The following is a 183,606-nucleotide window of genomic DNA, read 5'->3' as shown; positions in this document are numbered from 1 at the left end:
CGCGCAGGAAGCTGATGCGGCTGCCATCGGGTGAGAACTGCACATCGCGGGCAGTCGGGCCGGTCAGATCTGGCGAGCCGTAAAGTCGCTCGATGGTCAGTTGTTCACCGGATCCGTCCGTCATCGGTGTTGCTGCCCGCTCGCAGGCGACAAGAATGAAGGGCAAAACAATAATCAACGCGCCACGCATGAAAACCTCAGTGTATCAGTGTGTTAGATGGGGACAACGATAGCCCTGACATCACCAGAGCAGGGGTGTTGCCCGGTGTTCTTGCGTAACTTAGCGTCAAAGTTGCCAGCCTGAAATGTTCAGTTTTCAACCCCTGTTTTTTACCGTCCGGCAACACACCGTTCAGGATTCACCGCCTGCGACAACTCCAACGGATCCGCCATCACCTTGCCTTCGCTGTGCAGTTGCTCGAATGCCGCCTGCTGCAACATCCTCACTTCATTGCGGGCCATGCCCAGTTCGTAGCCCGAGCATTCATTCTCGCCGAGTGAGCGCGGATCGCGTCCGGTGAGGTTGCCGAACACCACCAGCGCTTCCAGGTAGTAGCCGTAGGTGCTGGCATGGTAGTGGTCCCAGGTCCACAGGTTGATCTTGTCCGTCTCAATGCCGTCATAGGGATTCGGGTCGGCGATGCCCAGCGCCATGGCACGGGTCCAGGCCTCGCCGACAGGATTGACGGCGGCCACGCCTGGTGCGGCTGCGGCCAGATCGTAGCCGGCGCGCACATCCAATGCCATCTGCTCGATGGGCTGGCCACTCCATGGGCGCTCCGGTGGGTAGGTCTGGTCAGCGCGGGACCAGGTGGCGGTCAGGTAGACATCAACATCGGGATTCTTGCTGCGCAGGAACTCTGTCATCGCCGCCGTGCTGGCTACCAGTTTGTCAGGATTACCCGGTTCTTCTGCGTCCAGAGTGCTATAACCGTGCATCACCACCTGATCCCACGGCCGGCGGCCAATGACACCGAGCTTGTTTTCCAGATGGAAATCAATATTGCTGCCGCCGCGGGTTTCCAGGTAGACGTCGTAGTCCAGACCCGCCTGGTCAGCGAAAGACTTGAACAGCGCTGGCACGCCACCGATACCTTCGTTGTTCAGGTCGGTCACAGTATCAGCCCGGTAGAAACGGGCGGCGGAGCCATAACCGAAGGTAAAGCTGTTGCCGATAAACAGGACACTGGTGTCCGCCAGGGCATTGAGGGGACTCATCAGTAGCCCCAGTATGGCGACTTTGTGGAGTGTGCGAATCATGGCTAATTGCCTCGTTATTGTTATTCCGGCTTTTTAAACCCCAGAGTCCCGCGTCAATCGTCAACCCGGTATTCGCGATGGCAATTACCGCAGGTGGCGCCGAAGGCGCGGATGGCCGCGATGGTGGTGTTGCGATCACCGCCGGAAGCAACTGCAGCAAAGGTGGTTGCAGCGTCCTGCAGCTCCATGGCTTTTTGTCGGAAATCGTCAGTGTTATCCCAGATCACGGGCAACGCCTCGGTTTCAACGTCAAATTCACGGGTGTCATAGAAACTGAACACATCCGGAATCATCGGTGCCAGGGCCGCGATGCGCAGCGCATTGCGTTCAGCCACCGCGGCGTCGAATTCGGCACCGCGCGCCATTGCGCCGATGGGGGCCATATTAAAACCTAACAATTTGAACACGGCCTGGCGCGTTTCGGTGGCGCCCGTTGCCAGTTCTGCCGGGGTAGGCGGCTCGTCATCCTGTGCATTGGCCGAGACCACAAGGGCAGAGGTCAGCGCCAGGGCGCCCACACTGAGTAATTTCTTTAACATACGGTCTACTCCAATTTTTTATATTTCCGATTAAGTCCGATTTACCTACGCTGAAAGAATATAGAGGAATGCTCTTCGATACCAGTCAGCCTATCAACCAGTCAAACAATCAAACAATCAACCAACCAACCAACCAGCCAGCCAGCCAAGAGGCGCGGGCTCTCAGTTCTGCCGCATTTTTTCCACAATCGCCGAGGTCGAACAGTTGTCGAGAAAGGCCAGCACCCGGACCTCGCCGCCATAACTGCTGACGAATTCACCGCCCACCACGGTGTCAACCGAATAGTCGCCCCCCTTGACCAGCACGTCCGGGCGCAGCAGTTGCAACAGCGTTTCAGGCGTATCCTCGGGGAAGCTCACCACCCAGTCCACCGAGGACAATCCAGCCAGCACAGCCATGCGCCGTTCCACCGGATTAATGGGGCGGCCGCTGCCCTTGAGGCGACGTACCGAATCATCATCATTGATGGCAACAATCAAGCGATCGCCCTGCTTGCGAGCCTCTTCCAGATAACCGACGTGGCCGGCATGAATAATGTCGAAGCAGCCGTTGGTGAACACAATTCTTTCGCCATGGGCGCGGGCATCTTCGACCACGGTTGCCAGTTGCTCTGCCGTCATCACGCCGCGTCCGGTGCCTTCCTGTAACTGAATGGCCCGTCGCAGCTCGGGACCGCTGATCGCGGCCGTCCCCAGCTTGCCAACAACCAGCCCGGCCGCCAGATTTGCCAGCGCCATACCGGTTTCCATGGATTCACCCGCCGCCAGCGTCGCGGCCAGCACCGACACCACGGTGTCGCCCGCGCCGGTGACATCAAACACTTCGCGCGCCTGAGCCGGCAGATGCAACACGGGTCGGGCCGCCTGCAGCAAGGTCATGCCATGCTCGCCACGGGTAATCAACAGGGCGTCAAGTTCAAGGTCTTCGCGCAAAGCCTGGCCTTTGCTGATCAACTCTTCTTCACTGTGGCAGGGACCGACAACGGCTTCAAATTCACTGAGATTGGGGGTGATGACGGTAGCACCGCGATATTTGCTGAAATCATGGCCCTTGGGGTCTACCACCACCGGGATGGCGCGCTCGCGAGCGGCCTGAATCAGAATCTGGGGCTGGCCCAGCGTGCCTTTGCCATAGTCGGACAGGATCAACACCTGGGATGCGGTCATGGCCTCAATCGCCTGTTGTTGCAGACTGGCAACGTCGGTGTCAGCAAACGGCTCTTCAAAATCAACACGTAACAGCTGTTGGTGCTGGCTGGTGACCCGAAGCTTGGTGATGGTTGGCGCACTGACCGATGCCTGGAAATGACACAACACGCCGGCCGCCGCCAGACGCCTGGCCAACTCGTCGCCAGCTTCGTCCCGGCCGGTAATGCCGGTCAGCGTCGTCGCCGCGCCAAGTGCAGCGATATTGAGCGCCACGTTGGCGGCGCCCCCCGGCCGGTCGTCATTGCTGCTGACCCTGACCACTGGCACCGGGGCTTCAGGCGAAATTCTGGTTGCCTTGCCGTGCCAATAGCGGTCGAGCATGACATCACCCACAACCAGAACGGTTGCCTGCTGAAATGGCGGCATCTCCAGCTTCATTGCTTTCCCCTGAGAAATTCTGCATGACCGGCATCATTGCCTGATTACCCTTATGATATCACCCGCCGAAGGTGCCATAAACCACGGGCACCACGGCTATCACGAGTCTGATACAATGCCATCCTGTCAGACCCGTTGATAACAAACAGGACAATGCGTGGGACGATCAAGACAACAAGACGCAAAACTGAGCGATTTCCTCGGTCCCCGCTACTGGCCCACCTGGCTGGGCTACGGCTTTATCTGGTGTATCGCCCGCCTGCCTTTCGCCTGGCAAATGGCCATCGGCCGTGGTCTGGGCCTGCTCAGCTACAAATTCGCGCGTAGTCGCCGTCATATCTGTGAAGTCAATATTGCCCTGTGTTTTCCCGAGCTTGCCGCCGCAGAGCAGCAAAAACTGGTGCGCGACACCTTCATATCCAACGGCATTGGCGTCATGGAAATCGGCCTGGCCTGGTGTCGGAACCCGGAAGATTTTCGTGACCGCGTCTCCGCCACCGGCCTGGAGAACCTGGTAGCGGCGCAGGCACAGGGGCGCGGCGTGCTGCTTGTCAGTGCACATTTCTCCACCATCGAGTTTGTCGGCTGCCTGATGTCCCTGCTACATCCGTTTGATGTCACCTACCGTTACCACAAGAACCCCCTGTTCGATACACTGATGAAACGGGGCCGGCAGCGATTCTACGGCGCGGTGATTGAGCGCAGGGAAGTCAGGTACGCTCTGCGCAGACTCAAAGAAGGGCATGTGGTGTGGTACGCCGCCGACCAGGACTACGGCGCCAAATACTCAGTGTTTGTCGATTTTTTTGGTACCAAGGCCGCCACCATTACGGCAACGCAAAAATTTGCCAGCTTTAACAATTCACCAGTGATTTTTTTATCCCACTACCGTAACCCGGACAATGCCAGTTACCACCTGTATTTCAGCGAACCGCTGGCGGACTATCCAAGCGGCGACGAACATATCGACGCCCGCCGCATCAATGAACTGATTGAAGAAGCGATCCGCAAGGAGCCGACGCAGTATATCTGGCTGCACCGCCGTTTCAAATCCAGGCCGCCGGGCATGCCCGACCTGTACCAACAAAAGGCTGTCGATTCGTCAAACAACGAGGCACCCTGATGAATAGTCACGCGATACCCGCCATCAGTGGCCTGAACCGGATTCGCTGGCTGACAGTCATCGCCAGCCTGCTACTGTCCGTACTGGCAATCGCGCTGAACGATCAACCCAACCATGATGCCTATCAATACGTGCGGGCCGCAGAGATTGCGCTGGAAAGCGGGATAGCTGACGCCTATGCGCACTACCAGTGGGCCCACTATTCACTGATTCTGGCAGGCATCCATGCCCTGACCGGCCTGGGCATGTTTCAGGCGGCACACTTGCTCAACGCGGCGTTGTTTGCCCTGCTCAGTGTCTGCTTTGTCAATCTGGTTGCCACAGCAACGCCTTCACGTCGTGTGGTCTGGCTCGCCGCGCTGGTCATTCTGCTTTACCCCCACCTCAATGAATTCAGGCCTGTCATTATTCGTGACACCGGTTTCCTGGCCTTCAGTCTGCTGGCCATGCTGCAGTTGCTGCGCTACTGGCTGACGCTGCGGCTGCGTCATGGCATCTTTTTTGTCCTGGCCTGCCTGGTGGCTGCGCTGTTCCGGCCCGAGGCGATTGCTTTCTGGTTGTTGACGCCGCTGGCGCTGTTCTTTAGCCGGGAACACTCACCCGCTGCCCGACGTACAGCCTTTGTGCTGATTACCGGTATTGGTATCATGGGTGCCGTTTTTGTGGTCGCGATATTCGCCGCCCTGGGCCAGATAGAACTGACGCAATTGCTGCGCACGTTTGCCGGTATCTATCAGCCATTCGCCAGCAACATCGCACAACTACTGGGTGACAACACGTATGAGCTGAGCCGGGCAGTGTTTGGCGATTACGCGGCCCAGTTTGTTGACCATTACACCCCGTTCTTTCTGCTCGCCGGCCTGTTGGGCATTCTGCTGGTCTGTATTGTTGACAGCCTGGGTCTGGTGGCGGCACCGTTGCTATGCTACGGCGCACTGAAAGGATTGCACCGGCTTCCGCCGGCAGCCACTGCGGTTTTTACTGCCTGGCTGTTGACAGCCTTTGCCATTCTTATCGGTTTCATTCTGCTGACCCGGTTTACCACCGCGCGTTATGCCCTGTTATTCTGCCTTACCTTGCTTCTGTGGCTGCCATTCATTATCGACCGCATCTGGAGCCGGGCGGCGGCCAACAATCATTTAAGGGGATTTGGTCGACTGATGGGTTTCCTGGCGCTGTTTTCCGCTGTCGATGCACATATTTCATTCGGTGCTTCAAAGGCCCATCTGGATGAAGCGACTGCATGGTTGTTACAGAACACGCGCGCCGAATCAACGCTGGTGACCAATGAAATAGGCGTCGCATACGACAGCAAACGCATCGCTGAATTTGACCTGGTGGAACGCGAAATGGGTCCTGCCATGATACGCAACGCGCCCCCCGGCAGCATCATCGCAGTCACTGTCAGGCGCAGTTTTGCTGAACTGGTCGAAGAACAGCTGGCCAGCGGACAACTGCGGCTGCTGCAGCGCATCCCCGCTGAGCGCGGTGGCGACTTCCTGATTATGGAAAAAGATTTTTAGCAGACGCAGAATAGTTTTTCACCGTTCCGGCGGTTTGGTCACCAGAACATCCTGCATAATCAGATAGTCCAGATCCGAGCCGAAGAACATTTCCAGTGCATCCTCCGGCGAACAGATCATGGCTTCACCGGGTCGGTTAAGCGAGGTGTTCAGCACAATGCCGTGCCCCGTTTGTTTTTCCATTGCCTTCAGCAGGGCATGAAAACGCGGGTTGGCTGCTTTACGGACCACATGGGCACGGGTGGTGCCGTCCTTGTAAACCACCGCCGGAAACATGTCCCGCCACTTGTCTTTCACATCAAAGGTCATGGTCATGAAATCGGCCGGGTGGTCAATTTCCAGCATTTCAGCGGCCACATTTTCCAGCATGCTCGGTGAAAAACAGCGCCAGGCCTCCCGGAACTTCACTTTTTTGTTGATCATCTCAACACTGTCACTGGAGCGAGGATTGCCCAGAATACTGCGATTCCCGAGCGCGCGCGGGCCAAACTCCATTCGTCCCTGAAACCATCCCACCAGGTGCCCCTCGGCCAGAAGCTCAGCAGCCTTTTCGGCAGGGCTCTCGATCACTTCCCATACCGGCTTGTCACGGTGCCCCTGACAGGCGCGTACACAACGATCACTGGTGTATCGTGGGCCCAAAAACGTATGCCGCAGTTTACTGACCGGCACATTGCGTTTCGCTACCGCGTAGGCACCTGCTCCGATCGCAGTGCCTGCGTCACCTGCAGCAGGCTGCACAAACAGTTCCTTGACCCAGGGTAATGCCTGCAAACGCTGATTCAATTTCACATTGAACGCACCGGTGCCGGCAAACACCAGACGGCCATTGTCTTTGATTACATCAGACAGATAGTGCGCGGTCATGCCGGTAGCAATTTCTTCATACAGTCTTTGAATGGAGGCAGCGTAGTGCACGTACGGGTCCTGAAACATGTCACCGGCACGGCGCGGCCCCAGTTTTTCGATGAGCTTGGGGCTGAAATAATGCCCGACGTTGCGATGCTTGTATCGACGCAGCCCAACTGTACCAATCAGTTTTGTATTCATGCGGAAATTTTTGCCACTGAAATCGGCCAGGCAAGAAAGATCGTATTTATCCGGGTCGCCGTGGGTAGCTATTCCCATGACCTTGGCTTCGCCGTCCAGCATATTGAAGCCGAGGTAATCACAGATGGCGGCATACATGCCGCTTAGAGAATCGGGCTCATACAGTTCTTTAATTTTGTGTATCTTGCCGTTTTCGCCGTAACCAAAGAACGTGGTTGCGTATTCGCCTTTCAGGTCGATGCCAAGAATCGCCGTTTTTTCCTTGAAGCCGCTCAGGTGATAGGCACTTGAAGCATGCGCCAGCTGGTGTTCAACCGGTACCAACCGGATTTTGTCCCAGGGTATCGCCAGCTCACTGAGCATGGCGCGGACCTCGCGCACGTAGCGCCGGTACCGGCGATTGCCATTCAGTAGCGCGTCCAGACTGCGCTCGGGCGCGTACCACAAACGGCTGGCATAATGCCATCGCGCGGGACTGAACAATGATATCGGGGCATAGGCGATTGCTACCTGTTCGATTTGTCGCGGCTTCAATTTTGCTGAGCGCAGGCAATAACGAACCGCTTCTACCGGCATCATGCCTTTGGCATGTTTGCTGCGGACAAGCCGCTCTTCTTCAACGGCAGCGATAAGTTCACCGTCAATAAAAAGAGCGGCAGCGGCATCGTAGCCAAGTGCGCCGGAGAGCCCGAGTGTAATTAATGACATTTGTTTTCCTGACCTTTCTATCTTGACCTTGCTATCCTGACCCTTCTATCCCGACTCATCAATCCTGACTGCGATCAAGATTCGGTCGCCTCAATCTCGGCTACCGTATTGCGCAACACGGACAACACATCCGGGCGGTCGCGCCAATTGGCCAGCCAGCGTTCGAGATCCCGTTTGAAATATCTGTTGAACGCCCACTTGTACGATAATTCACGCATGGCATCCAGGTCCAGCACCACCAGCGCGTCAGGCAAGGCAATAAAATTGGTGGCTTTCATATCACCGTGCACAAAACGATAACGCTTCATGGCCTGCAACAGGGTACTGAACTGAACCAGTGTTTGTTGCCACGGGGCGCTGTTTATAGGCTCATCGCCCAGAAATTGCAATACGTCAGGCCCCTTAACCAGTTCCGTTACATAGTAAGCCTGACGTCGCAACGGCCCCCACCGGCGCTCCAGCATCAACACCGGCGCAGGCGTGGCAACACCAAAGGTCTGCAGCATATGTGCGCTGGCCCAGCATCGCCAGGCGCGCGTGGGTCGAAACAGGCGCCGTATGCCATACCAGAAATTGCGTAAATTATAGCGCTTGACCACGTAAGTGGTCCCGTCCAGAGTGATTCTCATGACCGTGGTGGAGTCGCCATCCTTGAGCATTTCTCCCCGGTAAAAAAAGCTGTCCGGATCCCGGATAAAGGCTTCCATCTCGGCGAGCCCCCGCGAGCGCTGATACACGGCAAAGCGTCCCCAGTCCCGGTAACACAGATGTTCCGCGCTGTTCCGGAAAAGCGTTGGTTTCAGTGCCCACCACGTTTGCCTGGCACGAGCTTCGTGCTCGCTGCGACCGGTTTCACCGGCTGTCGGCGCCAGAGGTTTGTCCAGGCCCAGCTTGCGCTGATTGCGCCGCCAGACCTTGTCTGCCTTGTTCTGAATCCGGCTCAGGAAACCCGCATGCGACCGCAAGGCTTCTCGCAGTGACTGCCCGGTGTATACACGCAGAAAACGAAGCAGATCGGTTTGTGTCAGTCCGATATCCAGACTGGAAAAATAGAGCCCGGCGATGTCTTTTTCGATCCAGCGTCGGCTGAGATTGTCCTTGATCATCGCGCGGTGCAGATCAATAACTGACAACTGCGGTTCGTCAATCTGATCGGGATCGCGACCGGGCGGACAATGCAACAGGAAATGACACAGATAGAAATCCCGGTGGCAAACACCGTTCTGATGCATGCGACGACTGATTTCAGCGACCCGCTTGATTAGCCGGATCTTGAATCCGAAGTCGGGCCTGCGCTGCGGCCAGGTCGCACACAAGGTTTCCAGGCTGACCGTGTCGGTCAGCTCATCGGTGACCAGAAACGACTCGCGCTGCGCAGGGTTCAGTCCGCGTTCGCCGAAGCCGGCAACGCGCATGGTGGGCACACCCAGTTCTGTCAGCCGCTTGATTGCGCGCCATTCCTGCCGCGCGCTGACAATCGGCAACCGACCACTGATCAGATTTTTCAGGATCTCCGGCCAACCCGCACCATGATGTATTTTAATGAAATAGGGTTTATCCCCGGCTACGAAACGCAGCGTACGGCGTGTCTTCACCTCTCTGAAAATTTCACCTTGCAGTTGTTCCGCTGCCTCAAACGGATCGCGACCCGCCCACAGGTCAGCGATATCTTCACGCAGGTGCACTGCCATATGCGCCTCCGTGTGTGGCATTGGCTTTATCCTGCAACACCTGTTCAATGATGCCCAGCGCACTGTCAGCCAGACCAAACAGATCAACGTTGTTGGCGTAGGCCAGACCATTGCGCTGCCAACGGGGCCGATCGGATGAGATCAGCATTTCATGCAACCGTGCATTCAGGTCCTTTTGCACAAAGGGTGATGGGCAGACCTGTCCGGCGCCGGCATCGGTGACGTGAAAGGCATAACCACAGGTGTCTGTGGTCAACACCGGCAGACCATTTATCACGGCCTCCAGCAGGGTGTATCCGGCGCTTTCACTCAGAGCCGGATGCAGCAGCAGATCACAGCCCTGCAGGAACCGGGGCACATCATCGCGCCCGCCTGTGAAATGGCACTGTTTGTGAATACCCAGGTGGCGAGCGAGACGTTTATACTTCGCCGGTCTGTCCTGGCCAACAATAAAGAAACGGGTCTTTCTGCGCAATGCTGGTGGCAAAGACGCCAACGCTATCAGCGAGCGATCCAGGCCTTTGATGCGAAAACCCGACCCGATCTGCAGCACAGCATGATCGTCGTCCTGAATAGCAAACTGTTGTCGGAATTGCCGCCGCATATCCAGAGCATCCGTGCCCGGCAGGCGGTCTTTATCCAGGCCCGGTGGCAATCGGTGTAAACGACTTTCGCAACCAGGATAGTGATGCAGAAAATCCCTTTCCTGCTTAGGTGACAGCAACATGACCGTGGTATTGCTGTCGACACCGAATACAGCCTGCTCATTGCGCATGAAATGCCGGTAGCGTGGCAGTATTGCGCTGACAAAACGATGCTCACGGCGCATTCGTTCGGCAAAACACGGGTCTGCAGCAAAATACACATCCAGTCCCGGCATCTTGCTGAAACCGACCACGGCGTCTACCGGATTCTGTTTCAAAGCAACGCCTACCCACTCCGAATAGCGCTGATACATGACATGGCGCGACAGCGCACTGACCGGAACCCTGACCACTGTCACACCCTCGGGAGTTTCACCCTGCCATCCAAGACAATACACTCTGATCTGATAACCCGCCGCCAGACAACGCTGAGCAATACGCATAAAGTCGCGCTGCTGCCCCCCGTAGGGGAAGTACTGGTAAATCAGAAACGCCAGTGTCATTGCGTGACTCCGGGTTCGGGTGTGGTTGCCTGTTCCATCATTCGCTGCAAATGCGCCAGCACCGCCGCGGGTGGCGCCGAACGATAGCAGGCAGGAGTGACGACGAAACTCTCGCCAGAGTCCGTTGTATCGGTGAGCGGTTGCCCCTGATAGTGGCATTGCCTGCGCATACACGGAGAGCAAGGCAGATCGGACTTAAGCTGCAGTTGATGATAACCAAAGGTACCAGATAAAAAAGGATTCGTGGCGCCATATATGGATACCGTGGGGCAGTTCAAGGCAGCCGCAAGGTGGCCCAGGCCGGTATCCACGGCAACCACACCTGCACTGGCAGACAGTTCCCGCGCCAGAGCGCTCAGGGACATTCGTGGCAACACCTGCACACCTGCCAGGCCCTGCGCCAGCCGGAGCGCTCGCTCCTGCTCGTCCGCGCTGCCCCATGGCAACTTCACCTGATATCCCATGTCACTGGCCATTCGCGCCAGTTCACGCCAGTAGACTTCCGGCCAGTGTTTGCTATCCCATGTCGTCCCATGCAAAAACATCAGGTTCGGCCGCTCGTCTGCCGTCTCCGCGTTTAGCCGGGTAGACGGCAGTACGATTCCGTAGTCCAACGCACTGGCATCAAAGGCGTAGCCCAGCGATCGGGCGAACAGTTGACGAACCCTCTGTACGGCATGTTCGGCTTTGGGCACGGCATGTCGTTGATGATAGAAACGGCTGGCCACCGGCTCTTTGATACTGTCCTTGTCCAGGCCCGAAACCGGTCCGCGCGCCTGGCGACTGACAAGAGCACTTTTCAGCAGACCCTGGGCATCAATGATCAGGTCATAACGTGACTGTTTCAGCAATTGACGAAAATGTTGCACTTCGCCGCCGAACAGATTGTGCCACCAGTTTTTTCGCCAGCGCCGGATTGCTACCGGTATGACCCGGTCGACGGCCGGGTGCCACGCTGGTATCTCGGCAAAGGCTTCCTCTACCACCCAGTCGATCCGTATTCCCGGGATGGCGCGAGCCGCATCGCTGACAGCCGGCAGCGTATGGATGACGTCGCCCAGCGACGATGTTTTTACTATCAGTATATGCAAAGCGGCGTGTCCGTATAGAGAATCACAAAATCATGTTGTTGTGCGTGGAATCGGCCAGCAACGGCATGGACAGTCGCTTCAACGCTTCGATCACCCGCGTCGGCGACAACTCGGTCAGGCAGCGTTTATGCCCGTAAGGGCAGTTACGCTGGAAACACGGGCGGCATTCAATGTCCGTGGACAGCAATTCTACCCGATCTGTCAGCGGTGGCGTAAATTCAGCGGAAGTGGAGCCGTACACGGCTACCAACGGGCGATGCAGCGCGGCGGCAATATGCATCAGACCGGAATCATTGCTGACCACAGCACCGGCCACCGACAACAGGTCAATCGCCTGCGCCAGTGATGTACGACCGGCAAGATTGTGACAATGCTCGCGATCCGCAGCAGCTACCTGCGCGACAATCGCATCCGTTACCGGGCGATCTTTACCGGAGCCAAACAACCAGACCTGACCGCCCGCGTTCAGGTGCGCGCTGGCCACGGCGGCATAGTGTTCCGCCGGCCATTGCTTGGCGTCACCAAATTCGGCGCCGGGGCACAGCGCCAGAATCGCCGGTGACTTTGTCAGCATGAATTCCGCCATCGCAGCATTGACCTGTGCCGGTTCCGCTTGCAGTTGCGGCACTGGCAGAGGGTCGGGCAAAGCCTGCGGCAAGTCGGCGCCTGCCGGCAAGGCGAGGGCCAGGAAACGCTGTACCATCAGCGGCAGTTGCTCCGGGTCAAGTACCCGACAGTCATTCAGAATCCATCCTCGCTTTTCCCCGCGCCAGCCCGTGCGCACTGGAATACCGGCGAACCAGGGCACCAGCGCCGACTTGAATGAGTTGGGTAGCAGAATAGCCTGATCGTATTGACCGGACCGCAGTTCGCGTCCGAGCTCAAAACGGCGACGCAGGCCCAGCTCGCCATGAGCAAACGGCAGATCAATTGCCCGTGCTACCTCAGGCATACGATCCAGCAGCGGACGGCTCCACGAGGGCGCCAATACATCAATTTCCACGCCGGGAGTTGCCGACTTCAGGGCCATGAAAAGCGATTGGGCCATGACCATGTCGCCTACCCAGGATGGCCCGACCACAAGAATGCGGCGTGGTGCGGAGGGTCGATTGCGCCTATTGTTCATAGCTTGCAAATACCTTTTGCCACAATTGCGCGACATCCGCGCGGACAGACTCCAGCGGCGTCAATGCCTCTTCGATGGCCTTGTCGTTGGCCCGGGAATCGGGCCCTGACTCGGTGTATTGCAACGCAAATTCGTGCAGCGTTGCCCGCAGCGCCAGATACGCGCGGGTCAGCCTGTCGATCTCCGCCTCTGTCAGTACACCACAACCGGCTGCGGCCTCCAGAATACGAACATTATCGGAGTAAGTCAGCAAGGACTTGCACTGTGCCGACTGCGACAGAACAAAAAACTGAACCATAAATTCAATATCAACAATACCACCCTGACCTTGCTTGATGACAAACGGTGGCTGCGAAGCCCCGCGTCCGGCTTTCCGTGTCAGCTCTTCGCGCATGCGTTGCCGCATCTTGAGGACATCGGACGCCAATGCTGAGATATCTCTGTCCTGAGCGAGTATCCGCGCCCGCAGTGATTCGTACTCGGCGATCATCGCCGCAGAACCGGCAACCGCTCGCGAGCGCACCAGAGCCTGCTGCTCCCAGGTCCACGCCTCCTTGCGCTGGTATTGCTCAAACGCAGACAGAGTACTGACCAACAGACCGGACTCACCGGACGGCCGCAGCCGCATATCAACTTCGTACAGTTTCCCGGACATGGTATGCGTACCCAGCATGGTAATCACCCGCTGTGCCATGCGCGTGTAGAATTCGCGACTGTTGATGCTTTTCTGCCCTTCAGCCGCCACTGTATCTTCGTCCAGCGTCCCGTCATGCAGGAAGACAAGATCCAGGTCTGAAATGTAACTCAGCTCAATACCACCCAGCTTGCCATAGGCAACCGCCACAAAATCCATGGCCCCGTGGTCACCATTTTGGTTGACGGGATAGCCATGTTTGCGAACCAGATGCTGCCAGCACAATGCCAGTACCTGCTCCAGAATAACCTCGGCGGTGAAGGTCAGATAATCACTGACTTTCATCACTGTCATGGCACCCGTGATCTGTGCCGCAGCCACCTGCAGGGTGTGTGACAATTTAAAATAACGCAGATATTCCATCTGCTCTTCAAAGCTGTCTTCGCCCAGGCGCAGCAATCCCTGTGCGAGCTCTGCCTGTAACTCGGATTTTTCCGGTGGCTTTTCCATCACCGTCAGCAATTCGTCCAGCAGCACCGGGTGTTTGCTGAGGAATTCGGCCACAAACGGACTGGCAGTACACAGGCGCACAAACTGTCTCATGGCGCCGGGATTCTCGGACAGTAACACGATGTACGCAGTTCTTCGCGCAACCGCTTCAACCATCTTCATGACCCGGGGGAAACCCAGGCTGGGCGTCTTTTCTGTCGCCAGCGTCGCCAGCAGCAACGGCATAAAGCGTGAGAAACGGACACGGCTTTCTGCCGGCAACGTCTGGAACACCCGTTCCTTTCTGAAATCCAAAAGCTGCTGCCAGGTCTGTTCCGGGGCTTCATAACCAAGATCTGCCAACTGCCTGACCGCAGCCTTTTCGCTCAGCTCCTGTTGCCACAGTGCCTGCAATTCGTCATCGTTGACATCATGGCGGCTGGCGTCATCATCTGCCTCGTCACTGTGAATGACATCAGTAAAATGTTGACGCACAATTTCCCGATGCTGTTCCAGTACCGACACCAGTGTCGCCCAGTCAGCGTTCTTCACATCAGGCACCGCCATGGCCAGTGCCACGCGCAACTGCTCCTGCTCACAGGTGGGCAAGGACTGGGTCTGTTTGTTGGCGAAACCCTGCAGCTTATGTTCAAGGTCGCGCAAAAAACTGTAGGAGTTGCGCAAGGCGTGCACCGTTTCAGCGGGCAGATACTCCCCTTCCTGCAGTACATCCATGGCATCATACAGCGACGTCTGTTGCAGGCGTTTGTCGCGCCCTCCGTGCACCATCTGCAGGGCCTGCACGACGAACTCCACTTCACGAATGCCACCGGCACCCAGCTTGATATCCTGGCTCATGCCTTTTTTGCGTACCTGTTTATTGATCTGCTGCTTCATGCTGCGCAGCGACTCGAAGGCCGAGAAGTCCAGATAACGCCGGTAGCTGAACGGGCGCAGCCGTTGCATCAGCTCAGCGCCTGCTGCCATGTCACCGGCCACCGTTCGCGCCTTGATCATGGCATAACGTTCCCAGTCACGGCCTTGCGACTGATAATAGTTTTCCATGGCATCAAAGCTGCACACCAGCACACCTTCGCTACCGTAAGGGCGCAAGCGCATGTCAACGCGGAACACAAATCCGTCGGCGGTGACAGCATCCAGCGCATCCACCAGTTGCTGCCCAAGGCGCAAAAAGAATTGCTGGCAACTGACGCCTTTATCAGTTTCGCCGGTTTCGGGGTAGGCAAAAATCAGATCAATATCTGAGGACAAATTGAGCTCAGATGCACCCAGCTTGCCCATGCCCAGCACAACCATGCCCATGGCCTTGCCCGAACGCTCACCAACAGGTTCGCCATGGGTTTGCACCGCCCAGCGATGCAGGCAGTTCAACGTAACATCCAGGCAGGCCTCGGCAAGTGCCGACACTTCGGCAGCGGTTTCACGCACCGATGACAATTTGCAGACATCACGCCAGATCAGGCGCAACATCTGACGCTGCTGAAACTGGCGCAACACCGACTTCAATTGTGCTTCATCAGGCTCATCAACCACGTCCGCAATTGCATCTTGCAACTGATGCACATAGTCGTCCCTGATCAGATGCAGCAACTCACCGCTGTCGACCAGTTGCACCAGCAGCCCCGGTTTCTCGATACAAACATTGGCAGCGTAGTCGCTGGCCGCCCATACCAGAGCCATCTGCTCAGCCAGACGCCCCTGTTTTGCCAGTAAACCGGGGAGGCCTGAGGGTGATGCCTGCTCACGCTCCAGCAAACGCTGCCAATAGCGATCAACGATGGGTTTAAGCGCGGCGGGCAAGTGGTCACAATTGAGTACGGTGTGTTCTGGCATTGGTTCCTTGAGCTGGTATCGACGAGGGGTTGCAGGCTCACTGTCATACTGAGCCCGATAAGTTTATACTGCAGCGCCTCAAATACAAGCCGCAGACGCCCGTGCGCGGCGCATTCAGGACTCGCTTTGTTATGCTGCTGTTCCGACTCAACAACCTCTCCCTCGCTTTTGGTGACCAGCCCCTGCTGGATCAGGTCAACCTGACCATTCACAAGGGCGAACGCATCGGTATTCTAGGGCAGAACGGTGCCGGCAAATCCACCTTTATGAAAGTGCTGATGGGCCAGATTGTGCCCGATAGCGGCGAACTGTGGCGCGCCGAGAGCATCAAGGTGGCCTACCTGGACCAGAGCCTGCCGGCGCAGGACGAACAGACTATTTACGACTACATCGCTAACGGCCTGGAAGGCCTGGGCAGCGTGCTGGCCCGTTATCATGCGCTGACCCACGATGAGAATCTGGACTGGGGCGACGAGAAGAACATGCACGAACTGGGATCGTTGCAAAAAAAGATTGAAGAGCGTGATGGCTGGGCATTTGAGCACAAAATCGAAGGCATGCTGGATATCCTGAATCTGCCCGCCGACGCACGCATGAAAACCCTGTCCGGTGGCAGTCGCCGTCGCGCGGCATTGGGCCGGGCCCTGATCAGCGATCCCGATCTGCTGATGCTGGACGAGCCTACCAACCACCTGGACATTCCGACAATCGAATGGCTGGAAAAGGCAATCAAGGATTTTCGCGGCGCAGTGCTGGTAATCACGCACGATAGGCACTTTTTGCAACAGATAAGCAATCGCATCATCGAGCTCGATCGTGGTCATGTGCGTAGCTGGGACTACGGTTACGAGAGTTTCCTGGCGTTTCGCGACCAGCAGCTGGACGCCGAAGACAAAGCCAATGCCGAGTTTGACAAAAAACTGGCCGATGAAGAGCGCTGGATTCGCCAGGGCGTCAAAGCTCGCCGCACGCGCAATGAGGGTCGCGTGCGGGCGTTGGAGAAGATGCGCGAAGAACGCAGCCAGCGCCGCGAACTGACCGGCAAAGCCAAGTTTGGCCTGGAGCAGGGTGCCAGCTCCGGCAAGATTGTGATCGAAGCCAACAATCTGACCCACGGTTATGACAAACCCATTCTGAAGAACTTCTCCACCAAGATTCTGCGTGGCGACCGCGTCGGCTTTATCGGCGCCAATGGCAGCGGCAAAACCACACTGCTGCGCATTCTGCTGGGCGAGATTCAGCCAGACGAGGGCGACATCAAACTGGGCACCAACCTGGAGATCCTGTACTTCGACCAGTTGCGCAACAAGCTTGATCCGGAGGCAACGGTGATCGACAACCTCGCCGAAGGCCGTGAGTTCATCGAAATCAACGGCAAGAACCGGCACGTGATCAGCTACCTGCAGGACTTCCTGTTCCCGCCCAAGCGCACCCGTCAGCCGGTCAAATCGCTGTCCGGTGGAGAGCAGAACCGGTTGATCCTGGCCAAGCTGTTCAGCAAACCGGCCAACCTGATCGTGCTTGACGAACCGACCAACGACCTGGACATGGAAACCCTGGAGCTGCTGGAAGAGTTGCTGCTGGAGTTTACCGGCACCCTGCTGGTAGTGAGCCACGATCGAAAGTTCATCGACAACGTCATCACCAACTGCATCGTGTTTGAGGCCCCTGGCGTGGTCAAGGAATATGTCGGTGGTTACCAGGACTGGCTGAATCAGGGCGGCAAGATGATGTCCTTCGAAGACGCGCCATCCGAAGCCAAGGCCGCCGCCGAAAAGGCGGCAGCGCCTGCGGCGGGCAAAGAGTCAGCGGCGGGTAAAGCGCCTGTGGCTGAAAAAGCGCCCGCGGCGAGCAAAGCGCCAGCGGCGGCAAAAAAGCTATCCCATAAGGAACAGCGGGAACTGGAACAGGTCACCAAAAGTATCGAAAAGACCGAAACCGATATCGCCAACATGACCCGGCAAATGGAAGATCCAGGCTTCTACGACCAGGCACCGGCCGATGTGCAGAAGAAACTGCAACAGCTGTCCGCGCTTCAAGCCGAACTGGACCAGCTGTTTGAACGCTGGGCCGAGCTGGAGGGCGGTGCCTGACGCAAAAAGCGGCATAAGATAGAACTGTTTTGATCGCCAGTCCGTACAAACGGACAGCTTCCCGCTCAGCCGGAGATATCATGACAGAGTCAGATAGCAAAAAGACCAACAGACCGGCCAGCAACGGCAAACTGTTGCTGTTCATTTTAATCGCTGTGGTGTTCGCAACGCTGATCGCGATGGCCGGCAGCCAAAACGGCGCCCGAACCGACGTCGCAGGCATAGATATCCCCGTGTTCGCTCTGTGCGCCATCATTGCCTTTGGCCTGAACTGGCTGATTTTCCTGCCATCCTACCTGGCGCAGACCGAACACTACTTCGATCTGACCGGCAGCCTGACCTTTGTTACCGTCATCCTCACTGCATTGGCCCTGTCACCCGAACAGGATTGGCGCGCTGCGGTATTGGCGGTACTGGTGTGCATCTGGGCCACCCGGCTGGGCGGTTTCCTGTTCCTGCGCGTACGCAAGGATGGCTCCGACGGCCGCTTTGACACCATCAAACCGCATTTTGTGCGCTTCCTGCTGACCTGGACGCTGCAGGCGGTCTGGGTATTCGTCAGCAGTGCCGCTGCACTGGCAGCCATCACCAACACCAATCGCGTTGAGCTGGACACGGTTGCCATCATCGGCCTGGTCATGTGGCTTGCCGGCTTTACCATCGAAGTGATTGCAGACGCCCAGAAACGCGCGTTTCGCGCCAACCCGGCCAACAAAGGACGATTTATCAGCTCGGGCCTGTGGACCTGGACCCGACACCCGAATTACTTCGGTGAGATCCTGTTGTGGATCGGCATTGCGGTTATTGCCCTGCCGGCTCTCAGCGGCTGGCAGTTTGTGGCCTTGATATCACCGCTATTCATCATACTATTGATTACCCGTATCAGTGGCGTGCCCATGCTGGAAGCCCGCGCCGAAAAACGCTGGGGCGATGATCCCGCCTATCAGACTTACAAGCGCAAGACTCCGCGCCTGATCCCCCGGCCACCTGCCGGTTGACAGACATGGTTGTTTTATCCCGAGACGTGACGCTCCATTCCGACTGCGGTATGCTTGCGGGGCCGCCGGGAACAAAAAAGCGCACAAGAAGGATATAACAACAACATGCATACGCAAGACGCTCATGACGAATCCGCTCAGACCTCCTCCTATTCCAGATCCCAGGCTATAGGGCTTGCACTTGGCCCGTTCCTGTTTGCGCTGACCTTGTTGTTTTTTTCCCCGGAAGGATTGAGTTTCGAAGCCCGCGCTGTCCTCGCGACCACGTTGTGGGTGGCTGCCTGGTGGATCACGGAAGCCATTCCGATTCCGGCCACATCACTGTTGCCGATTGTATTGCTGCCGGTGACAGGCGCCCTGGACACCGGCACGGTCACGTCGGCTTACGGTGACGATATTATTTTCCTGTTTCTGGGCGGGTTTTTTATTGCTACCGCCATGGAAAAATGGAACCTGCACAAACGCATTGCCCTGGCCATCATTGCATTTGTCGGCACCAGCACCCAACGTATTCTGCTTGGTTTCATGATCGCCACCGCGTTTCTGTCAATGTGGGTTTCCAATACCGCATCGGTGATGATGATGGTGCCAATGGCGCTGGCGATCACAGCACAGGTGGCCACCTCGCTGAAAGGGAAACCGGAAGCCAGCGACATACCCATCTTCGAAAAGGCTCTGATTTTTGGTGTCGGTTATGCCGGCACCGTCGGTGGCCTGGGCACGCTGATCGGCACGCCACCCAATATCATTCTTGCCGCGCAGGCGCGGCAGCTGTTTGACTTCGACATCACCTTCGCCAGCTGGATGATGATCGGGGTGCCGGTTGTCGTTGTGCTGCTCGCCCTGGCCTGGCTTTACCTGGGCCGTATTGCATTCAGAATGAAAATTAAAGGTCTGCCCGGCGGCAGGGCCGTGATTCAGCAGGAGCGTCATGCCCTGGGTGTTATTTCTTTTGAGGAAAAGGCGGTAGCTGCGGTGTTCTCGTTTGCCGCCTTCATGTGGATCACTCGCGGATTTATCTGGACTGATCTGCTACCACAGATTACCGATGGCATGATTGCGGTGCTCGCGACGGTCATACTTTTTGTGATACCTGCCTCAGCGGAAAAGAACTCCCGTGTACTGGACTGGAAAGATTCGGTCAATATCCCCTGGGGTATTCTGCTGCTGTTTGGTGGCGGCCTGGCAATCGCTGCGGGGTTCCGCGCTACCGGTCTGTCCGAATGGATGGGCACTCAATTGACGGTGCTCGACAGCTTCCATCTGATCATTATTATTGCCAGCGCCACTTTGCTGATTCTCTTCCTGACAGAAATCACTTCCAATACTGCGACCGCTACCATGATCCTGCCGGTGGTTGCTGCGCTGGCGCTGGCACTGGATATTCATCCCTTTGCGCTGATGATCCCCTGCGCAATGGCTGCCAACTGCGCGTTCATGCTGCCCGTGGGCACGCCGCCAAACGCCATCATATTTGCCACCAACAAATTGACCATTCTTGATATGGTGAAAACCGGTTTTGCCATGAACCTGATTGCGTCCTTACTGATTGTTCTTTCAGTTTACTTCCTGGTACCCATCATCTGGGGCCTTGACCTGAGTACGGTACCAGAGGCGTTTCGGCTCTGATCATGACAAAACTGCCCGATATTTCAATGTTCAATCTGCCTGTTGATTTTCTCGATCTTCTGCTGGACGCCGTTTGTGTTGTTGAACCGGACGGCAGGCTGGTTTTTGTCTCGGCAGCCAGCGAACAGGTTTTTGGCTACCGCCCTGATGAAATGGTCGGGCATCTGATTTTTGACTTTGTGCATCCCGACGACCTTGCATACACCCGCGGCACAGCGGAGCATGTGATGAACGCAGGCTCAATTAGTCAGGTTGAAAATCGCTACATACGCAAAGACGGTGCCATTGCTCATATCATGTGGACGGCGCGCTGGTTGCCCGGGGAAAAGCTTCGCGTTGGTGTTGCCCGCGACATAACCCAGCGCCGACGCAATGAGGCGGCGCAGGTCGCACTTTACGCCATATCCGAAGCGTCTCATACCGCAAAGGATCTCAAGAGCCTGCACGCAGAGTTGCATGGCATCGTTAACACACTGGATATCCCTAACTATCATGACCAGGTCAGCCAGAGTGATGCTGACAAAGCACACTGGCAATTGATTGCGACACAGGTTTCCGAAGCGATTTCGCGTCGGGAGATGCTTGATCGCCTCAAATACGTTGCCCAATATGACCCGCTGACCGGTTTGCCCAACCGTGAATTGTTATCCGATCGTATTCGCACCTCGCTGTCGCGGGCCCGACGCCAGCAAACCTCGTTCGCGCTGCTGTTCATCGACCTGAACGGTTTTAAACGGGTGAACGATTCGCTTGGTCATGCGGCGGGTGATCAACTGCTGCAACGTGTTGCCCACCGGTTGAGTCAGTCGGTACGCGAATCCGATACCGCTGCGCGATTGGGTGGTGATGAATTTGTCATTCTGGCAGAGCGCATCAACGAGCGCCGCAGCGCTCAGGATGTTGCCAACAAATTGCACACTGCTTTCAGGAAACCCTTCCTGATCGACGGCGCCGAATTGCTGATCACGCCCAGCATCGGCGTCGCCGTGTTCCCTTTTGACGGCGAAGATGAGTTCACCTTGCTGAAACACGCGGACAATGCCATGTACGTTGCCAAAGGCCTGCGACAGGAATAGCGCCGCGCTGTCTTTGTACGTATTGGCTTTGCACGTATTGGCCTGGCAATTATTGACCTGGCACGTATTGGCGCTGAATCAGGTGCCGCGGATCGGCATCTGACCTGGGTACCAGTTTCTGCGGACGGGCATACTGATTATCTGTACCGTAAACATTACCCTCGGCATCCACTGAAAACGAGTGCATTTCCAGCCAGGCAGTTGGCCCTTCACCCGGCAGCAACCAGGTGTAGACATGATTGCCTGCCAGATCGAACTGCATGATTTTGGGCGGACGAATATCGGTGACCCAGAAATAATCCTCACTGACGATAATATCCAGAGGGAAGTTGGGTCCGGTAACCCGCATTTTCAGCTCGTAGGTCGGGTAGGGATCGTCACTGCCACGGTTGGTCTGTCGAAACACCTGCACATTCATGTTGTTGCGATCCACGACATAAACGTCATGATCCGGCCCCATGGCAATGCCGTGCACACTGGCAAACTGCCCCGGCTCTGACCCGGCACTGCCGAATTCAGACAGGTATTCACCTTCCGGGCTCAGGATCACCACGCGGGTATTCTGCAGGCCATCGGCCACCAGCACTTTACCGTCGGGCAAAAACGCCACATCCTGCGGCAAACCAAAATGAGTTTCGTCGCTGCCCGCCACACCCTTTTCGCCCAGCGTCATCAGCAATTGCTGCCCGTCCTGAGAGAACACGTAGATGACATGGTTGGTTTCATCGACCACCCAGATTCGACGCTCAGGATCATAAGGGCTGACCCGCAAGCGGTGCGGGCCAGGACCATCGGTGCCGGCGAACAGATAGTCCCAGTGGTCCCAGACCTCCAGTACGTCACCTTCACTGTTGATGACGTACATGACGTTCTGCCAGGTGCGCCCCTGACCCTGAATGACATTCCAGCCCATGGAGCCGGGGAAATTGGTGTAGGACGGCGGAATGGGATCGGGCAGTTCGGTTTCGCCACGCTGCAGGACGATGATGCGGTCCTGAGATTCGACGTGAATACCGGAATTACCACCCCAGGAGTAGCCGGGGCTGGCAAAGGGTTCTATCCAGTTGACGGGGATGTCATACGGCATGGGTCCGACCGGCTCAAGGTCCTGAGCTACCGTCCTGGCTGTCTGCGTTGAGAACACCAGCGCCATGCCTATCATGCCTGCCAGAGACGTCAGCCGGACCGTCTTCGCCCGCAAATTTCGCAAGGCTTTTGAGGTCATCAGAACATGCAGCGTTGTCATCGTTAACCACCTTCATTGTTTGTTATTATGGTGTTTTGCCATGAGACTAGCACAGCGCGCCGGGCGATACCTGGTTTTTTAAGTCCGACAAAAAAGCAAACACACCAGTATTGTAAAGCGCTTTAATTGCCTATACGCTTTGTTGATGAAATTCATCGAATTGACATTTGAGTCCGAGGCTTACGAACGTGCCTGGCAACTGCGCCAGACAGTGCTGCGTGAGCCACTGGGTTTGACGCTGGAGCCCGGCGAGCGTGCCAGCGAAGCTGAGCAGCGTCATTTCGGCTTGTTTACTGACGATCTTGAGCTGGCCGGCTGCATCAGTGTCGTACCAATGCCGGACGGCACTGCAAAACTGCGCCAAATGTCTGTCAATCCCAGGATGCAAGGAATCGGCCTGGGCAGAACACTGCTCGCCAATGTCGAAATATTATTGGCGGCTCAGGGTTTCCATCGGCTCTATATGCACGCCAGGAACAGTGCGATCGGGTTTTATCAGAAACTGGGATATCAAACAGAGGGTGACCCCTTTGTCGAAGTCACCATCCCCCATATCAGAATGAGCAAGTCACTGGTTACTCGCCAGCAGTCTTCTGCCTGACAGTATCTACCCAGCGCATCACCCGCGCCTCGAGTATCGGCAACGGCACCGCGCCGCCGCCCAGCACGGTATCGTGGAATCCCCGGTAGTCAAAATCGTCACCCAGCGTCTGCATCGCGCTCGCGCGCAATTCCTGAATTTTCAACATGCCGATTTTATATGCCGTTGCCTGTCCGGGATTGTGAATGTAACGCTGGATCTCGGAGCGAACTGCGGACTCCGGTTGCGGCGAATTCTCCAGGAAATACTGCACCGCCTGTTCCTGTGTCCATTGTTTTGAGTGAATGCCGGTATCCACCACCAGACGGATAGCGCGCCAGATTTCACCGGCCAGGCGACCAAAATCTGAATACGGATCCTCGTAGAACCCCATGTCTTTACCCAGCGCCTCGGAGTAAAGCCCCCAGCCTTCAGAGAAGGCGGTGTAGCCGTACTGGGTACGAAAGCGGGGAATGTCAGTCAGCTCCTGTTGAATGGAGATCTGCATATGGTGGCCGGGACTGCCTTCGTGATAGGAAATATTCTCCAGCTGGTAACGCGGCATCGCGCGCATATCTGACAGATGTGCATAGAACACACCCGGACGTGAACCATCCGGCGTACCTGACATGTAATGCTGCGCCGCGCCATCCTGCTCACGGAAGGACTCTACGCGGCGCACTTCCAGACCCGCCTTGGGCAGGATGCCAAAATACTCGGGCAACACCTCGTCCATGCCTTCAAGGTAGTCACGGGCCAGCTGCAGGTAAGCTTCTCGGCCTTCGTCGGTATCAGGGAAATAGAACTGGTCATCCTCGCGAATAAAAACAAAGAACTCGGCCAGTGTGCCATCGAATTCTACTGTGTCCTTGATGACTTCCATTTCTGCGCGCAGGCGCGCCACTTCCGACAAACCGATCTGGTGAATCTCGTCGGCCGTCATATCAAGCGTTGTCATCAGTGACAGGCGCGTATTGTAGTAATCTTCGCCATTGGGCAGTGCCCACACGCCCATCGCTTCTTCACTGGCGTTGGCGCGATCCTGCTGCAGCCAGGCCAGCAGCCGGGCATACGCAGGCTGCAGCTCGTCAACGAATATAGCGCGCGCCTGTTCCAGCATATTGTCTGCCGTATCCTGATCAATCAGGTTGTTCTCGAAGAGCGCGGTTATTTTATTCTCTACATCATTCCATAATGGAGAAATGCCCTCGTCCGTGAAAGGCTCACCGCCGGTGACACGCCCTATTTCGGCGATGGCATAATCATAGTTGAAACGCGGCTGGCGAATGCCATCTTCAATGGCACGCACGGCGCGATGCTGATATTGCGCCAGCACATCGTCGATCTGTGACAGGCGCGAAATATAGGCCTCCATGTCGCCCGGTTCGTCAACCCGATGAAAGTTGATCATGAAATTGGGCAGCGATGCGTGCGGACCGCCACGGCCAAAAATATAACCATGACGATTGAATTCAGCACTCATCTCGGCACGTTCCAGCGCATAGACCCAGGTGTCCCAGGACGTTTTGGCATCTTCGCTCAGCAGATCATAGGAGAATGTTGACTGCATCTCCGCCACGCTGTTGCGGCGCCACTCCAGCTCACGTTCGTCAGCTGCTTCTGAGGCATCGTCAAGCTGACCATAGTCGCTTTTGTCACCCAGTCGGGTTTTCCACTGCGGACTGAAGTCGAGCTGCTGCGCAAACTGCTCGTCCAGCCAGACGGTCAGGGCCGCAGATTCGTCTGCCTCTGTCACCATGTCGTTGGACGCATCGGTGACGGGCTCGCTGCACGCGGCCAGCAATGACAATAACAATAGAACTACCACTTTCATATCAATCGCCTTTTGTGTCTTTAGGGTTTGACCACAATTGGTTTGACCACAATTTATTGTGCCGCCGCCAGTCGCTCGACTATGTCATAGTGTGCGCGAACAAAACGATACAGTTCGCTTTCAATAATACGTTCCTGATCACTGTGCGCACCAAACCCCAGCGGACCGTCTTCGGCATCAATTGCTGGGCCAATACCATAACACTGGATACCACGCGCCCGCAGGTACGCCATATCGGTAGCACCGGTACTCATGGTCGGGATCACCGTGGTGTCGTAGCTTGCCTGCATCACTTCTTCTATCACGCGAAAGGCTTCGGTATCCAACCGGCTGGAAGCGCCAGGACGCACATCACGTTGCGCCCAGTTCACATTGACACTGACATCGTTAACCACCTGCCGCAGCGCCGCCAGGAACTCTTCCGGCTCCTCCTGCGGCAGCAAACGCACATCGAGCGTTGCCGTCGCATTTGATGGAATAACATTGACGCGGTAGCCACCGTCAACGATGGTGGGGGAAATCGTACTGAACAAGACGGCTGCGTTGCGCGGTTCATTTTCCTTGAGATACGCCAGCGCGCGATCAAACCCATCCGTGCCCGGGCTCAATAACGCCTGATAACGAGCGGCCGCCTCGGGTTCCGAAATCGAGGCCAGACGTGAGAAGTATGTGGAGATGGTGTCGCTGAAACGGACCGGGGGCTGCCAGTCCGCCGCAGCCGCAATCGCTTTGGACAAATGCACGATAGCATTGCTTTGCAGTGGCACTGAGCCATGGCCGGCAACTCCAGTGCTGCTCAGTTCAATGGCGCGCGGCAGTTTCTCGCCGGTTTGCACACCGGCATACTGTACCTGCCCGCCCTGGCGCACAACGCTGCCGCCTTCGGCGATGCAGTGCTCGGCATCGATGGCATCAAAATGCTCATTGACCATGAATTCGATACCGATGCGGGTGGCGCCTTCTTCACCGGATTCGGCCAGAAAAATCACATCGCGATCCAGCTCGACGTTGTGTCGCTTGAGCAACAACATAGTCATCAGGGCGGCAGCGATGTTGTCCTTGTCGTCAACAGTGCCTCGACCGTAAATCCAGCCGCCGTCACGCTGCGCGCTGAACGGTGGAAACACCCATTTGTCAGGATCAACATTGACGGTATCCTGATGTGCCATTAACAGCAGGGGACGTTTGCTGCCATTGCCACGCAACCTGGCCACGACATTGGGCCGGTCCGCTTCCAATGCATAAACCGCGACCTCAATGCCTTCACTCTCCAGCACGGATACCAGGTACTCGGTCAGTTCGATTTCGCGCCCGGGCGGATCGGTGGTATCCATGCGCACCATGGTGCGGAAGTGTTCCAGCACCTCTTCGTCCACCTGTGCCCAGTCCTGGCTAAACCCAGAAACTGGCACAAACCCTATCAGCACGGCACTGGCGGCCATGGTCAATCGCTTGAATACGCTCACGTGGCGCTTCCTCCGGAGACAACCGCTATACGGTTTGCTCTGAAGCGTACACCGCATCCGCCAGGCTGTCCATGCGCAAAATACGCTAACATTCGGCGCTTTCAGAGGGCATTCAAAACGTTTTACGCACGCGTAGCTGCAGGAAATTGCGCGGATTCACCCGCTCCTCTTCGGTGTATACCACGCTTTGCAATACCCGGTCCGACCAGCTTTGGCGAGTGAGCCGGAAGTCATCCCAAACGGTGTACTCCAGTCGGGCCGTAAAACTGTCACTGATGCTGTATTCACCGAACACAGTCACGTAGTCATGCAGCTCGAAGCTGCGACGCTGATCCGGGTTGAAATTGGTATCCCGGAAATACGGCGTATAATTCACGCCCCACACCAGGTTCAAAGTTGGCAGGTCCTGTTCAACGTTCACCGAGCCGGTGAAGGGACGTACTTCGGAGATCTGGCGCTCATGTCCGGTGGTCGGATCAGTGACCCGAGCGTGATCATAGCGGGCATTCAAGGTCAGTCTGCCACCGCGCACACCCACCCGATCCAATGGCAGGCGCACATCAATGGCGGCGCGATCCAGTGTACCATCACCGATGTTGCCGATTGCGGTCAGGCCATCATCCAGTGGCAACACATCAACCACGTGGCTGATTTCGTCGTGCCGCAGGGTCAGCGACAACACAGCCTCGTCACTGAAGCGACGTTCGAAGACAGCTTCCGACACCCAGCGCTGCTCCGGCCGCAGATCCAGGTTACCACCCAGCACTTCGTTGTTGGTCAGTGATGACGAGGCCGCGAAGTCGTTAAAGTTGAGCTGTCCCAGCTCACGTTCCAGTCGCAGGCGGAGCTGATGGTTATCGGCAAAATCCCAGGTCATCGCCAGGCGCGGTTTGGGGTAGAAGAAACTGCGTTCAGCCGAACCACCGCCGCTCTGTCGAATACGGGAACGCTCAAGACGGGCGCCGGCTTCCAGCGTCAGGGTATCACTGCGCTGCCAGGTGGCAATCGATGAGATTTCTGCCCGTAGCTCATTGACCTGTGTTGTCGACAATGGCAAAGGCACTGGCTGACCATTCAGCGTGAAACTCTGCGTTGTGTCCATCATGTTATAGGCCAGCTCAGCACTGCTCTCAATTTTCAGACGGTCGGAGCGCTGCCATCGCAGGACGCTGCGCAGGATTGACTCACCGGTATCACGCTTGGTATCGAACTGCTGCAGGCTGGTGCCCACCAGTGCCGTACTGACACTCTCGCTGCGACGCAGATTCTGGATCAGTCGCGCCTCCAGCGTTGTGGCCGACGACAGGGTCTGCTCAGCTCTGACACCAACGTCCGCGTTGCGGTTATCCTGCTCAAACTCGAATCGCCGCGACGATGACGCCCCCACATACTGTGTCCATTCCTCAAAGTCATTTATGTTGGCACCGCCCGTCAGCTCCAGCCTGCCTGCCGCCACCGGTGCTGCCCAGTCAACTCGGCCGCTCCACCCACCACCATCAAACTTGTCTTCTCTTGTCTCCGTGTCCGTTATCACACCAGTACCATTACGACGAATAAGCGTGCCGGTGCCAGTGGAGTCATTCATGGAGATGGTGCGACCGATATTGAAACCCCAGCTTCGCCCGTCTTCATTGCTACTGTATTCGTAGCGCCCACCGGGCAGGTTGGGGCCTCCTTCAAAAAAATAGCTGCGCGCCAGCAGTGATTGCTGGGTGGTCGCATCGCTGCTCAGAATCACATTGGCTACCACGCTGTGGCCTTGCATATCAATTCCGGGTGCACCACCCCGAATGATTTCAATGTGTGATACACGACCCGCTTGAATACGACTCAGCACTGAAGACACATCATCTGACTTTGAGGCCGGCCGGGCGCCGTTAATCAGCACATTGCCACCGGCGCCGGCAAAACCACGAACGTCGTCACCGTCGTCAAGCTGAAATCCCGGCAGCCGATCCACCATGTCTTCTGCAGTGGATGGACTGGATGCGGCGAAAAAATCCGGCTGGTATACCAGCACCGTGTCTCGGCTGCTATCCTGCGCCTGTGCGGCAGGTGGAGCGGACAACGTAGCGGTGAGCAATAGAACCAAAAGTGTTAATATTTTCATATCAGTTAGCGTTCAACTCCAGGCGACCACTGACTGAACTCAGCTCGACCGTGCCGACACCCTCGCCGGTGGAGAAGTCCAGGTTCCTGGCCGGGCCAAATCTGGCCCGGACCACTTCATCGTCAGTGATGTTGTTGATGATGCTGCCACCGGCAATACTCTGCATACTGAAACGGGCATTCACATCAGATGGCAGAGTCAGGTTGATATCGCCACTGACTGTACTGCCGCTGATTCGCGGCGATGACACATCAACCAGAATCACGTCGATATCGCCATTGACACTGTTCAGATCCAACTCGTCGGTACCACGCAGATCTGCCCGTACCGAACCATTAACCACAGATATTTCCACTTCCTGTGCGGCGCTGTCGATATCCAGATCGCCATTGACCGCACCATAACTTATGCGGCCATCGGAACCTGCGTCGCGGACTTCACCATTGACCGTGTGGAGGTCAATGCGGCCGCGATTGTTTCTGCTGTCGATGGCACCGTTCACGGTGCGCAGCTCAATATATTCAGACAGGTTGGCCGCCGTGATATCACCATTCACTGTCGTCACATCGCTGCCACCTGTGATGCCATCAATGTTGACGTCGGCATTGACCCCGGAATAGCTGACATTGCTGTTTGCCGGCACTACAAACACGAGGTCTGATTCCTGCTCCCGACGGGATCCATTGTTCCTGATATTTCTTGGCATCTGCACTTCAAAGAAGGTGAAGCCGTTCCCGGATCGCAACTCATAACCTTCCGCCAGTTCATCCAGCGTGCCGGAAACACGGAACGTATTGTCCGTGCCGGTGCGTATGACAACCTGTCCTCGCATGACTTCGATTTCGATGCGTTCGTTGGCACTGACTTGCCGGGTTTCGTCAATCGTGACCGGATTTTCTGCGGCGTGGACCATTTGTCCCAGTGCCATCAGCAACACCAGCGTTGCCAAACTTGTCCATGATGCTTTCGAGTTCATAATTCTTCTCCTGAATAGTAGTAGCCGTTCGGTTCCACACTGCTTATCAAATGTAGATAGTCCAATTGTTGTGCATACAGACCCTGCATCTGCGCCAGCAACTGCGGGTCGTCGGGGTAGTAGTCAAGCGCGGTTCTGAGCTGACCGATTGCGCTATCCCAGGTCGCCAGTTGATACTGCCAGTCGCCGACAAAACCAGTACTGCGTGAGAGCATGCCCTGCTGTTCGGCCACTAATGTTTCATACTGCTGTACGATGGCGTACTGGGGCGGCAGTTGATCGTCAACAGGGTCAGGAACATCCGTTGTCGCCACGGGCATATCGGCATTGTCCGGCACTACCAGAACCCGCCAGCTCACCACCACAACAAGCGCCAGCACGGCAGCCAGCGCCAGCGCCTGGTTTACCAACGACATCTGGCGCTTTCTGACATGTCTGCGCTCTGGCAACTGTTTCTCCAGATCACGCCACAGGTCACGCTGCGGCTGCATTTCCCGTGGCAGCGCTGCTATCGCCTGATCCAGTTCCTGTTCACTCTTCACGCAAAAAACCCCTTAATAACTGTCTGGCCCGATGGTACTGCGCCTTGCTCGAACCTTCTGCTATGCTCAGTAGTTCAGCAATCTCTTTGTGCTGATAGCCTTCCAGCGCAAACAACACAAATACCGCTTTGGCCTGCGCCGGCAGACGCTGTATTGCCTGCTCCAGATCACCCGCATCGCCATTGTCCGTTACAGCAGCCGACTGATCCTGGTCAAACATGCCATCGATCTGATCCGGGTCGACAAAGCTCAAGCGCTTATCCCGGCGCCAGCAGTCGATGGCGGTACGCGTGGCGATGCTGTGCAGCCAGGTGGCGAAACTACTGTCACCTTTGAAGTCGGGCAGGCATTGCCAGACTTTGACGAAAACTTCCTGGCTGACATCCTCGGCTTTTTGCCGGTCGCCCATTAATCGCCAGCATATGGCATACACCCGGCCGACGTGTTGCTGATACAGCAGATGAAAGGCCTTGCGATCGCCTCCCTGTGCCAACTGTACGGCGTTCGTGATTTCTTCTGCTGACATGACCAGACTTTAATCCGTGTTTGCTAGGTTAGACGCCAGCAGATCCAATTGCGTTTAAATCAGCAACGAATTATTTTCAGCTGATTCGCGGCAGGCCGCAAAGCGTCGTTGGAGCAGACATAGCAAGTCCCGGGCCAGAAAATAAAACCCTTTTTATCAGCTACTTAAGTTGGGTGGATTTGGTGGGTGTGGCGAAAACCACAATAATCAGGCGAATCTGTCCAGATTGGCCGAGCCGATCATCCCGGCTCAGACCAAGTCGGTTTAAGCGTTGGCGGGCGCCGCGACGGCATTTGTCTTCCGTTTCGAACGCAAGCCCAGCCAAAGCAGTATCAGACCGCTTGCAGCAAAACACACGTTAACTGCCAGCGCGGCATCGCGCAGCGCCAGTTGCTGATACTTGAGAACATGCAACACAACCAGCCCCAGCACCAGGCCGCCACTCAACAGTTGCAGCATGGACTTGCCACCTGCGTCATTGTTGAGAACCTGAGCCAGCGCGATGCAGGCCACCAGCACCAGCCACAGCGAGGCGACAGCGGGCAGACCAGCCAGCAGTACCAGCAGCGCACTGCCAGCAATGGCAGCCGGTGTACCCCACACCAGGCCGGTCCAGATATTGTTCAGGGCATCGCGGGTCTTACGCCGCGACAACCAGATATTGATGCCGCTGACACAGACCACGCATAGCGCCAGACCAAACACCCCGTACAGGAACAACACGGACAGTCCGCCAAAATGACCAAAGTGCAAACGGAACACTGAGAATATTGCCTGACGTCCCAGCGCACCGTCCGTGTAACCGGCTTTGCCCAGGTACTGACCCGCCTGGTCAAAACGATACTGTTCGGCATAGATCAGCCGTCCTTCATGCTCGGCACCGATAATCATATACTGCTGCGGGGTATTGGCGTCTTCCACCGTGACATAAAACGGGTTTGCCTCAGGGGCCACCACGGCGAGCTCATTTAACGCGGCCTCGACATCCATCACCGCAACGTCCTGTTGCAAAGCTGGCGGTGCACCAAAAATTTCGCCGATAACGCGCTCATTGTCGCCGTCAAAAAAAGCGCTGGCAAAAATCATGTTCATCAGTACGGCAAGACCAAAGTAGGCGCCGGTGACGGCAATCACCAGATGGAAGGGTGCACCCCAGACACTGAGCCGGTTGTGTATGTCGGTTTGCTGCAGGCGCCGCGAACCACGCAGGCGCAGGTTGAAGGCGTCACGGATAATATTGGGATGGGCAAACAGACCGGAGATGATAAGACCACATAACATGGCACCCAGAATACTGACCACGATCATGCCGAAGCTGCTGGGCAAATGCAGATAGACATGCATGTCTGCCATCATCGTGGTCCAGTCGTGACTGATATCGTCGCCCCGACTGCCATCTTCGTTGAGGTACCATGCGCCTTCTGCCGAGATCAGAGACGCGCGCGGCGCACCGCTCTGCGGCAACATCAGCAGGATATCACCGCCAATGTCCGGCACGACTTCGTGTAACTGACTGTAGACCTGACCTGCCAGTGCCGGTGTCATCTGCTGAAACTCGGCGACGTCCGGTTGCTCCCAGCGCTCCAGGTAGTCGGTAAACACCACCACGGTCCCGGACACACAGACCAGATACATCAGCGCCCCGGTCAGCAGGCCCAGCCAGGAATGGCTATTGACGGAACTTTTCACCAGTGATGTTGGCAACGATGGCTTCATTATGGATTATCCGTATAAAAACAGGAAACTGACTATCAATGCCAGCATAAAAGACAAGGGTGGCCAGTACGAACGCGGCGCGGCACATGCCCACCAACTGGCGATACCCCAGACCACGGGCACAGCATAGAGGGTGAAAACCAGTTTGTCGCCCTGCTGCCATGGCAACAATTGCACCAGCACCGTGGTGAACAATGCGGAGGCAGCACCGGCCAGCGGCACCACGACGATAAACAGCCAAAGCTGGCGGGCAAAGGCTTTTGCGTGCGGCAAGTGCAAGGTCGCGGTACCAGCCGTCGTCGGCAGGTCGCTGTCACGCGAGCGACCCGTCCCTTTGCCCCGAAGCTGCCGGGACTGCGCCTGCAAGCGGTAATTCAGCAGCACCAGTAGCCACGCTATGACACCGCTAAACAGAAATACCTGAACCACACCAAACTCAGCGCCGCTGGCAAGCATCCACGCCCAGGCAGACAACAGCAGGAAACCCCAGCCTGTCGGTGCATGCACCACACCAACCCCGGATTGATGACGCCAGGACCAGTACAGCAGACCGACACCGGCAACGTTCAGCGCCAGTGCAAGAAAAGCCATTAGCGCGGAGGAAGCCATTAGCGTCGCGGGAGCCATTAACTCAGCAGACGCCATCAGAAATTAACCGTGCCCGACAGCATCAAGGTACGCGGCGTACCCAGCACAAGATAGTTGGAGCCCGGGAACCCACCCACGGACACCCAGTCATTGCTGTCACTCAGATTCTGCAAACGGGCTCGCAGGGTAACGTCGCGCTCGGCGATCCGGGTCCGGTAGCGTGCACCCAGATCTGTCCTGTTCCAGGCCGCAACTTCGATAGTATTGGCGGCATTGGCATACTGTGACGAGGTAAAGATGTGGCGGGCGTCCAGTGTCAGCCCCGGCAATGCCGGCACATCCCATTCAAGGTTTACATTCAGTTGCGTGTCTGGCGCACCGACCGCGTCATTGCCATCAAACTGGCCGCCCTGGGTGTCAACCATTTCAGCCTCCAGCCAGGTGGCACCGCCCAGCAGGCGCACATTCTGTGTCAATGTACCGAACAGGCTGAGTTCAACACCGCGGTTGCGTTGCTCGCCCTGCGGAGCAAAAACAGCGTTTTCCACATAACTGCTCGGGCGGCTGGTGGTGAAAGCACTGACGCTGCCGCCCAGATCCCCTCCGTCGTATTTGACACCCAGTTCAAACTGCTCGGACTGGTAGGGCTCGAATACCTCACCTGCGTTAAGCACCGGGCTGCCACCGCTGTTCGTTGGCGCCACTTCACCCGGCACCAGACCTTCGATGTAGTTACCGTAAAGAGACACCTGCTCGCTGGTTTTGTACACGATACCAAACACAGGGGTCAGACGTCCCTCGTCATAGGATGACAGAGCAGAACCCGTGTTGTAATCGAACGAGCGTGTTTCGATATTCTGATAGCGCGCACCGACAGTGACCAGCATGCGTTCATCCAGCAATGAGATCATGTCGGCGATTGCGACACTTGAGGTCTCTACCTCCTCTGTCACCCGCGGCGACGACAGGGAACCGCCAACAAAAAAATCCGCCTGTGGTGCCGACACCGTCACCGGATCATACAGGTTGCCGGGAAAACCCGCGAAGCTTGAGAACGCATAAGCATTGCGCGACTCCAGAGAAAAGGCAGAGGCAGTGAGACTGAGATTGTGTCCCAGCGCTGCGGTGTCAAACGTTGTCCGGATGCCCAGTTCGCCAGAGTGGATTTTATCGGCGCGAGCATTGTCAAAGCGATAGGCTGACGTGTTGCCCTGCGCATCCGCGTTCGGATTGGCCAGGACATTGTTTTCCTCACCATCCCGCAAGCCGGCGGCGGCCCAGACCGACACCGCATCGCTCAGGTCGTACTCACCACGCACCACGCCAAACAACTGATCTTCGTCGGTGTGGGTCCAGGGCTGGGCAAAATTATCGTCGGCGGCCGGCGGCGGCGGGATGTCACCCGATGGCGTGACGCTGGGTCGTGGCGCGTCAATGCGATGATCCTGCAATCCCACGTCGGCTGACAGGCGCAGCCTGTCGCCACGGTAATCCATGCCAAAGGCCAGCACAGTGAGTTCACGTGCCTGCTCGTCTACCGCGGTTTCACCATCACGCCGGGCGATGTTGATGCGCACGCCGACATTGTCATCGGTACCAAAACGTCGCGCACCATCCAGCGCCAGGTAACCGTGTTCGCCACCCTCGTAACCGGCCGTGATTCGTGTCAGGGGTTCGTCGGGCGCACGCTTGGGCACGAGATTCACCGATCCGCCGACGCTGCTGCCGCCAGGCGCCGCGCCATTCAGAAAGGTACTGGCACCGCGGAATACTTCAACCCGCTCCAGAAATTCGCTGGCAACGAACTGCCGCGGCAAAATGCCATACACACCGTTGTAGGTCATATCATCGGAGAACACCGGAAAACCCCGGATCATGTACAGTTCCTGGAAATTGCCAAAGCCCTTGGCAACGCGCACCACCGGATCGTTCTGCAGCACATCGGCGACACTGACGGCCTGCTGGTCAAGCATCAGGTCCTGGGTAAAAGCGGTTCCCGAGAAAGGTGAATCCATCATATCCAGGTTGCCGAACATGCCAACACGACCACCGCGCGCGACCTGACCACCGGCGTAGGCATCAGGCAGCAGTACCTGCGACCCATCGGAGATCACAACAATCTCGGAGATAGCGTCGCTCTGGGCCAGCGCAGCATGCGGCAGCGACAAGGCAGAAAAGGCAGAAAAGGCAGACAAAGCAAAAGCGATGGACAAACTAAGCGGGTTTTTATGTGGCATGACGGAACCTGACTGGCTGTGGAATAAAACGCAAGGGAGCACGGAAGATATCGCGGTAAATATTAATGATATGTATTCCTATTTGCAAGTAATGCAGGTGCGGGCATGCAAATTTATTGCGCGAATTTGCGGTATCATGCCCGCCTCCGCTCACAACACAGGCAAACGTGATCCATGGCAGCCAAATCCACTATCTTCAAAGCGTCCCTGCAAATCACGGATTTGGAGCGGCACTATTATCAGGAACATAACCTGACGCTGGCCCGACACCCTTCCGAAACAGATGAGCGCATGATGGTGCGCGTGCTGGCATTTGCGTTGAATGCCCATGAGCGTCTGGAGTTCGGCCGCGGCCTGAGCACCGAGGACGAGGCTGATCTGTGGCAGAAAGATCTGACCGGCGCCATTGAACACTGGATTGATGTCGGCATGCCGGATGAGCGCCTGGTGCGCAAAGCCTGCGGGCGCTCACAGCAAGTGACGGTGTATTGTTACGGAGGACGTATCGCAGAGATGTGGGTAGAGCAGAACAGCGTGCAATTTGCCCGTCAAAACAACCTGCGCATCGTCAATCTGACACTGGAGCAGACACAGTCACTGGCGCTGCTGGCACAGCGCAATATGAATCTGCATTGCCTGGTGCAGGACGGGCTGGTGTCATTCAGCGACGATAATACGTCCGTAGAACTGGAGCCGGTGCTGCTGTACCCGCCTCAGTAACCGAACCAGACAGCCCCGATCAGGATCGCCGAACTGGCCAGGAACAGCTTCAGCATTAACGGCATCAGAAAGCGGAACCAGCGATCGTACGGAATGCCGGCAATGCCCAGAATACCCATCAATATACCGTTGGTAGGAATGATCATATTAGTGAAACCGTCACCGAACTGATACGCGAGCACGGCGGTCTGCCGGGAAATACCCAACAGGTCAGACATCGGCGCCATCAACGGCATGGTGACGTAGGCCTGACCACTGCCCGACGGAATGAAGAAGTTGAGCAGGCTCTGCATCAGCAACATGCCCACCACGGCCAACTCTGCACCCACCATGGTTAACGGCACTGACAATCCGTGCACGATGGTATACAGCACCTGTCCGTCTTCCAGAATCAAAGCGATTCCACGTGCCATACCAATCAACAGCGCTGTAGCCGCCAGGTCGGTGACACCTTTGGAGAACGCCACGGCCGTATCATCGGGCGTGATACGAGCGACAATCGCGGTGATGATACCCAGCGCCACAAACAACGCACTGAGCTCAGTCAAGTACCAGCCGTACAATATGACACCTGACACTAACGTCATGATACCGAGCATCATTACCAGCAACACCAGTTTGCGCGTGGTGGTCAGCGGCGGATATTCCTCTACCGACGCCGCCTCATGCTGGTGGCGCAAATCATACACCAGGCTGGCACTGGGATCGGCCTTCACACGCTGCGCGTACCGGTAAACATGATGGAAACCAAGCAGCAACAACGGCAGAAATATCGCCAGCCGCAAGCCAATGCCTGAGCCCGGTGGCAGATCGGCCACATCCTGCGCCACCATGACGGTAAACGGATTCATCGCCGCGGCGCCATATCCGATACCGTAGCCCACTACCAGAATACCGACCGCCGTCATCGCATCCAGTCGCATCGCCAGGCAAAACGTCATCAACAGCGCCACCAGGGTAATGAACTCGACCGCCATGCCAAAGGTGCTGGCACCCACCGCAAAAGCGAACATGGGGAAAAATATCAGCAGCCCGGTGCGCGTGCTGAAACGCTGCAGGATGCGCCCCAGCAGCGCTTCGATGGCACCGGTGTGGCGAATCACCGCCAGCACCCCACCAACGATCAGGACAAAGAAAATGATTCCCTGGGAATCGGCCATGCCGCGCGGCACCGCCGTCAGCAAATCGACGACGCTGAGCGACGGGCTGTCCTCAAGCAGGGCAAAGGTGCCGGGAACCACCAGTTCCCGGCCCGCCTCATTCAAGGTGGTTTCAAACTCACCGGCCGGCAGCACCCAGGTGATGACCAGTGCCAACACCTGCATGGCAAACAGCAGAACCAGTGTATTGGGAACCTTGAATGTTCTCACTGTGGTTGCAGGCCCCGGCGACGCAGCATGTGTTCAATGTCAGGCAAACGACCGGCAAAGTCCTGATACAGTTCCATGGCGTCTTTGCTGCCACCTTGCGACAGCAGGGTGTTACGGAAGCGATCACCGTTCTCGCGCAACATGCCACCGTTTTCGATAAACCATTGCACCGCATCGGCGTCCAGCACTTCACTCCAGATATAGGAGTAGTACCCTGCAGAGTAGCCGCCCATGATGTGGGAGAAGTACGGTGTGCGGTAGCGCGGTGGTACCGGGTCGTAATTCAGACCGGCGTCGGCCAGGGCCTGAGCCTCGAACGCCATGATGCCGTCAGCGTCGGGAATCTCCTCCGGCGGCAATTGGTGCAAAGCCTGATCTATCACCGACGCTGCAAGATATTCCGTGGTACCAAAGCCTTCATTGAACTGTGCCGCCTCCAGTACACGGTCCAGCAGATCCTGCGGAATTCGCTCTCCCGTTTCATAGTGCAACGCATAATTTTCAAGAACTTCGGGCCATGTCGCCCACATTTCATTTACCTGTGACGGAAATTCAACAAAATCACGTGGCACAGATGTGCCGGCAAAGCGCGGGTATTCAACGTCAGAAAACAACCCGTGCAACACATGTCCGAACTCATGGAACAAGGTGGTGACTTCATCGAAGGTCATCAACGTCGGCTCGCCGGCCGGTGGTTTGGTAATGTTCAAATGGTTGCCGATGACCTTGCTGCCTCCGAGCAGACCGCTTTGCGTGTTGTAGCTGTTCATCCAGGCACCGCCACGTTTGCTACCGCGCGCGTAGAAGTCACCCAGCATCAGACCCAGCCCGGAGCCATCAACATCAAACACCTCCCACACCTGCACATCGGGGTGGTAGGTGGGCAGGTCATCACGACGTTCAAAGCTTAGCCCGTACACCTGTTCAGCAGCGTAGAACACACCGTTGTCGAGTACGTTGTTCAGTTCGAAATAGGGCCTTACCTCTGACTCATCAAACGAGTAACGAGCCTGACGGACTTTTTCGGCGTAAAATGCCCAATCCCAGGCTTCAAGCTCAAAGGGCTCTGCCTCAGTCTCATCAATCACCCGCTTGATTTCTTCGCCTTCTATGCGCGCATTGGCAACGGCGACAGGCGCCAGGCCTCCCAACATCTGATTGACAACTACTTTGCTACCCGCTGTCTGCTCAGACAGAATGAAGTCAGCATGCGTATCATAGCCGAGCATCTGTGCACGCTCGGCTCGCAGCTTCACTGTGTCGGAGACAATACCGGTGGTATCGAATTCGTTGCCTCGACTGCCACGCGCAACCGATGCGCGCTGGATGCGTTCACGCAGTGCGCGATTTTCAAGCGAAGCCAGTGGTGGCTGACCACTGGTGTTGCGCAGCGTGATCACATACTTGCCTTCTTCACCGCGTTCCGCGGCCTCATCTGCGGCAGCCTGGATCTGTGCATCGGACAAACCTGCAAGCTCTTCACGCGTATCAACCACCACAGCAGACGCATTTACCTCGGCCAGCACGTTTTGCGTAAACTGTGTGCTCAGGCTCGCCAACTCGCTGTTGATTTCGCGCAGACGTTCCTTTTGCTCTTCATTCAATTGCGCACCGGCCCGTACAAAACTGGTGTGGTAGCGCTCAAGCAGTCGATCGGACTCTGGATCCAGTGCCAGTTCTTCGCGCTGCTCATACAGGGTGTTGACCCGGGCGAACAGATCCGGGTTCAGTGAAATTGAATCATTGTGTGCGGATAGTCTTGGCGCCATTTCGCGCTGCACTGCCTGCAAATCAGGGTTAGTGTGGGCACCGCTCACGTTGCCAAAGATACGTGCCACACGCGTCAGCGCCTGTCCGGAGCGTTCCAGTGCGATGATGGTATTGTCAAAGCTCGCGGGCTCAGGGTTGTTCGCAATCGCTTCGATCTCTTCGCTTTCCAGCGCCATGGCTTGCTCGTAGGCGGGCAGATAGTGTTCGTTTCGGATCTCATCGAAAGGCGGCATGCCGTAGGGCAGACTGCTTGCTACCAGCAATGGATTGGTGCCCGCTTCGGTGGCCGCTGGTGCCTCATCCTGCGTTTCCTGCATGCCAGTGGTGCCGGGCTCTGGCGAATTGTCACTGCAAGCGCCCAGCAACAGACTCAGGCCGAGCGCGGGGAATAGCGCCCTGGTCAATGTAGATTTCATGAATGGTAGCGCGGCGATTGTTTTCAAAACAGGCTCCTGAATAGTTGAACGTCACGGCACAGGCAAAAAAGTGACCGGGTGTGCGATACCCGATTATAAACACGGATAGCGTTGTGGGCATAGCCGTCAAATGACGGGTGCCGGACCGGATCGTTGTACCGCGACTATCTTCATCCACTCAGTCAGGAATATCGCGCCCGCCCGGGCCCGGGAGAACCGGGCGCAGGATCAATCACGGTAGGTCACCGCGCGGCGGTATAGATGCCAGGTGGCGTGACCCAGCACAGGTACGACGATGCCAAGGCCTACGAACAGCGGCAGGGCACCCAGCAACATCAATCCAATTACCAGCAGATACCACATAGCCATCGCCTGCCAATTGGCCTGCACAGCTTTCAGCGAAGTCATCACTGCGCGGCCAACGCCAACTTTGTGGTGCAGCATCATCGGCAGCGAGACTACCGTGGCCATATAAACCACTACACTGTAGATAAAACCGATGCCTGAGCCAACGGCCAGCAACTGCCAGCCAGCCGGGGACATGAATATCTGCTGCATCAAAGAAGCCAGCTCTGTTGGGGCGGGTTCAGCAAAAAACACGCCATAGAGCAGTTCGGCTGTCATCAGCCAGGCGACGAACAGAGCTGCCAGAACGCACCCCATTGCCGCAATCCCCCAGCGTGAAGGCGCCCTGGCCACATCAAAAACGTGATACCAGGCGTAATTCAGGCCTTGTTCACGGCGACGGCTGAGCTCATAGAGGCCGCAGGCGGCCAGCGGGCCTATCAGGGCCAGCCCACCCACTAGCGGGAACAATAAGGGCAGGAAATTCTCGCCCAGGCCAATCAAGGCGGCAAACAGGGCAATCAGGGCGTAGATCAGGGTCAGAAAGACCCCGTGGGTGGGTTTGGCTTCGAAGTCAGCCAGCCCCTGTTTCAGCACCGAGCTCAGCTCGGCGGGCCGGATTATATTAATGACAGGCGTCTCACTACCTCGGGCGTCTGCAGATACATCGGTTCGCGCACTCATTGGCATTCTCCTCAGATATCAGCTTGCGGGTTGTTTGTTGTTTTTTTTCCTTTTGTTTGTTTTTGCTTGGACAACATAACACAGGACCCGTTCCAGAAGCTTTTTCTTCGGCCCTTCGAGACCATTTCAGGGTCCAGGTACTTGTTCGATATAACGAAAATTGCAGCGGCTGTGGGTTTGTTCAGTGGCGGGCGAGGTACGCAAAAGGTCTATGCCACGTGTATCACCGGAGCTCGTCCGGGTCTGGGACTCGGCGACGGTGAATGTCAGCGTGTCTGTTTGCTCCAGAGCCAGAGTTAACCGCGAGTCCTCCGCGTGCCAGCTACCGGCGATGAATACGGATTTGTCGCTGCTGGTCGCCTCGTCCCACTCGTATATTTCGAGTATCGCCAGCCCGTCTGCGGTCAAATTGAGCTCGGCATCGATGCTTTCGCACTCGCTCATGTAAACACGGGAGAGGTTTTCGATATTCAGATCCACGCGACGGACTTCCGCCTGTCGCTGTCTGGCAATTTCCCGATTGGTCAGATACAGCCCGATATTGCCGTCGGTGTAGGAGTGATTGTGCACAGAATGCGACTCCACGCGCACGTTGCTCAACCCGTGACGATTGAGTACAGCTTCCAGCTCATCAATCGAGGCCTGGTCGCGAACCACACGCGGCATGACAATAGTGGGGCCCGTAATGCCAACGGGCACATCGAGGTCACGCAGTTGAGGCCTCAGACCAAGTTCGGCAATAGCCCGGCTCAGATCGGCAAGCTCGGCATCGCTCAAGCTGTTGTTGAACACATGAATTTTATGGGTTGTGCAGCCCGCCAGTAGCAGCAACAACAGCATTGACCTGACCATTAATCCCACCACGCCGGCAAACTGCCTGAAATGCTAATTATTTAGCATAATGCTAATATATTAACACCTGCACAGCAAGTCAACGCGTTTATGGAGACGCGTTTATGGGGACGGAGGGAATACTTTTTGTTCGCTCAAAAAGTATTCCCTCCGTCCCCATAAAAGCGTCAGGCTTCTTCGATGACCACCGCGGTACCGTAGACCAGGATCTCGGCGGCGCCGGTCATGATGTAGCTGGTGGAGAAACGCACATCGACGATCGCATTGGCCCCAAGCTGTCCGGCCTCTGCCGTCATGCGGTCCAGCGACTGCTCGCGCGCTTCGGCCATCATTTTGGTGTAGTCACTGATCTCACCGCCAACCAGCATACGCAGACCGGCTAGGATATCGCGGCCTACGTGACGGGCGCGGATGGTATTGCCGCGGACCACGCCCAACGTTGTGACTATCTTGCGGCCTGCAATGGCCGGAGAAGTTGCAATCATCATCGTTCAATATCCTTATAACGTTCATGTTTATGGTGGAAAAGCGTTTCGCGCAGAATGGACACAAACAGAATGACCAGACCACTGCCAGCGAATACACCACCCAGTTTCACCCACAGTGGTATGTCGGGGCTGGTCAGCCATTCACGGGCGAATTCCCAGCCGCCGTACAGAAACAGCATGATCAGGCCAGCAGACATCAACAGCCAGCCCGTGCCCCGCTCGATGCGCCGGTATACGCCGCCCCAGTAGCTCTGCCAAAGCTCGTCATCGGGATCCCGGGGTTTGTTGTTCATGGTCAGCTCCTTTAAGGACGTCAGTTCATCGAATTCTCGCTGCAATGTGGCATTGTCTGTCAGCAACTCCGCAAAGCGCCGGCGCTGTTCGGCATCGGCTTCATCGTCGAGTACCGCCATCATCAATGCTCGCGCGTCGGTATCATTCGTGTTCATAGCCACTTTCCTTCATCAGTTGCCGGAAACGTTGCCGGGCTGCATATAACCGCGACATCACAGTGCCGATCGGAACCCCCACGATGTCGGCCAGTTCACGATAACTATGGTCGTGCATATCTTTAAGGCACAAAATCTCCCTGTCTTCGATGCTCAGATGCATCAACGCCTGTTGCACCAGATTGCTGTATTGCACAGACTGGCAATCCTCACCAGGGCCGCCCGCCTCTGTCAGCATGGTATCAATTTGTCCGTTATCAATATCTTCGCGCCGGCGTGACCGACTGCGCAGATGATTTAGCGCGACACGTCGCAAAATGGTGTAGTACCAGGGATAGAACGGCTGCGAAGGGTTGTAGCTCGACATGTTTTGCCAGGCCCTGGCAAATGCTTCCTGCGACACGTCCATGGCGTCATCACTGTGCCCGGTCAGCGACAGTGCGTGGTAATAGGCCGGTCGCTTGAGTTGTTCAACCAGTTCCCTGAATGCCTTGCTGCTGCCTTTCCGGCATTGCTGCAACAGATCACTGTCTATGTGTATGTCGGCCCTCATGGCAGGCACCCGCTTCCGTCGTCATCGTGTATCCGTGACCCTGCGCTTTTGCAGCGTCCGATTATCATACACCGCGGGTATTCAGTTTATTCGCCCCGGGACCGTTTAACCCTGCAGGCTGCGCAACTGATCAACGATTAATGGGGACCGCTTAATGGGGACGGAGGGAATAAAAAGTATTCCCTCCGTCCCCATTTTCAGGGCAGGATGCCGGTGTTTCGACCATCCAGGCTCACGGTGTTTCTTTCCGCCCAGTATGCCTCCACACCCTCGCGGCCGCGTTTCTCGGCCCATTTCTCCAGCGTCACGCGTTCGCCTTTGTAATCACAGTGCGGCACGGCATAGCCACAAGAGGTCTGCACCAGATCAATGGCTAACCGGAAAATCTGACGGGCACCGTGATATTCGGGAAACTCGGCAATAAGCCGGTCCCAGTCCGCGTCGCGCGGATGAATCACCTCCGCCTGGCCGTACAGCCGGAGGATCAGTGGCTGTTTATCGAAGGAACAGAACATGATGGTCATGCGCCTGTTCTCCAGCACATGGGCCGCAGTTTCATTGCCACTGCCGGTCATGTTCAGCCAGATCGCCTCATTTGGCCCCAGGATTCGCAGACTGTCCATGCCTTTGGGGGAGACGTTGACATGCCCCTCAGCGCCGGCTGTGCCAACAAAATAGATGTGCTGCTTGCCGATAAAATCGATAAGCCCGGGTGATAATTCGTTGAATTTCTCCGCCATGTCCGACTCCTTTTCTCTGTAAACACCAGGTCCGCCCCGGTTGCCTTGCCAGCATAATAGCACCAGAGCGCAAATTGCATAACGCTTGCTGCACGACGTTTGTGCAATGCGCCGGACACTTTACGGGTCTGCTGTCGTGTTATGATAATTTCCTGTTTATTTCATTCAGCAAGAGTCACAGGTTCGCGCGATGTTGACCGTTACCCGTCGGCGCAATGACGTCCTTAAAAGTTTATGCCTTGGCCTGCTGACAATGGTCGGCGCCATGCCGTGGTTAAGTACCGCTCGTGCAGCCGACAACGCGCAGCCCCAGGATCTGACAGAACAGCGCGCCATTTATCAGCGTGCCCGCGATGCTGCGGCGCAAAATAACAAGGACGAGCTTGAGAGGCTGCGTGCTCAATTGCAGGACTACCCCTTGTTGCCCTACCTTGATTACGCGCTGCTGAGTGAACGCTTGACGGTGCTGGCCCGGACTGACAGTGACGGAGAGCGCACAGACGGGCAGTTCTTTGAGATCGACCAGTTCCTGGCACAAAACAGCAACTCCTACCTGGGTGATCGCCTGGAGCGTGAATGGGTCTCCGCACTGGCCCGGGAAAATCGCGGCGCCGAACTAGTGCGTTACCATAACCCTGACAACACCACGACCCAACTCACCTGCCGAGCCATGCAGGCCAATTTTGAACTCGGCGATTACACCACGCTGGCTGATGCAGACCGGTTATGGAATGTTGCCGTGTCGCAGCCCAACGACTGCGATCCCGTGTTCGAGGCCTGGATTGAGGAGGGTTTCCTGACACCCGACATTGCCTGGCAACGCTTCAGCAAAACGCTGCAGGCAGGCCACCGCAACCTGGCGCGCTACATAAGTTCCCTGATGCCGGATCGTGAGCGTGCTCTGGCTGAGCTGTACCTGCGCATTGATCAGGAACCTGAACGTTTACGCGACCTTGAATCTCTCAGTGCGCGCAATGCCGAAACCGGGGAAATCATCCTTCATGGTATTCGCCGCATGATGACCATTGACGCACCCCTGGCCATGCTTCTGCTGCAAAGCCATAACGATTTTCACGAATTCGCACCAGACGTCATTATCGAGCATCAGCGCATGATTGCGCTGCGGCTGTTGCTGCAAGGTTTTGTCAGGGAAACCGAAACCCTGTTGCGCAATACCCCGTCACTGGTGACCGAAACCCTGGTGAGCTGGATTCTGCGCGATGCACTGCGCAGCCAGGATTGGCCGCGCATTGAAGAATGGATCGCCCGACTACCCGATGACGCGCGCGAATCCGAGCGCTGGCGATACTGGCAGGCACGCATGCTGGAGCAGAAAGGCACAGCAGAGTCCAACGCGCAGGCCCAGGCGCTGTATCGGTCTGTGGCGGCTACACGCAGCTACTACGGGTTCCTGTCAGCTGATCTGCTGGACACAGAATATGAACTGGCTGATACGCCGGTAGCGGTTGACCCTCTTCAGGTGACCGAGCTCTACAACATACCCTCCATCGTGCGCGCGCGGGAATTGTATTTAACAGGTGATGAAATAAACGCCCGCAACGAATGGCAATACGCGGTACAACGCATGGAGCCACAACAGATCGCCGCCAGTGGCAAACTGGCCGACAGCTGGGGCTGGCATCGAAACAGTATTCAGGCCATGATCCGGATCGGCTACTGGGATGACATGCAGCTGCGATTCCCCCTGGCGTACAGCGATCAGTTTGCCCGCGTCGCCGCTGAACTGGACATACCAACGCAACTTCTGTTCGCCATCGCGCGCCAGGAAAGCGCATTCATGCATGATGTCAGGTCACCAGCCGGTGCCCGCGGCCTGATGCAGCTGATGCCGGGTACGGCCCGGGAGACCGCACTGGGTGCAGGCTTGCGAGTCAACACCGCCGACCTGTATCTGCCCGAGATAAATATCACCCTCGGCAGTCGTTACCTGGCAGGCTTGCTTGAGGAGTTCGATGGTAACCGCGCGCTGGCAGCGGCTGCGTATAACGCCGGACCCAACCGGGTGAAGCAGTGGCTGCGCCGCGGTGTCGACAACCCGGTGCCCCTCGACATCTGGATAGAAACCATTCCTTTTCTGGAGACTCGCGGCTACGTGCAGAACGTTCTGGCCTATTCGGTCATATATGGTTACCGCATGGGTGAGCCGGTGCCATTCCTTACCCCCGCCGAGGCTGCAGCGGTTCTTTAACGCCTCCGCCGCCTTTACGCTCCGCGGGTCGCCAGAATGTCATAGTGGCCACCTGTCCCGATGACATCAAAATGCGTGAAACCGCATGAAATCAGTATCTGTTTCACCTGATCCGTATTCACCCAGTCCTCATCCACCTCGTAGTATATTGCTTCACATTGCGATAACACGCCGGATTTCAGCAGTTCCCGTATCACCGTCAACTCGTATCCCTCGACGTCGACTTTGATAACGCAATTTCTGGCGCTCGCAAAAATTGCCTGCAGCTGCTCAGCATTGACTGTTTTGATTGTCTCCGGCCGGCTGAACCAGACCGCTTTTGTGCTGCGCAATGAAGCAGCGCCACTGTGCCCGGGCTTAACGGCAATCTCAGTGTCACCGGCAACATCCGACACGGCCGCGTTCACTGTCCTGACCTTGCCATTGACCCGATTGATACGCAGATTGTCCTGCAAGTACTCATAGCTGCTGGCCACCGGTTCAAACGCAATGACATCGCGACACCGGGGATTGCGGGCAGCAATCAATGAGTACAGCCCCTGATTGGCACCAATATCGATAAAGGTAAAATCAGTCTCCAACCCGTCCAGATAGTCCGATAAAGTATCTCCGTAGCGCCCAAGACAGCAGAAATGAAATGTAGCATCGGTCCATTTTGTGCGCAGATATACGCCATAGTACGACTTGACGCAGGAAATATTGTCAATCGTAATCGCTTGCAAAGACTCCATCGTGCCCGCCTGTAAAAGTACGATATGCGACTATGCTACAAAACTGTGACAAATTCTTAACAGGCCGAAAAAGGGGACGGAGGGAATAATTAGTCAGCCCCCAAGGCTGTTTAATTATTCCCTCCGTCCCCTTTAGCGCGCGTTATGGCGTACTCTGGGGGTCGGGATCGGTCATAAAGAGACCAACCAGCAAAATCATGCCGACGCCGCCCAGTATCATGGCCGGATAGAGGCGATCATCCACAGAACCTGCCGACACCAGCCAGGTATCGATGAACACCGTTGCCAGTACATCCTGGAGCGTTGCCGGACCGACCAGGGCGACGGCGGCATGAACCCGCCAGGCAGGCGGTATACTGAAAAGCCTGAAAGTAGCGAGCATGACGCCCACAAACCCGGTGCCGCCCGCCAGCAACCATAGCCAGAAGAAGTACAGGCTGGTGCCGGGTTCAGTGCCGCCTGGCCAGAAACTGCGAAAGAAAACCAGAAAGCCGACCCAGCCCAGCACCGAGATAATCATCATAGTCAGCATGAGGCGATTGAAGTTTTGTCTGTTGAGCGTCAACATATGATTGCCCTCTCAATTACGTAGCGGTCGCTACATCAATGAGCACTATAGCAAGATACTGTAGCACTCGCTACAATTTATACAGGGATAGCAGAATTGAGCAAGAAAGACATCCGCCGGACCGAGATCATCGCCACCCTGGCTGGTCATTTTTTAAGCAATGGCCTGGCCGATACCGGCCTGCGCCGACTCGCCGAACTCACCGGTACCAGCGACCGCATGTTGCTGTACTATTTTGACAATAAAGACGAACTGGTCAGCGCAGTGCTTGCCCACGTTGGCGCCGAACTGGCACAAACACTGAACGACGTGGCTGGCCCCGGCCCCCTGTCGCCGGCACAGGCCCTCGAAATGCTGTGGCGCACTGCGCGCCAGGGTGAGTTCGCCGACCACCTGCGGCTGTTTCTCGATATCTCCAGTCTGGCCAATCGGGGCAACGAACCGTATCGCACGATTGCCACGCAACTCACCGGCGGTTGGATAGCCTGGATGTCCGCTATGCTGGATTACCCCGAACACGATCGCGAAGCGCTGGCGGCATTGATTCTGGCAACCGTGGACGGCCAGGTGGTCCTGTTTCAGAACGATCTGGCGCAAGGAGATGCAGCCATCGCTCAGTTTTCAAAAATGTTGCAAGAGCGTCACCCATGACGCTCCTGACCTCCATCTCCGGGCGCGGGCGCACACGCGCCTTGCTTATCGTTAACCCCAAAAGCCGCCAGGGCGCAGAGGCCGAACTGGACGAGGGGTTAAAGCGACTGGAAGCAAAAGGCATGGACGTAGAATACCTTGTGTCGCATAGCGCCGAGGAAAGTCGCGAGGCGGTCAAAGCGCGCAAGGCCGACATTGACCTGGTCATTGTCGGCGGCGGCGACGGCACCATCAGTTCCATGGCCGGTACTCTGTTAGAGTGCGGCCTGCCACTGGCCATTCTGCCCCTTGGCACTGCAAACGATCTGGCGCGCTCCCTGTGCATTCCTGACGAAATCGAGCTGGCTATTGAAGTAATTGCTGCCAACCACCGGCAACGCATTGATTTAGGTGAAGTCAACGGCCACTATTTTTTCAACGTGGCCAATATGGGCCTGGGCGTTCATGTCACCGAAGAGCTGACCAGCGAAGTAAAGAAACGCTGGGGAGTATTCAGTTATGTCAGGGCGCTGATCGCGGCCATCATGCGCCACGATCAATTCCACGCACGCTTGACTGTTGATGGCGACAAGTACCGCCATCGCTCAATGCATCTGACGGTAGGCAACGGACGCTACTATGGCGGCGGTAACGTGATCAACGAAAACGCCCGCATCGATGACGGCAGACTTTGGCTGTACAGTCTGCGGCCGCTGACAAGCTGGGAATTCCTGACGTTGGCGCCACTGTTGCGTAGTGGTCAACAAAACCGGGATCGACGCGTTTTTTGCGCACAAGCCGAAGAGATCGAAGTCAGTACCGGCACGCGCAGCATGGAAATTCACGCTGACGGGGAACCGGTGACACAGACGCCGGCCCGGTTTCGGATACTGCCCAAAATGCTGGAGGTTGTGGCGCCGGCAATTGACGAGCACAATCAGATAAAAGACCAAGGGAGTGATTGATCAATGAGCATCTTACGTTCACAGCAACAAGTGGCATTGCAGGAACTCTACCGCCTGGCCCAGGAATCGGCCGATCATTACCGGGACTCCGCGGAATTTGTTGACAATGAGGCTGCAGCGCAACTACTCAACCACATCGCGAGCGAACGGGACCAACTGGCTCAGCAGCTGGCGCAGGCCATACGTGATACCGGCGACCTGCCGACTGCACCGGATGCTGACCGGGAGGCTGGTGAGCAATTGATTCACCGGCTGCACACCTGGTTCACCGCCGATCAGACCCGGGATGTTCTGGAACAGCGGTTAAAAGCAGAGCAGGCGTTGGCAAACATTCTCCGCGAGAATAAAGATGCCGAAAACGCAGACGACTACCAACGTCTGCATGAGCATTTCATCAGCCAGGTCGAAAACGTCACGCAAAAACTCGCGCAGGCGATGGCCTGATAGAGGAGGCACGGAACCTGGTCGGGATATTCAGCCGTTCCTGACTAAAGGTTACCAGCCTCGTCCAGCTCATCAAGATTGTTGAAGCGGATCATGGCCTGCAACTCCCGGATATATTCCTGCCCGCGCTGAGAGTACTGAGTAAGACCTTCGGCCAGCTCCAGACCCGTGATCAACTCCTCATTCTCACGCAGCTGCGAACGTTTCAGGCGTAAGTCGCGGTAAGCATCATGGCTGTTCAGGTTGCGGATGTAACGCTGCACCGATTGCTCGGGAGAATCAAAAGCAGCCACCTCATGCCGGGCGCCCGCTGGCCGCGAATCGGGAATCAGGCCACAGCCAGGCACATAACACCAATGACCAAAGTAGTTATTGCCCTCCTGAGCAAACCGCGATGCACCCCAGCCACTCTCGTTGGCAGCCTGCGCCAGCGCCAGCGACGGCGGTACAACATCAACCCGGCGCAACAGCGTGTCCCAGTCGCCCGGCTCAGCGATATCAAACGCTTCAATCTCATAGTCTGCGGCCAGCCGCTGCACCTGTCGCTGTTGGCGGCCCGACAATGAATCCATGTTTTCACGCAGGCGAAGCAGCTGCGTACGCAGTTGCAGAATTTCCGCGTTGCGCATCTCGACCAGGGGCAGGAAATACCCAAAAAATGCATCCTTGCGCGCGTCAACGTCTTCATAGGCGGTAAAGTCAGGCAATGGCGGGAGCTGCTGTTCGGGCCACAGACGCCAACCGGTCAACACCAGGCTGAGCGCCCCGATTGCCAGAACGATGTGTGCCGCGACAACATGCTTCTGCCGCTGCCCCTCTGCACGACTCTGCGATCCCCGGGCATGATTTACCGATTTAATGTTATCAGTCATGATTAAGTGATTTCCCCTTACGCATGTTCTACCGCTACTTTAACACGGCCGCCGGTATTCACCATGATGACAGGACCGGTTTCAACACCACAAGTCATGAACACCAGGCATTAGCGAAAACCACCAGTCTGTTGTCAATCTCACCAGAGTTTACGCTAGCACTTTTTTACCGGCTTAATTTAGAAACTATATTTATATTAAATTCAATAGCTTAAGAATCTACAAAAATTGGCCCCGCTTTTGCAGAACTTCTCACCAATACCGCGATCTGTAGATCTGCGACTATTCTCATTATCACACTGACTGACGCAACAATTAAAAAGGACAATGACCGTGCGCATACTAACTGGCTGTTTACTTCCCGCGTTTCTACTCTCAGGCGCCGCGCTGGCAGAGGAATGCAAAGACATCAACTTCACCCTGGACAGCAATGACGTCCGCAGCCTGACACTGGATGTCGGGGCTGGCTACCTGGGCATCATCGGTTCCGCCGATGACAATGCAGTGATAGAAGTACAGGCACAGGCTTGTGCTGGCACCAGCAGCCAGCTTGAAGACATGGATATCCTCTACCAGCGCCGGGGCGACACCTGGGAAGTAGAAACCGAGATCTCCGAACAAAACTTCAATGTGTTCTCACTGTTCAGCGGGGACAACCAGCATCGGCGCATCGACATTGACCTGATGGTACCCGCCGGTCTGCTTCTGGCTGTAGAAGACGGCAGCGGAAACATCGATATCCGGGATGTGCAGGGCGAAATACTGATCGACGATGGTTCCGGTGACCTGCAGATCAGCGACTCGTCAGGCCCGGTGCGGATTGATGACGGCTCGGGTGACATCGAACTCAGCAATATCGATGGCCGGGTGGATATCGATGATGGCTCCGGCTCCATGACACTGACACGCACCATGGGTGTCCACATCCGTGACGGCTCCGGTGACATCAACATACGCGATGTGGAAGGCGATGCCGTCATCGCTGACGACGGTTCAGGCGATATGCGAATCGAACGCGTCAGCGGCAACGTAATGGTTGAGAGTGATGGCTCCGGTGACATCACCGTGGGTGACGTACAGGGTGATTTTACCGCCCGTGATACCGGGTCCGGCAGTGTTGACTACCGTGATATCGGCGGTAGTATTGAGGTGCGCGACTAAACCGCCACCGGCCACACAGGCGCGGGGCCTTCCGGATCGTCCGGCTCGGTTTTACTGACCAGATAGTCAAGTATTGCATCTTTGATTGCAGAGCCCTGCGCCAGCCCCTGGTTGCCGAACAACCGGTTGAACTCCAGTACGTAGGGGTGGTTGTCAACCAGTGCAATATCAAAGCCGGCATGATCAACGCCCAGCTCCAGTGCCAGCCGCAAAGCCAGGTCGGTCACCACAGCAGGCACCGGGCTGTGATCAATCTGGCCGCCCTGGGCAACATTATTATAGAACCCACGGTCAGATTGAGTGCGCCAATAGGCCGTTATCACGCGCTCACCGACGATAACCACACGCACATCGCGATCAATGGGCAGATATTCCTGCACATACAGCACCGGCGTTCTGGCACAGTACAGGCGCCAGTCATGGCGGGTCTCTATCAACCACACACCCTCGCCCATGCTGGCCTTGGGCAACTTGGCAACAAAAGGCTGGGGCATCAGTCGCCAGAGTCGCTCCTGCGCGTCCTCGGTATTGGCCTCAATCAGAGTCCAGGGGGTGTGCTCCGGTGCCACAACCTGAAATGCTCGTGTCATCTCCACCTTGTCATGGCCGATGCGGTAGCTGGCTTCGCTGGGAAAAACACGGCAATTCAGGCCATAGATCAGGGCGTTGAGCTGCCAGTATTCGGGGAACAACACCCAATCCGCCTGCCGCAACAAGTCCTTCTGACGAAAAATATCATCGGTCTTCAGAACCGATGTGTCCGGCAAGCCCAGAGTCCGAAAGATGTCGAAAGACACAAGATTCATTTAATGGTTGGCAACCACAGAAAAAAGCGCATTCTATGCTTTATTTACGTCTTGGCAAGCGGTATTTTTGAAGCAGCGAGCCTTCCGGTAACATCAACGTCCCCCGCAACCGCCTTCAGTCAGCCCCATGTATTCGCTGCGGTCAAAGGCCGGGGTGCCGGCAAAGGTTGCAAGATAAGCACGGCAGCGATTAGTCGGATCGCTCCACTGCTCCGCCATGAAATCGGCCTTGATGCTGTCCAGGGTGACTTCCTCTGTCATCATACGAATGCCGCCATCGGCTGCCGAATCCAGAATGAGTGTTTTGGGATTGTTGTCACCGTTCCGCCATGGCTGCCACAGCGGTAACGAACCGTCACGCCCGGTGCCGGTTTCACCGGTATAGGCGAAACTGGACCAGTAGGACATCATCGCCGCCGACAGCTGATCGCGCCCCGGATTGGTAGCCGGATCGTACAAAGCATCGCCACTGATAAAACCGACGTCCCAATCACCGAAGATGAAAGCCATTTCGGTTGAATGAGCCGCGCCAATGGCAACAGCCATGTCCAGACCGCTGTCGCTGACGCGCTGCTCATCCCAGTCAAAACGATAGGCATACACCGGTGCCTCCTGAGCGGGCGCCATGCGCCGGGCCAGATTGTCGACTCCACGCCACTTCCATTGTACTGACGGATAGTGGGCAAAGCGGATGTATTCATCCGGGTCATTGCGAATCACATCCGTCATTGCGGCATAAAGGTAGATGCGACGCTCATCACGATTGGTACCCAGAATAATCGGCACCTGGTTGTAGTTACCGGATGCCAGTTGCGCCAGCGGATCCTGTTCGACAAACACGGTGCCATCGGCAAACTTCTTTGGCGCCGGATAATTGCGCGCCGCTTCCGGGTTGTACAGCTTGAGGAACGCAGCAGCATCCTGGCTGTACAGCAAGTCACGAATTGCATCGCGGCTCATCGAAGCCTGCAAGGCTTTGGCACTCTCGCGATCGGCAGCCAGACCATCGCGTACCAGAATCATGTTGATGATTTCCCGGGAGCTGTGTTCATGGCCAGGCACATTATCGTCGTGGTAGTTCACACCCTGGGCAAGGGTTGTTGTGCCGATACCTCCACTCTGCACAATGGCGCGGTGAAACAGACCCTCGGCCATGGGTGAAGTCACCAGGCTCATGACATTGCCACCGCCGGCAGATTCACCAAAAATGGTGACGTTTTCTGCGTCACCACCAAACGTCGCAATATTGTCCTGCACCCATTGCAAGCCGGCGATGGTATCCACCGTGCTCCAGTTGCCACTGGCGGCAGCACCGGTAGCACCGGCTTCCAGAATCGCTGGATGATAGAACCAGCCCAGGCTGCCCAGGCGATAGTTCACTGTCACCACGATCACGTCCTGCGATTGTGCCAGCTCGCCACCATTGTAGTCACCGGCGTAACCACTGTTATTGCCGCCGCCAAAGATCCAGTACATCACCGGCAAGCGCTCACCTTCGGGGATATCATCCGGCGCATACACACTCAGATAGAGACAGTCTTCGCTGCCAACAATGCCGTCACCGTCGGGATCAGCGATGCCCGCCGACAGACCCGATACAAACTGCGGACAAGGCTGAATAATGTCCGTGGCGCTGAAGGTACCGTTCCACAGTTCGGGCGTTTGTGGCAGCTTCCAGCGCAGTTCACCCACGGGTGGCTGAGCAAATGGAATACCTTTCCAGGCCAGACTGCCATTGTCCTGCACCAGCCCGGTCAACTGACCCTGAGCGATGCTGCGCCGGGTCGGATCGGCTCGCTGCGCCGATGGGTCGGCAAGCTGCGGCTGGCTTTCGTCGGCACCGGAAGTTGCGGACTGTCCGGCGTCGTCGGTGCTGCAGGCGGCCATTGCGGCGCCCAGGGCAACGCACAGACAAAGACGATAAAACTGTCGGGTGGTGAGGCTCATCAGGCTTCTCCTGGTTTTAATTTATTTGCGCTTCTCAATCCCGGCATCTGCCCGCGACACGACCCGAATATTTGTTACACTTCCGGTCCAGACAACATGACAATGAGACGCGCCCTACAATGCCACAAACACAAGCTTTTGCCGACCCCCTTATCCTGTATGGCGTCCCGCATTCCCTGTACACCGGCGTGGTCCGCTGCTACCTGCGCACCCAGGGCATTGCCTACATTGAGCGCCCCACCTCGCACCCTGACTTCGCGCAACGCATCATGCCGGCCATCGGGCGCAGCATCATTCCGGTGGTGGAACTGCCTGACGGTCGCATCATTCAGGACAGCATCGACATCATTGATCACTTCGAACACGCCGGTGTGCCCTGGTCCGCCTGGCCTGACGGTCCACTGCAGCGGGTGTTGGCCATCATCGTGCAGTATTACGGCAGTCAGGCCATGCTGCGACATGCCATGCACTACCGCTGGTCCTACCTCGACAAACAGGAAGCGTTTCTGCGTGATGCCTTCGCGGCCGGCTCAGGTCACGAGATGGCTGAGAAAATAATGGCGCGCATGCAGTCATACCTGCCACAGCTGGGCGTCACCGAAGCCAGCATTCCGGTAATCGAACAGTCCTTTGAGTCGCTGCTGGATATCCTGGAGCCACATTTTCGTGAGCATCCCTACCTGTTTGGCGGGCGGCCATCGGTGGCCGATTACGGCCTCATCGGACCCATGTTTGCCCACCTGGGACGTGATCCGGTACCCTCGGACCTGATGAAACGCCGGGCGCCAAGGGTGTTCCGCTGGGTCGAGCGGATGACGGCGCCCAGACTGGATGCACCGGAATTCACGCAGTACGGTACCGACTATTACACCAACGACACCCTGCCGGAAACGCTGACGCCATTGCTCGCGCATATTGCCGAAGAGATATTTCCTGAACTCACCAGCAAGCTGGTGTTCATGGACGATCACGTGAACCAGTGGCAGCCCGCTGACGGCCAGCCGGTGTCCGACAAACCCCATCAACGCTACATTGGCGCGATTGAAACCCAATTCCGCGGAGTGCCCGTGACCGCCGGTGTACAACCGTATCTGCTGTATCTCCTGCGCCGCGCAGATGCGGTGCTGCAATCACTGGATGAAACAGAGCAGTCGCGCGTACTGGCCGGACTGCAACGCCACGGCCTTGATAGGGCCCTGCCCGGGCAGCGCGGTTACAGTGTCGGGCGCCGCAACCATATTGAAGTCTGGGAGATCCCGGGTTGAATAACTGACGGTCATTCATGATATCCCTCCCCGCCCTCAGCCTGATCGACCTTCTGCTTCGCACGATGGTGCTTGGCCAATTGCTGTTACTCGGTAGTCTGCTAATGCGCGAACCGGCCAGCACGCTCAGGAACCTCCTCCTTGCCGCCGGGATCAGCGTCGCCGGTCTGGTGATGCTGACAGCGCCGATCCCCGATGAGCAGTATGGCCTGTTACGTAACCTCCTGCTGATACTGACCGATGCCTTTGCTTTCATTTTCTGGTTATTGATTCGTCACCTGTTTGATGACGATTTCCGTCCGCATCAGTGGTCAAAACCGATATGGCTGGCACTTATCCTGGTTGGCATTGTTTACTTTTACGTTCTCGGCGTGCAGGCAGGGAACTCGCCTCTGCATGATCTGATTCATGCACTGGGGCTGATGCTGATTGTACACGCCGGTTACATTGCCTGGCGCGGCTTCGCCGATGACCTGTTGGATGCCCGGCGCCGTGCCCGAATCATGGTTGTCGTGGGCATAAGTCTGTACAGCGCGGTGTTGATTGTCTTTGAGCTGGCTGACGAGCGCTTTCGCAACGCCGCCGTGTTTGGCCTGACCAATGCCATTGTATTGTTGGTGATGCTTACCCTTGGCGTGAGCCGACTGTTTCGCCTTCGACATGACCCTGCCAGACATTCGCAAACACATGCCCGGCAAGATGCGACAACCGACCCTGCGTCTGCTGGAATGGCAAGCCTGGCTGAACTTTCTGCTGCACCTTCAATTGTTCCCCCATTGTCGTCCCCCGTTGATACTGCACTGGCGCAAACGCTGGATGCGTTCATCGCCCGACAGGGTTATCACCAGAACGCGCTGACCATCTCATCGCTGGCCAGGCAACTGGCATGTCCCGAACATCGATTGCGACGCCTGATCAATCAGACCCGCGGTTATCGCAACTTCAACAGCCTGCTCAACGACCTGCGCATTGATGATGCCATGGCGCGGCTGGCCGATCCGGCTTACGACAACAGGCCGATCCTGAGTATTGCGCTGGACCTGGGTTACGATTCCATCGGTCCCTTCAATCGTGCGTTCAAGGCCAAAACGGCACAAACCCCCGGCGAATTCAGGCGCCGCGTTCAGAATCGGCGCTAACTATTCGGAATCGGCGAGACCACTTTGGCGTTTACCGGTCACACTCCACAGCCTCAGTTCTGTTTCGGAGTTTGCAAGTTATGTCTGTCCGCTCAATAGTCGTATCACTGCTGACGGTTTTACTCGCCGGCCTGGTTTACCTGTGCTGGCCACTTTATGGCTTCATGGCCGAGAACAACGCCGCACTGCGTAATCCCTGGGGCTGGCAACCTGTTCCTGCCGCCACCACCTGTCAATCGTCGCCCGTTGCTCCGCGCCTGCAACCGGTTGCCGATCAGGCGTGCGCCCTGCTATTGGCGCATCAGGCGCGTGTGCATGCGCCGTCCCTGTCAGCAGCGGTCGCCATTGATGGCCAGCTGGTGTGGAGCGGTGCGGTTGGCTGGTCTGACTTGAAGGCCGACATACCGGCAACGCCGCAAACCCTGTACCGGATCGGCTCCACCTCAAAACCCGTCACCGGCACCCTGCTCGCACGCATGGTGGATGCCGGCCTTGTGGATCTGGACCAGCCCATTGGCGGCTACGATGATGCGCTGCCCAATTCTGACTGGCAGCACCTGACCTTGCGGCAACTGGCCTCGCACATGGCGGGACTGCCGGAGTACGAAACCAACCGGGACTTGCGGGGTATCTACCACAGCATGACGCTGCAGCGTGCGCATTCCGATGTGCGTGAGGGCCTGGCCCTGTTCGACGGCAGTCCGCAGCGCTATCCACCCGGCAGTCAGTTCGAGTATTCCTCATTTGGCACACTGCTGATCGCCGCCGTTTTGCAAAGTGCCGGCGACCAGCCTTTCGCAGAACTGATGCAACGCTGGGTACTGGATCCGCTGGCGCTGACCTCGCCCGTGGTCGACCAGGCAGTTGAGGATCGTGCCCGGTTCTATCAACTCGATGGCAGCCGCGCCCAGCCATGGCGGCGCGTTGACCTGAGCAATAAATTACCCGGCGGTGGTTTCATGTCACGGCCCGAAGACATGGTACGACTGGGCTCGGCGTGGCTGGATCCCACGTTTATCAGCCCGGAGACCCGTGAACAGTTCTGGACGCCGCAAACGCTCAGCGACGGCGAGATCAACGAGCAGTCTTATGCCCTGACCTGGCGCTGGCGCGGCACGGGCAATTACGCCCATCACGGCGGTGTTTCCAAAGGCGCCATGGCCTGGCTGGCTGTGCACCCGGCGCATTCACTGGTCATTGCGCTGACCACCAATGCGAGGCTGGCCGAGTTCAGTGATTTTGCCTCGGTGCAGGATTCGTTGGTGACGCTGTTCGTCGGGAACTAGCGCCACCCGTTTCAGAGCAATAAATCCGTCAGTCGGGCCAGGTGTTTTTGGTCCTCGCCATCCAGCGACGTCATCACCGCCTTGGCCACCTGGCCAAAGGAGACATCGGCATCCTGAAACACCGTTTTCCCGGCACCGGTCAGCGTCACCAGACTGACCCGGGCATCGCGGGCGGCCTCTTCCTTGCTGACAAGGCCCACCTTCTCCATGGGGTTTAGCAGCCGGGTCACGCCCGATGCGCTAAGGCCGACCTGCTGTGCCAGGTCGATCCGGCGCAGTTTCTGCGCCGGCGCGTCATGCAACTGTTTCAATACCAGATACTCGGTAAAGCTGATGCCATGGAATGACAAAGGACCGGAAAGCTGTTTCTGGATCCTGGTATGCAACGCCACGAGTTTGAGCAGCAGCTCACTTTGTGATGCAGTAGGCATAATAATTTCCTTTGATTAATGTTTGAGAGCGCAACTATATTGCAAGCTACTTGATCAGTCAAGCACTGCTCAATCATGGCGGTAACCAAGTTGCCTTCCCCCCGATAATGACCTACCATTGCCGCCGCTTCAGGTGTTCTGCTGTCAATCAGTACAATCCTCTCAGCCTCCATGGGCAGACAGGAGAGACAGCAGAATTAAACGGGAAGTTGGTGCGATGCGCTGCAATCACAGAACGCTCAATGCCAACGCTGCCCCCGCAACGGTAAGCAAGTAAGCCACATCGGTATACCACTGTCATACAGCGCCTGGCGCAACACATGATGGGAAGGTGATGGGGCTTGATAGCGATCAGTAGATGACGCTATGACTTGCAAGCCCGGAGACCGGCCTGATGCCAACGACACGCTGCGGAGGGCAGTGCTGCGGAAAGTAGCCCCTGCTGTCGCGTTTTGTCACAGCGTCTTTCTGTTGCAGTTTCCTCCCGGCGTTTAATTACGTAACGCACTCGGGTGAGAGATTGCAAATGTTGAAAAAACCTTCAAAAACAATTGATATCACAGCTTTACGCTGTGCCGCACTATTCCTGTCCACGCTGCCATTGGCCACCGGCGCAGCTGCCCAGACCAATACCTCGGCCGACGTCGAGAACCGGGATGCAGAGACCCGGGAAGTCATCGTCACCGCCAACCGGCTGAATCAGCCGCTGGGTGAAACCATGGCCGCCGCCACCGTGTTTACGCTGGATGATATCGAAGCTGCGCAGGCAGAGAGCCTGTTTGATCTGCTGGCGGGGGCGCCCGGCATCCAGATGGCGCGCACCGGCGGTCAGGGCACGCAGACCAGCCTGTTCATGCGCGGCACCAATTCTGACCACACATTGATCCTGATTGACGGTGTCAAAGCCAACACCGCCAGCGAGGGTTTTGCCCGCCTGGAAAATATTCCGGTGGCGCAGATCCAGCGCATTGAAGTGGTACGCGGTCCACAATCCAGCCTGTATGGCGCTGATGCCATTGGCGGTGTGATTCAGATCTTCACCAAACAGGCCGCGCGCGGTGATGCGGATACCGGCCTCAGTGGTAACCTCAGCGCAGCAGCTGGCACCGAGTCTACTTACAATGGCAGTGGCGGCTTCAGCCTGCGTGGCGACAATACGTCTCTGGCACTGAATGTGGCACACCACCAGACCGATGGCATCCGGCCCATTCACACCCCCACGCCCAGCGCCCGGCGCAGCGCCTATGACAACGACGCAGCCAATGTCTCCATGGCCCATGAGTTCAGCAATGGGGCGGCGCTGCGTGGCAGCTACAACCTGACCGATTCGCAGCTGGAGTATGACGGCGGCATCAACAACGGCGAGAGCCGCACTGCACACCTGGGCCTGATGCTGCCGGTCACGGACATCTGGCAAAGTGATGTGCAGATCTCCCGCTTCAGTGACGAGAGCGTCGACGACAGCACCTTCGCCTCACGCAGCCGCACTGAACGCGATGCCATCAACTGGCAGAACCATGTGCAGCTGGGGGACAACAATAGCCTGGTGCTGGGCGCGGACATTGAATCCGAGGAATTGCTGTACGAGATGAGCGGCGCGGCGCAGACCGACACCACGCGTGACAACAGCGCCGCGTTTGCCGTGCTGGACAGCCGGTTTTCGCTGCGCAACACATCCGTCGATACTACCTTGTCGTTGCGTTATGACGACAACGAACAGTTCGGTGGCGAAACCACCGGCAAGGCCGCCATCGGCACCGACCTCGGCGACAATCTGCGATTATGGACCTCCTACAGCACCGCCTTCAAGGCACCGTCGCTGGTCGAGTTGTATGTCGATTTTCCTGCGTTCTTCTTCTACGGTAACCCGGACTTGCAGCCAGAAACGTCGCGCAATGTTGAGATCGGGCTGGAGGGCGCACACCTGGGAGCCACCTGGTCGGTCAATGCGTTTCGTAACGAGATCAAAAACCTGATCACCACTGACGCGTCATTCACCAGCCTGACCAATGTCGACCGCGCCACCATCAACGGGGTTGAGCTGGCCGTGCGCGGCAGCTGGCAGGGCTGGAACGCCAATGCCGCACTGACCCTGCTGGATCATGAAAACAGCGATACCGGGGAGGAGCTGCTAAGACGCCCGAACGAGATTCTCAGTGCGGGTATTTCGCGCGAGTTCAACAAGCTTGATGTTGGCCTGACCTGGCTGCTGCGTGGCACACAGAAGGATGTAGACCCGGTAACGTTTGGCACATCCTCGGTAGCCGGCAATGCTGTGTTTGACCTGGCGCTTGGCTATCAAATGCAGACCGATCTCAGCGTGCAGCTGAAGATTGGTAATGTGTTCGACAAGGACTACCAGGTGGTTGATGGTTACAACACTTACGGCCGCACCGCCCTGGTCACTACGCGTTATCAGTTCTGAGGAGAAGACCATGCCCATGACCGCAATCAAACAAATGGAAAGATCACAACTGCTGACCATTGTCGCGCTGATTGTTGTGGTGGCGGCCATGCGGCTGCTGCCACATCCCATGAACGTGACACCGATCGGCGCGCTGGGCCTGTTTGCCGGCGCCCTGCTGCCCTCGCGCATGGCCTGGCTACTGCCCATTGCCGCCCTGCTGCTCAGTGACATGCTCACGGGTTTCTATGCGCTGCCCGCGATGGCGCTGGTGTATCTGGGCTTCTATTGCAGCGCCGTGATCGGCCGGGTTTGGCTGGCGCGTGAACGCACACCGGGACGACTGGTGGGCGCGGTGCTGGCCTCCGCGTCGGTGTTTTTTGTCATCTCCAACCTGAGTGCTTGGCTGATGTATTATCCACGCACACTGGAAGGCTTTGTGCAGTGTTACATCAGCGCGATTCCGTTTTTCGGACGCTCGCTGTTTGGCGATGCACTGTATACGATATTGCTGTTTGGCACCTATGAGTTTGTGCGACGCTACCAGCCGCGTTGGCAAACAACCTGAGGCGACGAGCATGCGTATTGTGTCTTTGCTACCGAGCGCGACAGAAATAATTTGTGCGCTGGGCGCGCATCAAGGCAGCGGTTCGCAACTGGTAGGTATCTCCCACAGTTGCGACTTCCCGCCGGAGATCTGTCACCTTGACGTGTTGACCAGCACCCGCGTGCCGGTCGAGGAAAGCCAACTCGCCATTGATCAGTTTGTGCGCCAGGAACTGGCGGCCGGCAGGGGGCTCTATGCTTTGGATATTGAATTGCTGGACGAATTGCGTGCCGATGTCATTGTCACCCAGACCTTGTGTGATGTCTGCGCCGTGTCGTCCGGCGATGTCTATCAGGCCGTCGCGTCACTACCCGGTGACTGCAATCTGGTCGAGCTGGCGCCCTCTAATCTGGAAGATGTCTATGAGGACATTATCCGCGTGGGTGACGCGGTATCTGTCGGCTCTGAAGCCCGTCGCCTGGTGATGCAGCTACGTGAACGCGCCGAAGTCGTGGCCCGGCAGGACATCCTGAACGGCGACAAGGTATTGTTCCTGGAGTGGCTGGATCCGCCGTTTAGTGGCGGTCACTGGATACCGGACCTGATCGACATGCTGGGCGGCCAGAGCTGTCTGGTGGCGTCCGGCCAGCGTTCGGGCACATTGAGCTGGGACGAAATTGCGGCGTGTGATCCGGACATCATTGTGGTCGGTTGCTGCGGGTACACCAAAACGGAGTCCGGCCAGGCTCTGGAGATATTGACTAAGGACAAGCGATGGCTGTCGTTACGCGCGGTACGGAACAACCATGTCATTGTAGGCGACGGCAACGCGCACTTCAGCCGGGCGGGGCCGCGGCTGATTGATGGGCTGGAGATGCTGGCCGAATCGCTGCAGGGGCTGAGGCGCTCCACCGGCTGATACTTTTCATCTGCTGATGGCTCTCCAACTGCTGATGGCTCTCCATTAGCTGAGGCTCCTGACACCAGCCCCGCTACTCCAGCTGATAAACAAACAACAGCTGCTGATCTCCGTTGGCATAGGTTACCCGGTAGTCGTCCATGCCATTGCCCGTGAGGTCACCCGCCACGTTCAGGGTCAGCCCCTCAGTGTTGCCCGGCCCGCCACGGGTAACCGCATAATCCATGACGCCACGCAGGTTGATACCGTCAATGCTCACCTGGATCGTACCGCGCGTATCCATGCTCGCCGTCGTCACGCCAGACAGCGCCAGCAATGTTGCTTTCAGGTCGAACCAGTCTACCGGCGTGGGCACCAGATCCTGCTGCATCAGCGCACCATCGCCGGCGACAAACAACGACGACACGTGAAGCACCGTGCCCAGGCCCATCACCGGATATTCCAGCAGTCCCGGCGCATCACCACGGTGGGCAGGTATTGCCAAGACATCCGGGCGAGCACTGAAGTAGGTTTCGTCAGCCTGCAACGCCATCACCCGGCGACCGCCCGTCAGTGCGGCAGTACCCGAGTCACCCGGTGACACCAGCATCTGGCCAGACGGCGTAAACGTTATCTGCAGTGACATGTCTGACATCATGCTCTGCAGGCTGGCACTGTCCGCATGCCGGGCGTAGGCACGAATACCCAGCCCATCTGCGGTAATCAGCAGGATGTCACCGTTATCGCCAAGGTAGACACCTGGCGCTTGCCCGGTCTGGGCCTGCACAATCGCCACTGGCAAAGTGACGGCCTGGTAACCATCGCCGCTGACTGTAATCTGGCCATTGGCCAGCTGCGTCACCGTCGCCCCGCCGGCGTCAAACACATCGATCGATTGTACGGCATCAATCAGCCCCGGTGACTCAAAAGTCACGCCCTCACCCAGCGTTAAACCAGGCTCCAGTACAACATCCGGGGCAATGACAACATTGGACAATACCGCATCACCGGTCACAGTACCGCCACGCAGTCGCGCCGGCGCGGCGGCGTTACCACTGATATTGCCCGTAATGATTGCACCGCTGATACTCGCGCCAGCCCCCATCACCACGTCGCCTGTGATCTCGCCGTTGCCTGCCACATTGCCGTTAATGGTACCGCCGTTGATGACACCGCCGGCACCAATCTGCACGTTTCCATTCAGCGTCTGATCAACAACCTCGGTGGTGATGTTGCCTCCGCCCGAGGGCGGTGGTGGTGGCGGTGGCTGCACATCCACCGCCATGTCTACCGACGCGACCATGTCCAGATAACCCAGCGTGAACCGGATATCACGAACACCGTTAACAGGATCGGTGTCGTTCACGTTCTGGAAAGTCAGGTGCTGTAACAATACCTGGACAAGCGCGGGCGTAGCACCCTCTTTAAAAATCACCACAAGCAGGTCGCCGGGTGCCAGCATATTGGCCAGCATGCCAATCACCACGCCGTCCACCAGCACCTCAGCACCAGGATCCGTGCCCGCCAGCGTGACCCGGTCTGAGATGGCGATGGCCAGCATGTCTTCCTCGACATCAGCCCCTGTCAGTATTTCCACACTCAAACCACCGCTGATCAGGCTCTCTGCGCCCGGCACTGACAACTGCAGACCGGCATCAAGCAACATGGGCAGTCCGCCAGTGATAAAAATCCGGGTCGCATCGTTCAGGTTCTGGAACACCGGCTCGCCCACCACGCGGGCGCTCAACGTCACCTCATGCGGGCTGCCGTCAGCGTCGGAGGTCAGTCGCAAGGTGGCGTTGCGGACACCCGGTATATTGCCTTCGTGGCTGATCGTGATCGCACACTGAGCAGCCACCGCCAGCGTGGACTCGCTGCAGGTATCCGTGGCAATAACGAAATCGCCGGCATCGGGGCCACTCAACACACTGGCCGCCAGGTTCACCGGTACATTGCCGGAATTTTCCACCGTAAATGAGCGCGAGGTGGATGCGGCGTTGTAGGCCCGCATGCCAAACCCCATTTCCGTGACCGACAGGTTCAATGTTCGACTGACAATGACATCGGCGTTCAGCGTGGCCGATGCCAGTTGGCCCAGATACGTCAGTTCAATGCGTATTTCGCGCAAGCCGGCCACCGGGCTGTTCGTGTTGATGTTACGGTAGGTTAATGCCTGCAGCAGCAGCTGAATGCGGACCGGGGTGGCGTTGTCATTAAATGTGACGCCCAGCACCTCACCAGCAGAAATGGCACTGTCCAGCGTGCCTATGACCACTCCGTCTACCCGTATCTCGCTGCCCGCCATGCTTGCTGACAAACTGATATCGCCGGCGGTCGAGAACGACAGAAGATCGTCCTCCGCGCTCGCGCCGCTGATCAGCTCCACGCGTAACGTCGCGCCCGCCAGATTCTGGGCACCCGGCAGCGACAGCGCGGCCTGGGCGTCAGGGTCGAACAACACGGGGCCAGCGCCCGCCCGAAACTCCAGGGCGGCACCGTGCAGACCACTCAGCACAGGCTCCGCCACCAAGCGCGCACTCAATGTCACTTCATGCGGGCTGTTACCTGCGTCTGACTGCAGGGTAAAAGTCGCAGCGCGGACGCCGACCGTGTCGCCTTCATGGTCCAGCGTCACGCTGCACTGCGCTGCCACCGCCAGCGTTGTTGCGCTGCAGGTATCACTGGTCACCACAAACTCGCTGGCGTGAAGTCCACTCAGTGACACGCCCGCTACGCTCACCGCAACATTGCCATCGTTTGTCAAGTCTAACACGCGCGAGACCGCTGCTGCGTGATACGGCCGTACGCCAAAATTCAGCAGGCTGACCGACAAATCGAGCGAGGCATTCTCGCTGACAACCTGCAGGGTAATGGCATTGGCCTGGGTGGTATCAATGCTGTAGATAAAACCGTCAGCAGGATTTGCCAGCGTCAGGCCATTGTCCGTCAATGCACCCGTGTAAGTGATCAGGGTATACGTGCCCTCGGCCAGCTCATCCGGATCGGCTATCGTGAGGTTTCCATCAAGTACCAGGTCGCCTTCTATCACGATCAGATCGTTCACACCGCTGCCCACTGTGCCAGGCGAAGCCAGATCAAAATTGATCTGTGCAGTCAGCACCAGTGTCAGGTCGCCAGTATGCAAAGTACCTGCACCGGGGCCGGGCGCAACAACAGCTCCGAGCCCCGCAGTCACAGCGGCCAGCGTGCCGGTGCCGGACAATGTTGCGCCAAAGTTTAACTCCGTGTCACCCACCAGGCTGCCAGTGACGCGCAGCTCGCCTCCGCCGGTCACGCTGGTAACACCCGTATAGGTATTGTCACCAGTCAGAGTCAGCATGCCGGTGCCGGTTTTTGCCAGTGAACCGCCCTCGCCCTCCAGCACCCCGCGCATGATCGTCGACTTGTTGTTGGTGCCGATGGTCAATTTTTTACTGCCGATCTCGACCCGCGACGTGCTGTCACCCTCCAGTGAACCGATGCTGACGCCAGAGCTGGTGACATCGTTGATGAGCAGTTCACCGCCACGTAGTTCGATGGTTGCCGTGCCACCTGTCGCTTCACCATAGAACGAAATGAGGCCAGGCGTGCCATTCATGATGGCGGATGCCACCACCGTGGCATTGTCTGCGGTCGAGTTTTCTTCGAAGATCACGCTGGCGTTTTGCCCTACGCCAAATGGCAAAGCGTGAACATTGATGGTGGCGTTTTCGGCCGACGAGTCATCCTGGAAGCTGAGAATTGAGCCTCTGCTCAGTGGATCAAGGCCGGCACTCAGATTAAACTCAGCGTTCCCGGCAGTTGTCGTGTCGTGGAATGCGACCAGCGTACCGGCTACGGATTCCGGGTCATTGCCTATCCCCTTATTGCCATACAGCCAGAATGTGGCATCGCTTGCCGTTGAAGACTGATAGAAATCAACTCTGCCGCCCATGCCCAGGTCGGTGTTCGCGCCATTAAGTTTGAAGACAGCGCTACCTGCCGATGCATCGTCGTAGAACCTTGACCAACCCCCAATCAGAAAATCATCATCGGCGCCAGCGAACACAAATTCTGTCTTATTGCCGGCCGTAGCATTGCCCCGAAAATCGAAAAAAGCCATCTTCTCGAGATAGAGCCATGGAGCAATTTCGAAGGTCTGGGTGACATCCGAATTGTTGATGACACCCTGCTCGTCAAAAGTCATCGGTACCGCTGTCGTCTGACTGATGGTGAAGCTGTCGGCACCCTCGTTAAAAGTTATGCCGCTGATAGTCGTACCCTGGCTAATGGAGACATCGGTGTTCGTCGACGCGCCAAAGCTGGCAATTTCGGACTCGGCGTTCGGGATACTGCCGCCCTCCCAGTTACCGGCCGTATGCCAGTTGCCGTTGGTGGCTCCCGTCCAGGTGTCGCTGTCAGCCCAGGCTGGCGGCGCGGTGGCCAGCAGCAGGGCCAGCATGACGGCGGTCAACGGATTGATAAACGTTGGGCAGTGGCGTCGGGCGGCAGGGATCTTGGCTGGCATTGTTTATGGGGCAACACCGGTCGTGACAGAAAAACCTGCGTTGCCATCTCCTGATGAGTTGGAATAGCCGCGAAGATTGCCAGTCAAAAACGGGCACGGCTATCACATTTGCGCATAACAGCGACAAATCGCATCCGCATCGCGACAGCAAGGCGCTTTATTCATGGCTCGATGACGCTGGCAATAAGCGCGCGGAATATTCTGTAGAATCAGGCAATAACACCAGCCGGACGCGCCTGTTGGGCACCAGGTCAGCGCTGACTGGCACCTGAAGCATTTTCCTGGCAAAAATGGTCGCGGGATTTTAGCGACCCATCCGGGTTATAGAACGTATCTAGCGCGTTGTATCTGACATAGATGTCTCTGTTCTCCGTGCCTGTGCAGATAACACGGTAGGTATCACCGTCGTACATGGATGCGTAGGACGGCGCCTCATAGGCATCATTGGATGACGCACAGGCGGTCAACAATACCCCGGCCAGTGCCGGGGCAATAAATTTAAGGCGATATGTTATTGGCCTGGTCATAAATTCTCCTTTACTGAAACAACTCCTTTGACCTTACCTTAACAGCTTTACCCTACTGTGTCCCCACCACCGCAAATACAGCCCCCGTGGGATCCATGCCAACAATGATCTGATCCCCGCCTGGCACCTCATGCGGGCCCATCAATACCTGGCCACCGTTAGCAGTAATCACATCGTGTGCGACCTTGATATTGGCAACACGGAAGTAGAACTGCCAGCAAGCCACCGGCTGCTCGTCAGGTTTGTGCATCATGGCACCGATCAGACCACCGTGACGGATGAAGTCGTAGGTGCCCATCGGTCCCATGTCCATCTCGCCGTCCTTAGTCCAGCCAAAGTGCTTGCTGTAGAAAGCCCAGGCGCCAGCCTGATCGGTTGTGTACAGCTCGTTCCAGGCACAATGTCCGACGCGGGGTTTGTCGGCCGCAAAAGCCAAACTATGGTTGCCACTGGTATCCTGCATGATGTAGAAGATCACACCTTGCGGATCATGGATCATGGCAAAGCGCCCGACACCGGGAATGTCGGTGGGCGGCACATGCACACCACCGCCATCGATCTTGATGGCCGTCACCATGGCATCGGTATTGTCGACGCCAATATAGCCGACCCACGCTGGCTGGGCACCGTTCTTCAACATGTCTGGCGAAATTTCCATGAAGCCGGCCACTTCGTGTTTGTCACCCGTATCGGCATCCTGCGCCGCAGCCAGCCAGTAGCTGAGATCGTCCATGCTACTGTCTGTGTAGGTCCAGCCCAGAATCTTGCTGTAAAACTCTCTGGCCCCGGCTGAGTCAGTGGTCATCAGCTCGTACCAGACAAAATCTCCTTGTTTGTTGCTCATGCTCCTTCTCCTTGTTAAAAATCGCTTTTCAGTCAGACTGCATCTCCACAACCGGCGTGAAGCCACCAAAAATCATGCGCTTACCATCAAATGGCATGGGATTGGTGTCCGGGCTCATCCTGGGGTCGCTGCTCATGGTAGCCTGCAATTTTTCCATTGCTGCGTCACGTGTTGCTTTGTCCGGCCATTCAATGAAAGAAAATACAACCGCTTCATCTTCTGTTGCCTTCACTGCACCATAGAAGTCAGTGACCTTGCCCCTGGGCACGTCATCCTGCCAGCACTCCACTACCCGAATGGCGCCACTCTCCATAAAAATCGGGTCAGCCATGTTGGCGTGGTCAATAAACTTCTGTTTGTTGGCCTTGGGTACTGCGAGCACAAATCCGTCAATATAGGACATACTTTTCACCTTTTTGGTTGCGTTCAGTTGTTATTGGTCGGATGGGACCATCACAGATCGACAGGCGCGGTGAAATAATGCCCGGGATGCGGGGGGAATATTTGCAAAGGGAGTGGCCCAGCGGGTCAGTCAGGGCGTGGTAGTGGAACCAGTGGTCAGGACCTGGCCACTGCCGTACTGCCATGACTGGCCACAGCACCAACAAACATCAACGCAGCGCTTAAGGCAAAGGTCAGCCGAAAGTCCTGTTGCCAGTCAATCAGCAGCCCGGCCAGTGCGGGGCCTATGAGTTGTCCCAAAGCAAAGAACACAGTAACAAAACTGACTGCCATCGCGGCATGTTGGGGTTTGACGGTGCTGGTGGCTGCGGCCAATACCGATGTGAAGAGTCCGGTTACCGATAGCCCCACCAGCACAAAGTGCACAGTAAAAGCCCAGGTCTCAGGCCAGACCACTGGGAGCAATGTGGCAAAGATTGCCACCGACATGCAGAATGTCAGCGCACGGCCGTGGCCTACCTTATCGGCGAGCCAGCCCCAGACCGGCCCGGAAAAAATCGACACAAAGCCCATGACCGCGACCAGCCGACCGGCAACCGGAGGCGCGACGCCGGCATCCAGGGCAAAGCTGTACATAAACAGCGTCTGCACAATGTAGGTGACGCCCACTACCCCGTAGATCAGTGCCATGCGCACGACATGCGGGTTTTGATAGGCTATCGCCAGACCCTGCCGCATCGAAACCGGCTCGTCATATTGCGGCGGATCGCGCAGAAAAACCATCACCAGCACAATCACAAACACGGCAATACCGGCAAAGCTGGCCCATATCATGCGCCAGCTGGCCTCATCTCCAGACTGTGTGATAATCGGTACCAACGCACCGGCCAGCAGTATGCCAGTACCCACGCCACTGCCGGCAAAACCGATCACCATGCCCCGACGCTCGGGATACCAGGCGCCCAGCAGCGAGATCAAGGGGGTAAAAGTGAACGCAGTACCAAACCCCAGTAGCGTCATGCACAACATCAGCAGCGGATAAGCAGAAAACTGGCTCAGTCCGGCGAAACCGATGGCGCCCAGCGACAAACCCAGCAGGATGGATTTTTTGCCACCATGTCGGCCCGCGAACACGCCCGCATACAATAACAACACCAGGTAGCCCAATGCGGTCAGCGTACCCAGATTGGCCGCCTGCGAATAACTCATCCCCAGCGTCTCGCGCATGACAGGCAGTACCAGCCCGTAGGCCAGACGACCGAACACCACCGCAACCAGCGTGCACAGCATGCTGATGGGGACAAGCAACAGGACGGAAGGACGTTTGACAGAGTCAGACATGAATCAGGGCTTCTCAAAAAGCCGTGGATTATAGCACAGGTGTGGCAGTCAGAACCGAGGCAGCGCCGACCGGGCGGGTATTTGACCCGGTGCCGGGGAGACGCGTTACCATGGGGCAACATCTGCAATACAACACTTGCAACACAGGAGCGTCATCATGAGCGATCTTGCAACACGCAAATGCAAACCGTGCGAACGGGGCGCCAGCCCGATGAATGCCGAACAGGTCAGACAATACCTGATCATGATCGACGGCACCTGGAAAGTGGAAAACGAAGGCAAACAGATCAGCCGCACGTTCAAATTCGACAATTATTATCAAACCACGGCATTTGTTAATGCCGTGGCCTGGATCGCCCACAGTGAAGATCACCATCCGGACATCAATTTTGGCTACAACAAAGCCACCGTGATCTACAGCACCCACGCTGTGGGTGGACTGTCGGAGAATGACTTTATCTGCGCAGCAAAGGTTGATGCCCTGCTGGGCAGTTAATTCGACGTCACCCGGAATAACATTCAACCCGGTTGCGCCCGGCGCCTTTGGCGGCATACAGGGCCTGATCCGCGTGATTGATGAAATCACGTTCGGACTGCTCGTTCGCCAGCTCCGCGACGCCAAAACTGGCGGTCACCTGGCCGGCCTCCGGATGCTGACAGGACGCCAGCTTCTGCCGCAGTCGCTCGGACAACTGTACAGCTTCCGCCAAAGGCGTCTCCGGTGCCAGGATGACAAATTCCTCGCCGCCCCAACGACTGACGATGTCGCTTTCCCGGACCTGTTCGCACAACACCTGCGCCGCTGTGCGCAAGACTTCATCACCGATAGCGTGACCGTGGTCATCATTCACTTTCTTGAAGTAATCAAGATCAACAAAAATCAGTGACAGAGGTCTGTGGTAACGTTTGGCGGTGGCAAAGGCGATATCCAGCCGCGCATCAAAGCCGCGGCGATTCAGCGTCTGCGTGAGGTGATCACGCTCGGCACGCCGGCGATCGGTGATGTCACGTGCCAGGGCGTAGAAACCAACAACCTGCTGGTCGTCGAGATGGGGAATATAGGTAATTTCCACCGGGATCATAACGCCATCGGTCTGCTGCAGGTGGTGCTCAAAAATCACTTCCTCGCCCGCCAATGCCGCCTTCATGTAGGGCAATACCTGTTCGAACATCTCCAGGCCGATGATGTCTAGTGCCGGTTTGCCTATGATCTGCGCGGCAGGACGCTGAAACCACGCCGTGTAACCTGCGTTGATTTCACGGAAATACAGCTGCGCGTCAATACGGGCGATCAGGATTGGCAAGGCATCAATCAACTGGGTGCGCTGCCCACGCTCCTGTTCGAAGCTCTGGGCATCATACAGCGAGGACGCCAATACCCGGCTGGCTACCGTGAGCATGTCCAGGTCACTGTCGCTGAAAGCGCTGACCTGGGCAGAGTAAACCTTGAGTACGCCGAAACAGCGATTTTCGTGAATCAACGGCACCAGCAGACCGGAGCGGAAACCGACCCGGTCTGCCGCCTCACGGGCCACGCGGGGGTCATTGTGGGCATCCCGGCAATACATCGGTTGACGATCACGATAACAGGCACCCGACAGGCTGCCCGCAACCGGCAGTCGCAGTCCCAACGAACTCGCTGCTGTGCCTGCTGCGGCGGTATACACCATTTCCCCGGCCACGGCTTCCTCCACCGCTGCGCCGTCCGCACCGGTGACTGCCAGCCCGATCTGCGCCACCTGATTGCGCAAGCCCTGCAAATCCAAACCGGCTGTTCCCGCTCTGGTGTAGATATCCGCTAGCACCTGCAGTTGCTGACGCTGTTGTTCAACATCACGCAATACCGTGATATCGCGCTGTATCGCAATATAGTATTTGGCCGTGCCGTGCGCCGGATACTGCCGTATCGTCCACTGCATGCGGAAAGGCGTGCCGTCCTTGCGGTAGCTCACCGCCTCTCCGAAAAACGGCTGCCCTGCGACCAGTTGGCTTTTGAGCTGCCGCATCAATTCGCGGTCGGTGTCAGGGCCTTGAAGAAGCCGGGGTGTTCACCTTTCAATTTCTTCGGGCGTATAACCTGTCATGTCGCAAAAAGCGGGATTGGCATAAACGATGGTTGGACCAGGCAGGTCGAGCCGGGCATCCGTGATCAGAACTGCATCACGCACCTCCCCCAGAACACCCAGCAACAGATCACGGTCAGCGAAATCGTAGTTCATTCAATTATTGTACAACTCGTTCACATACGTGCCAAGACTGCAGGCGAACCTGTCAATCCGGCAACAAAATGCGACCGCCCTGCGTCTAACTTGCACTGGAACCTTGCGCTGAATCAATAAAACCCGATTCACTTGCCCCTATACTGCGCCCCGTCACCGATGACGCCGCCCCCAACCAGCGGAAAGCCTATGAGTTCAAACATCTCCAGTCTGACCCTGTTCAGATCGCTGTACCAGCCGCAGCAGGCATTCGCCGAACTAGCCAAAGCAGACCCCTCGTCACGCCGGGTATTCCTGACCTACTCTCTGTGGTTGCTACTGTTACCGCCGCTGTTCTCACTGATCGGTGCGGCCAATTTCGGCTGGCGCCTGGGCGCAGACCAGCCACTGTTCATGGCAACCGGTGACCTGCTGACCATCAGTGTTGGCTATTTCGTGGCACTGTTGTTTGGCCTGTTCAGTACCGTCATTATCAGCCGCTGGATGGCAAAAACCTACGGCGCCAGTGTCTCGCTGGGCCGCCATATGGCATTGATCACCATGGTCGGTCAGCCGCTGGCGATGGCCAGTATTGCGCACCTGTTCCCCGATGTGCTGGTCAACGTGCTTGTTCTCATTCCCGCGACTATCTGGGGCATGTATCTGCTCTATGCCGGTATACCTGTTGCCCTGGAGACACCACCTGAACGCGGCATGCTGATGGCCTCGGCGCTGATGGCGTGGTTGCTGGTGGCCGCCGTGAGTCTGCTGGGTATCAGCATGTCACTGTGGGTGCTGGGTGTAGGGCCATTGCTGGGCGTTTGATTCTTCTTTTTTACGCACAAATTCAATCATTGACGGAAAACCTGATGCAAGCTGCCGACAACAAAATTTACCAGGACACTATTGTCATTCGCCTGATCCAGTTTTCGGTGGTGTGGGCGGTGATCGCGATCGGCGTCGGCGTCTACATTGCCGCGGAGCTGGTGTGGCCCACGATTGATTTTGGTCAGTACTGGCTGTCGTTCGGGCGCCTGCGCCCGGTGCACACCAACGGCGTCATTTTTGGTTTCGGTGTCTCTGCACTGATGGCCACCGGTTTCTACAGCGTGCAGCGTACCTCGCACGTAACCCTTTTCGCGCCCCGGCTGGCCTGGTTCGTGTGCTACGCCTGGCAAATCATTGTGCTGTTGGGGGCTGTGTCCCTGCTCGCCGGCTGGAACACCACCAAAGAGTACGCCGAGCTGGAATGGCCATTTGATATTGCCATAGCCATCGTGTGGATCTGTTTTGGTGTGGTGTTCTTTGGCACGATTGCCAATCGCAAGATCAAGCCGATTTACATCTCCAACTGGTTCTACGGCGCGCTGATCATCGTCATCGCCATGCTGCACGTGGTCAACAGCCTCGCGCTGCCGGTATCAATCGACAAGTCTTATTCCGCCTACGCCGGCGCTCAGGATGCCGTGGTGCAATGGTGGTACGGTCATAACGCGGTGGGTTTTCTGCTCACTGGTGGCTTCCTGGGCATGCTCTACTATTTTCTGCCCAAACACGCCGGCCGTCCGATCTGGAGTTACCGCCTGTCGGTGGTTGCGTTCTGGGCCTTCGTGTACAGCTATATCTGGGCCGGGCCGCATCACCTGCACTACAACGCCATCCCGGAGTGGGTGCAGTCACTGGGCGTGGTGATGAGCATCATTCTGCTGGCGCCGTCGTGGGCCACACTGGTCAACGGGGTTATGACGGTGAGCACAGCCTGGGAAAAACTGCGCACCGACCCGGCACTCAAATTTATTGTTTTGTCACTGGCATTCTATGGCCTGGCAACATTTGAGGGTCCGATGATGGCCATCCGCAGCGTCAATGTGGTCAGTCACTTCACCGACTGGACTGTTGGTCACGTGCATTCCGGTGCGCTGGGCTGGAACGCCATGATCACCTACGGCACCTTCTACTTCATGGTGCCCCGGCTGGTAGGCCGCGAGCTGTACAGCACCCGTCTGGCCGACATCCATTTCTGGCTGGCCTTTGCCGGCACCATGCTCTACATCATTGCGATGTGGGCGGCAGGCGTTTCCCAGGGGCTGCTGTGGTTGAGCATTGACGAACTCGGCGAACTCAGCTTTGACTTCAAAGACATCATGTCGAGCATGACTCCTTATTATCTGCTGCGCCTGATTGCCGGGCTGGTTTTCCTGCTGGGTACCGTATTGATGGCTTACAACCTGTACATGACATTCAGGGGCCAGCGCACAGTCAACGTCACGCCACCCTTGGTGAACCCAGCTTACGGAGTCAACGCATGAACGGTCTGTCATTTCATCGCAAAATCGAAGAGAACACCGGGCTGCTGATTTTCGGCATCCTGTTTGTCTCGTCTATCGGGGGTATGGTGCAACTGCTGCCGGTGCTGACCCAGGACAGCCTGGCAATCGCCAGCGCCAACACCCGGCCCTATACCGCCGTGGAACTGACCGGCCGCGACATCTACATGCGCGAGAACTGCGTAGTCTGCCATTCGCAGCAGATCCGGCCATTGATCGCCGAGGTGGAACGCTACGGGCCATACTCGCGCGCCGGCGAGTTTGTTTATGATCGTCCGTTCATGTGGGGTTCAAAACGCACCGGACCCGACCTGCACCGCATCGGCGGCAAGTATTCGGATGACTGGCATCGCCTGCACCTGCTTGACCCGCGTGCCGTCGTGCCCAACAGCATCATGCCTGCTTATCCCTGGCTGGCCGAGCGACCAGCCAGCGCAACCGGCGACATTACCAACAAACTGCGCGTGTTGAGCCGCCTGGGTCATCCTTACACGGACGAACAGATCGCCAATGCTGAGGCAGATCTGGAAGGCCTCACCGAAGTCGACGCGCTGATTGTGTATCTGCAAATGCTGGGCACCGGCTTCAGCGAGGAAGACGCAACCATGCAAGGGGGTGCACATTGACGATGTTCATATTCGTGGGCGACATGCTGGTCATGGCGTTCATGGTCTGTCTCGCCGTCTGGCTCGGCAGTCGGGGTACCAAAGAGTCCCTGGACGAAATTTCACGCATACCACTGCAAGACGAGGATTGACATGGCTGACTTGCCTTCAGGTTTTTGGGCTGGCTGGATTCTGGTTGTCACCCTGGTGTCACTGGCCGCTGTAGCATGGCTGGTGTGGAGCATTTATTTTGGCCGTGATCAGCAGGAAGAGTCCGAGATCGAGCCGGTGTGGGACGAAACCCTGGCAGAGGGACACAACCCGCCGCCGCTGTGGTGGTTCTGGCTGCTGTTTGGCGGCATGGTGTTTTCGTTGATATACCTGATCCTGTTCCCGGGCCTGGGATCCAATACCGGCCTGTTGAACTGGTCTCAGGGCAAACGCGTAGCAGACAGCTATGATAACTTTGAGGCGAGCTTTGCCGATGTTCGCGCGACGGTTGTCGATATGGATTTACTGCAGATACAGGGCGACCTGGCCCTGATGGCAACAGCAGAACGCATCTATCAACGCGAGTGCGCGGTCTGTCACGGACCCGAAGCACGAGGCCAGGCTAGCCTGTTCCCCAATCTGCAGGATACCGAATGGCAGTGGGGCGGTTCCCCGGAACAGATTGAACAGACACTGCGCGGTGGCCGCCGTGCCAATATGATTGCCTGGCAGAGTATCCTTGACACCGAGGTGATTGATAATGTCGCCGGATATGTGATGACAATGCATGAAGGCGGTGACGAGACGCACCCGGGCAAAGCCATGTACGAACAAAACTGTGCAGCCTGCCACGGTGTTGATGGTGCCGGCAATGAAATGCTGGGCGCCTCGCGATTATCCGATGATGTATGGCTGTACGGTGGTGACTACGACACCATCCGCGAGACGCTGCTTTATGGTCGCACGGGTCAGATGCCTGCATTCGATGAGCGCCTGGATGATTTCCAGATCAAATTGCTGGTGGCGTGGCTGGCGCGCTGAGGGTTATCAGCTGGAAGGCTCGGGCGAGTCTTCCAGCTGTAAATGCTTACTCTGAACGAAGCGATGCAACCGGGTCAGACCTGGCCGTCTTGATACACTGCGCGGCTACCGTCAATAACGACAGAGCAATCGTGCCCGCGATCACCAATACAAATATCAACGGACTCAGGCTTGCCTGCGCCGAAAACTGATCAAAGTAGTAGGACGTCGCCAGATACGCCAGGCCACTCGCCAGCACACAGGCGACCAGAACCGGCTTGATAAAATCCAGACTAAGCAATTCGACAATCGAGCGCGCCGTCGCGCCCAGCACTTTACGTATACCAATTTCCTTGGTGCGCCGTTCAGTTGAATAATAGGCCAACGCATACAATCCCAGAGCTGCAATAACAATGGTAATCAAGGCAGCAAACTGGGCAGCGCGGTTGATGCCGTTAGTCTGTTCGTAGATCTGCTGACTGAATGTCTGCTCGTAGAACTCACGATCGATAGGGGCGTCGGGACGGTGTCGGGCCCACACGGCGTCGATGTGGTTGAGTGCGTTGGCGCGTTGCAGAGGGTCAATTCTGATCAGCAGAGTCCTCATGGGCTGGCGAGTGGCACGCAATATGGCGGTCGATCGCATAGTGTCTTCCATGCCGCCGGACAATCTGAAATCATTGACCACACCCACGACCTGGAAATTCAGCGTGCCGATCATCAACACTTCATCAACGGCTTCGTCGACACTGCCCAAACCGAATTTGGCCACCGCTGCCGGTGTGACCAGAATGCCATAGGTTTGAGTTGCTTCAGGCTGCCCATCAGGCAAATAGTCTGCCTGGAAGTCCTGTGAAAAATTACGCCCCGCCAATAGCTCGAGCTGCATGGCGTCGACATAATACTCATCAACGCCCAAATGGCTCACTGCCTGAGCTTCTTCAACAGGCTGACTGGAATGGCGCCAGGGATTAAAGCCACCGTTGTACGGCGGCGCGTTCTCGGACTTGCCGATGGTGACAATACCCGGATGCTGTCGAAGTTCGTCCACCAGCGCATCGTAGTTGAACTGGTCAGGGTTTAATGGATTGTACCGGGTGTTCAGTACAACAAGATTATTGCGATTGAAACCTGTATCGATTTCGTTCAGATAGCGCACCTGCAGACCGATACCGATTGCAAGAATGATCAGCACCACGGCAAAGGTAAACTGAATCACAGTTAGCCCTGCACGGACCAGGCGACTCGATCTGCCGCCATCACGTTTGCCGCTGATAGCGGCTGTTGGCGCAAAGCGGGACATGCGCAGCGCCGGTACCAGACCGGACAGGAATCCAGTCAATAGCACAAACGCAACAATAATGAGTACCTGCGAAGAACCAAACATGCTGCCAAAGGAAAATGCCGTACCGGTCAACGCGGTATAAGGCCCGATAGCCAGATAGATGACCGGCAGCGCCAGTAGCAACGCTAGCAAGGTCAGCAGCATCGACTCCACCAGAAACTGCGTCAACAAATCTGTCCGGGTCGCGCCAAGAGTCTTGCGGACACCAGTCTCCTTACCCCGTTGCTGCATCTGCGCCAGCGACAGGTTGGCAAAATTGATACAGGAACTCAGCAAAATGAGTACTGCAAACGCGATCAACCCTCCCAACACCAGCGTGCGGCTATAGTCCGCCGCAGCGAAGCCCTGCCGTGGCGACAAATGCAAGTCCGCCAGCGGCTCCAGGTCCAGAGACATATCCATGCGTTGCACAAAATCGCGCTGGGTATCGGGCACATTATTATTGATAAAGTTGGCTAGATCGGCGCGCATCGCCGCCACCGAGGCAGGGTCGTCGATGACCACATAAAGCATGGTGCCACCAAAGCCTGCCCAGGCGGTCCTGTTCATAAAGTTTTCACTGATAATCTGCCGCCCGGTTGAACTGCCAATCATGGCCTCAATATCCAGGTGCGTATTGGGCGGCAAATCCCTGATGATTGCCGTTACACGCAGGTCAGCAAGATGATCAAACCTCAGCACCTTTCCCATGGGATCTCCCTGACCAAAGTACTTTCTCGCGGTCGTTTCCGTAAGAACGATTGTATTGGGTTCCGACAAGGCGGTCTCTGGATTGCCCTGCACAAAGACGAAAGAAAAAATATTCAGAAACTCAGGGTCTACCCACCAGTAGTCGTTTGTCGCCGACACGTCCTCATACACAAAGAGACCGTTAGCATCGCTGATCTTGGCGGCTTGCTGAATCTGGCCGTAATCCTGAAGTAACGGATTAAAGATACCCTCGGCAATCAAACTCGCATCGATGCGCTGCCCCGAAGTAGAGGTCAGGCTGGTCACCACCCGATAGATATTCTGGTAGTTGTCGAAATGCTTGTCGTAACTGCTGGTGTACTGCACGTGCATCAACACCAGGATGCTGCATATCAAACCCAGGCTGAGGCTGAGCACCTTGATGGAGGTGAAGCCGGGGTTGTTGCGAAGATTGCGCAATGTGACTATCAGGTAGTTATAAAACACAGGGAAGTTACTCCGAACGCAATGACGTTACTGGATCAGATTTGGCGGTTTTTATGCACTGCGCTGCCACGGTCAACAACGACAGAACAATCGTGCCCGCGATGACCAGCACAAAGATGAACGGCGACATACTTGCCTGCGCCGAGAACTGATCAAAGTAGTAGGACGTCGCCAGATACGCCAGACCACTGGCCAGCACACAGGCGACCAGAACCGGCTTGATGAAGTCCAGACTAAGCAATCCAACAATCGAGCGCGCCGTCGCGCCCAGCACTTTACGTACACCAATTTCCTTGGTGCGCCGCTCGGTTGAATAATAAGCCAGTGCGTATAAACCCAGCGCCGCGATGACAATGGTAATAAAGGCAGCGAACTGCGCGGCGCGATTGATGCCGTTGGTCTGCTGGTAAATCTGCTGACTGAATGTCTGTTCGTAGAACTCACGATCGATGGGAGCGTCGGGACGGTGCCTGCCCCATACAGCGTCAATATGTTCGAGTGCACTGGCGCGCTGAAGCGGGTCAATTCTGATCAGCAGGATGCGCATGGGCCGGGCGGAGGCTCGCAAAATTGATGTCGACCGCAACGTATCCTCCAGGCCACCGGAGAGTCGAAAATCGTTAATCACGCCCACCACACGAAAGCTCATATTGAAAAGCATGAGGGTCTCGTCAATGGCGTCTTCATAACTGCCAAGGTCAAAGTTGCTCACTGCTGCGGGGGTGATCAGGACTCCGTAGGTTTGTTCGGGGTCCAACTGACCGTCAGGCATAAAGTCTACCGGGAAGTCCGGCGAGAAATTTCGCCCAGCCAGCACTTGCAACTGCATGGCATCCACGTAAAACTCGTCCACCCCCAAATGGCTAATCGAGCGACGCTCATCTGCTGGCCAGCTTGAGTGGTGCCAGGGATTATAGCCACCATTATTAGGCGGTGGGGTCTCGGATTTGCCTACCGTCACGATGCCGGGGTGCTGCGTCAACTCGTCGACCAAGGCATTATAGTTGAACTGCTCGGGACTGCGTGGGTTATACATGGTGTCCAGCACAACCAGATCGCTACGATTAAAACCAATATCGATTTCGTTCAGGTAGCGCACTTGCAGGCTGATGCCAATCGCCAGAATAACCAGCACCACCGCAAAACTGAACTGCACCACGGTCAACGCTGAGCGCGCCATGCGACTGGACTTGCCACCATCGCGTTTGCCACTGATGACAGCATTGGGTGCAAACCGGGACATACGCAGCGCCGGTATCAGACCGGACAACAGACCCGTGAGTAGAACAAACAACACAATGATCAGCGCTTGCGACGAACCAAACATGCTGGCAAACGTGAACGCAGTCCCGATCAAAGCGGTATAGGGGCCTATGGCCAGGTAGATGACTGGTAGAGCAACCAGCAGTGCCACCAGCGTGAGCAACATGGATTCGACCAGGAACTGCGCCAACAGATCGCTCCGGGTTGCGCCCAGTGTTTTCCTGACCCCGGTCTCCTTACCCCGCTGCTGCATCTGCGCCAATGACAGGTTGGCGAAGTTGATACAGGAGCTCAGCAGGATAAGCACCGCGAAACTCACCAACCCGCCCAGCACTAGTCGGCGACTGTAGTCAGCCGCGGCAAAGCCCTGCCGCGGAGACAGATAAATATCCTCAAGGGGTTCCAGATCCAATGTGGTGTTTACACTCAGGATAGCATCACGCTGGATTTCGGGCACATTGCGATCAATAAAGTTCGGCAGGTCAGTACGCAGCGCCTCGGCGGACGGCTGATCCGGAATCAGCAGATACAACATGGTGCCGCTATAATAACCCCACGAAGGGCTGTTCATGAACGTCTCACCTACAACCTGACGGGCTGTCGCGACGCCAATCATAATCTCAATATCCAGATGCGTATTGGGAGGCAAATCCCTGATAACACCCGTCACACGAAGGTCGGTACGATTTTCAAGCATCAGGTTTTGCCCCAAGGGGTCTTCCTGACCAAAATATTTAAGCGCCGCCGTCTCAGTCAGTACCACTGTATTGGGATCTGACAGCGCAGTGTCGCTATCACCTTGCAAGAAATCAAAAGAGAATATCTGCAGAAACGCTGGCTCGACCCACAAATAGTCATTGGTTGCGGATACATCTCCGTGAGCAAAAAGCCCGGTTCCTGGGTTAATTTTTGCGGCCAACTCGATTTGACCATAGTCCTGCAACAGCGGACTGTAGATACCTTCCGCAATCATCATGCCATCGATTCGCTGATCAGTCGTGATGCTGGACACCACCCGATAAATATCCTGCCAGTCATCAAAATGTTTGTCATAGCTGTTGGTATATTGCACATGCATCAACACCAGTATGCTACAGATCAAACCCAGGCTTAGGCTAAGTACCTTGATGGCAGTAAAGCCTGGATGGTTGCGAAGACTGCGAAGCGCGACGATCAAATAGTTCAGGAACACGGTGGATTCCCCGAGGGTGTTTTAATGGGAGACGCCGATCACAGAACGGCGTCTGCGTCCGCTTTGGCATTGGCGTCAACTATCTGGCCGTCGAGCAAACGAACCACTCGTGTGCCGTAAGCCGCATAGTGTTCCGAGTGCGTCACCATGATGACCGTAGCCCCTTCATGGTTCAGCTCCTTAAGCAGAGCCATTACCTCGTCACCGTTTTTGGTATCCAGATTACCGGTCGGTTCATCCGCGAGCAGAACTTTTGGGTTGGTGACGATGGCACGGGCAATCGCAACACGCTGCTGCTGACCGCCTGACAGTTGCTGGGGGTAATGCTTGCTGCGGTGATCAATGGCGACGCGTTTGAGAACCGTGTCAACCCGGGCTTTGCGTTCGGCGGCAGGCACCTTTTGATATAACAGCGCCAGGTCTACGTTTTGTGCGACGGTGAGTTCATCAATCAAATTAAAACTCTGAAAGATTACGCCAATATTTTCCTTACGAATACTGGCCCGTTGCGACTCATTATACCCGGCAAGATCTTCGCCATTAAAAAAGTAATGGCCACTACTGGGGGTGTCCAGCAGCCCAAGCATATTCAACAGCGTGGACTTGCCGCAACCGGAGGGGCCCATGATGGAAACGAACTCGCCTTTTTCTACCGTCAGATTGATGTCATCCAACGCGGCCGTTTCAATGTCTTCCGTGCGGTGTACCTTGCAAATTTTCTCGAGTTTAATCATCGTCTGCGTTCCCTGTTGTCACACTTTTTTATTGACTTAACTGAACACGGTCGGCTCCGGCAATGGAGCCATACCCGGAGGTAATCACTCGCTCGCCTGCGCTCAATCCTTCCCTCACTTCAATGAAATGGTTGTTGCGTCGACCCACACTTATTTCACGGCGATAGGCATTTTCGCCAGCATCATCGAGCACAAACACCCAATTGCCACCCGTTTCCTGCACAAAGCTGCCCACTGGCAGCAGCAGTGTTTCCTGTGGGCTGCCCAGAACCAGCTCCAGTTGCAGGGTTTGTCCGCGGCGCAGGGTTTCCGGCACAGCCGCGTTAAAGATCAGGTCAATGGTGAAGAGGCCACTGCTGATCTCCGGGTAAACCCTGTCGATCAGCACACTATAGTCATTGCCGGCCAGAACAAATCGCGCTTCCTGACCCGGGGCAACACGGGACACATAGAACTCGTCCACCTGGGCTGCGATCTTGTACTGGTTCACCACATCAATCTGGCCAAGGCGTTCGCCATTGGCTTTGCTTTCTCCAATCTGAACCGGCAGCGAGGTCAGTTGTCCGGTGATCGGGGCACGCACCAGCAGGCTTTCAAAGCTGCTCTGGGACAGAGTCAGGTTTTCTTCCAGTTTCTCTATCTGCCGGGCAATCCGCAATTGCCGATCCTCTCGAATGCGGTCCTCCAGCTTCTGCCGGGCCACGGTGTTGGCCAACAGCCGGTTCTGATACTCAAGTTCATCAACGATGGCATCAAAATCTTCCTGCGAAATCATGCGATCGTTCACCAGCTCCTGTTGTCGCTGCATCTGACGCTCCAGAGTGACGATGCGGTACTCAGTATTGATGATTTCGCGTTCAGTATTGAGTTGAGTCGTTTCCAGACCGTTGGCGATATTGGTGAGGTTATTGAGCTGCTCCGTAATCTGGGTATCATTACCGGCGACACTCAGGCGTAGCGATGTGTTGCTTAACTGCAGAATGGGCTGACCAGCCTCGACGAAAGCACCCTCGTCAACAAAGATGCGTTCCACGACACCACCGTTGACGGCATCCAGGAACACACTGTTCAGCGGCTGAACTGTGCCCCTGACAGAAACAACATCTTCCAGTGTGCCCATTTGCACACTGCCTATGATCAATTGATTGAGAGGAACACGCGCGGTACGTATAGAGGCACTGGAGACGGTCTGGTACACAAACCAGATCAACACGATAGCAACAACCAGGCCGATAACCCATTGCCACCAAGGTCTTCCCTGCTTCTGGATAACTCTATCCATCGCCATATTGTTATTCCATTATTTTCGTTGTGCGCCGTTCTCTGCGGCAGGGATAACGATAAGTCAATTACGCAATGAGCTCAACCTTGAGTGTTAACTTATTAACACATTTGTCAGCGCCTGCCCTTTCTTTTTTATCTCTTTAAGAGGCCAGCAATTTCCAAGCCATAATATTTTTATTCTATATATCAGTGCTTTATGAAATTTGATGCATCCCAGAAGTAGCGAAAACGGATAATTATTGGCGGAAGTGGGAAAGGATGGCTGATTGATCGGGCTTGCCAGCCCAGGTACACACCTTAGCTTTGTAACGATAACGTCTCGCCGACCGGTCTGGCAATATACTTGGCGCACGCGGGGCAACAGTCAGTGCCACGCAAACCAGCAGCGACTACAAGGAGTAGCGGCACATGGGCGTCGGAACAATTCTCTTGATCGTACTTATTCTCATACTGGTTGGTGCTATCCCGGCCTGGCCGCATAGCAGGAGCTGGGGTTATGGACCCAGCGGCGCAGTGGGTGTAGTGGTTGTAATTCTGCTAGTCTTGGTACTATTGGGCAGGGTATAGCGCGACTCTGGCAGCCGGGTGACTGCGTAACGTTATCGCAGCTGGCTGTCTTTGCTTCCACGCCGGTTGATACCTGGCGCACCGGATTCTACCTCTTCAAGCTCAGACTGACAGCTGATGCATAATTGCACTCCGGGAATGGCCTGGCGTCGAGCTTCGGGTATTTTTTTACCGCACTCCTCGCAGGCCTCGGCGCTCATACCTGTGGCCAGGCCCAGCCGCGCTCGCTCGACCGCCTCTTCGACACTGGCGTCAATCTGATCCTGTACGGCACCGTCGCGAGACCAACCACCTGCCATGATGTACCCCCAATAACTGATTCTGGATATCATTAGACCGCGTCGAGTGCGTTTTGTTTGCCAGGTTCACGTGCCGGGCTCAGGAAACACCGGTATCTGCGTAAATATGCTGTCAACACAGAACTGTTGACGTCGTCCGTCAGCACTCGCTCAGACTGGCAGGAATCGCAGTGGCCAGGCCGCCGTCGGAGGTTTCTTTGTACTTGTGGTTCATGTCCTGAGCGGTTTCCCACATGGTATGTATCACCGCATCCAGCGACACCCGCGCCTTATCCGGGCTGCCGGACAGTGCCAACTGGCTGGCAGTGATAGCCTTGATCGCACCCATGACATTGCGTTCGATGCAGGGTACCTGAACCAGCCCCCTGACCGGATCACAGGTCATCCCCAGGTGATGCTCCATAGCAATTTCGGCGGCCATCAGACATTGCGCCGCGCTGCCGCCTCGGCACTCCGTCAATGCAGCGGCGGCCATGGCCGAAGAAACACCGATCTCGGCCTGACACCCCCCCATGGCCGCAGAAATTGTGGCTCTTTTCTTGAACAGGCAGCCAATTTCCGAGGCCGTCAACAGGAATTTCACCGCCATAGCGTCGCTATCGTCAGGGTCATCAAATATCAACATGTACTGTAATACAGCAGGAATCACGCCGGCCGCGCCATTGGTTGGTGCTGTTACGACCCGTCCGAACGCCGCGTTCTGTTCATTAACTGCCAGTGCAAAGCAGCTAAGCCAGTCCAGCGTATAAGCAAACCCTTGCCCGCCGCTGGCAATGGCGATGCACCAGCTGTTGTAGTCAGGGCACTCGTTACCATTTAACAGACGCTGGTTGAGTCCGTACGCCCGGCGTTCGACACGCAACCCGCCGGGCAGTTCGCCGCCGATATGACAGCCTTTGAATATGCAGGTTCGCATCACTTCCCAGATAGCCAGTACCTGTTGTCGGGTTGCGTTCGGCTCGCGCCAGGCTTTCTCGTTTTCGGCCACCACGCCCGAGATTGACATACCGCTGCTGCAGCACCAGTCAGCCAGGTCTGCTGCGCACTCAATGGGGTATGGCAGCAGAACCAGTGTACTGCTTTGTTGATCCAGTTCCTGTTCATGACTGACAAAACCACCGCCAACCGAATAGTACACGTCAGTTATCGACGCACCACTCACAAGTTCAGCCACAAAACGCATGCCATTGGGGTGCCGGGGCAGCGATTCGTCATGACAGAATACAAGGTCAGTATAGGGATCGAATGCCAATGACTGTACACCGCCAAAGCGAAAGATTTTTTGCTGACGGATACTATCGATGACGCTGCCCAGACTATCAAGATTGCAAGTCACCGGATCTTCATCACACAGCCCCATCAGAATAGCGATATCAGTGCCATGTCCTTTACCTGTTTTAGCGAGGGAGCCGTACAGGAAAACCTTTACCTGGCTAACGCGGTGACCGCCTGCCAACACTGTCGCCACAAAACGACGGGCAGCGACCCAGGGCCCTAGTGTATGAGAACTGCTGGGGCCCACACCCACTTTGAACATGTCCAGAACTGAAATCGATTCCCGGAACACGACTTCTCGTCCTGACTTGCCAGGCAGGTCACAATGTCGCCAGGGCGTGCGCGCCGGGGCAAATCCGTCAGCGATAGACATCAGTATCCGGGCAACTGCACAGCAACACCCGGTCCCCGTGCACATTGTTAATACGGTTTACCGGTGGCCAGTACTTGTTTTCATGCAGCCAGGGCAGGGGAAATACTGCCTGCGCTTTACTGTAGGGTTTATTCCAGCCTTCATCCATGATGTCCGCCAGCGTGTGCGGCGCATTCTTCAACGGGTTATTGTCGCGCGCCATGTCACCACGCTCTATGGCTGCTATTTCCTCCCGAATGAAGAGCATGGCGTCGATGAACCGATCAAGTTCGGCCAATGATTCGCTCTCGGTGGGCTCAATCATCAACGTACCAGCGACCGGGAATGACATGGTGGGCGCATGAAAACCAAAGTCCATCAATCGCTTCGCAACATCCTCGTCCGAGACGCCGGAACTCTCCTTCAACGCGCGCAGGTCAACAATGCATTCATGAGCAACCAGACCTTTGTTGCCGGTATAAAGAATCGGATACTGGTCCGATAGCCGACTGGCGATGTAGTTGGCATTCAGAATTGCCACCTGCGTCGCCCGCAGCAAACCTTGCTCGCCCATCATGCTGATGTACATCCATGAAATTGGCAGAATGCTGGCGCTACCCCAGGGCGCAGCAGACACCGCAGAATTGCCTATCCAGCTTTTGCCTGACGATACAACGCAGTGGTCCGGCAAAAAAGGTACCAGGTGTTTCTTGACACCGATTGGGCCCATGCCGGGCCCACCGCCACCATGAGGTATGCAGAAGGTTTTGTGCAAATTGACGTGTGCGACATCGGCACCAATGTCACCTGGACGCGTGATGGCGACCTGAGCGTTCATGTTGGCGCCATCCATGTATACCTGGCCGCCACACGCGTGGACCATCTGGCACACTTCTTTGACAGAGACTTCGTAAACGCCGTGCGTTGACGGATAGGTCAGCATCAGCGCCGCCACTCTGGGACCGAATTTTGCGATCTTTTCACGCAGATCGCCGGTATCAATGTTGCCGTCTTCATCGCATTCGACAATCACGACTTGCATGCCAATCATCTGTGCACTGGCCGGATTGGTGCCGTGTGCAGACTGGGGAATCAGACAAATGTCACGCTGCTTCTGGTCAATACTGTCCAGATACTTGCGTATGGTCAGTAACCCGGCGTACTCACCTTGCGCACCCGAATTCGGCTGCATGCTTACCGTATGAAAACCGGTAATTTCAGCCAGCATGGACTCCAGATCAGCGATCATGGCCACATAACCGGACACCTGCTCCAACGGCACGAACGGATGTGGCTGGCTGAACTCCGGCCACAGTATCGGCGTCATTTCTGCCGCCGCATTCAGCTTCATGGTGCAGGACCCCAATGCGATCATGGAGTGGTTCAGTGCGATATCCCGACCTTCCAGCCGTCGAAGATAACGCATCATATCGGTTTCGCTGTGGTAACTGTTGAAAAAGGCATGTTGCAGGTAGGAGGATTGGCGCACCGTTTCAGCCGGTATACCGCCTGAAACCCCGTGCGCAACAATCTTTGCGTCCAGGTTCTCAACACAAAGACTGCTGGCCTTGTCTCCCAATAAAACCTGCCACAACCGGACGACGTCAGCAGTCGTAGTGCATTCATCCAGGCTGACCCCCAGTTGGGTGCCTGCCGGGCAATCCAGGCGCAGATTGATGCCGGCCGCTTTGGCACGATGCATGGCCGCCTCGCCGTCGCGGACATCAAAATGCAGCGTCAGAGTATCGAACCACGTTGTGTTGTGCGGCACGAGGCCACTGTCGATCAACCCCTGGGCCAGGATACTGGTCAGTCGATGCACGCGTTCGGCAATACGTCTGATGCCCTCAGGTCCATGGTACATTGCGTACAACACCGCGACATTGGCGAGTAAAACCTGTGAGGTGCAAATATTGCTGTTGGCCCGCTCGCGACGGATATGCTGCTCTCGGGTCTGCAATGCCATGCGCAGTCCCACCTTGCCTCGGGAGTCCACCGACACCCCGATGATGCGACCTGGCACTGCGCGCTTGTAGGCATCACGCACGGCAAAGAATGCGGCGTGGGGCCCACCGTAGCCCATGGGTACACCAAAGCGCTGGCTGCTCCCCACCACGACGTCAGCGCCCATTTCGCCCGGCGGCTTCAGTAGTGCAAGGCTCAGCAGGTCAGTCGCCACGACCGCAATCCCTCCCTGCGCGTGAACTGCTTCTATGCTTGAGGTCGGGTCTGTCACCTGCCCCATGCTGCCCGGATACTGCAGCAATACGCCGAACACATCATGCTCAACCATTGTGCCTATATCATCGACAACTATATCGATGCCAAAACCACGGGCGCGCGTGCGAACCACGTCTATTGTCTGCGGGAAACAACGCTTGTCGACAAAGAAGGTATTACTGGCCCGGTTGGTTGCCACTCGGCGGGCCAGCGCCATGCCTTCGGCCGCGGCCGTAGCTTCATCCAACAATGAGGCGTTGGCAATGTCCATGGCCGTCATATCGAGGATCATTTGTTGAAAATTAAGCAGACACTCCAGCCGCCCCTGAGATATTTCCGGTTGATACGGTGTGTATGCCGTGTACCAGCCCGGGTTCTCCAGCACATTGCGCTGAATGACGCCTGGCGTTTTGCTCGGGTAGTAGCCCATCCCGATAAATGAACGCATCAGGCTGTCGTCAGCGACAAGACTCTTCAGTTTCTCCAGCGCGGCACTTTCCGTCATCGGTCCCGTCAGACTCAGTGCCCGGGCCATACGTATGTTGGCCGGAACCGTCGCGTTCACCAGCGCCTCCAGCGAATCGTAGCCGATCTGGCTCAGCATCTGCTGTTGCTCAAATTCATCCGGGCCTATGTGCCGCCTGATGAATTCGCCGGCGTGTTCAAGCTGCGTCAATGACGGGCGTTTTGACGTTGCCCTGGACTCATGCCAGTTACGAAAATGCAGAATCGTGCTCATCCTGATAAACCTCCCCGTCCATTAGTTCATCCAGCTCAGTGGCATCGTCCAGTTGCATACTGAACAGCCAGCCACGTTCAAGAGGAGACTCATTTATCAGCTCTGGCGAGTTCACGACGTCATCGTTAACCTTCAGGATCACCCCCGACACCGGTGCGTAGACATCTGACGCTGCCTTCACCGATTCAATCACAGCGATACTTTCCTGGCGCTTGACGCAGGTGCCGGGTGCCGGTAATTCCACAAACACTACGTCACCCAACAGGCTTTGTGCATGAGCGCTGATTCCGACAATCGCCGTACCAGCATTTTCTTCCCGCACCCACTCATGGGTTTTCGCATACTTAAGCCTGCCTACTTGTATGGTCACGATGATTTCATACCCTCCGTCAGTTCTACAGATCAGATTTTTAATAACGAAAAGCAACATACATACCAACTAAAATTATGGCGTGATATTTTGACTACTGTTCATACCAGTATTAGATCCCGTTTGCGCACACACAAACGGACACCATTGCCAGGACCTGGTCGGCGACAGCAGGATGTCCATCAGGTGAAAAACGCCGTTACACGGCATTCGGTAGTGCGATGGCGGTCAAATCTCCCCTTCTTGGTGCCTGTTGCTTACGCATGCGTAATTTTTCAGCGCTCCGGATCCGGAGTTTCGGGCAGAAAGAGCCGAAAACCTGAGGACAACCCCGGCCAATATCGTCTTGGCCTGTTTTATGCAGGCATTTAGAAGCATCACGCTCTGACTCTGACAACCCCGGGATAAGGTAATGAGATCACTCGCGAGCGATAATTCAGACGATATTCAGAATATTCAAGGTACCTCCAACTCAGCCAGGTCGCACAGAACGTCCCGGATGATATTGAGTGTCAGCGTCGATGAGGTGGAGTCCAAGCCTCAGGTCAGACAGGAATTTCGCAACATTGATTCCCTGGCCGATTCTCTGCTGACTGAAGGACAACAAACCCCCATCATTGTTTCTCCACGCAATGATCAGGGTAAGTATGTCATTCAGAAAGGCGAGCGACGCTGGCGTGCCTGCAAACACGCGGGCATTGCCGAGATCGACATCATTGTTAACGACAAGGCCCAAAGTCTTCTGGACGAAACTGCCGGCGAACTGATTGAAAACATTCAGCGAGACAACCTGACTGCGCTGGAGATCGCCAAGGCTCTGCAACGTTTTGTCGACGACGACTGGAAGCAGGTGGACATTGCCAAACGGCTGGGCAAGTCCACCAAATTTGTCAGCTCGCACCTCGGCCTGTTGCGGCTACCGGAGTGTGTCAAGGAGATTTATGATAAAGGTCTTTGCGCCGACACGGACACGTTGAACATCCTTCGCCAATTGCATGAACTGTCCCCCGCCAAATGCATCGAACTATGCGCCGAAGCTGCTAGCCGGGGCATTTATCGCCAGCGCGCACGGGATGTGCTTAACGAAACCTATATCCAGATTGACAAAGAGGAACATGAAAGCCCCTACACCGGATGGGCATCCAGACGACGCGACAACAGCTCGGGACATCAGGATCCCAGTTTTACTGATGCGGATTACTGGAATCCGGTAACGCCCGACGCCCTGATCTTTGTCGTCAGCGTCACTCGGGGGAGATATAACAAAGTCAGAGGAATACTGTTGACTGACCGCGTTGCCCCTGACGGGGGAAGGGTATGGCTGAAGGCTCAGGGTAAGCACGCAGATGAAGGTATCATCTGCGTCAATGTTGCTGATCTGAACATTATCAGTCTGACTGACTGTCAACCTGACTACCAACCAGACCGCCAACCAGACTGTCTACCCGAATAACAACCTGATGGTGAAATGCACCGGCGGCAATTATCGCCGCCGGTATTCTGTAACGGAGTCCGCATGTATCGAATAGGCCGAAATTCCGATTTCGTTATACGTCATCGATATCTCCATCTCACCGGAGATCACATACGGCTCGTAGATGGACGGCAAATCGTAACCGGAGTCCAGGGTAACGTGAATGATCTGATTGGGTGGCGGTGCCGGCGTGTGAATGCAGGCGCCGAAATAGGGCACCAGAAAGAACTCAGTCACCCGCCTGTCTTCGTTGTACTCAAGCGGCACAATAAACCCGGGCAACCGCACACGTTCACCATCCAGAGTCTCGACAACCTCAACCGACTGCCAGACATCCGATGCCTGGGCGTCACTGTAAATGTCATCGCGCCCCGCACCCAGTGCGGCCTGCGCCCCACCCTCTTCGGGTTCATGCTGCTGGATGGGCTGCGCCATCAAGGCCTGCCGGTCAGCTTCGGTCAGCAGGTCCAGCCAGTCCAGTTCCCGGTAGGTATCAGCCAGCACCATGGGTGTGCAAAGAAGACAGATCAATGCTGTCCACAAGCACAACACCCTGTCCGGTTTTATCGTCGAAAATTCACCAAGTTGATTCATATGGCAGACCTTTTGCTTGATAGCGATGTTTGTGAACACATTTATTCAGGGAGCACCCACTGAGTCATGCAAAACGCTTTCCAAGTATTTCCTGAATCTTCATGGTGCCTGTCAATCGACCTGGCAGGCATCCGGGGAGCTCACTAATGGGCAATGTTGTCGCGTTAAACGATCTGTGCTTTACCTGGCCCGGTGCGGATAAACCGGTGCTGACTGTGCCACAGTTCACCCTCTCAAATGACCGAAGCGTATTTCTGCTGGGCGCTTCGGGTTCCGGAAAATCCACACTACTTAAAATAATTGGTGGCCTGATGCTGCCGGATACGGGCACCGTCGAGGTGCTCAATACCAACCTTGCCCGATTGAGCAATCGCCAGCGTGATACGTTCCGGGCGCAAAACATAGGGTTCATCTTCCAGCAGTTCAACCTGATACCGTACCTTGATATTTACACCAACATTCTCGTTTCAGCTTCGCTGACCGGAATGAAGACGTCTGTGTTCCGCAACAAAGTGGAAGACATCATGGCATCCCTGTCACTGGCACCGGCGCTACTGTCGCGCCGGGCCGACCAGCTCAGTGCCGGGCAACAGCAGCGCGCCGCGATTGCGCGCGCGATAATCAATGATCCTTCTCTGATTATCGCCGATGAACCTACCTCGGCGCTGGATGAAGAGACCAGAGACAACTTTATACGCTTACTCTTGTCCACTCGCGAACGCAGCGGCGCGTCCATTATTTTTGTTAGCCACGACCGGCAACTGATACCACATTTTGATCACGTCCAGCGCATTGCTGATCTCAATAAAGCCGCGCAGCGGAGTGAACATGATGCTGTTTAACCTTGCGTGGAAAAGCCTGTTGGAACGTCGGGTGAGTGTGTTTCTGACTATTGTCACGATCTGCATCAGCGTTTTCATTGCCGCCGGTGTGGCGCATGTTCGCAACCAGGCACAAAGCAGCTTCGACCGTACAATCTCCGGTGTCGATCTTATCATCGGCCCACGAACCAGTCAGATTAACCTGATGTTGTATTCCGTGTTCAGGATTGGTTACCCGGGAAATGGTATCTCCTGGGAGAGCTTCGAACTGATCAAGAGCGACAATCGTGTCGCCTGGATCATTCCGGTTTCACTGGGCGACTCGCATCAGGGATTCAGGGTGGTTGGCACCAATAATGACTATTTTGAACACTATCAGTTCGGACAGCGGCAGAGTCTGGCATTCGACAGTGGCGGTGTGTTCGCATCGGTTCATGATGCTGTCATTGGTGCCGATGTCGCACGCGAGCTGGGCTATCAAACCGGTGACACGCTGACCCTGTCTCACGGCGTTGGCACCACCAGCTTCCAGAACCACGACAATGTGCAATTCACTGTATCCGGCATTCTGACGGCCACGGGCACGCCTGTTGATCAGGCGGTGCATGTAACCCTGCAGGGGCTTGAGTCGGCACATGGCAATGTCGCGACTCATCAACACGCAGTAGACGAAGAAGACTATGAACACGAGCACGGGCATGAGCACGAGCACGATGAAGACCATGCGCATGAAGAAGATACGCATGCGAAACATTTGCAATCCGGGTCTGCCGCCGCCCCTGATACATTCTCCAGTGTAGCGAACGCTGTGCAACCCTCCCAGATCACGGCCGCATTTGTCGGCCTGCACAACCGCGCAGCGGTGTTTGCCCTGCAACAGGCGGTAAACGAATATCCGTCGGAACCGTTGACCGGGGCTCTGCCCGGGGTCGCACTGGCCGAGTTATGGCAAATGATGGGTATGGTAGAGAACATACTGCTGGTCATCTCGGTACTGGTGTTGATTTCCTCGCTGACAGGACTCTCCACTATGCTACTGTCTTCGATGCGCGAGCGTCGCCACGAAATTTTCCTGTACCGCGCGGTAGGCATGCCATCGCGTTCGATATTATTGCTGGTGGAAGCCGAAGCCGTGCTTATCACTGCGCTAGGCATATTGTCCGGCTTTGCGCTACTGTTTTTGGTCACCTCCGCAGGTCAGGATTTTCTCAGCATGCGCTTTGGTATTTTCATAAGCCAGAACCCGATCAATCAGCAAAGCCTTTTCTTCGCCCTTGTTATCCTGGTGGTCGCTGCCTTGCTGGCATTGATCCCTGCGATCAGCGCCTATCGCAGTTCTCTGGGAAGCCAGCTAACGACATAGACTGCACAATCAGACAACAAATATACCGGCTGCGCTTTAATATGGTGCCGGTGTTTTATACCGCCTCCCGTACCTGATTAATCAGTTCATAACGTAAAGCTCTTTTTATCCACCAAAAATCTCGCCATCACGCTTTTCTGCTGCATCGTCTTCCGCTAGCCATAATTTTCAGTTTATCAATAGCGTTACTTATACATCTGGTACAGATCATGCTTTATCAATGACAGGCATACGCCTTTACTAACGATAACCGCGGTCTTGATGTGACCAGGAGAGACATATGATTGGACAACGTAAACTTTTTGGCAGGCCACCGATCCGGCAACGGGCGTTGGCCGCAGCCGTCGCTGCGACCATGTTTTTGTCATCACTGGCAGCTGCGCAAGACATTACTGAACTTAAAGAATCGGCGATGGATCTGGTCGATCAGCGCGCCAAGCTGGTTCAGGAGATGGTGGATTCCATCTTTTCATTCGCGGAGCCCGGGTTTCAGGAGTTTGAAACTTCAGCCTACATTACCAATATTCTGGAAGAGAACGGCTTTGAGATTGTACAAGGCATTGCCGGCATCCCCACCGCCTGGACAGCGACCTGGAAAAATGGCGACGGCGGCCCCAAGATTGGCCTGGGCAGTGACATCGATGGCCTGCTGGGCCTGTCCCAGATCCCCGGCCAACCCACCATCGAGCCACTGGTGCGCGGCGCACCCGGGCACGGTGAAGGCCACAACTCCGGCATGCCTGCCATGGTTGCCGCCGCGCTCAGTGTCAAAGAACTGATGCTTGAGCACGATATCGAAGGTGAATTGATGTTGTGGCCCGGTGTGGCCGAAGAGCTGCTGGCGACCAAGGCATTCTTTGTACGTGACGGCATTTTTGATGATGTCGACGCCAATATCTTCACCCATGTATCACGCTCGCTGTCGACCTCGTGGGGCCCGTCCGGTGGCAATGGCATGGTGTCCGTGGAGTACTCTTTCGAAGGTAGTACGTCACACGCGGCAGGCGCCCCCTGGGCTGGCCGCAGCGCACTGGACGCCGTGGAAATCATGAACATTTCCTGGAACATGCGCCGTGAGCATTTGCCACTGACTCAACGCTCACACTACGTCATCACCAATGGCGGCGGTCAGCCGAATATCGTCCCGGGCGAGGCCTCGGTCTGGTACTTTTTCCGTGATACCACGTTTGAGGGCATCCGTAATCTGTTCGAGATTGGCAATACGATCTCCGAAGCGGCTGCCATGGCCAGTGGCACTGAAGTTACGCGACGGGTATTGGGATACGCGGCACCACAGCATGGTAACCGCCCCATGGCCGAAGCTGCTCACAAGAATTTTATGATTGTCGGCCATCCAAAGTGGAGTGAGGACGATATCGCCTTTGCGAATGCCATCAAGCGTGAAACCACGACCTCCTTTGTTCCCTATATGAACAGGGGGACGGATGAAGACGAAGAGCTGCTGGCAACCGACATTGAGCCCTTGCGCGATCCGCTGCCACCCGGTTCGGCCCGTGGCGGCGGATCGGATGACATCGGTGACATCATGTGGAACGTGCCCACCATCACCATCCGTTATCCATCCAATGTGCCTTACACCACCGGCCATCACGTCACTGCGGCCATGGCCATGGCGACACCCATCGCGCACAAGGGCGCCGTTGCCGGTGCCAAGGCGGTGGCTCTGACCACGCTGGATTTGCTCACTGATCCCTCGCTTGTCGCCGCTGCCAGGGACTACTTTGAAAATGAGCAGCTGCAGGGCATGTCGTACGATCCGGTACTCACCGAAGATGACATGCCAGGCATTCATTTGAACAAGGAAATCATGGATCAGATGCGACCCTTGATGCGCGAGTTCTACTACGACCCCAGTCGTTATGACTCCTACCTTGAACAGTTGGGGATTGAGTATCCGCCACAGTAAAAAAGCAGGGCGGCAAAAGGGAGCGATGCGTCATCGCTCCCTTTTTCTCGTGCCTGAATTTACCCACCATGTATTCTCCGGGAGACAGCAATGACTGCAAAATCGAAACCTGACGAGCGACCTTCGGGGCGGCGAACCTTATTGGCCACCGCCATTGCCACCGCTTTGTTAATGCCGACACTGACCACCGCCCAGAACATCAACGAGTTAAAAGAATCTGCCATGGCACAGGTCGACCAGCGTGCCAAACTTGTCCAGGAAATGGTGGATTCGATTTTTGCATTTGCCGAGCCCGGCTTTCAGGAATTCGAAACATCCGCTTACCTGACCGGCATCCTTGACGCCAATGGATTTGAAATAGTGGAAGGCATCTCGGGTATACCGACTGCGTGGACGGCCACCTGGCGACACGGCGTGGGCGGACCCAAAATTGCCCTGGGCAGCGACATTGATGGTCTGTTGGGGCTGTCGCAGAAACCTGGCGTTGCCACCATTGAACCGCTGATTCCCGGCGCTCCGGGTCACGGTGAAGGTCATAACTCCGGTATGCCGGCGATGGTTGCGGCGGCACTGGCCGTGCAGGAAATCATGGTACGCCAGAACATACCCGGCGAACTGATGTTGTGGCCCGGCGTTGCTGAAGAACTGCTGGCGACCAAAGCCTTTTATGTGCGAGATGGCGTGTTTGCGGACGTGGATGCCAATATCTTTACCCACGTTTCGCGTAATCTCGGTACTTCCTGGGGGCCGTCCGGCGCCAGCGGCCTGGTGTCCGTCGAGTATTCATTTGCCGGCAGCACGTCACACGCAGCCGGTGCTCCCTGGGCCGGTCGCAGCTCACTGGACGCCGTCGAAATCATGAACATCGCGTGGAATATGCGGCGCGAGCATCTGCCATTAAGTCACCGTTCGCATTACGTGATTACCAACGGTGGCGGGCAGCCAAATATCGTACCGGGGGAAGCATCGGTATGGTATTACTTTCGCGATACGTCGTTTGAAGGCATCCGGCAGTTGTTTGAGATTGGCAATACCATCTCTGAAGCGGCGGCAATGGCGAGCGGCACGGAGGTGAGTCGACGTGTTCTGGGATACGCGGCCCCCATGCACGGCAACCGGCCCATGGCGGAAGCTGCGCACAAGAATTTTCAGCTTGTCGGTCTGCCGGAATGGAGTGAAGATGATATCGCCTTCGCGCGCGCAATAAAGCGTGAAAGCACAACGTCATTCGTGCCTTACATGGCAGCGGGTAGCAACGATGACGATGACATCATTCTGGCGACTGAGATCCCGCCGCTGCGTGAGCCGCGACCGCAGGCTTCAAGTCTCGGCGGCCCGTCTGATGATATTGGTGACGTGATGTGGACAGTGCCTACCATTACCATCAGCTATCCATCCAATGTGCCAAACACCACCACTCACCATGTCACCGCTGCCATGGCCATGGCGACACCGATCGCACACAAGGGTGCTGTGGCTGGTGCCAAGGCAGTTGCGCTGACCGTACTTGACCTGATGACCGACACTGAGTTGCTGGCAGCCGCCAAGGATTATTTTCATAATGAACAATTGCAGGGCATGAGCTATGACCCGGTGCTCACTGAAAATGACCAACCGGCCATCCATCTAAACAAGGAAATCATGGATCAAATGCGGCCGCTGATGCGCGAGTATTACTACGACCCAAGCCGCTTTGACTCGTATCTGGAACAGTTGGGGGTTGAGTACCCGCCACAATAATCCTGTGGCGGAGCGGGTGATCCGGCTTGCCGGCTTTGCTGCCCCCTGGGCTGTGCTTGAGCCGGGCGCCGCTCAGGGATCCGAGCAACGCCACTGACGCTCTCTACGTGGGAACATGTGTTCGCTGTCCCAGGTTACATTTCATTTGCCTGTGATACCCACGGGACTGGCCGGGCATTCCGCATTCAGGGCAAACCCGATCACAGGGGTGGCCCTGGATACACCGGATAACGGGAGCGCGGACGCTCACCCCAGGTTGCGGTCACTGACTCGGGCGCATATGCAACCGGATCGCTCAGATAGCGCTCAATATCTGCCGCTGCCTGCCGCAAATATGCTGACGTTAACGGATTGTCCGCATTCATGGAGCTCAATTCCTGCCCGAGATCCGCCAGCGTCACCAGCGCGTAGCTGCGTGCTTCCGGTGCGCTGTCTTCACTTGCGCCCAGAATCATCAATGCATTCAACATGACGCCCTGTTTGACCCGCTGCAAGGCCTGAACAGACCTGTCGCCGGATATCGACTCGTCCCAGGTATTCTCCATCAGCAAGGTAACCAGTTCTGGCAGCGTGACGGTATCAGGCTCGCGCTGCTCAAAAGCGACCAGAATACTGGCCTTGTCCGGATGCAACAGAGGCTCAATCACCAGACTGGCGAGCACCCGCGCCACTTCCAGTTGATCGAAGTAGTCACTGCTCGACATATCTTCCATATTGGAGCCCGGGTGCACAGTCAAAAGCGGCAGCAGCTCATCGGGGACCTGCAGGCTGTCGGTTGAGATCGCGCTCATCAGCAGGGTCAGGACTTGCCGCTGTAAAGTGGCTGGCACAATACGGGTAGGTGCCAGGTCTTCGCCTTTCACGACAAAGTTCTGATACATACCCCCGACATACTTTTGACCGGATTCGATTGCCCAGCGGTGATGCAGATAGGACATCCAGAAACGCATGTCTCGAAGACTGCCGACTGGCTCACCGGGCAGGATATTGTCGATGCCATACTGCTCCATCATGATCTTGCGGGCGGCGATCGTTTCCTCCAGATACTCTACCGGCGAGTTGCGATCGTCATACCAGGTCCAACGCGGATCAGAGCTGGGCGTGTAAGTGACATTTTGTTCACGCATTTCCGCAATTATATTGTCCAAGCCATCGGCTTCTTGCCCCTCTGGGAAATCGGTATAGGCATAGCGCACCATGAACTTGTCGTAGATCCCTATGCCTGATGTGAAAGCCTCGGTCAGGTCCAGTTCGCCACCGGTGATCATCACCCGGGGAATCGGATAGTCCATCACCGACGCACGATCATTGGCGCTGGATGAAAAATTGTGACCAAAACCAAACGCATGACCCAGTTCGTGCGCGGTCAGATGCGCGTACCGCAATGTCACCATTGCTTCCTGGGCGGAAGGGATGTAACCACTGACGCCGTCCTGCTCCGAGGAAACCGGTACATAACTTTCCCAGAAATTAGCGACGGTTCGCATGCGATGAGAGTCCATGCGGGTCTTGGCACCCAGGATCTCGCCGGTTCGCGGGTCACGATAGGTACCACCGCTGGAGAAGCCGCGCTCATCACGGTCTATCCACAACAACCAGGCATAACGGATATCCATGGGGTCCATGTCAGGCGTCGGGTCTCGCACTTCAATGGCATTCAGGTAACCGGCTGCCTCGAATGCTTCGTTCCACCACAGCGCACCTTCGCGTGCAGCGCTGCGGATAGGTTCGGGCATGGCATTGTCCAGATATAAAACAATCGGTGTCACCGGCTCACTTAGTTCGGCATCGGGATCCTGTTTCTCCAGGCGCCATCGGGTCACCCAGGCTTCCTCTGTGGTTTCGTTAACCGCGTTGGCATGGTTTCTGAAATCCATACTGCTGACACCAATGCGCGGATCAGCCAGGCGCGGCTCGTAACCTTCAGGGGCTTTCAGAAAGGAATGGTGTATGCGCATGGTGAACGATGATGCATCCGGCGTCACATTGCGCACCACCACACCCGGGTTTTGCACACTAAAGGTGGCAATGGTTTCTATCTCGGTATTCTCGGGAAACGACTTCATACGCGTCGGATAGAAACCACTGCGACTGGCATCGTAGCGGAAGCTGCCCTGATTAACGCGGGTCATGCGAGTTTCGATACCTGCCGCGTCACGATAAAACAGAGGATTGGCGTCCACCAGCACTCGATCGCCCTCAATCGCCACGATGGGCAGGGCAGCAATAACGGAGCTGGCAAATGAATCCTCTACGTTTTGCTGCAGACTCGGAGAACCCTGCGGTGCCCGGTAGTCGATGTTCTGCTGCTCAACCATCACCCGGTTGCCCGAACGTTTGAAGTGAATGACACTGCTACCCATGATGCCCCGGTCCAGTGGCAGCTCAACCGAGCCACCACCTGTCGCCGCAGATACAAAGTACAGTACGTCCTGTTCGAATACCGGCACTTCCATCAGTACTTTACTGGTGGACTCGTCCCAGTAGAACGTGACAAATCCTTCATTCGTCTGCATGCCACTGACTGCCTCTGCCACGGAGCTGCCGACGCTCTGGGCGGTAGCAACCGGGCTCATCAATGTGCCTGCCATCAGCAGCAGCGCGCACAAGGCGCGATGCCACCACCGGGAACTCATTGGAACAAAAACAGAACATCTCATTATCGCATTCCTTCGTCTTGTTGGCCGCGGCCGGATCAGAATTCAGCGCGTACGCCCAGTCGGAAACTACGTCCGTAGATATCGTTCACGGAGCGGTTGGTTGACACGTAGGCAACAGCATTCTCGGCGCCCTGCCCACTGGGGTTGTCGCTCATTACCGGATCCTTGTCGAACACATTGCGAACCGTCATGAACAACTCGGCATCGATATCACCAATCATCATGTTGCGGGTAATATTGCCATCGAAGTACCAGGCCCCGGACACCGTGTTATCGTTAATCGTCCAGTTGGGTGCCGAGCTCGCAGGGCAGTTGGAGGCACACTCGATATAGTTGTTGCTCAGCACACCGTCGCTGATGCCACGGGCAGTGACATTAAAGCGCCAGTCATTGAGCTGATAGTTTGCATTCAGGCGATAAACAAAGTCCGCGGATGAATCACCGGATTGTCCAACAGAATCGTTGCGTCGCACACCATCGTCAGTGATACGGGCGAGGTTGTTGGTTACCAGTCCACGGAATGAAACGGTGCCTGGTCCCAGGTCCCGGGTGTAACTGAGTTCGTAGTCCACACCTTCGATAATTTCCCGGTCCAGATTTTCATAACGAAGATCAATTGACTCAAGCACGCCATTAACGAAATTGACATCGTCACAGTAACGTTGAATGTTTTCTTCGTAGCAGTAGTTGGCGACTGTCTGCGCCCCCAGGAAGCCAATGATGCCCTTTAGATCAATTTCGTAGTAGTCTGCCGAGAAGCCCAGTCCTGGCAGAAAGCTTGGCCGCAGGACCACACCCACACCGAGCGTATCGGCTTCTTCGGGCGCCACTGACGGGTTACCTTGCAGGTTCTGCACAAATGCTAGTGATTCTCCAAGAATGTTCACTGCGTTGGTTCGGGCAGTACCGGCGTCATACAGTTCACCCATATTCGCCGCACGAATGTCCCTTGACCGGGTCAGACGAAACGTTACGTCATCAATTGGTGCGTATACAAACCCGGCCTTCCACGTTTGCACATTCCCCGACGTACTGTAGTCGGTGTAGCGAATGGCACCGTTGAACTCAAAGTTTTCCATCAGCGGTACAATGGTTTCGACATACGCTTCTGTTACGTCAAATTCACCCGTGGTAACTTTATAGTTACCGTACTTCCAGCCCGAGGCGTACTGCGGGTCGACGTCGCCGTCCATACTTTCTTCACGATATTCGGCGCCAACCGCCATGGAAATTGGGCCGGCCCAACCCTGCAGCAGATTGTTGGTGGATAAATTCACTGCGACCACATCCTGAGTAAATTCCTGCTGTCGGCGCGGCCGTCCCATCACATAATCCAGCCCGGCTTCGCTCGCCACATTGACGCCAAAACGGTTCAGTGGCACACAGCCATTACCGGGGTCAGTCAGCGATGAACGACACACGATCTCGTTCGTGTCCGGGTGCAGCACTGCATCAGTTGCCAGGTCCAGCAATCCGAAGTTGAATGTTGGCGTCATGTGCTCATCAGTTTCGGTAATGCCATGCTGATAGTAGGTGTTCCAACTAAAGTCACGGTCCATCATTGCAAAGTCACCGTCAGCCCCCACGACATATCGCGTGGTCTCGCGCAGATTGTTGCTGCCCGATGCAGGCATGTCGATGTTTGAGGTGCCCATGGTGAATGAACTCAGACCAAGGTCGCTCATTTGTTGACTGACTTCATCCGGCAGGAAGGCATTGTCCGCCTGAATAGTGATGCCTCTGTGCGTCGGTCGTATGTAATAACTGAAACCTTCGTATTTGGCGTAGGATGCCTGGGCGAATACTTCAACACCGGCGCCGACTTCATAGCTCAGTCGACCAAACACACTGTCCCGGTTATCCTCAGCAGCAAACGAGTTGGTGCCAATTTGTGCCGAGTTGGTATATTCCCAGTCACCACCGACCATCCACTGCCCCGAGGTCGCGCCGTAGTTCAGTTGATTGACGGAACCGCCTTCACCAAAATAGGTACCCATCAAAGGACCTGATGTGATCAGACCGCCCGGTGTGTAGGCGGAGACCCCGATACCCGTACCCACAATGTAATGTGGTTGACCTGGAGACTTGTCCGGATTGATGATGCCGAAATATCCCTCTCTTGCCCAATCCGGCGCGTAATAGTGCGTACCCTCTTTCTCGTAGGTCTCCAGACTGAACAAGGCATGTCCTTTGCCATCTGCAAACGGGGTACCGGCGCCCATGTCGAACTTGTAACTCTTGTTGACGCCGGCTTCACTCTGACCGTAGTCAAAGCTGGTTTTGATCCCGTCAAAGCGCTTGTTCAGAATGAAGTTGACCACGCCGGCCACCGCATCCGAACCATACGCCGATGATGCTCCACCGGTTACCACCTCCACTCGTGAAATCAGTGGTTGGGGAAAGGTGTTGGTATCGACGGCGCCGCTGGTTGAAGAAACCACAGAGCGCTGCCCGTCAAAGAGTACCAGGGTTCTGCCTGAACCCATGCCACGGGAATCCAGCGAAGAGATACCGGCTGCGCCATTACTCAGGCTGCCGCTGTTAGTCGTCGCGGTGGAACCGGAAACTGACGGCAACTCCATCACGAACTCAGAGATACTGCCCGGTGCATTGGCATGAATCTCATCTTCATTCATGACCGACACCGGCGTCGGCTGATCAAATCCGTCACGCACAATACGGGAGCCGGTTGTAATTACTTCTTCAATCGCAGGGGCATCTGTTGTCTGCGCAGATGCCATTCCGGGAATAAGTATTGCGGCACCCAGTACACTTGTAAAACAGACGTTCTTGCCGTTGTATGTAGGTTTAGTGGTCATCAAAATTTTTCCTCTTGTTTCATCCGCACAGAAGAGCTGTTGTATTGCAGCCAGGGGATAAGCAGCCTCAGAACCGACGAAGCAATTTTGATACCAATTATGAAACTGGCCATGACAGAAAGAGTTACAGGAGATGCACAGCGTGGCAGACGGTACGTTGCAAATACTGGATACAACGGCACAAAAACAGTCACATAGACAATACCTCAGCCAGAATAATGGCTAAGATAATGTGCCTTTCAATACAAAAGTATTTAACTAGCAGTTCAATATACTGACTGCAACGGGCTACAGCGGGGGGAGTTTAAGCACAATGCGGAAACAGGACTGCGCGCCAAATTGATGCAAATTCGGACTTTATATTGAGCCGGACCACCACAACGACATGGTGGGCAGCGCATTACGCATGCGTAACGCGCTGCCCACTATCAGTTCAGGGCGACAGAATCAGACAGGTTGCGCAGCGACTCCTTCCAGGGCGCAGGGGTGCGGTGCACCACACGCTGGTCGTACTCTGCCGGACTCAGCGTGGCCGCCACCTCGAGGGCTAGACTGCGTTCTGTTTCGGCGCGCCGGTTATAACCGAACGCTTCATGCCAATCGGCCAGCGCCAGACGAGCATCGACCAGTGCGGCCGTATCATCAGCTTGCTTTTCGCTGTGCAGGCTGACAACACCTTCCAACGCCCGACGCCCCTGCATATAACCGTACGAAGCTCGTTCCGGATGCCATTGGCTGTCCAGCCGCGTTCCGGACAGACTGGTGAGCACGGGTACTGACCCACCGTCTCTTTCCTGATAATTACCGGCGAACAGATAGGCGACAGAGGCCAGATTGTACAGCAGCTCGGGTAGCTGGGGATCAGCGTTGCCATAGTATGCGCCACTGAGCCTGATAGCTTCGCTGTAGAGTCGGTAGGCCGTTTCCAGTTCTGCCAGTCGGCTGTCACTTTGTCCGCTGGCGAAAGCCTGCATATGCCAGTCCGCCCGTTCACGGTAGACCTGAATATAGACCGGATGCGTGGGCTCGTAATGATAAGCGTAGATCCGCATCACATCTGTGAGGGTTTCGCTCAGCGCGGGCCAGTCATTCTGCTGCAGAAACAGGTCAAGCATGGGAACCAGCGCCCGCAGTTGCTGCTGAGAATGCGGCCCCAGGCTTATACGATAGGTATCCGCGGCGCGCACCAGGAATTGCTGGCTGCGCTCGACACTGCCCTGTTCCTGCAGTCGAAATGCCTGCTCCAGCAAACGATCTGCCGCTTCACTGGTCCACCCTGCCATAGGCTCCGGCGTCTGTGTTACCGAGGGCGGCGCAAGCGAACGTTTTTGAATGTCTGATGCAAGCGCAGCGTAAAAACCACTCTCCCCCGCCTGCGCCGCTGGCACGGCAAGTATACCCATGGCGCACAGAACAACCGCCAGGGCACGAACTCTGACTGATACATTCATCTTAATTCCCCTTGCCGGGCCTGATTTTTTAGTTGGCTCCGGCACTCTCCCCATCAGGCATACTATTGTTTTATAAGACTTATTGATAAATAACTGCTAACAGCAGCGCATATTTATCGACTTTTACACACCCGATATCAACAGCATAAAGAATATGACCGGCGAATGGAACATTTACGCTCCGCCCACCCCAGCCAGGCGGGCATACACATCACCGCTACCCTCGCGCAGTCGGCCAAGATGCTCGCTCATCGCAGCTGCGGACAGCCATTGCTTAAACTGCAGACGGTGCGACTCACCCGGCGCCAGGTTGTATTCATAGTGACCCAGCTCTTCCAGTCGTTTGATACAGCCCAGCGCCACGTCAATGGCGGCCGGGATGTATTCAAATGACAGCGCCGCCAGCGGCCGCGACAGACCTTGCAACACGGCCAGTTCAAACCCCTCGACATCAATCTTGCAGAATGCGGGTTCGCCCCAGGTTTCGATCAAGGCATCCAGTGTAGTGACCGGCACAGTGACCTGACGGTCCCACTCCACCTTCCGGAAGGACGCATCCTGTTGCACACGTGATATCCAATCCTGCGACATCGTGGTCACCGTAGGCGTGCGAGTGCTGATATGCAGGGTCGCCTCACCCGGTGCGGCGCCGATGGCCTCTTCTACCAACATGACCGCCGGGTCCGAACCATAACGACGACGCAGGGTTTCCATCAACAAGGGCTGCGGTTCCACAGCCACCACGCGCGCGCCCAGTGCCCGCCAGGCCATGATACGATTACCTACGTGAGCGCCTATCTCAAAACACAGATCCTCGCGCTGGATGAACTGGCCGTAACAACGGCGCATGCGCGCCTGCCTGCCAGGAATGCCGTAGTACATCAGCAGGGAGCGCCAAAGTCCCCATCGTTCGCGCCAGCTTGTTTGTGCCATTACTGCAACCCCTCCTGCTGCGTGTCGGAAAACGCCTGGATAAAGCGATCCCGCAAACGGTCCATACGCCACACCGGTGCCGCGCCATCGGGCAACAGACCCGGTTGCCATTGCCAGTCGACGATAGCCTCAATGACAGCCGGATCGTGTGCAATCAGATGTATCGGTACATCTTTACCGTCAGTATCGCCGGTGATAAATGGTGCCGCCTGATGATCACCCAGCACCAGTATCACCAGGTCCTCATTGCCGTATTGCTGAACGTAAGACACCAGCGTCTGCAGCATGTATTCGATGGACTGGCGATAGTAGTCGCGGATCGTGTCGACATCCTGCCACACCTCCTCCGGGCTGGGTCCGGCCTGCGCCTGCGCATCAAAAATGCGTCCGTCACCCACCTGGTCCCAGGGCACCAGCTCGGTGTTTGGCGTCCACGGGGCGTGTGATGAAATCAGCGCCAGCTCGGCCATCACCGGACGGCGTATATCCTCACTGCGTTCACGCGCGTGCAATGCCGACCACACGTACTGATCGGGCATGGTCACCCAATTGAAGGGTAATCCCTGGTAACCAAAGTTGTGGGCATTGTAGACATGGTCATAGCCGTAAAAACGGCCTTCCGGCCAGGCCATGCTGATCGCGGGCATGGCCGCGACAGTGCGCCAGCCGGCATCGCGAAACAGCCGGTTCAGGGTGGCGCGTTGGCTGATGACCAGACTTTCGTAACGGGTCTCGCTGTCAATCCAGGCACCCGAAAGCGCCGACGCGTGCGCCAGCCAGCTCAGACCGCCCACCGTAGGCGCCGTCAGAAAGGCGCTGCGCATATGCACGCCGTCAGCCTCCAGGGTTGTCTGTGCCTGCATCAGCGTAGCGCGGATGGCGTCGGCAAAGGGCTCGCGCTCCAGCAGTGCCCGCCCGTAGGATTCTGCGAAGACAATGTAGACGTCCTTGCCCTGCAGACGGCTGAACAGGCCCTGACCGGAGCGGGTCGCCCACACATCCTCATTTACCGTCCCGGCAAACTCACGGATGTCGCGGATACTGTATAAAGTATCCTGACCATGCAGCACCAGCTGGTCCCAGGCGAAGGTACCGGTGCGTCGCCACCCCGACATGTCAAGACTGATACCGACCACCAGCAGCGCCAGCAGCAAGCCACCGGCCAGCCGAGGCGCTGCCCGCAACGCCCGCTGAACACGTCGCAGCATGATGTAAGCCAGCCAGCACAACAGCGCGGCAGCCAGCGCCAGCATCAGCCCTACGCCCACTGCGGCCAGATCACCCAGCACGCCGGTCAGCAGGCGGCTGCCATCAGCCAGCAAATGGGTATCAAACACCAGATTAAACGGCCGGCCAAAGATCTCATGGGTCACCAGATCCGAACCGCGCAGCAAGATGGCCAGCCCCAGCAGCAGCGTCAACAGAATCCGGCAAACATCACCAGCCCGGCCCGGCATCAGCAATAACAGACCGATAACCATGAACTCCAGCGGCAGAAATACAAACGCCTGCCCGCTGATCCAGGCCAGGCGATTGGGCAATGTTAACGCCACAAACAGCCCGATAAAGGCGATCAGGGTAAGCAGTTGTCGGGAACCGGGAAGATAGCGCAAGTTGGTGTCCGTCATTGGCGTGTCAAGAGTACAGAATACGCAGTGTAGTCTATGCCGGACCATGATGGGCACTGCCCCGACTGATTCCGTGCAGACCAACGATACAGCGCAAGCCCTGTTCAGGGCTAAAGATGTGTTGTCGGCTGTTCTGCCCGGTATTTCTCAGTCAGCGCTCCTTCCAGCAGTACTGTGATCAGGGTATCAGCGTAAGCCTCGATTTGTGCCGCATCATCGGCGTCGGCATCGGCCAGAGCGTCACGCAGCGCGGCATTGGCAAACGGGGCGGTGGCCGCGTGGGTAGCAATCAGAAACACGAAGTCCGGGTTCATGTTGCGCATCAACCCCAGGTCGACCGCTTTGCGATAAGGGACCAGTGACAACTCCTGCAGCGGTTTGACGTAGGTCTTGATGACATATTCAAAGTGCTCGCCACCATCCAGTCCCGCGTGCATCAGGAAGCCAGCCATAAAGGGCAATTGCGCAGACATGCGCACATAGGCACGCACCTGCAGTGTCAGTTGCCGCACCGGATCGTCCGAGTCAGCAAGTGCAGCCGCCTGCGTCAGGGGTTTCGCCATCTCGCCGAACAGGTAGTCTGCCGCCGAGTGGAAGAGTTCCTCCTTGCCCTGAAAATAGTGCCGGATCAGGCCATGGGTGACACCCGCCTCGCGGGCAATGGTGCGCAGCGACGTGCCGGCAAATCCGGTCCGGGAAAACTCTGCCAGCGCCGCCCGCACGATGTTCTCGCGCTGCTGCCCGGGATTGGCGTTGACCGGGCGGCCGGCTTTGGGGGTGATTTTGGGGCTGTTTTTGTTGCTCATACTTGCCTGGGCAGCACAAATCTGCTTAATTATACTAACGGATAATAACTATAAGCCAAACCGGACACTTTATGTTTACGCTCAGACACGGTCGGCACCAGTATGCCATATCAGGTCGCGCCGCCGGGCTCGTGCTCGGCATTGTAGCATCCGGTGCCTTGTGCGCCGCACCATCCCGGGAGATGGTGTTAATTGCTGCCGGCACCAGTCCCATCGGATCCCGCCTCGGCGCAGCCGATGAGCAGCCCGTGTTCAAGGCTGACGTTGACGCCTTTTACCTGGATCGCAGTCCGGTCACTGTCAAGGCTTTCGCTGATTTTGTCACCACGCACGGCTACGTCACTGACGCAGAAAGAACCGGCAGCGCGGCGGTCATGGAATTCGGCACCGGGCACTGGTATCTGATGCCTGGGGCCAGCTGGCAATATCCGTTTGGTGTGCAGAGTACTGCCGCTGCCGCCGATCACCCCGTTACGCAAGTGTCCTGGCATGATGCGCTGGCTTATTGCGACGCACAGGACAAACGTCTGCCCAGCGAAGTGGAATGGGAACACGCCGCGCGCTCAGGGCATGACGGCGAGGTGGCGTATGCCTTTGGTAACACACTGCTGCATGAAGGCGACTATTTAGCCAATGTTTGGACCGGCACCTTCCCGATGCTCAATACCGGTGACGATGGTTTTAAGGTGACCTCTCCGGTAGGGCAGTTTGGTTTCTCCCCGGTTGGGCTGACCGACATGGCCGGCAATGTCTGGGAATGGACTGCGGACTGGCATGGCGACTACAGCGGCCGCCGCGGACAGCATGACGCACCGGCACTTGGCAGCAGCAAGGTCCAGCGCGGTGGTTCGTTCCTGTGCGACGCCGCTGTCTGTCATGGTTTCCGGGTGTCTGCGCGCAGCCACGCCACACCAGACAGTTCATCAATGCATGTGGGGTTTCGCTGTGCGCGTTCGTCGTAAAGTCAGTATCGCATTTGCCGTCATCCTGGCCATCCCGTTGGTCGGCTGGCTGACCATGGACCGCTGGATTGTCTACCTGCCCGGGCTGATGATTGATATCACCTCGCCCACCGGGCCCAATCAACCCGTACACTGGCAGGCCGGACCGGCAGGTCCGCGGCGTAGCGATCAACCCAATATTGTCATGATTGTGGCCGACGATCTGGGCTGGAACGATATCAGTTTCTACGGTGGCGGCGTCGCCGGTGGCAGCGTGCCCACACCGAACATCGACAGCATTGCCCGCAGCGGCGTAGCGCTGAACCAGGCGATGTCTGCCAGCGCCATTTGTGCGCCGTCGCGCGCCGCGTTGCTGACCGGTCGTTACCCTACCCGCTTTGGTTTTGAATTCACGCCACTGCCCAATGGCATGGCCGATATCAACCTGAGACTGGACCGCAGCATTGAAGCGGACTATCGGCGACCACTGATCAGCCACCTGGGACAGCCCGGCATCTATCAGGCGGATTTTGCCGACATGGGCATGCCACAAAGTGAAGTCACCATCGCCGAGATGCTGAAAGCGCAGGACTACAAAACCGTGCATATCGGCAAGTGGCACCTGGGCAGCACCAACGGCGCACAGCCCACCGCTCAGGGCTTTGATGAAAGCCTGAACCTTGCCGGACTACTGTACCTGCCCGAGGATCACCCCGATGTAGTGAATGCCCGCCAGGAATTTGATCCCATTGACCGGTTCTTCTGGTCCGTGGGTCGTTACTCGATGAGTTTTAGCGCTGGCGACAATCACAGCGACGATCGTTTCGCTGCCGATGGCTACCTGACCGACTATCTCACGCGCGAGGCAATCGAGGTTATCGAAACCAACAAGAACCAGCCCTTCTTTTTGTATCTGGCACACTGGGCACCGCATACGCCATTGCAGGCGCTGAAATCAGACTACGACGCGCTGGCGCATATCGAAGATCATACCCTGCGCACCTATGCGGCGATGATCAAGGCCCTGGATCGCGGCGTCGGTCAGGTACTGGACGCGCTGGAAGACAACGGTCTGGACGACAACACCATCGTGATTTTCACCTCCGACAATGGCGGTGCGCATTACCTGGGACTGCCCGATGTCAATTTGCCCTACCGCGGCTGGAAAACCACTTTTTTCGGCGGCGGTATCCGGGTGCCACTGTTTATCAAATGGCCCGATGGTATTACTCCGGGCAGCGAATACAATCCTTTTACCCACCACACCGATTTGCTACCCACCCTTGCGCAACTGACCGGCGCCACGGTACCTGACGACAGAGTCATTGACGGGGTAAATCTGGTGCCCTTTATTCAGGGAGAAGCCAGCGGCGAACCGCACGACACTCTGTTCTGGCGTAGCGGTCATTATGAAGTGGTCATTGCCGATGGTTGGAAACTGCAGCAAACCGACCGCCCCGACAAGGTCTGGCTTTATCAACTGAGCAGTGACCCCACCGAACAGAACAATCTGGCTGCGCAGAACCCCGCCAAAGTGGCTGAGCTGCAGGCCCTGCTCAGACAGCACAATAACGAGCTGCCGCCACCCATGTGGCCCTCGGTAATCGAAATGCCGGTGACCATCGACAAACCCCTCGGTGAGCCTGATACGCCCGAGGATGAATTCATTTACTGGCCGAACTGAGGGGTATGACCATGCCTGCTTTGCTGACCTGCCGTCGTTTCATGTCCCGCCTGGTGCTACTGTGCTGTACTGCCCTGTCCGCCACTGCGGTACTGGGTGAAGAGATCGCGCCAGGTATCTTCAGAACGCCTGACCTGCATTTTGCCGACCTGCCGGACTATCCATTCCAGCCCAACTACGTGATGATCGATAACCTGCGGATGCATTATGTCGATGAAGGCCCGCGCGACGGCGAGATCGTATTACTGTTGCACGGCGAACCGTCCTGGAGTTATCTGTATCGTCACATGATTCCCGTCTTGGCGCAGGCCGGACACCGCGTGATTGCCCCCGACCTGATCGGATTCGGACGCTCTGACAAACCCGCTGATATGGCCGCACACAGTCACAGTGGCCATGTCGCCCAGATTCGCGAACTGGTGGAGACGCTTGACCTGCAAGACATCACCCTGTTCATCCAGGACTGGGGCGGCCTGATTGGTCTGCGGGTACTGGCTGAGGTGCCGGAGCGGTTTGCCGGCGTCATGGCGGCCAACACTGGCCTGCCCGCAGCCGACGGTATTCAGGGCTGGATTGGCTACCCCATGTTCCGCCTGTCATTGTGGTGGCAGGGTGAGGTGAGCTGGGACGAGTTGCAGGCCGAACCCGGCTTTCTGCGCTGGGCGGCCTACTCGCGCTCCGTAGACGACATGCCCGTGGGCCAGGTGGTGGCCGTCGACATCAGCGACACTGACCCTGCGCGTGATGCCATTATCCGCGCTTATGACGCCCCCTTCCCCAGTGCAGAGTACAAAGCCGGACCGGCCATCATGCCCTCACTGGTGCCGTCCGAACTGGCATTGAACGCTGAGGCCTGGCAGGTGCTGGAACAATGGACGAGACCTTTCATCACGGCTTTCAGCGATGGCGATCCGATCACCGCCGGCGGCGACATCGAATTTCAGCAACGCATCCCCGGCGCCGCCGGACAGAATCACACCACGATCGAAGGTGCCGGGCATTTTCTGCAGGAAACCCACGGTGAAGAGCTCGCCCGGTCGCTGCTGGAGTTCATGTCACAACCGGGTTATTAATGGCAAGTGCAGGTCCCGGCGAATGGCGATCAGGTCCAGAAAGTACAAAAGCACATTACCCCTTATGAGGTCGAGTCACACCCCTGAAATCCGGCGAACTGCGCGACAGCGTCAGCAAATGCAGTCTTCAACAGGTCTTCGTCAACGTTATGTGACTCGAAATGCAGCGATTTGATTTCCAGGTGTCTGTCTTTGCGATGGGCTTTGCAATCCATTCGCCCGACAAACTGGTCGCGGAACAGCAAGGGCAGGCAAAAGTAACCGTATTGGCGTTTGGCTGCCGGCAGGTAACACTCGATTTGATAGTCAAATTGAAACAGTGCCCTGAGCCGTTCACGCTGAATGGCACTGTTGTCGAATGGCGACAGAATCAACAGGCGGTTGCTCACCCGGGGCAAAGACTGCTCAAGCGCGCCTGCCTGCATGACAAAAATTTCCCCGGTGCTCACCCGCACCTGTTCCAGCGCGCCCTGCGCCAGCTTTTCGTCCACCAGGGTTTTAACCGCTTTGCGTAGTGCGGCGTTACGGCGCAGATAGGTCAGCCCCTTGAGTGACACCAGGGCATGGCAGCGCAATTGCTGATCTACCAGGTGCCTGGCAAATTCAGCGGTGCCGGGCATGTCTGCGTTAACATGTGATGGCAGAACCCGTTCGGTCAGGTCATAGGTTTTCTGGAAACCTTCGCGGTCGCTGACCATCAGATCACCCTGCATGTACAGCTGCTCGAGTGCCTTTTTGGCGGGTTTCCAGTCCCACCAGCCGGCACGCTTTGCGGCTGTGGTTTCAACATCTCTGGAGCGCAATGGCCCGTCGGAGCGTATCCGGGCCAGCAGCTCCCGCATGAGCTTCTTGTCAGGGTTTTTATACCAGTGCGTCTGGCCACTTTTCAGTGCGTGTTTGTAGGGCAGGGAGAAGCGAAAATCTGTCATCGGCAAGAAAGCGGCGGCATGCGACCAGTACTCAAAAACATCGCCCGCGCGCAGCAGCGTGTTTGTCATATCCGGTTTGAATTGCGGTACTCTGCTGTGCAGAACATGGTGGTGCGCCCGTTCCACCACCGATATGGTATCAATCTGCACATAACCCAGGTGTTCCACCGCTTTGCGCGCCCCCGCCAGGCCGCGCCCGAAGGGTTGAGCCTGAAGCAGGCCCTGCGCGCCCAGGGCGAGGCGGCGCAGACGTGCGAGGTCTTTGGGATGTTTGATTTCAATCATGGCCCGAGGTTGTCACCAATGCTGATATACTTAATACTCATCCTTCACTTTACCTGCACTTCTGGCATCGTTCCATCATCAGACGTTCGCCAACCTCAGGATCAGCCATATGAACCGAAGCCTCACCCTGTTTTTTACCCTGGTTGCGATTTACGCCAACCTGACACCAGTTCACGCTCAGGGTCGGCCAACGCCCTACCCGCTGCCGACAGACCCGGTGGTGCTGGACACCGTCAACGCGTCGGTTAATGCCACCGTCATCGCTCAGGGTATCCCCCGACCATTCGGGTTTGAGATCCTTGCCAATGGCGACATCCTGATCACTGATCGCTACACACCCGCGCTTCGGGTGATCCGCAACGATGCGCTCGACCCTGAACCGCTCGGTGGTTTGCCAACGATTCGCACCGGTTTCCACTCTGGGCTTCTTGATGTCATTGCCCATCCGCAATTCGCCGACAACGGCTGGATCTATCTCAGCTACCATACCGCGCTGGCCACCGAGGGCGAATACGCCATCACTGTGGGCCGTGGTCGCTACGACGGTGGTGACAAGCTGATGGATTTCGAGCAGCTTTTCATTGGCACCCCGATGACCATTTCCGGCGGCTCACGCATGGTATTTGCCCCCGATGGCAAACTGTTTGTGACCGTCGGCGGCGCCATGGATAGACGCCCCCTGGCGCAGGATCTGCAGCGACTGGAAGGCAAGGTGCTGCGCCTGAACGATGATGGCAGCATCCCGGCCGACAACCCCTTTGTCGGGCAGGCTGACGTGCGTCCGGAAATTTATTCCTATGGGCACCGCGACCAGTACGCGGTGGCAATTCACCCGGACTCAGGCGAACTGTTCCATGCGGAGCTCGGCCCGCTGGGCGGCGACAAGCTCAACGTCATCAAGGCCGGTGGCAACTATGGCTGGCCGCTGTACGGTTATGGCAGCTACAACGATGGCGAACCCATGAAGAAGCTGCCGCAGGAGGGCTTCGAGTCCGCGCTGTTGATCTGGCAACCGGGCATCGTGCCTTCCGGCCTGATGTTTTACACCGGCGATGCCTTTCCCCAGTGGCAGGGCAACCTGTTTACCGGCAGCATCCAGCGCGGCCGCCTGCCCGGCACCGGTGGTCTGGAGCGCATCGTGTTCAACGAAAACATGTGGGAACTGCAGCGCGAAACACTGGTGACCGAACTGCGCCAGCGCATCAGGGATGTGGCCCAGGGACCGGACGGATTCATCTACCTGCTCACCGAAGAAGACAATGGCGCCGTGATTCGACTGGAACCGGCGCAGTAACCAACAGGCGTCCCGGCAACGCTCGTCGCCGGGAATGCAACCATCCGCTCAAATCAGATTTTTTGGAGAAAACAGGCATGTCAGACGCCAACAACAAACTCAAAATAGCCGCCTGGATACTGGTCGCACCCGCCACGTTGTTTCTATTGATGGCAGGCAGCACCAAGATACTGGGCGCCAACCCGCTGGCCAGTATCGAGGCCATGGCACCATGGGTCTTCTGGATTGGCCTGGGCGAGGTAACTGCGGCCATTCTTTTCGCCGTGCCACGAACGTCAATTATCGGAGCATTGTTCCTCAGCGCCCACCTGGGCGGTGCCATCCTGTTCCACATTATCCGGGGCGAAAACTTCTTTGGCCCCGTGCTGACCAGTTTCTGGTTTCAGTCCTTTATGCTCGCCAGCGTGTGGGCGGTGGTTTTTCTGCGTTATCCGGCGATCGTTGCAAACTTTGAACCGCGCCGATAGTCGAAACCTGGTAGGGTGTTTAACCTGGTTGACGCTGATTGGGATGGGCCGTAGGATAGCTTTTTTCATGATGTTAGATGTAGATTATGACAAATGGACCTGTCCTGAGCATACTTGACAACATGCCGTCCGGTTACTTCATAACTGACGTCAAGCAGAATATACTTTTTGCAAATCGTTATGCTATATGCGAACTGGGGTACGACAATCTTCACGAACAACCCCTGACTGACCTGCTGACCCGGGCCTCATGTATCTTTTTAGAAAGTTATGTTGCACCGTTGTTGTTTGAAGATGGGATTTGCAATGAGATCCAGCTATCACTAAAGACTGCTCACGGCAAAAAAATGCCAGTGGTGTTAAACGCACGCCTTGATGAGTCTGGCAAAGAAATTCACTGGACTTTTCTCGGCGCCAAACAAAGAGACAAACTGTTTCAGGAACTTGTGCAGGCAAGAAACCTGCTTGAAGAGAAAAACCGTTTGCTTGAGGCCCGCACTGTTACTGACGACCTGACCGGTTTACCAAACCGTTTGTCGGTAACGCAGTATTTGACCGAGCACCTGCAGAGTGCCGGGCATCGTCAAACGCAGATTGTGGTCGTGTTTATCGACCTGGATGGCTTCAAAGCAATCAACGACTCTTACGGTCATTTAGTGGGCGACCAGCTACTTAAGGCAGTGGGCCAACGTCTTGCTGGCGGCTTGCGCACCTCCGACCTTGTGGCTCGCTTCAGCGGCGATGAATACATCGTGATACTGGAACACGACACGGATGAATCAAAAAACAACGAGACCATGATTTTGCGTCTGCTGCAAAAACTCAGAGCGCCTTTTCGGATCAACGGCCAGATGCTGACAGTGTCGGCCAGTGCCGGCGCCACTGTTTATCCGCAAGTCGGCGCCGTTGAGCCTGAGCAATTGATACGACAGGCAGATCAGGCAATGTACAAATCCAAGCTCGCCGGTAAGGATCAGATCAGCTGGTTTGACCCGGAGTGCGAAGCAAACCAGAAAACCCACCATGAACTTATTGCCCAGATTCGCACCGGTATCAAAGACGATCAGTTTGTCTTGCACTACCAGCCCAAAGTCAACCTGATCACCGGTGACGTCATTGGCGCTGAAGCCCTGATAAGGTGGCAGCACCCGGATCGGGGCCTGTTAATGCCCATCGACTTTTTGCCTCACATAGACAGTCATCGTGTAGAACAGGAACTGGGTGACTGGGTTCTGGCATCTGCTCTTCGGCAGACCGGCATCTGGCGTCAGCGCGGTCTCGTGATACCGGTCAGTGTAAATGTGTCAGCCTACTACCTGATGTCGGAACACTTTCTCGATCGCCTGTCAGCGCTATTGGACCAGCATCCGGATGTGCCCAGTTCGCAGCTGGAGCTTGAACTGCTGGAAAGCAGCGCTATCGACGACAGCAGAAATATTTCAAGTATTGTCACAGTTTGCCAGCGTCTGGGCATACAGGTAGCACTGGATGACTTCGGGACAGGGTATTCGACACTTTCTCACCTGCGGGACCTGTCTGTTGATATATTAAAAATTGACCGAAGCTATGTACAGGAAATGTTATCCAGTCAAAGCAATACCGCGATCATCAAAGGCATCATCGGTTTTGCGAAAGCGTTTGACTGCCAGGTTATTGCTGAAGGAATTGAAACAAAGGAGCAATTATCGGAGCTTGTGACGCTGGGCTGTCACTACGGTCAGGGTTACTACATCGCGAAACCGATGCCAGCCGATGCAGTGGGCCTCTGGATGGCATCACGACAGTGACAGGAAGACGCCGATGAGCGATGACAGTATTCAGGCACGCAACAACGTCAGCATTTCCGGGCGCGGAGAACAGGTACTTATGTTCGCGCATGGTTTTGGCTGCGATCAGAATATGTGGCGCGCGCTCATCGGGGAACTGAAGAATGATTATAGAATTGTTGCTTTTGATTATGTCGGTAGCGGGAAATCCGATTTGTCCGCTTTCAATGTAAGCCGCTACGCGACACTGGATGGTTATGCGTGCGACATTACCGATATTCTGGACGAGCTGAATCTTGTCAACGTGACCCTTGTTGGTCATTCGGTTAGTGCAATGATTGGCATGCTGGCTGCGACCCGGGCGCCAGAGCGCATCAGTAAACTGGTGATGGTGTGCCCTTCGCCCTGTTACATAAATGACCTTCCGGACTATGAAGGGGGGTTCGAACGCGATGATCTTGAAGAACTGATCGACATGATGGACAAAAATTATATCGGCTGGGCAAACTATCTGGCCCCGCTGGTCATGGGCGGGCGAGCTGACCAAAGCACCGTTGAGGAACTGACCAGCAGCTTCTGCTCGACCGATCCGCTGGTGGCAAAGACGTTTGCACGCGCCACGTTTTTTTCCGACTACAGAGAATTGATGGCGGACTGCCAGACACCCACCCTGGTGCTTCAGAGCCGGGAAGACTCGCTGGTTCCTGTCAGTGTAGGTGAGTTTGTCGCCGCAAAGCTGCCGCATGGCAATCTGAGAATTCTCAATACACAAGGGCACTGTATACATATGACAGACCCGGCACTGACCAACGCCGAGATACGATCGTTCCTCGGCGCCCGGTAATCCTTTTATCGTCTTTCCGACAGGCTCTTTCCGGCAGGCTTTTTCCGCCAGCGCAGGCTATTTCGTTACTTCGCCCTGAGTGTCCACCTCTCGTCGCCGCACAGCACACAATCGTCACCCCCGAACATTCGGGCGGCCTCATCATCTCCACGCAGCTGCATTCTTAACCAGGCGGTCATGACCCCACGGTAACTGCCACCGGTCTGCATCGGGGCCAGGTGCGTGGCGCCGCGCAGGGTGAGCCAGGTGACGGGGACGTCGGTGTTGTCGTAGATGGGTTTCTGATGCGTGTCGGGTGGTGCCGTGACACCGTCGGCGCCGGAGAGCAACAACATCGGGCCACGCTGCCCGCGGACGGCGGTTGGATTGTATTGCACGCCCTGGATATAAGGTTGCAACGCGACAACGGTGGTGATGCGCATATCGCGGCCGAGTGCGATGGCGCCAGCGCCGCCCTGGGAATGGCCGGCAACGCCGATGCGGGCAGGATCAAGTCGGCCCTGAAACGGTCCGCGCTCGCTGTTCAGATTCAGTGCGAAGTCCAGGCAACCTGCCATGTCACGACCATTGCCAGGGTTGGGCGTCATGGCAGCAACCACCACAAAACCATGACTGGCCCAGTGCTCTAACAAATCGCGGTAGGCCGCAGGACTGGTGCCGGTACCATTGCCCCAGATGATGATAGGGTGGCGGTCGTAGTTCATGTTGACGGGGTGAAAGATCTGGCAATGCCGGCCGCCGCGGGTGATATCAACACCGGCATAGGGCCCCGGATCAAAGTAGGATTGGTGCAGAGCCTGATTGTCAAGTTGCGGGCCTTGGGCAACTGCACAGGCGCCAAGCACCAGCGTGGACGCCAGCATCAGCCAGGGCGACATGGCACGCATGATCCGTTCAGTCATCTTTATCCCTTGCGCGCCAGTTTGACGGCATACATCGCCTTGTCAGCCCGGGCCAGCAACTCGTCTGCGTCAGGCACCTCGTTTCCCTGCCAGCGAATCACGCCGACACTGGGGCCGTCGTAGTCCAGGGTCATCGTGGGCAGTTCAAAGGTACCGGTCATGGCAGCTTCCAATCGACGGGCAATAGCGTCTTCCGTATTGCCCAGTTGATCGCCATGGTTAACTGCCACCAGGATGAACTCGTCGCCCCCGTAACGCGCGGTCAGGTCACCGCTGCGCGCGGTGCTCAGCAAACGCCGGGCCATTTCCTGCAAAAAGTCGTCGCCAACATCATGGCCATAGGTGTCATTGATAATCTTGAAATTGTCCAGATCAATGAACGCGACGTACACCGTTTCGCCCGTTCGCGCCGCGTGACCGAGCAGGCGTTTCATTTCTTCCACCAGATAGCGGCGGTTGGGCAGCTCGGTCAGCGGGTCGTGGCGAGCGTGCATCGTCAACATGGCATTGGCCGCTTCCAGCAACTCATGTTCGTGATGGCGTTCGGCAAACAGAGTCAGGGTCTGCCAGCAGCTTTGCACCATGGCCTGTTCGGAGTAACTTATTTCATCTTCGCCGCCCACCAGCAACACGCCGCCGAGCAATTCGTCAGCGCTGGCAGCGGTCATCATGAACAACAGACTCTGCCCGGCCTGGCCGGTCGCGGCCAACGCTTTTCTGACCTTGTCGTCTGCGTAGTTGGCCTTGATAAACAGTGGCTGGAAACCGAGAGTGTCACTTGCATCTCTTAACAAGGTTTTGATCAAGGGTTCATACAGATGTTGATCTGACTGCAGAATTCGCGCGATACCCTGCTCGGCGACAAACGGTATCGCACCACGCCAGAAATTGCGTGCGGCGAAGCTGCGGGCAATACCATTAAGCAAAGGCGGCAGATCGGGTGTTGACAGACACATGGCGCCTATTTCGGCAACGAACTGCATTTCGCTGGCACGCACTTCGGCGACCAGCGCGCGCTCGGTCGCTTCGCGGGCATCCTTCTCTCGCGAAGCCTGTTGCGAAATCAGCCGACTGAACAGTTGCAGCACGGTGACCACATCGGCACTGACATCCACGGCGTGGGCGCTGGCGCCGCACAGAGTGCCGTACAAATCACCGTCATCGGTGTAGACCGGGTTGCTAAGATAGGTTTGCAGACCCAGGGCAGCAGCAGCTTCGGAGTCACCCCAGACTGCGGGTACATCCTGGGTAAGAAAACTTTTCTCCTGCAGCGCGCGTTTGCACAGGGTGTCGCTCCACGGAACCGTAAGACCTTCGGGGATTTGCAGGTCGCCGATATTACGAGCGTACAGAATGCGCTGGACGCCAGCAGCCTCGTCGATGGTGGTCAGGTAGGTGCTTTCAAGATGCGTGATCTTTTCCAGCAGCTCCAGCATCGGCCGCGTCAGTTCTTCCAGGTTTCTGGCCTGCGACACCGAGTTCGCAAGATCCTCCAGAGAGTCTGTCATAGTTTCCCTCTGCTTAAGCCGCTGCCTCAGAAGTGAGCTCTATTATTCAACATCACATCCGCGTTACTCCAGGCACGAATCAATCGCTGTCGGGCCAAATCCGCTTCTTCGGTATCTCCCATCTGTTCCAGCGCTTCGGTCAATCCGTACAACGCCCAGCCATTGTTCTGCAACAGCACCAGATCTCTTTCAAAAACATTAACTGCCTGATTGTATTCGCCAGCGTCCAGGTGCGCCTGACCCAGGAACAGCCGCATGGATTGCAGCCAGTCCGGCGGCTCCATGTAACGCAGCGCATCCTGCAGAGCGACAGCCTGCCGGAAGGAACGAATGGCTTGCGCGTAACCTTCCTGCGCACTGGCTATTTCACCGGCCAGAGCATGGGCAGCAATAGCCAGCATGTCGTCGGTGGTGTTGACTGCCGCGCGCTGAGTTGCCAGTACCGGGGCATTGCGCATGTCCTGCAATGCCTGGTATTCGGCCTGGGCGGCGTCGATGTCACCCTGGCGCAGGTAGGCGGAACCATGCATATAGTTGAGCATGCCGGCCAGGTAGGGTTGCTCTGGCGCCGGATTTTCCAGTGCCAGTAATTCATCAAAGCGCCCGAACGCTTTTAGTGTCATCCAGTGTGCGACAACGTTGCGCAGACCACGGCCTTCGGTCAATGCCTCAGGCTCTGCCATCATCGACATGGGGCCTGAAACCCCCAGCGCACGCTCGCTGTTACCCTGCAGAACGCCAGCCCAGTGAATAAACATGGTGGCATGACCGCCATGATTGGTAGCGGACAAAAAGTAAGTGCCGGTGCGCGGCAGCTCGCGATTACCCCAGGCGGCAACCACAGCATCGTCAGCGTTAAGCGAGCGCTGGTTGGTGGCGATCGCATCGTCGTAGCGCCCCACCCGCATATAGATGTGCCCGGGCATGTGCACCATATGACCGGCCATCGGCGTCAGCGATTCCAACCGATCGGCGGAGTCTTCCGCCCGGCCAGGCTCAAACGAAGCTTCCAGTAAATGAATGTGCAGATGGGTCAGACCGGGATGTTCCGGATTTTGTGCCATGCCCTTTTCCATGACTGCCAGCGCACGTTCGACGCCTGGCAGCGGGCTGCCATCTTCAGGGTCATAGTAGGTCCACGGCGTTGACATCATGATGCCGTGGGAGACCAGAAAGGCGGCCTCCAGATCATCGGGATGCTCAGCGTAGTTGGCTTCGGCGGCCTCGATGAAGGCCCGGGTGCGCGCCGCGGTATCGGGATAGGTTTCAGTATCAAACAGTGGCGCCAGTGCTTCGATCAGGCCCTGCTCAGCAGCGTTGCGGGTGTCGCGCGCAGCCATGGCAGCATTGATGGCGCTGCGACCGGCACCCATGGGGTCATCCGGCGCGGCGCCATAGCGGCTGTTGGGGTTGGGGCCAATGGCCAGTGCCTTGCCCCAGTGAATCATGGGGTTGCCGGGCTCAAAGCACAGTGCGGCGTTAAATGAGGCGATGGCTTCCGGGAAATAGTAACTGTAGGTCAGACGCATACCCTGGTCGAAGTAGGCCTGGGTGGTCTCCATCGCGGTGCCAATGCGGCGCCCGAAGGTGCCGGTGTCGTTAATCAGGGGCGCCAGATCATCGGCGCAGGCAGCCATGTCCTGCAGGGCAATCTGACTGATGGCCAGTGCCGGGGCACGCACTGCAGGCATTTCCGGTTGTTCGGGTTGATCGCTGCTGCAGGCTGCCAGTACTGCCGCCAGTGCGAGGCCACCGAGCAGCAACGGGAACTTGTTGTGTCTTGAGTCGGATGCTGTGTGCGGGTGCTTCACGGTTACTTGTTCCTCGTTAATACTGGCTTAAGATCAGTCATTTGATGGCCATGACTATACGCCTGTCCGCTGCAGCCGCCAAGCGGGATGGGTGCCGTGTGGTGCTCAGCGAGACTGAGTGTGGTCAACCCAGATCAATCGACATGATGGTGACCGGTGTGCCGTTGTAGAGCTCTTCGCTGAATATCTGCCAGCCCAGGCGGGCGTAGAGTTGAGCCTGATCGGGGGTATACAGATACAGACGCTTGATGCCGTTGTCCTGCGCATGCTGCATGACCTGTTTAACCAGCACCGAACCGATCCCTTTTTTGCGGTGCTGTGTTGCCACATATACGCTGGCCAGCCAGGGACTGAGCTCCGGATGGCTGCTCATATCATCAGCCAGAACGCAGGCCGATCCCAGCAGCTCGCCATCATCTTCGGCCACAAACGTGGTCGGGATCACCTTGCCTTCCAGATCTTCCTGCATCTCTTCAATACGTTCGTCCAGCGAGCGCTCCGGATTCAGATAGGACCATTCGGCATGATGCCACTGCGCCAGCGGCAACAGGTAGTGGGGTTTGTCTTTTAATGTGCTGATCTGCATGGCGTGGTTTGACCTGACTCAGAATTAACGATGTTTGCGGTTAGATGTAATGCCACATATGTAATAGCATTGCTTTCCCGTTTTCAACCCGAGACCATTTTTGTATGCGCCCACGCAAGATTCACCGCCTTGTTGGCATTACCCTGCTACTTCCCTTTATCGCCTGGTCAACGACAGCAATCTTTTTCCTGGTGCGGCCCGCCTACAACGAAGCCTATGAACAGTTGCAGGTGCGGCAATTGCCGATGCAGAACATCATCCAGTTTGTGCCGGACCCGGCGTGGCAGGAAGCGCGATTTTCACGCACGGTGCTCGGCGAGCATCTGCTGGTGCGCGATGCTCAGGGCTGGCAGCACCTGGATGCCTTTGCCCTGAATCCCAGACCGAGCCCGACCGGTGACGAGCTCAGGCTGCTGGTTAACGATGCCATCAGCCACAATCCGGCGCGTTATGGCCAGGTTGAGAGTATGTCGGGTATGGACGTGGTGACCGACACCGGTGTGGAGATTACGGTGAACTGGGATTCGCTGACCCTGTCACAACGCGGACCGGATACACGCTGGATTGACCTGGTTTATAACATTCATTATCTGCGCTGGACCGGATTCGAGGTATTTGATCGCATTTTTGGTTTATTTGGCTTATTTTTGCTGATGTACATGACTTACAGCGGCGCACGCATGGCGCTGGGGCGCAGATAAAGGGAGAAAACGATGACAATTAATAACAAGAATACAGTTCGGATGCTGAGTGTTGTGGCGGCTGCCATCTGGCTGGCAACCAGTACCAGTGTGCTGCAGGCACAGGCAGAGGCGGGATATGAATTGCCTGATCCGGCGCGATACGAGGAGGCGATTCAGCGCTTTGAAGCAATGGATGAACAGTCTCCAGCCCCGGAAGATGCGATTGTATTGACTGGCAGTTCGAGCATCATGTTCTGGAATAACGACGCGCCCGATGACCTGGCGCCTTTGACAGTAATTCCGCGCGGCTTCGGTGGCAGCGTGATGAATGACGTACTGCACTTTCTGGACCGGGTTGCGCTGACTTACAAGCCGCGCGCGGTGCTGATCTATGAGGGCGATAACGACACCGGTCGCAACAATATCCCCAATGACGTCATTGTTGAGCAACTGCAAACCATCATCGGACGCATTCACGCCGAGTTGCCGGAGGCTCGTGTGTATGTGCTATCAGTGAAGCCCAGCGTGGCCCGTCAGGCCACCTGGCCGATCGCGCAGGATCTGAACGCGCGCTATCAACAAATCGCCGCCGCTGATCCGCTGGTGTATTATATCGACGTTGCAACGCCGTTCCTGCAAGCCGACGGCAGTGTGATGACAGATATTTTTGTTGCCGACAACCTGCACCTGAACGAAAAAGGTTACGACATCTGGGCCGCCAGCATCCGCGAAGTGCTGATGGCGCACGAAGCACAATACGAGTGAAAGAATGGGGACGGAGGGAATACTTTTTGACCAGTCAAAAAGTATTCCCTCCGTCCCCATTCTTTCGCCGTCCCCATTCTTACCAAACCGGAGAGGCTCATGACTCAAATTTTGACGGCGGTAACCCGAAACATCTGTGCCATGGCAGTCGCTCTGGCGTTGGGCAGCACGGCAATGGCGGACGATTTTATGTGGCTTGAAGAGGTTGAAGGCGAGGCAGCGCTGGCGTGGGTGGAGGAACAGAATGAACGCTCATTGCCGCAGATACAGTCGCATCCGGCTTATCAGCAGCTGTATGAAAATTCGCTGGAAATACTGAACAGCGATGCGCGCATTCCCGATTTTTCCCGCCGTGGCAACTATCTTTACAACCTGTGGCGCGATGCCGATCATGTGCGGGGCCTGTACCGGCGCACGACGCTGGAGGAATACCGCAAGCCAAGTCCCGAATGGGAAACCGTGCTTGATCTCGACAAACTGGCCGCGGATGAGGACATGAACTGGACCTGGGGCGGCATCAACTGTCTGTATCCGGACTACGACCGCTGCCTGTTGAGCCTGTCCATTGCCGGGTCTGATGCTGCGGCGGTGCGTGAGTTCAGTATCGCTGATAAAGCTTTTGTTGAGGACGGGTTCGAACTACCAGAAGCCAAGTCGGCTGTAAGCTGGCTGGATGAAAACACGGTGCTGGTGGGCACGGACATCGGCCCCGGCAGTATGACAGATTCGGGTTATGCCGCGCAGGTGCGACTATGGCAGCGCGGGCAATCGATCCGTGAATCAGTCCCGATGTATGCAGCACCATCCGATTCGGTAGGCGTATTCTCCACCACTCTGCGCGATGGCAACAACGCCTATCCGATTATTGATGAAGCATTAACCTTCTACACTTCGGACCGTTATGTGCTTAATGCGGGTGAGCTGACACTATTGCCAATCCCCAGCGACTCGGTAATAGCCGGCCTGTTTCAGAACAACCTGTACATAGATCTGAAAAGCGCCTGGCAAGGGTTTGCTCAAGGCGCCATTGTGTATGCGCCCATGAACGAAATCATGGGCGGCAATGCGCAGTTCAAACTGTTTGTTCAGCCTGATGAGCGCAGCGCCATTCTTGACATGCAGGTAACCGCTGATGCCCTTCTGGTGAACTGGCTGGAAAACGTCCGAGGTCGTCTGGACCGTTACACGCCTCAAGCAAATGGAGACTGGCAGATAGAGACTGTGGCATTTGACCCGAATGGTTCAATCAACGTGCAAAATGCGTCACATATCTACAGTGACTTTTTTGTCAGCTACAACAGTTTTCTGGAACCGACGACGCTTTACCATGTTGACAATACGCTGAATACCGACGCAATCAAACAACTGCCGGCGATGTTTGATGCCAGCCCGTTTACCACACAACAGTATATGGCCACATCAGCCGACGGCACTCAGATCCCTTACTTCGTGGTGATGGCACGTGATGCTGAGCTGGACGGCAGCAATCCGACACAATTGTATGCTTACGGTGGTTTTGAAATCTCCCAACGGCCCACTTACTCTCCCAGCATTGGCCGCAACTGGCTGGAACAAGGTGGCGTGTACGTGCTGGCCAATATACGAGGCGGCGGTGAGTTCGGCCCGCGCTGGCATCAGGCGGCGCTATTAAAAAACCGTCACAAAGCCTATGAGGATTTTGAAGCGGTAGCGGAAGACCTGATCGCACGCAATATCACCTCGCCTGAGCACCTGGGCATACGCGGTGGCAGCAATGGGGGTTTGCTGGTGGGGGCTGCGGTGACGCGTCGCCCGGATTTGTTCAATGCCGTGGTCAGTCAGGTGCCGTTGCTGGACATGCAGCGCTACAACAAACTGCTGGCTGGTGCCAGCTGGATGGGCGAATACGGCAACCCGGACGAGGAAGACATGTGGGCCTACATCCGCACGTATTCGCCATATCACAATGTGCGCGAAGATGTGGATTACCCGAAAATATTCTTCACCACCTCAACCCGTGACGACCGCGTGCATCCCGGGCATGCCCGAAAAATGGTCGCCAAAATGACGGACATGGGCCACGATGTGTTGTATTACGAAAACACCGAAGGCGGCCACTCGGGTGCCGCCAACAACGAACAACGCGCGCAGCTTGATGCGCTGATTTATGCCTACCTGCTGACGCAGCTGAAGCCCTGAAGGGAAAGAATGGGGACGGAGGAAAAAGAATGGGGACGGAGGGAATACTTTTTGACCAGTCAAAAGTATTCCCTCCGTCCCCATTCTTTTCGTCCCCATTCTTTTTAGGGAAACAACGCTTTCAACGCTTCGCGGGCGACCAGGTCACCGTGCTCCTGCACGAAGTGACCTGCGTCGGGGACTTCCAGCGGCTTGGGGCAGCCGCGGATAAGCTTGCGCACATTTTTCATTACTTTGGGTCCCAGCACCGGGTCGCGCATGCCGATGGCCATGAAGCTGCGGCCCGTCCACTCGTCGCGCCACCAGTCGCGGGCGCGGCGTGAAATCTCGGCGCCATCGGCGTTCAGATGATCCGGCACCAGGTTCGGGAAACGGCGCACGCCGGCTTTGTAACGCAGGCTGGGGAATGGCGCGGCGTAGGCCCGGGCTTCGGCATCCGTCAGCGTAGGTTCACCACGTTTCATCAAGACAGCAATATCCAGATCCGGTCGGCTGTTGGAATAGGCCCGCCAGTCTTCAAACCCCTTGCCCAAAGGCACATCGCCGGTGCCCAGACTGGTATTCATAATCAGCAGGTGAGTGAACAGATGATCAAACTCCATCGGTAAGGTCAGCCCCAGCAAACCACCCCAGTCCTGCACCACCAGCGTGACCAGTTGATCTTCGCGCCTGGTGTCAATCACCTCACGGATAAACGCTAGCAGCATGTCACGGTGGCGACTGAAGGTGTAAATGGCATCATCTTCAGGTTTGTCGGAGCGCCCAAAACCAATCAGATCCGGCGCAATCACCCGCTGCCCGGCTGCCACAAAAACCGGAATCATTTTGCGATATAGATAACTCCAGGTCGGCTGCCCGTGCAGGCACAACACAATGGAACCGGCATCAGCGGGCCCCTCGTCCAGATAGTGCACTCGCAGACCTTCGAAACCCGGCAGGGTATCAACGTAGTGAGGCTGGTAATCGTATCCTGGCAGTTCGGCGAAACACTCATCGGGCGTTCGCAGTACATTTTCATTGATCATGATAATTCTCTTGCAAAGTCTGTCACTGGTGGAAGGGAAAAGAATCTCCTCCGTCCCCATTAATGGCCCTAAAAGAAGACGGCCAGCCACACGGTGTTGGTGTCGGGCCTGGTCCAGGCTACGCGATGGCGGCAGTGGGCGGGTATGTTGACATAGTCACCCGGGCCCAGATGAATATCCTCACGCTCACCCTGAAAGGCGATGATGGCCTCGCCTTCCAGTACCACGACCCATTCATGCTGGGTCTGATCGTACCATTCATCTTCGGGCGTGACATGACCCCGTGATACCAGTCGCTCGATTTTGACCCCATTGACCAGATTGCCCGCCAGCATGTGTGATAGTTCTTCCGCTTGCGGTGCAGTTGGTAAACCACTGAAGATATTGCCACTGTTGAACGCTGTCATTTGAGCCTCCCTGTTCAGATTAACTGTTATCATACCTGTGCAGGCCGTACTCGCACAGCCATCAGTCAACAGGAACCGTTTTGTCTTCTCCACGCCCGAACACCGTTGAATCACCAGAGTCCGCCGCCGCGCTGCGCCGCGTATTGCTGCTGATGATTCTGCTCAATGCCTTCGCCACCCCTCTGATGCTGTCCTCTGCCAATGTTGCCCTGCCGTCCATCGCTCGCGATCTGGGCCTGGATGCGGTTATTCTGGCCTGGGTACCCATGGCCTACCTGATGGCCAGCACCATTTTTGTGCTGATTTTCGGCCGCATAGCCGATACCGTTGGCCGCAAGCGCATCTTCCTGATTGGCACGGCTGCCGTCATTGTCAGCTCGATTTACGCCGCCATGTCCGTCAACGGTACCATGCTGCTGAGTGCACGCTTTCTGCAGGGAGTCAGCGCCGCCATGTTATATGCCACCCAGATGGCACTGGTCACCTCAGCGTTCCCCGCCAAGGTCCGCGGCAAGATGATTGGCCTGGTTGTGAGCTGCATATACATCGGCCTGTCAGCCGGTCCCCTGCTGGGCGGCTACGTGATTGATGCCGTGGGCTGGCGCGCCGCCTTCCTGCTGCAGGTGCCACTGGCACTGGTGGTCCTGTTGCTCGGTGTGCTCAAGGTAAAGGGAGAATGGCGCGGCCAGGGCCACGTCCCGTTTGATTTGCCCGGCGCCACAGGCTGGGGCATCAGCATCGTGCTGTTCTGCCTGGGTGTGTCACGGCTGCCCGACGTTACCGGCCTGCTTATACTCGCGGCCAGCGCGATCAGTATTACCCTGTTTCTGCGCCACGCCCGTCGCAGCCCCCACCCGATCTGGGATGTCACCCTGTTTTTCAACAATCGGCTGTTCACCGCCTCCAGCCTGGTGTCGCTGCTGATGTACAGCGCCACTTACGCCATCGTGGTCCTGATGAGCCTGTATCTGCAGACCCTGCAGGGCCTGTCCGCCACCAGCGCGGGCATGGTGCTGATGATACAGCCCGTTATCATGGCCTTGCTGGCACCGGTCACCGGTCGCCTGTCGGACTGGGTCGAGCCCCGGATACTGGCCACGATGGGCATCACCATCACTACCATCGGCCTGTTCTTATTGTCCCGGCTGGACGCCGACAGCAGCCTGCAGTACGTGATTGCATCACTGGTCATGACCGGCAGCGGCTTCAGCCTGTTCTCCCCGCCCAATGTGAATGCCATCATGGGTTCGGTCAGCGACAAACATGCCGGCAGCGCCTCCGGTGCAGTCGCCACCACCCGCCTGATCGGCCAGCTCAACAGCATGGTACTGGTGACGCTGGCGCTGGCGCTGATGATGGGCAACACGCCGATCAGCCCGGAGACTTACCCGCAACTGGCGCGCGCTGTGGAACTGAGTTTCAGTATCGGCGTAGCGCTGTGCGTGCCGGCCATTGTATTGTCCCTGTTGCGCGGGCGTATTCATACACCGCATTCCGGAGCTTGACCTTATGTCCGTTTTTACACCGCTCAGCAATGAAGAAATCGCACAGTTTGTCAGCCGCTTCGATGTAGGTGACTTTATCGACGCACAGGGTGTCAGCGGCGGCAGTGAAAATACCAACTATTTTGTCGACTGCAGCGCAGGCAGTTACGTACTGACGCTGGTTGAACGCGGCCCCAGCGCCGACCTGCCTTTTTTTATCAGCTTACTCGACTGCCTGCACAACGCCGAACTGCCCGTACCGTACGCTATTGCCGACCGGGACGGCACTGCCCTGCACACCCTCAAAAACCGGCCCGCCCTGCTGCAACCCAAACTCACGGGGAATCATGTGGACGACGTCACTGCGAGGCAGTGCACCGCGCTGGGCGCCATGCTGGCAAAACTGCACCAATCGGCATGTGACCTGAAGCGGATCAGTGATCGCGGGCCCGGCTGGACAGTGCAGAAAGCACTGAGCTTCCTGGACCGGGAATGGCGGGACCATCGGTCCTGGCTGGAACCCTCGCTGCTGCAACTTCAGGAATGGCTCGCGCTGCCCGACCGGGAGAACCCGGCCACTACTCTGCCAACCACTGTCATCCATGGCGACCTGTTCCGCGACAATGTGTTATTCGACGGCGAGACCATCACCGGGGTTATCGATTTTTACAACGCTGCCAGCGGCTGGACCCTGTTTGATATTGCGGTGTGTGTCAATGACTGGTGCGTGGATAGCGGAGACAAATTCAGTCTGAACGCCGAGCGCACCCTTGCTCTGCTGACAGGCTATGGCAATACACGCCCGTTCAACGCCGAGGAACAAGCGTGCTGGCAAAAAATGCTGCAACTGGCGGCGCTCAGATTCTGGGTGTCACGCCAGCAATATGTGCTGGAACATAAAGGACAGCAGGGTATTCTGGTCAAGGATCCCGGGTATTTTCATCGCGTGATGCAAATGCATGTGCAGGGTAATGACATCGTCGAACTGCCGTGAGCAGCGGCAGGGCCCGCACCAAAAAATTACCAAAACAAACGGACAACAATAATATGCCTACCCACAAGCCCGTTCTTGCACCCTTTCCCCTGTTTCTGCTGGCCAGTCTGCTGATCTACGCCGCGCTGTTTCCGTTGCTGTCCTGGACCGTGTTCTCCGAAGACGATTCACACCTGATGCGGGTCGCGATTGATTACAGCTGGTGGCAACACTTTTTCGTGCCGGAGATCTACCGCGAACTGTCTGCCGCCAACTACACGCCCATTCCGCTTGTGGTATACAAAACGCTGGTGTCGTGGTTCGGCTTCAGTACCAATGCGTTTCTGATTTTCATGATCCTGGCCATCAGCCTGGTTTCGGCACTGGCCGCCCTGTTGACAGAACAGATCACCCGCAACCGGATGGCGGCCTGGGCGGTTATCCTGCTGATTTTCTCCAGCATGTCCATGCACACGCTGATCACCCGCTTCTACACCATGCACTACCTTATCGGCGGCATCTTTGCGCTGGCCGCGCTGGTGGTGATCTTCCGCCGCGACATCAAACTGTGTTCACCCTGGCTGCCTGCGTTACTGTTGTTCATGGCACTGGCCTCAAAAGAAGTGTACCTGGTGCTGCCACCGATGGTTGCGCTGTATGCCCTTTACCATCGTAACTTTAAGCTGGCCGCAGGCGCGGTGATAGCCTTGCTGGTGTATTGGACGCTGCGTACCTACATGCTGGGCATGTCGGTCGACATTGGCGGCGACAGCAGTTACTTCGCCGGCTTCTGGGGTATCAGTGGCGCTGCCTGGGCCAGCTTCATTGCGTGGTACATCAAGACCCGGATTTTTATTCTGGCAGCCGTGGTCATCGCGCTGTTCATGAACTTCCGCCGTACCGTGTTGCTGTTGCCGCTGGCCCTGGTTTTCGCCGCACCCGGGCTGGCGGTCTCACACGGCATTGTTGAACACACGCTGCATGCCGACCGCATCTTTTTTGCCTTTGATTGCGCACTGGCACTGGTCGCCATCGTCGGTATGGTTCAATCCGCTTATTTCCAGCGTTTTGCCCGGCCATTGTCTCTGCTTGGCTTTCTGGCCCTGATTTTTATTGCACATGTGTTTAATAACACAAGCTATCGCGCACAGACCGAACAGATGGCTGACTTCCGGATCACACAGTTTTTGCTGGATAACCTCGACGAGTTGGAAGGGGCCACCCTGTTTGTGCCGATGAATTTCATCCAGGGCGACCTGATGCGCGTCAATGATGCACTCGGCCAGCCGCGCTTCTTTATTACCCAGAACTGCATCGCCGCCCTCGGTGCAGCGGACGGAAAGCTGTTCATGTTTGACGGTAATGGCAACCCGATCAGCCGGGAAACTCTGACTGCCAATTGCGTCCCGGCCAGCGTAGACCCGGTAGTGGACATAGCGCCACGCTATAACAACGGCCTGCTGCAATGGCAGCTCCAGTTCCCCGAAGGCTTTAACGGCGGCGTGCTGTTTGTCGATCGCGCCTTCGCCGTGCCCATTCCTGCGTTCTCCCAGCAACTGGTCAAACCGGCACCGGGCGAACGCTATCAGCTGTTTGCCAACAATGGTGTCAACTGGTGGTTCTCTGACATCGAACCTATGGAGATACTGATTCAGTAGCACCGTCCATGGCCGCCAGCACCGACTCGGCCAGCGTCCACACCGGACGCGGGCCGCTGGTGGTGACGCCCATGCGCATGACAATCAGATCCTGATCCGGGAACATCAGAATGTTCTGACCTTCAAAGCCGGACAGGTAATACATATTGGCAGGCAGATTGGGCAACGGACGGTTGTCAGGATTATCCGCGGCGCCCGCGTTCAGCCACATCTGCACACCATACTGCCCTCGCTCTGCTGCCGGGGCGGGTGTCACAGTGTAGTCCACCCAGCCTTCCGGCAGAATGCGTTCGCCATTCCACATGCCATCCTGTAAATGCAGCAGTCCGAATTTGGCCCAATCGCGCGGAGTCGCGTACATATACGACGAACCCACAAACGTACCACTGGCATCGGGTTCCATCACCGCGGATGTCATGCCCAGTTTGCTGAACAACCGCTCCTGCGGAAAATTAAAATAGTCCTGAAAACTGGTAAACAACTGGCGCTGGATGCGCGAAATGATATTGCTGGTACCGCTGTTGTAATAAAACGTGCTACCTGACGCATGTGCCAGTGGTTTGTCGATGGTAAAGGCTGCAGTATCGCCGGTAGTGTACAACATCAGAATGACATCTGACATCGAACCGGCAGTGTAAACTTCGGAGTACTGCATACCGCTGGTCATGTGCAGCAGGTGTTCCAGCGTGATGCTGCGACGCTCATCGCCATCATTGCGCCACTCCGGTACGTTGGCATTGGCGTCAACATGAAGCAGACCATCGCCGCCCAGGATACCGGTCAACGCCCCAGTGACCGTTTTGGTCATCGACCAGCCCAGCTGTGGCATGTCAGCGGAGAACGGTTCGGCATACTGCTCGGCAATGATTTTTCCGTCATGGATCACCAGTACCGCACGGGTATCGATGTTCTGATCAGGCTCCATGTCTTCAAAGGCCTGATCGACGGCAGCGTGCACAGCCTGCATATCGAATCCGGGCACCGTTTCAGGCAGCTCTACCAGATTACCGATCGGCCAGGGTTCGCCGGCGACATCCGGTTTCGCCGGATAGAGCTCAGGGTCAAACTGCGCCCGCAGACTGATGGGCGATACGTCTTTCAACAAGGTGCAGCCCAGGTGTTCACGGTACAGCGCCCGCACTGTCATCGTTCCACCATTGACGGCCATGGCACCGGTGACAATATCATCATCAAAGTTAAAGTCCGCCTCGCTCAATGCCGGATTGTTCAGTTCGTTGGCCATCACATGGTCGACTGTTCTATTGCCTACCAGCACCGATGAGCACAGGCGTTTGACCGCACTGCCCAGAGCAATTTCGGTGGCAAGGGCAGCATCCGCCATGGCTTGCGGATCCGCAGCCTGCTCAGCGGCGTTTTCGGCCATGGCGTCCACGGCGGAGGTTGATGTGGACACGGGCGCCTCAGGCTCTGAACAGGCGGCAATAAAACCGGCCAGGCTGGCGGTCAGTGTCAGTGCGAAAAAACGGGCATGTTTCAAAACGATTACTCCTGGTTGAATAGGGTCAGGTCGATGCTGTTGGCCATGGCGGCATAACCAGCGTCATTGGGATGCAGATTGTCTGAGGTAAAACTGGAAGGCAGGCGCGCCCGGTTGTCCGGGTCGGCAACCGCTGATTCAAAATCGATGACGGCGTCAAAGAAACCGCTGTCACGAATCCAGGCATTCAACTGCTGGCGTTTGGCTTCACCGGCTTCACTGAAGTAACCGGCACCTTCAAAAGGCGTCAGTGTGGCGCCGATCACTTTAATGCCGTGCGCCCATGCGCGTTCGGCGACCTGTCTGTAGCCTGCAATGATCTGTTCGGCGCTCACTTCCTGGTCAGTCGCCATGCTCACCGACATGCCCATATCGTTGATACCTTCCAGCAACACAATATGACTGACATTGCTCAGCGCCAGCACATCACGTTCAAAACGCGCCAGCAGGTTCTCACCAAACATCGGCGAGCGCTCATGCAGCACCCGGTTGCCACTGAGTCCGGCATTGGCCACGGCGTAGGTTGGCATGTCCGGCGCGTCGCGCAGGCGCAGCGCAAATAGGTTGGGCCAACGATTGTTGGTATCCACCGTCGAGCCCACACCATCGGTGATCGAATCACCAACGGTGACAATAGTCGAAACGGCATCACCTCCGCTGACGTCGACAGCCGTCAGGTAATGCCAGAAGGAGATTTCGCGCGCATCGTCCATGCTCGCCGAGCGGGTGTAGTCACCGGATTCACTGACATACGCAGTCTGCATGGCAGCGCGATGCGTTGTCGGCAAACCGCTGGGCTCCGGCAGATACAGACTGATGCTCAGACTGCTGAAGGCTTCCACCGGAAACGGCATCGGGTCGCTGAACACGGTTGCACCACGGGGAATGATGATGCCTGGTTGCCCGCCAAACGTGAGACTCTGCAATGATGCAACGTCAATTTCCGTGCCGCTGCTTTGCCGGGCAATGCTGGCAGCGGCCACATGCAAGGGTTTGTTGCCATGGGTATTGGACAGACGGATGCGCACAGTATCGCCAGCGGCGGTGACGTGGGCGATCTGCCGTAATGTCTGATCATCAAACTCGTTGTGGTCGGCCGATTCGGCTGGCAACATACCCGGTGGCAGTGTGCTGGGGCTCATGGCCCAGGCCGTGACCCAGGTGTCGGTTTGCGGCTGTGCACTGGCCTGGGTAGTTACAAACCCGGCGCTGATACTCAGGCTTACCAGCAGTGCAAGCAGATAGTGTTTGATGGTGGGCAATTTCATGATGATTTACTCCTGCCTGTTTTTGTTTTTTCCTGCGGATTCCTATCATACGCCATGGTATCTTGCCCCTGCCACTTCACATTTGCAACGTAACAGCCTTGAGCGAGTGAACAGCCCTGAGCGTGTAAACAGCCTTGAGCGCGTGAACAGCCCTGAGCGTGTAAACAGCCCTGAGCGTGTTAACTGCCTTGAGAACAGAAGCCATGCGTGACGATGACAACAGCATAGTCCGATCCTGGCACAAGAACGCCGCCCCCTGGATCACCGCCGTGCGCGAACAGCAGATCGAGTCGCGACGGGAAATCACCGATCAGGCCATCATTGAAGCCATCAACTCATACGCGCCCGCCACTGTGCTCGACATCGGTTGCGGCGAAGGCTGGCTGGCGCGGGCGCTAACCGGCCGAGGTATGCAGGTGACCGGCGTTGATGTGGTGCCCGAACTGATTGCTGCCGCTCGCCAGGCCGGCGGCGGCGAGTTCCACGAACTGGGCTACGACGCACTGGCAACACATGCATTCCCGCACCGGTTTGACGCGCTGGTCTGCAACTTCTCCCTGCTCGGAGACAGCTCAACCGAAAGTGTATTCCGGGCGGCATCACAACTACTGAAACCCGACGGCCTGATGTTTGTGCAAACCCTGCACCCGATAGCCGCCTGCGGCGATCAACCCTATGTCGATGGCTGGCGTCCGGGTTCATGGCAAGGGTTCAGCGCTGCCCTGAGTCAGCAGTTCCGCGAACCAGCGCCGTGGTATTTTCGCACCCTGGAAAGCTGGCTGGATCTGTTTGCTGACGGCAGCCTCACCGTCATAGACACCAAAACACCGATCCGTTCAGCTGGCAGTCAGCCAGCTTCCGTTATCTTTGTCGCCAGCAATAACGCCACCTAGATAACGAGGGTCATCTGTGAACGCCATCTCCCGTAACAGCGCCATTGCGCTGGGTCTATCGCTGGGCCTGTCTCTGGTCCTGGGCCTGAGCAGCCTGGGTTACCTGCTGGGCAGCTACGCCGTGACTGTCAAGGAATTCGAACGTACCGTCACCGTCAAAGGCCTGTCCGAGCAGGAGCACGAAGCTGACATCGTAATCTGGCCGATTCAATACACCGCCGCCGACAATGACCTGGGCGCGTTGTATGCCACGCTGGACAGCAATAACAGCAGCATTGAGACATTCCTGCAGAGCAACGGCCTGCCGGCTGAGGCCGTCACCATGGCACCGCCGGCCATCACCGATCGGCTGGCGCAGTCATATGGTGACGGTTCCCGCGCCGAATTCCGTTATACCGCAACGCAGGCACTGACCGTGTATTCACCGGACATTGCCCTGGTGCGCGGGCTGATGAGTTCGCTGTCAGATCTGGGCCGCGAGGGCATTGTGTTTTCCGGTGCCGAGTATCACCTGCAACCGGAATACCTTTTCACCCGCCTGAACGAGATCAAACCGGCAATGATTGAGGAAGCCACGCAGGAGGCCCGCGCTGCCGCCATCAAGTTCGCGGATGATTCCGACAGCTCGCTGGGCAAGATCAAAAATGCATCGCAGGGTCAGTTCAGCATCAGTGACCGCGATCGCAACAACCCGCATATCAAAAATGTCAGAGTGGTCGTGTCAGTTGAATACTATCTGTCGGATTGATGCGAGCTGGTTAAAACAATCCGGCCATCGCCTGTTCATGCGCCAGCAGCCACTGTTTGCGTGCAAGGCCACCCCCGTAACCGGTCAGTGCACCGCTGACCCCCAACACCCGATGGCAGGGCACAATGATGCCAATCGGGTTGCGGCCATTGGCCATGCCCACTGCGCGTGATGCTGCAGGCTTACCGATACGCGCTGCCAGGGCGCCATAACTTTCCGTGACGCCATACGGGATGTCACGCAATGCCTGCCAGACGCGTTGCTGAAAATCGGTGCCACTGCCTGCCAGCGGCACATCAAAGCTGCGCAGTTCTCCGGCAAAATAGGCGGCGAGTTGTTCGCGCACGGACGCAAAGCACGTATCATCACGGACACAGTGCCGGGGCAGTGCCGGCCGATGTTTCTGCGCCTCCATGTACAGACCGGTCAGGGCCTCACCATTGCCAGTCAGAGTCAATACACCTAACGGAGATTTGACTTCGCTGTAGCAGCTTGCATTTATCATGATACCTGGCTCCTTGTTTCTACTCTCTTTGCAATCCTCTCACCTGTCAACCACCGGCGCTCAACGAATGCCAGACATGTATCGCGGCATAGGCACGCCAGGGCCGCCACGCTTCCGCTTCGGCCTGCAACACTTTGGGTTTTTCAGTACTCATAATTTTCATCAGCGCCAGGTCTGAGGCCGGAAACGCATCCGGATCACCCAGCGCGCGCATGGCAATATATTCGGTGGTCCATGGTCCAATGCCGGGCAGCGCCAGCAGTTGTGCTCGCACCTGCTCTGCATCGGCCGAGGGGTCAAGTATTATTCCTTTGTCAGCCACTGCGCGGGCCAGTGTCAGCACGGTGGCGGCACGCTTGCCGGTCAGCCCCAGCGCAATCAATTGTGGCAGCTCAGCGGCTGCCACTGCGTCCGCCGTTGGCGCCAGCCGGTCCAGCATCGGGAACGGTGTTTCAATTACCTGACCAAAGGTCTCGACAAAACGCCCGAACACGGTGGTGGCCGATTTGACACTGACCTGTTGACCGACAATGGCCCTCAGCGCTAACTCAAAACCATCCAGGGCGCCCGGCACCCGCAACCCCGGAGTCCGCTCAATCATGGGTTTGAGCCTGGCATTGGCACTGAGCTGACTGTCAATAATCAGTGGGCTGGCATCCAGGTCAAACAACCGACGCAGGCGCATCTGCAGCTCTGGCAACACAGGCAACAAGGCAGGAGATACCTCGACTTTCAGCACTGTTTCTGACTCAGGTTGCACCGCAATCCAGCCCACGTGATTGGCCAGGCGGACCGTGCGGACATACCGCCCGTCGATCAGACACTCCGTGCGCACACTGCCGCGCCCGGCCAGAAATCCGGCCAGCGCCGGCCAGGCCAGCGGACCGCGAAACCCAAGCTTCAGCGGAATGCCCAGGCCACTGTCCGCAGCCTTGTGTCTGCGCAACGCACTGGGGTTCATGCGGTAGGCTTCAACAAACAGGCGGTTGAACTGACGCACGCTGGCAAAACCACAGGCAAACGCCACGTCTACAACTCGCAATGACGAATCGGTGAGCAACTGTTTGGCCAGCAGCAGACGACGGGTACGCTCGATTGCCAGCGGGTTCACACCGTATTCGGCCTGCACGATGCGACGCAATTGCCGCGAGCTGAGGCCAAAACGCGTGGCCAGGTCTTCCATGTTGCCATCGGCCAACGCACCCGACTGGATGGCATCAAACAACAACCGGGCACTTTGCCTGACGCTGTCTACCGGCGCCCTGCCCGGCGCCAGCTCGGGCCGGCAGCGCAGACAGGGCCTGAAGCCGGCCGCTTCGGCGCTGGCCGCATTGGCAAAGAACGAGCAGCGTTGTCTGCCCGGCGTGCGCACCGTGCAGACCGGGCGACAATAAATGCCGGTAGACGACACACCCACAAAAAACACGCCATCAAAGCGCGCGTCGCGGGCCTGCACAATCGGGTAACAATGGTCAGCATCCAGGTTCATGGCCACAGAATACCACCAGCAGGACTTACCAGCTGGCCATTTTCGGACCTTATCCTGTGCACAAGTCATGTCGACTGCCACCTCTCATCTGTGTCTAAGAGCGAATTATCACGATACAATTGCAGTCAAAGTAAAATATAAAGACCTGACCAAGGACCTGCCGTGCTCCTCTTAAGATCGCTACTGATCACCTGCCTGCTTCTCGCTGCACCCGTTCTGGCCCAACAAAACCGGCCTGACATCAGTTTTGATCAAATCACGGTACAGGAAGGATTGTCACAAAACGCAGTCCACTCGGTGCTTCAGGATCGTCGGGGTTACCTCTGGATTGCCACCGAGGACGGCCTGAACCGCTATGACGGTTATGGTTTTACGATCTACCGTCGCGCATTGGCTGACAGCGAGCAGCCAGATCTTGAGCAGCACCTCGTCGAACACCCGGGCCTGTCGGACTCACTGATGCGGGTACTGACTGAAGACAGCCATGGCAACTTGTGGATAGGCACCGCGGATGGGGTGTCACGTTTGATGCAACCCTCCGGCAGATTTCGCCATTACCGGCCGCGCGATGCTGCTTCCGGTCAACCTGCTGTCATCTCGGTACGGGACATCGTGGAAGATCAGGCAGGACGTCTATGGGTCGCCGCGACGCCGGGCGGACTCAGTCAATTGGACCCGGACACCGGACATTTTGAACACCACCTGCATGACCCTCTGGATACCTCGACACCCAGCAGCAACCATATCACCAGTATTGCCATGACGTCGGACGGCATTTTGTGGCTGGGTACCGAAGATGCCGGGGTCAACCGTTTCGATCCCGCTACCGGCCAGGTACAACGCTATACCCATGACCCGTTGGATACGGATGCTACCTCTGGCAGCCAGGTCAGCGATCTTGTTGTCGACAGCCGCGGCCTGTTGTGGATTGCCACAGAGGATGCAGGCCTGAGTCGGCTCGATCCGGAATCAGGCGAGGTCCGGCGTTACCTTCATGACCCGGACAGTTCCGACAGCCTCAGCTCCAACGCGCTCAGAACCGTGTATGAAGACAGTCAGCAACGGCTCTGGATCGGACACCACCCCACTGCCGGTCTGGATCTGTTTGACCGGGACAGCGGCCGCTTCTTCAATTACACACACCGCACAGGCGTGGACAGCACACTGAGTGACAATCAGGTAATCAGTGTTTTTGAAGACAACAGTGGCATGCTCTGGTTTGGCACTTCCATAGGCGGGCTCAATAAATACAATCCGTCGCAGGACCAGTTCCGTCACTATGCGAATGAATGGTGGACTACCAACAGCCTCAACAACAATACCGTTCGGGCATTCCATAAAAGCGACCAGCGTTTGTATATCGGCACCGCCGCCGGGCTGAATGTACTGGACCTGCAAAGCGGCGATTTCACCCACCACGTGCACGACCCGGCGCGCAGCGACAGCATTGCCAACAACATTGTCAGGGATATAGCCGCTGATATGAACGGTCATCTTTGGCTGGCCACCCAGGGCGGTCTGTCTCTTTTCGATCCCGACACCGAACACTTCAGCAACTACTTTCATGATGCTCGGGACCCAGGCTCACTGAGTACCAGCGTCCTGTGGCGGGTGCATGTCGATCGCCAAGGCATGGTGTGGGCCGGTTCCCGTGGTGAACTCAATCGTCTCAACCCGCAAACCGGACTGATTCAACGCTTTCCAGCAACGCCGGGCAACTCCGGCAGTGCCCCAGTGGACTGGTTGCTGGCGATGCATGAAGACTCACGCGGCGACCTCTGGTTTGGCAGCAACCGCTACGACCCGGAGTCGGCAACCTTCAGAAACTACGCCCCCACGCCAGATCAGACAGCACCCATGAACAACGCCATTGTCATGTCGATAGCAGAGGACAATAACGGCACGCTCTGGTTTGGCACCCGTGGCGGCCTGAACCGGCTTGATGACCGCGAGGCAGGACATTTTACCCAGTTCACAACTGCCGATGGCCTGCCCAATGACGTTATTTACGGCATCCTGTTTGACGACGACGGTCGCCTCTGGCTCAGCACCAACAATGGTATCGCCCGCTTCGATCCGAACAGCGGGGAGGTGAGCCAGTTTGATGTCAGCCACGGCCTGCAGGCAGACGAATTCAACAACGGGGCATATTTACGGGCTGACAGCGGTGAAATGTATTTTGGCGGCATTAACGGCTTTAATGTGTTCGACCCGGCCCAGGTCGGTCAGAGCGACTATGCGCCGTCGCTGGTGATAACGCGTTTCCTGGTGCTGAATGAGGAACGCAGTATGGGGCATGCTGCTGCTGACAGCGCAACAGACATCGTCCTGGGCCATACTGAAAACTATCTGTCATTCGAATTTGCCGCCCTGGATTATTCCGCGCCAACGCGACTGCGCTACGAATACCGGCTGGAAGGTCTGAATGACGACTGGGTGGCTGCCGGCAACCGGCGTTTCGCTGAATATACCAACCTGTCCCCGGGACACTATCGTTTTGTGGTACGCGGCACCAACCGGGATGGTATCTGGAGCCCGCACACGGCGGAACTTTCGTTTCAGATCATGCCTGCTTTCTGGCAGACGCTCTGGTTCAGGGTTACCCTGGGGATTATCGCAGGTGTTGCTGTGTTCCTTTTGTACCAATACAAACTGTTCAGCATCCGCCGACAGAATACCGTACTGGAGGCGCTGGTGCACGCACGCACTGGCGAGCTGCAGCAGGCCAATCAAAGCCTGCAAGCGGAGGTTCACCATCGTAAACAGGCGGAGGAGGAAATCCGTCAGATTGCCTACCACGATTATCTCACTGGCCTGCCCAACCGTCGCCTGTTTGTTTCCCTGTGCGAAAAATCCCTGGCGGGCGCGACGCGTGATAGCCGGACATTGGCACTGATGTATCTGGATGTAAACGGATTCAAGGGCATCAATGATCAGTGGGGACATGAGGTTGGGGACAGCGCACTGATTGCTGTTGCCGACAGCATACGCGGCGTCATCCGCGACAGCGACGTGGCGTGCCGGATGGGGGGAGATGAATTTGTGTTGTTGTTGAATGGTGTCAGCAACCGGGAGGCCGCCGAGTGTGTCGCCACCAAGCTGGCATCTGCCATTGCCGCGCCAGTCTCACTCACCATTGCCGAAACCGGCGAGACATCGAGCGTTGAGATCAGCGTCAGCATTGGCATCAGCCTCTACCCTGAGGACGGCAACGATCTGGAGACCCTGTTGTCGCGTGCCGATCGCGCCATGTATGTCGCCAAACAGAACAATTGGCCGTTCAGTTTCCAACCGGAAGACTGAGTGCGCCCCCATCCTGCCGGTGAATCTTCCCGTCATTCACGACTATGCTGATCTGTGCTGGACAAGGCATCAGGGCTATACACAGGCTCGATGATGCCTTTATTGTCATCTGTCAGCGCGTGAATTGTAATGTCTGGTGACGTGGCGTTAACTGAACCAAACACGTTGGCGAAAGCAACATCGGCTGCGTCACGTCCGGTCCCCATCCTGATCAACGCCATCGGATGGGTCACATCACTGGGGTCAAACAGGTACCAGCGCCCGCTGAGCATGACCTCAACATAAGCATGAAAGTCTGGCGACCGCAGGTTCGGATCTACGCCGTAATCAATCCCGGACACAAATCTGGCGGGCATATTGAGCGCCCGGCACATGGCGATCATCAGGTGCGCAAAATCGCGACACACGCCCTGGTGCTCCAGCAATGTCTCCAGTGCAGAGGTCGCACTGCCTGAGCTGCCGGAGACGAAACGGGTTCTTCGATTGACCCAGTCGCGGATGGCCATGACTCGGTAGTAGCCAGGTGCCATAGATCCGAACTCGTAATTGGCCAACGCGGCAAACTTGTCAGACTGACAGTACCGGCTGGGATACAGGTAAGGCAACACGTCCAGTGGCAGCTCTGAAACCGGCAGTTCACGCAGCGTGTCCGGGTCGTCATGATGGTGATTGATATCAACCACACCCTGGTAGGTTACCGTCAGGTCACCCGGGTATGCCTGCAGGCGAAGGTGGCGGGCGCCATCCTCGCCGTGAATCAATTCTTTGGCAGCGACGTGCTGCTCGATCAGCAACGACTCTTCCATCACACTCTGCCTGTCAGTGAGCGCAGGGTGAAAATTAAAGATGAAATCACAGGGTGAACTTAATACCTGGTAGTTCAAGGTAACGGAAAATTTCAGTCTGACCATATCGATCGCGCCCTCTGAAGCGAAAAATGGCAAATTTACCTGCATGTATCGAACTGCATGGTGACCTGCTGCAAAACAACATATCGGAAAGTTATTGCCTCTGATGAGCGATTGCAACCCCGAAATAGTGGCCCATAAATAGTCGCCCCGACACAACCGAGCCTAAAACGGTCAGACTATCCGCACCTCGACCGATCACTCTCCTTGTATGCACTGATTGATGATATGGTAGTGCCCTATTCAGATCAGACAGAGGTTGCCATGACCGCACAACAATCCCGACAGATCCGCTCCACCATCACCGCCGAGGGCAAATTACGGCTCAACCTGGAAACCACCTCGGTGCCTGCGCCCCAGGCCAACGAAGTACTGATTCGTGTGCAGGCCACGCCCATCAACCCCTCCGACCTGGGCCTGCTGATTGGCCCGGCCGATGTCGGCAGCCTGCAGGTGTCAGGCAGCGCCGATGATCCGGTGGTCACCATGGATGTGCCCAAAGCCATGCTGCCTGCGCTGGCCGCGCGCCTGAACGAGTCCATGCCGGTGGGCAATGAAGGCGCCGGTGAAGTGGTTGCCGCCGGCAGTGGTGCCGAGCATCTGATTGGCAAAATTGTCGGTATTGCCGGTGGTGCCATGTACAGCGAATACGTGGTCAAACCTGCCGCTGCCTGCCTGGTGATGAACCAGGGCACCAGCGCTGAACAGGCCGCCTCCTGTTTCGTTAACCCGCTGACCTCGCTGTGCATGGTGGAAACCATGCGCAAGGAGAATCACACCGGCCTGGTGCACACCGCCGCCGCCTCCAACCTGGGCCAGATGCTGGTCAAGATCTGCAAAGCGGACAACGTACCGCTGGTCACCATTGTGCGCAAACCCGAGCAGGTAAAGATTCTGCAAGACCTGGGCGCAGAACATATCTGCAACTCCAGCGATCCCGACTTTATGGAACAGCTGGTAAAAGCCTTGTCGGCGACCGGCGCAACGCTGGCGTTTGATGCCATCGGCGGTGGTGAACTGGCCAGTCAGATTCTGGCGGGCATGGAAACTGCCGCCAACCTGAACGCCAAGGAATACAGCCGCTACGGCTCGACCGTGCACAAACAGGTGTACATCTATGGTGGCCTGGATCGAAGCCCCACGGTATTAAAACGTTCCTACGGCATGATCTGGAGCGTCGGCGGCTGGTTGCTGACCCCGTTCCTGCAAGGACTGGGGCAGGAAAAAGTACAGCAACTGCGCCAGCGTGTGGTCAACGAAATCGATACCACTTTCGCCAGCCACTACGACAAACGACTCACCATGGCAGAGGCACTGTCGGCCGATGCCATCCAGGCTTACTCAAAGCAGGCCACGGGTACGAAATACCTGATTACGCCGTGACCGCCTTGAGCAACAGGGTGGTGGAGCGACCGGAGATCTTGTAAAGTAAACGCACGAAGGTTTATCAACCGAAAGAAGATATGTCTTATGCTTCATCGATTGACTCAACTTCATTCAGGGATTGGCGCAATCTGTTTTATGTTGCTGGCAAACTGCGCAATAGGCAACCCTGAACCCCGTGTTCTGGTATTGCCAGAAGATCAGGATAAACTCGATTCGCTGATGATTACCGGCACCCGTGAATATCCCCAACTACAAGGCCTGTCGAGGATTGTTGTTGGGGGATCGGGCGAGTCGTACTACATCGTAGACACCCAGCTGACAAGTCAGCGATACATTCTGGACAGCCTGTCGCGAATGCCCCGGGAAACGACGATCAGCATAAAGCAGGATCACTGGAACGGGTTGTTTTGGAACGTTGCCAACCTGCAGCTTGGTGGCGGCGGTCGCGACACGGTTCATTATCGTTATTTTGATCCTTCGCTCCCGATTCAACTTGATCAACAACAAACCCAGAATGGATCAGCTCAACAGCAATCCGTTTACCTGACTGAGCATCGCTTTAACGTAGATGACTGCGCTGAACTTCGCGATGCCATCAACACGCTACAATCAACCTTGATCAGCGCTGTAGCCAATATCGGGCATGTACCGCCGCCAGCCCCCGGCGAGGTTGAGGAGGTCATTGTTGGCGGTGGGGGATATGAGCTGCAAGTCAGAATGCAGGACCTGGTGGCCAGCTATTCCGTGGGCCCGAACTCCAGGCAGGCCCACGAGGCAACCAGGCAGGTTGCGCAGGCGATTGGGCGCTGCGCCCGGGAACATCCCGGCGAGCAGCGCCCGGTCAACATCTGGGGTGGTTCACCCGTTAGCGAGATCATCTTTACACGGGATGATTGAATCGCGGGTCAAGGCCGACCTCCCCGACCGATAGCAATCGCCGCCAGATCCTGCTCGACCACCAGCGGTATCTCGGCGGCTTTGCGCTCCGAGTAGCGATTGGTCAGGGCCTGGCTGTGCGGCCTCAATAACAGCGTAAAACGAATCAGCTCTTCCATCACATCCACAATGCGCTCGTAATACGGCGAGGCGCGCATACGGCCATTGTCATCAAATTCCTGAAACGCCTTGGCAACGCTGGACTGATTGGGAATGGTGAACATGCGCATCCAGCGACCAAGCTGGCGCAGCGTGTTGACCGAATTAAACGACTGCGAACCCCCGCTGACCTGCATCACCGCCAGGGTTCTGCCCTGTGTGGGACGAACGGCACCTATGCTCAACGGCAAGTGGTCAATCTGCGTTTTCATCACGCCGGTGATCTGGCCGTGGCGCTCAGGACTGCACCACACCTGACCCTCTGACCAGATCGCCAGCTCACGCAGTTCCTGCACTGCCGGGTGGTTATCGCCTTCCACCTGATCGGGCAGCGGCAGGTCCGACGGATCAAATATTTTTACCTCGGCGCCCAGAAAACGCAGGATACGTGCGGCTTCTTCTGTCACCAGGCGGGAGAAGGAACGCTCGCGCAACGAACCGTACAACAGCAGAATGCGTGGTGGATGCGGCAGATAGCTGTGCTGGTCGTGCCAGACTTTTTGCTGAATGTAACGGGTGTCCAGCGCCGGCAAATGATCGGGATCCGGCAGATTGCGTACTCTCATTTCTCATGACTCCTTTACGATTTGTTTAATACAGGTTTGATAAACATCAGTGCGATAAAGGCCAGGCAGCCGAGCGCAGCGGACAACAGCAGCGCATGCAGTCCAAAGCGGTCAATCAGCACAGCAAATAACACCGGTGCAAAGGCCTGGCTGACCCGCGCCGGCATCATCAGCCAGCCCTGTCGCAAGCCATAGTCCTGCGGGCCGAATATCGCCAGCGGCAAGGTGCCCTTGGCGATAGTAAGAATGCCGTTGCCCGCGCCGTGCAGCACGGTGAACAGCGCCGCCACCGGGGACCCCAGCGCCAGGACACACACAACACCCAGCGGATGGGTAAGTGACGCCATGCGCGCGGATAACAGCGGATGAAAGCGCTGCAATAATGCGTATTCAAGGAACCGGGCGCCGACCTGGGCGGGGCCTACCAGGCCTGCAACCAGCACCGCCGTGGCCAACGGCAGACCGCTCTCCTGCAACAGCCGTGGCAGGTGCGCCGCCATCGCTGTGCTGGTGAACCAGGTCACGGCAAACACAAACGCCAGCAACGCCATGGTCAAACCGCCTTTGCCCTGCGCTTTCGGTGTCGACCCTTCCTCAATCAGCACCGTCCGGGTCTTTTTCATGCGCGGCAACACCAGCCGGTTCAGCGGCAACCCAATCACAAGATGCGCGGCCGCCCACACCAGACAGGCCCCGCGCCAGCCCAGTGTGCTTTCCAGGCCTGCGGTGATCGGCCAGCAGATGGTGCTGGCAAAACCGGCGATCAATGTGATGCCGGTAATGGCGTTACGCGCGTTGCTGCCATAAATGCCGGCCAGGGTGGAAAACGCCGCCTCATACAAACCCATCGCCATGCCGACGCCGATCACCAGCCAGGCCAGCCACAAGGTCACCGGGCCAACCGCCTGACTCAACAGCAACAGACCCAGGGCAAACAACACGCTGGACATCACCAGCACCGGACGACCACCACGATGATCAATACGGCGCCCGATCATCGGCCCCAGCAATCCCGACAACACCAGCGCCAGCGAAAATGCGCCAAACACATTACCAGTGCTCAACCCCAGATCTTCGGCAATTGGCACCGCCAGAATAGCCGGCAGGTAATAGGTGGAACCCCAGCCCAGCGTCTGCACCACACCCAGCGACAGTACAATGGGCAGGCGGCCGGGCGGCGAATCAGCTGGGTGCAAATGATGGGTGTCGGACACTTACCTTCTTCCTCTAGGCATCGAACAACGAGGCATAAACCGCAAAAAAAATTCAGCGTGCATCGGTGGGCTCCGGGCTGCAGCAGGCCTTGGCACTTGATTGGCTACCGGCACTTGATTGGCTACCGGCACTTGATCGGCTACCGGCACTTGCCTGGCTATTGGCGTCCGCCGCCATGGATTGGCTCGCCATAATACACGCCGTTGCTTCCTGCCAGGCGTCGACTGCTACCTGGAAAGCATCACGCCCCTTCTGCGTCAGTGAATACACCTTGCGCGCGCGCCCCTGAACCGTTTCAGTATCACAGTTCAGGTAGCCGCCCGCCTCAAACTCATTGAGCATGGGATACACCGTGCCTTCGGACGGACTGCAGCAGCCGCCCGTGCTTTTTTCCACCGCCTGCACCACCTCGTAACCATGCATGGGGTGCCGGTGCAGTACCGACAGCACAAAAAACTTGGACAACGACATTTTGATGGTGCCGTGCCAATAGGCCGCGCTGCCGTAGTCGGGCGCTTGCCGGGTGCTGGTTTTTGCGGTGCTGGGTGTTGTGCTCATGGCGTGTAATTTATACCTCGATGATGGAGGTGTCAATTGCTTGCGCCAGTATTTTTTTCTTTGTTTGTATCCGCGCCAGCGCTGACGACCGCTTTCAGCCTATCCACAGCAATCTCCACGCGCTTGATCTCACGCAAAACCGAGATCCGCCGGGCTTCCATCCAGCTCCATTGTTTCATGGCGACCTGCGCCATCAAGGTGACGATGAACCACACACCCCAATAGATCCGCGCATCAAGCGTGTCTGCCACCACAAACTCGTAGCCGCACCACAACATCGCCGCCGTCACCAACAAGATGACGATGAACACCAGCACCATCCAGCGTCCCAGACCGCCCTTGAAGGTGTTGCCCACCATCGCGAACATGCCCTGCTGGTCTGTCAGTAACGCGTCCAGATCTGCTGAATCGTTGCGCAGTTCATGCCTGATTTTTTCGTCAATGTTCATGCTACGTTCTCCTGTGTATTTTTTGTCAGACATCAAAACGTTCTTTGAGCAGCTTTCTTGCCCGGAACAGCCGCGATTTCACCGTGCCCGGCGCCAGCTCTGCTACTGCGGCGATTTCGTCAACAGTCAGTTCGTCCAGGTAGTACAGATGGATAACCTGGCGCTCCAGTGGCGGCAGTCGGCCGATGGCCTGGTGCAGCGCTTCGCTATCCATGATGGCGTCCTCATCAATCGGCTGCTCCGCATTCTCAAACGGCTCCGTGGTGTCTCTCTGCCGTCTGGCAGCCCGCAGCAGATCTATCGCCTGCCAGCGCACCGAACGATACAGCCAGGCGCGCAATGCGCGCGGATCATCCAGCTGGCGGATGTTCCTGGCGAGCTGCATCCAGGCGTTCTGCACCGCGTCCTGCGCGAGTTGCTGATGATTGCAGATCCGGTAGGCGTAACGCAGCAGCGGCGAGTGGTACAGTTGGAAAACGATGCGAAAAGCGCGCTCGTTGCCCTCCTGCATCGCCAGCACCAGATAATCCAACTCCGATTGATGCATAGTCGTCCGTAAAGTCTGTGTTTAGTCTTATGACGATACCCTTGGCGGGAAGGTTCATTTTTTTTGATCGGGCGCGTCGGAGGATCGGTCTGCGGATACCTGGCAGGCTGTTAACTGACAGGTTGTTGGTCTCAACAACCTGTCAGGCCCAGAATATCAATCCTGCTTGATCAAGGCATCATCCAGCTCATTGGCGCGCCTGGCAGCGTCACGGCCTTCGATCCTGGCCAGGTAGGCGGTGAACGCCGGCAAGGGCTCAATGTTCTTCTGCATAATTCCCCAGCCCAGATAACTGCCAATGAGCACGTCGGCCGCAGTGAACTGATCTCCACAAATGTAGGGACCTTTTTCCAGCGCGGTCACCATGGCATCAATGGCGTCCTGGTAGTGCCCGCAACCGATGGACACCGCATTTTCATCATCAATCTTCCAGCCGAAGGCCTTTGACGTGGTTGCCATCTCCAGTGGTCCCGCAACAAAAAACATCCAGCGATAATAGGTGCCACGCATTTTGCTGCCGGACGCTGGCGCCAGGTTCTTTTCCGGAAACTGGTCAGCCAGATACGCACAAATCGCCGCCACTTCAGTGACCACGGTGTCACCATGTTTAATCGCTGGCACCTTGCCCATGGGATTGATGGCCAGGTACTCGGGTGCCTTCATGGTGCTGCCGTATTCCAGCAGTTGTACATCATAGGGTTCACCCAGCTCTTCCAGCATCCAGCGCACGATGCGACCACGAGAATAGGGGTGCGTGTAGAAAGTAATAGTGTTCATGTGATATCTCCTGAATTTTAATGGTTGTTAATGGAACTGGTAGTTAATGGAAAGGGTAATAGCCAAGCCAACTGACTTTTTTCGCTTCATGCGGACTTTCGGTTGTTAAACGACTGAATGTTCAAATCATCCAGGGTCAGGTGGCCTTTAAAAGTACTGCCACTGACAATGAACTCATTCTTTTCGATGGCAGTCGCCAGTCGGACCGCTGGATCACGCTGCAGCTCCTGCAAATGAAAGTGCAGGCTGGGGTATGCTTTTTCCACGTCAAACAGCTGATGGTAGTCAATCCAGCGGGCGATGCCTGCCAGGTAGGCGTCTGCCACCGAACGGCCGGCGCGACCGAGCAGCCACTGCTGATCGGCCAGCAGTCTGTCCAGATATTCACAACACCGGACAACTTCATTGGTGCCCACCTCACGCAGGACTGCTTTGACCTTTGGGTCGGCATCACCCATTTCATAGGCCGTCCATAGTGGCGCAAATGCTGCAAAAAAATCCGTCACCAGGTAGGACAGCATCTGGTTAAGTGCATCGTAGTCCTCACTGCCCTGGCTGAACTGCGGGTTTCGCACCAGATCGCGGCTGGCGATATGTAAAAGAATCGCCAGACTTTCGTTGATCACCTGGTAGCGATTGCCGTCCGGCGCATCGTTAACCACCAGCAGCGACGGTGTTTTGTAGAGAGGGTTCAGCGCACCGAAGCGCGAGTCCCAGGGCTGGTCCAGCATTTCTACGCGGCTCAGGTAATAGGGCTGCTGCAACCACTCCAGCGCCACAATGGCACCAAAAGAGCATCCCTGGGGTACGCCGTAAAATAAAACGGTCTGCATTGTTTTTCTCCTTATGCGGGTCTATTGGGTTATGCGGTGCGGTCAAAGCCACAGCGACAAGGCCAGTCTAAATGCCATATAGGGCATATTCAGCCCTAGTAGAATGTGGCTATTTGTTGACAACATACCCATCGGTACGTACCATAAATTTCACCTTCACCAACAGACAGGTTGTAATGACCACACCAGCAATCGAGAAAGATGTAAAAGACAGCAAGCAACCGGATACCAAGCAGAAACTGCTGGACACCGCCAGCGAACTGATCTGGAAGAACAACTATGACACCGTTGGTATTGCGGAAATCTGCAAGAACGCCGGCGTAACCAAAGGTGCGTTCTACCATCACTTCACCTCGAAGGCGGACCTGTTCCTCACCGTGTGTGCCAGCCAGTGCGAAGACGTCACACGCAAGATGGATGACATGCTGTCATCCCGGTTTACTCCCCTGGAGCAACTGGAAAACGTCATGGCTCACCTGCTGGAGAAGCAGTGTTGTGACGGTGTTGTTGAAATCCGTGGCTGCCCGCTGTTCACCGCCGGGTCCCAGGGCAGCTGTGAAGATCAGGGTATCCGCGACACCGCTCGCGACATGTCCACACTGAGCATCAATCACTATACCCGCCTGGTCGGCAATCTTGCCGCCGGCAAGTATCTTAATCACATACCTGATGCGGAACAGACCGGCCGCCTGATCCACCAGTTCATCGAAGGCCTCTGGCTGCACGGCCGCATGCATCAGGACCTTGAGCAATTGAGCATTGACCTGCGCGAAGGCCTGTATCGGGTACTTGATGTCAAACAACGCTATCGCGTTAGCAGCGCCGGTCACGATACCCCCAAGCTGGCATCCGTCCGCTAACAATACCTCCCCCGACCATCCAGTCCGCCTGATCCTCAGCCATCGGTTTCTTCATCAGGCTTGATGAGTCCCGGTAGCGCCTGTCCGCCCGTTTTTCCGCGTTTCGATAGATTTTCCTGTCGCAGGCTTGACGACATACCGACCGGTATGTATGATACTGCCTCACATACCGACCGGTATGGATGTATCGCTCATTTGAGTGCTATTGAACCTCAATCCAAGGATATGCAGGAGCAGGACATGATCGTTCGCTGGAATCGACTCCCTTTTAAACTCTCTGTTGGAACCGTGCTGCTGTTTGGTGCGCTGGCGTATCTGCTGTTGCAGATGCTCCAGTCACCAGGCACCGCCAACGCTGCCGATCCGGCAGAAGCTTTCCCCCCTCTCCAGGTCGAAACCGTGACCGTGGATTATCAGCCCTTGCGCACCTGGACACGATATTCCGGACGTCTGGCGGCTACCGAACAGGCCGCAGTCCGTCCCCTGGTGAGCGGAACCATCCAGCAAGTGCTGTTTGAAGATGGCAGTTATGTGGAAGCTGGACAGGTGCTGTTTGTCATTGACCCCCGACCCTTTGCCGCTGCGGTACAACGCGCTAGCGCAGAACTGGTGTCGGCCGAATCAGCGATTACCCTGGCGCAGGTAGAATTTGACCGCGCCGAAGGTCTGGCAGATCGCGATGTGGTTTCACGAAGCATTCTGGATCATCGTCGCAACGATCTGAACAATGCCCGCGCCCGACGTGACGCGGCAAAAGCCGAACTGGTCAACGCTGAGCTGCAACTCGACTACGCCCACGTCAAGGCACCGTTTGCCGGCCGTGCGGGCCGCGCGGAAGTGACCGTTGGCAATGTCGTCGGCGCCGGGGTCAATGCACCGGTGTTGACCCACATCGTCAGCATGGATGAGCTTTATGCCGAATTTGATGTCGACGAGGCGCGCTACTTCGAACTGCTGCGCGGGCAGCAATCGGCGCAACGCCTGCAGGCGCTGAATCCGGAAAAACTCAGCGGTCTTGCTGATATCCCGGTGGACATTTCCGTCAACGCCAGCGGCAACCAGCATTCGGTTTACCGTGCCCGGCTGTATGCCTTTGACAATCAGCTTGATGTCGCGTCAGGTACTATCAGGGCGCGTGCGGTCATTGAGAATGCGGACCAGATTCTGTTACCCGGCATGTTCGCCGATATCAATCTGGGTAGCGTCAGCACCGAACCGACACTGCTGGTGCCCGAACGCGCCATCAGCCCCAACCAGGACCGACGTTTTGTCTACGTGGTGACCGATGACGGCCGCACCGAGTATCGCGAACTCAGACTGGGACAAACCATTGAGGGCCAGCGCGTGGTACTCGATGGCCTGGCATCAGGCGAGCGCGTGGTGGTCAACGGCCTGCATCGGCTGAGCAATGATATGCCCGTAAGCGTTGCTCAGCACTGAGCAACGCACGTAACAATTCCCCCGTACAGTCAAGCCCAAATTTTCGGAATCCGTCATGAACTTCTCACGCTTTTTTATTGACCGGCCGATCTTCGCCAGTGTCATTTCCCTGCTTATTCTGCTTGCAGGTCTGATTGCGGTTTTTAAACTGCCCATCACCGAATATCCGGAAGTGGTGCCGCCATCGATCATTGTCAACGCGCAATTCCCGGGGGCAAGCCCGGCGGTTATTGCCGATACCGTGGCCACACCGCTGGAAGAACAGCTCAGTGGTGTGGAAAACCTTTTGTACATGTCATCCCAGGCTAACTCGGACGGCCTGCTGACATTGACCGTGACCTTTGCCATCGGCACCGATCCCGACCTGGCGCAACAGCATGTGCAGAACCGCATCAGTCAGGCGCTGCCCAGGCTGCCCGACATCACCCGCCAGCTGGGTGTGACCACCATCAAGAGTTCGCCTGACCTGACCATGGTGGTGCACTTGCGCTCACCGGATGCGCGTTACGACATGTTGTACCTGCGCAACTATGCCCTTCTCAACATCAAGGATGAACTGGCCAAGGTTCCCGGTGTCGGCCAGGTGCAGATGTTCGGCTCCGGTGATTACGCCATGCGCCTGTGGCTGCAGCCGGACAAAATCGCCGAGCGCGGGCTTAACGCCCAGGAAATTGTCGACGCTGTGCGCCGTCAGAATGTTCAGGTCGCTGCCGGTGCCATCGGCGCCGCGCCCAACCCTGCACCGCTGAACCTGCAATTGCCTGTCATCACCCAAGGCCGCCTGGAAACCGTAGAGGAATTTGGCAATATCATTGTGGCGACCAATGCCAGTGGTGGTATCACCCGTTTGCGCGACGTGGCACGTATTGAACTGGGCGCGTCGCAGTACGCGCTGCGCTCTCTGCTGGACAATGATCAGGCGGTCGCGTTGCCGCTGTTCCAGGCGCCCGGTGCCAACGCCATTCAGATCTCCGACAATGTTCGCGCCACCATGGCCAGGCTAGAAGAAGCGTTTCCGGAAGGCCTGGAATACAGCGTTGTTTATGACCCTACCGTGTTTGTCCGAGAATCCATCAACGCCGTGGTCAAAACCATGCTTGAGGCGCTGGTGCTGGTGGTGATCGTGGTTATTCTGTTCCTGCAGAACTGGCGTTCATCGCTGATTCCGTTGCTGGCGGTGCCGGTGTCTATCGTGGGCACGTTTGCGTTGATGTACGCCTTTGGCTTTTCCATCAACGTGCTGTCTCTGTTCGGTCTGTTATTGGCCATTGGTATTGTGGTCGACGATGCCATTGTGGTGGTCGAAAACGTGGAGCGTAATATTGAAAACGGCCTGGCGCCCCGTGAGGCCACATACCAGGCCATGCGCGAGGTCAGCGGACCGATCATCGCCATTTCGCTGACCCTGGTCGCCGTCTTTGTACCCATTGCGTTTATCAGTGGCATCAATGGCCAGTTCTACCAGCAATTTGCCCTGACCATCGCTATTTCCACCATCATCTCGGCGTTCAATTCCCTGACGCTGAGTCCGGCGCTGTCAGCTCTGCTGCTGAAAAGTCGCGAACAAAAGGCAGCGGACTTTGAGCGCAGCAATCGCTTTGCACCCACTCGCTGGCTGAACCGATTCTTTGCCGGCTTCAATCGTCGTTTCGGTCGCGCCTCGGACCAGTACAGCGTCACGGTCGGCAAGTTGCTGGGGCGACGCACGGCATCACTGGCCGTATACGGCCTGTTGCTGGCGCTGACCTGGGGCGGATTCCAGGCATTGCCCAAGGACTTCATTCCGATTCAGGACAAACAGTATCTTATCGCCTTTTCCCAGTTGCCCGCCGGTGCCACGCTGGACCGAACCGAACAGGTTATTCGTGACATGTCTGAAACGGCGCTGGAACATCCCGGTGTCGAAAGCGCGATTGCCTTCCCCGGTCTGTCCATCAATGGTTTCACCAACAGTGCCAACGAGGGCATCATTTTTGTCGGGCTGACACCGTTCAGTGAGCGCAAGGCGGACGAACTGTCGGGCCCGGCCATTGCCAACGAACTGCAGACCATGTTCAACGGCGTCGATGAAGCGTTTGTGTCCATCTTCCCACCGCCACCCGTCAATGGGCTGGGCACCATCGGCGGTTTCCGGCTGCAGATTCAGGACCGGACCGACCAGGGTTATGATGCCCTTAACGACGTCATCACGAACGTCCTGCAGAAGGCCTGGGCAACGCCGGAACTGGCAGGAGTGTTCAGTAGTTACCTGATCAACTCACCACAACTGGTCGCGGAACTGGACCGTGATCGCGCCGTGCAGTTGGGATTGTCCATGCCGGACGTCTTCTCAACCATGCAGATCTACCTGGGCTCCTCGTACATAAACGACTTTAATCTGTTCGGGCGTACCTATCAGGTTATTGCCCAGGCGGATTCGGGTTACCGGGATACCGCGGATGATATCGAGCGCCTGCAGATACGCAGTGCCAACAACACCATGATTCCGCTGGGATCGATTGTTGATGTGCAGGAAAGTTACGGGCCTGCCAACGCCACCCGGTATAACGGTTTTCGCGCCGGTGATATTAACGGCGGCCCGGCGCCCGGTTTCTCCAGTGGTCAGGCGCAGGATGCGATTGAGAAAATTCTCGATGAAACCCTGCCGCCGGGCATGGCTTATGAATGGACCGACCTGACCTATCAGGAAGTACTGGCGGGCAATACCGCACTGCTTATCTTCCCGTTGTGTCTGTTACTGGTGTACATGGTACTTGCCGCGCAATATGAAAGTCTGACGCTGCCGTTGGCCGTGATCATGATCCTGCCGCTCAGCGCCATTGCCGCCCTGGTCGGCATCTGGCTGGCGGGCGATACCATCAATATCTTCACCCAGATCAGTCTGTTTGTGTTGCTGGGGCTGGCGAGTAAAAACGCCATTTTGATTGTGGAGTTCGCGCGTGAGCTTGAACACAAGGGCATGACTATCACGGCGGCCGCCGTCGAAGCAGCCCGGCTTCGCCTGCGCCCGATCCTGATGACGTCACTGGCGTTTATCATGGGCGTGCTACCCATGGTGATTTCAACCGGTGCCGGCGCGGAGATGCGCAACATCATGGGGCTGGCCGTGTTCTCCGGCATGATCGGCGTCACCCTGTTCAGTCTGATGTTGACCCCGGTGTTTTATGTCGTGCTGCGTAGCGCTGAAGAGCGCTTTCGCAGAACCAAAACCGTAGAACAGCCCCAAACTACCCCGATTGCGGAGATCGATTGATGCGTCTTTCTGGAACAACATTTAAACTTAATGTCGCCAATGCCCGGGCGCTGACGCTGGCTTGTGCATTGGTATTGTTGACGGCCTGCGCCAGCTCCGCACCCGGTTCCTCCGTGGACCCCCGCGCGTCGGGCGACGCCCTGCTGCCGACTGCGTTTGATCAGTCGACCGGTGTTTCGCAAACTGTTGCCATCGACACGGGAGAAGTTGTCGCGCAGTGGTGGCGACAGCTGTACGACCAAAGGCTGAATGCGTTGATAGATGAAGCCATGCAACATAACCACGATGTGCGTATTGCACTGGACAACCTGGCGCTGGCAAGGACGCTACGCGACGGTGAACAGCTGAACTATCGACCGACCACTTCAAGCTCGGTGGACGCCAACCGGCAACGCGTGGCGGATGCCAGCGGCCGGCCAGCCCCGGACAATCCTTTTGACAGTTACAGCGCCGGGTTTGACGCCAGTTGGGAGCTCGACCTTTTTGGCCGCGTGCGACACACAGTGGCCGCCGCCAACGCCGAGGTGGCAGCGACCCAGGCAGAACTTGATGGCGTTTATGTCAGCCTGGCCGCGGAAGTGGCCGCACGTTATATTCAGCTGCGTGGGCTGCAGCAACGCCGCAGTGTGGCCCAACGCCACAGCAACAACCTGATGCAATCACACGAGCTGACCGTGCAACTGATGAACGCCGGTATGGGCGATGCACTGGATGTGCAACGGGCACTGACCCAGCTTGAGTTGGTACGTGCACGGCTACCGGCGCTGGACGCCCAGATTGAGCAGACCGTGCGCCGGCTGTCTGTGCTGACCGGACAGGCGCCGCGAACATTGGTCCAGCAAATGAGTGATGTCCAGCCATTGCCATCAATACCGCCGTCCATCGCTACCGGGGACCCGGCCACTCTGCTGCAACGACGCCCGGACCTGCGTCGCGCCGAACATCAGTTGAGTGCCGACATCGCGCGTTACCAGGTCAGTGTCAGCGATCTGTATCCGCGTATTTCCATCAGCGGCAGTATCGGCTTTCTGGCCACACATTTCGCCGACCTGGGTTCCGGCGGCACACTTAATTATCTGTTCGGTCCACGTGTGAGCTGGGATGCATTTGACATGGGCCGGGTGCACAATCGTATTGATGCGCAGGATATTCGTGTACGCATGGGGCTCGCGCGCTTTGAACAAACCCTGCTACTGGCGCTGGAAGACGTGGAGAATGCGATCAGTGCATTGGACCGGGAGAGCGAACGGCAGGCACGACTGCGGTCAGCGGCCGAGGCCAGCACACACGCAAGCAACCTGGCGGCAGAGCGTTTTGAAGCGGGATCTGACAGTTTTCTGGACGTGCTCGACGCCCAGCGCACCCAACTGGAAGCAGAGGATTTGTTAACGCAAAGCGAAACCGATATGGCACTGAGCGTCGTCAGTGTGTATAAAGCTCTGGGAGGCGGCTGGCAGCAATGACCTAACCCCAACGAGTCAGCCTTGACCCGCCATCAAAAGAGGGACGCACTATGCCCGGACCAACGACCAGGGTGATGGCACTTCTGGAACTACTGCAAACTCATGGCCGTTTGACCGGTGGCGAGATTGCCCAGCGCCTGGACGTTGATGTCCGTACTGCGCGCCGCTACATCACCGTGCTGGAAGAGCTCGGCATTCCGGTAACCACCGAACAGGGACGCTACGGTGGTTACATGCTGGTAGCCGGATTCAAGCTGCCACCGATGATGTTCACCGACGAAGAAACCCTGGCAGTGTCGCTGGGTCTGCTGGCGGCGCAGCAACTTGGACTGGCAGAATCAACGCCGGCTATTGCCAGCGTGCAGGCCAAACTGGAACGGGTCATGCCGGCCAATCTGAAGCAGCGCGTACGCGCGGTCAGCGATACCACCCGCCTGATACTGCCGCGCGTAGAGCCCAGTTACGATAACCGCACGCTGCTCACACTGACCACCGCCATCCAGTCCGAACGACGCGTGAGTTTCGTTTACCGCTCGCCAAAGGAAGAGGTGATGCAGCGCGACATGGATCCGTACGGGCTGGTGTTCCGGCGTGGGCGCTGGTATGTCAGTGGGTACTGTCACCTGCGCTCGGACCTTCGCTCATTCCGCCTGGATCGCATCCAGAAGGTCAAAACACTGGAACACAGCTTTACTCGACCACAACGCTTTGATGCCGCCGAACACCTCAGTCGTAGTTTCAGCAACATGCCGCGCGAATACCCAGTGTCGGTTGTGCTGCACACTGACGCTGATACGGCGGCCAAGATGTTTGGGTTCCATCCGGACATCGTGGACATGTTTCAGCAACAGGAAGACGGTCTGTTGCTCAACACCCACACCGATAGTTACCAATGGTTTGCCTGGTGGTTATCGCATATGCCTTTCCGATTTACAGTGCAGGGCCCAACGGAATTGAAACAGGCATTACGCGACCAGGCCCAGCGCCTGCTTGACGCGGCCGGTAGCTGACATGGAAAACTTTGTTCTGATTCTGGTCTACCTGCTAATTGGCACTTTGTTGCGCCGGGTCAGGCAGTTCCCCGCCGATACCGGCACTGTGCTGAATCAATATGTGTTGTACGTGGCGCTACCAGCGCTGGTGTTGCAGAAAATACCCCTGCTGGATTTTTCCAGTCAGCTCTGGATACCGGCGGTGTTGCCCTGGGCGCTGCTGCTGGTGACCGCCGGCGCCGTGCTGCTGGCCGCCAGGTTGTGGCAGTGGCCGCGCAATGTGACGGGCGCACTGCTGGTGGTGCTGCCACTGGGCAATACCTCCTTTCTGGGTTATCCCATGGTGGAGGCGTTTTACGGTGATGCCGGACTGCCGTTTGCCATCATCTATGACCAGGCCGGATCCTTTCTGGCACTGGTCACTTACGCCGCGATTGTGGCAGCCTGGTTCAATCCGGCGGCCGATGTCCGGCCCAGTGGCGCGCAGATCCTAAAAAAGATCCTGCTGTTCCCCGCCTTTGTTGCTCTGGTTCTGGGGCTGGTGCTGGGGCTGGTTTTGAAGGGCACGAGCTATTCACCGTTCATGGAACTGTTGCTGGACTCGCTGGCCGCCACGCTGGTGCCCGTGGTGATGATTGCCGTGGGTTTCCAGTTGCGCCTGAAACTGGAGACCGGGCAGACCACGCCGCTGGTGTTTGCGCTGGGTTTTAAACTGCTGCTGATGCCGGCCATCGCATTGGGCCTGTTATGGCTGTTGCAGCCGCAGCCGTTACTGATGCAGGTGGTGATTCTGCAGGCCGCCATGCCGCCGATGATCACCGCCGGCGCGCTGGCCATCGGGGCGTCACTGGCGCCCCGGCTTGTCGCCGCGCTGGTCGGGCTGGGCCTGCTGTGCAGTTTTATCACCCTGCCCCTGTGGTACGGGTTGCTGCAGGGCTGGGTGTAAAAGCGTAGGTCACACCTTGATCTTGTAGCCGGTGCGGAATATCCACCAGATAATGCCCAGACAAATCAGCATAAACAGCACAATCATGCCTAGACTGAAGGCAGCGTTCACGTCCGACACGCCGTAAAAGGCCCAGCGAAATCCGTTCACCAGATACACCACAGGATTAAACAGCGTGATGGTCTGCCACACCGGCGGCAGCATGCTGATGGAATAGAAACTGCCGCCCAGAAAGGTCAGCGGCATCACGATCATCATCGGCACAATCTGCAAGCGCTCAAAGCCATCGGCCCACACCCCCAGAATAAAACCAAGCAGGCAGAAGGTCACGGATATCAGCACCAGAAAGGCCAGCATCCACAACGGATAGACTATCGAGAAATCAACAAAGAAGCGCGCCGTCACCAGAATGATCAGGCCCAGCATCACCGATTTGGTCGCCGCCGCACCCACGTAACCCAGCACGATTTCAAACGCAGACATGGGCGCTGCCAGCACTTCATAGATGGTGCCGGTAAACTTGGGCATATAGATACCAAAGGCGGCGTTATTGATGCTTTCCACCAGCACGGTCAAAAGTATCAGACCCGGCACAATGTACGCCGCATAGCCAATGCCGTCGATCTCGGTCATGCGTGAACCAATAGCCGAACCAAAAACAATAAAGTACAGGGAGGTGGTCAGCACCGGCGATACAATGCTCTGCAACATGGTGCGGAATGTTCTTTTCATTTCGAACCTGTAAATCGCCTTGATAGCCTGGTAATTCATTTTGGGTCTCCTTGTGCAATCGTTCGGGCATCATCGCCGGACACCAGGCTGACAAATATGTCTTCCAGTGAACTCTGTGAAGTCTTCAGATCCTTGAACTCAATGCCATGGTCATACAGCGTGCGCACTACCCGGCCGATTTCGCCGTAGTCGCTGCGGGTATCGTAGGTGTACACCAGCTTGCTGCCGTCGTCGCTGAGTTCCAGACCATCGATGCTGAGTCCAGCCGGCAAGGCCGACAACGGCGCAGGCAACTCCATCAACATTTCCCGTTTGCCCAGCTTCTTCATCAGTTCGGCTTTGTCTTCCACCAGCACGATCTGACCCTTGTTGATCACACCAATCCGGTCCGCCATGTCTTCGGCTTCCTCGATATAGTGCGTGGTCAGAATGATGGTGACGCCGTCCTGGCGCAGCTGACGGATCATCTGCCACATGTCACGACGCAACTCGACATCAACGCCAGCCGTGGGTTCGTCCAGAAACAGAATCTGCGGCTGGTGCGACAGGGCCTTGGCAATCAGGACCCGGCGTTTCATGCCACCCGACAGCGCCATAATCTTGCTGTCCTTCTTGTCCCACAGCGACAGGCTGCGCAGCAGCTTTTCCAGATAACTGTCGTCCGGTTTGCGTCCATACAGACCACGCGTCAGCGTCACTGTATCCCAGACCGTCTCGAACATGCTGACGGCGAGTTCCTGAGGTACCAGGCCAATCTTTTTGCGTACCGCGCGGTAGTCGCGAATGATATCCAGGCCATCCACCTTCAACTCACCCTCACCCGGATTGACCAGGCCACACAAAATACTGATCAGGGTGGTCTTGCCGGCGCCGTTGGGGCCAAGCAAGGCGAAGATCTCGCCACGTTTGATGCTCAGATTGACCTTGTCCAGTGCATGAAAACCTGAGGGGTAAACTTTGCTCAGGTTTTTGACACTGATAATGGGGTGTTCCTGCATGCATTCTCTCCTGTTGTTCTACATAACATTTCGACGCCTACGCCACCTGGCTGTACGTCCGTTGTTGTCTCGCGTCCCGCAACGCGCTGGCCCACCAGTGCAGTTTCGCCAACATTCTGTTCAGCGATTTTTCCGCCGCCTCAGGCTCCCTGAGTTGGCCGTGCTCATCAAAGCGGTTCCAGGCGCTGGCAAAACTCACACTGTCGCGCAATGTCACCGCATGCAGTTCAGCAAACACCAGTCGTAACTGCTCTACGGCGCGCAGTCCGCCCGACACGCCGCCATAGGACACAAAACCAACCGGCTTGGCCTGCCACTCTTCATACGCCATATCAATGACGGTTTTAAGGGCGCCTGTGAAACTATGGTTGTATTCCGGAGTCACCACAATAAATGCGTCCGCGTCATCCAGACGCTGTCGCAATTCTGCGACGCCCGCACTTTCCTGCAGATCGGCCCAGCCCGGCATCGGCAACTCGGCCGGATCAATGACCTGCACCGAAAATTCGCAGCGTCCTTCAAACGCCGACATGAGCCAGGCGGTAACGGTGTCACAGAAGCGCCCGGCACGAGTGCTGCCCATCACCACGGCCACTTTGATTTTTTCCACGTTTGGTTGGTCGAATGCCATATCAGAACTCCTTTATATCTTATGGCTTGCACTCATCACTGAACGCATGGTAAAACCTCAAGTAATATTGAGGTCAAGCGTTTTTATCATGTCCGATCACGACACGTTTCATACCGAGTTGAGCGTTGGCGAGCTGGCGCAGCGTAGCGGCGTCACCGTCTCCGCCATTCATTTCTATGAACAAAAAGGCCTGATCAAGAGCTGGCGCACCCAGGGCAACCAACGTCGTTTTCCGCGCAGTGTGTTACGCCGTGTCGCCATCATCAAAGTGGCACAGCGCACCGGCATTCCTCTGAAAGACATCGGTGATGCCCTGCGCTCATTGCCTGACGGCCGCAACCCGACCGCGACCGACTGGCGAAAACTTTCGGCGCGCTGGCGCCGGGATCTGGACGAACGCATCGATCAACTGACCCGCTTACGCGAACAGCTTAGCAGCTGTATCGGTTGCGGTTGCCTGTCACTGCGCGACTGCCCATTGCGTAACCCCTGGGATGAACTGGGCGAGGAAGGTCCCGGCGCCCGACTGCTGGAAACCGACCCTGACTGACCGACTTTTTGAAACCAACCAAGCATACGCGGTAATGCGGTCAAATTTCGCCCTGATTAACACAGTTAAACATGTGAATCACCCTGCATTATTTATCAGGTAGTCGTTCACAGGTCAGTCAGATAGACAGCCTCAGGCAGACGATTTTCGGCCTGACAACAACAGGGCAATCACGCCGCACAAGGTCAGGGCCGCTAACACAATCACACCGGCGCGAAAGCCGGCCAGTCCGCCGCCACCCAGACTCCACGCCACTGCGGCCACAGCAGGTCCCACCGCGTTACCAAAGGTGCGTGCCACCGTGCTGATACCACCGGCGGTCCCCGTCTGCCCGGCCGGCGCCGCGTGCAGTATTGCGGCCATATTGGGCGCATTAAACAACGACATGCCCAGACCAATCCAGGCCATGCGCCAGGACAGCGCCCAGACGCCGGCGTTCGCGGTGACACTCAGCATGCTCACCACACCGGCCAGCATCACCACCGCGCCGAAAACGGAAATCCATTGCGGACCGTATCGATCGGAAATATTTCCCGCCAGCGGGGAGACGGTTGAGGCGGTGATGACAAACGCCATCATGGCAACACCCAGTACTTCAGGGCTGCGCTGCATGACGTCAGCAATAAAAAACGGCAACGAGAAAACCATCAGGCCCATCGTCGACGCCAGCAGCATCAGCGACAATACTGGCAAACCAAATTCGGCGCGGCCCAGCAGAGACCTGACCCCACGCGCCGAGCTCTGGCGACTCCAGACCCAACCAAACAGGGTGGCAATGACCAGCAACCCGGCGCCCAGCAGCGGACGGTTTTCAAACTGTTCCAGCGCCAGCAGTGCAGACACCACACAGCCACCAATCAGCAAGGTTTCCCTGAGCATGGAATAGTCCGGAAACGGCAGACGCTGCAGCCAGGTGATGCGGCTGCCATCGGCATTTTGCGTCAGCCCCGGGATGGTGTAATAACCCATCCACAACACCAGCGCCAGGAACGGAAACTTGACCAGGAACACCTCGCGCCAGCCCAGATGAGTCGCCACATAACCACCCAGTGGCGCCATCGCGATGCTGCCCACCATCATGATCATGGCGATATAGCTCATCGCCCGTCCGCGCTCACTGACATGCACGGTGGCAGTCACGGTGGGGAAATACACCGCCAGGTACAGGGCACTGGCCAGGCCCTGCAGCAGGCGGCTTAACAGCAGCATCGGAAAATTCGGTGACACGGCAGTCAGCACACTGGTGACCCCGACACCGACCAGCGACAACATGAATACCCAGCGAATGTCTGCCCGGTCGACCCAGCGGCCGGCGGAAATGGCCATGGCGGCCAGCGGCAATGAATACGCCAGCAACACCCACGCCGTGGCCTGGGAACTGACCCCCAGTTCCTGCGCGATCAGGGGCAGACCAAAAGCCGACATGGTCAGTTCACTGGCCACAATCAGGGTCGCCAGCGCCAGCGTGATGACGGCGCGCCATTGCGTGGCCGGTTCTGTTGCGGTTTGTTGCTGAGCGGACTCCTTACCACGACCATCACTACCACCGTCGCTAACGATGTCGCTAACAACGTCGATGATTTCCTGCCCCTGATCCCTGCTTGTCATCCTGCTGGCTCCTGTGAATTGGCCGCCATGTTAATTCCTCAACCTAAGCTGAGGTCAACAGGTTTTTTGTGTCCTCGACAACGCAATTGTCGAACGGCGGCGCAGCGGCACGACTATACAATACCAAAGCCGATAAAACAGGAGCCTACCCATGTCCATCAGTCACCGAGTCAGTCCCTGCCTGTGGTTTGATACCCAGGCCGAAGAGGCCGCCAACTTTTATATTGGCATTTTCAAGAATGCCGCCATCACCCGCATCAGCCGTTATGGCGAAGCCGGGTTCGAGTTTCACCAACGCCCGGCCGGCTCGGTGATGGTGGTGGAGTTTGTGCTCGACGGGCAGACGTTCACCGCGCTCAATGGAGGGCCGGTGTTCAAATTCAGTGAGGCCATTTCATTCCAGATCAACTGCGATACGCAGGCAGAAATCGATCACTACTGGCAGCAGCTGGGCGACGGCGGTCCGGCAGAGGCTCAGCAATGCGGCTGGCTGAAGGACCGGTTCGGCGTGTCATGGCAGGTGGTGCCCAAAGTGCTCGGCGACATGATGACTGATGCGGATCCGGTGAAAGTGCAGAAGGTGACTGAGGTCATGCTGCGCATGAAGAAGCTGGATATTGCCGCGCTGCAGCATGCCTATGACAGCTGAGCCTTGTTATGAATTTTTAATCCCAGGACAATTCCAGCTTCTTTTCATTGACGGCACAGTCTCTCAAATACAGGTTTATGAGAGTTTGGTAGGGAATCCCGGATTCTTCAGACAGGGCTTTGAAGTATTCAACAGAATCTTTATCCAGCCGCATGGTGACTGGTTGCTTTAGGTATTTGATGTAAGGGTTTTTCTTGCCCTTCATTTTTGAAAAATCGTAGTGTTCTCTCATTTTCGCTAGCTCCCGTAAGCGTCCTGTTCATCTTTATCAGCTGCTCTGGCTGAGGCAATTAGTATGTACACTGTACATACTTTAATGAACGACGCAAGAAGCCGACGAGTCTCACTACGCCAGCCTCACTTCTTCGGCGGCAGCTCACGGATCGGGCGCAGCTCAACACTGCCCAGCCGCGCCGGTGGAATGTTGCTTGCCAGCTGAATGGCCTCGTTCAGGTCACGTGCATCGAGCAGATAAAAACCTGCCAGCTGTTCCTTGGTTTCCGCAAAGGGACCATCGGACACCAAGGTCTCACCATCACGCACGCGCAAGGTGGTTGCTGTCTCCACCGGGTGCAGCGCCTGGCCGATAATATAATTGCCGGTGCCGCTGAGTTTTTCCACACAGCGGATACATTCCTGATTCAGATCCTGCCATTCCTGCTCGCTCATGGCATTGATGATGCTTTCCTGATAATAAACCAGTGCCAGGTATTTCATTTTATTGCTCCTTGAAATTTACCAGTCATGCGTCGGGGCTGCCCGCGTTGATCATCCAGTGAATGCCGTATTTGTCCGTCAGCATGCCAAAGCCTTTGGCCCAGAACGTTTCGGCAAACGGCATATAAGCCGAGCCGCCTGCCAGCAACGCATCAAACACCTCTTTAGCAATGGCTACATCGTCATAGTACAACTGCACCGAGGTGCCGGTGGGTTTTTCGTACATCGCTGGCGGGGCATCAGCGCCCATCAGCACACGGCCGCCCAGGTTGATCTCGGCGTGAATGATCTTGTCCTGCCAGTCAGCGTCAGTCTCATCTTTCATGGGCGTGTCGGCATACGGCAGCATGAAGGTGACCTCACCCGACAACACGTCGGCGTAAAAGCTCATCGCCTCGCGACAATTGCCGTTAAATGACAGATGCGTTGACATGCTGGTCGGCTGCCGTGCCAATCGTGCTGCAGAGCGTTTGTGTTTTTCGATGCCTTCGCCGTCAATAAAATCTTCCATTTCATACAGGATGCGCAATTCCAGCGTCACATTGCCGTCGCTGTCCATGCGTGGCCATTTTTTTGCCCATGCAATCGCCTCATCCATCGACGTGACATTGATCATGGTAAACCCGGCCAGCAGTTCCTTGGTTTCGGCAAAGGGCCCGTCGATGACCATGGGCTCACCGCTTTTGAACTGCACCCGCACGCCGGTTGAGGTGGGTTTCAGGCCGGTGCCATCAATCATCACACCGGCGTTGAGCATTTCTTCGTTGTAGTCGGCCATCGCCTGCAGCATGTCATCGGACGGCATCACGCCCTTTTCAGTGTCCGTATCGGCTTTGCGCATTATCATGACTTTCATTGTGTTGTTGCTCCCTTTTGGTTTCCGTCGTACGCAGTAGTCGCATCGGCCCGGTAGCAATCGACAAAGAGATCAGATTTTTTTTGTGGTGTCCGTCAGCGCCGCCAGACGGGCCTGCAAAAACGCGCGTTCCGGTGCCTGTTCGGTCAGCGCCAGGGCTTTTTCATAGGCATCACGGGCCGCATCAGTGTGGCCCAGGCGGCGATAAAAATCCGCGCGCGCCGCATGCAACAGATGATAACGCTCCAGCTTGCCCGCGGTGGCCAGTTCATCCACCAGTTGCAAACCAGTCTCCGGGCCTTCGCACATGGCCACGGCCACCGCGCGATTCAGGGCAATCACCGGCGATGGCGACAAACGGTACAGCGCGTCATACAGACCCACTATTTGCGGCCAGTCGGTGTCCTGGTATCGCGCCGCCTGTGCGTGCAAGGCGGCAATGGCAGCCTGCAGCGTATAAATACCCGCTGGCCCCTGCCGCAGCGCCCGGTGCAGACACTGCACACCTTCGGCGATCTGCGCCTGATCCCAGCGTCCACGATCCTGTTCATCCAGCGTGATCAGGCGACCGGCGTCATCCTGCCGCGCGGCCTTGCGCGAATCCTGCAGCAGCAATAACGCCAGCAAACCAGTGATGTCCGCGCTGTGTGCCGTGTCCGGCATCAACTCAGCCAGCAGCCGCGCGAGACGAATGGCCTCCACCGCCAGGTCGGCGTTAACAATTACATCCCCCTGGCTGCTGGAATAGGCCTCGTTGTACATCAGGTAAATGACCTGCAGCACCGCCGTCAGGCGCGCGGGCAGTGCATCGGCGGCGGACACTTCATACGGAATCGCCGCCTCCCGGATCTTGCGTTTGGCACGCACAATGCGCTGCGCCACCGTGGTCGGCTGCTGCAATAAACCGCGCGCCACCTGCTCGGTAGTGAGACCACACATTTCACGCAGGGTCATGGCCAGTTGTGCCTCCACCGACAATGCGGGGTGGCAGCAAGTGAAGATCAGCCGCAGCCGATCATCGGCGATGGCGGGGTCGTCGAACTCGGGTTCTTCCTCTTCATCCTCCGCCAACAGCGGCGCATAACGTCGTGCGGTCTGATTACGACGGATCTGGTCGATGGCCCGAAAGCGACCGGTGCTGACCAGCCAGGCGGTAGGATTGGCCGGCACCCCGTCCTGCGACCACTGCTGCAGGGCCAGTGCAAACGCCTCGTGCATGGCCTCTTCCGCCAGTTCAAAATCGCCCAGCAATCGGATCAGCGTCGCCAGTATGCGACGGGAATGGTGTTGATAAATGGCATCCAGCTCGTTCGCGATCGACATGAGTCCTGTCCCTGTTTTGCTTGCCCGGCAACAACCGCTGATCTCGTATCATACTATCAAGCCGAAAAACATGGCACACTACGCACCGTGCCAAACCCGATACGGAGACAACGATGGATTTCGACCCGTTTGTCCTGGCCCGCGCGCAGTTTGCTGCCAACATCAGTTTTCACATCCTGTTCCCCGCCATCACCATCGGCCTGGGCTGGATCCTGTTTTTCTTCCGCCTGCGCTACACACTCACCGGCAACCAGAACTGGGAGTACGCCTACCAGTTCTGGGTAAAAATATTTGCGCTGTCGTTTGCCATCGGGGTGGTTTCCGGCATCACCATGAGTTTCCAGTTTGGCACCAACTGGCCCGGCTTCATGGACCGCGCCGGCAACATCGCCGGCCCCTTGTTAGGCTACGAAGTGCTGACCGCGTTTTTCCTGGAAGCCACCTTTCTGGGCGTGATGCTGTTCGGCAAACAGCGCGTCTCCAACCGCATGCACCTGATCGCCTGCGGTCTGGTGGCCTTTGGCACCACCCTGTCCGCGTTCTGGATCCTGAGCCTGAACTCCTGGATGCAGACACCCCAGGGTTATGTACTGGAGAACGGGGTGTTCCAGGTCGGCAGCTGGCTGGAAATCATCTTTAACCCATCTTTCCCGTACCGGTTGGCACACATGCTGACCGCCTGCCTGCTCACTGCCGCCTTCCTGGTCATCGGCATCAGCGCCTGGCGCATGCGCAGCCGCGTCGACGGGCCAGCCACGCTGATGGTGTTCAAAACCGGCGTGGCCATTGCCATGGTCGCCGCGCCACTGCAGGTGGTGATTGGCGACCTGCACGGCATCAATACCCTGGAACACCAGCCCGCGAAAATCGCTGCCATCGAAGGTGTGTGGGAGACCCACCGCGCGGTGCCCTTCACCGTGTTCGGCTTTCCCGATGAAGACACCCGCACCACCCGCTTTGCGCTGGAGATTCCCTACGCCGCCAGCCTGATCCTGACCCACGACCCCAACGGCGAAGTGCGCGGCCTGAACGAGTTTGCCGGTGCACATCCACCGGTGGCGCCAGTGTTCTGGGCCTTCCGACTCATGGTGGGCATTGGCCTGCTGATGATCGCCGTGGCCTGGTGGGCCGGCTGGCAACTGTTCCGGCGCAAACAAAAACCCGGGCCCTGGCTGCTGCACGCCGCCTCCTGGATGACCTTTTCCGGCTGGGTGGGGGTGCTGGCCGGCTGGTATGTCACCGAGATCGGCCGCCAGCCCTGGCTTATCAACGGCCTGATGCGAACCGAAGAGGTGGTCGCCGATCACGGCCCCGGCGTGATGCTGGGGACGTTTAGTGCCTACATGGCACTGTATGTGTTTGTGCTGGTGTCCTACATCGCCACCCTGCGCTACATGGCCACCAAACCGGCCGCGTCGCTGACCCAGTCCATCCGACTGCAAAACCCCGACCAAGCCGCAGAAGGAGCACTGTGATGGCACTGGAAATCTGGTTACCATTGTTTTTTGCCGGCGCCATGGGCCTGGCACTGCTAATTTATGTGGTGCTGGACGGCTACGACCTGGGCATTGGCATGTTGCTGCCGCTGGCTGATGAGGACGAAAAAGACGTCATGGTCGCCGCCATCGGCCCGTTCTGGGATGCCAACGAAACCTGGATCGTGCTGGGTATCGGCATTTTGCTGATCGCCTTCCCGCAGGCACACGGCATCATCCTCAGTACGCTGTATATCCCGGTCACCGTCATGCTGATGGGGCTGATACTGCGCGGCATTGCCTTCGACTTCCGCGCCAAGGCCGTGTCCCACCGCAAACAGATGTGGAACAATCTTTTTTTTGCCGGCTCGTTGATCTCATCACTGGCCCAGGGCTGGATGCTGGGCACCTACATCACCGGCCTGGACACCGGCTGGATCAACACCCTGTTCTCCGGCCTGATCGCCATCACCCTGCCCGCCCTGTACATATTGCTGGGCGCCGCCTGGCTGCTGATCAAGACCGAACACGCCCTGTTCGACAAAGCCCTGCGCTGGGCCAAAACCTCCATCCTGCCCATGGGCCTGGCCCTGCTGCTGGTGTCCATCGCCACCCCGCTGGTCAGCAGCACCATCGCCGACAAATGGTTCTCCTTCCCCGACAGCCTGTGGCTGCTGCCGGTGCCCATCCTCAGCAGCCTGATCTACGGCGCGCTGATCTGGCTGGTGTTCGACACCCGCGTGCTGCGCAGCAAAGCCGAATGGCTGCTGTTCGCCGGCCTCATCGCCCTGTGCCTGCTCGCCGCCCTGGGCCTGGCCTACAGCATCCTGCCCGACATCATCATCGGCCAGATGGACATCTGGGAATCCGCCGCCAGCACCGCCTCGCTGCTGTTCACCTTCTGGGGCACCGCCGTGGTGCTGCCCACCATCCTGATCTACACGTTTTTTGTGTACCGGATATTCCGGGGCAAGGCTACTGCGTTGAAGTATGACTGAGGGGTGGGTTGTGCGGGTGGTGTGAAATGTACCCTATATTAGCCTGTTGGATAGTTGTAAGTGGTTCAGTATTCTGGTTTTATTGGGCTTTGGCCTCTCCCTTGATTGATGTTAAGACACTGGGCGATGTTCCTATAGGGATGAGCCTGTGTATCGGCGATTTGTTTAGCGTTCTGGCGAGAGGAACTCCAGCTGTTAGCACCACGAATGGAGAACGTGTTGATGTCGAAAATTATGGGCTTGGCTGTTGTGGCAGGACTAGTAACCTCCTGTGCATCGAATTCGGGCATTGTGCCACTTGGTAATGATGCGTATATGGTCTCACGACAGGCAGCTTCTGGATTCTCGGGTATGGGCACGTTGAAAGCTGATGCTATCGGTGAGGCCGCTCGGTACTGTGAATCGAATGACAAAGTGTTCGAAGCTATAGAAACGGAAGAATCCGAACCCCCGTATATTCTGGGGAATTTTCCCAGAGTGGAGTTGCACTTCAAATGTATGCCGAAACCATAAGCTGTCCTAGTAGGAACGCTCACTAGGGACGTACAAAGCGGTACCAACATGTTTTCGCGCCAGAACAAGGGCGTTAGCTGCACGAGGATTCTATGACTGATTACATTTACAGCTCTCGAGGGACTGCGGTTGGATATATTCGAGGTAAATATATTCACGATATGCATGGAAAAGCAGTTGGCCAGATCAATGGTACACACGTGCATAAACTATCGGGAAGTTATGTCGGCGAATTACACAAAGATATGGTTCTAAACAAGCATATGGGAAATTACGGAAATATAGGTAACCCGGGTAATCCTGGCAATGCCGGGAATCCTGGCAATCCGGGCAATAGAGGATCAGTGAATTATGGATATCCGGATGTATTTGATGAGCTGCTGAAATGAACCCAAATGATGAAATAAGAAAATCTATTCTCCAATATTTCTACGATAGGAATGCTAATGCGACAAGCAAAATGGGTAAGAAAGGTTCTGCTTTAAAAATTAGCGATGCAAAACGTGAATTAAAAGCCCTCCATGGTTTGGCACAGCCTCAAGTAATGTCAAACCTAACTTATCTAATTGACAACAACTGGGTAAAGACCATTGACATAGAAAAAACCATAAACGTCAAAGGCGGAACAATCCCACAGACAACAACGTTCTATGAAATCACTGCAAAAGGTATCGACAAGATTGAAGGCGGCTCTCAATTTGAACCTAAAGACAGATACGCTGGTATCAACATCACAGCTACAGGCAGCAACATAATTACACTTGGCGATGGAAATGTAGTCAATGCTGATTTTGCAGATTTACGAACGCATTTAGATGAATTGAAAAAATCTATTGCTACGTCTAGCGATCTCAACGAACAAGAAAAACTAGACTACTCAGTTGACGTAGAAAGTATCAAAGATCAGCTAGCTAAAACTAAGCCAAACAAAGCTATAATCGCCGCACTATGGGGCGGACTGGAAAAAATAGCAGTGGCATCAGGTGTCAGCTCAGCATATGAAAAAGTTGCGCCATTAATTGACTCAGTGTTGTAGATTCAAGTCATGGCAGCTAACAATCAAATCAATCTTGGACAGGGCTGTCGCCTCGCCCATTACGAAGAGCGTTATGCAAATAAAGCGGAATCCTCATGAAACTTCGATTGACGATACAAAAAGAGATAGATTCGGTCCTAGATTCCACATGTTTTTCAAGCGATGACTTTATACGTTACTTCGGAGATGATGATATTGATGATTTGATACGAATAACGTTCCTTCACAATCAGACTTATTACTTCACAGCGAACCGGGCCTTGCACATTTACCGAATAGAAATGTCGCCTGGCGAAATAACTGCTAACAAGACAATGCTCGTGGATTCACTAGACGAGGTGTTCCGAACTATTCCTCGTTGGACTAGCGAGGTCCGAAGTGAACTAAAAGCAGAGAAAGATCTAAATCGTGAGGTCAATGAGCTCAGAGAGCTAATATCGGAGCAGCTAGGCGAACAGACGAAAGACGAAGAATTTACTGTAGAGGAGATCAATGCTCTGAGAGAGAAATTTTCTCGTCTCGAAGAAAAGGTACGTAAACTTGAGGAAGACCAGATTATAACGTCTACTCAGTTTAGAGAGTTCAAGGATGGTATAGAGAGGGTGTCGGAAGACATAGAGTATTATCCAAAAGAAACGTGGCTTAGAACGGCACCCAACAAGATCGTAAAACTCGTTGTATCTATTGGAAAATCCAAAGAAGGGCGCAAGGTTCTTGCAGATGGTGCTAGAAAACTCCTAGGGTTAGACTGATAGCAGATGCATAACAAGCGCTTCCAGACGACGCTAAAACATACGCGTTTTTGTGTTACTTGCTATGCTGAAACAATAACACAAAAATGCTACGGCTTAAACGGGCATTAGTTGCCGCTTTGCTACATGGGGTGATAACAAGATGAAAATAAAAGCCGTAACCGTGAATCGGTTTCGAAGCTATTCAAGCCCGGTGACGGTACAGCTTGATGACCTGCTCGTCCTTGTCGGTCGTAACGACATTGGGAAATCAACACTTCTTGAAGCGTTGGACGTCTTTTTCAATGAAGGTAAAGGCTGCGTAAAGATAGACAAGGACGATATAAACAAAGATTGCCTTGCTCAAGGGCAGGACTGCATTGAAATCGAAATCGAATTCACTGATCTTCCTGGAAATATCGTCATTGACGCCACGAACCAGACGACACTGCAGGAGGAATACCTGCTAACGTCGGCGCGAACCCTGCATGTCGTCAAGAGATACCCAAATGCGGGGAAGGAAAAGGTATTTATTAGGGCCAATCACCCCGTAAACCCAGAATGTTCTGACTTACTTCTGAAGAAGAACGCCGACCTTAAGAAGATATTGGAAGCTGGCGGTTTCGACTGCCCGGATAAGACAAAGAATGCTGAGCTACGAAAAGCTATCTGGCGTGGGCAGGCAAATTTACAGTTAGGCGACTGCGAAATTGAAGTTGCCAAGATTGACGCCAGGAGCATCTGGGAACAACTCAAGGCGTATATGCCGCTGTACACGCTGTTCCAATCGGATCGAAAAAATAGCGATTCTGACGATGAAGTTCAGGATCCTATGCGAATCGCTGTCAGGGAAATCCTCGGTGATCCACAAATTCAAGCAGATTTGGCGCAGGTCACGGACACGGTGAAGGCACGATTGGATCAGGTGGCTCAGAGAACCTTACAAAAGCTTAGGGAAATGAACCCAGCAATCGCCAATTCACTCGACCCTCAACTTCCTGATTTCGCCAGCCTGAAGTGGCCGGATGTCTTCAAGAACGTCTCTATTACCGGTGATGATGATATCCCCATTAATAAGAGAGGAAGTGGAGTAAAGCGCCTCGTGCTGATCAGTTTTTTCCGTGCAGAAGCAGAGAGGAGACAAAATGAGGCTAACTTGCCCGATATTGTATACGCCATCGAAGAACCGGAAACATCTCAACACCCAGAACATCAGCGCGATTTGACTGATGCGCTGATCGCCCTGTCTGAAGCACCCAATACCCAGGTATTGCTCACAACACACAGCCCCGAAATCGTCAAGCGCCTGAAATTTGAGAACATCATTCTGGTTTCAGATCAGGCTCCGAAACGAGTTTCGCCCGTTCTTGAACATGAGCTACCGTATCCAAGCCTTAATGAAGTAAATTTTTCTGCGTTTGGAGAGGCGTCCTATGAATATCACAACGAACTATATGGGTTCATTGAGGCAGAAGGACGCTTGGCTGACTACAAACTTGGCAAACCGGAGCGTCAGTACATTCGTCTCCGGCAGGATGGTTCTGCGGTGTCGCAGCAAATTATTCTTACCGAGTACATTCGCCATCAAATTCATCATCCGGAGAACGACCAAAACGTACTGTTCACCCCGGATGAACTCACAGAATCAATTGAGACCATGCGACTTTTCCTCCAAGTTTGAGGCGACGGGTGAGGCGGCATCTAACAAATCGTTACAAGGGACGTTTGAGCCATTGCCCAGGTTTGCTGCCAAAAAATAGTCATCGTCTCAAACGCCCCTGAACTTAGGCGTCGTGTCCTGTGACAACGCCAGTGGTCAAGATTGTTCGCCACCAGTAGATTGAGGGAAACATATTGAGACATATAGGAATACTGGAGCCTGAAGTAGTAATAGAACTTCTCAATAGAATAGGTATACCAGTAGTAACACTCTATGGGTTAAGCATGTTTCTGTTTCCTTGGATTAGCGGAGACGGAGACTGGAATTATGTGCATAGTGTTTGGCACAACTGGCAAGGCTTGAACGTAGGTATGCTCGCTTTCGTTTCAAGTCTTATCGCCTTTAATATCGGCAGATACAATGCCGAAAGACAGAGAGAAAGGGAATTCATTGCCGCGAAAGTATTTTTACCAGAGGCATTGAGTGAACTAACTGAGTATTTCAAATTAAGTGCAATCTTATTATCTGAAGCCTACGAACGAGCGTCTGAACCAAGGAATAACAGGAGAAGAGAACTTGCGGCAGCGCTCCCCGTACCACCGAAGGAGTACAAAACCATTTTTAGTCGTTGTATTGAAAAAGCAGATCCAGAAGTGGGTAGCTATTTAGCTTACATTTTAATGAGGCTTCAGGTTCATAATTCACGGATATCCGGAATTCCAGATTCCTTTACCGTAGGTGCTCAAATGCTCGTCGCCCCTCAGAATATACTTACCTACCTTTTCAGGCTTGCGGAGCTTCAGGCTCTTGTAAACAATCTTTTTGAGTTTGCACGAGGGATGGAGCTATTTGTCAACGAGTATCCTCGATGGGATGATTTCAGGAATGCGTATGGAAATCTCGATTTGTGGTTAGACGACTACGACGGTCTACAAGGCTTTACCGAGCGAGCTATTGCGCGGCATAAGGTAGTAAAAAGCACATAGAAAGCGCAAAAACTGTGGCACGACAACTTCGCCGCTGAACAGCGGCATCAAACCTCAACTGCTATCGAGGATTTGCAATGGGAATTGGCCATGTTATTTCTGCTGAAGAATGGAATAAGTTGCCCGAGTCGCAATTTCCCCTAATGAAGTCGGACAAAGAGAAGGGGGGCGTATTCGAAGTTATAAAAGTCGGCTTCTATATGGCATCTAAAGAAGAATGCTAAGAAATCTAAGTACTTGCGTAACAAGTTCCAGGAGGGAAGTATACCCTCCCAAAGGTGCTAGTTAAGTTCGAATCCGAATTTGGACTTTGCAAACTTCCCATTGAACTTGTTGATTGGATATTTCATGCAACAGCCATGGCAAAAGCCGGAATGAATGCACTTCCTTGTTCATTCGAATTCAGCGAGATTGATGGACGCAAATACGATGACATATTGTAGAAGCTTTAGTAAGCCCAATCACGGCGACAGCGTTTCTGCTACGGACTCGCCTCAACCACTTAGCTGCGCGTTTTAGCAGCAATAGAAACTAAGGAAATACTGTACATGGAATCGCTTTTTTCATGGCTGAACGTTGACCGAATCGGTGGCCTTGCTTCGATTACTGGGCTTGGTTTCACTATCTATGTTTTTCTGGGAGTGAGAAAAATAAAGCAAGAGTTTCTTTTTAGAGCGAGACTACCGAGTCTTTTAAAGAAAATACAGAATCACGCATCAACGATTTCTAGTGAATTGACTAACCTCCCGGACTCTAGTCATGCAATTATCGAAGAACTGGCGATTGCGCAAGTAAATATTAGGAGTCTTGAGAATAAGTCCTCTGGAACAATGCGTTTATCCCTAAAGAAACTCCGTTTGATCATTGAGGAAATTCGAGAGAATCAGAGTATAGATAAGAACTCGATCAGAGCGGTTTATCTTGAAATGAATATGGTGATCCAAGAAATTTCAAACATTCGTGAAGATGACAAATGGAGTCAAGGAAATGGCTAAGCAAGACGAAAAGTTAGTAGCACTTGTAGCCAAATTAATTGAACTAACTCAGGAGTCCACATTGCGCTGGGAAGTAGTCGAGGCGAACGAAGGTTCCGAATTTGGGTTTACCAAGATTATTGGCGCTGTATTTGAGACAAAATACGGTGGGAGAATCCTAAGAATATATAAAAGGGAATATGATAATAGTGAGGATAATCACTTGTTTAATACGTACGCTTATCAGCCCACTTATTCAATAGCTATTGAACTTGAGTTTGTCGATAGAAAAGGGAATTCAATTTGGAGTTTTCCACGAATCACAGGCATTTTTGATTTGTACAAAGCCATATCATACAAGGCAGCTGGTGTGGATGATTTTATTAGCGATATATTAGGTGATGAAGAGAACGCCTCTAACAAAAGGACCAAATCGGACGTATAAACGTGTCACCTACCTCGGGGGATGTTGAGTATAATTAGTATGTAGAGCTAGACTAAATGAACAGGTATTATTGTATCATTGGGCTATGGTATAACACGGAAAAGGTTCTAGCGAACAACGCTATCTACGACAAGATCACGGAAAGCAGTATATGGGAATTTTTTGCTACGATTATCACCAATAGCGAAGTCTCGGTAGATAAAACTATTGGCTGCCATAATAATCGAACTTCAGTTACACCACGAGCCTGTTGGATAGGGCACTAGATAAGTTAAGAGAACGGTATGATTTGATTTACCTCCATTGCAAAACGATATTTTCTAGAATTAGCTTACGCCTATTGTACTTGTCCGAAACAATGAATTTTTAGGCCCGGGTATTTAGACTCGTCCGCTTTCGAATTTCTCCAGACTAATTGTAGTGGTTGTTCCAGGCAGAATAGACTGAGGTACAGCTGACTAAGTTGGGGGAGGAGATAGGAATCGTCTTTCCAGATGAGTTCGCCGCCTACCAGCAGCCCTACTCTGCGTGTGCAGACAAGGGCTTAATGCTTTCGAAGTATCATCAAAAATCATTGGATATAGGGGGTGAATATGAAAAATATATTTAGGGGGTTCTATAGCGCATCTCAACAAGAGCTTGGAAATCTTTGGAAGGATGACAAAACACTTTTTGTGTTCGATGCCAACGTGCTTCTTAATCTGTATGGTTATGCACTCCAAACTAGAAATGATTTCTTTAAAATACTGAAATCTATAGAAGGGCAAATTTGGATCCCATACCACGCGGGTCTCGAGTACCAGAAGCGAAGACTAGAGGTTATCAAGAATGAAAAAAGTATTTTTAGTGAAATAGATAGAAACCTTGATAAGGTACAGAATGTATTCAAATCTGACTTCGAACAGCTGGCATTGAAGCGCCGCTTTCCTAAGTTAGCGGAGAATACTGAAAGGCTTGAGAAGGAGATTAGTAGAAGTATAGCGAGCTACCGAAAATCGGTGGCACATTGGAATAGCGAGCAACCCTGCGTTCGTTCTCATGACTCAATTAGAGACGATTTAAACAGCTTATTCGAAGGAAAAGTTGGTGAAAAACCGAAAAGTCAAGAATGGCTAGATAACCTTTATAAAGAAGGTGCGGAGCGGTTTAGGAATAGAATTCCGCCGGGCTTTAAAGATGCGTCAAAAGCTAAGAAAGAGGAGGATACCCATTTTTTCTATGATGGACTGAATTACGAGCGGCAGTTTGGTGATCTAATCATCTGGAAACAAATAATACAGAAGTCAAAAGAAAAAGATATAGCCAGCGTCATCTTTGTAACCGATGATGCCAAGGATGATTGGTGGTATAAAATACACTCTAACGGCAACAAAGTTATAGGACCTCTAGCGGAGATTCAGGCAGAAATATTTGGCGAATCAGATATTAGCGCATTTCATATGTACAGCACATCGATGTTCATGAAAGATAGTGAGTCCTATCTGTCGGTAGAGGTTGATGAGAATTCGATCATTGATGCGAGAGCCTCCCATTCGAAGCCGAGACATAAATATCGAGCTGATAATCTGAATCAACTGAGAGATTCACAGAATTTTATAGTGAATGAATATTTGAAGAAGCACGAATCTAGTTTCGGGAAGCTTAGCGAGATTATGTCTCAAAATAGGTTTCCTGATGATTTAGAAAAGTTTCGGAATCTAGAATACATGAAAAATCATCTACCGACACATTTTGACGAATATAAGAATCTCTCCAACAAAGCGAGCGTAGAAGCCTACAAATATTGGCTCGATAAATACAATACTATCTTCGATGAGAATAATATGAGCACCTATAGTGATATCATAAGAAAGTATGAAAATGTTGGATCACCTTCTGAAATCCAAAGGCTATTCGACAACTTGGATGCTTCAAAGAATGAAGAGAGCGACGAGAACTAGAAGAACACTTTAGAACGAGTATGTTATTTTACTTTACTCCAATTAAACTTAGATCACTTTCACAAGAATCAGAGAATTAATAGGGTGACCTTTTTATGGAAAGCATTCTTCCCGTTTTCCAAACAATGCTGGGTGGCATGTTAACTTTGCTCGGCGTATATATCGTTCAAAATAAGTCGAACAAGAGAGAGCACAACAAACACTACAGAGAGATTATCCAAAAATGCTATGAGCATCTCTTGAGCATGGAGTCTTATTATCTGGAAGAGTCTGTAAATTTCTTCAAAGGTGTGCGTGATAATGATTTACTTAAGTTGAGGAAGTCTCAACACGGCTCTCTAGGATCTGAAGAGTCGAATAAGGCAGTTGCACTTATCGAGCTATATTTTCCGGAGTTCGACGACTTAGTAGAAGAATTATCATCTGCTGAAACCGAGATGATGAACTTCAATAGCGATACAATTTCCTCGTTTAGCTACTTATCTGTGGAAAAATACAATCAGGAATCGGAAGAGTATAGCGAGAAACTAGGAGAAGCCATAGCAAACGTTAAAGAGGTTCTTGTTGATGAAATGAGGAGGTATACCGCCTTCTAGACTATACTCAGAGTTTGACGTCGGAAGGTACGATTTTTGTTTCATTGTTAGTGCTCGGAAATAGCGAATGGGCTACCAAACATATGAAGATGAATCGGCTAATATTTCGATTTTGAAGCACACAATGGTTCTACCTCTTTATGCGTCAGAGTTACCCAATATCAGCGTAGACCTTTACAATAATACTGGCAGTATAGAGCTGACCCTCAAGAAGAATTCGGAGCGCCCACCATGAACAAACTACAAATCGACATCGTCTCCGACATCGCCTGCCCCTGGTGCGCCATCGGTTATGCCCGCCTGCAGCAGGCCATGGCGCAGCTGGCATCGGACTATGAGTTCACGGTGCAGTGGCATGCCTTTGAGCTGAACCCCTCGCACAGTGGCCAGGGTGAGCCCATCCTGCCGGCGCTGGCGAAAAAGTACGGGCGCAGCGAGGACGAGATGCGCGAAGCGCAGAGCAATATGATGACGATTGCCAAAGAGCTTGGCGTCAACTTTGAAAAACTGCAGGAGCGCCTGACCGCCAATACCTTTGATGCCCACCGTCTGGTGAAATGGGCTGCTGAGCAGGGTCAGCAGACGGCCATGAAGCAGGCACTGTTCGAGGCGTATTTTGGCAAGGCGCTGGATGTCTCCGACCCGGAGGTGCTATTGGGCTGTGTGGAAACGCTGGGGCTGGACCCGGCACAGGCCAGGCAGGTGTTGGAATCGGATCAGTTTGCGGCGGCGGTACGCGAAGACGAAGCCACTTACCAGAAGGCCGGTGTCAGCTCTGTGCCGGCGTTCATCATCAACCGCAAGTACCTTATCTCCGGCGCGCAGGAGCCCGAGGTGCTGGTGAAGGCGTTTCAGGATATCAGTGCCGAGGCGGCTTGATATCCATCGGCTCGGCCCATCATTGAGCTGCGGCTGAACTGGGCGCTATAACTAGCAATCGACAATGGAGCCAGATTTGTACAAGCTATACTACTACCCGTTAAATGCGAGTATGGCCCCCCGCTTCGTACTGGAAGCGCTTGGTGTCGACCATGAACTCGTGCTGGTCGACAGAAAGTCTGATTCTCACAAGTCCCCCGAGTACCTGGCCCTGAACCCGACGGGTCGAATCCCGGCTTTTGTGACAGGCAAAACTGTTATCCTGGAAAGCGCTGCTATTTGCATTTATCTCTGCGAGAAACACCCAGAAGCTGGCTTGATGCCTGTTAAAAACATCGAACTGCGGGCGCGGTTCTTTCAGTGGCTCTTGTATCTTTCAAGTACATTGCAGGCAGAGCTCATGATTTATTTTTATCCTGAACGGCATTCTGAGGTTTCGTCTGGAGCCGAGCAGATTCGTAGAGCCCAGGATGCGCGGATCAGCCAAATGCTCTCAATTCTGGATGCGGAGTTAGAGGGACATGAATTTCTGTTGGGAACAGAGCTATCAGTCTGCGACTACTTTTTATTCATGCTATGTATCTGGGCAGACGGGATCTCGGTGCCCCCGCTGAGCTTTAAGAATTTGAATCGCCACCTAAGATTGATGGTGACGCGGCCTGAGATTATACGGGTGTGCCAACATGAGAACCTGGATCTGAGCCCATATGCGTAAGCTAAAGTCCCAAAAACGTTTCCGCGGAAACGTTTTCCGAGAGGTATCACTTTGTTAGTCGTCATCCCCACTGCCGGCCAGGAGCCGGTCTTCCATGAAACCTAAGGCTCTGATTGTCGTGCACGGCGGTAGCGCTCGCCTCCATATGTCATATTATAGCCCTTATAAAGCCTATATATAGAATTTTATGACCTTACAGGCTCTATTTAGGCCTTTAAATTAAATCTAATTACATTCCCTAAATAGTCTGTTAAACTCTAATCACGAGGTTAAAGTCTATTTAGGGTTCTTTATATGGATTCTGATCGTGTTTCAGCAATCATTGGTCAACGGATCAGGCAGTATCGGTTGAATCAGGATTTAACGCAGGAAGATCTAGCCACCCTGGCCAAGGTCTCACTGAATGCGGTTAAGTCCACCGAGGCTGGTAAAAGCACCTTGCCGACTTATGTCGCGATTCTTCAGGCGCTGGGCCATATCGACAACTTGCTTGCCGCCTTCCCGGACGAGGGCGTTTCTCCTGTGCAGCTACTCAAAAGCAGCACCAAACAGAAGCAACGGGCGAGCGGCAAAAAGCGCGTGCAACCGGCCGACAATGAGGAGCTCGACTGGTGATCAATACCATTGAGGTTCGCTATAAAGGAGAACCTGCCGGCGCCTTGAGTTATAACAAAGGCGACACAGCGGCGCGGTTCGAGTACTTCCCTGAATTTGTCGACCAAAACATCCCGCTTGCACCGCTGACAATGCCTGCCGAGACGGGAAGAATTTACGCTTTTCCGGGGCTAAACTGGGACACGTTCAGGGGCCTGCCGGGCATGCTCGCAGACTCATTGCCCGACGACTTTGGTAATGCGGTACTGAACCAGTGGGTTGCGAAACAGCCAGGTCGCACAGAACCCCTGACCCCGCTTGAACGGCTTCAGTATACCGGCGAACGGGGCATGGGCGCGCTGGAGTATCACCCCGCCCGGAACAGGCAAACCACTGCCAGTAATAAAGACATAGAGCTTGAGAGCTTGATGATGTTAGCGCAGGAAGTGCTCGATGCACGAAATGGCTTTCATCAGCGCACGCATTTTGATGACACGGCAAATAAAGAAATGATGCAGGCGTTATTGGCGGTTGGCACGAGCGCCGGTGGCGCAAGACCCAAAGCAATTCTGGCGTTTAACCAGGGGTTTAGCCAGGTTCGTTCAGGGCAGGGAATCGTACCGGCCGGGTTTGAGCATTACCTGCTGAAGTTTGACGGCGTAAAAGAGCGCGACCCGTCCCAACAAACGTTTGGCGACCCGCTCGGTTACGGCACGATGGAATATGTTTATTACTTGATGGCCACGCAAGCCGGCATTCACATGATGCCCTGTCACTTGCTTGAAGAAGGCAACCGGCGCCATTTTGTGACCAGGCGCTTTGACCGGGTAGGCAATGAGAAAAAACACATTCAAACGCTTACCGCCATTAAACACGTCAACTACCACGATATTGGCGCGTTTTCCTATGAAGAGCTATTCCAGGTTGCCCGCCAGCTCAGGTTGCCGCGGACGGACGCTATCGATCTGTTTCGCCGACTGGTATTTAACCACGTAGCAACGAACCACGATGATCATTCCAAGAACTTTGCTTTTATGCTGGAGGACAAGCAATGGCGGTTGAGCCCTGCTTATGACGTTGCCTTTAGCTATAAACCCGGCAACCCCTGGGTAGAGCAGCACTGGATGTCATTAAATGGCAAGCGCAGCGGTCATACCCGCGCTGATTTTTACGCGCTTGCGGACGCTCAGCTTCCGCGGGTAGAGCGCAAAGAAATCGATGCGGTTATTGATGGTGTGATCAACGCGGTGTCTCAGTGGCAGGCATTAGCCACTGAGCATGAGGTACCAAAAGCGCTGGCCGACTCAATAGACAGTCATATCAAGCTGAAAAATTTTACCTGACCGAATGGTGTATGATTTTATTGGGCTGCGTTGAAACGCTGGGGCTGGACCCGACACAGGCCAGGCAGGTGCTGGTGAAGGCGTTGCAGGACATCAGCGCCGAAGCGGCTTTATACTCAAGGTATCCAGGCACAATATCTTCAATGTAGAGATGCAAGAAACGATGCGCGATAAGCCCCCTTTCACAATCACCGCTGACATCCTGAATCTGGTTGCTGGTATCAGCGAGCAGGTTGGCAGGCTGGATGCCAGTGAACTGAATGCCTCACCGCAGCTACGCAAACAGAACCGCATCAAGACCATCACCGGCACACTGGCAATTGAGGGCAATACGCTGACCGAAGAGCAGGTAACAGCCATTGTTGAGGGGCAGCGCGTGTTGGGCAGCGTGCGCGAACTGGCCGAAGTCAAAGGCGCCATTGCCGCTTACGATGCCTTGCCGGGGTTGCAGCCCCATAACATCACTGACCTGCTCAGCGCACATGGCTTGATAATGTCCGATGTTCTGGTCAATACCGGAGCATTTCGCACTCGGGCGGTGGGTATACACAAAGGCGATGTGGTGCATCATGTGGCGCCACCCGCGCACCAGGTGTCAGGTTTGATGGCAGACCTGTGCCGCTGGATAAAACAGGCAAAAGATCACCCCTTGATCGCCAGCAGTGTTTTTCATTACGAGTTGGAGTTCATCCATCCGTTCAGCGATGGCAATGGCCGTATGGGACGACTGTGGCAGACACTGATCTTGTCGCAATGGCACCCGCTGTTTCTGTCGTTGCCGCTTGAGAGTGTGATTAAGGACCATCAGCACGACTATTACCAGGCGCTTGAGCAGGCGGATCAACTGGCCGAGAGCGCGCCCTTTATTCAATTCATGCTATCGGTCATTGCACAAACGCTCTCACAAAGCACCGCTCTTGATTCATCTATAAACGCCCCTGTAAACGCCCCTGTAAACGCCCCTGTAAATGTTGCGGGACGCAAGACACCGGATGCCATTTTGCTACTGCTGCAAAGCAACGCCCAGCTAACACGCCAACAGCTCGCAGATTCCCTCGGAAAGGATGTGCGCACCATTGCCCGGGCCATAGCCAAGTTGCAGAAAGCGGGCAGTTTGACCCGCATCGGCTCTGACAAAACCGGCCACTGGAAGGTTCACCTGTGATTGACAGCAAATCCATTTCCGAAACCAATTATTTTATCGTTAGCCGGGCCGATATTTGACGCTTTAATGTTATGACGTAATATTGCGTTTGCTCACAAATTTGGAGGATGTCATGCGCGAGGCATTGGTTGAAGATCAGGAAGATTTTGCGGCATTCGAGGAACGGGCTTCCGAGCCTGTCATGAGCTATGAGGCCTTGCTGGACGATTTAGAGGCTCATGGGAAGCTATGAATCAGCCAAAGTTTCGCATGGGCCGACTTGATCACGTGCATATTCGCGTGCCGGATAGAGCAAAGGCAGCCCAGTGGTACGCCGACTACCTGGGCTTTGAAGCGGTTAAAAAATTTGAGTTCTGGGCAAAGGGATTTGATGGCGGGCCGCTGCAAATATCCGCAGATGGCGGCGATACCATGCTCGCCCTGTTCGAAGCAAGCGATGGGCACCCGATGGCGCCGCAAGTGACGGGTGTCGCCTTCAGCCTTGATGCGGAAGGCTTCATGGCTTTCGCCCGGTCATTGCCCAACGGCATCAACAGCCCATCAGGCCAACCGCTTAATACCAATGATATCGTCGACTTTGACATGTGCTGGGCCTACAACTTCGCTGACCCTTGGGGCAATAATTTTGAACTGAATTGCTACGACTATCAGCGAGTGAAGGCAGAGCTCATTGAGAAAGACCATATCGAGCCGGTGCGCTACTGGCCGCGTGAGTTGTACCAACAGTATCAGGAATAAGGCCAGTAAGCAGTGATAAGCTTTCAGGGCAAGAGCGCTACCAAATCCGACAGAATGAGAAATCTGATGAGCCATCATGAAGCGCATAGATCGAATCGAATAGGCTGGTTGCGTGCCGCTGTTTTAGGCGCCAATGACGGAATCGTCTCGACAGCCAGCCTCATCATTGGCGTTGCTGCTGCCAATGCAACACAAGAGACTATCCTGCTGGCAGGCGTTTCAGGACTTGTGGCGGGAGCCATGTCTATGGCGGCTGGGGAGTATGTGTCCGTCAGTTCCCAGTCTGATACAGAGAAAGCAGACCTGGCCATCGAAAAAAAATCCTTGGAGACTGATATAGATTTCGAAAAAAATGAACTTGCAACTATATACCAGAACAGAGGTCTTGAGCCTGTTTTGGCAAGACAGGTTGCCGAGCAGTTGATGGCTCATGACGCTCTGGGTGCGCATGCTCGAGACGAGATAGGGATATCCGAGACTGTCAGGGCTCAGCCTGTTCAGGCTGCATTTTCTTCAGCTGTTACCTTTACTGTTGGTGCTGCACTTCCTTTACTCGTGGCATGGACGACACCAGGTAATAATCTGATAGTCGCTGTTGCTATCTCATCTTTATTTTTTCTGGCGTGTTTGGGCGCCGTGGCTGCACGAGCGGGCGGCGCATCCATTGCAATCGGCGCTATCAGAGTGACTTTTTGGGGCGCACTGGCTATGGGTTTAACGTCTATTGTGGGTGATATTTTCGGCGTGGTTGTCTGATCCGCTGAATACAGACTGACGTATCAGCTTGCCAATGATGTGCTGTTTGTTCACCTGCTTGCTGTTGAACAAGGGCCTCGTACTGCCGAGCGCATCGTAAAGCCACCTATCACTTCCCAGGAAAAAAGCATGAGAAAAACAGTCCTTCACGTCGCCGCATTGCTTGGCGCGTTTTTGTTTGCTGGATCGGTCACTGCGCAGGAGTCACGAACGCCGCTCGTTCCGCTGCCTTCGGTCACCGATTTTACCAATGGTGATGGCTGGGGTGTTGGCCTTGGGCTTGGCGTTGAATATGAAACGGCCTATGAGGGTTCGGACGAGTTTGGGGTTGAGGTCGATCCGGCCGGCGGTGTGCAGTGGCGAAGTGGCGACCATGTTTTTCTCTGGGCTGGTGAAGCCATTGGCTGGCGGACGCTGGTGCAGGATTCCTGGTTGATTCAAACGTCTTTAGGCTACGAAGAAGGCCGGGAAGAGGCTGATTCAGACGACGGCAGACTGAATGGCTTGGGCGAATCGAGTTCCGGGGGTGCATTGCTGTTGGAAGTGCGTCATGACCTTGGCGATGACTGGCGTTACTTTTTGGATGGCCGGGTAGCAACTGGCAGCATTGGTACGCTCGGAATTTTCGGCGCGGGAACCTGTCTGGGTTGCCAGGCTGACGGCACTGGTTGGGAAATCGGCGCTGTTGCCACGTTCCACAATGGCGAGCGCGCCAACCGCGACTTTGGCGTGACCAGGCAACAATCCATCAATTCCGGTATTACCGAAACCGATGTTGATAGCGGATTCAGATCATTGGGTATCAATGTCAACTATCGTC

The 183,606-nt window shown here is 55.9% G+C and carries 159 protein-coding genes, 2 pseudogenes and 1 riboswitch; of the genes and pseudogenes, 77 read left to right on the top strand and 84 right to left on the bottom strand.

The window, feature by feature from the left end; genetic code table 11:
* The 4 genes from WD071_RS17585 to hldE form a co-directional block, all read right to left on the bottom strand.
* Positions 1-190: hypothetical protein (locus WD071_RS17585; protein ID WP_368049714.1), on the bottom strand; the 190-nt coding region annotated here is incomplete at its 3' end.
* A gap of 140 nt (positions 191-330) precedes the next feature.
* Positions 331-1,260, bottom strand: a complete 930-nt coding sequence (locus WD071_RS17580) for an SGNH/GDSL hydrolase family protein (protein ID WP_368049713.1) — start codon at positions 1,258-1,260, stop codon at positions 331-333.
* Between the two features lie 53 nt (positions 1,261-1,313).
* Positions 1,314-1,799, bottom strand: coding sequence for a cytochrome c (locus WD071_RS17575; protein WP_368049712.1), 486 nt, complete (start codon positions 1,797-1,799; stop codon positions 1,314-1,316).
* A 162-nt stretch (positions 1,800-1,961) separates the two neighbouring features.
* Positions 1,962-3,386, bottom strand: coding sequence for a bifunctional D-glycero-beta-D-manno-heptose-7-phosphate kinase/D-glycero-beta-D-manno-heptose 1-phosphate adenylyltransferase HldE (gene hldE / locus WD071_RS17570; RefSeq protein WP_368049711.1), 1,425 nt, complete (start codon positions 3,384-3,386; stop codon positions 1,962-1,964).
* Positions 3,387-3,543: 157 nt separating this feature from the next.
* On the opposite strand from hldE, the gene lpxL reads away from it, so the two are divergent.
* Positions 3,544-4,509 (top strand): LpxL/LpxP family Kdo(2)-lipid IV(A) lauroyl/palmitoleoyl acyltransferase, encoded by a 966-nt coding sequence (gene lpxL / locus WD071_RS17565; protein ID WP_368049710.1) that lies wholly within the window; start codon positions 3,544-3,546, stop codon positions 4,507-4,509.
* Positions 4,509-6,032, top strand: a complete 1,524-nt coding sequence (locus WD071_RS17560) for a hypothetical protein (protein WP_368049709.1) — start codon at positions 4,509-4,511, stop codon at positions 6,030-6,032. The genes lpxL and WD071_RS17560 overlap by 1 nt, the downstream gene beginning before the upstream one ends.
* A gap of 18 nt (positions 6,033-6,050) precedes the next feature.
* Here WD071_RS17560 and WD071_RS17555 read toward each other — a convergent pair whose 3' ends face one another.
* The 7 genes and pseudogenes from WD071_RS17555 to glnE form a co-directional block, all read right to left on the bottom strand.
* The gene (locus WD071_RS17555) at positions 6,051-7,790 is read right to left on the bottom strand and encodes a carbamoyltransferase (protein ID WP_368049708.1); all 1,740 of its coding nucleotides are present in this window, start codon (positions 7,788-7,790) and stop codon (positions 6,051-6,053) included.
* A 74-nt stretch (positions 7,791-7,864) separates the two neighbouring features.
* Complete coding sequence (locus WD071_RS17550; protein WP_368049719.1) at positions 7,865-8,419, bottom strand: lipopolysaccharide kinase InaA family protein; 555 nt, start codon at positions 8,417-8,419, stop codon at positions 7,865-7,867.
* Between the two features lie 264 nt (positions 8,420-8,683).
* Positions 8,684-9,481 (bottom strand): annotated as a pseudogene (rfaP, locus tag WD071_RS17545) (lipopolysaccharide core heptose(I) kinase RfaP); the annotation flags it as partial.
* On the bottom strand, positions 9,462-10,628 hold the full coding sequence (locus WD071_RS17540) for a glycosyltransferase family 4 protein (RefSeq protein WP_368049707.1): 1,167 nt from the start codon (positions 10,626-10,628) through the stop codon (positions 9,462-9,464). The gene WD071_RS17540 and the pseudogene rfaP, both read right to left, overlap by 20 nt.
* Positions 10,625-11,719, bottom strand: a complete 1,095-nt coding sequence (waaC, locus tag WD071_RS17535) for a lipopolysaccharide heptosyltransferase I (protein ID WP_368049706.1) — start codon at positions 11,717-11,719, stop codon at positions 10,625-10,627. Before waaC ends, WD071_RS17540 begins: the two co-directional genes overlap by 4 nt.
* Positions 11,720-11,741: 22 nt before the next feature.
* Positions 11,742-12,845: a lipopolysaccharide heptosyltransferase II gene (gene waaF / locus WD071_RS17530; RefSeq protein ID WP_368049705.1), complete on the bottom strand. Its 1,104-nt coding sequence runs from the start codon at positions 12,843-12,845 to the stop codon at positions 11,742-11,744.
* Positions 12,835-15,822, bottom strand: coding sequence for a bifunctional [glutamate--ammonia ligase]-adenylyl-L-tyrosine phosphorylase/[glutamate--ammonia-ligase] adenylyltransferase (gene glnE, locus WD071_RS17525; protein WP_368049704.1), 2,988 nt, complete (start codon positions 15,820-15,822; stop codon positions 12,835-12,837). Before glnE ends, waaF begins: the two co-directional genes overlap by 11 nt.
* Before the next feature lie 131 nt (positions 15,823-15,953).
* On the opposite strand from glnE, the gene WD071_RS17520 reads away from it, so the two are divergent.
* The 4 genes from WD071_RS17520 to WD071_RS17505 all read left to right on the top strand — a co-directional run bounded on the left by WD071_RS17520 (position 15,954) and on the right by WD071_RS17505 (position 21,618).
* Positions 15,954-17,915, top strand: coding sequence for an ATP-binding cassette domain-containing protein (locus tag WD071_RS17520; protein ID WP_368049702.1), 1,962 nt, complete (start codon positions 15,954-15,956; stop codon positions 17,913-17,915).
* Positions 17,916-17,995: 80 nt separating this feature from the next.
* Positions 17,996-18,913 carry a DUF1295 domain-containing protein gene (locus WD071_RS17515; RefSeq protein ID WP_368049701.1) on the top strand — a complete coding sequence of 306 codons (918 nt, stop codon included), beginning with the start codon at positions 17,996-17,998 and terminating at the stop codon, positions 18,911-18,913.
* A 105-nt stretch (positions 18,914-19,018) separates the two neighbouring features.
* Positions 19,019-20,542 (top strand): SLC13 family permease, encoded by a 1,524-nt coding sequence (locus WD071_RS17510; protein ID WP_368049700.1) that lies wholly within the window; start codon positions 19,019-19,021, stop codon positions 20,540-20,542.
* A gap of 2 nt (positions 20,543-20,544) precedes the next feature.
* A complete protein-coding gene (locus WD071_RS17505; RefSeq protein ID WP_368049699.1) occupies positions 20,545-21,618 on the top strand; it encodes a diguanylate cyclase in 1,074 nt (357 codons plus the stop codon).
* 49 nt (positions 21,619-21,667) lie between these two features.
* Here WD071_RS17505 and WD071_RS17500 read toward each other — a convergent pair whose 3' ends face one another.
* The gene (locus WD071_RS17500) at positions 21,668-22,864 is read right to left on the bottom strand and encodes a hypothetical protein (protein ID WP_368049698.1); all 1,197 of its coding nucleotides are present in this window, start codon (positions 22,862-22,864) and stop codon (positions 21,668-21,670) included.
* Between the two features lie 145 nt (positions 22,865-23,009).
* Between WD071_RS17500 and WD071_RS17495 the strand changes: the two genes are divergently transcribed.
* Complete coding sequence (locus WD071_RS17495) at positions 23,010-23,465, top strand: GNAT family N-acetyltransferase (RefSeq protein ID WP_368049697.1); 456 nt, start codon at positions 23,010-23,012, stop codon at positions 23,463-23,465.
* On the opposite strand, the gene WD071_RS17490 is transcribed toward WD071_RS17495, so the two are convergent.
* The 9 genes from WD071_RS17490 to WD071_RS17450 form a co-directional block, all read right to left on the bottom strand.
* Positions 23,440-25,278, bottom strand: coding sequence for a DUF885 family protein (locus tag WD071_RS17490; RefSeq protein ID WP_368049696.1), 1,839 nt, complete (start codon positions 25,276-25,278; stop codon positions 23,440-23,442). The two genes, WD071_RS17495 and WD071_RS17490, sit on opposite strands and share 26 nt — an antisense overlap.
* A 53-nt stretch (positions 25,279-25,331) precedes the next feature.
* Complete coding sequence (locus WD071_RS17485; protein ID WP_368049695.1) at positions 25,332-26,744, bottom strand: M20/M25/M40 family metallo-hydrolase; 1,413 nt, start codon at positions 26,742-26,744, stop codon at positions 25,332-25,334.
* 112 nt (positions 26,745-26,856) lie between these two features.
* Positions 26,857-28,854, bottom strand: coding sequence for a TonB-dependent receptor plug domain-containing protein (locus WD071_RS17480; RefSeq protein ID WP_368049694.1), 1,998 nt, complete (start codon positions 28,852-28,854; stop codon positions 26,857-26,859).
* 1 nt (position 28,855) lies between these two features.
* The gene (locus WD071_RS17475) at positions 28,856-29,830 is read right to left on the bottom strand and encodes a DUF4097 domain-containing protein (RefSeq protein WP_368049693.1); all 975 of its coding nucleotides are present in this window, start codon (positions 29,828-29,830) and stop codon (positions 28,856-28,858) included.
* A complete protein-coding gene (locus WD071_RS17470; protein ID WP_368049692.1) occupies positions 29,827-30,372 on the bottom strand; it encodes a hypothetical protein in 546 nt (181 codons plus the stop codon). The genes WD071_RS17475 and WD071_RS17470 overlap by 4 nt, the downstream gene beginning before the upstream one ends.
* Entirely contained in the window at positions 30,362-30,898 is a 537-nt protein-coding gene (locus WD071_RS17465) for an RNA polymerase sigma factor (protein WP_368049691.1), read from the bottom strand. Before WD071_RS17465 ends, WD071_RS17470 begins: the two co-directional genes overlap by 11 nt.
* Before the next feature lie 264 nt (positions 30,899-31,162).
* Positions 31,163-32,614, bottom strand: coding sequence for a PepSY-associated TM helix domain-containing protein (locus WD071_RS17460; RefSeq protein ID WP_368049690.1), 1,452 nt, complete (start codon positions 32,612-32,614; stop codon positions 31,163-31,165).
* A gap of 6 nt (positions 32,615-32,620) precedes the next feature.
* Complete coding sequence (locus WD071_RS17455) at positions 32,621-33,205, bottom strand: hypothetical protein (protein WP_368049689.1); 585 nt, start codon at positions 33,203-33,205, stop codon at positions 32,621-32,623.
* A gap of 53 nt (positions 33,206-33,258) precedes the next feature.
* On the bottom strand, positions 33,259-35,439 hold the full coding sequence (locus WD071_RS17450) for a TonB-dependent receptor (protein WP_368049688.1): 2,181 nt from the start codon (positions 35,437-35,439) through the stop codon (positions 33,259-33,261).
* A 174-nt stretch (positions 35,440-35,613) separates the two neighbouring features.
* Between WD071_RS17450 and WD071_RS17445 the strand changes: the two genes are divergently transcribed.
* Positions 35,614-36,159 (top strand): YaeQ family protein, encoded by a 546-nt coding sequence (locus WD071_RS17445; protein WP_368049686.1) that lies wholly within the window; start codon positions 35,614-35,616, stop codon positions 36,157-36,159.
* Here WD071_RS17445 and WD071_RS17440 read toward each other — a convergent pair.
* The 8 genes from WD071_RS17440 to WD071_RS17405 form a co-directional block, all read right to left on the bottom strand.
* Positions 36,153-37,529 (bottom strand): YfcC family protein, encoded by a 1,377-nt coding sequence (locus tag WD071_RS17440; protein WP_368049685.1) that lies wholly within the window; start codon positions 37,527-37,529, stop codon positions 36,153-36,155. The two genes, WD071_RS17445 and WD071_RS17440, sit on opposite strands and share 7 nt — an antisense overlap.
* A complete protein-coding gene (locus WD071_RS17435) occupies positions 37,526-39,742 on the bottom strand; it encodes a M3 family metallopeptidase (protein WP_368049684.1) in 2,217 nt (738 codons plus the stop codon). The genes WD071_RS17440 and WD071_RS17435 overlap by 4 nt, the downstream gene beginning before the upstream one ends.
* Positions 39,743-39,943: 201 nt before the next feature.
* Positions 39,944-40,744 carry a DUF2189 domain-containing protein gene (locus WD071_RS17430; RefSeq protein WP_368049683.1) on the bottom strand — a complete coding sequence of 267 codons (801 nt, stop codon included), beginning with the start codon at positions 40,742-40,744 and terminating at the stop codon, positions 39,944-39,946.
* A gap of 126 nt (positions 40,745-40,870) precedes the next feature.
* Entirely contained in the window at positions 40,871-41,596 is a 726-nt protein-coding gene (locus WD071_RS17425) for a hypothetical protein (protein WP_368049682.1), read from the bottom strand.
* Positions 41,597-41,763: 167 nt separating this feature from the next.
* Positions 41,764-42,084 carry a YbjQ family protein gene (locus tag WD071_RS17420; protein WP_368049681.1) on the bottom strand — a complete coding sequence of 107 codons (321 nt, stop codon included), beginning with the start codon at positions 42,082-42,084 and terminating at the stop codon, positions 41,764-41,766.
* Positions 42,081-42,533 carry an anti-sigma factor gene (locus WD071_RS17415; protein WP_368049680.1) on the bottom strand — a complete coding sequence of 151 codons (453 nt, stop codon included), beginning with the start codon at positions 42,531-42,533 and terminating at the stop codon, positions 42,081-42,083. Before WD071_RS17415 ends, WD071_RS17420 begins: the two co-directional genes overlap by 4 nt.
* Complete coding sequence (locus WD071_RS17410) at positions 42,520-43,086, bottom strand: RNA polymerase sigma factor (protein ID WP_368049679.1); 567 nt, start codon at positions 43,084-43,086, stop codon at positions 42,520-42,522. The genes WD071_RS17415 and WD071_RS17410 overlap by 14 nt, the downstream gene beginning before the upstream one ends.
* A 197-nt stretch (positions 43,087-43,283) precedes the next feature.
* Positions 43,284-43,826 (bottom strand): pyridoxamine 5'-phosphate oxidase family protein, encoded by a 543-nt coding sequence (locus tag WD071_RS17405; protein ID WP_368049678.1) that lies wholly within the window; start codon positions 43,824-43,826, stop codon positions 43,284-43,286.
* Between the two features lie 190 nt (positions 43,827-44,016).
* Here WD071_RS17405 and WD071_RS17400 point away from each other — a divergent pair, with 190 nt between their 5' ends.
* Complete coding sequence (locus WD071_RS17400; protein ID WP_368049677.1) at positions 44,017-46,035, top strand: transglycosylase SLT domain-containing protein; 2,019 nt, start codon at positions 44,017-44,019, stop codon at positions 46,033-46,035.
* Positions 46,036-46,049: 14 nt separating this feature from the next.
* On the opposite strand, the gene WD071_RS17395 is transcribed toward WD071_RS17400, so the two are convergent.
* Positions 46,050-46,766: an FkbM family methyltransferase gene (locus WD071_RS17395; protein WP_368049676.1), complete on the bottom strand. Its 717-nt coding sequence runs from the start codon at positions 46,764-46,766 to the stop codon at positions 46,050-46,052.
* Between the two features lie 142 nt (positions 46,767-46,908).
* Positions 46,909-47,334: a hypothetical protein gene (locus WD071_RS17390; RefSeq protein ID WP_368049675.1), complete on the bottom strand. Its 426-nt coding sequence runs from the start codon at positions 47,332-47,334 to the stop codon at positions 46,909-46,911.
* Between the two features lie 96 nt (positions 47,335-47,430).
* Between WD071_RS17390 and WD071_RS17385 the strand changes: the two genes are divergently transcribed.
* The 3 genes from WD071_RS17385 to WD071_RS17375 are packed head-to-tail and all read left to right on the top strand — an operon-like array spanning position 47,431 to position 49,373.
* Positions 47,431-47,985 carry a TetR/AcrR family transcriptional regulator gene (locus WD071_RS17385; protein ID WP_368049673.1) on the top strand — a complete coding sequence of 185 codons (555 nt, stop codon included), beginning with the start codon at positions 47,431-47,433 and terminating at the stop codon, positions 47,983-47,985.
* On the top strand, positions 47,982-48,929 hold the full coding sequence (locus WD071_RS17380; protein WP_368049672.1) for a lipid kinase: 948 nt from the start codon (positions 47,982-47,984) through the stop codon (positions 48,927-48,929). The genes WD071_RS17385 and WD071_RS17380 overlap by 4 nt, the downstream gene beginning before the upstream one ends.
* A gap of 3 nt (positions 48,930-48,932) precedes the next feature.
* Positions 48,933-49,373 carry a hypothetical protein gene (locus tag WD071_RS17375; protein ID WP_368049671.1) on the top strand — a complete coding sequence of 147 codons (441 nt, stop codon included), beginning with the start codon at positions 48,933-48,935 and terminating at the stop codon, positions 49,371-49,373.
* A 44-nt stretch (positions 49,374-49,417) separates the two neighbouring features.
* Here the strand turns inward: WD071_RS17375 and WD071_RS17370 are convergent, their stop codons facing one another.
* Entirely contained in the window at positions 49,418-50,245 is an 828-nt protein-coding gene (locus WD071_RS17370; RefSeq protein WP_368049670.1) for a glucosaminidase domain-containing protein, read from the bottom strand.
* A gap of 333 nt (positions 50,246-50,578) precedes the next feature.
* On the opposite strand from WD071_RS17370, the gene WD071_RS17365 reads away from it, so the two are divergent.
* The gene (locus WD071_RS17365; RefSeq protein ID WP_368049669.1) at positions 50,579-51,406 is read left to right on the top strand and encodes a hypothetical protein; all 828 of its coding nucleotides are present in this window, start codon (positions 50,579-50,581) and stop codon (positions 51,404-51,406) included.
* Here the strand turns inward: WD071_RS17365 and WD071_RS17360 are convergent.
* Both WD071_RS17360 and WD071_RS17355 read right to left on the bottom strand, forming a co-directional pair.
* A complete protein-coding gene (locus WD071_RS17360) occupies positions 51,403-52,212 on the bottom strand; it encodes a RimK family alpha-L-glutamate ligase (RefSeq protein WP_368049668.1) in 810 nt (269 codons plus the stop codon). The two genes, WD071_RS17365 and WD071_RS17360, sit on opposite strands and share 4 nt — an antisense overlap.
* A gap of 93 nt (positions 52,213-52,305) precedes the next feature.
* Complete coding sequence (locus tag WD071_RS17355; RefSeq protein WP_368049667.1) at positions 52,306-54,159, bottom strand: carboxylesterase/lipase family protein; 1,854 nt, start codon at positions 54,157-54,159, stop codon at positions 52,306-52,308.
* A gap of 119 nt (positions 54,160-54,278) precedes the next feature.
* Between WD071_RS17355 and WD071_RS17350 the strand changes: the two genes are divergently transcribed.
* The 3 genes from WD071_RS17350 (at position 54,279) to WD071_RS17340 (ending at position 57,849) form a co-directional block, all read left to right on the top strand.
* Complete coding sequence (locus WD071_RS17350) at positions 54,279-55,424, top strand: glutathione S-transferase C-terminal domain-containing protein (RefSeq protein ID WP_368049666.1); 1,146 nt, start codon at positions 54,279-54,281, stop codon at positions 55,422-55,424.
* Between the two features lie 17 nt (positions 55,425-55,441).
* A complete protein-coding gene (locus tag WD071_RS17345; RefSeq protein ID WP_368049664.1) occupies positions 55,442-56,563 on the top strand; it encodes a helix-turn-helix domain-containing protein in 1,122 nt (373 codons plus the stop codon).
* An 80-nt stretch (positions 56,564-56,643) separates the two neighbouring features.
* Positions 56,644-57,849, top strand: coding sequence for a serine hydrolase domain-containing protein (locus tag WD071_RS17340; RefSeq protein ID WP_368049663.1), 1,206 nt, complete (start codon positions 56,644-56,646; stop codon positions 57,847-57,849).
* An 11-nt stretch (positions 57,850-57,860) separates the two neighbouring features.
* On the opposite strand, the gene WD071_RS17335 is transcribed toward WD071_RS17340, so the two are convergent.
* The gene (locus WD071_RS17335; protein ID WP_368049662.1) at positions 57,861-58,280 is read right to left on the bottom strand and encodes a MarR family winged helix-turn-helix transcriptional regulator; all 420 of its coding nucleotides are present in this window, start codon (positions 58,278-58,280) and stop codon (positions 57,861-57,863) included.
* 147 nt (positions 58,281-58,427) lie between these two features.
* Positions 58,428-58,690: riboswitch (cobalamin riboswitch) on the top strand.
* 116 nt (positions 58,691-58,806) lie between these two features.
* Here WD071_RS17335 and WD071_RS17330 point away from each other — a divergent pair.
* The 3 genes from WD071_RS17330 to WD071_RS17320 are packed head-to-tail and all read left to right on the top strand — an operon-like array spanning position 58,807 to position 62,150.
* A complete protein-coding gene (locus WD071_RS17330; protein ID WP_368049661.1) occupies positions 58,807-60,705 on the top strand; it encodes a TonB-dependent receptor in 1,899 nt (632 codons plus the stop codon).
* Positions 60,706-60,715: 10 nt separating this feature from the next.
* Positions 60,716-61,252: a DUF6580 family putative transport protein gene (locus WD071_RS17325; RefSeq protein ID WP_368049660.1), complete on the top strand. Its 537-nt coding sequence runs from the start codon at positions 60,716-60,718 to the stop codon at positions 61,250-61,252.
* Positions 61,253-61,262: 10 nt separating this feature from the next.
* The gene (locus tag WD071_RS17320; protein ID WP_368049659.1) at positions 61,263-62,150 is read left to right on the top strand and encodes a cobalamin-binding protein; all 888 of its coding nucleotides are present in this window, start codon (positions 61,263-61,265) and stop codon (positions 62,148-62,150) included.
* A 73-nt stretch (positions 62,151-62,223) separates the two neighbouring features.
* Here WD071_RS17320 and WD071_RS17315 read toward each other — a convergent pair whose 3' ends face one another.
* From WD071_RS17315 to WD071_RS17295, 5 genes are all read right to left on the bottom strand, one after another.
* Positions 62,224-66,636: a beta strand repeat-containing protein gene (locus WD071_RS17315; protein ID WP_368049658.1), complete on the bottom strand. Its 4,413-nt coding sequence runs from the start codon at positions 66,634-66,636 to the stop codon at positions 62,224-62,226.
* A gap of 251 nt (positions 66,637-66,887) precedes the next feature.
* The gene (locus WD071_RS17310) at positions 66,888-67,163 is read right to left on the bottom strand and encodes a hypothetical protein (protein WP_368049657.1); all 276 of its coding nucleotides are present in this window, start codon (positions 67,161-67,163) and stop codon (positions 66,888-66,890) included.
* Positions 67,164-67,215: 52 nt separating this feature from the next.
* Complete coding sequence (locus tag WD071_RS17305) at positions 67,216-68,007, bottom strand: VOC family protein (RefSeq protein WP_368049656.1); 792 nt, start codon at positions 68,005-68,007, stop codon at positions 67,216-67,218.
* A 28-nt stretch (positions 68,008-68,035) separates the two neighbouring features.
* Entirely contained in the window at positions 68,036-68,410 is a 375-nt protein-coding gene (locus WD071_RS17300) for a DUF1428 domain-containing protein (protein ID WP_368049655.1), read from the bottom strand.
* Positions 68,411-68,565: 155 nt separating this feature from the next.
* Positions 68,566-69,750 (bottom strand): MFS transporter, encoded by a 1,185-nt coding sequence (locus WD071_RS17295; RefSeq protein ID WP_368049654.1) that lies wholly within the window; start codon positions 69,748-69,750, stop codon positions 68,566-68,568.
* A 157-nt stretch (positions 69,751-69,907) separates the two neighbouring features.
* Between WD071_RS17295 and WD071_RS17290 the strand changes: the two genes are divergently transcribed.
* Positions 69,908-70,246 (top strand): 4a-hydroxytetrahydrobiopterin dehydratase, encoded by a 339-nt coding sequence (locus WD071_RS17290; RefSeq protein WP_368049653.1) that lies wholly within the window; start codon positions 69,908-69,910, stop codon positions 70,244-70,246.
* A gap of 7 nt (positions 70,247-70,253) precedes the next feature.
* Here the strand turns inward: WD071_RS17290 and WD071_RS17285 are convergent, their stop codons facing one another.
* Together WD071_RS17285 and WD071_RS17280 are read right to left on the bottom strand one after the other, a co-directional pair.
* Positions 70,254-71,702, bottom strand: coding sequence for a diguanylate cyclase (locus tag WD071_RS17285; RefSeq protein WP_368049652.1), 1,449 nt, complete (start codon positions 71,700-71,702; stop codon positions 70,254-70,256).
* A 96-nt stretch (positions 71,703-71,798) separates the two neighbouring features.
* Positions 71,799-71,969 carry a PAS domain-containing protein gene (locus tag WD071_RS17280; protein ID WP_368049651.1) on the bottom strand — a complete coding sequence of 57 codons (171 nt, stop codon included), beginning with the start codon at positions 71,967-71,969 and terminating at the stop codon, positions 71,799-71,801.
* Between the two features lie 189 nt (positions 71,970-72,158).
* Between WD071_RS17280 and WD071_RS17275 the strand changes: the two genes are divergently transcribed.
* The 5 genes from WD071_RS17275 to ccoP are packed head-to-tail and all read left to right on the top strand — an operon-like array spanning position 72,159 to position 75,912.
* Positions 72,159-72,773 carry a Yip1 family protein gene (locus tag WD071_RS17275; protein ID WP_368049650.1) on the top strand — a complete coding sequence of 205 codons (615 nt, stop codon included), beginning with the start codon at positions 72,159-72,161 and terminating at the stop codon, positions 72,771-72,773.
* 44 nt (positions 72,774-72,817) lie between these two features.
* The gene (ccoN, locus tag WD071_RS17270; RefSeq protein ID WP_368049649.1) at positions 72,818-74,257 is read left to right on the top strand and encodes a cytochrome-c oxidase, cbb3-type subunit I; all 1,440 of its coding nucleotides are present in this window, start codon (positions 72,818-72,820) and stop codon (positions 74,255-74,257) included.
* Between the two features lie 5 nt (positions 74,258-74,262).
* On the top strand, positions 74,263-74,901 hold the full coding sequence (gene ccoO, locus WD071_RS17265; protein ID WP_368049718.1) for a cytochrome-c oxidase, cbb3-type subunit II: 639 nt from the start codon (positions 74,263-74,265) through the stop codon (positions 74,899-74,901).
* Positions 74,898-75,032 (top strand): hypothetical protein, encoded by a 135-nt coding sequence (locus tag WD071_RS17260; protein ID WP_368049648.1) that lies wholly within the window; start codon positions 74,898-74,900, stop codon positions 75,030-75,032. The genes ccoO and WD071_RS17260 overlap by 4 nt, the downstream gene beginning before the upstream one ends.
* A 1-nt stretch (position 75,033) precedes the next feature.
* On the top strand, positions 75,034-75,912 hold the full coding sequence (gene ccoP, locus WD071_RS17255) for a cytochrome-c oxidase, cbb3-type subunit III (RefSeq protein WP_368049647.1): 879 nt from the start codon (positions 75,034-75,036) through the stop codon (positions 75,910-75,912).
* Between the two features lie 46 nt (positions 75,913-75,958).
* On the opposite strand, the gene WD071_RS17250 is transcribed toward ccoP, so the two are convergent.
* The 4 genes from WD071_RS17250 to WD071_RS17235 are packed head-to-tail and all read right to left on the bottom strand — an operon-like array spanning position 75,959 to position 82,889.
* Positions 75,959-78,412 carry an FtsX-like permease family protein gene (locus WD071_RS17250; protein ID WP_368049646.1) on the bottom strand — a complete coding sequence of 818 codons (2,454 nt, stop codon included), beginning with the start codon at positions 78,410-78,412 and terminating at the stop codon, positions 75,959-75,961.
* A gap of 7 nt (positions 78,413-78,419) precedes the next feature.
* Positions 78,420-80,867 carry an FtsX-like permease family protein gene (locus tag WD071_RS17245; protein WP_368049645.1) on the bottom strand — a complete coding sequence of 816 codons (2,448 nt, stop codon included), beginning with the start codon at positions 80,865-80,867 and terminating at the stop codon, positions 78,420-78,422.
* Between the two features lie 38 nt (positions 80,868-80,905).
* Positions 80,906-81,601: an ABC transporter ATP-binding protein gene (locus tag WD071_RS17240; RefSeq protein ID WP_368049644.1), complete on the bottom strand. Its 696-nt coding sequence runs from the start codon at positions 81,599-81,601 to the stop codon at positions 80,906-80,908.
* A gap of 28 nt (positions 81,602-81,629) precedes the next feature.
* Positions 81,630-82,889, bottom strand: coding sequence for an efflux RND transporter periplasmic adaptor subunit (locus tag WD071_RS17235; protein WP_368049643.1), 1,260 nt, complete (start codon positions 82,887-82,889; stop codon positions 81,630-81,632).
* 404 nt (positions 82,890-83,293) lie between these two features.
* Between WD071_RS17235 and WD071_RS17230 the strand changes: the two genes are divergently transcribed.
* Entirely contained in the window at positions 83,294-83,452 is a 159-nt protein-coding gene (locus WD071_RS17230) for a DUF3309 family protein (RefSeq protein ID WP_368049642.1), read from the top strand.
* A 32-nt stretch (positions 83,453-83,484) separates the two neighbouring features.
* Here the strand turns inward: WD071_RS17230 and WD071_RS17225 are convergent, their stop codons facing one another.
* From WD071_RS17225 to gcvH, 4 genes are all read right to left on the bottom strand, one after another.
* On the bottom strand, positions 83,485-83,751 hold the full coding sequence (locus WD071_RS17225) for a DksA/TraR family C4-type zinc finger protein (protein ID WP_368049717.1): 267 nt from the start codon (positions 83,749-83,751) through the stop codon (positions 83,485-83,487).
* Positions 83,752-83,890: 139 nt separating this feature from the next.
* Complete coding sequence (locus WD071_RS17220; RefSeq protein WP_368049641.1) at positions 83,891-85,399, bottom strand: L-serine ammonia-lyase; 1,509 nt, start codon at positions 85,397-85,399, stop codon at positions 83,891-83,893.
* Positions 85,386-88,337 carry an aminomethyl-transferring glycine dehydrogenase gene (gcvP, locus tag WD071_RS17215; RefSeq protein ID WP_368049640.1) on the bottom strand — a complete coding sequence of 984 codons (2,952 nt, stop codon included), beginning with the start codon at positions 88,335-88,337 and terminating at the stop codon, positions 85,386-85,388. Before gcvP ends, WD071_RS17220 begins: the two co-directional genes overlap by 14 nt.
* Entirely contained in the window at positions 88,312-88,707 is a 396-nt protein-coding gene (gene gcvH / locus WD071_RS17210; RefSeq protein WP_368049639.1) for a glycine cleavage system protein GcvH, read from the bottom strand. Before gcvH ends, gcvP begins: the two co-directional genes overlap by 26 nt.
* Before the next feature lie 412 nt (positions 88,708-89,119).
* Between gcvH and WD071_RS17205 the strand changes: the two genes are divergently transcribed.
* Positions 89,120-90,160 (top strand): ParB/RepB/Spo0J family partition protein, encoded by a 1,041-nt coding sequence (locus WD071_RS17205; protein WP_368049638.1) that lies wholly within the window; start codon positions 89,120-89,122, stop codon positions 90,158-90,160.
* Between the two features lie 30 nt (positions 90,161-90,190).
* Here WD071_RS17205 and WD071_RS17200 read toward each other — a convergent pair whose 3' ends face one another.
* Entirely contained in the window at positions 90,191-90,775 is a 585-nt protein-coding gene (locus WD071_RS17200) for a DUF3299 domain-containing protein (protein WP_368049637.1), read from the bottom strand.
* A 146-nt stretch (positions 90,776-90,921) separates the two neighbouring features.
* On the opposite strand from WD071_RS17200, the gene WD071_RS17195 reads away from it, so the two are divergent.
* From WD071_RS17195 to WD071_RS17180, 4 genes are all read left to right on the top strand, one after another.
* Complete coding sequence (locus WD071_RS17195; protein WP_368049636.1) at positions 90,922-91,617, top strand: ABC transporter ATP-binding protein; 696 nt, start codon at positions 90,922-90,924, stop codon at positions 91,615-91,617.
* Positions 91,604-92,959, top strand: coding sequence for an ABC transporter permease (locus WD071_RS17190; protein WP_368049635.1), 1,356 nt, complete (start codon positions 91,604-91,606; stop codon positions 92,957-92,959). The genes WD071_RS17195 and WD071_RS17190 overlap by 14 nt, the downstream gene beginning before the upstream one ends.
* Positions 92,960-93,239: 280 nt before the next feature.
* Positions 93,240-94,886 (top strand): peptidase dimerization domain-containing protein, encoded by a 1,647-nt coding sequence (locus tag WD071_RS17185; RefSeq protein ID WP_368049634.1) that lies wholly within the window; start codon positions 93,240-93,242, stop codon positions 94,884-94,886.
* A 90-nt stretch (positions 94,887-94,976) separates the two neighbouring features.
* A complete protein-coding gene (locus tag WD071_RS17180) occupies positions 94,977-96,626 on the top strand; it encodes a peptidase dimerization domain-containing protein (RefSeq protein WP_368049633.1) in 1,650 nt (549 codons plus the stop codon).
* 200 nt (positions 96,627-96,826) lie between these two features.
* On the opposite strand, the gene WD071_RS17175 is transcribed toward WD071_RS17180, so the two are convergent.
* The 6 genes from WD071_RS17175 to WD071_RS17150 form a co-directional block, all read right to left on the bottom strand.
* Positions 96,827-99,286, bottom strand: a complete 2,460-nt coding sequence (locus WD071_RS17175) for a zinc-dependent metalloprotease (RefSeq protein ID WP_368049632.1) — start codon at positions 99,284-99,286, stop codon at positions 96,827-96,829.
* A 35-nt stretch (positions 99,287-99,321) separates the two neighbouring features.
* The gene (locus tag WD071_RS17170) at positions 99,322-102,105 is read right to left on the bottom strand and encodes a TonB-dependent receptor plug domain-containing protein (RefSeq protein WP_368049631.1); all 2,784 of its coding nucleotides are present in this window, start codon (positions 102,103-102,105) and stop codon (positions 99,322-99,324) included.
* Between the two features lie 428 nt (positions 102,106-102,533).
* Positions 102,534-103,556: a hypothetical protein gene (locus tag WD071_RS17165; RefSeq protein ID WP_368049630.1), complete on the bottom strand. Its 1,023-nt coding sequence runs from the start codon at positions 103,554-103,556 to the stop codon at positions 102,534-102,536.
* Between the two features lie 174 nt (positions 103,557-103,730).
* Positions 103,731-104,489 (bottom strand): FkbM family methyltransferase, encoded by a 759-nt coding sequence (locus tag WD071_RS17160; RefSeq protein WP_368049629.1) that lies wholly within the window; start codon positions 104,487-104,489, stop codon positions 103,731-103,733.
* Entirely contained in the window at positions 104,489-106,117 is a 1,629-nt protein-coding gene (locus tag WD071_RS17155; RefSeq protein WP_368049628.1) for a hypothetical protein, read from the bottom strand. Before WD071_RS17155 ends, WD071_RS17160 begins: the two co-directional genes overlap by 1 nt.
* Positions 106,118-106,227: 110 nt before the next feature.
* On the bottom strand, positions 106,228-106,923 hold the full coding sequence (locus WD071_RS17150; protein WP_368049627.1) for a TetR/AcrR family transcriptional regulator: 696 nt from the start codon (positions 106,921-106,923) through the stop codon (positions 106,228-106,230).
* A gap of 71 nt (positions 106,924-106,994) precedes the next feature.
* On the opposite strand from WD071_RS17150, the gene WD071_RS17145 reads away from it, so the two are divergent.
* From WD071_RS17145 to WD071_RS17135, 3 genes are read left to right on the top strand one after another with little or no spacing between them, the layout of a single operon-like run.
* Positions 106,995-107,885: a formylglycine-generating enzyme family protein gene (locus tag WD071_RS17145; RefSeq protein WP_368049626.1), complete on the top strand. Its 891-nt coding sequence runs from the start codon at positions 106,995-106,997 to the stop codon at positions 107,883-107,885.
* Positions 107,869-109,548, top strand: coding sequence for a sulfatase (locus WD071_RS17140; protein WP_368049625.1), 1,680 nt, complete (start codon positions 107,869-107,871; stop codon positions 109,546-109,548). Before WD071_RS17145 ends, WD071_RS17140 begins: the two co-directional genes overlap by 17 nt.
* An 11-nt stretch (positions 109,549-109,559) precedes the next feature.
* Positions 109,560-110,621 carry a haloalkane dehalogenase gene (locus WD071_RS17135; protein WP_368049624.1) on the top strand — a complete coding sequence of 354 codons (1,062 nt, stop codon included), beginning with the start codon at positions 109,560-109,562 and terminating at the stop codon, positions 110,619-110,621.
* Between the two features lie 62 nt (positions 110,622-110,683).
* On the opposite strand, the gene WD071_RS17130 is transcribed toward WD071_RS17135, so the two are convergent.
* On the bottom strand, positions 110,684-111,835 hold the full coding sequence (locus WD071_RS17130; RefSeq protein WP_368049623.1) for a winged helix-turn-helix domain-containing protein: 1,152 nt from the start codon (positions 111,833-111,835) through the stop codon (positions 110,684-110,686).
* A gap of 109 nt (positions 111,836-111,944) precedes the next feature.
* On the opposite strand from WD071_RS17130, the gene WD071_RS17125 reads away from it, so the two are divergent.
* From WD071_RS17125 to WD071_RS17105, 5 genes and pseudogenes are all read left to right on the top strand, one after another.
* Positions 111,945-113,129: a PQQ-dependent sugar dehydrogenase gene (locus WD071_RS17125; protein ID WP_368049622.1), complete on the top strand. Its 1,185-nt coding sequence runs from the start codon at positions 111,945-111,947 to the stop codon at positions 113,127-113,129.
* A 77-nt stretch (positions 113,130-113,206) separates the two neighbouring features.
* Complete coding sequence (locus tag WD071_RS17120; RefSeq protein ID WP_368049621.1) at positions 113,207-113,596, top strand: hypothetical protein; 390 nt, start codon at positions 113,207-113,209, stop codon at positions 113,594-113,596.
* A gap of 86 nt (positions 113,597-113,682) precedes the next feature.
* Positions 113,683-113,826 (top strand): annotated as a pseudogene (locus WD071_RS17115) (PAS domain-containing protein); the annotation flags it as partial.
* 117 nt (positions 113,827-113,943) lie between these two features.
* A complete protein-coding gene (locus tag WD071_RS17110) occupies positions 113,944-115,383 on the top strand; it encodes a putative bifunctional diguanylate cyclase/phosphodiesterase (RefSeq protein ID WP_368049716.1) in 1,440 nt (479 codons plus the stop codon).
* Positions 115,384-115,396: 13 nt separating this feature from the next.
* Positions 115,397-116,206 carry an alpha/beta fold hydrolase gene (locus tag WD071_RS17105; RefSeq protein WP_368049620.1) on the top strand — a complete coding sequence of 270 codons (810 nt, stop codon included), beginning with the start codon at positions 115,397-115,399 and terminating at the stop codon, positions 116,204-116,206.
* A 65-nt stretch (positions 116,207-116,271) separates the two neighbouring features.
* Here the strand turns inward: WD071_RS17105 and WD071_RS17100 are convergent, their stop codons facing one another.
* From WD071_RS17100 to WD071_RS17085, 4 genes are all read right to left on the bottom strand, one after another.
* Positions 116,272-117,108, bottom strand: coding sequence for an alpha/beta hydrolase family protein (locus tag WD071_RS17100; RefSeq protein ID WP_368049619.1), 837 nt, complete (start codon positions 117,106-117,108; stop codon positions 116,272-116,274).
* A gap of 2 nt (positions 117,109-117,110) precedes the next feature.
* Entirely contained in the window at positions 117,111-118,616 is a 1,506-nt protein-coding gene (locus WD071_RS17095; protein WP_368049618.1) for a diguanylate cyclase, read from the bottom strand.
* Positions 118,617-118,642: 26 nt separating this feature from the next.
* Entirely contained in the window at positions 118,643-120,427 is a 1,785-nt protein-coding gene (locus WD071_RS17090; RefSeq protein WP_368049617.1) for a hypothetical protein, read from the bottom strand.
* Positions 120,428-120,551: 124 nt separating this feature from the next.
* The gene (locus tag WD071_RS17085) at positions 120,552-121,013 is read right to left on the bottom strand and encodes a GNAT family N-acetyltransferase (protein ID WP_368049616.1); all 462 of its coding nucleotides are present in this window, start codon (positions 121,011-121,013) and stop codon (positions 120,552-120,554) included.
* A gap of 104 nt (positions 121,014-121,117) precedes the next feature.
* Between WD071_RS17085 and WD071_RS17080 the strand changes: the two genes are divergently transcribed.
* The 3 genes from WD071_RS17080 (at position 121,118) to WD071_RS17070 (ending at position 124,639) form a co-directional block, all read left to right on the top strand.
* Complete coding sequence (locus tag WD071_RS17080) at positions 121,118-121,714, top strand: hypothetical protein (RefSeq protein ID WP_368049615.1); 597 nt, start codon at positions 121,118-121,120, stop codon at positions 121,712-121,714.
* 12 nt (positions 121,715-121,726) lie between these two features.
* Positions 121,727-122,461 (top strand): GDSL-type esterase/lipase family protein, encoded by a 735-nt coding sequence (locus tag WD071_RS17075; protein WP_368049614.1) that lies wholly within the window; start codon positions 121,727-121,729, stop codon positions 122,459-122,461.
* Positions 122,462-122,560: 99 nt separating this feature from the next.
* The gene (locus WD071_RS17070; protein ID WP_368049613.1) at positions 122,561-124,639 is read left to right on the top strand and encodes a prolyl oligopeptidase family protein; all 2,079 of its coding nucleotides are present in this window, start codon (positions 122,561-122,563) and stop codon (positions 124,637-124,639) included.
* A gap of 104 nt (positions 124,640-124,743) precedes the next feature.
* On the opposite strand, the gene WD071_RS17065 is transcribed toward WD071_RS17070, so the two are convergent.
* Positions 124,744-125,664 (bottom strand): haloalkane dehalogenase, encoded by a 921-nt coding sequence (locus WD071_RS17065; RefSeq protein ID WP_368049612.1) that lies wholly within the window; start codon positions 125,662-125,664, stop codon positions 124,744-124,746.
* A 68-nt stretch (positions 125,665-125,732) separates the two neighbouring features.
* Positions 125,733-126,071 (bottom strand): cupin domain-containing protein, encoded by a 339-nt coding sequence (locus WD071_RS17060; RefSeq protein WP_368049611.1) that lies wholly within the window; start codon positions 126,069-126,071, stop codon positions 125,733-125,735.
* 80 nt (positions 126,072-126,151) lie between these two features.
* Between WD071_RS17060 and WD071_RS17055 the strand changes: the two genes are divergently transcribed.
* From WD071_RS17055 to WD071_RS17045, 3 genes are read left to right on the top strand one after another with little or no spacing between them, the layout of a single operon-like run.
* Positions 126,152-127,576: an MFS transporter gene (locus tag WD071_RS17055; protein WP_368049610.1), complete on the top strand. Its 1,425-nt coding sequence runs from the start codon at positions 126,152-126,154 to the stop codon at positions 127,574-127,576.
* Between the two features lie 4 nt (positions 127,577-127,580).
* Positions 127,581-128,549 (top strand): homoserine kinase, encoded by a 969-nt coding sequence (locus WD071_RS17050; RefSeq protein WP_368049609.1) that lies wholly within the window; start codon positions 127,581-127,583, stop codon positions 128,547-128,549.
* Between the two features lie 53 nt (positions 128,550-128,602).
* Positions 128,603-130,186 (top strand): hypothetical protein, encoded by a 1,584-nt coding sequence (locus WD071_RS17045; RefSeq protein ID WP_368049608.1) that lies wholly within the window; start codon positions 128,603-128,605, stop codon positions 130,184-130,186.
* Here the strand turns inward: WD071_RS17045 and WD071_RS17040 are convergent.
* Both WD071_RS17040 and WD071_RS17035 read right to left on the bottom strand, forming a co-directional pair.
* On the bottom strand, positions 130,164-131,684 hold the full coding sequence (locus WD071_RS17040; protein WP_368049607.1) for a serine hydrolase domain-containing protein: 1,521 nt from the start codon (positions 131,682-131,684) through the stop codon (positions 130,164-130,166). The two genes, WD071_RS17045 and WD071_RS17040, sit on opposite strands and share 23 nt — an antisense overlap.
* A 5-nt stretch (positions 131,685-131,689) precedes the next feature.
* Complete coding sequence (locus WD071_RS17035) at positions 131,690-132,952, bottom strand: SGNH/GDSL hydrolase family protein (protein ID WP_368049606.1); 1,263 nt, start codon at positions 132,950-132,952, stop codon at positions 131,690-131,692.
* 203 nt (positions 132,953-133,155) lie between these two features.
* Between WD071_RS17035 and WD071_RS17030 the strand changes: the two genes are divergently transcribed.
* Both WD071_RS17030 and WD071_RS17025 read left to right on the top strand, forming a co-directional pair.
* The gene (locus tag WD071_RS17030) at positions 133,156-133,845 is read left to right on the top strand and encodes a class I SAM-dependent methyltransferase (protein ID WP_368049605.1); all 690 of its coding nucleotides are present in this window, start codon (positions 133,156-133,158) and stop codon (positions 133,843-133,845) included.
* A gap of 16 nt (positions 133,846-133,861) precedes the next feature.
* Entirely contained in the window at positions 133,862-134,593 is a 732-nt protein-coding gene (locus tag WD071_RS17025) for an SIMPL domain-containing protein (RefSeq protein ID WP_368049604.1), read from the top strand.
* A gap of 10 nt (positions 134,594-134,603) precedes the next feature.
* Here the strand turns inward: WD071_RS17025 and WD071_RS17020 are convergent, their stop codons facing one another.
* Together WD071_RS17020 and WD071_RS17015 are read right to left on the bottom strand one after the other, a co-directional pair.
* Positions 134,604-135,098, bottom strand: a complete 495-nt coding sequence (locus tag WD071_RS17020) for a methylated-DNA--[protein]-cysteine S-methyltransferase (RefSeq protein WP_368049603.1) — start codon at positions 135,096-135,098, stop codon at positions 134,604-134,606.
* 46 nt (positions 135,099-135,144) lie between these two features.
* Positions 135,145-136,656, bottom strand: a complete 1,512-nt coding sequence (locus WD071_RS17015; RefSeq protein WP_368049602.1) for a DNA-3-methyladenine glycosylase 2 family protein — start codon at positions 136,654-136,656, stop codon at positions 135,145-135,147.
* A 93-nt stretch (positions 136,657-136,749) separates the two neighbouring features.
* Here WD071_RS17015 and WD071_RS17010 point away from each other — a divergent pair, with 93 nt between their 5' ends.
* Positions 136,750-139,890 (top strand): two-component regulator propeller domain-containing protein, encoded by a 3,141-nt coding sequence (locus WD071_RS17010; RefSeq protein WP_368049601.1) that lies wholly within the window; start codon positions 136,750-136,752, stop codon positions 139,888-139,890.
* Between the two features lie 32 nt (positions 139,891-139,922).
* Here the strand turns inward: WD071_RS17010 and WD071_RS17005 are convergent, their stop codons facing one another.
* Positions 139,923-140,801 (bottom strand): transglutaminase family protein, encoded by an 879-nt coding sequence (locus WD071_RS17005; RefSeq protein ID WP_368049600.1) that lies wholly within the window; start codon positions 140,799-140,801, stop codon positions 139,923-139,925.
* 261 nt (positions 140,802-141,062) lie between these two features.
* On the opposite strand from WD071_RS17005, the gene WD071_RS17000 reads away from it, so the two are divergent.
* Both WD071_RS17000 and WD071_RS16995 read left to right on the top strand, forming a co-directional pair.
* Positions 141,063-142,181: a zinc-binding dehydrogenase gene (locus WD071_RS17000; protein WP_368049599.1), complete on the top strand. Its 1,119-nt coding sequence runs from the start codon at positions 141,063-141,065 to the stop codon at positions 142,179-142,181.
* A 138-nt stretch (positions 142,182-142,319) separates the two neighbouring features.
* Positions 142,320-143,081 carry a hypothetical protein gene (locus WD071_RS16995; protein WP_368049598.1) on the top strand — a complete coding sequence of 254 codons (762 nt, stop codon included), beginning with the start codon at positions 142,320-142,322 and terminating at the stop codon, positions 143,079-143,081.
* 8 nt (positions 143,082-143,089) lie between these two features.
* Here the strand turns inward: WD071_RS16995 and arsH are convergent, their stop codons facing one another.
* From arsH to WD071_RS16960, 7 genes are all read right to left on the bottom strand, one after another.
* On the bottom strand, positions 143,090-143,845 hold the full coding sequence (gene arsH, locus WD071_RS16990) for an arsenical resistance protein ArsH (protein WP_368049597.1): 756 nt from the start codon (positions 143,843-143,845) through the stop codon (positions 143,090-143,092).
* A gap of 14 nt (positions 143,846-143,859) precedes the next feature.
* Positions 143,860-145,059 carry an MFS transporter gene (locus tag WD071_RS16985; protein WP_368049596.1) on the bottom strand — a complete coding sequence of 400 codons (1,200 nt, stop codon included), beginning with the start codon at positions 145,057-145,059 and terminating at the stop codon, positions 143,860-143,862.
* A 52-nt stretch (positions 145,060-145,111) separates the two neighbouring features.
* Positions 145,112-145,618, bottom strand: a complete 507-nt coding sequence (locus WD071_RS16980; protein WP_368049595.1) for a PadR family transcriptional regulator — start codon at positions 145,616-145,618, stop codon at positions 145,112-145,114.
* A gap of 32 nt (positions 145,619-145,650) precedes the next feature.
* A complete protein-coding gene (locus WD071_RS16975) occupies positions 145,651-146,067 on the bottom strand; it encodes a DUF6768 family protein (protein WP_368049594.1) in 417 nt (138 codons plus the stop codon).
* A gap of 25 nt (positions 146,068-146,092) precedes the next feature.
* Complete coding sequence (locus WD071_RS16970; protein ID WP_368049593.1) at positions 146,093-146,614, bottom strand: RNA polymerase sigma factor; 522 nt, start codon at positions 146,612-146,614, stop codon at positions 146,093-146,095.
* Positions 146,615-146,770: 156 nt separating this feature from the next.
* Positions 146,771-147,391, bottom strand: coding sequence for a glutathione S-transferase family protein (locus tag WD071_RS16965; protein ID WP_368049592.1), 621 nt, complete (start codon positions 147,389-147,391; stop codon positions 146,771-146,773).
* Positions 147,392-147,477: 86 nt separating this feature from the next.
* Positions 147,478-148,224: a glutathione S-transferase family protein gene (locus WD071_RS16960; RefSeq protein ID WP_368049591.1), complete on the bottom strand. Its 747-nt coding sequence runs from the start codon at positions 148,222-148,224 to the stop codon at positions 147,478-147,480.
* A gap of 176 nt (positions 148,225-148,400) precedes the next feature.
* Here WD071_RS16960 and WD071_RS16955 point away from each other — a divergent pair, with 176 nt between their 5' ends.
* The 6 genes from WD071_RS16955 (at position 148,401) to WD071_RS16930 (ending at position 157,178) form a co-directional block, all read left to right on the top strand.
* The gene (locus tag WD071_RS16955; protein WP_368049590.1) at positions 148,401-149,084 is read left to right on the top strand and encodes a TetR/AcrR family transcriptional regulator; all 684 of its coding nucleotides are present in this window, start codon (positions 148,401-148,403) and stop codon (positions 149,082-149,084) included.
* A 240-nt stretch (positions 149,085-149,324) separates the two neighbouring features.
* A complete protein-coding gene (locus WD071_RS16950; protein ID WP_368049589.1) occupies positions 149,325-150,524 on the top strand; it encodes an efflux RND transporter periplasmic adaptor subunit in 1,200 nt (399 codons plus the stop codon).
* 55 nt (positions 150,525-150,579) lie between these two features.
* Entirely contained in the window at positions 150,580-153,777 is a 3,198-nt protein-coding gene (locus WD071_RS16945) for an efflux RND transporter permease subunit (protein WP_368049588.1), read from the top strand.
* Positions 153,777-155,240 (top strand): efflux transporter outer membrane subunit, encoded by a 1,464-nt coding sequence (locus WD071_RS16940; protein ID WP_368049587.1) that lies wholly within the window; start codon positions 153,777-153,779, stop codon positions 155,238-155,240. Before WD071_RS16945 ends, WD071_RS16940 begins: the two co-directional genes overlap by 1 nt.
* Before the next feature lie 50 nt (positions 155,241-155,290).
* Complete coding sequence (locus WD071_RS16935) at positions 155,291-156,250, top strand: helix-turn-helix transcriptional regulator (RefSeq protein ID WP_368049586.1); 960 nt, start codon at positions 155,291-155,293, stop codon at positions 156,248-156,250.
* A 1-nt stretch (position 156,251) separates the two neighbouring features.
* Entirely contained in the window at positions 156,252-157,178 is a 927-nt protein-coding gene (locus tag WD071_RS16930) for an AEC family transporter (RefSeq protein ID WP_368049585.1), read from the top strand.
* A 9-nt stretch (positions 157,179-157,187) separates the two neighbouring features.
* Here WD071_RS16930 and WD071_RS16925 read toward each other — a convergent pair whose 3' ends face one another.
* The 3 genes from WD071_RS16925 to WD071_RS16915 are packed head-to-tail and all read right to left on the bottom strand — an operon-like array spanning position 157,188 to position 159,539.
* Positions 157,188-157,949 (bottom strand): ABC transporter permease, encoded by a 762-nt coding sequence (locus WD071_RS16925; protein WP_368049584.1) that lies wholly within the window; start codon positions 157,947-157,949, stop codon positions 157,188-157,190.
* Positions 157,946-158,908, bottom strand: a complete 963-nt coding sequence (locus WD071_RS16920; RefSeq protein ID WP_368049583.1) for an ABC transporter ATP-binding protein — start codon at positions 158,906-158,908, stop codon at positions 157,946-157,948. The genes WD071_RS16925 and WD071_RS16920 overlap by 4 nt, the downstream gene beginning before the upstream one ends.
* Positions 158,909-158,945: 37 nt before the next feature.
* A complete protein-coding gene (locus WD071_RS16915; protein ID WP_368049582.1) occupies positions 158,946-159,539 on the bottom strand; it encodes an NADPH-dependent FMN reductase in 594 nt (197 codons plus the stop codon).
* A gap of 88 nt (positions 159,540-159,627) precedes the next feature.
* Between WD071_RS16915 and soxR the strand changes: the two genes are divergently transcribed.
* Positions 159,628-160,089, top strand: coding sequence for a redox-sensitive transcriptional activator SoxR (gene soxR / locus WD071_RS16910; protein ID WP_368049581.1), 462 nt, complete (start codon positions 159,628-159,630; stop codon positions 160,087-160,089).
* Between the two features lie 132 nt (positions 160,090-160,221).
* On the opposite strand, the gene WD071_RS16905 is transcribed toward soxR, so the two are convergent.
* Positions 160,222-161,697, bottom strand: a complete 1,476-nt coding sequence (locus WD071_RS16905) for an MFS transporter (protein ID WP_368049580.1) — start codon at positions 161,695-161,697, stop codon at positions 160,222-160,224.
* 151 nt (positions 161,698-161,848) lie between these two features.
* Between WD071_RS16905 and WD071_RS16900 the strand changes: the two genes are divergently transcribed.
* The gene (locus WD071_RS16900; RefSeq protein ID WP_368049579.1) at positions 161,849-162,346 is read left to right on the top strand and encodes a VOC family protein; all 498 of its coding nucleotides are present in this window, start codon (positions 161,849-161,851) and stop codon (positions 162,344-162,346) included.
* A gap of 16 nt (positions 162,347-162,362) precedes the next feature.
* Here WD071_RS16900 and WD071_RS16895 read toward each other — a convergent pair whose 3' ends face one another.
* From WD071_RS16895 to WD071_RS16880, 4 genes are all read right to left on the bottom strand, one after another.
* A complete protein-coding gene (locus tag WD071_RS16895; protein WP_368049578.1) occupies positions 162,363-162,578 on the bottom strand; it encodes a BrnA antitoxin family protein in 216 nt (71 codons plus the stop codon).
* Positions 162,579-162,703: 125 nt separating this feature from the next.
* Complete coding sequence (locus tag WD071_RS16890; RefSeq protein ID WP_368049577.1) at positions 162,704-163,063, bottom strand: YciI family protein; 360 nt, start codon at positions 163,061-163,063, stop codon at positions 162,704-162,706.
* Between the two features lie 25 nt (positions 163,064-163,088).
* Complete coding sequence (locus tag WD071_RS16885; protein ID WP_368049576.1) at positions 163,089-163,919, bottom strand: YciI family protein; 831 nt, start codon at positions 163,917-163,919, stop codon at positions 163,089-163,091.
* Between the two features lie 72 nt (positions 163,920-163,991).
* Positions 163,992-165,242, bottom strand: coding sequence for an RNA polymerase sigma factor (locus WD071_RS16880; RefSeq protein WP_368049575.1), 1,251 nt, complete (start codon positions 165,240-165,242; stop codon positions 163,992-163,994).
* A 113-nt stretch (positions 165,243-165,355) separates the two neighbouring features.
* Between WD071_RS16880 and WD071_RS16875 the strand changes: the two genes are divergently transcribed.
* From WD071_RS16875 to WD071_RS16785, 19 genes are all read left to right on the top strand, one after another.
* Positions 165,356-166,717 carry a cytochrome ubiquinol oxidase subunit I gene (locus WD071_RS16875; protein ID WP_368049574.1) on the top strand — a complete coding sequence of 454 codons (1,362 nt, stop codon included), beginning with the start codon at positions 165,356-165,358 and terminating at the stop codon, positions 166,715-166,717.
* A complete protein-coding gene (locus tag WD071_RS16870) occupies positions 166,717-167,715 on the top strand; it encodes a cytochrome d ubiquinol oxidase subunit II (RefSeq protein WP_368049573.1) in 999 nt (332 codons plus the stop codon). The genes WD071_RS16875 and WD071_RS16870 overlap by 1 nt, the downstream gene beginning before the upstream one ends.
* A 605-nt stretch (positions 167,716-168,320) precedes the next feature.
* Complete coding sequence (locus WD071_RS16865) at positions 168,321-168,617, top strand: 4-fold beta flower protein (RefSeq protein WP_368049572.1); 297 nt, start codon at positions 168,321-168,323, stop codon at positions 168,615-168,617.
* Positions 168,614-169,264, top strand: a complete 651-nt coding sequence (locus tag WD071_RS16860; protein WP_368049571.1) for a hypothetical protein — start codon at positions 168,614-168,616, stop codon at positions 169,262-169,264. The genes WD071_RS16865 and WD071_RS16860 overlap by 4 nt, the downstream gene beginning before the upstream one ends.
* Positions 169,265-169,359: 95 nt before the next feature.
* On the top strand, positions 169,360-170,016 hold the full coding sequence (locus tag WD071_RS16855) for a hypothetical protein (RefSeq protein ID WP_368049570.1): 657 nt from the start codon (positions 169,360-169,362) through the stop codon (positions 170,014-170,016).
* A gap of 142 nt (positions 170,017-170,158) precedes the next feature.
* On the top strand, positions 170,159-171,676 hold the full coding sequence (locus tag WD071_RS16850; protein ID WP_368049569.1) for an ATP-binding protein: 1,518 nt from the start codon (positions 170,159-170,161) through the stop codon (positions 171,674-171,676).
* 173 nt (positions 171,677-171,849) lie between these two features.
* Entirely contained in the window at positions 171,850-172,641 is a 792-nt protein-coding gene (locus WD071_RS16845; protein ID WP_368049568.1) for a hypothetical protein, read from the top strand.
* Positions 172,642-173,189: 548 nt separating this feature from the next.
* Positions 173,190-173,636 carry a hypothetical protein gene (locus tag WD071_RS16840; protein WP_368049567.1) on the top strand — a complete coding sequence of 149 codons (447 nt, stop codon included), beginning with the start codon at positions 173,190-173,192 and terminating at the stop codon, positions 173,634-173,636.
* A complete protein-coding gene (locus WD071_RS16835; RefSeq protein ID WP_368049566.1) occupies positions 173,629-174,060 on the top strand; it encodes a hypothetical protein in 432 nt (143 codons plus the stop codon). The genes WD071_RS16840 and WD071_RS16835 overlap by 8 nt, the downstream gene beginning before the upstream one ends.
* Positions 174,061-174,653: 593 nt before the next feature.
* Positions 174,654-176,000, top strand: coding sequence for a PIN-like domain-containing protein (locus WD071_RS16830; protein ID WP_368049565.1), 1,347 nt, complete (start codon positions 174,654-174,656; stop codon positions 175,998-176,000).
* 95 nt (positions 176,001-176,095) lie between these two features.
* The gene (locus tag WD071_RS16825; RefSeq protein ID WP_368049564.1) at positions 176,096-176,596 is read left to right on the top strand and encodes a hypothetical protein; all 501 of its coding nucleotides are present in this window, start codon (positions 176,096-176,098) and stop codon (positions 176,594-176,596) included.
* 231 nt (positions 176,597-176,827) lie between these two features.
* On the top strand, positions 176,828-177,475 hold the full coding sequence (locus WD071_RS16820) for a DsbA family oxidoreductase (RefSeq protein WP_368049563.1): 648 nt from the start codon (positions 176,828-176,830) through the stop codon (positions 177,473-177,475).
* A 76-nt stretch (positions 177,476-177,551) separates the two neighbouring features.
* Positions 177,552-178,190: a glutathione S-transferase family protein gene (locus tag WD071_RS16815; RefSeq protein ID WP_368049562.1), complete on the top strand. Its 639-nt coding sequence runs from the start codon at positions 177,552-177,554 to the stop codon at positions 178,188-178,190.
* 294 nt (positions 178,191-178,484) lie between these two features.
* Positions 178,485-178,805: a helix-turn-helix domain-containing protein gene (locus WD071_RS16810; RefSeq protein ID WP_368049561.1), complete on the top strand. Its 321-nt coding sequence runs from the start codon at positions 178,485-178,487 to the stop codon at positions 178,803-178,805.
* On the top strand, positions 178,802-180,127 hold the full coding sequence (locus WD071_RS16805; protein ID WP_368049560.1) for a type II toxin-antitoxin system HipA family toxin: 1,326 nt from the start codon (positions 178,802-178,804) through the stop codon (positions 180,125-180,127). Before WD071_RS16810 ends, WD071_RS16805 begins: the two co-directional genes overlap by 4 nt.
* Before the next feature lie 163 nt (positions 180,128-180,290).
* Complete coding sequence (locus tag WD071_RS16800) at positions 180,291-181,292, top strand: Fic family protein (protein WP_368049559.1); 1,002 nt, start codon at positions 180,291-180,293, stop codon at positions 181,290-181,292.
* A gap of 228 nt (positions 181,293-181,520) precedes the next feature.
* Positions 181,521-182,030 carry a VOC family protein gene (locus WD071_RS16795; RefSeq protein ID WP_368049558.1) on the top strand — a complete coding sequence of 170 codons (510 nt, stop codon included), beginning with the start codon at positions 181,521-181,523 and terminating at the stop codon, positions 182,028-182,030.
* Positions 182,031-182,084: 54 nt separating this feature from the next.
* A complete protein-coding gene (locus tag WD071_RS16790) occupies positions 182,085-182,786 on the top strand; it encodes a VIT family protein (RefSeq protein WP_368049715.1) in 702 nt (233 codons plus the stop codon).
* Positions 182,787-182,915: 129 nt separating this feature from the next.
* Positions 182,916-183,606, top strand: a 691-nt coding sequence (locus tag WD071_RS16785) for a MipA/OmpV family protein (RefSeq protein WP_368049557.1), incomplete at its 3' end; no start/stop codon positions are given.

The organism is Pseudohongiella sp. (assembly GCF_040877505.1).
GTDB lineage: Bacteria > Pseudomonadota > Gammaproteobacteria > Pseudomonadales > Pseudohongiellaceae > Pseudohongiella.
The sequence above is the reverse complement of the archived record's forward strand: the minus strand, read 5'-3'. Positions and strand labels throughout refer to the sequence as shown.

What these genes read in the sequence shown, in the direction of transcription:
- WD071_RS17580 (WP_368049713.1), bottom strand. Translation starts at nt 1,260, where the DNA reads ATGATTCGCACACTCCACAAAGTCGCCATACTGGGGCTACTGATGAGT.
- WD071_RS17575 (WP_368049712.1), bottom strand. Translation starts at nt 1,799, where the DNA reads ATGTTAAAGAAATTACTCAGTGTGGGCGCCCTGGCGCTGACCTCTGCC.
- hldE (WP_368049711.1), bottom strand. Translation starts at nt 3,386, where the DNA reads ATGAAGCTGGAGATGCCGCCATTTCAGCAGGCAACCGTTCTGGTTGTG.
- WD071_RS17560 (WP_368049709.1), top strand. Translation starts at nt 4,509, where the DNA reads ATGAATAGTCACGCGATACCCGCCATCAGTGGCCTGAACCGGATTCGC.
- WD071_RS17555 (WP_368049708.1), bottom strand. Translation starts at nt 7,790, where the DNA reads ATGTCATTAATTACACTCGGGCTCTCCGGCGCACTTGGCTACGATGCC.
- WD071_RS17550 (WP_368049719.1), bottom strand. Translation starts at nt 8,419, where the DNA reads ATGAGAATCACTCTGGACGGGACCACTTACGTGGTCAAGCGCTATAAT.
- WD071_RS17540 (WP_368049707.1), bottom strand. Translation starts at nt 10,628, where the DNA reads ATGACACTGGCGTTTCTGATTTACCAGTACTTCCCCTACGGGGGGCAG.
- waaF (WP_368049705.1), bottom strand. Translation starts at nt 12,845, where the DNA reads ATGAACAATAGGCGCAATCGACCCTCCGCACCACGCCGCATTCTTGTG.
- glnE (WP_368049704.1), bottom strand. Translation starts at nt 15,822, where the DNA reads ATGCCAGAACACACCGTACTCAATTGTGACCACTTGCCCGCCGCGCTT.
- WD071_RS17520 (WP_368049702.1), top strand. Translation starts at nt 15,954, where the DNA reads ATGCTGCTGTTCCGACTCAACAACCTCTCCCTCGCTTTTGGTGACCAG.
- WD071_RS17515 (WP_368049701.1), top strand. Translation starts at nt 17,996, where the DNA reads ATGACAGAGTCAGATAGCAAAAAGACCAACAGACCGGCCAGCAACGGC.
- WD071_RS17510 (WP_368049700.1), top strand. Translation starts at nt 19,019, where the DNA reads ATGCATACGCAAGACGCTCATGACGAATCCGCTCAGACCTCCTCCTAT.
- WD071_RS17505 (WP_368049699.1), top strand. Translation starts at nt 20,545, where the DNA reads ATGACAAAACTGCCCGATATTTCAATGTTCAATCTGCCTGTTGATTTT.
- WD071_RS17500 (WP_368049698.1), bottom strand. Translation starts at nt 22,864, where the DNA reads ATGACAACGCTGCATGTTCTGATGACCTCAAAAGCCTTGCGAAATTTG.
- WD071_RS17495 (WP_368049697.1), top strand. Translation starts at nt 23,010, where the DNA reads ATGAAATTCATCGAATTGACATTTGAGTCCGAGGCTTACGAACGTGCC.
- WD071_RS17490 (WP_368049696.1), bottom strand. Translation starts at nt 25,278, where the DNA reads ATGAAAGTGGTAGTTCTATTGTTATTGTCATTGCTGGCCGCGTGCAGC.
- WD071_RS17480 (WP_368049694.1), bottom strand. Translation starts at nt 28,854, where the DNA reads ATGAAAATATTAACACTTTTGGTTCTATTGCTCACCGCTACGTTGTCC.
- WD071_RS17475 (WP_368049693.1), bottom strand. Translation starts at nt 29,830, where the DNA reads ATGAACTCGAAAGCATCATGGACAAGTTTGGCAACGCTGGTGTTGCTG.
- WD071_RS17465 (WP_368049691.1), bottom strand. Translation starts at nt 30,898, where the DNA reads ATGTCAGCAGAAGAAATCACGAACGCCGTACAGTTGGCACAGGGAGGC.
- WD071_RS17460 (WP_368049690.1), bottom strand. Translation starts at nt 32,614, where the DNA reads ATGAAGCCATCGTTGCCAACATCACTGGTGAAAAGTTCCGTCAATAGC.
- WD071_RS17455 (WP_368049689.1), bottom strand. Translation starts at nt 33,205, where the DNA reads ATGGCTTTTCTTGCACTGGCGCTGAACGTTGCCGGTGTCGGTCTGCTG.
- WD071_RS17450 (WP_368049688.1), bottom strand. Translation starts at nt 35,439, where the DNA reads ATGCCACATAAAAACCCGCTTAGTTTGTCCATCGCTTTTGCTTTGTCT.
- WD071_RS17445 (WP_368049686.1), top strand. Translation starts at nt 35,614, where the DNA reads ATGGCAGCCAAATCCACTATCTTCAAAGCGTCCCTGCAAATCACGGAT.
- WD071_RS17430 (WP_368049683.1), bottom strand. Translation starts at nt 40,744, where the DNA reads ATGAGTGCGCGAACCGATGTATCTGCAGACGCCCGAGGTAGTGAGACG.
- WD071_RS17425 (WP_368049682.1), bottom strand. Translation starts at nt 41,596, where the DNA reads ATGGTCAGGTCAATGCTGTTGTTGCTGCTACTGGCGGGCTGCACAACC.
- WD071_RS17420 (WP_368049681.1), bottom strand. Translation starts at nt 42,084, where the DNA reads ATGATGATTGCAACTTCTCCGGCCATTGCAGGCCGCAAGATAGTCACA.
- WD071_RS17415 (WP_368049680.1), bottom strand. Translation starts at nt 42,533, where the DNA reads ATGAACACGAATGATACCGACGCGCGAGCATTGATGATGGCGGTACTC.
- WD071_RS17410 (WP_368049679.1), bottom strand. Translation starts at nt 43,086, where the DNA reads ATGAGGGCCGACATACACATAGACAGTGATCTGTTGCAGCAATGCCGG.
- WD071_RS17405 (WP_368049678.1), bottom strand. Translation starts at nt 43,826, where the DNA reads ATGGCGGAGAAATTCAACGAATTATCACCCGGGCTTATCGATTTTATC.
- WD071_RS17400 (WP_368049677.1), top strand. Translation starts at nt 44,017, where the DNA reads ATGTTGACCGTTACCCGTCGGCGCAATGACGTCCTTAAAAGTTTATGC.
- WD071_RS17395 (WP_368049676.1), bottom strand. Translation starts at nt 46,766, where the DNA reads ATGGAGTCTTTGCAAGCGATTACGATTGACAATATTTCCTGCGTCAAG.
- WD071_RS17390 (WP_368049675.1), bottom strand. Translation starts at nt 47,334, where the DNA reads ATGTTGACGCTCAACAGACAAAACTTCAATCGCCTCATGCTGACTATG.
- WD071_RS17380 (WP_368049672.1), top strand. Translation starts at nt 47,982, where the DNA reads ATGACGCTCCTGACCTCCATCTCCGGGCGCGGGCGCACACGCGCCTTG.
- WD071_RS17375 (WP_368049671.1), top strand. Translation starts at nt 48,933, where the DNA reads ATGAGCATCTTACGTTCACAGCAACAAGTGGCATTGCAGGAACTCTAC.
- WD071_RS17370 (WP_368049670.1), bottom strand. Translation starts at nt 50,245, where the DNA reads ATGACTGATAACATTAAATCGGTAAATCATGCCCGGGGATCGCAGAGT.
- WD071_RS17360 (WP_368049668.1), bottom strand. Translation starts at nt 52,212, where the DNA reads ATGAATCTTGTGTCTTTCGACATCTTTCGGACTCTGGGCTTGCCGGAC.
- WD071_RS17355 (WP_368049667.1), bottom strand. Translation starts at nt 54,159, where the DNA reads ATGAGCCTCACCACCCGACAGTTTTATCGTCTTTGTCTGTGCGTTGCC.
- WD071_RS17350 (WP_368049666.1), top strand. Translation starts at nt 54,279, where the DNA reads ATGCCACAAACACAAGCTTTTGCCGACCCCCTTATCCTGTATGGCGTC.
- WD071_RS17345 (WP_368049664.1), top strand. Translation starts at nt 55,442, where the DNA reads ATGATATCCCTCCCCGCCCTCAGCCTGATCGACCTTCTGCTTCGCACG.
- WD071_RS17340 (WP_368049663.1), top strand. Translation starts at nt 56,644, where the DNA reads ATGTCTGTCCGCTCAATAGTCGTATCACTGCTGACGGTTTTACTCGCC.
- WD071_RS17335 (WP_368049662.1), bottom strand. Translation starts at nt 58,280, where the DNA reads ATGCCTACTGCATCACAAAGTGAGCTGCTGCTCAAACTCGTGGCGTTG.
- WD071_RS17330 (WP_368049661.1), top strand. Translation starts at nt 58,807, where the DNA reads ATGTTGAAAAAACCTTCAAAAACAATTGATATCACAGCTTTACGCTGT.
- WD071_RS17325 (WP_368049660.1), top strand. Translation starts at nt 60,716, where the DNA reads ATGCCCATGACCGCAATCAAACAAATGGAAAGATCACAACTGCTGACC.
- WD071_RS17320 (WP_368049659.1), top strand. Translation starts at nt 61,263, where the DNA reads ATGCGTATTGTGTCTTTGCTACCGAGCGCGACAGAAATAATTTGTGCG.
- WD071_RS17315 (WP_368049658.1), bottom strand. Translation starts at nt 66,636, where the DNA reads ATGCCAGCCAAGATCCCTGCCGCCCGACGCCACTGCCCAACGTTTATC.
- WD071_RS17310 (WP_368049657.1), bottom strand. Translation starts at nt 67,163, where the DNA reads ATGACCAGGCCAATAACATATCGCCTTAAATTTATTGCCCCGGCACTG.
- WD071_RS17305 (WP_368049656.1), bottom strand. Translation starts at nt 68,007, where the DNA reads ATGAGCAACAAACAAGGAGATTTTGTCTGGTACGAGCTGATGACCACT.
- WD071_RS17300 (WP_368049655.1), bottom strand. Translation starts at nt 68,410, where the DNA reads ATGTCCTATATTGACGGATTTGTGCTCGCAGTACCCAAGGCCAACAAA.
- WD071_RS17295 (WP_368049654.1), bottom strand. Translation starts at nt 69,750, where the DNA reads ATGTCTGACTCTGTCAAACGTCCTTCCGTCCTGTTGCTTGTCCCCATC.
- WD071_RS17290 (WP_368049653.1), top strand. Translation starts at nt 69,908, where the DNA reads ATGAGCGATCTTGCAACACGCAAATGCAAACCGTGCGAACGGGGCGCC.
- WD071_RS17280 (WP_368049651.1), bottom strand. Translation starts at nt 71,969, where the DNA reads ATGAACTACGATTTCGCTGACCGTGATCTGTTGCTGGGTGTTCTGGGG.
- WD071_RS17275 (WP_368049650.1), top strand. Translation starts at nt 72,159, where the DNA reads ATGAGTTCAAACATCTCCAGTCTGACCCTGTTCAGATCGCTGTACCAG.
- ccoN (WP_368049649.1), top strand. Translation starts at nt 72,818, where the DNA reads ATGCAAGCTGCCGACAACAAAATTTACCAGGACACTATTGTCATTCGC.
- ccoP (WP_368049647.1), top strand. Translation starts at nt 75,034, where the DNA reads ATGGCTGACTTGCCTTCAGGTTTTTGGGCTGGCTGGATTCTGGTTGTC.
- WD071_RS17240 (WP_368049644.1), bottom strand. Translation starts at nt 81,601, where the DNA reads ATGATTAAACTCGAGAAAATTTGCAAGGTACACCGCACGGAAGACATT.
- WD071_RS17235 (WP_368049643.1), bottom strand. Translation starts at nt 82,889, where the DNA reads ATGGCGATGGATAGAGTTATCCAGAAGCAGGGAAGACCTTGGTGGCAA.
- WD071_RS17230 (WP_368049642.1), top strand. Translation starts at nt 83,294, where the DNA reads ATGGGCGTCGGAACAATTCTCTTGATCGTACTTATTCTCATACTGGTT.
- WD071_RS17225 (WP_368049717.1), bottom strand. Translation starts at nt 83,751, where the DNA reads ATGGCAGGTGGTTGGTCTCGCGACGGTGCCGTACAGGATCAGATTGAC.
- WD071_RS17220 (WP_368049641.1), bottom strand. Translation starts at nt 85,399, where the DNA reads ATGTCTATCGCTGACGGATTTGCCCCGGCGCGCACGCCCTGGCGACAT.
- gcvP (WP_368049640.1), bottom strand. Translation starts at nt 88,337, where the DNA reads ATGAGCACGATTCTGCATTTTCGTAACTGGCATGAGTCCAGGGCAACG.
- WD071_RS17205 (WP_368049638.1), top strand. Translation starts at nt 89,120, where the DNA reads ATGAGATCACTCGCGAGCGATAATTCAGACGATATTCAGAATATTCAA.
- WD071_RS17200 (WP_368049637.1), bottom strand. Translation starts at nt 90,775, where the DNA reads ATGAATCAACTTGGTGAATTTTCGACGATAAAACCGGACAGGGTGTTG.
- WD071_RS17195 (WP_368049636.1), top strand. Translation starts at nt 90,922, where the DNA reads ATGGGCAATGTTGTCGCGTTAAACGATCTGTGCTTTACCTGGCCCGGT.
- WD071_RS17190 (WP_368049635.1), top strand. Translation starts at nt 91,604, where the DNA reads ATGATGCTGTTTAACCTTGCGTGGAAAAGCCTGTTGGAACGTCGGGTG.
- WD071_RS17185 (WP_368049634.1), top strand. Translation starts at nt 93,240, where the DNA reads ATGATTGGACAACGTAAACTTTTTGGCAGGCCACCGATCCGGCAACGG.
- WD071_RS17180 (WP_368049633.1), top strand. Translation starts at nt 94,977, where the DNA reads ATGACTGCAAAATCGAAACCTGACGAGCGACCTTCGGGGCGGCGAACC.
- WD071_RS17175 (WP_368049632.1), bottom strand. Translation starts at nt 99,286, where the DNA reads ATGAGATGTTCTGTTTTTGTTCCAATGAGTTCCCGGTGGTGGCATCGC.
- WD071_RS17170 (WP_368049631.1), bottom strand. Translation starts at nt 102,105, where the DNA reads ATGACCACTAAACCTACATACAACGGCAAGAACGTCTGTTTTACAAGT.
- WD071_RS17165 (WP_368049630.1), bottom strand. Translation starts at nt 103,556, where the DNA reads ATGAATGTATCAGTCAGAGTTCGTGCCCTGGCGGTTGTTCTGTGCGCC.
- WD071_RS17160 (WP_368049629.1), bottom strand. Translation starts at nt 104,489, where the DNA reads ATGGCACAAACAAGCTGGCGCGAACGATGGGGACTTTGGCGCTCCCTG.
- WD071_RS17155 (WP_368049628.1), bottom strand. Translation starts at nt 106,117, where the DNA reads ATGACGGACACCAACTTGCGCTATCTTCCCGGTTCCCGACAACTGCTT.
- WD071_RS17150 (WP_368049627.1), bottom strand. Translation starts at nt 106,923, where the DNA reads ATGAGCAACAAAAACAGCCCCAAAATCACCCCCAAAGCCGGCCGCCCG.
- WD071_RS17145 (WP_368049626.1), top strand. Translation starts at nt 106,995, where the DNA reads ATGTTTACGCTCAGACACGGTCGGCACCAGTATGCCATATCAGGTCGC.
- WD071_RS17135 (WP_368049624.1), top strand. Translation starts at nt 109,560, where the DNA reads ATGCCTGCTTTGCTGACCTGCCGTCGTTTCATGTCCCGCCTGGTGCTA.
- WD071_RS17130 (WP_368049623.1), bottom strand. Translation starts at nt 111,835, where the DNA reads ATGATTGAAATCAAACATCCCAAAGACCTCGCACGTCTGCGCCGCCTC.
- WD071_RS17125 (WP_368049622.1), top strand. Translation starts at nt 111,945, where the DNA reads ATGAACCGAAGCCTCACCCTGTTTTTTACCCTGGTTGCGATTTACGCC.
- WD071_RS17120 (WP_368049621.1), top strand. Translation starts at nt 113,207, where the DNA reads ATGTCAGACGCCAACAACAAACTCAAAATAGCCGCCTGGATACTGGTC.
- WD071_RS17110 (WP_368049716.1), top strand. Translation starts at nt 113,944, where the DNA reads ATGCCAGTGGTGTTAAACGCACGCCTTGATGAGTCTGGCAAAGAAATT.
- WD071_RS17105 (WP_368049620.1), top strand. Translation starts at nt 115,397, where the DNA reads ATGAGCGATGACAGTATTCAGGCACGCAACAACGTCAGCATTTCCGGG.
- WD071_RS17100 (WP_368049619.1), bottom strand. Translation starts at nt 117,108, where the DNA reads ATGACTGAACGGATCATGCGTGCCATGTCGCCCTGGCTGATGCTGGCG.
- WD071_RS17095 (WP_368049618.1), bottom strand. Translation starts at nt 118,616, where the DNA reads ATGACAGACTCTCTGGAGGATCTTGCGAACTCGGTGTCGCAGGCCAGA.
- WD071_RS17085 (WP_368049616.1), bottom strand. Translation starts at nt 121,013, where the DNA reads ATGCAGATCAGCACATTAAAAGACAAACCCCACTACCTGTTGCCGCTG.
- WD071_RS17080 (WP_368049615.1), top strand. Translation starts at nt 121,118, where the DNA reads ATGCGCCCACGCAAGATTCACCGCCTTGTTGGCATTACCCTGCTACTT.
- WD071_RS17075 (WP_368049614.1), top strand. Translation starts at nt 121,727, where the DNA reads ATGACAATTAATAACAAGAATACAGTTCGGATGCTGAGTGTTGTGGCG.
- WD071_RS17070 (WP_368049613.1), top strand. Translation starts at nt 122,561, where the DNA reads ATGACTCAAATTTTGACGGCGGTAACCCGAAACATCTGTGCCATGGCA.
- WD071_RS17065 (WP_368049612.1), bottom strand. Translation starts at nt 125,664, where the DNA reads ATGATCAATGAAAATGTACTGCGAACGCCCGATGAGTGTTTCGCCGAA.
- WD071_RS17060 (WP_368049611.1), bottom strand. Translation starts at nt 126,071, where the DNA reads ATGACAGCGTTCAACAGTGGCAATATCTTCAGTGGTTTACCAACTGCA.
- WD071_RS17050 (WP_368049609.1), top strand. Translation starts at nt 127,581, where the DNA reads ATGTCCGTTTTTACACCGCTCAGCAATGAAGAAATCGCACAGTTTGTC.
- WD071_RS17045 (WP_368049608.1), top strand. Translation starts at nt 128,603, where the DNA reads ATGCCTACCCACAAGCCCGTTCTTGCACCCTTTCCCCTGTTTCTGCTG.
- WD071_RS17035 (WP_368049606.1), bottom strand. Translation starts at nt 132,952, where the DNA reads ATGAAATTGCCCACCATCAAACACTATCTGCTTGCACTGCTGGTAAGC.
- WD071_RS17030 (WP_368049605.1), top strand. Translation starts at nt 133,156, where the DNA reads ATGCGTGACGATGACAACAGCATAGTCCGATCCTGGCACAAGAACGCC.
- WD071_RS17020 (WP_368049603.1), bottom strand. Translation starts at nt 135,098, where the DNA reads ATGATAAATGCAAGCTGCTACAGCGAAGTCAAATCTCCGTTAGGTGTA.
- WD071_RS17015 (WP_368049602.1), bottom strand. Translation starts at nt 136,656, where the DNA reads ATGACTTGTGCACAGGATAAGGTCCGAAAATGGCCAGCTGGTAAGTCC.
- WD071_RS17005 (WP_368049600.1), bottom strand. Translation starts at nt 140,801, where the DNA reads ATGGTCAGACTGAAATTTTCCGTTACCTTGAACTACCAGGTATTAAGT.
- WD071_RS17000 (WP_368049599.1), top strand. Translation starts at nt 141,063, where the DNA reads ATGACCGCACAACAATCCCGACAGATCCGCTCCACCATCACCGCCGAG.
- WD071_RS16995 (WP_368049598.1), top strand. Translation starts at nt 142,320, where the DNA reads ATGTTGCTGGCAAACTGCGCAATAGGCAACCCTGAACCCCGTGTTCTG.
- arsH (WP_368049597.1), bottom strand. Translation starts at nt 143,845, where the DNA reads ATGAGAGTACGCAATCTGCCGGATCCCGATCATTTGCCGGCGCTGGAC.
- WD071_RS16980 (WP_368049595.1), bottom strand. Translation starts at nt 145,618, where the DNA reads ATGAGCACAACACCCAGCACCGCAAAAACCAGCACCCGGCAAGCGCCC.
- WD071_RS16975 (WP_368049594.1), bottom strand. Translation starts at nt 146,067, where the DNA reads ATGAACATTGACGAAAAAATCAGGCATGAACTGCGCAACGATTCAGCA.
- WD071_RS16970 (WP_368049593.1), bottom strand. Translation starts at nt 146,614, where the DNA reads ATGCATCAATCGGAGTTGGATTATCTGGTGCTGGCGATGCAGGAGGGC.
- WD071_RS16965 (WP_368049592.1), bottom strand. Translation starts at nt 147,391, where the DNA reads ATGAACACTATTACTTTCTACACGCACCCCTATTCTCGTGGTCGCATC.
- WD071_RS16960 (WP_368049591.1), bottom strand. Translation starts at nt 148,224, where the DNA reads ATGCAGACCGTTTTATTTTACGGCGTACCCCAGGGATGCTCTTTTGGT.
- WD071_RS16955 (WP_368049590.1), top strand. Translation starts at nt 148,401, where the DNA reads ATGACCACACCAGCAATCGAGAAAGATGTAAAAGACAGCAAGCAACCG.
- WD071_RS16950 (WP_368049589.1), top strand. Translation starts at nt 149,325, where the DNA reads ATGATCGTTCGCTGGAATCGACTCCCTTTTAAACTCTCTGTTGGAACC.
- WD071_RS16945 (WP_368049588.1), top strand. Translation starts at nt 150,580, where the DNA reads ATGAACTTCTCACGCTTTTTTATTGACCGGCCGATCTTCGCCAGTGTC.
- WD071_RS16940 (WP_368049587.1), top strand. Translation starts at nt 153,777, where the DNA reads ATGCGTCTTTCTGGAACAACATTTAAACTTAATGTCGCCAATGCCCGG.
- WD071_RS16935 (WP_368049586.1), top strand. Translation starts at nt 155,291, where the DNA reads ATGCCCGGACCAACGACCAGGGTGATGGCACTTCTGGAACTACTGCAA.
- WD071_RS16930 (WP_368049585.1), top strand. Translation starts at nt 156,252, where the DNA reads ATGGAAAACTTTGTTCTGATTCTGGTCTACCTGCTAATTGGCACTTTG.
- WD071_RS16925 (WP_368049584.1), bottom strand. Translation starts at nt 157,949, where the DNA reads ATGAATTACCAGGCTATCAAGGCGATTTACAGGTTCGAAATGAAAAGA.
- WD071_RS16920 (WP_368049583.1), bottom strand. Translation starts at nt 158,908, where the DNA reads ATGCAGGAACACCCCATTATCAGTGTCAAAAACCTGAGCAAAGTTTAC.
- WD071_RS16915 (WP_368049582.1), bottom strand. Translation starts at nt 159,539, where the DNA reads ATGGCATTCGACCAACCAAACGTGGAAAAAATCAAAGTGGCCGTGGTG.
- soxR (WP_368049581.1), top strand. Translation starts at nt 159,628, where the DNA reads ATGTCCGATCACGACACGTTTCATACCGAGTTGAGCGTTGGCGAGCTG.
- WD071_RS16905 (WP_368049580.1), bottom strand. Translation starts at nt 161,697, where the DNA reads ATGACAAGCAGGGATCAGGGGCAGGAAATCATCGACGTTGTTAGCGAC.
- WD071_RS16900 (WP_368049579.1), top strand. Translation starts at nt 161,849, where the DNA reads ATGTCCATCAGTCACCGAGTCAGTCCCTGCCTGTGGTTTGATACCCAG.
- WD071_RS16895 (WP_368049578.1), bottom strand. Translation starts at nt 162,578, where the DNA reads ATGAGAGAACACTACGATTTTTCAAAAATGAAGGGCAAGAAAAACCCT.
- WD071_RS16890 (WP_368049577.1), bottom strand. Translation starts at nt 163,063, where the DNA reads ATGAAATACCTGGCACTGGTTTATTATCAGGAAAGCATCATCAATGCC.
- WD071_RS16885 (WP_368049576.1), bottom strand. Translation starts at nt 163,919, where the DNA reads ATGAAAGTCATGATAATGCGCAAAGCCGATACGGACACTGAAAAGGGC.
- WD071_RS16880 (WP_368049575.1), bottom strand. Translation starts at nt 165,242, where the DNA reads ATGTCGATCGCGAACGAGCTGGATGCCATTTATCAACACCATTCCCGT.
- WD071_RS16875 (WP_368049574.1), top strand. Translation starts at nt 165,356, where the DNA reads ATGGATTTCGACCCGTTTGTCCTGGCCCGCGCGCAGTTTGCTGCCAAC.
- WD071_RS16870 (WP_368049573.1), top strand. Translation starts at nt 166,717, where the DNA reads ATGGCACTGGAAATCTGGTTACCATTGTTTTTTGCCGGCGCCATGGGC.
- WD071_RS16865 (WP_368049572.1), top strand. Translation starts at nt 168,321, where the DNA reads ATGACTGATTACATTTACAGCTCTCGAGGGACTGCGGTTGGATATATT.
- WD071_RS16860 (WP_368049571.1), top strand. Translation starts at nt 168,614, where the DNA reads ATGAACCCAAATGATGAAATAAGAAAATCTATTCTCCAATATTTCTAC.
- WD071_RS16855 (WP_368049570.1), top strand. Translation starts at nt 169,360, where the DNA reads ATGAAACTTCGATTGACGATACAAAAAGAGATAGATTCGGTCCTAGAT.
- WD071_RS16850 (WP_368049569.1), top strand. Translation starts at nt 170,159, where the DNA reads ATGAAAATAAAAGCCGTAACCGTGAATCGGTTTCGAAGCTATTCAAGC.
- WD071_RS16840 (WP_368049567.1), top strand. Translation starts at nt 173,190, where the DNA reads ATGGAATCGCTTTTTTCATGGCTGAACGTTGACCGAATCGGTGGCCTT.
- WD071_RS16835 (WP_368049566.1), top strand. Translation starts at nt 173,629, where the DNA reads ATGGCTAAGCAAGACGAAAAGTTAGTAGCACTTGTAGCCAAATTAATT.
- WD071_RS16830 (WP_368049565.1), top strand. Translation starts at nt 174,654, where the DNA reads ATGAAAAATATATTTAGGGGGTTCTATAGCGCATCTCAACAAGAGCTT.
- WD071_RS16825 (WP_368049564.1), top strand. Translation starts at nt 176,096, where the DNA reads ATGGAAAGCATTCTTCCCGTTTTCCAAACAATGCTGGGTGGCATGTTA.
- WD071_RS16820 (WP_368049563.1), top strand. Translation starts at nt 176,828, where the DNA reads ATGAACAAACTACAAATCGACATCGTCTCCGACATCGCCTGCCCCTGG.
- WD071_RS16810 (WP_368049561.1), top strand. Translation starts at nt 178,485, where the DNA reads ATGGATTCTGATCGTGTTTCAGCAATCATTGGTCAACGGATCAGGCAG.
- WD071_RS16800 (WP_368049559.1), top strand. Translation starts at nt 180,291, where the DNA reads ATGCGCGATAAGCCCCCTTTCACAATCACCGCTGACATCCTGAATCTG.
- WD071_RS16795 (WP_368049558.1), top strand. Translation starts at nt 181,521, where the DNA reads ATGAATCAGCCAAAGTTTCGCATGGGCCGACTTGATCACGTGCATATT.
- WD071_RS16790 (WP_368049715.1), top strand. Translation starts at nt 182,085, where the DNA reads ATGAGAAATCTGATGAGCCATCATGAAGCGCATAGATCGAATCGAATA.